At 64.9% G+C, this 230,686-nt stretch carries 201 protein-coding genes, 1 tRNA gene and 15 pseudogenes (2 of these 217 cut by a window edge); 75 read left to right on the forward strand and 142 right to left on the reverse strand.

What is annotated here, in order from left to right; all coding sequences use genetic code 11:
* Nucleotides 1-97, forward strand: partial view of a hypothetical protein gene (locus JWS14_RS42580; RefSeq protein ID WP_179443367.1) — the 3' portion only. It extends 56 nt beyond the left edge of the window; 97 of the gene's 153 nt are visible here — the last part of the coding sequence; its start codon lies off the left edge, out of view; the stop codon is at nucleotides 95-97.
* Between the two features lie 361 nt (nucleotides 98-458).
* Here JWS14_RS42580 and JWS14_RS42585 read toward each other — a convergent pair whose 3' ends face one another.
* The 5 genes from JWS14_RS42585 to JWS14_RS42600 all read right to left on the reverse strand — a co-directional run bounded on the left by JWS14_RS42585 (nucleotide 459) and on the right by JWS14_RS42600 (nucleotide 6,294).
* Entirely contained in the window at nucleotides 459-1,076 is a 618-nt protein-coding gene (locus tag JWS14_RS42585; RefSeq protein ID WP_167116409.1) for an RES family NAD+ phosphorylase, read from the reverse strand.
* The gene (locus tag JWS14_RS42590) at nucleotides 1,073-1,597 is read right to left on the reverse strand and encodes a hypothetical protein (RefSeq protein ID WP_206016930.1); all 525 of its coding nucleotides are present in this window, start codon (nucleotides 1,595-1,597) and stop codon (nucleotides 1,073-1,075) included. The genes JWS14_RS42585 and JWS14_RS42590 overlap by 4 nt, the downstream gene beginning before the upstream one ends.
* A 916-nt stretch (nucleotides 1,598-2,513) precedes the next feature.
* The gene (locus JWS14_RS42595) at nucleotides 2,514-3,140 is read right to left on the reverse strand and encodes a carbonic anhydrase (protein ID WP_206016424.1); all 627 of its coding nucleotides are present in this window, start codon (nucleotides 3,138-3,140) and stop codon (nucleotides 2,514-2,516) included.
* 676 nt (nucleotides 3,141-3,816) lie between these two features.
* Nucleotides 3,817-4,155, reverse strand: coding sequence for an LNS2 domain-containing protein (locus JWS14_RS51975; protein ID WP_420855176.1), 339 nt, complete (start codon nucleotides 4,153-4,155; stop codon nucleotides 3,817-3,819).
* 741 nt (nucleotides 4,156-4,896) lie between these two features.
* Entirely contained in the window at nucleotides 4,897-6,294 is a 1,398-nt protein-coding gene (locus JWS14_RS42600; protein WP_206016425.1) for an NAD-dependent malic enzyme, read from the reverse strand.
* A 308-nt stretch (nucleotides 6,295-6,602) separates the two neighbouring features.
* Here JWS14_RS42600 and JWS14_RS42605 point away from each other — a divergent pair, with 308 nt between their 5' ends.
* Nucleotides 6,603-7,001, forward strand: a complete 399-nt coding sequence (locus JWS14_RS42605; RefSeq protein WP_095869913.1) for a hypothetical protein — start codon at nucleotides 6,603-6,605, stop codon at nucleotides 6,999-7,001.
* A 330-nt stretch (nucleotides 7,002-7,331) separates the two neighbouring features.
* Here JWS14_RS42605 and JWS14_RS42610 read toward each other — a convergent pair whose 3' ends face one another.
* Entirely contained in the window at nucleotides 7,332-7,613 is a 282-nt protein-coding gene (locus JWS14_RS42610) for a hypothetical protein (RefSeq protein ID WP_206016426.1), read from the reverse strand.
* 328 nt (nucleotides 7,614-7,941) lie between these two features.
* Nucleotides 7,942-8,607 carry a DUF1275 family protein gene (locus tag JWS14_RS42615; RefSeq protein WP_241031762.1) on the reverse strand — a complete coding sequence of 222 codons (666 nt, stop codon included), beginning with the start codon at nucleotides 8,605-8,607 and terminating at the stop codon, nucleotides 7,942-7,944.
* 305 nt (nucleotides 8,608-8,912) lie between these two features.
* Here JWS14_RS42615 and JWS14_RS42620 point away from each other — a divergent pair, with 305 nt between their 5' ends.
* The 7 genes from JWS14_RS42620 (at nucleotide 8,913) to JWS14_RS42650 (ending at nucleotide 15,619) form a co-directional block, all read left to right on the forward strand.
* Complete coding sequence (locus tag JWS14_RS42620; protein ID WP_005263702.1) at nucleotides 8,913-9,278, forward strand: ArsR/SmtB family transcription factor; 366 nt, start codon at nucleotides 8,913-8,915, stop codon at nucleotides 9,276-9,278.
* A 130-nt stretch (nucleotides 9,279-9,408) separates the two neighbouring features.
* A complete protein-coding gene (locus JWS14_RS42625; RefSeq protein ID WP_206016427.1) occupies nucleotides 9,409-10,290 on the forward strand; it encodes a hypothetical protein in 882 nt (293 codons plus the stop codon).
* Nucleotides 10,291-10,357: 67 nt separating this feature from the next.
* On the forward strand, nucleotides 10,358-12,250 hold the full coding sequence (locus JWS14_RS42630) for a phosphoenolpyruvate carboxykinase (GTP) (protein ID WP_206016428.1): 1,893 nt from the start codon (nucleotides 10,358-10,360) through the stop codon (nucleotides 12,248-12,250).
* A 367-nt stretch (nucleotides 12,251-12,617) separates the two neighbouring features.
* Nucleotides 12,618-14,345, forward strand: coding sequence for a SulP family inorganic anion transporter (locus JWS14_RS42635; RefSeq protein ID WP_206016429.1), 1,728 nt, complete (start codon nucleotides 12,618-12,620; stop codon nucleotides 14,343-14,345).
* The gene (locus tag JWS14_RS42640; protein ID WP_206016430.1) at nucleotides 14,342-14,764 is read left to right on the forward strand and encodes a DUF5313 family protein; all 423 of its coding nucleotides are present in this window, start codon (nucleotides 14,342-14,344) and stop codon (nucleotides 14,762-14,764) included. Before JWS14_RS42635 ends, JWS14_RS42640 begins: the two co-directional genes overlap by 4 nt.
* A 258-nt stretch (nucleotides 14,765-15,022) precedes the next feature.
* Entirely contained in the window at nucleotides 15,023-15,211 is a 189-nt protein-coding gene (locus tag JWS14_RS42645) for a hypothetical protein (RefSeq protein ID WP_005263719.1), read from the forward strand.
* A gap of 150 nt (nucleotides 15,212-15,361) precedes the next feature.
* Nucleotides 15,362-15,619: a hypothetical protein gene (locus JWS14_RS42650; protein ID WP_005568784.1), complete on the forward strand. Its 258-nt coding sequence runs from the start codon at nucleotides 15,362-15,364 to the stop codon at nucleotides 15,617-15,619.
* A gap of 111 nt (nucleotides 15,620-15,730) precedes the next feature.
* Here the strand turns inward: JWS14_RS42650 and JWS14_RS42655 are convergent.
* The 8 genes and pseudogenes from JWS14_RS42655 to JWS14_RS42695 form a co-directional block, all read right to left on the reverse strand.
* Nucleotides 15,731-16,285: pseudogene (locus tag JWS14_RS42655) on the reverse strand (universal stress protein).
* 480 nt (nucleotides 16,286-16,765) lie between these two features.
* A complete protein-coding gene (locus tag JWS14_RS42660; RefSeq protein ID WP_164060177.1) occupies nucleotides 16,766-18,430 on the reverse strand; it encodes a CocE/NonD family hydrolase in 1,665 nt (554 codons plus the stop codon).
* Between the two features lie 1,673 nt (nucleotides 18,431-20,103).
* Complete coding sequence (locus JWS14_RS42670; protein WP_338051665.1) at nucleotides 20,104-21,093, reverse strand: PDR/VanB family oxidoreductase; 990 nt, start codon at nucleotides 21,091-21,093, stop codon at nucleotides 20,104-20,106.
* Between the two features lie 71 nt (nucleotides 21,094-21,164).
* Entirely contained in the window at nucleotides 21,165-22,289 is a 1,125-nt protein-coding gene (locus tag JWS14_RS42675; RefSeq protein WP_095870043.1) for an aromatic ring-hydroxylating oxygenase subunit alpha, read from the reverse strand.
* Nucleotides 22,290-22,371: 82 nt separating this feature from the next.
* Nucleotides 22,372-23,514 (reverse strand): ABC transporter ATP-binding protein, encoded by a 1,143-nt coding sequence (locus JWS14_RS42680; RefSeq protein ID WP_167116890.1) that lies wholly within the window; start codon nucleotides 23,512-23,514, stop codon nucleotides 22,372-22,374.
* Nucleotides 23,504-24,307 carry an ABC transporter permease gene (locus JWS14_RS42685; RefSeq protein ID WP_241031764.1) on the reverse strand — a complete coding sequence of 268 codons (804 nt, stop codon included), beginning with the start codon at nucleotides 24,305-24,307 and terminating at the stop codon, nucleotides 23,504-23,506. The genes JWS14_RS42680 and JWS14_RS42685 overlap by 11 nt, the downstream gene beginning before the upstream one ends.
* 3 nt (nucleotides 24,308-24,310) lie before the next feature.
* Nucleotides 24,311-25,252, reverse strand: coding sequence for an ABC transporter permease (locus tag JWS14_RS42690; protein ID WP_095870041.1), 942 nt, complete (start codon nucleotides 25,250-25,252; stop codon nucleotides 24,311-24,313).
* A gap of 4 nt (nucleotides 25,253-25,256) precedes the next feature.
* Entirely contained in the window at nucleotides 25,257-26,291 is a 1,035-nt protein-coding gene (locus JWS14_RS42695; RefSeq protein WP_167116893.1) for an ABC transporter substrate-binding protein, read from the reverse strand.
* Between the two features lie 311 nt (nucleotides 26,292-26,602).
* Here JWS14_RS42695 and JWS14_RS42700 point away from each other — a divergent pair, with 311 nt between their 5' ends.
* Nucleotides 26,603-27,952, forward strand: coding sequence for a zinc-binding dehydrogenase (locus tag JWS14_RS42700; protein WP_241031765.1), 1,350 nt, complete (start codon nucleotides 26,603-26,605; stop codon nucleotides 27,950-27,952).
* A gap of 84 nt (nucleotides 27,953-28,036) precedes the next feature.
* Here JWS14_RS42700 and JWS14_RS42705 read toward each other — a convergent pair whose 3' ends face one another.
* The 7 genes and pseudogenes from JWS14_RS42705 to JWS14_RS42735 form a co-directional block, all read right to left on the reverse strand.
* A complete protein-coding gene (locus JWS14_RS42705; RefSeq protein ID WP_338051667.1) occupies nucleotides 28,037-30,934 on the reverse strand; it encodes an FAD-binding and (Fe-S)-binding domain-containing protein in 2,898 nt (965 codons plus the stop codon).
* A complete protein-coding gene (locus JWS14_RS42710; RefSeq protein WP_206016431.1) occupies nucleotides 30,918-32,366 on the reverse strand; it encodes an aldehyde dehydrogenase family protein in 1,449 nt (482 codons plus the stop codon). The genes JWS14_RS42705 and JWS14_RS42710 overlap by 17 nt, the downstream gene beginning before the upstream one ends.
* A gap of 44 nt (nucleotides 32,367-32,410) precedes the next feature.
* On the reverse strand, nucleotides 32,411-33,862 hold the full coding sequence (locus JWS14_RS42715; protein ID WP_241031766.1) for an aminobutyraldehyde dehydrogenase: 1,452 nt from the start codon (nucleotides 33,860-33,862) through the stop codon (nucleotides 32,411-32,413).
* A 144-nt stretch (nucleotides 33,863-34,006) separates the two neighbouring features.
* Nucleotides 34,007-34,894 (reverse strand): MBL fold metallo-hydrolase, encoded by an 888-nt coding sequence (locus tag JWS14_RS42720; RefSeq protein WP_206016432.1) that lies wholly within the window; start codon nucleotides 34,892-34,894, stop codon nucleotides 34,007-34,009.
* 8 nt (nucleotides 34,895-34,902) lie between these two features.
* Nucleotides 34,903-35,121: pseudogene (locus JWS14_RS42725) on the reverse strand (hypothetical protein); the annotation flags it as partial.
* Between the two features lie 99 nt (nucleotides 35,122-35,220).
* Nucleotides 35,221-35,373, reverse strand: a pseudogene (locus tag JWS14_RS42730) (IS3-like element ISRhosp1 family transposase); the annotation flags it as partial.
* 34 nt (nucleotides 35,374-35,407) lie between these two features.
* A complete protein-coding gene (locus tag JWS14_RS42735) occupies nucleotides 35,408-36,781 on the reverse strand; it encodes an MFS transporter (RefSeq protein ID WP_206016433.1) in 1,374 nt (457 codons plus the stop codon).
* A gap of 525 nt (nucleotides 36,782-37,306) precedes the next feature.
* On the opposite strand from JWS14_RS42735, the gene JWS14_RS42740 reads away from it, so the two are divergent.
* Entirely contained in the window at nucleotides 37,307-38,335 is a 1,029-nt protein-coding gene (locus tag JWS14_RS42740) for a LacI family DNA-binding transcriptional regulator (RefSeq protein ID WP_095870034.1), read from the forward strand.
* Between the two features lie 385 nt (nucleotides 38,336-38,720).
* Here JWS14_RS42740 and JWS14_RS51980 read toward each other — a convergent pair.
* The 5 genes and pseudogenes from JWS14_RS51980 to JWS14_RS51985 all read right to left on the reverse strand — a co-directional run.
* Nucleotides 38,721-39,260 (reverse strand): annotated as a pseudogene (locus tag JWS14_RS51980) (oxidoreductase).
* Nucleotides 39,261-39,331: 71 nt separating this feature from the next.
* A complete protein-coding gene (locus JWS14_RS42755) occupies nucleotides 39,332-40,879 on the reverse strand; it encodes a class I adenylate-forming enzyme family protein (RefSeq protein WP_206016434.1) in 1,548 nt (515 codons plus the stop codon).
* A gap of 48 nt (nucleotides 40,880-40,927) precedes the next feature.
* The gene (locus JWS14_RS42760) at nucleotides 40,928-42,190 is read right to left on the reverse strand and encodes a M20 family metallo-hydrolase (RefSeq protein ID WP_095870031.1); all 1,263 of its coding nucleotides are present in this window, start codon (nucleotides 42,188-42,190) and stop codon (nucleotides 40,928-40,930) included.
* 14 nt (nucleotides 42,191-42,204) lie between these two features.
* Nucleotides 42,205-42,969 carry an aminotransferase class III-fold pyridoxal phosphate-dependent enzyme gene (locus tag JWS14_RS51320; protein WP_259376150.1) on the reverse strand — a complete coding sequence of 255 codons (765 nt, stop codon included), beginning with the start codon at nucleotides 42,967-42,969 and terminating at the stop codon, nucleotides 42,205-42,207.
* Nucleotides 42,970-43,000: 31 nt separating this feature from the next.
* A pseudogene (locus JWS14_RS51985) lies at nucleotides 43,001-43,576 on the reverse strand (aminotransferase class III-fold pyridoxal phosphate-dependent enzyme); the annotation flags it as partial.
* A 660-nt stretch (nucleotides 43,577-44,236) separates the two neighbouring features.
* On the opposite strand from JWS14_RS51985, the gene JWS14_RS42775 reads away from it, so the two are divergent.
* Nucleotides 44,237-45,412, forward strand: coding sequence for an MFS transporter (locus tag JWS14_RS42775; RefSeq protein WP_206016436.1), 1,176 nt, complete (start codon nucleotides 44,237-44,239; stop codon nucleotides 45,410-45,412).
* Nucleotides 45,413-46,228: 816 nt separating this feature from the next.
* Here the strand turns inward: JWS14_RS42775 and JWS14_RS42780 are convergent.
* The 6 genes from JWS14_RS42780 to JWS14_RS42805 all read right to left on the reverse strand — a co-directional run bounded on the left by JWS14_RS42780 (nucleotide 46,229) and on the right by JWS14_RS42805 (nucleotide 53,905).
* A complete protein-coding gene (locus JWS14_RS42780; protein WP_206016437.1) occupies nucleotides 46,229-47,032 on the reverse strand; it encodes an IclR family transcriptional regulator in 804 nt (267 codons plus the stop codon).
* Between the two features lie 126 nt (nucleotides 47,033-47,158).
* Nucleotides 47,159-48,985: an acyl-CoA dehydrogenase gene (locus JWS14_RS42785; RefSeq protein WP_206016438.1), complete on the reverse strand. Its 1,827-nt coding sequence runs from the start codon at nucleotides 48,983-48,985 to the stop codon at nucleotides 47,159-47,161.
* Between the two features lie 176 nt (nucleotides 48,986-49,161).
* Nucleotides 49,162-49,908, reverse strand: a complete 747-nt coding sequence (locus JWS14_RS42790; protein WP_206016936.1) for a crotonase/enoyl-CoA hydratase family protein — start codon at nucleotides 49,906-49,908, stop codon at nucleotides 49,162-49,164.
* Nucleotides 49,909-50,028: 120 nt separating this feature from the next.
* Nucleotides 50,029-51,378 carry a Glu/Leu/Phe/Val family dehydrogenase gene (locus tag JWS14_RS42795; protein WP_095870026.1) on the reverse strand — a complete coding sequence of 450 codons (1,350 nt, stop codon included), beginning with the start codon at nucleotides 51,376-51,378 and terminating at the stop codon, nucleotides 50,029-50,031.
* A 630-nt stretch (nucleotides 51,379-52,008) separates the two neighbouring features.
* Nucleotides 52,009-52,815 carry an enoyl-CoA hydratase/isomerase family protein gene (locus JWS14_RS42800; RefSeq protein WP_206016439.1) on the reverse strand — a complete coding sequence of 269 codons (807 nt, stop codon included), beginning with the start codon at nucleotides 52,813-52,815 and terminating at the stop codon, nucleotides 52,009-52,011.
* Nucleotides 52,805-53,905, reverse strand: a complete 1,101-nt coding sequence (locus JWS14_RS42805; RefSeq protein WP_241031768.1) for an agmatinase — start codon at nucleotides 53,903-53,905, stop codon at nucleotides 52,805-52,807. The genes JWS14_RS42800 and JWS14_RS42805 overlap by 11 nt, the downstream gene beginning before the upstream one ends.
* 202 nt (nucleotides 53,906-54,107) lie before the next feature.
* On the opposite strand from JWS14_RS42805, the gene JWS14_RS42810 reads away from it, so the two are divergent.
* Together JWS14_RS42810 and JWS14_RS42815 are read left to right on the forward strand one after the other, a co-directional pair.
* Nucleotides 54,108-54,848: an IclR family transcriptional regulator gene (locus JWS14_RS42810; RefSeq protein ID WP_164060184.1), complete on the forward strand. Its 741-nt coding sequence runs from the start codon at nucleotides 54,108-54,110 to the stop codon at nucleotides 54,846-54,848.
* A 498-nt stretch (nucleotides 54,849-55,346) separates the two neighbouring features.
* On the forward strand, nucleotides 55,347-58,613 hold the full coding sequence (locus JWS14_RS42815; protein WP_206016440.1) for a protein kinase domain-containing protein: 3,267 nt from the start codon (nucleotides 55,347-55,349) through the stop codon (nucleotides 58,611-58,613).
* A gap of 525 nt (nucleotides 58,614-59,138) precedes the next feature.
* Here the strand turns inward: JWS14_RS42815 and JWS14_RS42820 are convergent.
* Nucleotides 59,139-59,726 (reverse strand): hypothetical protein, encoded by a 588-nt coding sequence (locus JWS14_RS42820; RefSeq protein WP_206016990.1) that lies wholly within the window; start codon nucleotides 59,724-59,726, stop codon nucleotides 59,139-59,141.
* On the opposite strand from JWS14_RS42820, the gene istA reads away from it, so the two are divergent.
* Both istA and istB read left to right on the forward strand, forming a co-directional pair.
* Nucleotides 59,631-61,286, forward strand: a complete 1,656-nt coding sequence (istA, locus tag JWS14_RS42825; RefSeq protein WP_206016937.1) for an IS21 family transposase — start codon at nucleotides 59,631-59,633, stop codon at nucleotides 61,284-61,286. The genes JWS14_RS42820 and istA overlap by 96 nt on opposite strands.
* Nucleotides 61,283-62,098 (forward strand): IS21-like element helper ATPase IstB, encoded by an 816-nt coding sequence (gene istB / locus JWS14_RS42830; RefSeq protein WP_206016441.1) that lies wholly within the window; start codon nucleotides 61,283-61,285, stop codon nucleotides 62,096-62,098. Before istA ends, istB begins: the two co-directional genes overlap by 4 nt.
* 116 nt (nucleotides 62,099-62,214) lie before the next feature.
* Here the strand turns inward: istB and JWS14_RS42835 are convergent, their stop codons facing one another.
* Both JWS14_RS42835 and JWS14_RS42840 read right to left on the reverse strand, forming a co-directional pair.
* Nucleotides 62,215-63,132 (reverse strand): NADH:flavin oxidoreductase, encoded by a 918-nt coding sequence (locus JWS14_RS42835; RefSeq protein ID WP_338051670.1) that lies wholly within the window; start codon nucleotides 63,130-63,132, stop codon nucleotides 62,215-62,217.
* 184 nt (nucleotides 63,133-63,316) lie between these two features.
* On the reverse strand, nucleotides 63,317-63,673 hold the full coding sequence (locus tag JWS14_RS42840; protein WP_095870021.1) for a hypothetical protein: 357 nt from the start codon (nucleotides 63,671-63,673) through the stop codon (nucleotides 63,317-63,319).
* A 363-nt stretch (nucleotides 63,674-64,036) separates the two neighbouring features.
* Between JWS14_RS42840 and JWS14_RS42845 the strand changes: the two genes are divergently transcribed.
* Entirely contained in the window at nucleotides 64,037-65,416 is a 1,380-nt protein-coding gene (locus tag JWS14_RS42845; protein ID WP_241031769.1) for an MFS transporter, read from the forward strand.
* Nucleotides 65,417-65,815: 399 nt separating this feature from the next.
* A complete protein-coding gene (locus JWS14_RS42850) occupies nucleotides 65,816-66,841 on the forward strand; it encodes a LacI family DNA-binding transcriptional regulator (protein WP_179443378.1) in 1,026 nt (341 codons plus the stop codon).
* 806 nt (nucleotides 66,842-67,647) lie between these two features.
* Here JWS14_RS42850 and JWS14_RS42855 read toward each other — a convergent pair.
* On the reverse strand, nucleotides 67,648-67,941 hold the full coding sequence (locus JWS14_RS42855; protein WP_054713554.1) for a hypothetical protein: 294 nt from the start codon (nucleotides 67,939-67,941) through the stop codon (nucleotides 67,648-67,650).
* Between the two features lie 382 nt (nucleotides 67,942-68,323).
* On the opposite strand from JWS14_RS42855, the gene JWS14_RS42860 reads away from it, so the two are divergent.
* Nucleotides 68,324-69,271: a phospholipase D family protein gene (locus JWS14_RS42860; RefSeq protein WP_206016443.1), complete on the forward strand. Its 948-nt coding sequence runs from the start codon at nucleotides 68,324-68,326 to the stop codon at nucleotides 69,269-69,271.
* Between the two features lie 184 nt (nucleotides 69,272-69,455).
* Here JWS14_RS42860 and JWS14_RS42865 read toward each other — a convergent pair whose 3' ends face one another.
* The 3 genes and pseudogenes from JWS14_RS42865 to JWS14_RS42880 all read right to left on the reverse strand — a co-directional run.
* Nucleotides 69,456-69,935: a hypothetical protein gene (locus JWS14_RS42865; RefSeq protein WP_206016444.1), complete on the reverse strand. Its 480-nt coding sequence runs from the start codon at nucleotides 69,933-69,935 to the stop codon at nucleotides 69,456-69,458.
* 100 nt (nucleotides 69,936-70,035) lie between these two features.
* Nucleotides 70,036-70,236, reverse strand: coding sequence for a hypothetical protein (locus tag JWS14_RS42870; RefSeq protein WP_172652395.1), 201 nt, complete (start codon nucleotides 70,234-70,236; stop codon nucleotides 70,036-70,038).
* Between the two features lie 419 nt (nucleotides 70,237-70,655).
* A pseudogene (locus JWS14_RS42880) lies at nucleotides 70,656-70,946 on the reverse strand (transposase); the annotation flags it as partial.
* Between the two features lie 68 nt (nucleotides 70,947-71,014).
* On the opposite strand from JWS14_RS42880, the gene JWS14_RS42885 reads away from it, so the two are divergent.
* The gene (locus tag JWS14_RS42885; protein ID WP_082764511.1) at nucleotides 71,015-72,427 is read left to right on the forward strand and encodes an IS30 family transposase; all 1,413 of its coding nucleotides are present in this window, start codon (nucleotides 71,015-71,017) and stop codon (nucleotides 72,425-72,427) included.
* Here the strand turns inward: JWS14_RS42885 and JWS14_RS42890 are convergent.
* Nucleotides 72,324-73,381: pseudogene (locus JWS14_RS42890) on the reverse strand (IS3 family transposase). The gene JWS14_RS42885 and the pseudogene JWS14_RS42890 overlap by 104 nt on opposite strands.
* Nucleotides 73,382-73,490: 109 nt before the next feature.
* Complete coding sequence (locus JWS14_RS42895) at nucleotides 73,491-74,528, reverse strand: alpha/beta fold hydrolase (RefSeq protein WP_206016445.1); 1,038 nt, start codon at nucleotides 74,526-74,528, stop codon at nucleotides 73,491-73,493.
* 324 nt (nucleotides 74,529-74,852) lie between these two features.
* Between JWS14_RS42895 and JWS14_RS42900 the strand changes: the two genes are divergently transcribed.
* The 4 genes and pseudogenes from JWS14_RS42900 to JWS14_RS51990 all read left to right on the forward strand — a co-directional run.
* Complete coding sequence (locus JWS14_RS42900) at nucleotides 74,853-75,635, forward strand: DUF3109 family protein (protein WP_206016938.1); 783 nt, start codon at nucleotides 74,853-74,855, stop codon at nucleotides 75,633-75,635.
* A gap of 85 nt (nucleotides 75,636-75,720) precedes the next feature.
* A complete protein-coding gene (locus tag JWS14_RS42905; RefSeq protein ID WP_206016446.1) occupies nucleotides 75,721-76,131 on the forward strand; it encodes a helix-turn-helix domain-containing protein in 411 nt (136 codons plus the stop codon).
* Between the two features lie 133 nt (nucleotides 76,132-76,264).
* Entirely contained in the window at nucleotides 76,265-76,792 is a 528-nt protein-coding gene (locus JWS14_RS42910) for a PIN domain-containing protein (RefSeq protein WP_206016447.1), read from the forward strand.
* A 627-nt stretch (nucleotides 76,793-77,419) separates the two neighbouring features.
* Nucleotides 77,420-77,548, forward strand: a pseudogene (locus JWS14_RS51990) (Lsr2 family DNA-binding protein); the annotation flags it as partial.
* A gap of 11 nt (nucleotides 77,549-77,559) precedes the next feature.
* Here JWS14_RS51990 and JWS14_RS51995 read toward each other — a convergent pair.
* Together JWS14_RS51995 and JWS14_RS51580 are read right to left on the reverse strand one after the other, a co-directional pair.
* Nucleotides 77,560-77,937, reverse strand: a complete 378-nt coding sequence (locus JWS14_RS51995) for a hypothetical protein (RefSeq protein ID WP_420855182.1) — start codon at nucleotides 77,935-77,937, stop codon at nucleotides 77,560-77,562.
* A 90-nt stretch (nucleotides 77,938-78,027) separates the two neighbouring features.
* Entirely contained in the window at nucleotides 78,028-78,441 is a 414-nt protein-coding gene (locus JWS14_RS51580; protein ID WP_338051791.1) for a hypothetical protein, read from the reverse strand.
* Nucleotides 78,442-78,475: 34 nt separating this feature from the next.
* Between JWS14_RS51580 and JWS14_RS52000 the strand changes: the two are divergent.
* Nucleotides 78,476-78,562 (forward strand): annotated as a pseudogene (locus JWS14_RS52000) (Lsr2 family DNA-binding protein); the annotation flags it as partial.
* 286 nt (nucleotides 78,563-78,848) lie between these two features.
* On the opposite strand, the gene JWS14_RS52005 reads toward JWS14_RS52000, so the two are convergent.
* A complete protein-coding gene (locus JWS14_RS52005) occupies nucleotides 78,849-79,142 on the reverse strand; it encodes a hypothetical protein (protein ID WP_206016991.1) in 294 nt (97 codons plus the stop codon).
* A gap of 124 nt (nucleotides 79,143-79,266) precedes the next feature.
* On the opposite strand from JWS14_RS52005, the gene JWS14_RS52010 reads away from it, so the two are divergent.
* From JWS14_RS52010 to JWS14_RS42940, 4 genes are all read left to right on the forward strand, one after another.
* Nucleotides 79,267-79,551, forward strand: a complete 285-nt coding sequence (locus JWS14_RS52010; protein ID WP_420855164.1) for a hypothetical protein — start codon at nucleotides 79,267-79,269, stop codon at nucleotides 79,549-79,551.
* A gap of 153 nt (nucleotides 79,552-79,704) precedes the next feature.
* Nucleotides 79,705-79,932 carry a hypothetical protein gene (locus JWS14_RS50710; RefSeq protein WP_241031770.1) on the forward strand — a complete coding sequence of 76 codons (228 nt, stop codon included), beginning with the start codon at nucleotides 79,705-79,707 and terminating at the stop codon, nucleotides 79,930-79,932.
* 148 nt (nucleotides 79,933-80,080) lie between these two features.
* The gene (locus JWS14_RS42935) at nucleotides 80,081-80,428 is read left to right on the forward strand and encodes a histone-like nucleoid-structuring protein Lsr2 (RefSeq protein ID WP_206016450.1); all 348 of its coding nucleotides are present in this window, start codon (nucleotides 80,081-80,083) and stop codon (nucleotides 80,426-80,428) included.
* A 16-nt stretch (nucleotides 80,429-80,444) separates the two neighbouring features.
* Nucleotides 80,445-80,774 (forward strand): beta/alpha barrel domain-containing protein, encoded by a 330-nt coding sequence (locus JWS14_RS42940; RefSeq protein WP_206016451.1) that lies wholly within the window; start codon nucleotides 80,445-80,447, stop codon nucleotides 80,772-80,774.
* A gap of 83 nt (nucleotides 80,775-80,857) precedes the next feature.
* Here JWS14_RS42940 and JWS14_RS42945 read toward each other — a convergent pair whose 3' ends face one another.
* A complete protein-coding gene (locus tag JWS14_RS42945) occupies nucleotides 80,858-81,394 on the reverse strand; it encodes a hypothetical protein (protein ID WP_206016452.1) in 537 nt (178 codons plus the stop codon).
* A 481-nt stretch (nucleotides 81,395-81,875) separates the two neighbouring features.
* On the reverse strand, nucleotides 81,876-82,664 hold the full coding sequence (locus JWS14_RS42950) for an amidohydrolase family protein (protein ID WP_206016453.1): 789 nt from the start codon (nucleotides 82,662-82,664) through the stop codon (nucleotides 81,876-81,878).
* A 75-nt stretch (nucleotides 82,665-82,739) separates the two neighbouring features.
* Between JWS14_RS42950 and JWS14_RS42955 the strand changes: the two genes are divergently transcribed.
* From JWS14_RS42955 to JWS14_RS42975, 4 genes and pseudogenes are all read left to right on the forward strand, one after another.
* A complete protein-coding gene (locus tag JWS14_RS42955) occupies nucleotides 82,740-83,456 on the forward strand; it encodes a GntR family transcriptional regulator (RefSeq protein WP_206016454.1) in 717 nt (238 codons plus the stop codon).
* A complete protein-coding gene (locus JWS14_RS42960; RefSeq protein ID WP_206016455.1) occupies nucleotides 83,453-84,757 on the forward strand; it encodes an SLC13 family permease in 1,305 nt (434 codons plus the stop codon). Before JWS14_RS42955 ends, JWS14_RS42960 begins: the two co-directional genes overlap by 4 nt.
* 46 nt (nucleotides 84,758-84,803) lie before the next feature.
* Nucleotides 84,804-85,566: pseudogene (locus JWS14_RS50715) on the forward strand (IS5 family transposase); the annotation flags it as partial.
* Between the two features lie 72 nt (nucleotides 85,567-85,638).
* Nucleotides 85,639-86,870 (forward strand): IS3 family transposase gene (locus tag JWS14_RS42975; protein WP_206016939.1). Its coding sequence is split into 2 segments (ribosomal slippage): nucleotides 85,639-85,960 and nucleotides 85,960-86,870, totalling 1,233 coding nucleotides; the frame shifts between segments, so codons are not numbered across the junction.
* 214 nt (nucleotides 86,871-87,084) lie between these two features.
* Here JWS14_RS42975 and JWS14_RS42980 read toward each other — a convergent pair.
* The 3 genes from JWS14_RS42980 to JWS14_RS42990 all read right to left on the reverse strand — a co-directional run bounded on the left by JWS14_RS42980 (nucleotide 87,085) and on the right by JWS14_RS42990 (nucleotide 88,162).
* Nucleotides 87,085-87,158 (reverse strand) — tRNA-Ile (locus JWS14_RS42980).
* A gap of 85 nt (nucleotides 87,159-87,243) precedes the next feature.
* The gene (locus JWS14_RS42985) at nucleotides 87,244-87,591 is read right to left on the reverse strand and encodes a hypothetical protein (RefSeq protein ID WP_206016940.1); all 348 of its coding nucleotides are present in this window, start codon (nucleotides 87,589-87,591) and stop codon (nucleotides 87,244-87,246) included.
* Between the two features lie 247 nt (nucleotides 87,592-87,838).
* Nucleotides 87,839-88,162 carry a hypothetical protein gene (locus tag JWS14_RS42990; protein WP_206016458.1) on the reverse strand — a complete coding sequence of 108 codons (324 nt, stop codon included), beginning with the start codon at nucleotides 88,160-88,162 and terminating at the stop codon, nucleotides 87,839-87,841.
* Nucleotides 88,163-88,551: 389 nt separating this feature from the next.
* Between JWS14_RS42990 and JWS14_RS42995 the strand changes: the two genes are divergently transcribed.
* A complete protein-coding gene (locus tag JWS14_RS42995; RefSeq protein WP_206016459.1) occupies nucleotides 88,552-89,166 on the forward strand; it encodes an Rv1733c family protein in 615 nt (204 codons plus the stop codon).
* Nucleotides 89,167-89,478: 312 nt separating this feature from the next.
* Nucleotides 89,479-89,805 carry a hypothetical protein gene (locus JWS14_RS43000; protein ID WP_241031771.1) on the forward strand — a complete coding sequence of 109 codons (327 nt, stop codon included), beginning with the start codon at nucleotides 89,479-89,481 and terminating at the stop codon, nucleotides 89,803-89,805.
* A gap of 562 nt (nucleotides 89,806-90,367) precedes the next feature.
* Here JWS14_RS43000 and JWS14_RS43005 read toward each other — a convergent pair.
* Together JWS14_RS43005 and JWS14_RS43010 are read right to left on the reverse strand one after the other, a co-directional pair.
* On the reverse strand, nucleotides 90,368-93,667 hold the full coding sequence (locus JWS14_RS43005) for a protein kinase domain-containing protein (protein ID WP_241031772.1): 3,300 nt from the start codon (nucleotides 93,665-93,667) through the stop codon (nucleotides 90,368-90,370).
* Between the two features lie 86 nt (nucleotides 93,668-93,753).
* Nucleotides 93,754-94,344: a TetR/AcrR family transcriptional regulator gene (locus JWS14_RS43010; protein ID WP_206016460.1), complete on the reverse strand. Its 591-nt coding sequence runs from the start codon at nucleotides 94,342-94,344 to the stop codon at nucleotides 93,754-93,756.
* A 305-nt stretch (nucleotides 94,345-94,649) separates the two neighbouring features.
* On the opposite strand from JWS14_RS43010, the gene JWS14_RS43015 reads away from it, so the two are divergent.
* The 6 genes from JWS14_RS43015 to JWS14_RS43040 all read left to right on the forward strand — a co-directional run bounded on the left by JWS14_RS43015 (nucleotide 94,650) and on the right by JWS14_RS43040 (nucleotide 103,112).
* Nucleotides 94,650-95,981, forward strand: a complete 1,332-nt coding sequence (locus JWS14_RS43015; RefSeq protein WP_206016461.1) for an NtaA/DmoA family FMN-dependent monooxygenase — start codon at nucleotides 94,650-94,652, stop codon at nucleotides 95,979-95,981.
* Nucleotides 95,982-96,023: 42 nt separating this feature from the next.
* Nucleotides 96,024-97,484, forward strand: a complete 1,461-nt coding sequence (locus JWS14_RS43020; protein WP_206016462.1) for a DHA2 family efflux MFS transporter permease subunit — start codon at nucleotides 96,024-96,026, stop codon at nucleotides 97,482-97,484.
* 274 nt (nucleotides 97,485-97,758) lie between these two features.
* The gene (locus JWS14_RS43025) at nucleotides 97,759-98,505 is read left to right on the forward strand and encodes an NADPH-dependent F420 reductase (RefSeq protein WP_206016463.1); all 747 of its coding nucleotides are present in this window, start codon (nucleotides 97,759-97,761) and stop codon (nucleotides 98,503-98,505) included.
* Between the two features lie 719 nt (nucleotides 98,506-99,224).
* Entirely contained in the window at nucleotides 99,225-100,691 is a 1,467-nt protein-coding gene (locus tag JWS14_RS43030) for an aldehyde dehydrogenase family protein (RefSeq protein ID WP_206016464.1), read from the forward strand.
* A 281-nt stretch (nucleotides 100,692-100,972) separates the two neighbouring features.
* Nucleotides 100,973-101,839 carry an NADPH-dependent F420 reductase gene (locus tag JWS14_RS43035; protein WP_206016465.1) on the forward strand — a complete coding sequence of 289 codons (867 nt, stop codon included), beginning with the start codon at nucleotides 100,973-100,975 and terminating at the stop codon, nucleotides 101,837-101,839.
* 145 nt (nucleotides 101,840-101,984) lie between these two features.
* Nucleotides 101,985-103,112, forward strand: coding sequence for an oxidoreductase (locus tag JWS14_RS43040; protein WP_206016466.1), 1,128 nt, complete (start codon nucleotides 101,985-101,987; stop codon nucleotides 103,110-103,112).
* A gap of 176 nt (nucleotides 103,113-103,288) precedes the next feature.
* On the opposite strand, the gene JWS14_RS50720 is transcribed toward JWS14_RS43040, so the two are convergent.
* From JWS14_RS50720 to JWS14_RS43060, 5 genes and pseudogenes are all read right to left on the reverse strand, one after another.
* The gene (locus JWS14_RS50720; RefSeq protein WP_241031851.1) at nucleotides 103,289-103,963 is read right to left on the reverse strand and encodes a zinc-binding dehydrogenase; all 675 of its coding nucleotides are present in this window, start codon (nucleotides 103,961-103,963) and stop codon (nucleotides 103,289-103,291) included.
* A 51-nt stretch (nucleotides 103,964-104,014) separates the two neighbouring features.
* Nucleotides 104,015-104,401 (reverse strand): annotated as a pseudogene (locus tag JWS14_RS50725) (alcohol dehydrogenase catalytic domain-containing protein); the annotation flags it as partial.
* Between the two features lie 192 nt (nucleotides 104,402-104,593).
* On the reverse strand, nucleotides 104,594-105,892 hold the full coding sequence (locus tag JWS14_RS43050; RefSeq protein ID WP_259376158.1) for an MFS transporter: 1,299 nt from the start codon (nucleotides 105,890-105,892) through the stop codon (nucleotides 104,594-104,596).
* Between the two features lie 171 nt (nucleotides 105,893-106,063).
* On the reverse strand, nucleotides 106,064-107,356 hold the full coding sequence (locus JWS14_RS43055) for an MFS transporter (RefSeq protein WP_206016469.1): 1,293 nt from the start codon (nucleotides 107,354-107,356) through the stop codon (nucleotides 106,064-106,066).
* A gap of 62 nt (nucleotides 107,357-107,418) precedes the next feature.
* The gene (locus JWS14_RS43060) at nucleotides 107,419-107,883 is read right to left on the reverse strand and encodes a hypothetical protein (protein ID WP_206016470.1); all 465 of its coding nucleotides are present in this window, start codon (nucleotides 107,881-107,883) and stop codon (nucleotides 107,419-107,421) included.
* An 89-nt stretch (nucleotides 107,884-107,972) separates the two neighbouring features.
* Here JWS14_RS43060 and JWS14_RS43065 point away from each other — a divergent pair, with 89 nt between their 5' ends.
* A complete protein-coding gene (locus tag JWS14_RS43065) occupies nucleotides 107,973-108,530 on the forward strand; it encodes a nuclear transport factor 2 family protein (RefSeq protein ID WP_206016471.1) in 558 nt (185 codons plus the stop codon).
* 97 nt (nucleotides 108,531-108,627) lie between these two features.
* Here the strand turns inward: JWS14_RS43065 and JWS14_RS43070 are convergent, their stop codons facing one another.
* A complete protein-coding gene (locus JWS14_RS43070) occupies nucleotides 108,628-109,704 on the reverse strand; it encodes an LLM class flavin-dependent oxidoreductase (RefSeq protein ID WP_206016472.1) in 1,077 nt (358 codons plus the stop codon).
* Between the two features lie 135 nt (nucleotides 109,705-109,839).
* On the opposite strand from JWS14_RS43070, the gene JWS14_RS43075 reads away from it, so the two are divergent.
* From JWS14_RS43075 to JWS14_RS43085, 3 genes are all read left to right on the forward strand, one after another.
* Nucleotides 109,840-111,051: an acyl-CoA dehydrogenase family protein gene (locus tag JWS14_RS43075; protein ID WP_206016473.1), complete on the forward strand. Its 1,212-nt coding sequence runs from the start codon at nucleotides 109,840-109,842 to the stop codon at nucleotides 111,049-111,051.
* A 93-nt stretch (nucleotides 111,052-111,144) separates the two neighbouring features.
* Nucleotides 111,145-111,801, forward strand: coding sequence for a TetR/AcrR family transcriptional regulator (locus JWS14_RS43080; protein WP_206016474.1), 657 nt, complete (start codon nucleotides 111,145-111,147; stop codon nucleotides 111,799-111,801).
* Nucleotides 111,802-111,895: 94 nt separating this feature from the next.
* Nucleotides 111,896-113,002, forward strand: a complete 1,107-nt coding sequence (locus tag JWS14_RS43085) for a CaiB/BaiF CoA transferase family protein (protein ID WP_206016475.1) — start codon at nucleotides 111,896-111,898, stop codon at nucleotides 113,000-113,002.
* Between the two features lie 93 nt (nucleotides 113,003-113,095).
* On the opposite strand, the gene JWS14_RS43090 is transcribed toward JWS14_RS43085, so the two are convergent.
* From JWS14_RS43090 to JWS14_RS43140, 11 genes are all read right to left on the reverse strand, one after another.
* A complete protein-coding gene (locus JWS14_RS43090) occupies nucleotides 113,096-114,139 on the reverse strand; it encodes an acyl-CoA dehydrogenase family protein (RefSeq protein ID WP_206016476.1) in 1,044 nt (347 codons plus the stop codon).
* Nucleotides 114,136-115,287, reverse strand: a complete 1,152-nt coding sequence (locus tag JWS14_RS43095) for an acyl-CoA dehydrogenase family protein (RefSeq protein ID WP_206016477.1) — start codon at nucleotides 115,285-115,287, stop codon at nucleotides 114,136-114,138. The genes JWS14_RS43090 and JWS14_RS43095 overlap by 4 nt, the downstream gene beginning before the upstream one ends.
* A gap of 31 nt (nucleotides 115,288-115,318) precedes the next feature.
* Nucleotides 115,319-116,110, reverse strand: coding sequence for an enoyl-CoA hydratase/isomerase family protein (locus tag JWS14_RS43100; RefSeq protein ID WP_206016478.1), 792 nt, complete (start codon nucleotides 116,108-116,110; stop codon nucleotides 115,319-115,321).
* Between the two features lie 5 nt (nucleotides 116,111-116,115).
* On the reverse strand, nucleotides 116,116-116,898 hold the full coding sequence (locus JWS14_RS43105) for an enoyl-CoA hydratase/isomerase family protein (protein ID WP_206016479.1): 783 nt from the start codon (nucleotides 116,896-116,898) through the stop codon (nucleotides 116,116-116,118).
* A gap of 9 nt (nucleotides 116,899-116,907) precedes the next feature.
* On the reverse strand, nucleotides 116,908-117,672 hold the full coding sequence (locus JWS14_RS43110; RefSeq protein WP_206016480.1) for an SDR family NAD(P)-dependent oxidoreductase: 765 nt from the start codon (nucleotides 117,670-117,672) through the stop codon (nucleotides 116,908-116,910).
* Nucleotides 117,673-117,732: 60 nt separating this feature from the next.
* On the reverse strand, nucleotides 117,733-118,863 hold the full coding sequence (locus JWS14_RS43115) for a thiolase family protein (RefSeq protein ID WP_206016943.1): 1,131 nt from the start codon (nucleotides 118,861-118,863) through the stop codon (nucleotides 117,733-117,735).
* 93 nt (nucleotides 118,864-118,956) lie between these two features.
* Nucleotides 118,957-119,799, reverse strand: a complete 843-nt coding sequence (locus JWS14_RS43120; protein WP_241031774.1) for an SDR family NAD(P)-dependent oxidoreductase — start codon at nucleotides 119,797-119,799, stop codon at nucleotides 118,957-118,959.
* The gene (locus JWS14_RS43125; RefSeq protein WP_206016481.1) at nucleotides 119,750-120,535 is read right to left on the reverse strand and encodes a crotonase/enoyl-CoA hydratase family protein; all 786 of its coding nucleotides are present in this window, start codon (nucleotides 120,533-120,535) and stop codon (nucleotides 119,750-119,752) included. The genes JWS14_RS43120 and JWS14_RS43125 overlap by 50 nt, the downstream gene beginning before the upstream one ends.
* Nucleotides 120,536-120,648: 113 nt before the next feature.
* Nucleotides 120,649-121,452 (reverse strand): amidohydrolase family protein, encoded by an 804-nt coding sequence (locus JWS14_RS43130; RefSeq protein ID WP_206016482.1) that lies wholly within the window; start codon nucleotides 121,450-121,452, stop codon nucleotides 120,649-120,651.
* A complete protein-coding gene (locus JWS14_RS43135) occupies nucleotides 121,449-122,603 on the reverse strand; it encodes an acyl-CoA dehydrogenase family protein (RefSeq protein ID WP_206016483.1) in 1,155 nt (384 codons plus the stop codon). The genes JWS14_RS43130 and JWS14_RS43135 overlap by 4 nt, the downstream gene beginning before the upstream one ends.
* Nucleotides 122,600-124,048 carry an aldehyde dehydrogenase family protein gene (locus JWS14_RS43140; RefSeq protein WP_206016484.1) on the reverse strand — a complete coding sequence of 483 codons (1,449 nt, stop codon included), beginning with the start codon at nucleotides 124,046-124,048 and terminating at the stop codon, nucleotides 122,600-122,602. The genes JWS14_RS43135 and JWS14_RS43140 overlap by 4 nt, the downstream gene beginning before the upstream one ends.
* Before the next feature lie 185 nt (nucleotides 124,049-124,233).
* Here JWS14_RS43140 and JWS14_RS43145 point away from each other — a divergent pair, with 185 nt between their 5' ends.
* Both JWS14_RS43145 and JWS14_RS43150 read left to right on the forward strand, forming a co-directional pair.
* Complete coding sequence (locus tag JWS14_RS43145) at nucleotides 124,234-125,445, forward strand: acyl-CoA dehydrogenase family protein (protein ID WP_206016485.1); 1,212 nt, start codon at nucleotides 124,234-124,236, stop codon at nucleotides 125,443-125,445.
* Between the two features lie 7 nt (nucleotides 125,446-125,452).
* Nucleotides 125,453-126,466: an acyl-CoA dehydrogenase family protein gene (locus tag JWS14_RS43150; RefSeq protein ID WP_206016486.1), complete on the forward strand. Its 1,014-nt coding sequence runs from the start codon at nucleotides 125,453-125,455 to the stop codon at nucleotides 126,464-126,466.
* Between the two features lie 137 nt (nucleotides 126,467-126,603).
* Here JWS14_RS43150 and JWS14_RS43155 read toward each other — a convergent pair whose 3' ends face one another.
* The 5 genes from JWS14_RS43155 to JWS14_RS43175 all read right to left on the reverse strand — a co-directional run bounded on the left by JWS14_RS43155 (nucleotide 126,604) and on the right by JWS14_RS43175 (nucleotide 133,403).
* Nucleotides 126,604-128,688 carry a hydantoinase B/oxoprolinase family protein gene (locus JWS14_RS43155; RefSeq protein ID WP_206016487.1) on the reverse strand — a complete coding sequence of 695 codons (2,085 nt, stop codon included), beginning with the start codon at nucleotides 128,686-128,688 and terminating at the stop codon, nucleotides 126,604-126,606.
* Nucleotides 128,678-130,765 (reverse strand): hydantoinase/oxoprolinase family protein, encoded by a 2,088-nt coding sequence (locus tag JWS14_RS43160; RefSeq protein ID WP_206016488.1) that lies wholly within the window; start codon nucleotides 130,763-130,765, stop codon nucleotides 128,678-128,680. Before JWS14_RS43160 ends, JWS14_RS43155 begins: the two co-directional genes overlap by 11 nt.
* A gap of 195 nt (nucleotides 130,766-130,960) precedes the next feature.
* Entirely contained in the window at nucleotides 130,961-131,704 is a 744-nt protein-coding gene (locus tag JWS14_RS43165) for an SDR family NAD(P)-dependent oxidoreductase (RefSeq protein WP_206016489.1), read from the reverse strand.
* A complete protein-coding gene (locus JWS14_RS43170) occupies nucleotides 131,705-132,205 on the reverse strand; it encodes a Zn-ribbon domain-containing OB-fold protein (RefSeq protein WP_206016490.1) in 501 nt (166 codons plus the stop codon). It abuts the gene before it with no gap.
* Between the two features lies 1 nt (nucleotide 132,206).
* On the reverse strand, nucleotides 132,207-133,403 hold the full coding sequence (locus JWS14_RS43175; protein WP_206016491.1) for a thiolase C-terminal domain-containing protein: 1,197 nt from the start codon (nucleotides 133,401-133,403) through the stop codon (nucleotides 132,207-132,209).
* A gap of 238 nt (nucleotides 133,404-133,641) precedes the next feature.
* Here JWS14_RS43175 and JWS14_RS43180 point away from each other — a divergent pair, with 238 nt between their 5' ends.
* From JWS14_RS43180 to JWS14_RS43205, 6 genes are all read left to right on the forward strand, one after another.
* Nucleotides 133,642-134,256: a MaoC family dehydratase gene (locus tag JWS14_RS43180; RefSeq protein WP_206016492.1), complete on the forward strand. Its 615-nt coding sequence runs from the start codon at nucleotides 133,642-133,644 to the stop codon at nucleotides 134,254-134,256.
* Entirely contained in the window at nucleotides 134,246-135,169 is a 924-nt protein-coding gene (locus tag JWS14_RS43185; protein WP_206016493.1) for an HpcH/HpaI aldolase/citrate lyase family protein, read from the forward strand. Before JWS14_RS43180 ends, JWS14_RS43185 begins: the two co-directional genes overlap by 11 nt.
* Nucleotides 135,166-136,401 (forward strand): CaiB/BaiF CoA transferase family protein, encoded by a 1,236-nt coding sequence (locus JWS14_RS43190; RefSeq protein WP_206016494.1) that lies wholly within the window; start codon nucleotides 135,166-135,168, stop codon nucleotides 136,399-136,401. Before JWS14_RS43185 ends, JWS14_RS43190 begins: the two co-directional genes overlap by 4 nt.
* Nucleotides 136,394-136,897 carry a MaoC family dehydratase gene (locus JWS14_RS43195; protein ID WP_206016495.1) on the forward strand — a complete coding sequence of 168 codons (504 nt, stop codon included), beginning with the start codon at nucleotides 136,394-136,396 and terminating at the stop codon, nucleotides 136,895-136,897. Before JWS14_RS43190 ends, JWS14_RS43195 begins: the two co-directional genes overlap by 8 nt.
* On the forward strand, nucleotides 136,894-138,237 hold the full coding sequence (locus tag JWS14_RS43200; protein WP_206016496.1) for an MmgE/PrpD family protein: 1,344 nt from the start codon (nucleotides 136,894-136,896) through the stop codon (nucleotides 138,235-138,237). The genes JWS14_RS43195 and JWS14_RS43200 overlap by 4 nt, the downstream gene beginning before the upstream one ends.
* A gap of 464 nt (nucleotides 138,238-138,701) precedes the next feature.
* A complete protein-coding gene (locus tag JWS14_RS43205; protein ID WP_241031854.1) occupies nucleotides 138,702-140,027 on the forward strand; it encodes an MFS transporter in 1,326 nt (441 codons plus the stop codon).
* Between the two features lie 767 nt (nucleotides 140,028-140,794).
* Here the strand turns inward: JWS14_RS43205 and JWS14_RS43210 are convergent.
* A complete protein-coding gene (locus tag JWS14_RS43210; RefSeq protein ID WP_206016498.1) occupies nucleotides 140,795-141,688 on the reverse strand; it encodes an HpcH/HpaI aldolase/citrate lyase family protein in 894 nt (297 codons plus the stop codon).
* Nucleotides 141,689-142,081: 393 nt separating this feature from the next.
* Between JWS14_RS43210 and JWS14_RS43215 the strand changes: the two genes are divergently transcribed.
* Together JWS14_RS43215 and JWS14_RS52015 are read left to right on the forward strand one after the other, a co-directional pair.
* Nucleotides 142,082-143,206, forward strand: a complete 1,125-nt coding sequence (locus JWS14_RS43215; protein WP_206016499.1) for an NDMA-dependent alcohol dehydrogenase — start codon at nucleotides 142,082-142,084, stop codon at nucleotides 143,204-143,206.
* Between the two features lie 446 nt (nucleotides 143,207-143,652).
* Nucleotides 143,653-143,889 (forward strand): DUF3263 domain-containing protein, encoded by a 237-nt coding sequence (locus JWS14_RS52015; protein ID WP_420855177.1) that lies wholly within the window; start codon nucleotides 143,653-143,655, stop codon nucleotides 143,887-143,889.
* 431 nt (nucleotides 143,890-144,320) lie between these two features.
* On the opposite strand, the gene JWS14_RS43225 is transcribed toward JWS14_RS52015, so the two are convergent.
* The 7 genes from JWS14_RS43225 to JWS14_RS43255 form a co-directional block, all read right to left on the reverse strand.
* Complete coding sequence (locus JWS14_RS43225) at nucleotides 144,321-145,103, reverse strand: TetR/AcrR family transcriptional regulator (RefSeq protein ID WP_206016501.1); 783 nt, start codon at nucleotides 145,101-145,103, stop codon at nucleotides 144,321-144,323.
* 501 nt (nucleotides 145,104-145,604) lie between these two features.
* Nucleotides 145,605-145,757 (reverse strand): helix-turn-helix domain-containing protein, encoded by a 153-nt coding sequence (locus JWS14_RS50735; protein WP_241031775.1) that lies wholly within the window; start codon nucleotides 145,755-145,757, stop codon nucleotides 145,605-145,607.
* Complete coding sequence (locus JWS14_RS43235) at nucleotides 145,745-146,188, reverse strand: ribbon-helix-helix domain-containing protein (protein ID WP_241031776.1); 444 nt, start codon at nucleotides 146,186-146,188, stop codon at nucleotides 145,745-145,747. Before JWS14_RS43235 ends, JWS14_RS50735 begins: the two co-directional genes overlap by 13 nt.
* A gap of 110 nt (nucleotides 146,189-146,298) precedes the next feature.
* Nucleotides 146,299-146,964, reverse strand: coding sequence for a ScbR family autoregulator-binding transcription factor (locus JWS14_RS43240; RefSeq protein ID WP_206016502.1), 666 nt, complete (start codon nucleotides 146,962-146,964; stop codon nucleotides 146,299-146,301).
* 255 nt (nucleotides 146,965-147,219) lie between these two features.
* Nucleotides 147,220-147,408, reverse strand: a complete 189-nt coding sequence (locus JWS14_RS43245; protein ID WP_009476026.1) for a hypothetical protein — start codon at nucleotides 147,406-147,408, stop codon at nucleotides 147,220-147,222.
* Nucleotides 147,409-148,223: 815 nt separating this feature from the next.
* Nucleotides 148,224-148,496 carry a hypothetical protein gene (locus tag JWS14_RS43250; RefSeq protein ID WP_206016503.1) on the reverse strand — a complete coding sequence of 91 codons (273 nt, stop codon included), beginning with the start codon at nucleotides 148,494-148,496 and terminating at the stop codon, nucleotides 148,224-148,226.
* Nucleotides 148,497-148,655: 159 nt separating this feature from the next.
* On the reverse strand, nucleotides 148,656-148,796 hold the full coding sequence (locus JWS14_RS43255; protein WP_016880491.1) for a hypothetical protein: 141 nt from the start codon (nucleotides 148,794-148,796) through the stop codon (nucleotides 148,656-148,658).
* 1,141 nt (nucleotides 148,797-149,937) lie between these two features.
* Here JWS14_RS43255 and JWS14_RS43260 point away from each other — a divergent pair.
* Nucleotides 149,938-150,138: a hypothetical protein gene (locus JWS14_RS43260; protein WP_206016504.1), complete on the forward strand. Its 201-nt coding sequence runs from the start codon at nucleotides 149,938-149,940 to the stop codon at nucleotides 150,136-150,138.
* A gap of 211 nt (nucleotides 150,139-150,349) precedes the next feature.
* On the opposite strand, the gene JWS14_RS43265 is transcribed toward JWS14_RS43260, so the two are convergent.
* Nucleotides 150,350-150,988: an RES family NAD+ phosphorylase gene (locus JWS14_RS43265; protein ID WP_206016505.1), complete on the reverse strand. Its 639-nt coding sequence runs from the start codon at nucleotides 150,986-150,988 to the stop codon at nucleotides 150,350-150,352.
* Between the two features lie 6 nt (nucleotides 150,989-150,994).
* Nucleotides 150,995-151,591: a hypothetical protein gene (locus JWS14_RS43270; protein WP_206016506.1), complete on the reverse strand. Its 597-nt coding sequence runs from the start codon at nucleotides 151,589-151,591 to the stop codon at nucleotides 150,995-150,997.
* Nucleotides 151,592-152,177: 586 nt separating this feature from the next.
* Here JWS14_RS43270 and JWS14_RS43275 point away from each other — a divergent pair.
* Complete coding sequence (locus tag JWS14_RS43275; protein WP_241031777.1) at nucleotides 152,178-152,504, forward strand: hypothetical protein; 327 nt, start codon at nucleotides 152,178-152,180, stop codon at nucleotides 152,502-152,504.
* A 464-nt stretch (nucleotides 152,505-152,968) separates the two neighbouring features.
* On the opposite strand, the gene JWS14_RS43280 is transcribed toward JWS14_RS43275, so the two are convergent.
* The 22 genes from JWS14_RS43280 to JWS14_RS43385 all read right to left on the reverse strand — a co-directional run bounded on the left by JWS14_RS43280 (nucleotide 152,969) and on the right by JWS14_RS43385 (nucleotide 175,820).
* A complete protein-coding gene (locus JWS14_RS43280; RefSeq protein WP_206016507.1) occupies nucleotides 152,969-153,865 on the reverse strand; it encodes a TIGR03619 family F420-dependent LLM class oxidoreductase in 897 nt (298 codons plus the stop codon).
* 52 nt (nucleotides 153,866-153,917) lie between these two features.
* Nucleotides 153,918-155,051, reverse strand: coding sequence for an acyl-CoA dehydrogenase family protein (locus JWS14_RS43285; protein WP_206016508.1), 1,134 nt, complete (start codon nucleotides 155,049-155,051; stop codon nucleotides 153,918-153,920).
* Entirely contained in the window at nucleotides 155,048-156,544 is a 1,497-nt protein-coding gene (locus JWS14_RS43290; RefSeq protein WP_206016509.1) for a class I adenylate-forming enzyme family protein, read from the reverse strand. The genes JWS14_RS43285 and JWS14_RS43290 overlap by 4 nt, the downstream gene beginning before the upstream one ends.
* 11 nt (nucleotides 156,545-156,555) lie before the next feature.
* Nucleotides 156,556-156,858 (reverse strand): hypothetical protein, encoded by a 303-nt coding sequence (locus JWS14_RS43295; protein WP_206016510.1) that lies wholly within the window; start codon nucleotides 156,856-156,858, stop codon nucleotides 156,556-156,558.
* A 37-nt stretch (nucleotides 156,859-156,895) separates the two neighbouring features.
* Nucleotides 156,896-157,984 carry a phosphotransferase family protein gene (locus tag JWS14_RS43300; RefSeq protein WP_206016511.1) on the reverse strand — a complete coding sequence of 363 codons (1,089 nt, stop codon included), beginning with the start codon at nucleotides 157,982-157,984 and terminating at the stop codon, nucleotides 156,896-156,898.
* Nucleotides 157,981-159,273 (reverse strand): acyl-CoA dehydrogenase family protein, encoded by a 1,293-nt coding sequence (locus tag JWS14_RS43305; protein ID WP_206016512.1) that lies wholly within the window; start codon nucleotides 159,271-159,273, stop codon nucleotides 157,981-157,983. The genes JWS14_RS43300 and JWS14_RS43305 overlap by 4 nt, the downstream gene beginning before the upstream one ends.
* A gap of 46 nt (nucleotides 159,274-159,319) precedes the next feature.
* Nucleotides 159,320-160,462, reverse strand: coding sequence for a thiolase family protein (locus JWS14_RS43310; RefSeq protein ID WP_206016513.1), 1,143 nt, complete (start codon nucleotides 160,460-160,462; stop codon nucleotides 159,320-159,322).
* A complete protein-coding gene (locus tag JWS14_RS43315; protein ID WP_206016514.1) occupies nucleotides 160,459-160,905 on the reverse strand; it encodes a Zn-ribbon domain-containing OB-fold protein in 447 nt (148 codons plus the stop codon). Before JWS14_RS43315 ends, JWS14_RS43310 begins: the two co-directional genes overlap by 4 nt.
* Nucleotides 160,906-162,124: 1,219 nt before the next feature.
* Nucleotides 162,125-162,568 (reverse strand): Zn-ribbon domain-containing OB-fold protein, encoded by a 444-nt coding sequence (locus tag JWS14_RS43320; RefSeq protein ID WP_206016515.1) that lies wholly within the window; start codon nucleotides 162,566-162,568, stop codon nucleotides 162,125-162,127.
* Entirely contained in the window at nucleotides 162,565-163,746 is a 1,182-nt protein-coding gene (locus tag JWS14_RS43325) for a thiolase C-terminal domain-containing protein (protein ID WP_206016516.1), read from the reverse strand. Before JWS14_RS43325 ends, JWS14_RS43320 begins: the two co-directional genes overlap by 4 nt.
* A complete protein-coding gene (locus JWS14_RS43330) occupies nucleotides 163,739-164,914 on the reverse strand; it encodes a CaiB/BaiF CoA transferase family protein (RefSeq protein WP_206016517.1) in 1,176 nt (391 codons plus the stop codon). Before JWS14_RS43330 ends, JWS14_RS43325 begins: the two co-directional genes overlap by 8 nt.
* Entirely contained in the window at nucleotides 164,914-166,239 is a 1,326-nt protein-coding gene (locus JWS14_RS43335; protein WP_338051685.1) for a CaiB/BaiF CoA transferase family protein, read from the reverse strand. Before JWS14_RS43335 ends, JWS14_RS43330 begins: the two co-directional genes overlap by 1 nt.
* A 261-nt stretch (nucleotides 166,240-166,500) precedes the next feature.
* Nucleotides 166,501-167,265, reverse strand: a complete 765-nt coding sequence (locus tag JWS14_RS43340; RefSeq protein WP_009476048.1) for an SDR family NAD(P)-dependent oxidoreductase — start codon at nucleotides 167,263-167,265, stop codon at nucleotides 166,501-166,503.
* A 15-nt stretch (nucleotides 167,266-167,280) separates the two neighbouring features.
* The gene (locus tag JWS14_RS43345; RefSeq protein ID WP_206016519.1) at nucleotides 167,281-168,516 is read right to left on the reverse strand and encodes an acyl-CoA dehydrogenase family protein; all 1,236 of its coding nucleotides are present in this window, start codon (nucleotides 168,514-168,516) and stop codon (nucleotides 167,281-167,283) included.
* A 58-nt stretch (nucleotides 168,517-168,574) separates the two neighbouring features.
* Entirely contained in the window at nucleotides 168,575-169,363 is a 789-nt protein-coding gene (locus JWS14_RS43350) for an SDR family NAD(P)-dependent oxidoreductase (protein ID WP_206016520.1), read from the reverse strand.
* 79 nt (nucleotides 169,364-169,442) lie between these two features.
* Complete coding sequence (locus JWS14_RS43355; RefSeq protein ID WP_167119979.1) at nucleotides 169,443-170,384, reverse strand: PDR/VanB family oxidoreductase; 942 nt, start codon at nucleotides 170,382-170,384, stop codon at nucleotides 169,443-169,445.
* Between the two features lie 78 nt (nucleotides 170,385-170,462).
* Entirely contained in the window at nucleotides 170,463-170,849 is a 387-nt protein-coding gene (locus tag JWS14_RS43360) for an ester cyclase (protein WP_009476052.1), read from the reverse strand.
* Nucleotides 170,850-170,899: 50 nt separating this feature from the next.
* A complete protein-coding gene (locus tag JWS14_RS43365; RefSeq protein WP_095870561.1) occupies nucleotides 170,900-172,129 on the reverse strand; it encodes a cytochrome P450 in 1,230 nt (409 codons plus the stop codon).
* A gap of 16 nt (nucleotides 172,130-172,145) precedes the next feature.
* Nucleotides 172,146-172,358, reverse strand: a complete 213-nt coding sequence (locus tag JWS14_RS43370) for a ferredoxin (RefSeq protein WP_206016521.1) — start codon at nucleotides 172,356-172,358, stop codon at nucleotides 172,146-172,148.
* A 10-nt stretch (nucleotides 172,359-172,368) separates the two neighbouring features.
* Nucleotides 172,369-173,202, reverse strand: coding sequence for a mycofactocin-coupled SDR family oxidoreductase (locus tag JWS14_RS43375; protein WP_206016522.1), 834 nt, complete (start codon nucleotides 173,200-173,202; stop codon nucleotides 172,369-172,371).
* Nucleotides 173,203-173,763: 561 nt separating this feature from the next.
* Complete coding sequence (locus JWS14_RS43380; protein WP_167119990.1) at nucleotides 173,764-174,585, reverse strand: FadR/GntR family transcriptional regulator; 822 nt, start codon at nucleotides 174,583-174,585, stop codon at nucleotides 173,764-173,766.
* A 164-nt stretch (nucleotides 174,586-174,749) separates the two neighbouring features.
* Nucleotides 174,750-175,820 carry an enoyl-CoA hydratase/isomerase family protein gene (locus tag JWS14_RS43385; RefSeq protein ID WP_241031779.1) on the reverse strand — a complete coding sequence of 357 codons (1,071 nt, stop codon included), beginning with the start codon at nucleotides 175,818-175,820 and terminating at the stop codon, nucleotides 174,750-174,752.
* A 31-nt stretch (nucleotides 175,821-175,851) separates the two neighbouring features.
* Here JWS14_RS43385 and JWS14_RS43390 point away from each other — a divergent pair, with 31 nt between their 5' ends.
* Genes JWS14_RS43390 through JWS14_RS43400 form a run of 3 tightly spaced genes read left to right on the forward strand, consistent with a single transcriptional unit; the run spans nucleotide 175,852 to nucleotide 178,875 of the window.
* The gene (locus JWS14_RS43390; protein WP_241031780.1) at nucleotides 175,852-177,108 is read left to right on the forward strand and encodes a CoA transferase; all 1,257 of its coding nucleotides are present in this window, start codon (nucleotides 175,852-175,854) and stop codon (nucleotides 177,106-177,108) included.
* The gene (locus tag JWS14_RS43395) at nucleotides 177,105-178,511 is read left to right on the forward strand and encodes an amidohydrolase family protein (RefSeq protein WP_206016523.1); all 1,407 of its coding nucleotides are present in this window, start codon (nucleotides 177,105-177,107) and stop codon (nucleotides 178,509-178,511) included. The genes JWS14_RS43390 and JWS14_RS43395 overlap by 4 nt, the downstream gene beginning before the upstream one ends.
* A 16-nt stretch (nucleotides 178,512-178,527) precedes the next feature.
* On the forward strand, nucleotides 178,528-178,875 hold the full coding sequence (locus JWS14_RS43400) for a hypothetical protein (protein WP_206016992.1): 348 nt from the start codon (nucleotides 178,528-178,530) through the stop codon (nucleotides 178,873-178,875).
* Between the two features lie 90 nt (nucleotides 178,876-178,965).
* Here the strand turns inward: JWS14_RS43400 and JWS14_RS43405 are convergent, their stop codons facing one another.
* The 4 genes from JWS14_RS43405 to JWS14_RS43420 all read right to left on the reverse strand — a co-directional run bounded on the left by JWS14_RS43405 (nucleotide 178,966) and on the right by JWS14_RS43420 (nucleotide 182,760).
* Nucleotides 178,966-179,502 (reverse strand): hypothetical protein, encoded by a 537-nt coding sequence (locus JWS14_RS43405; RefSeq protein WP_206016524.1) that lies wholly within the window; start codon nucleotides 179,500-179,502, stop codon nucleotides 178,966-178,968.
* Nucleotides 179,503-179,716: 214 nt separating this feature from the next.
* The gene (locus JWS14_RS43410; protein ID WP_206016525.1) at nucleotides 179,717-180,070 is read right to left on the reverse strand and encodes a WhiB family transcriptional regulator; all 354 of its coding nucleotides are present in this window, start codon (nucleotides 180,068-180,070) and stop codon (nucleotides 179,717-179,719) included.
* A gap of 1,305 nt (nucleotides 180,071-181,375) precedes the next feature.
* Nucleotides 181,376-181,516: a hypothetical protein gene (locus JWS14_RS43415; protein WP_206016526.1), complete on the reverse strand. Its 141-nt coding sequence runs from the start codon at nucleotides 181,514-181,516 to the stop codon at nucleotides 181,376-181,378.
* 896 nt (nucleotides 181,517-182,412) lie between these two features.
* Nucleotides 182,413-182,760 (reverse strand): serine recombinase, encoded by a 348-nt coding sequence (locus tag JWS14_RS43420; RefSeq protein WP_206016527.1) that lies wholly within the window; start codon nucleotides 182,758-182,760, stop codon nucleotides 182,413-182,415.
* Nucleotides 182,761-183,081: 321 nt separating this feature from the next.
* Between JWS14_RS43420 and JWS14_RS51325 the strand changes: the two genes are divergently transcribed.
* The 4 genes and pseudogenes from JWS14_RS51325 to JWS14_RS50745 form a co-directional block, all read left to right on the forward strand.
* Entirely contained in the window at nucleotides 183,082-183,204 is a 123-nt protein-coding gene (locus tag JWS14_RS51325) for a hypothetical protein (protein ID WP_009476095.1), read from the forward strand.
* Nucleotides 183,205-183,657: 453 nt separating this feature from the next.
* Entirely contained in the window at nucleotides 183,658-185,319 is a 1,662-nt protein-coding gene (locus JWS14_RS43425) for a hypothetical protein (RefSeq protein ID WP_206016528.1), read from the forward strand.
* 43 nt (nucleotides 185,320-185,362) lie between these two features.
* Nucleotides 185,363-185,908, forward strand: a complete 546-nt coding sequence (locus tag JWS14_RS52020; protein WP_420855165.1) for an MgtC/SapB family protein — start codon at nucleotides 185,363-185,365, stop codon at nucleotides 185,906-185,908.
* Nucleotides 185,909-186,277: 369 nt separating this feature from the next.
* Nucleotides 186,278-186,469, forward strand: a pseudogene (locus tag JWS14_RS50745) (IS30 family transposase); the annotation flags it as partial.
* A gap of 230 nt (nucleotides 186,470-186,699) precedes the next feature.
* Here the strand turns inward: JWS14_RS50745 and JWS14_RS51330 are convergent.
* The 7 genes from JWS14_RS51330 to gnd form a co-directional block, all read right to left on the reverse strand.
* Nucleotides 186,700-186,834: a hypothetical protein gene (locus JWS14_RS51330; protein WP_259376151.1), complete on the reverse strand. Its 135-nt coding sequence runs from the start codon at nucleotides 186,832-186,834 to the stop codon at nucleotides 186,700-186,702.
* 153 nt (nucleotides 186,835-186,987) lie between these two features.
* Entirely contained in the window at nucleotides 186,988-187,764 is a 777-nt protein-coding gene (locus tag JWS14_RS43435; protein ID WP_206016529.1) for a VOC family protein, read from the reverse strand.
* A gap of 10 nt (nucleotides 187,765-187,774) precedes the next feature.
* Entirely contained in the window at nucleotides 187,775-187,948 is a 174-nt protein-coding gene (locus JWS14_RS43440) for a hypothetical protein (RefSeq protein WP_166680714.1), read from the reverse strand.
* Between the two features lie 144 nt (nucleotides 187,949-188,092).
* Nucleotides 188,093-188,467 carry a WhiB family transcriptional regulator gene (locus JWS14_RS43445; protein WP_206016530.1) on the reverse strand — a complete coding sequence of 125 codons (375 nt, stop codon included), beginning with the start codon at nucleotides 188,465-188,467 and terminating at the stop codon, nucleotides 188,093-188,095.
* Nucleotides 188,455-190,110, reverse strand: a complete 1,656-nt coding sequence (pgi, locus tag JWS14_RS43450) for a glucose-6-phosphate isomerase (RefSeq protein ID WP_206016531.1) — start codon at nucleotides 190,108-190,110, stop codon at nucleotides 188,455-188,457. Before pgi ends, JWS14_RS43445 begins: the two co-directional genes overlap by 13 nt.
* Nucleotides 190,107-191,111 carry a glucose-6-phosphate dehydrogenase (coenzyme-F420) gene (gene fgd / locus JWS14_RS43455; protein WP_133987138.1) on the reverse strand — a complete coding sequence of 335 codons (1,005 nt, stop codon included), beginning with the start codon at nucleotides 191,109-191,111 and terminating at the stop codon, nucleotides 190,107-190,109. Before fgd ends, pgi begins: the two co-directional genes overlap by 4 nt.
* Complete coding sequence (gene gnd, locus JWS14_RS43460; RefSeq protein ID WP_338051689.1) at nucleotides 191,108-192,055, reverse strand: phosphogluconate dehydrogenase (NAD(+)-dependent, decarboxylating); 948 nt, start codon at nucleotides 192,053-192,055, stop codon at nucleotides 191,108-191,110. Before gnd ends, fgd begins: the two co-directional genes overlap by 4 nt.
* Before the next feature lie 136 nt (nucleotides 192,056-192,191).
* Between gnd and JWS14_RS43465 the strand changes: the two genes are divergently transcribed.
* Nucleotides 192,192-192,974 carry a DeoR/GlpR family DNA-binding transcription regulator gene (locus JWS14_RS43465; RefSeq protein ID WP_133987142.1) on the forward strand — a complete coding sequence of 261 codons (783 nt, stop codon included), beginning with the start codon at nucleotides 192,192-192,194 and terminating at the stop codon, nucleotides 192,972-192,974.
* A gap of 22 nt (nucleotides 192,975-192,996) precedes the next feature.
* On the opposite strand, the pseudogene JWS14_RS43470 reads toward JWS14_RS43465, so the two are convergent.
* A pseudogene (locus JWS14_RS43470) lies at nucleotides 192,997-193,370 on the reverse strand (helix-turn-helix domain-containing protein); the annotation flags it as partial.
* A 320-nt stretch (nucleotides 193,371-193,690) separates the two neighbouring features.
* A pseudogene (locus JWS14_RS43475) lies at nucleotides 193,691-194,576 on the reverse strand (LLM class F420-dependent oxidoreductase); the annotation flags it as partial.
* Nucleotides 194,577-194,639: 63 nt separating this feature from the next.
* Here JWS14_RS43475 and JWS14_RS43480 point away from each other — a divergent pair.
* The 3 genes and pseudogenes from JWS14_RS43480 to JWS14_RS43490 all read left to right on the forward strand — a co-directional run bounded on the left by JWS14_RS43480 (nucleotide 194,640) and on the right by JWS14_RS43490 (nucleotide 199,349).
* Nucleotides 194,640-195,429, forward strand: a pseudogene (locus JWS14_RS43480) (IS5 family transposase).
* A gap of 265 nt (nucleotides 195,430-195,694) precedes the next feature.
* Entirely contained in the window at nucleotides 195,695-196,996 is a 1,302-nt protein-coding gene (locus JWS14_RS43485; RefSeq protein ID WP_133987144.1) for a cytochrome P450, read from the forward strand.
* A gap of 73 nt (nucleotides 196,997-197,069) precedes the next feature.
* A complete protein-coding gene (locus JWS14_RS43490; protein ID WP_206016532.1) occupies nucleotides 197,070-199,349 on the forward strand; it encodes an ATP-binding protein in 2,280 nt (759 codons plus the stop codon).
* A gap of 6 nt (nucleotides 199,350-199,355) precedes the next feature.
* Here the strand turns inward: JWS14_RS43490 and JWS14_RS43495 are convergent, their stop codons facing one another.
* The 11 genes from JWS14_RS43495 to JWS14_RS43545 all read right to left on the reverse strand — a co-directional run bounded on the left by JWS14_RS43495 (nucleotide 199,356) and on the right by JWS14_RS43545 (nucleotide 211,175).
* Entirely contained in the window at nucleotides 199,356-199,604 is a 249-nt protein-coding gene (locus tag JWS14_RS43495; RefSeq protein WP_133987148.1) for a hypothetical protein, read from the reverse strand.
* A 143-nt stretch (nucleotides 199,605-199,747) separates the two neighbouring features.
* Nucleotides 199,748-200,521 (reverse strand): enoyl-CoA hydratase-related protein, encoded by a 774-nt coding sequence (locus JWS14_RS43500; protein WP_206016533.1) that lies wholly within the window; start codon nucleotides 200,519-200,521, stop codon nucleotides 199,748-199,750.
* A complete protein-coding gene (locus JWS14_RS43505; RefSeq protein WP_206016534.1) occupies nucleotides 200,518-201,642 on the reverse strand; it encodes an acyl-CoA dehydrogenase family protein in 1,125 nt (374 codons plus the stop codon). Before JWS14_RS43505 ends, JWS14_RS43500 begins: the two co-directional genes overlap by 4 nt.
* 9 nt (nucleotides 201,643-201,651) lie before the next feature.
* Nucleotides 201,652-202,881: an FAS1-like dehydratase domain-containing protein gene (locus JWS14_RS43510; protein ID WP_206016535.1), complete on the reverse strand. Its 1,230-nt coding sequence runs from the start codon at nucleotides 202,879-202,881 to the stop codon at nucleotides 201,652-201,654.
* Complete coding sequence (locus tag JWS14_RS43515) at nucleotides 202,878-203,801, reverse strand: SDR family oxidoreductase (protein ID WP_206016536.1); 924 nt, start codon at nucleotides 203,799-203,801, stop codon at nucleotides 202,878-202,880. The genes JWS14_RS43510 and JWS14_RS43515 overlap by 4 nt, the downstream gene beginning before the upstream one ends.
* A gap of 61 nt (nucleotides 203,802-203,862) precedes the next feature.
* Complete coding sequence (locus tag JWS14_RS43520; protein ID WP_206016947.1) at nucleotides 203,863-205,068, reverse strand: acyl-CoA dehydrogenase family protein; 1,206 nt, start codon at nucleotides 205,066-205,068, stop codon at nucleotides 203,863-203,865.
* A gap of 112 nt (nucleotides 205,069-205,180) precedes the next feature.
* Nucleotides 205,181-206,920: a PEP-utilizing enzyme gene (locus JWS14_RS43525; protein ID WP_206016537.1), complete on the reverse strand. Its 1,740-nt coding sequence runs from the start codon at nucleotides 206,918-206,920 to the stop codon at nucleotides 205,181-205,183.
* 114 nt (nucleotides 206,921-207,034) lie between these two features.
* On the reverse strand, nucleotides 207,035-207,421 hold the full coding sequence (locus JWS14_RS43530; RefSeq protein ID WP_206016538.1) for a hypothetical protein: 387 nt from the start codon (nucleotides 207,419-207,421) through the stop codon (nucleotides 207,035-207,037).
* Entirely contained in the window at nucleotides 207,418-208,443 is a 1,026-nt protein-coding gene (locus tag JWS14_RS43535; protein ID WP_167116557.1) for a phosphotransferase family protein, read from the reverse strand. Before JWS14_RS43535 ends, JWS14_RS43530 begins: the two co-directional genes overlap by 4 nt.
* The gene (locus JWS14_RS43540) at nucleotides 208,440-209,576 is read right to left on the reverse strand and encodes an Rv3169 family protein (protein ID WP_133987162.1); all 1,137 of its coding nucleotides are present in this window, start codon (nucleotides 209,574-209,576) and stop codon (nucleotides 208,440-208,442) included. The genes JWS14_RS43535 and JWS14_RS43540 overlap by 4 nt, the downstream gene beginning before the upstream one ends.
* A 3-nt stretch (nucleotides 209,577-209,579) precedes the next feature.
* Nucleotides 209,580-211,175: a class I adenylate-forming enzyme family protein gene (locus JWS14_RS43545; protein WP_206016539.1), complete on the reverse strand. Its 1,596-nt coding sequence runs from the start codon at nucleotides 211,173-211,175 to the stop codon at nucleotides 209,580-209,582.
* A 219-nt stretch (nucleotides 211,176-211,394) separates the two neighbouring features.
* Between JWS14_RS43545 and JWS14_RS43550 the strand changes: the two genes are divergently transcribed.
* A complete protein-coding gene (locus tag JWS14_RS43550; protein ID WP_206016540.1) occupies nucleotides 211,395-212,348 on the forward strand; it encodes a PDR/VanB family oxidoreductase in 954 nt (317 codons plus the stop codon).
* Between the two features lie 139 nt (nucleotides 212,349-212,487).
* Here the strand turns inward: JWS14_RS43550 and JWS14_RS43555 are convergent, their stop codons facing one another.
* Together JWS14_RS43555 and JWS14_RS43560 are read right to left on the reverse strand one after the other, a co-directional pair.
* On the reverse strand, nucleotides 212,488-213,498 hold the full coding sequence (locus JWS14_RS43555) for an LLM class flavin-dependent oxidoreductase (RefSeq protein WP_133987168.1): 1,011 nt from the start codon (nucleotides 213,496-213,498) through the stop codon (nucleotides 212,488-212,490).
* Nucleotides 213,495-214,475, reverse strand: a complete 981-nt coding sequence (locus JWS14_RS43560) for a zinc-dependent alcohol dehydrogenase (protein ID WP_133987170.1) — start codon at nucleotides 214,473-214,475, stop codon at nucleotides 213,495-213,497. The genes JWS14_RS43555 and JWS14_RS43560 overlap by 4 nt, the downstream gene beginning before the upstream one ends.
* Before the next feature lie 280 nt (nucleotides 214,476-214,755).
* On the opposite strand from JWS14_RS43560, the gene JWS14_RS43565 reads away from it, so the two are divergent.
* The gene (locus JWS14_RS43565) at nucleotides 214,756-215,403 is read left to right on the forward strand and encodes a histidine phosphatase family protein (protein ID WP_206016541.1); all 648 of its coding nucleotides are present in this window, start codon (nucleotides 214,756-214,758) and stop codon (nucleotides 215,401-215,403) included.
* 82 nt (nucleotides 215,404-215,485) lie between these two features.
* On the opposite strand, the gene JWS14_RS51425 is transcribed toward JWS14_RS43565, so the two are convergent.
* Both JWS14_RS51425 and JWS14_RS43575 read right to left on the reverse strand, forming a co-directional pair.
* The gene (locus JWS14_RS51425; protein ID WP_206016542.1) at nucleotides 215,486-217,228 is read right to left on the reverse strand and encodes a PEP-utilizing enzyme; all 1,743 of its coding nucleotides are present in this window, start codon (nucleotides 217,226-217,228) and stop codon (nucleotides 215,486-215,488) included.
* A gap of 200 nt (nucleotides 217,229-217,428) precedes the next feature.
* Nucleotides 217,429-218,862, reverse strand: a complete 1,434-nt coding sequence (locus JWS14_RS43575; protein ID WP_206016543.1) for an FAD-dependent oxidoreductase — start codon at nucleotides 218,860-218,862, stop codon at nucleotides 217,429-217,431.
* Nucleotides 218,863-219,228: 366 nt separating this feature from the next.
* Between JWS14_RS43575 and JWS14_RS43580 the strand changes: the two genes are divergently transcribed.
* From JWS14_RS43580 to JWS14_RS43590, 3 genes are all read left to right on the forward strand, one after another.
* Nucleotides 219,229-220,416 (forward strand): cytochrome P450, encoded by a 1,188-nt coding sequence (locus JWS14_RS43580; RefSeq protein WP_167116580.1) that lies wholly within the window; start codon nucleotides 219,229-219,231, stop codon nucleotides 220,414-220,416.
* A 43-nt stretch (nucleotides 220,417-220,459) separates the two neighbouring features.
* Complete coding sequence (locus tag JWS14_RS43585) at nucleotides 220,460-220,879, forward strand: nuclear transport factor 2 family protein (protein ID WP_167116583.1); 420 nt, start codon at nucleotides 220,460-220,462, stop codon at nucleotides 220,877-220,879.
* Between the two features lie 175 nt (nucleotides 220,880-221,054).
* Nucleotides 221,055-221,453, forward strand: coding sequence for a hypothetical protein (locus JWS14_RS43590; protein ID WP_206016544.1), 399 nt, complete (start codon nucleotides 221,055-221,057; stop codon nucleotides 221,451-221,453).
* Nucleotides 221,454-221,821: 368 nt separating this feature from the next.
* Here the strand turns inward: JWS14_RS43590 and JWS14_RS43595 are convergent, their stop codons facing one another.
* The 8 genes from JWS14_RS43595 to JWS14_RS43630 all read right to left on the reverse strand — a co-directional run bounded on the left by JWS14_RS43595 (nucleotide 221,822) and on the right by JWS14_RS43630 (nucleotide 229,200).
* Nucleotides 221,822-222,091, reverse strand: coding sequence for a hypothetical protein (locus JWS14_RS43595; RefSeq protein WP_206016545.1), 270 nt, complete (start codon nucleotides 222,089-222,091; stop codon nucleotides 221,822-221,824).
* Nucleotides 222,092-222,226: 135 nt separating this feature from the next.
* Entirely contained in the window at nucleotides 222,227-223,015 is a 789-nt protein-coding gene (locus JWS14_RS43600) for an enoyl-CoA hydratase/isomerase family protein (RefSeq protein ID WP_206016546.1), read from the reverse strand.
* 22 nt (nucleotides 223,016-223,037) lie between these two features.
* Nucleotides 223,038-224,255 (reverse strand): acetyl-CoA C-acetyltransferase, encoded by a 1,218-nt coding sequence (locus tag JWS14_RS43605; RefSeq protein ID WP_167116594.1) that lies wholly within the window; start codon nucleotides 224,253-224,255, stop codon nucleotides 223,038-223,040.
* Nucleotides 224,256-224,320: 65 nt separating this feature from the next.
* Nucleotides 224,321-225,274, reverse strand: a complete 954-nt coding sequence (locus tag JWS14_RS43610; RefSeq protein WP_206016547.1) for an acyl-CoA dehydrogenase family protein — start codon at nucleotides 225,272-225,274, stop codon at nucleotides 224,321-224,323.
* 15 nt (nucleotides 225,275-225,289) lie between these two features.
* Nucleotides 225,290-226,435 (reverse strand): acyl-CoA dehydrogenase family protein, encoded by a 1,146-nt coding sequence (locus tag JWS14_RS43615; RefSeq protein ID WP_206016548.1) that lies wholly within the window; start codon nucleotides 226,433-226,435, stop codon nucleotides 225,290-225,292.
* The gene (locus JWS14_RS43620) at nucleotides 226,432-227,577 is read right to left on the reverse strand and encodes a CaiB/BaiF CoA transferase family protein (protein ID WP_133987193.1); all 1,146 of its coding nucleotides are present in this window, start codon (nucleotides 227,575-227,577) and stop codon (nucleotides 226,432-226,434) included. The genes JWS14_RS43615 and JWS14_RS43620 overlap by 4 nt, the downstream gene beginning before the upstream one ends.
* Before the next feature lie 25 nt (nucleotides 227,578-227,602).
* Nucleotides 227,603-228,805: a thiolase family protein gene (locus JWS14_RS43625; RefSeq protein ID WP_167116603.1), complete on the reverse strand. Its 1,203-nt coding sequence runs from the start codon at nucleotides 228,803-228,805 to the stop codon at nucleotides 227,603-227,605.
* Nucleotides 228,806-228,807: 2 nt separating this feature from the next.
* Nucleotides 228,808-229,200 carry a Zn-ribbon domain-containing OB-fold protein gene (locus JWS14_RS43630; protein ID WP_133987197.1) on the reverse strand — a complete coding sequence of 131 codons (393 nt, stop codon included), beginning with the start codon at nucleotides 229,198-229,200 and terminating at the stop codon, nucleotides 228,808-228,810.
* Between the two features lie 113 nt (nucleotides 229,201-229,313).
* Here JWS14_RS43630 and JWS14_RS43635 point away from each other — a divergent pair, with 113 nt between their 5' ends.
* Nucleotides 229,314-230,171, forward strand: a complete 858-nt coding sequence (locus JWS14_RS43635) for a MaoC family dehydratase (RefSeq protein WP_133987199.1) — start codon at nucleotides 229,314-229,316, stop codon at nucleotides 230,169-230,171.
* Nucleotides 230,172-230,176: 5 nt separating this feature from the next.
* On the forward strand, nucleotides 230,177-230,686 hold the 5' portion of the coding sequence (locus tag JWS14_RS43640) for a nuclear transport factor 2-like protein (RefSeq protein ID WP_206016549.1). 39 nt of this gene lie beyond the right edge of the window; only the first 510 of its 549 coding nucleotides appear in the window; the start codon lies at nucleotides 230,177-230,179; the stop codon falls past the right edge of the window.

Here is a 230,686-nt window from a genome sequence, read left to right on the forward strand (position 1 = left end):
CGAGTGCAAGTTATGGGATCTGATCCTGGATTCGGCCACCTTGATGGCCGCCGCAGTGATCATCGCCCTCACCCTCACCACCGGTGGATACCTGTGAACTGACGCGCCAATGCCGGGCCCCTGCCCCGCCGGCCAATCGCGGGTCGCAATATGTACCTGCCGCCGGGGTCCAGGCCGCCCGAGAATGGGAGCGAACGGCGCTGATCACAACGGCGGCAGACCGCCTGCCGTCGCAGACTCGCCGCGCTCATGTCGGCGAACGAAGCGCCAGCGGAAAAGTACTACTCCCCGCGGCGAGGTGTGGCGCGTTCCCACCAGTCGATCGTCTCGCCGTCGGCCCCGAGCCACCGCTGCCGTCCACCACCACCCATGCCGCCGCGGATGCGGCGCTTCCCCGAACGGCTGATGTGTCCGGCATTGGACGCACACCGTCGCCCTACCGAGCGCGGGCCGGCTCGTCAGGTCGGCGGATCGAGAACCCGGACCGACCGCGGAAGCGGCTGTACCGCAATACCGCAACGCCTCGCCGCCGCCGCGAAAGACTCCGGGCGGGGATCCACAGGCCAGGACACCTCCCCGGCCGGACCGAATACCGCGGCCGCATTCGCCGCCGGGCCCGTGGTGAACCGCGTCTGGTACCGGATGCCGTCGAACTCGGCATCGAATGCCGCCGCCCACGCCCGGGGAACGTCGTACGGTGTCATCGAACACAACTCCCGGGTGAGCCCGAACGCGGCAGCCCCGTCGGCGCAGGTGTCCGCGAGGTCATGGGTGCCCGGTACCCGCAGAGTCGACAGTGCCCGCTCGGCCGCGAAGTCGTGGGCGATCACCCCGAGCGATGCCAACGCCTCCCCCACCGTCTCCCGGATCGCCGTCGTCTCATCGAATGCGACGTAGCACGTACCGCGCGGCGCGGCCAGATCAAATCGTCCGCCACCTGACGAGGAGAACCACCACGGTCCATTCGAGACCCGGTGACCCCGCTTGACCTGCCGCCTCCCGGTCAACCGCCAACCAGGAAACCCGGTGAGCGCGCGCGTTCCGGGCGCCCGCAGAGCAACGTCCTCCCGGGTCACGCCGCCCACCGCTGCACGTCCGCGCGGGCCGCCGCCAGGACCGGGTCGACCCGGCAGCCCTCGGTCAACCAGCCCACCGCGGTCTTACCGCCGAACGCATCCTGTGGTGCCCGCAGCCACAGCGCACTCGTCCACGGGTCGGCCCCTGCACGCAGGACACGCCACACCTGCACCAGCGCCGGGTCCACGGTGCCGCTGCGGGTGAACTGCCACACCGGGTAGACCCATTGCCCCTCCTCGAGCTGGCAGGCGATCACCGCGTTGGTGGCGACCTTCTTGCTCACCGCCTGCCGACTGACCTTCCACCACCGAGTCAGACCGGCGGTGTCATAAAACGGGCCCACGACCTGGTCATAGACATGATGAGTGGGAAGCGCAGCCGACATCGCGTCAGCGATCGCCTGCACGTCCGCGAACGCGTCGGTGGGCACGCCGGCCGCAGCGGCGGCGGCGAAGGTACGGTGCACCCGCTGCGAGAGCTCCTCCATCAATTGCTTCTCCTGCTCCACCAGCGACGTCATCACCCACACCCACCCTTTCGCGTCAACTTTGTCAACCACAATGATGCACCAAAGGGTCAACCACGTCAACCAGACCGTCCACTCCTTTGGCAGACGGATCTTGTCAGACTGCGCTATCTACCGGCTCGCCTCGACTTGTCGCGCACTGCACGACTCGGTGTTCTTTTGCCGTCACGGAATCCGCCGCAACGTGGCGGAACTGCCACTGGGCCTTGGGACCAGTCGTCGGCTACCCACTCCATGAGGGCGGAGTAGGTCCATGGAGTGTCTGCACACGTTATCCAGAACGCCCCGGGTGGCGTGACACCGCGTGCGGGCGGTAGGCGACGCCAACCAGGGGTCCATGACTGCACGATCCGACGCACGGAAGTTTTACCAGCACTCCACCTTCCGTCGTTCTGATCAGATTCCGAATCCCCCACGGGGCCTTCCGCGCAGAACAACCCACGCGCCAGCGTAAGATCCACCGAAATCTGATAGTCCCCGGACACGAACTGCGGATCCACCAGATGGTGTTCGCGCCCCCGTCGTGGAGGTGGAGTTTCTTAAATTGCCGGCAATTCCGTTGATCGTGTTCAAGTGGGATGCCGCGGTAAGCGCTGCCGTCCTCCGGCGATATCTGCCACCGGCCTCTGAGGTCCTGGATGCCTCACCGATCTGAGATTCATTCGCGCAGCCGATACCTTCAGCTCACAGGGGTTGGCAAGAACCTGTAGTGAAGATGAGTCGTGCTGCGCTTTTAATTCCCGTCCGCGCCATAGGACCCTGGGTGACGAGGCGGGTCGGTGGGGATCTCTCCGAGCCCTCGGTGTTATCTGGCGTCCTCGGGGCCGATCGCCGTGCGTAGATCTTGTGTCACACCGTTCGGCACGGTAGTTCGGTGCCGTGCTCCAGCGGCTCAGCGGTTTCGGCCGCGTCAGTCGCGGAGTTCGCCGATGTCTCCGACCCCTCCCTGCAGGTGCATCCGGCCATCGGACAGCTTGTAGGTGACGCCGGCAATAGCGCAGGCACCACTCCCGACGCGATCGGCAATGATGCGCGAACGCTGCATCAGGAGAGTCCCGGTCTCCACGACATGGCGGCCTTCGAGTTCGTCGACGGTGGTGAGGCCCTCTTTGCGACCCATCATGATCGACGGCGCCACCCGTTCAACGATGCAGCGGATGAAGCCGTCCGGAACCTTGCCCTTGTCCAGCGCGTCCAGAGTGGACTTCACGGCGCCGCAACCGTCATGACCCAGCACGACGATCAAGGGCGCGTCGAGGATCTGCACCGCGTACTCGATGGAACCGAGCACGGCGTCGTCGAGGACGTGGCCGGCCGTTCGGACGACGAACATGTCACCGAGGCCCTGGTCGAAGATGATTTCCGCAGCGACACGTGAGTCTCCGCATCCGAACAACACCGCGGTGGAGTGCTCTTCGTCGACGAGCTGCGCGCGGTCGACGATTCCCTGGCTGGGGTGGATCGAGACTCCGCTGACGAAGCGCTCGTTACCCTGGCGGAGGGTTTTCCACGCGGCAACCGGGTTGGAGTGAGGCATGCGGTTATGGTTCACCCGCACTGTTGCGCCTGCTCGGCGGGAACATTACGGCGACGGAAACTCCGGTTCGCGCATCGGCGAAGAGACGTGTGAGGAACAAGTGGCGGGCGACGCCTCCGCGCTGATCAGCCGGTGCGAGTCTCCACGCATCGAACACAGCGGTCAGCAGGGACGCCCTGCAAGAGGATCAGTGCGCACGTGCGGTTCCGGCGGCTGCACCGGCGCACCGGCGCACCGGCGCACCGACCACACCTTCGCCGATCTCGCCCGACGCATCAACCCGATCGTGTGGGGATGGATGTAGTACTACGGTGCGTACCACTCGCGGAAAGACCGGACCGAGTACGCACCCTCAGATGTCCGCGCAGGGAATACCACCGATCACGGGACGCAGCCCGCCGGACGCACCCGACAGGTACCTGTGGCGGTTGGTCCCGGCAGACTCCTGAAGGCTCATTTCGAGAGCCGGCGACAGCCACCTGCGCCTATGACGAGATAGGTCGCCGTCGTGGCTCTATGCAGGAGTTAATGCTGTCGCGCCGTGGTTCTGCGCGCCAGCGAGGGCCTGCTGGCCACCTTCGAGTACGTGCAGGAGTCTGCGGGAACCGAGACCGGCGAGATCGGTGGCGAGCAGGGCCGAAACCCTTCGACGGTGAGCTGGTCGACGATACCGGTTTCATCGTCGATGAACGCACGCAACCCTTGCGGATGCTGCCGTCGGACGAGCTGGAGTGGGAGCGTTTGACCTCCGCCGCGGTCGAAGACGAGGCCCTACCTTGTTGTCTGCACACGGAGCGCGCCCGGTCGGAAGGTCGTGCTCGGTGAGCCATCGACGGGTACCCGTGTGGGTGTAGTCGGGCCGATTCGTCGAATAGACCAGGGTGAAGCCGAGTCCCTCGATCGCCCAGGCGAGGTCGAAACCAGACTCAATCACCTCCGCATCCGCGATGTGGGAGAAGAACGCCGGCCACCACTCCCTCGCTGGCCGTTCGAGTTCACACCCGAACATGGACATGTCGGTGACCACGCCGTCGACATCGAGGAGTACGACTCGGTCGTCGCCGGGACGTTGCCGCGTGTACTTCCGAGCGTGCGTCTGCCGGCCATGTCGGTTCCCCCTGTCTCCGCTGGTCACGCGGAACAGCTAATCAGAGTGCGATGCAGCGTCGCCGTAGCCACGCCGAGTGTTGCGCGAGCGCGGTCACGGAGACGCCGGCGCCTTTTACTTTGCGAGCGATTGCCTTCCGTTGGCTGTTGGCCGTGGGCGGTCGGCCACCGTTGCGCCCTTGCTCGAGGATCCCTGCCGTTGGCAGTGCGTTGGCGGTGCGTCGACGGTCATGGCCGCAATGGCAGTGGTGGGGTGCACATCTCAATCGACTCCGACCAAGTCGCCTGTTCCGCCGTACGGCGTCGTCCCGAACAAGAGCAATGACGATCTGGTGCGCTTCGTGAACGGAACGTTGGAACGGGTGCGTACGGATGGAACATGGATAAGCATGTACGACAAATGGTTACGACTGGGAGGGCCGACCGAAGTCCCATCGGTGCCGAGCTAATGGTCGCCACCCCGTCCTGGATGTGAGTCCGCGGGTGATGCTCGCCGATCGGATCGTCGGGGACCTGCACCTCGGATGCGGGGCCTGGCGATCCACACGGCAGACCGCCGGGCGTCGGCCGACACATGCGCACGGCGACAGCGAGGTTCGCACGGACGCGGGGCCGCGCAACGCCACACCGAAGACGAAACCGACTGAGCTCACTCCTGGGGCTGCCGCCCTCGCTCGGCCACCTCGCGCACCGCCGCCGCGACCGCCGGCGCGACGGTGGCATCGAACACGCTCGGCACGATGTACGTGGCATTGAGCTCGGACGGCGACACCCTGTCGGCGATCGCGCCAGCCGCGGCAATCAGCATCTCGTCGGTGATATCGACCGCGTGCGCGTCGAGCAGACCACGAAACACCCCCGGGAAGGCGAGGACGTTGTTGATCTGATTGGGAAAGTCCGACCGACCGGTGGCCACCACGGTGGCATGCTCACCGGCGGCGACCGGATCGACCTCCGGGACCGGATTGGCCAGCGCGAACACGATCGACTCGTCGGCCATCGCCGCGATGTCATCGCCCGTGACAATGTTCGGCGCCGAGACCCCGATGAACACGTCCGCCCCGACCAACGCGTCCCGCAGTGATCCCGTCCGAGCCTCGGGATTGGTGTGCTCGGCGATCCAGGTACGAAACTCGTCGGCGGTGTCGTCCGGGGACACGATCCCCCGACGCCCGCAGCCGATGACGTTCGTCGCACCTTGGGCGACGAGCAACCGGATGACAGCGTGCCCGGCGGCGCCGACGCCGGACACCACGATCCGAGCCCGGCCGAGCGACTTGCCGACCACGCGCAGCGCGTTGGTCAGGGCGGCCAGGACCACGATCGCGGTCCCGTGCTGGTCGTCGTGGAACACCGGAATGTCGAGGATACCGCGGAGCCGAGCCTCGATCTCGAAACACCTTGGGGCGGAGATATCTTCAAGGTTTATCCCGCCGTACACCGGCGCGAGGGCCCGGACGATCTCGACGATGGCATCCGGGTCCTGGGTGTCCAGGCAGACCGGCCAGGCGTCGACACCGCCGAACCGTTTGAACAGTGCCGCCTTGCCCTCCATCACCGGGATCGACGCCGCGGCACCGATGTTGCCCAGACCCAGGACCGCGGAGCCGTCGGTGACCACGGCGACGGTGTTGCGTTTGATCGTCAGGCGGCGTACGTCCTCGGGGTGTTCAGCGATGGCGGTACACACCCGGGCGACGCCGGGGGTGTAGGCGCGGGAGAGGTCGTCGCGGTGTGTGAGCGGAACCGTGGGGACCACCTCGAGCTTGCCGCCCAAATGCAGAAGGAAGGTGCGGTCGCTGACCTTGCCGACGATCACCCCTGGAACCTCGGCGATCGCGGTCGCGATCTGGTCGGCGTGCGCGACGTCCGAGGCGTCGCAGGTGAGGTCGATGACCATGTGGTCGGGATGGCTCTCGGCCACATCGAGCGCCGTCATGGCACCTTTCACCGATGCGATCGCGGCCGCCAGCGTCGACGTGGTGCCGGCGCCGACCGGTGCATGGACGCGGACGGTGATCGAATAACCGGGGCTGGGACTGGGCATGGGAACTCCTGATCGAGTGACGAGCAGCAGGTACCAGCAGGCGGCGTGTCCGATCGGCACGCACGCACCGGCGCTTCCGCCGCAACACCTTCAGTCTGCGCGGCCAGCACCGATCCGGACAAGGAGGACCACCGAACACCATCCTGCTCGGCGGGGATCGTTCCTCGGAGCACCCGCTCACCGGCAGGCGACCACCACGCAATCGCCGACCTGCATCCACGAACCCCGCAAGTTCGACCGGGAGGAAACGATGACCCACGTCGACGGGCTCCCGCGCGTGACCCACTGGGTTTTGTAGGGTCGAGGCCATGTATCCGGTGCCGAATCGACCACCCGATAACAAATTCCCCGCCGACGACCGGGGACTCGAGCTCACCGAGCGGCAACGTCGCGCCGTCGCGGTCACGTCCACCCAGATCGCCGACGAGGTGCGGGTCGATACCGCCCTGTTGGCCGGACGGGAGATCGACAGTGCGGGCATCGGGTCGGTGCTGCGAACCGCCGCCGTGCACCTGGACGTGCGGCAGCCGTGGCGGCGACGCCTGGCGCAGGCATTCGACGACCTCGCGGCCGATGTCGCCGCCGGCGGAACCGACCTGCACCGGGGAACAGATGGCGCTGCACATTGTCGTCGTCACCGCGGCCGGCCGGCGCCTCGACGACGACTTCGACGATCTCCTGCGCGACGTCCCGGCCCATCCCGATGACATCGACTGGATCAGTCCACTGGAGTTCCTGTTCGAGGACTACGACGTCCTGACCCTGTTCGACCCCGAGCCGCTACGCACGGGGTCAACCTCGACCCGGGGACTGGTGCGTTCCGTTCGAGGATCACCAGGCCCGCGATCCCCACCGCGGATACCGTCGCTGACGATAGCCCCCGTGGAGCGGACGGTCCGGTTTTCGGGGTCAGCGGTGCGGTGGTCGGCGCTCCGGTGTTCTGCTCAGAGGTCTTTGCATACGCTCCACGGCGCCGGCGGCAACCGGCCGGATCTCTGCGCACGAAGGTGGGCCGTCTCGCCGCGATGGGCGCGGCCCTACTTCGGTGGTTCCGTACTCCTCGTTCCCTCGAGCTCGGCGCCGTCGCGGGAGACCAACTGTCCTTCGTCGAGGAGAACCGCCCAGCGGCGCGGAAGAGCCCAAGTGCGCCCGTATGACCGGGTCACCGAGTCGATCATCTCGCCGTGATCTTCGACGATCACCCCGTTCTTCTGCGGCCATTGATCCTCGGCGATCGCCGGATCTGGCGAATGGTATGTCGTCACCCGAGCGCCCACCGACCACGCGGGCCGTATCGCGGTCTTCTTCTGGGGCTTCATCGGCCCATGGTTGCGCATCACACCGTCGACTGCCATTCGTTCCACCGTTCGACGGTGATTGGTTACCGCGAGTTAACCCCTCGCTCGGAAGCATGCCGCGGCGGAAGTATCCGCGGGTCCGGTCGGCGCTCCGGCGGGACCGGCATTGCTGCGTCCCCGGCGTTTCGCCGGCACTGGTGTGCGCGGTGGCCCCCGAGGGGTCGTGCTGGGACTCGCTGGCTCGCGGTGCCTGCGCGGCCACCGCGGTCTGTGGGGACCTGTACGCGACTTCGCGGGTCTGCTCCGGATCGGCCGACAGACCCCTTCTGGTCGATCGGTATTGGGGCGCCTAGCTTTCCAGCCCAAACGGGCCGGCGGCGTCGGTCAGGTCGGTGGGGCTGTTTCTGACGGCGTAGGCGGCGAGGGTCGCGGCCCCCACGGCGACCCAGAGGGCGTTGAATGCGAGCACCCGGTATGTCACCGCGCCGGCGGCCGCCCCCACCGCGACCGCACCCCAGAGCCGCAGGTATCGAGCCCATCGGCGGGATCCCCGGCCGAACAGGCGATCGGTCAGGGACCGAGCCGCCGCGGCGAGCAGGCCGCCGGTCTCGAGAAGGGTGGCTTCGGCGCCCATGGCCAGGGCGAGGGTGAATCCGATCAGGGGTGCGGTGGTGGTGACCGCATGGAGGGCGCCGGCTGCCGCGAGGAGAACCGCCGTGAGCAGCAGAACCCGCGGCACCCGCTGGCGTGGCCACATCCGGCCGACCACCGCGGCCAGGACGACACCGACGACGAACCCGGCCAGGATCGCCCCGGCCAGGCCCACGACGAACCACGAACTGCCGCCGAGGGCGACGCCGGTTCGGGTGGTGGTGGCATCGATCGAGGAGACGAAGAACCCGCCGAGGAGGACGAACCCGAAGGCGTCGACGAATCCGAGGTGCATCGCGATGATCGTCTCCACCGGTCGCCGTGACCGCGGTCGCGCTGTCATCTCTGCATCGGCTGTGCTCATCGGCTCTCTCATCACCGGCAGGTTGCCGGCATCGGACAGGGTAGGGATCGTTGACCAGCGCGGTCGGTCCGGTCCTCTCCCCTCGGTGGCGAGGCGCCTGCCGCGACCGTTTTACGGGCGCCCCGGGTTTCGGGATGCGGGGCCGGAAGGGGCTCTGCAGCGCGAATTCTAGCAAATTGCTAAGATTCGCAAGTAACGCAACCTGCCGGGATTGCAGGTTGCAGGCGAGGCAGCAGACCCGGCGCCGCGGCGAGCGCGACACGCACCTCGCCGCCGCTGGCTCGACCCGGACGACAGGAGGAGCCATGACCGCGAACTCGCGCCAACCGCTGTATCAGATGAAGGCGGACTTCTTCAAAACGTTGGGGCACCCGGCGCGCATCCGGGTCCTCGAGCTGCTCAGTGAACGCGAACACGCCGTGTCCGAGATGTTGCCCGAGGTGGGCATCGAGCCGGCGAACCTGTCCCAGCAGCTGTCGATCCTCCGACGGGCAGGTCTGGTCACCGCCCGCCGTGAGGGCCTGTCGGTGTCCTACGCGCTGACCTCCCCCCGCATCGCCGAGCTCCTGCGGGTTGCGCGGGGGATCTTGACCGGGGTAGTGGCGGGGCAGGCCGAGGTACTCGAGGATGTGTCCGAACCTCCTGCCTTGGTGGGCGAAACCGGGGGCTGACGGGGGCTCACCAAGGCAGGACTCCCCCATCGCACATGCTGGTTGCGAATTTTCTTAAGTGCGTACATCGTGTGAACGGGTGGCATGGAGATTCGTCTCCCGATCGGAAGACGAGAAAAGAGAAGTGGCGGTGACGAACAATCACGACGGTGGTGCCAGCGGTTCGCCCGACGGCGCCGGTCCGGTCTTGACGGGAATCAGCGTTGCCGTCGTCGCGGTGTCCACCACCGGCTCGCGCATGGCCGGGTCGGCGCGGACCCGGCCGCCGTGGGTCGCGATGGAGGACTATGCGGCACTCATCCGGGAGAACACCCCGATGCGCGCGCTGTGCCTTCCGGTGACCACGGGCGACCCGCACGTGCTGACCGAGCGCATCCTGGGGCTCCCGCCGGCGGTGGCCGCGGTGTTCGTGGTCGGGCTGGGGCACCGGGAGTCCGCGTCGGTGCAACGTGCGGTGACCGAGCGCGGCGGGCCCGTGATCCTCACCGAACTGGACGTGCTGACGGCGGCGGTGGCGGCCGCGACGATCACCACCCTGCGCCGCCGCAGCGTCCCGCCACGCGCCGGCCGGGTCGTCGTCACCGGCGCGTCGTGGGCGCCGTTGCTGGCACCGGTGTTGATCGCCTCCGGGGTCGGGGATCTGAGCAGCTGGCACAAGCGTGACGCCGAGGCGTTCCCGCTGCGCCGATTGATGGAACACAACGATGTCCTGGTCGATCTCGCCGGCTGCGCCCCGGATGGTGCGGCGCCCGGGCGCACGGTGACGGTCCCCGCCGACGGCTTCGCCTATGGTGCGCTGGTGCTACCCGGGCTGCTCGCCGCACTGTGTGGACACGGCGTGCGGACCGTGACGGTCGAGGCGATGTCCGCATGTGTGCGGGCGCTGGCGCTGATCACCCCCGCCGACCGGATGCTGCCGTCCGTCGATGACCGGCTGCTGGTCTCCGCCGTCGCCCGCCACGTGAGCCGGGCCCTCGGCCATCCCGTCCCATATCGCGATCCACATCGGTGATCCAACGCACCGCGCCGCAAACACATTCTGTCGAAGTCTTTTGTCGAATTCTTTTGAGGAGAACACCGTGAGCACCCCCACCGCCGCCGCCCCGACCGCGCATGCCGCCGTCGTGTCCTGGGTCGACGAGATCGCCGACCTCACCGCGCCGGACGAGGTGGTGTGGTGCGACGGCAGCGCCGGCGAATGGGACCGGCTGACCACACAATTGGTGGACAAGGGCACCTTCGTGCGGCTGGAGCGCAAACCGAACTCCTTCTGGTGCGCCTCCGACCCCGAGGACGTCGCCCGGGTCGAGGACCGCACCTTCATCTGCTCCCGGTTCCAGGCCGACGCCGGTCCGACGAACAACTGGATGGACCCGGTCGACATGAAGACGGTGATGACCGAGCACTTCCGCGGCGCGATGGCCGGGCGCACGATGTACGTCATCGCATTCTGCATGGGCCCCCTCGATGCGGCCGAGCCGAAGTTCGGGGTCCAGATCACAGACTCCGAGTACGTCGCGGTCTCGATGCAGATCATGACCCGCTCCGGCACCCCGGTCTGGGACAAGCTCACCGCGGTAACCGAATTCGTCCGATGCCTGCACTCGGTCGGCGCCCCGCTCCACGAGGGGCAGTCCGACACACCGTGGCCGTGCGACCACACCAAATACATCTCCCACTTCCCGGAGGAGCGCACCATCTGGAGCTACGGCTCCGGCTACGGCGGCAACGCCCTGCTCGGCAAGAAGTGCTACGCGCTGCGGATCGCGTCGAAGATGGCGAAGGACGAGGGCTGGCTGGCCGAGCACATGCTCATCCTCAAACTCACCTCCCCGCAGCAGAAGGTGCACTACATCGCCGCGGCGTTCCCGTCGTCCTGCGGCAAGACCAACCTCGCGATGCTCGACCCCACCCTCGAGGGATGGACCGCCGAAACCATCGGCGACGACATCGCCTGGCTGCGGTTCGGCGACGACGGCCGACTCTATGCGGTCAACCCGGAGGCCGGGTTCTTCGGCGTCGCCCCCGGCACCGGCGTCCACACCAACCCGCACGCCATGGCCACTATCGAGCGGGGCAACTCGATCTTCACCAACGTCGCCCGCACCGACGACGGCGACATCTGGTGGGAAGGGATGACCGACACGCCGCCGCCGCACCTGACGGACTGGAAACGACGGGACTGGACCCCGATCTCCGGAGAGCCTGCCGCGCACCCGAACTCCCGGTACTGCACCCCGATCGCCCAGTGCCCGACCGTCGCCCCCGAATGGAACGATCCTGGCGGGGTGCCGATCTCGGCGATCTTCTTCGGCGGCCGCCGCGCCACCACCATCCCACTGGTAACCGAATCGCGCAGCTGGCAGCACGGGGTGTTCCTGGCCTCGACCCTGTCGTCGGAAACCACGGCCGCCGCGGCCGGGCGGGTCGGCGTCGTGCGCCGCGACCCGATGGCGATGCTGCCGTTCCTCGGTTACCACGTCGGGGACTACTTCCAGCACTGGCTCGACATCGGCACCCGGACGAACGCCGGGTTGTTGCCGAAGATCTTCTACGTCAACTGGTTCCGCCGCGGCGATGACGACGAATTTCTCTGGCCGGGCTTCGGGGAGAATTCCCGGATCCTCGAGTGGGCGCTGCGGCGGATCGAGGGCACCGCCGAAGCCGACGAGACCCCGATCGGCCTGGTGCCCACCCCAGGCGCCTTCGACCTGACGGGCTTGAAGTTCGATCACACCAAGATCGCCGCCGCCTTGAAGATCGACACGACCGAATGGGTGGCCGAGACCCGGTTGATCGACGAGTGGTACGCGAGGATCGGCGGCAACACGCTGCCCGACGTCCTGCGCGAAGAGCTCGGGGCCCTCAAGCTCCGCCTGGCCGACCTCGAACTTGGCGACGCCCTCCACCGCAGGGGCGCTCACCCTACCTCCCCCGAGAAGGATTCGCGCTGGTCACGACCGCAGTGCTGACCCGGGACCCGCAACGCTCCCCGGGTGCGTCACCCTCGGCGACGCACCCGAGGAGCGGCACCTGGGGCGCCCCCCATGCCGGCCGGGCAGCACGGATCAGTTCGAGACCGTGCCGGGTTCCGAGCGGTGAGGCCGTCCGGTCCCGCCCACGACCAGCGCCCGGTGCCCACACTCGGGACAGCGGTCGTCGCCGGCCCGCAGTGCCGACACCCGGCACCACCGTCCGCAGTCGGCGCAGTGCAGAATCCGCCCCCGCAGGGCGGTGATCGGGGTTACCCGCATCACTCAACTTTCCATGATGGTTACTTGCTAACATTAGCAATTATAGAACAGATGGCCCGCTGGCCGTCATTACCGAGGAACGTCGATGACCGAACCAACCCCGGCCGACGCGGCCGCGAGCACCCTCGTGCGGGCGGCGCGGTCGGTGGCCGCGCTGCTGCCGCGCTGGGGTGAGTGGAAACCCGCGGCCTGTGCCCCCGGCGCGGACCTGCTCGCCGGGCTGATCGTCGCGCTGGTGGCCCTGCCGCTGGCGTTGGGGTTCGGCATCAGTTCCGGCCTCGGCGCCGCCGCCGGCCTGACGACGGCCGTCATCGCCGGGGCGGTGGCGGCCGTGTTCGGCGGGTCCCGGTTCCAGGTGTCGGGCCCGACCGGTGCGATGACCGTGGTGCTGGTGCCAATCGTCGGCCAGTACGGCCCGACCGGGGTCCTCGCGGTCGGGCTGATCGCCGGCCTGGTGCTGGTCGTTCTCGCGTTCGCCGGTGTGGGCCGGGCCGTGCGCTACATGCCGGCGCCGGTGATCGAGGGGTTCACCGCCGGGATCGCCGTGGTCATCGCCCTGCAACAGTTTCCCGCCGCGCTGGGCATCACCGGCGCCGAGGGGGAGAAGGTGTGGCAGAGCGCCGCCGACGCCGTCCACCAGTTCGTGCAAGAGCCCTCCCTGCTGACCCCGGCGACCGCACTGGCGGTGGCCGCGGTCATCCTCGTCGGCGGCCGCTACCTCCCGAGGGTCCCGTTCTCCCTGATCGCGGTCGCCGCCGCCACCCTGATCGCGCAACTCTTTCACCTCGACATCGCCCGGATCGGCGCCATTCCGGCCGGGTTCGCCGCGCCGACCCTGAGTTTCCTGCACCTCGGCGAGCTGACCTCGCTGATCGCCCCCGCCCTGGCGGTCGCCGCGCTGGCGGCACTCGAGTCGCTGCTGTCGGCGACCGCCGCCGACTCGATGGCGGTGGGAGCCCGCCACAACCCGGACCGGGAACTGTTCGGGCAGGGGCTGGCGAACATCGCCGCCCCCCTGTTCGGTGGGGTGCCGGCCACCGGGGCGATCGCCCGCACCGCCGTGGGCGTGCGCTCCGGTGCCCGCACCCGGCTCGCCGCCCTCACTCACGCGGTGATCCTGGCGGCGATCGTGTATCTGGCGGCGGGGCTCGTCGCGCAGATTCCGCTCGCCGCTCTGGCGGGGGTGCTGCTGGCGACCACGGTGCGGATGGTCGAGACCGCCTCGATCCTGGCCATCACCCGGGCCACCCGCGCCGACACGATCGTCATGGTCGCCACCTTCCTGGTGACCGTCGTCTTCGACCTGGTCACCGCGGTCGCCGTCGGGGTCGGGTTCGCCGCGGTCCTCGCGCTCCGCGCGGTCGCCAAGTCCGCCCGCATCGAACAGGTCCCGCTCGACACCGACGACCACCTCGCAGAGGAACACGACCTGCTGCGCGAGCACATCGTCGCGTACCGGATCGACGGCGCCCTGTTCTTCGCCGCCGCGCACCGGTTCCTGCTCGAACTCGCCGACGTCTCCGACGTGAAGGTGGTGATCCTGCGGATGTCGCGGATCACCACGATCGACGCCACCGGTGCGATCGTCCTCAAGGACGTCATCACCAAGCTCGAGCACCGGCACATCACCGTCCTGATCTCCGGAGCCAAACCCGAACATCTCCGGCCGCTCGAGGCCCTCGGGGTGTTCACCACCACCGACAGCGAACAGCGCCACCTCTTCGACACCACCCCGCGCGCCATCGCCTACGCCCGCATGCTCGTCCTACCCGAACACCACTTCACCTCCACCACGAACGAGGACCGACCATGACCGAGAACACCGCAGACAACACGACCCGCACACCCACCGCCACAACACCCGAACCCACTGCGCGGCAACGCCTCGGCTACGTCCTGGGCAGAACCCTGCCCACCCAGCTGCACCCCTGGGTCATCGCGGACACCACCGGCCCCGGCGCCACCCGCCGCTACGCCACCCGCTGCCTCATCCCGCTGATCCCTATCCTCGCCGGGCTCCTACTCATCCCCGGCCCCTGGATCATCCGCACCGGCATGGTGCTGCTGCTGTTCCTGCCGTTCGTGTACTTCCTTCTCGCCCTGAAGAACATCTACCTCCGCCACCGCCTGGTCAGCCACGGCCTCGACCCCCGCCGCCTCAACGCCACCAGACAGCGCCGACTCGACCAGGAGCAGGCCTCCTACGAATCCCGCTACCGATCCGCCCCCTGATCCCGCAACACCCCGGTGCAGCCCAGAACCCGGGGTGACACCCGTTCACTACCAACCAATTAATTGCTAATATTCGTAAGTAGAGAAAATGGAAGTAGCGGTGAACTGGGATGGGGTCATGCGCCTCCCGGATCGAGCAACGGGAAACCGGGGCTCGGCGAAACCACCCAGGCTGGGCCGGCGCGCATGCGGTGGTGGCACCCCATCCGTCCGGCAATGTGCCCGATCACCGGCCACCGCCCGCGAGGAAGGATCGTCATGCCACATTTCCGATACGTCGGCACCCACGAAAGAATCCATCTCGGCGCCGCGACCCGGATGATCAACTACGGCGACATCGTCGCGGCCCGAACCAATCCCGACCCGCGCTACTTCGAACTGGTGGAACCGGACCAGATCACGCAACGGTTGAGCCGCCGAACCGTGGGAGCGCCGGAACGCGAATAAGTCCGCACACATACTCTCGAGCCGATGGCTTCCGCGCATTCCCGTGCCCGACCCCCGTCCTCCCTGCGCGTCGACGTCGGAACCCACCCATTTCTGCCGACATCGCCGACCGCAGAAACCAGCCACCAACCCCACAGAAGCCAGGACCCGATGACAACCCGCACCATCCACGCCACCGACCTGCAGTGGCACACACTCGCCCTCTGGATCCTCGAGTGGGAAGACGTCGACAACCCCGAACCGACCCTGAGCGAGTGGAGCACCGAACTCGCCGCCGCGGCCACTGGGATCGACCGCCGAATCAGCTGGAACCCCACCCAGAACACCGCCACCGCCCCCGAGGACGTCGACCTGCCCCAGATCGAACACACCCTCCGCGGCGCTGTACGCCGCCTCGCCCGCGGCTAACCCCGCCATCCCGGCCCACAGCGAGCTCCGATATCGATCACCGACCGCCGGTGAATCACGGACTCGCGGCGTCGGTGATCGGTGCGGGTGACCGAAACTCGCTGTGGCAGCTCACTCAGCGCCCGGCCGCCGGTCCCGCGGCGCCGACGCGTGTTCGGGGACCAGGACAACCGGACCGAGGCCGTGGTGGATCAGGTGCGAAGACACCGACTCCCCCACCACCCGCTCGATGCCGGACACCAACCCTCCCCGCGAACTGCCGATGATGATCATCAGGGCGTCATTCGCGTCGGCGATCGTCGCCAACAAGTGCGCCGGGTTGCCCTCATGGCAGTAGTAGCTCCAGTTCCCGGGCAGCGACGCGAGCATGGTACACGCCTCCGTCCGTTCCCGTTCGACCGTGTCGACGATGCGCCTTTCCCAATCGTCCCGGTCCGGTTCGATAGGAAAATCGTCGAGGTCGACGACGTGGGTGACATGCAGATACGCGTGGAGCGGGACCGCGAGGCCCATGGCGAAGGACAGCGCCTGATGGCTGGCGGGATACCGGTCGAAACCCCACCACCAGATGGCCCACCGGCTCGGTCGCGCCCGCGGGTCCGTCCACGCGCACCGGTTTCCGCCAGTCCCGCACGCCTTCCCGGTCAGGGGCTTCTTCTTGATCATCTACTCCTCCTCACCACCGGCGGCGATGGGGAGCCCTGCCGCTCCTGGCGCCGATGGTCACCGCCGCGGCGCCCGGCGCGCTCGCCGCACCGGCGGTGGTACCTGCGGTGTTCGATCAGCGCACGGTCTCGATCCCCCATGGTGCTGAAGGTGGTGTACCCACAAACAGCAACCGACACCCACGACCAGCCGGATCTCCCGCGGAACGCCGTGAACACCAGCCCTGTCTACGAAAAGCGGTTCGCCGAGCCGGCCACCGGCACCGCCGCTATCCGGACAGCTATTAGCAGGCTCTCGCCTACGCAAGGCACCGTAGGCCGTAAGTAGTCCGCTACACGGGGTGCAGCTAGCGGCTGGCTCCGAGTCAGCTCGTTCGGCTGCGACGCCGACACCAGCATCGACGGAGACAGCGTCATCATCGGGGAGAACGTCATCGGTGAAAGAGGGAGATGTCGTCGGGGTCGCCCCCCCCGACATGCCCTAGCAGTGATTCTCAGAGGAGGACCACTCTACCGGGATGACTGCGCCGTGACTGCCTGACGTTGCTCTTGCAGTTGATGTCTCAAAACATCGATAAGGGAGCAGAGGAAGGTTAACCGCAGAAGGGTCATCCGCCGACCACTCGATGTCGAAGATGCCACCAGCGAGCGAAGCCCGCTGAGGATCATTCGGCCGGCACGGGAGTAGCACTCCCACACCGCCGTCGATGTCGCAATCCTGGGCGGAGGGTTGAGTGGTGAATCGGATGCGCAGAGCGTGCCCAGGCTCGACCGACCAAAGATTCGGGTGCAACGGAATACTGAACAGTTGCTGCTGTCCCGGCGTCAGGTACGTATCTTGAGACTGGGTGGCGTAGGGCCGAATGAGTGTCCCGTTGCTGTCGCGCCACGTGTGATCGGAATCTAGAGCACTCTGGCTGCCGAGAACGACACCGAAAGTGATCGGAATTTCAGTGCCGTCTGGCGCGACGTCCAAAAGAGTCGCTATCAGTGCGAGATTCGTGGTGTTGGTTCGGGCGAAGACCTCGACACTTGAGGGACCGGCTAAAGTCACGCCATTGGTGAATGGTGCTGTCGTAAAATTCAGAACTCCATCAGATTCGGTTGGTGGCGTCCAAGCAATCGTTTCGCGCCCCGGGGTGGTCGCGAGGCCGTTCGCCAAGGTGGCGGCTGGGCCAAGGTAGAACGGGTCATAATCGGAGTCCAATGGGTAGGACGCCGCGTTAATCCAGCGTTCGCTTCCCTGCTCGTACAGATGCATAGGCTGCTCCGTGCGGTCGATGCCAGTCGCCTCATCCTTGAGCCAAGTGTCGTACCATCTCAGCATGACGGCAGGGTCCAGACCTTCAGTGTGGTGCCAAGGGCCTACGATCAGCTGGTACTTTCCCGATGCCGAGTCAGAGAAAGCAGGACCGTTGGTTGACTCCACGCGGACAGCTGCATTCTGCATTGCCGCATACATTTCCAAGGCTCCACGTCGCCCGACATCACTCCAGCCCGTCCACAAAAGCGTCGGAATGTCGTTATCGACGATCTTTGTTGCATAGCCAATCGGCTGGCGTTCTTGCCAGAACTCGTTGTAGGCGGCCGGCCCACCCGTGCGCAAATCGTTTGCCACTACACCGAAAGCATCTCGGGCGGAAGGCTGGTTCCCTACGAACTCGCCCATTTGATCATAAAGGACCGAATCACCTGTCGGAATACCTCCTACGAGCGACATCTCGCGAATGTAGTCCCATCCAGTGCACGCCGGGATGATGGCCTTTAGAGGCGAGCCCTTACCAACCATGCCGGCTGTGGCAATCAGTGCCATGCCAGGGTAGGAACAGCCGTAGCCGCCCACCGCGCCATTAGAGCCGTCCAATTTTCGCGCCGCCCACTCGACGATCTCCACACCGTCGGCAGCATCGCGCCCGGAAAAGAGTCCAAAACTACCGCCCGAGTCTTGGGTACCTCGGATCGAAACACTGGCAAAGATGTATCCATGCTGTGTGAATAGTTTGCCGTGTTCGACCGCATACGGCTCGGTATCGGGAGCGTACGGCGTAATATTCACTATTACGGGAAAAGTTCCCGGAGCGCGTTCTCCGGTAGCCACATCTGCTGGATATTTGACGGTCGCGTCGAGGACGACACCGTCATCCATTCGCACCGGAATGTTGTCGGAAACGACTTGTCCGTACGTCGCAGGGCCCAGTTCCCAACCTTCTCCAGACGAAGGCGTCTTGAGGGGGCCCTCGGAGGATTCCGCAGTGCACCCTACGGCAACACTGGCGAGGACGACAACCACACTGAGACACAGTCTAATACGCCGCGGACTGGGGAATTTCACTCGGCGATCCTCTCGCGATTGATGTGTCGGTCGAGCCGATTCCGGCGACGGCGGTCGAGCGCATGTCGAGGAACGACTGAAGCGAAGAAAACCGGAAGGCCGAGGGGCATCAGCCGCATCTTGCCAATCGATTGGTGCCGACTTTACCGCCGCAAAGGCGCCCGCAGCAAGGCTCCGCGTTGACTCATCGGAAATCCCGCGTAGGTCCATTCGCCGCCTCACCTGATAATGCCCGCGTAGCGGCGTGTCGGTCGGGAGTTCGGGTGGTGGCGGTAGGGCCGGATGATGGGACTGTCGAGGGCCGAGCGCAAAGCTGTGCCGAAGACGATCGCGACCCGCTACACGCGGGCCGACAAGGTCGCCAGGGAATCATCCTCGACGAACTGTGTCGCACGACCGGCTGGAACCGTGACCACGCTCGCAAAGGTACTACATACGGTGTTGATCCCTCGCGTCGTCACAGCACGCGCACCTCGGCCCGCAACATACGGACCGAAGGTCATTGCGGCGCTGGTATTCTGATGGGCGGTTCTGGGAATGCCCGCCGGCAAGCGCCTGGCACCGACACTGCCCGAGTTGGTACCACTGTTGCGTCGGTTCTCCGAACTCGCGATCGACGACGACACGGTAACGCTTGGGCGGTTGTCTGATAGTGGCTTCACCAGTCGCGGCGGCGCCGGAGAGGTTCCCGCAACAGCTCGCGCGACCCTCGGGCGAAGACATGGGTGGCCCGTTCACGAGAGCTACCGGAAGGGACTGACGCAGAGCCCGCGCCCTATGTCGAGCAGAAGGCTTGGCCGTGAATCATAAGCGCACACAGAGATTGTGGCCCGAGGAAGGCTTGAGGCGTCCGGTCAAAGTTCGCTAGAAACGCCGAATCGGCGAGGGTCGCAATCAACGGTTGCGGGCCACGGATCCGGACCAGATGTGGGCGTTGGACTTCCAGGTCGATACCACGGTCGACGGCCGACAGGTGCGGTTCCTCCATATCGTCGACGAGTTCACCTCAGAGGCCCTTGCGACGCAGGCGTTTCGGTCCTGCAGCACGAATCAGTTGATCGAAGTGCTCAAGCGGGGTACGCCTCGGGTGATCGGAACTCGAGCGATCCCTGTGGTCGGTAACTGTTGTACTCGAGCCTCCAATCGTCAACAAGGGCCTGCTCCTCGGTCAGCGAATGGAACACCTCGCAGGCGAGGAATTCGTTGGAATTGAGAATGGGGCCCAGTCATGTCCTCTATAACTTCATCGTGGCGGAGACTTTCCTCGCCGCCGACGTCGATGCACACGAGTTCTGGACAGTGCAGACTCAATCATCCGTGACATGAGTTCGCGCGCGGAATTGGGCAATTCTCGAAACTCGCCGGATGTACACGACGTGCGTCCCCGACGATGGACGCTCGGTCCGCATACACGGGAGTAGCCCCTCTGCACCGGGGTGCCCGACGACGATCATCGAACACCCCGGCACGCCACAGGACTCCAAGTCTTAGAGATCCAGCACCAACCGCGTATCGTGACAACGCGAGACACAGATCATCATGGTGTCGTTCGCTTCCTTCTCCTCGTTTGACAGGAGTGAGTCACGGTGGTCGACGCGCCCCGCCAGAACAACGGTTTCGCAGGTTCCGCAAGTGCCCTCGCGGCACGTGAACGCTGGCGCCAATCCATCCGCCTCAAGAGCTTCCAGTACGGAACGCCCCGCAGGCACGATAACGGTGCGGTCACTGCGCTCAAGGCGAACCTCAAATTGGGTGTCCAGGGCATTCTCGATGACTTTGGGACTGAACCGCTCCGAATGGGGCGCTGCCCTTCCCTGATGCGAGCATGCCGCCTCAAGGGCCGTCAACAGCGGCTCGGGACCGCATGCGTACACCTCCGCACCCCGTGGCGTGTTCGACAGAACTCCGTGGAGATCGAGCAGTCCGAACTCGTCTTGTGGCTGGAGGACGACCCGGTCGCCGTATGCCGCCAATTCGTCCCTGTAGGCCATAGAGGCCCGAGTCCGACCCCCGTACAGCAACTTCCAGTCTGATCCGGTTCGCTCAACGCTGGCGATCATCGCTAAAATCGGGGTGATGCCGATCCCGCCGGCGACGAAGAGATAGCTTTCCGCGGGAACCAATTCAAAGTGATTCCGCGGTGCGCGGACTATCAGCTCGCGCCCCGGAACCGCAATGTCGTGAAGCAGTTGCGATCCGCCGCGACCATCCGCCACCCGCAGAATCGCAATGCGATACCTATCGCGATCGCGGGGGTCACCGCACAACGAATACTGCCTAGTCACAGAATCGCTGATAACGACGTCGATATGAGCGCCGGGCCCCCACGCCGGCAACCCGTCGGTACCTGGCGCCGGCGTAAGGGTGAGGGCTATGACGTCGTCCGCGACATCTAGACGCTCGTTCACCAGCACCGCCATATCGGACGTGCGGTCAGCACGGGCAGGCTTCACCGTGACACCTCCGCTGTCGCTCACCAGTTCACCATCGCTCTCATAACGTGACACGGACGTGCGCCGAGGCGTGCGTGAGCACGCCTCGGCCACGACTATCGCCCAATCGCCTCGAGGTATAGCCGCTTGAAATTGCGGTTGATGGTCTCGTAGACATCGTTGTAAGGACCAGGCTCGTATGCGGGAGACTTGAGACCACGCTGGATCAACTCACACAGGTCGTCATCCTGTTGACGGGTGACAATGCCGACTTCGCGCAGATGCGCGAGGTCGTAGTCGACGCCCTCGATTGCGTCTGCGTTCACAAGGCCGATGACGCGGGACTCGGTCGTCGTTGGGGTAAGTGGCTTGTAGGTCGTAATTTTGACAAAGTCGGGCAGGACGACCATCTCCAGCGAACCCGTGTGCCAAGACACGTACGAGGCTTGGGTCGGCGGGCTGTCGGGATCGCCGAGCATCTTCTTGACACCGAACTTGCCGTCGATCGTCAACGACTCGTCCAGGAGCGGGTAGTTATCGGTCCAGTCGAAGTCCCCGTCGGGGATCGTGTCCCCGAGCGGCCCGTCGCGCTCGACGCGAACTACCTTACTGACCTCAGGATGGTTCACAGCACAGTGATAGCACTCTAAGCCATTCTCCCACAGCACTTTCCAGTTGCAATTCAGAATCTTCTTCACGTCCCATGCCACCCGAGTGTGCTCGAGCCTGTACTGGCTCAGATCTGCTGCGGCGAGATGCTCCGCGACGGTGGTTTCCGGGTTTTCACTGAAATTGACGAACACCAGACCAGCCCAGACGTCCACTGCTGCCCTCTTTAGCGGATAGGCGGACTTGTCGAAGTCAGCATGCATGCGAGGCGCGGACATGAGCTTTCCGTCATGATCGAAGGACCACGCATGGTACTGACACACGATGGCACGCTTGCAGTTCCCTTCCTCCGCATCCACGAGGCGTGATCCCCGGTGACGACAGACATTGTGAAGGGCGTTCAGGTCACCGGAACGATTTTTGGTCACGATCACCGAGTAGTCGACGAAGTCGAACTTGATGAAGTCACCCGGGTTTGCAAGCTGCGATATGTGCCCGACATAGTGCCACCGCTTGAGGAAGAATGTGTCCAGTTCCCGCTGGAACCAGTCCGGGCTGACATAGGCATCACGCGGTAAACCAACGTTCGGCAGATCCTTGATTGCAATTTCTGAAGACGCGGTAATAGTCATCGTTCAGTCCTTTCGTGCACCAGTGTGCAGTATGTTCATGGTCCACACCCCAATCAGGGGCAGAGCCCTCTCCCGATCACGGTCAGGTGAGGGCGGGCGTCGCCAGTTCCCGCTCCGCGCTGCTCTGCGCATCCGGCAGAAGCGTTGCAGCACCGAAGTCCCACGAGATGGTGACGTCGTCGCCGCGGCGAAGCTGATCGCCGGTCACCGCAGGCTCTCGCACCGTGATCCGGCCGTGCCCCGGAACATCGATTTCCAAGCGGCGGGTGGCGCCGAGGTAGACAAGATCCGCCACCACGCCCGGCAGCGAGCATCCGTCGGAGGCATTCGTGCAGTTCGAAGCGCCGACTCGGCAGACCTCCGGTCGCAGGAGGAAGGACGCCGACACTCCGATCGGAGCATCCGTTCTTTCGACGCGAACTCGTGAGTCGCCGATGGCGACGACAGCCTCATTGCCGATGTCCTCAGCGGGTCCGGTGAAGATGTTCGACTCACCGAGGAAGTTCGCCACGAAACGGCTGGCCGGCCGACGGTACAGGGTTTCACCCGTGTCGCACTGCTCGATCCTGCCCTCGTTGAACACCGCGATACGATCCGACAGCGTCAGCGCCTCTTCCTGATCATGCGTGACGAGCATGATGGTGACGCCAAGCTCTCGGTGAATGCGGCGGATCTCCCCTTGGAGGGAGTCACGCAGCTTCTTGTCCAGTGCGCCGAGCGGTTCGTCCATGAGGAGAATCGGAGGGTCGAATACCACGGCCCTGGCTAGGGCGACTCGCTGCTGTTGACCGCCAGAGAGCTGCTTCGGGTAGCGATCACCGAACTCTCGGAGATGCACGAGATCGAGTGCCTGACCGACCTTCTCCTTGATCTGTGCCCGAGTCATCTTCCGCCGCTTGAGTGGGAAGGCGATGTTCTCCGATGCCGTCATATGCGGGAATAGAGCATAGTTCTGAAAAACCACGCCGATGTTGCGACGATGCGGCGGACGAGAGCTGATCGACTCTCCTCCGAGCAGGATCTCTCCCGCTGTCGCTGGAGTGAAACCGGCGATCATGCTGAGCGTCGTCGTCTTTCCGGACCCACTGGGGCCCAGCAGGGTGACAAACTCGCCCGGCTTAATGGACAGATCGACCGACTTGACCACGCCATTCTTGCCGTAGTTTTTGCTGAGGCCTACGAGGTCAAGGGCAACGCCCGCCCCGCTGTGCGTTTCAGACCGCATTCTTCTTACTCCTTGTGATACGTACGGCGATGACAGCAAGGAACAGCGCCACAGTCACGCCGCTCGCCAACGCTGATGCTGCAGCGATTGTCGGATCCGAGTCCCTTGCGACGCTCGAATACATCTGGACCGGAAGGGTGGTTTGAAGCGGCGAGGCGAGAAAGATCGACACGAGGGTTTCGTTGAAGGACCCCAGGAAGGCCAGCAAAGCGCCCGTCGCCACACCGGGCAGGATGATTCTGAGCGTCACCAGCATGAAAGTCGTCACCGGCGGTGCGCCGCACGAGGCCGCAGCCTGTTCGAGGCTTCGATCCAGACTCTGTAGTGAAGAGGTCACGCTGATCACCACGAACGGCAGCACGAGCACTACGTGAGCCAGAACGAAACCGAGGACAGTGCCGGAGATCCGCCACTGGAGGAACATCGAGTACATTCCGATGCCGGCGACGACAGCGGGAACAACGGTGGGAAGGAGAATGATCGACTGGATACCTGCGACCAGACGCCGCGACTTGGACCGATGGAGCCCCAGCGCAGCTATAGTGCCTAGGACTGTCGCCAGGACCATGACGATGGTGGCTGTTTGCAGGGAGTTCAAAAAGGCGTTGTACCACTTGGCGTTCTGGAAAAAGTTCTCGTACCACTGCAGTGACCATCCAGGAGGCGGGAACACAAAGCTTCCCGCGCTCGTGAAGCTCACGATCGTCACGACGACGATCGGCGCCACAATCCATACGAACACGATGGCTGCCCAGACGGCCAGCAGAAACCTGCTTGGAGCTATGCGCGACACGAATTAACTCTCCCTCGAGTCGGTGCCCAGGGACGTGATTGCCGGCCCGACGAACCGTCTTCCTGCGAGCAACAGAACCGCGGTGGCCACGATCATGACTGCAGCTATGGCACCGCCACGACCCCAGGACAACAGCGTGCTGATTTGTGTATAGAGGAACTGTGACAGAAGTACCTGGTTGGGCGATCCCAGTAGGTCCGGGGTGACGTAGAAGCCGAGCGAGATGACGAAGACCAAGAGGCTTCCCGCCAGAACCCCCGGAATCGAGAGCGGAAAATACACCTTCAAGAATGCGACGGCAGGACGAGCGCCCAGGGTGTGTGCGGCACGCACAAGACTCATGTCGATTCTGCTCATCGTCGCATACAGCGGCAGCACCATGAACGGAAGCATCGCCTGAATCATCGCGATGGTCGCGCCGGGTACCGATCCCGAGAGTTGCAGCTGTTCCAGCCCCAGAGAACGACCGAGCTGGTCCACCGGTCCATTGTCCTGCAACAGGATCACCCAGGCGAACGTCAATGCCACGGGCGACGAACAGAACTGCACCAGAACCACACCGAGGAGAACCGTTCGCCACATCGGCTTCGCGACGGTGATGAGGTAGGCGTAGGGGTAGGCGATCAGGAGGCATCCGATCGTGATCGCCACACCTGTGACCAAAGTTCGGACAAGAATGGTGACGTTCACTGATTCGCCGAGAAACCACGTGAAGTTGTCGAATCCGCCGACCTGGGGAGCCTGGAAATCCGTGAAGCCCCGCCGCAGCGCCTCGAACGTCGGCCAGGCGAAGAGCACCGTGATCATCGCCAACGCCGGTAGCGCCAGCCAGAGCCAGTCCGATGGCAGCCTCCTGCGGTGCTTGGGTCGCGACGACGATTCCCCTTCGCCGTTGGGTCGAGCGTCGCTGGAGTGGCGACCGTCGACGTCAGCTGTAAGTGTCATGGCGTCAGCCCGCCTGCCAGGTAAGCCATGCCTGGTCAACTCGGTCGTTATTCTCGCTCCACCACTTCATGTCTACGATGTGCGTGTCATCCAGATGGCCGGACTCTGTCGCAGAGAACTTCCTGCCGAGCTCGTCCAGTTCGACACTGGAGCCTTCGACGGTCGGTGCGTACGGAACTGCTTCCGCCAACTGCTCCTGTGGCGCGGGCGTCGCGATGTAGGAGAGGAACTTCTGTGCCGCCTCCTTGTTGGGAGCCCCCTTTGGGATGGTGAGCTGATCCGTTGCTCGCATCGCGGTGTTCCACACGGGCGCGTACGGTGCGCCGTCCTTCGCGGCGGTATGCGCCCGGCCGCTATATACCAACGCCATCGCAACCCCGCCCGAGTTGAGCTGCTCGGTCGACTGGGCAGTCGTCCCGTACCACGAGACGTCGTTCCGCAATGTGGCCAACTTCGCCATCGCGCGCTCGTAGTCGAGTGGGTAGAGATTCTCGGGCGCGACACCGTCTGCCATGAGAGCAAGCTCTAGCTGTCCTGGCACTGCATAATCCCACATCCCCCGCTTACCCGGGTACTTCGCGGTGTCGAAGAAGTCCGCAATCGAGGTGGGTGGATTGTTGCCGAATAGGTCCTCGTTGTAGACCATCACGAACGATTGCTGCAGCACCGGCAGCCCGCAGTCGCTGAAGATCAGATCCGGATCGATCTGTGACATGTCGACAACGGTCCGGTCAATCGGTTCGAGCAGTTCACCACATTTGGCGACAGCGACGTCGGTAGCCACCTGTACGACGTCCCAGGAAACGTTGCCCGACTGCACCATTGCCTGAAGCTTGGCGTAATCGGTCGGCGAGTCCTGAACCACCGTGATGCCGTTCTGCTCCGCGAACGGATCGGTCCAGTACTGCTCCTGAAGCGCCTGACCGTCGCCCCCCCACGACACAAATGTCATCGCATTTTCCGCTCCAGGCGACGCGCCACACGCGGTGAGTAGAGCAACGCTCCCGGCGAACGCTGCTGCAGAGATAGGCTTCTTCATGTTTCTTCTCCTGTCGACGCTGCGGGATGGCCCGCCGGTGGGGTGACCGTCGCGTCCGCGGTTACTGGGGGATGCTCACATCGCAGTGCAATTTGGTCGGACTCTCGCCTGTCCAGGTGTGGCGGCGTTCATCCTCATCACTGATCGTGTTGCCAATCGATTGGTATCGACCATAGCTGTGATGTGTGTCGCACACAAGTCCGAGAGTGAGTGTTTACGTGGACGCAATTGAAGCTGAGCTAATGAAACAGTTCTGCAACAGATGCTCCCCCGCCCTCAGTCTCGCCGGCGCGTCACTTTCGTCCTTAGATATGTCCGCAACAACCGACACCTGGAGCCGAACGCCGCGCGAGATTTTCGCGCTGCCGCAGCTGCAGCCGCGTGTGACATCCCAAGATCCAAGGCTGTTGATTCGCTACGCAATCCGATGCTCAACCATCGACTGCAGCGTGGCCTTCAGGTATCGTTCCAAACGATTGGCAAGGGTTGGCCATCGTTTCCCGAATCCCCTCTGGAGCCCGCCCTGTCATCCTCGACTGCCATCTCGACGAAGGACAATCATGAACTCGATTACGGCCAACGCGCTCGTGTTCACTGCCCAAGGGAACCTCGAACTAGACGTCGTGGACATCCAGGCGCCGGGCCCGGGCGAGATCCGCGTGCGGCTGAAGGCCAGCGGCGTGTGTCACTCCGACCTGCACGTCGCCAACGGAGACTGGGGCTCAAAGGTTCCGACGGTTCTCGGCCATGAGGGGGCCGGAATTATTGAATCGGTCGGCCCCGGAGTATCCCCAGACCGAGTCGGGGAGCACGTCGCACTGTCCTGGTTCGCTCCCTGCCTCAAGTGCAAGTACTGCGTCAGCGGTCGGCAGTGGGCGTGCCGCGACACCACCGCCAACGACGCGGTTATGGCGGACGGGACCACCCGCATCCGCCGAGCAGGTGCCAGCATTCACGCCTTCCTCAACGTCGGCAGCTTTGCCGAGTACGCGGTGGTGCCGGAGTCCGGCGCCATTACGATCCCCGCCGAGCTTCCGTTCGAGATCGCCGCACTCATCGGGTGTGCTGCAACCACCGGAATCGGGGCGGTGCTCAATACAGGCAAAGTGCCGGCGGGGAGTTCCGCCGCGGTTGTCGGATGTGGAGGTGTCGGACTATCGGTGGTGATGGGCCTTGCACTTGCCGGCGCCAACCCGATCATTGCAGTCGACATGTCCGACGAGAAGTTGGCAGCAGCCAAGGCGGTCGGTGCAACGCACGTCATAAATGCCGCCGACGGAACGGTCGTGGAGCAGATTAGGGAGTTGACCGACGGCGGCGTCGAGTACGCCTTCGAGGCAGCGGGGCGGGTGGACACCGCCGAGCAGTGCGTGTCGATGACATGTGCCGCAGGAACCGCAGTTCTGGTGGGCATGCCATCGGGCGGTACGGCCCTGCCTTTGAACCTGCTCGACGTGACCCTCAACGGCAAGTCGGTCGTGGGATGCAGCTACGGCGGTTCCACCCCGTCGCTTACCTTCCCGATGCTGGCGGAACTGTACATGTCGGGTCGGCTTCCCCTGGACAAGCTGGTGGGACGTCGGATCGAGCTCGGCGACGTGCCGCATGCGTTCGAGGAGATGAAGGTCGGACGCGGCCTCCGCTCGGTCGTCTGCTACTGATCTGCAGAGCTCGAGTAACTACTTGACTCTGCCCGCCCACCGGCTCGGTGGGCGGGCAGAGTTTGTCTCTGACCTTAGTGAAGGTCAGCGGCCGGCGAGGAGCTCGGCAAGGTGGAGCACCTCGGTGGCGGGGTGGAGGTTGTCGATCTGGGTGCGGCAGGAGAATCCATCGGCAAGGACAACGGCCTGAGGGGGGAGGGTGCGCAGCGCCGGGAGGAGCTGCGTCTCGGCTACCGCTACGGACACCTCGTAGTGGCCACGTTCGGCACCGAAGTTTCCGGCCAGGCCACAGCAACCACCGACCGTCGTTACCTTGGCGCCGGCTCGCTCCAGAAGTGCACGGTCGGCGTCCCAGCCGATCACGGCATGGTGATGACAGTGGGGCTGCGCGGTGATCTCCAGGCCTGAGAGGTCTGGCGGGGTGTAATCGGCGTCCGCAGAGAGTAGTTCGGCCAAGGTACGCACTGCCGAGGACACCTGTGCCGCGTCCGAGGTGTCGACGAGCTCGACCAGATCAGATCTCAGCGCGGCGGTACAGGACGGTTCGATTCCCAGCACGGTGGCGCCACGCTGTACATAGGGATACAACACGTCAACCGTGCGCCGCAGCCGCCGCCGCGCTCCGTCGAGTTGGCCGGTCGAAGTCCACGTCAGTCCGCAGCACACCTCGCTTGCGGGCAGATGGACCGCGTATCCCGCGTCGTTCAGAAGGTCGATGGTGGCTGTTACCACCCGCGGATTGAAGCTCGAGCTGAAGGTGTCGACGAAGAGAACGACCTCTCGACCTGGCGTGTACTTTCCGACACCCGGTGGTCCAGTCTTCACCGCAGCCTTGAACGCGGCCCTGTCGGTGGACGCGGCCAACTGAGGGATGGAGCGTCGTGCGTCGATACCCGCGAACCACATCAGCGGCCGGTGCAGAGGCTCTACGCTGCTGAGGCCGTTGAACAGTGCTGGGAGGCGACGCGCGAGACGCAACCACAACGGCAGCCAGCCGAGCGAGTAGTGCGAACGCGGGCGCAGCCGCCCGGCATACCGAGCGTTGAGCACCTCGGCTTTGTACTTGGCCATGTCGACACCGGTCGGGCAGTCCGACTTGCACCCCTTACAGCCCAAACACAGGTCCAGCACATCGCCTACTTCCGGAGACTGCAAACCGTTCGGACCGAGCTTTCCCGACACCGCGTCTTGGAGCACCCGTGCCCGCCCGCGAGTGGAGTCCTTCTCGTTCCTCGTGGCCTGGAAGGATGGGCAGATGACGCTGTCAGGTGCCGGGTTCGCTGCGACACATCGTCCGACGCCCGTGCAGCGGTGCACGGCATCGAAGAGACCGGCCGAGTCGTCCGGATAGCTGAACGCCGCGGAGCGCGCCAGGGGCAGTGGCGTCGTGTAGCGGATATCGGCCTCCACCGGAACGGGATCGACAACGATTCCGGGATTGAGCAGGTTCTCGGGATCAAAGTGCGCCTTGACCTTCCGGAAGACGTCGATGGCTGCAGCCGAGTACATGTGCGCGAGCAGCTCGCCGCGCGCTCGACCGTCACCATGTTCACCCGACATTGATCCCCCGTATTTGGCCACGAGTGTCGCTGCATCGTCGAGGAAGTCCCGATAGCGCCGGCGACCCCCACTGTCGTCGAGGTCGAAGTCGATGCGTACGTGTACACACCCGTCCCCGAAGTGACCGTATGGGACACCCGTGAACCCGTGGCCGGTGAGCAACTCTTCGAAACGAGTCAGATAATCCGCGAGGTGCTGCGGAGGCACTGCCGCGTCTTCCCATCCTGCGTGGGCGGGGCGGCCTGTGGACGTACGTGCGACCAGACCAGACCCGTCTTCACGGATCTTCCACAGGGCAGCCATTTGCGCCGACGAGGTCACGACCCGATGGTCCAAGGCCCGGCTGGCGTCGGCCACAGCGTCGGCCACAGCGGCGAGGGCAGACTTCTCTTCGCCGACCACTTCGACGAACAGCCATCCGGCGCCCTCTGGAAGGTCGCGTACTGCAGCCGACCTGTCCGCGACTGCGTTCGTGATGCGACGGTCGAGGCCTTCGCAGGCAACCGGAGAAAATGGAAGGATCGCCGGGACCGCGGCGGCAGCGGCGATCATGTCGGGGAATCCAAGCACGACCATGACTTTGTGCGCAGCGTCGGCAACGAGACGGACATCGGCCTCCACTACCGTTGCCAGCGTTCCTTCGCTGCCCACCAACATTTTCGTGACGTCGAAGCCGTTCTCAGGAAGCAGGTTTTCAAGCGCGTAGCCCGAGACTTGCCGCCCGAACCGGCCGAACTCGGTGCGGATGGTGGCTAGCGAGTTCATCGTGGTGGTTTGCAATCCCCGCAGAACAGATGACCCGTCGCTGGATCCGTCTGCGAGGCTTCCGAGGCGGAGGTGCTCACCCGTACCGGTTACCACATGCAGGCCGTGCACGTTGTCGCTGGTGCGTCCGTACCCCAGAGCCCGCGAACCGCATGCGTTGTTTCCGATCATTCCGCCGATCGTGCATCGAGAGTGGGAGGACGGATCAGGACCGAAACGCAGACCGTACGGGGCTGCGGCTCGCTGCAGCGTCGCGTGTGCGGCGCCCGCCTGTACTCGAGCCCGGTTGCTCTCGAAGTCCACGCCAAGCACGCCGTTGAGGTGTCTCCTGTGATCGACCACGAGTCCGGTGCCGATGGCGTTGCCTGCGATCGATGTGCCGGCGCCGCGGCTGGTAATCGGGATGCCGTGTGCGGTGGAGACCGACATGATGGCGTCGATTTCGTCGATGGCCCGCGGGAACACCACAGCGCTCGGTGGTACCCGGTAAACCGAGGCATCCGAGGAGTACAGCGATTTGGTCAGTGCACTGTCGTCGACCTCGACTCCCTGACGCCGTAGCGCCATCACTGCCTCGACAACCGCGGCGGGTGCGGGGTGCGTCACCGAGGAGATCATCTTGTCCGGTCCGCGTCCGCAGTCATCGGGAGAAGACACAGAGTCGCTCCACGGTGAGTGCGGAGGCGGTCGACTCGGGCCCCTCCTTGGTGTTTCCGGAGTTCCGGAGTCCTCCGTAGGGCATGTTGTCGGCGCGGAACGACGGTGCCTCGTTCACCAGAACCGCGCCGAAATCGAGTCTGTCGGTGGCCGCCAGGGCCTTGTCGAGGTTCTGGGTGAAGACCGCGGCCTGCAGGCCGTACTGGGAGTCGTTCGCCATGTCGATCGCTTGATCGAAACTCTCTACTCCGACGACACTGACCACCGGGGCGAACGCTTCCTTCTGAATGAGATCGCTGGACTGCGCAACGTTGTTCACCACGGTCGGGGGTACAACCCCGTCGGATCGGCGTTCACCGCCGGAAACGACTTCCGCTCCCTGCTCGGTTGCGGAACGTATTGCTGCAAGGGTGCGTTCGGCCACCCGGTTGTCGATCAGTGGGCCGCACACGACCTGCTCGTCCCGTGGGTCGCCGGAGACGATTTCACCGGTTCGTGCGACGAGCAGGTCGAGGAACTCGCCGTGTACGGCGCGATCGACGTAGATCCGCTGGACTGAAACGCAGGTCTGCCCGGCGAAGACGAACGCGTTCGGAGCGAGAAGATTCGCTGCTCGTTCGAGGTCGGCGTCGGGCTCGATGATGGCCGGACTCGCGTTTCCCAACTCGAGGAGGACCTTCTTGCGGGGGTCGCTTGCCGCGATGTGCCAACCGACCTCGGTCGACCCGGTGAAGCTGATCGCCGCGACTCGCGGATCCTGGACGATCGAGGTGCTGATCTCGGCCGGCTCCCCTGGAACCACCGAGAGGTACCCAGCCGGGAGACCTGCGGCAGAACAGATGTCGGCGAGCACGAACGCGGTGAGCGGGGACTGCGGGGCAGGCTTCAATACGACCGGGCATCCTGCAGCCAACGCCGGAGCCAGCTTGTGAGCAACCAGATTGAGTGGGAAGTTGAACGGCGTGATTGCGGTGACGACCCCAATCGGGCGGTTTACGGTGTAGGCCAACTTGTTCGCCCCCGCAGCCGTGGCGTCCATTGCGACCATATTTCCAGTGCGTGTTCGCGCAACAGCGGCCGACACCCGGTACGTGCTTGCTGCCCGGTCAACCTCGGATCGTGCCAGGGCGATCGGCTTACCCACTTCGGACGAGATCAGCAGTGCCAGCTCCTCACGCCGGCGCAGCAACTCCTCGGCCACCCGGTCGAGAACTGTGGCCCGCTCGTGTGCGGGGATCGGAGCGTCGAGCGCCGCATGGGCTAAGCCGACCGCCGCGGTGGCCTGCGCGGCGGTCGCTTGGCCGACACTCCCGACTGCTTCGCCGTCGTACGGGTTTGTGACATGCGCCCGACTCGAGGTGGAGATCTCCTCGCCACCGAGGAGGACGCCGCGCTCGAGCACTTGGCGGGAAAGGGCAGTGGTGAGAGACATTGATGCAGATCTCCTTGAGAGGGTTTGGTGGCCGGGACCGCGTCTTACTCGGGCAGCGACCCGAACATCACGTGCCGCGCCTCTGTGTACTCATGGACGATCGAAGTCGACAGGTCTTTGCCGCCGCCGGAGGCCTTCCCTCCACCGTGCGGGAACTCGGGAGTCACGCTGAGGTGATGATTGACCCAGACGCAGCCGAATTCCAGCTCGCGAGTGAAGCGGAGTGCTCGGTCGATGTCGCGGGTCCACACCGATGAGGCCAGGGCATATGGGGTGCCGTTCGCGAGCTGCAACGCCTCCTCCGCGGTCTTGAAGGACTGCGCCGTGACCACTGGTCCGAAGATCTCGTTCTGCACGACCTCGTCGTCCTGTTGGACTCCGACCAAGATGGTCGGATCCACGTAGTAACCGGGCAGCGCCCTCGCAGCGTCACCCCGCAGCACGTCGACGTGGTCCGGGCAACGGTCGAGAAAGCCAAGCACGCGTTCGTGCTGCCGAACATTGTTGACGGGACCCAATCGGGTTGCGGCGTCACTGGTGAGACCCATTGTCATGCTTGACGCGGCGGCACGGAGTTCGTGGAGAAAGCTGTCGAAAATCGACTCGTGGACGATCATTCGCGCAGCCGCGGTGCAGTCTTGCCCCGCATTCCAGAAAGACGCGAGACCGATGAACTGGGCGGCCGCCGCGGGATCGACGTCATCGAACACGACGACAGGTGCTTTCCCGCCAAGCTCCAGATGGGAGTGCTTGAGGCCCCGCGCGCTGAGCTCGGCAACACGACGACCTGCCGCCGTCGATCCCGTGATCGACACCATCTTCACCAGCGGGTGCCCGACGATCGCCTCACCGCAGTCGGCTGCGCCGGTGACGACGTTCAGAACTCCGGCTGGGAGGAACTCCGCGGCCACCTCGGCCAGAAGCAGGGTGGTCAGAGGGGTGGACTCGGCCGGCTTGAGCACGACAGCGTTACCCGCGGCCAGCGCGGGGCCGCACTTCCACACCGCCATCATCAGCGGGTAGTTCCACGGGGTGACCTGGCCGACGACGCCGAGCGGATCACGCCGTAGGTAGGAGGTCGTGCCAGCGAGGTACTCCCCCGCGGTCGCGCCGCTGAGAGTTCGCGCCGCCCCCGCGAAGAAGCGGAGATGATCAACGACGGTCTCGATCTCTCCGCGTGCTGCGGTGATCGGCTTACCTGCATTACGGGACTCGAGCTGCGCGAACTCCTCGGCCCTGCTCTCCACCGCTTGGGCGATCCTCAGCAGCGCGGTGGAACGCTGACTCGGCGACCCACGTCGCCATGTCCCGAACGCGCGATCGGCGCTTCGCACGGCATGATCCACATCCGAGGGCGAGCAGCGCGGGACGACTGCGAACTCCTCGGTTGTCGAGGGATCGACGATGCGGTCGACGTCCTCTGAGGTCGGGACGTAATTCTTGCCGTCAATGAACGGGTAGGCCGTGCCGGTATGCACCATGGGTTTGATCACCATTCTGTCGTCGGAAGGTTTGTTGCAGGTGACTGACGAGGGCGCTGACCAGTGCAAACGTAAGCAGATCGACTGTTAGCGCCAATCGTTTGGCATACTTGCTCAACGTATGCGATGAATACGGTGTGCGCAAGGCTCGCGTCTGACTCAGATCCTGTCGGCCGACGACGCCCGCACACCGAGCTGGGCGTAGCCTGCCTGCAGTGCCCCCGAGAATCTCCAGTCCAGTGGCCAAGGCCAAGATGCTGCTTCGCGGGCGCGGGCCATCGGCACACCCTCGTCGACCAGTCGGCGGATCGAGTCAGCAGCGCTGGCGATTTCCAGTTGCTGACCTCGCGCCCAGGTCAGATCGGCGGGTTGCCCGTGTCCCGCAAGCACAACCGACCGCGCATCCAAGAGTGCGAGTGCAGAATCGAGGGCGCTCGCCCACTCCAGCGGATAGCAGTCATCGATGTAGACCGGTGGGCCTGTCGCTTCCAGCAGATCACCGAACTGCATGACGTTGGCATCAGGCACCCACACCACGAGGTCCCCGGCCGTGTGGCCGCGCCCTGGATGAACAAGCTCGACCCGGCGACCACCGATGTCGACGGTCACCCGATCGTCGAAAGGGTGGTCGGCGGGAAGGACGGGCGCTCCGAGGATCTCGGACGTCCGCGGGTCCTTGGTCGGGTCCGCCGTATGCTCCCGCCGGTACCGGTCTTTGAACAACTCCGCAGACACAGGAGTGCGCTCGGCCGCACGACGAGTTGCGTAGATCGGGATGTTTTCGCCGCACACGGCTTTCGCGGTTGCGTTTCCAAAGACATGGTCGAAGTGCTCGTGAGTGTTCACGATTGCGAGGACGTCGCCGCGGCCGAGTCGCCGAACGTCCGCCAGCACCGCGCGTGCCGCCTCGGCCGAGGAATGAGTGTCGACGAGGAGAACGCCGTCGCCGCCCTCCACCAGTGTGACGTTGACGTCGTGCCACGCGTAGCGAGCCATCCAGACGCCGTCGGCCACCTCGTGGAAGCCCGTGTCATACTCGATCTTCATAGCGAATCCTATTGGCTTGCAGTGACTGTTAGCGGGCTGAGGCGTTCGTGCATCATCGTCATGCCCTGGCTGCCGCCGACGCACATGGTCTCGACGCCGAAGGTCTTGTCCTGCTCACGCAGGTTGTTCAGCAGGGTGTTGGTGATGCGGGCACCGGTCATGTCGAACGGAACAACGAGCGCGATCGCGCCGCCGAAGATGTTGATCTCGTCCTCGTCGAGGTCCAGGTCGTCGACCTTGGCCGGGTCGAACTCCGGCACCTTGGCGACGGCCGCGGCGGACGACAGCCAGGTCTGAGGTCGTCCCCCGGGAGTGGACACCCGATTTCATGCGGCGACTGACAGCGCAGACGACGCGATCAGTCGTTGTTCGAACTCCTCTGGGGTGAGGTGTCCGAGGGCGGAGTGACGGCGACGTCGATTGAAGTACGAGAGCCACTCCCCCACCCGCACTTTCGCCGTCCAACCCGATCCGTGCAGTCGGACCTGGCAGGAACACTGCAGGTAACAGATCTCAGTGGCGGAGACTGGACGACTCGCTGAGCTTCATTCCCTGGGTCTCGGGAGCCCACACGATGGATACGAGCAGACCGACCAACGTGATGGCGCAGGCGGCGTACATGGTGGCGGAGATGCCGTACTGCTCGAGTGCAACCGGTACGAGAAAAGTTCCTGCGGCCGCACCAAATCGCGTGAACGCGGTGACCAGCCCCATGGCAGAACTGCGAAGGTCGGTGGGGAACAGCTCGTTGGGGTACACGAAGTTCATTACCTCCAGACCTCCGCTGGAGAGGGCGAACGCGATGAAGAATACGGCGATCCAGATGGCCGGCGCATCGGAGAACACGGCAAGCAGCAGCAACGGAACGGACTTGAGGGCAAAACTCCGGATGGTCAGGGTTCTACGGCCAACCTTGTTGACGATCCCGAGTGCGAGCAAGCAGCCAACAGCGAAGAACAGCTCGATGACGGCGGACCCGTAAGTAGCAGCATTACCTTCGAGATGCAGCGCGCCGATGAGTTGAGGGCCGAACGAGAAGATCGCGTACACGGGGATTATCGCGCTGGTCCAGCTGGCGATCACGAAGGCGAGGCGCCCGAGATAGCCGGAGCGGATGATTCCGCGGAGCCCGACGGTCCGCTCCCCTTCAGCGGGGACCTCGTCGACCGTAACCCCGGGACCGAACACGCGCTCCATAACGGTGTTCGCCTCTTCGATGCGCCCGTTTCGGGTGAGCCAGTACGGAGATTCGGGGGTTCCGACGCGCAGCACCCCGATGAGCAGCGCGGGGACGGCAGCGCTGACCAGCATCCATCGCCAGGCGTCGTCCCCGACCGTGGACAACAGCACCTGGCCGACGCCATAGGCAACGGCACCGCCCAGGAAGAACAGCGAGATGAGCACTCCCAAGAGCGGCCCACGGAATCGCTTCGGACTGAACTCGGTGAGTAGGGCCGAACCAATGGGATAGTCGACTCCGACGGCGAAACCGATGAGCAGCCGCATGATGAGCAGAGCGAGTGGCCCATCGATCCAGAACGACGCAATGGAGAGTACGGCGATGGCGAAGAGATCCCATTTGTAGATCCGCTGCCGGCCGAACTTGTCCGATAGGTAGCCACCGACGATGCCTCCGAAGAAGACACCGATGAGAATCGTCGCGGCGATGGCGCCCTTGGCGGCGGACGAGAGAGCGAACTCCGGCCCGATCTGGATCAGCGCAACACCGAAAATCGACAGGACGTAACCGTCGATGAACCCCGAACCGCCCGCGCACGCGGCAAGCCGGATCTGGAACAGACTCAGTCTTTCATTGTCGAGCGAAGCATCGCCGTTAGGCGGGGACGGTGATGTGGATGGGTACGCGGTGCCCGCGATCTCGGACATGTGACGCTCCTGTTCTGGGTGGACTCGCGCGCTTGCCGTATACCCATGTCGATATGTCTCTTCGGGTTTCGTGGCTGGATGTGGCCGGTGCGCGGGGCCTGGTGTGACGGTACGTCTGGTCTGGCCGGCCTGATTACCCGGACCCCCATGGCGCTGAGGCTGTCACGACGGCGTGTTGCTTCACCGTTCCGACTCTCCGGCTGCCCGGTCGCGATCTGCTGACGACGTCGAGGTCCGCGGCAGGTGGACACCCGTACCGCTCTCCTTCATCTGCAGCCCTCATGTGACCTAGGCCTTGCCAAACGTTTGGTGTGACGATAATCGACCGCGTCGAGTGAACGCAAGGGGCGAGATCTCGGGAGAGCACGGTTTCAAAATCAAGCGAGAGTATGACGCAGATGACAATCGTTTGGCGTAGATTGCTGTGCGCACCACTGGACTGGTGGCTCTAACAGCCCGACGCCGGGTTCCTATCCTTTGCCTCACGACCGCAACTAACTCGAAAAGGGGGACGACTTGACCGCGATGAATATGAAGCAGTTGGCAGCGCTGGCCGGTGTCGACGTGTCCACTGTGTCACGCGCATTGCGAGGTGACAGCCGACGCGTGGCCGCGTCCACGATCGAACGCATCCAGACGCTGGCTTTCGACGCGGGCTATGTTCTCGATCCTGTTGCGTCCAGTCTGCGCGGAGGGCGCTCGCGCGTGCTCGGCGTGGTCGTCCCCGTCCTCAGCGACATCGTCATGGCCATACTCGCGACAGCCATCGAGGAAGCGTCCCGAGAATTGGGCTACCTTTCGGCCGTCATCGCGACACACGGCGACCCCGATGTGCGCTCCGCCGCGATCGATCATCTCCTCAGCCGGAAGGTGGACGGTTTCGTACTGTGCGACACGGAGGTGGGGCGTGCAATTCCCTCTCAACTCGAATCGGAATCTGTGCCGTTCGTTTTTGCCATGCGCCGGTCGGATTGCGCGGTTTCGGTGACTGCCGATGATCGCCGTGGCGGTTCGCTCGTGGCTGAGCATTTCGTCGCCATGGGACACGAACGGGTGGCAGTGGTCCCCGGGCCGGCCGCAGCGAGTACGTCGCTCGATCGAGTGGCCGGATTTGCCGAAGTGATAGCGCAACACCCGCAGATCACCGTCGTGTCCGTTTCCAGTCTCGGGGGATTCGGTGTCAACGACGGGCATCGCTACGTCACGGAGCTTCTCGCGGAGCACCAGGAACCCCCCACTGCCCTGTTTTGCGCGAACGACCACGCTGCGATTGGAGCAGGCCGGGCGCTCGCCGACCGCGGTCTGCGGGTCGGCGAGGACGTCGCGCTCGTCGGGTACAACGACATTCCGCAGGCCGCATACCTCGAAACCCCCCTCAGCAGCGTCCGCACGGATCTGGGCGCGATGGGGCGGACGGCAGCGCGCAAGCTGGTGTCGTTGATCGAGGGACGTGATGCGGCAAGCGCCGCTTTGGAGCCCGCTCTGATCGTCCGTGCCTCCTCGTCCGAGGTGCGCGGCGCCTTGGTAGGACCGGCACCTCGGCCAGGGGCGTGATCATCACTCGACGAAATCGTCCCAATCATTCGCGAGATAGTCGATGAAGGTGCGGCCCAGTCCCTGCGACGCGAGATATTCACGACACCGGCTGATCGATGCTGCTGAAAGACGGATCGATCAACACTCGGCGAGCTAAGTCGTGCTGAAGAATCGCCGTTCCGACTAGAACGAAGTCCGCTCCCCGATCAAGACACGACTGGGCCACGGCGCCGGACGGGATCTTGCCCGCCACGCCGAGCCGTGTACTCCCTCGCGGAAGCGATGCGAAGACATCCAGCAGTGTGGCACCAGCGGCCAGGTCGCGTGAGAGCCGGTTCGGGCTGGTTTCACGGTGTGGGCGCTTCCCTACATCCCACATCGAGATAGTCGACAAGGTCCGATGTCATGGTGCATTCTGCCACGTGACAGCTCTCGGAAGAAGGACACCGTAGCGCTCGGGGCGCAGACGCAGACCGACCTGGAACGAGGGTCCGGTCGCCGCTCTCACCGCCTCGAGAACCTCGAGAACCATCCGGGAACGATTCTCCAGCGTGCCACCGTAGCCGTCGGTCCTGGTGTTGGGTCGCGAGTCCAGGAACTGGCACAGGCGGTAACCGTGCGCTCCAGAAATCTCGACGCCATCGAGTCCCGCGTGCTCGACCCGTTGTGCAGTAGAAGCGAAATCTCGTACTATGTAACAGATTTCGGTGATCAGTACGCGGATACTTCTGGATGCATCATCCTAGGGGGCGACCGGCTCAAGTCCTGCAAATTCGTGGCGTGCGCGCGCACCACCGTGATGGAGCTGGACTGCCGAGGGCGCATCCCGCTCGGCCAGTGCGGAGGCCAGTCGTGTCAGGCCGGGCAAGAAACGATCGTTCCATACGGCCAACTGTCCGGGGAATGCCTGGCCAGCCCGGGACACATGCGCTGCGCACGTCATTACCAACCGAATCCGGCGTTTCGTGGAGCACGCGATTCGAGGGGCGGGGCGACGGATACTCGATCACTCCGCTATTGCCCCGCGGTCTGGTACTGCTTACGCAGTTCACGCTTCAGTATCTTGCCGTAGGCACTGGTTGGCAGTTCGTCCACGATCCAGACGTGGTGTGGCTTCTTGTACGAGGCCATCGACTTTCGTGCGAAATCGATGACGGACTCGGGAGTCAGATCTGTGCCCTCCTGCGCGACAACCACAGCTGCGACCACTTCACCCCACTTCTCATCGGGGATGCCGATTACCGCGGCCTGCGCGATGTCCGGATGCTGGCCGAGGACCTCTTCTACCTCGCGGGCATAGATGTTGGATCCACCGCTGATGATCATGTCCTTGATGCGGTCTGTGATGAAGAGGTATCCCCCTTCGTCGAGGTAGCCGGCATCGCCGGTGTGCAGCCAGCCGTCCTTGATCGTTTCGGCTGTCGCGTCCGGGCGTTCCCAGTAGCCGGACATCACCAGCTCACCGCGGACGGTGATTTCTCCGACGGTGCCGGCGGGGACTTCCCGTCCCTCGGGGTCGACGATTCGAATGCGAGTCGAGAAGGTCTCGCGGCCGGCCGAGCCGAGTCGTCGGACGCAGTCCTCGTCGTCCAGACGGTGCTCGGCCTTCGGCAAACAGGTGATGGTCGCGGCTGCCTCTGCCTGTCCGTAGAACTGCACGAACACGGGGCCGAAGACCTCGAGCGCGCGCTTCAGGTCGGCGACCGGCATGGGAGCAGCCCCGTACACGACCGATTTCAGGCTTGACAGATCGTGCTTCTCCACATCAGGAGCGTCGAGCAGCATCCGAATCATCGTGGGGGCGAGCATCGTTGCAGTGACGTTCAGGCGATCAATCGTTTCGAGCACTGCGGAGGGGTCGAAACTGAGCGAGCTCGGAAACGCGTTCGCCGCGCCCACCGCGAGGTGTGGCATCGCGACGCTGCACGATCCGTGCGAGATCGGAGCGAGGTGCAGCATCACGTCGTTGGACCCGAGATCGGATCCGAGTTCGAGCATGAAGTGGCGCGTCATCGCGAGCAGGTTCCGGTGGGTCTCCACAGCTCCCTTGGGCTTGCCTGTGGTTCCCGATGTGTAGAACAGCCACGCGGGATCATCGGGCTCGATCACAATGTCCGGACGTTCGCTCGGCGACTTCAGCCAGTCGTCCAGCCGTTCGAAACCGGGGACGTCCCCGCCGAAACTGACCCAGTGCTCGATTTGCGAAAGATCCTCGTGAAGGGGAGTCAGTCGGTCGGCGAGCGTTGCATCACACAGGACGATGGTGGCCCTGGAGTCCGAGAGAGCGTGGCGGTAGTCCTCTTGATGGCCTCGCGGGTTGAGGGTGACCGCGGCGCAGCCGGCCGTGATGGTGGCCAGGAAGCCTTCGAGCCCCTCGTAGCGGTTCGTCGACAGAATCGCGACCCGCGCCCGCTGAGGAGCGCGGGTCAGGATGGCGTTGGCTAGGGAGCTAACGCGGGCTGCGCCTTCCGCGTAGGTGACGGGCGCACGGTCGAGCGAGACCCACAGCGGGTTCTCGGGATAACGCAACGCGCTTCGGTACAGAAGGTGTGACAAATCCATGTTGTTCTCCAGAGTGCGAAGTCCGAACCAGTCGCGAAGACGGCGCGGTCAGGCGAAGTCGAGCTCGCGATCAAGGGTGATGATCGTGTTGAGAAGTACGTTCGCGCCCGAGTGGATGTCCTTGTCGGCGGTGAACTCGTCCGGGCAGTGGCTGCGGCCGTCCTTCGACGGCACGAAGATCATGGCTGTCGGGATCTTCTTCGCAATAATCGCCGCATCGTGTTCGGCGCCGCTGTAGAGGCGGGATTGTTTGAGTCCGAGTCGGTCTGCCTCCCGCGCGGTGACCTCGATGAACCGATCATCCATGCCGGCGGGCTGCTCCGACGGGAGCCAGTCCAGCTGGGCTTCCACCGAACGGCTGGCGCCCTCGCGCTGCACCGCGCTGTGAAACTCGGTTCCGGCGTCGTCCAGCCAGCGCAGATCGGGGCTGCGGAACTCGCCCCAGAGTTCGGCGGATTCGGTGACGATGTTCACTGCATCCGGTGTGAAGGTGACCAACCCGGTAGTTCCTCTACCGTCGACGTTTGCGGAGGCGATCTGTTCGATGGCCAGGACCGATCCTGCGGCGGCACATCCCGCGTCGTGCCGCCGGTTCATCGGCGTCGTTCCGGCGTGATCCGGACGGCCCCTGAACGCGACCCGGAATCGCTTGATCCCAGTGATGGAAGTGACGAGGCCGATATCGCTGCCCTGCTCCTCGAGATACGGCCCCTGCTCGATGTGCAGCTCGACGAACGCCTTGATGCGGCTGGTGTCCATCCGTGAGGACAGCAGCGCACTGGGGTCGATGTCGATGCGCACCAACTCGTCGGCGAACCGGACACCGTCCGAGTCCACCCGGTCGAGATCCTCAGCGGTGATGAACCCCGTCAGCGCCCGCGAGCCGATGCAGCTGATTCCGAACCGGTTGGGCTCCTCACTGAAGAAGTCGACGACGATGAGGTCGTGGCGGAGTCGAACTTCGTTGGCGCGGAGGGTCCGCACCACCTCGAGGGCGGATGCGACACCGACGTTGCCGTCGTATCGCCCACCTCCCTCAACGGTGTCGGTATGTGATCCGGTCATGATTGCGCTGTTGCCAGGCGCGGTCCCGCGGAGCACACCGATGACGTTGCCTGCGCCGTCGATGTGAGCGTCGAGGCCGGCCTCCGCCATTCGAGCTCTGACCCAGTGCCGGCCGACGACATCGGCCTCGGTCAACGCCTGCCTGGTCCAGCCAGGAACGGTGGAGTCGACGATGGTCGACAGGTGGACCAGGTCGGCAGTGAGTTGCCCCGGATCGGCAATGGTGAGGGGGTCGAGAACAGACATGCGGTCTCCGTTTCTCAGGCCGAGAGATATCCGGCGGCCTGCAGCCGCTTCGTCACCGTCGCGAGGGTCGTATCCAGCCGCTCGACGATCTCGGTGACTTCGGCCTCGGTGATGATCAATGCGGGCGTGAGCATGAGGAATTCACCGAAGGCTCCCCCGTTGAGTCGACGACCACCGATGAGCAATCCGTTCTCCATGGCAACACGACGGATCTCGCCCGTCGCGTTGGCAGCACCGGGAAGGGAGGCTTTCGTGGCGCGGTCCGCGACGATCTCGACGCCGACCATCAGCCCGCGGCCGCGGACATCACCGATCAGCGGCCATTTCTCCGCCAGACCCTGCAACTGCTTGGTCAGCTCTCGACCCATGACCGCGCCGTTCTCGATCAGGCCTCGCTCGGTCATCTCGTCGAGAACCGCACAGCCTGCCGCGCAGGAGATGGGGTTCGCGTTGTACGTGTGCGACAGATCGAAGCCACCGTTCGAGGTGAGGCGCTCGAGCAGTTCCGCCGAGACCGCAGTCGCAGCGAGCGGGACGTATCCGGCGCCCAGGCCCTTGGCGATCACGATCGCGTCGGGGCGTGCGTCGGGGGTGTGCTGGGCAGCCAGGAATTTTCCGGTCCGGGTCGCGGACATGACCTCGTCGAAGACGAGAAAGACATCGTGGCGGGTGCAGATCTCGCGAACGGCGCGCAGATAGGATTCCGGTGCAACGTTCGCGCCGGTTGCTGTTCCGCCAACAGGCTCCATGATGAAAGCGAGAACGTTGTCCGGAACCAAGTTCGAGGATCGCGCGTTCGAGGTGCTCGGCGGCGAGCGATCCCGCCTCCTCGATGCTGATTCCGTCGGGGCGGCGGTACGTCAACGGCGCGGGAACCTTCGTCGAGGGCACCATCATGTCGCCGTAGTAGGCGGTGTACTCACTGTCCCCGGTCCACCCCATCGTTCCGAGCGTTCCGCCGTGGTAGGACGGCGTGAGTGAGATGACCTTCCGCTTCGCCGGCTTTCCTGCCTGGTAGGCCGCGACCCGGAGAAGTTTGATGGCCATCTCGTTGGCCTCGGACCCGTCGTTCGCAAGGTGGATGCGCTCAAATCCGGGTCCGGCGAGCTCGGCGATCCGCGCCGTCAGCTCGATGTTGGGGTCGTGTCGGGAGAAACGAACGTACGAGAACGTCATGCGTCGGCCCTGGTCGACCATCGCCTGAAGGACGCGTTCGTTACCGGGACCGATATTCGCTACTGCCGCACCAGCATTCGCATCGATATACGACGTGCCATCAGCGCCGTAGAAGCGAATACCCTCGGAACGGGTGATATGCGGTCGAGGAATCGAGGACTTCGAATAGAACTGCTCTTGATGGTTCCCGAGGCCGTCACGTGTGGACACTGCGCCTGACCTTCCTGTTAGTGGCCGTTGTTTACTAGAGAAGCGAGGAGCGGCAGCCCACCGCAGGTCACTCCCGCTTTTCCGGAAGCTGCATGGGCGGTTGCCAAACGTTTGGTATCACTCTACGTTTGCCAGCCCGTGAGCACAAGACACCTGACCGGAGAGCAGCCTGGCCGGAGCCTGTGGTGGCCCGGCTGGGCACCCCCCTTCCGTGCAATGGCGCGGCCTGCGCACGTCGCCCGACCGCGGAACTGGGCACGCATGACGGTTTCCACCTCCACCGGAGCAGCCTGCCTTCGTTGCCGCAGCCGGGGACGACGCTGATGGAAGTTCTGCCTAATAGAACAACTATCCATAGATACGAATAGCGTGATTTCCGTAGTGTTACCTTCGGCGAGACCTGGTATACAGGATTCGGTTATATATCCTGACTTTGACTTCAGGCGGATGCCGGCAACGGACCTCAGGGTGGATTTCAATTCTGCATAGCAGAATTATCGACGTTCGAGTTCGCCTCAGATGCATGCGGCTGCGCTCGAAGAGGATTTGCCATTGGCACCATCTCTATCTCTGGCCTGCGCGAACCGGGCTTCCACTCACGAGTACGAAAGGGCGTTCATGGTGGTGACTCGCAGACCTCGGATGGCCACGTTGGGTGGAGTGATCTTCATCGTTTCCAACGTATTCGGGTCCTGGGCGTTGATCTTCCCCGTGACTCCGCTCCTCGTCAGTGCCGTCGGAGGCTCAGGTTTCGCCGCGGGGGGAACAACCGGGGTGTTTATGACCGCCACTATCGCGGCCCAACTCGCCACCCCTACATTGCTGCGTCGCTACGACTTTCGTCCAGTTGTGGTGTCCGGATGTCTGCTTCTCGGGTTGCCGTGCATCGCTCTCGTACAGTGGTCACACGACATCACCGCTTTGATGGTGATCAGCGCGGTCCGAGGACTCGGATTCGGCCTGGTGACAGTGGCCTGCTCTGCGCTGCCTCCTCACCTGTCCACCAGCGATCGGCTCGGTCGGGCCGTCGCCGCACAGGGCATGGCCAATGCTGCCTCTCAGACCGTCTTTCTGTTGATCGGAATTCAACTCTTCCGAGCCGGGGGTGTGGTGGCAGTGTCCGTAGTCGCGACTGCAATGGCCGTAACAGCAGCGCTGGCGGCGCTTGGTCTCCCGCGGGCCATGTATGGCGCTATCGGTGCGCATTCGGATTCCGAGTCCACGCGTGGTGTCCTCAAACGGCCTATCGCCTTGGCCAGCCTGGCCGTTGTTGGCATCGCTGCTGCGTATGGTGGTCTTTCAGCGCTGGTTCCGCTCGTCGGCTATCCCCAGTCCACACATGCCGGAGTGATCCTGGCGACGGTAGGCGGCACCGTCGTCGCGGGCCGGTTCGTCGCGGGACACTATAGTCACCGGATTCTCGACCGTCGGTCGACGGCACAGATCGGAGTCGTCGCAGCGATCGCGGGAACCATGTGCTTCTCGGTCGCCGTCACATCGGCGAATGCCGCATTCCCGGTCGCTCTGGCCGGGGCGATGGCCTTCGGGTTTGGCCTTGGCTGGATCCAGAACGTGACGTTGATGAGGACATTAGTGTCAGTACCCCCGCACCGAGTCGGATTCGCCAGTGCCGCATGGAACATCAGCATGGACGCCGGAATCGGCCTGGGAGCGACGATGACGGGCGCGGTCGCCGATCACTCCGGGTTCGGTATCGCTCATCTCTCGTCTGCAGTGATCATTGCACTGACCGTGGCACTCCCTCTCGCCGCACGGCAGAACCGCAGTCAGCAGCATCGGCAGGTGATGCGCGAAGTGCCGGCCAGTCGCGAATAGAACCGCGCCGACAGTCTCTGCGGTTCGCCTCGCCTGAGGGCCGAGGTGGCTGCGAAGCCCTTACTCTGACCCTCGTCCACGGTCGAGCGCCAGAGACTCGCCGAGATTCGAGGCGAGGAAGCCGAACGCGGAGGCGGGGATCGACCGTGCGATCTGAGGGAACTCCTGTGCTGGCGGGTTAATAGTTCATAACTGTTGTGCAACAGCTTTTTACCGACCCGACTGCGGCCGAGTCGGATTCAAGGACGTTACTGTGGGCGGCGAGGACCGACGCGGTCCCAGTACGGCTGAGTCCGTCGCCGCTGGTTTGGATCGCACCACTGAAGCGTGTAGCGGACCTGAGGCCGAATTCGGCGACCACCCGTTGATCCGGACCGTGGAAGAACGGAACATCGTCGCCTGAACAATGGGTGGTCAGGGACCAGTGCGCTGCCAGGGTGAGCGACTCAAGAGCAGGTACGCAGAAGTGCCCCGGATGTTGCTCCGGGGCACTTCTGGCCCATGTCGAAGATCGCCGTCGAGGTGGAGCGGTTGCGTGCCCGGCATCACGAGTGCTTCGAAGTCACTTTCTGGCCGCCGAGGCCGTCAAATCACCGCTCACGTCGAACTCGACATTCTTACACTGACTCAGTGTGGTCTCCCGCATCTCGTGACTTACCGGCCGAGACGACATTTGCTGTCGGCAACACTCTTTCACATGTGAGCGAGGACCCAGCACTCAATACCGTGGAGCGCCGTGCTGTATCCCGCTCGCGATAAGGCCGGCGATCTTCCGGTCATGTCAACGCGACCAACGATGGGAAGGTGTGAACCCGGTTACAGGACTGTGCTGATGGTCTCTGCGGTGCGTCTGACTTGGGGGCCGAGGTGGCTGGCAAAGCCGTCGGCAGCTCGCGCCCACGGCAGTGCCAGCGTGACGGCGCCGTGGACTGTGCCAGTCTCGTCGACGATGGCGGCGGCCACGCCGACGAATTCCGGGCCTGCCTCCCCGAGATTGGTCGCATAGCCCAGTTCGCGGGCTGTGGCCAGGTGCTGGTCGAGTAGGGCACGGGTGCCGATGGATCGTTCAGTTACGGTGTGGAGCTGCTCCTCCGGGTCTGGGAAGAGTTCTCCAAGGTCAGCGGTGGTCATGCGGGAGAGCATTGCTTTTCCCGCTGCTGTCAGGTGGGCCGGCATCCGGTCGCCGAGATCATCGACTACTCGCAGCGGTAGCAGTCCTTCGGCGACGTCGACGACGATGACGTCGGGCCCGTCGAGAATGCACAGCTCGGTCGTCTCACCTGTGACGTCGCGCAGGTTCCTGATCAACTGGTGAGCGGCTTGGCGGACAGGCAGATGACTGACGGCAGCCAATCCGATATCGAGCAGCGCCGGACCTTGGGCGTATGCGCGGGTCGTCACGTCTTGCTCGACGAACTCGAACTGCTGCAGCACAGCAAGTATCCGATGCGCGCTGGAAGGTGCAATGTTCAACTCGTGCGATACCTCGGTCACACGAAGTGATGGTGATTTCCGGAGCATAAGAAGCATCTGCAGTGCATTGCCGACTGATCCGATCGGGTAGGAGGGGGAACTCCCGCGCGGTGATTTGACCGTCGCCGTCGGGTCCAAGTTGCCCACGATGGATGACTATACATTTTCGGTGGGCGCCATGAACGGGGGTGGAATCGGCCCGGCCGGCAGTGGCGTCGTGGACCTCGCCGAAGTCGGGCGAGGTCCACGACGTGTTGCATCTTTCTCAGCGAGTCAGAAGGCGTTCTCGTCGAGCTCCATGATCGCGAGATCGAGGTCGAGGACGGATTGCTTCGTTGCCGTGATGCCGGGGAGTACGGTCTTTGCGAAGTAGGACGCCGTCGTGATCTTTCCCTTATAGAAGGGCGCATCCTTGACTTCCGGGTCACTGGCCAAGGCAGTCAGTGAGACAGTCGCCTGCACGAGGAGCCGCCATCCGATGAGCAGATCTCCCACCGCTTCGAGCAGTCGAACGGCTCCGAGGCCTGCCTTGTAAATCTCTCGCCCGTCGTTCGTGCCTGCCGCGTAGCATTCGAAGGCTGCGACCATCTCACCGATGTCGCCGAGTGCCACGTGAAGCAGTGTGCACTCGGCTCTCAACTCAGCAGGTGCTGATCCGATGAACCGCTCGATCTGCTCCGTGACGTGCGAGAGGGCGACACCGTTGTCGCGCAGTACCTTGCGGAACAGAAAGTCTTGGGCCTGAATCGCTGTGGTGCCTTCGTAGAGCGTGTCGATGATGCTGTCGCGGAGGTACTGCTCTAGCGGGTAGTCCTGAAGGTATCCCGAGCCGCCGAAGATTTGGAGGCTACGGGTGAGCAGCTCGCATGCACGTTCCGAACCGACGCCCTTGACGATCGGCAGGAGGAGATCGTTGACTCGCTGCGCCAAGTCCGCGTTCGCACCGGACACCTCGAGTGCGACCTCGCGATCCTGATGCGCCGCGGTATAGAGGTAGACGGCGCGCAGACCCTCGGCGTACGCCTTCTGCAAGACGAGGCTGTGGCGGACGGCCGGGTGGTGGCCGATCGGAACCCGCGGCGCGGCCGGGTTTCTCATCTCGGTCATGTCGACACCCTGAATGCGTTCTTTCGCGTAGTCGCGGGCATTGAGGTAGCCGGTGGAGAGAGTGCCGATGGCTTTGGTGCCCACTGTCATCCGCGCGCTTTCGATGACCCGGAACATCTGGGCGATGCCGTCGTGCACGTCGCCGACGAGCCACCCCACTGCGGGAACGTCGGTACCCCCGAAGGTCAGCTCACACGTCGGCGAGGACTTGATGCCCATCTTCTTCTCGAGGCCGGTGACGAAAACGCCGTTACGCGCCCCGAGCTCCATGGTCACCGGATCGAAGTGCCATTTGGGTACATAGAACAGGCTCAGACCTTTGGTTCCCTGCTGCGCACCCTCAGGTCGGGCCAGGACGAGGTGGAAGATGTTCTCCGCCGTGTCGCCGACGTCGCCGTTCGTGATGAAACGCTTGACACCCTGTAGGTGCCAGGTTCCATCCGGCTGAGCGATCGCTTTGGTCCGCCCCGCGCCGACATCGGAACCGGCATCGGGCTCGGTCAACACCATGGTTCCCGCCCAGCCCCTCTCCAAGCCGGCTTTCGCCCACTGCTTTTGCTGTGCGGTCCCGAACTCGAACACGACCCGAGCGATGGTCGACGAGAAGTTGAAGAACGTCAGTGGCGCATTTGCCGAAGACAACATCTCGTTGACCGCCCAGACCAGGACGGACGGGGCCGCCGAGCCGCCCATGTCGGCGGGGAGCCCCAGCTGTGCCCACCCTGACTCCGCGACGATGCGAACGGTCTTCGCCAGCGCATCCGGTACGACCACAGAATTGCTGTCCACGTCGAACGTCGTCGGTGCGCGATCCGCTACCTCGAACGACTCCGCAACCGGTCCTTCAGCCAAGCGGCTGACTTCCTGCAGAATGTCGGTGACGAGTTCACGATCGAGGTCTCCGTAGACGCCCGTGTCGAGCACCCTGCCGAGTTCCAGGACCTCGAACAGGTTGAACTCCAGGTCACGGACGTTGCTCTTGTAATGCGCCATCTTGGTCGGTAATCCCCTCTAGCTTTCGATGCACGGTCTGCCGAAATCAGCTGATCCGCTGCTGAGCCCGCAACCTCTCTAGTGGTGTCGGAGCACAACGTGGTCTGCCAAACGTTTGGCACACACCGTACGGTGGGCCTTCCTGCCGCACAAGGGCGCCAGGCTCACTGCGCTCTTCATCGGGACTCGAGGTCGACCAGGAGATCCCGTTGAAGATCGGTCTCCATGGCTAGCCCGGTGGCAGGATCAGCGGTCCACGCCTCATTGAAGAGCCTTTTCGCGGCGCGCACGGCCTTCGGCGGGCGACTCGCGATGTCGTGCGCAAGCTGCTGCGCGTAAGCGTATGGGTCGTCGACAGCGTGGGTGATCAAGTGCAGATCCTTGGCCTCGCTGCCGGACAGGATGCGGCCCGTGAAGGTCAGCTCCTTGGCCACGTCGATGCCGACCACCTTTGATATCGACTGGGTAATTCCCATGTCAGGTACAAGACCCCATCGAACCTCCATGATCGACAGGCGGGCATCCGGTGCGGCGACTCGGATGTCAGCTCCGAGCGCTATCTGCAATCCCCCGCCGAAGCAATTGCCGGTGATCGCAGCGATGACCGGCACCGGAAGTCGGTGCCAGTCGTAGGACACACGCTGAGCCAGGTTCGCAACTTCCCCGGGCGCGCGAACCAGCAGATCGTCGATATTGTCCGGCTTCTGAAGGAAGTGCTTCACATCCAACCCAGCGCAGAAGCTTTCGCCGTCCCCACGGAGAACAACCGCGCGGACCCGTGAATCTCGATGAAGCTGCTCCGCGCTCGCCAGCAGTGCGGCGATCATGGGACCGTCGAGGGCGTTGTGCTGCGTTCCTCGTGTCATGGTCACAGTCGCGACTCCGGCGCTGTCGATGTCGACACTGACCCGCTTGTCATCCATGGTCTGTTGCCCCATTCGTTTTCGTCTCAGCATCATGTGCGGTGAATCGGCCGGTCGTCCCAACGGCAGCGGCAGCAGCGAGTACGACCCTGCCCGTCAGGATTCGTGGTCGACGGGTCGTCACGGATAAAGACCACGGGTCAGATGTGCGGTTGTCACCGTGTCCACAGCAAGCACGGTAGCTGCCAGGCGAAGCGAGACACGATGGGTCGCAGCATATTCGAGGACGCGATGCCATGCCCGCTCCATTCGTTCGCGAAGGCGATTTTCGACATCGGTTTGACTCCACCAATAGGCCTGGTTCGCCTGCACCCATTCGAAGTAGGACACGATGACGCCCCCCGCGTTGGCGAGGATGTCGGGAACCACCAGTTGCCCATTCGCACGGAAGATCTCGTCGGCGGCCGGTGTCGTCGGGCCGTTCGCGCCCTCCACGATGAGTGAAGCGTGGACGCGGTCGGCATTCTCGCCGTGTAGAACCCCTTCGATCGCCGCCGGGATGAGCAGGTCCACCTCGAGGTACAGCAGTGCGTCTCTGTCGTTGAGATCCTCGGAATCATCGAACCCGAGAACCGTGCCGGATGTCGCTACGTATGCTTCGAGATCCGGTACGGAGAGACCGCCGGCATTGAAGATGGCACCGTATTCGTCACTGACGGCGACCACCTTGACTCCGGCTTCCCAGAGGTACCGCGCGGCGCCCCGTCCGACCTTTCCGAAGCCCTGAACTGCGGCGGCTGTCGCGGTCGGTCGCCTCCGGAGATGGCTCAGGGCCGCCAAGGCCACGTGTGCCACTCCCAGCGAGGTCGCGGTGGGCCTACCGAGGGATCCGCCGAGCGCGAGCGGCTTTCCGGTGGTGACGCCCAGCACCGTGTACCCCTGGCTGGCGGAGTAGGTGTCCATCATCCATGCCATGACCTGCTCATCGGTGCCGATGTCCGGCGCCGGAATGTCCTGGGTGGGTCCGATGATGGGAATGATCTCGCTGGTGTACCGGCGTGTGACTCGTTGGACCTCCTCTCGGGAGTACCGCTTCGGGTCGAAGCGAACCCCACCCTTCGCCCCGCCGTAGGGCACGTCGACGAGCGCGCATTTCCACGTCATCCACATGGCAAGGGCGCGGACCTCGTCGAGAGTGACATCCTTGCTGTACCTCAGCCCGCCCTTGCCGGGGCCGCGAGAGACGTTGTGCTGCACCCTGTGACCGGTCAGCACCTCGACATCTCCGTTGTCTCGCCGCAGTGGAATACTGACGGTCATTTCGCGCCTCGGATTGGCGAGCATGGAGTAGACGCCCTGATCCAGGTCGAGTACCGCGATCGCGTCCGAAAGTTGCGCCCTGGCGTACGCCAGTGGGCCAGTGTCAACATCGGGAGCGTCCCCGCCGGGGGTTGCGGTGGCAGTGACAGGGATCGAATGTGGCGATTCGAGGTCGAGAGGGGATCTCCCGGCGTTCAGGTCGGTCGTCATGACAAGTCCTTCGGTGTGTCCGATTCCGTTGTGGAGGCACCATCCAATATGCCAACCGTTTGGCATCCAGGGTGGCGCTCGTGGCCCTCGTCGTCGACTGCGGCCCTACCGAGAGCCGGCGTCAGCCGTGGCATCGCCTCGGAGCTCGTTCACGAGACTGAACACCGGCAGCAGCAGCGCCAGCACGTCCTGCCGGTTGCCAATCGTTTGGTAACCGGTCGTACTCTACGTTTGTTCGATGCTGCAGCACAAGAGATGCTGATCGAATTGCGTGAGAGGAATGGTGCGGTGTGGGTGCAATCGTTCCGGGGAACCTGATCGAGCGCACACAACTCTCAGCGCGATCGTTCACGATCTCCCGCCTGCGCGTCGTCAACGCACTTCCTCCGGAAGCTCACTGGTCAAGCAGAATCCGACTTCCTGCGAGCTAGCGCACCGTACGCGACTACCTCACGAGAACAGCGGGATTGCGAGACAGGCGCACGCCCCCACCAGGAGACTGCCTGACGACTACGACGATCAATCGAGAATGCGGATGACGACGAGTCCGGATGGGACTCGTCGTCATCCTGAGGGTCGCTGGCAGCAGAACGCCGTTGTCCTAGAAGCCGGGGACCCTCTCGCCCTGCCCTAGGCAGTCGCGCTACCCGAGGCCGATGGGAATTGCGGTTCCCGCTTCTCCTGGAAGGCGGTGAGTCCTTCCAGTGCGTCCTCCTGGTAGAAATCGATGGTTTCGAGCGCCACCGATAGTTCAAAGGCCGGCGCAGCGCTGCGCAACACATGGTTGAGTGAACGCTTGGTTGATCGCAGTGCCCGCTGCGGCCCTCGCCCGAGTCGGTCGGCAACGGCGAGCGCTTCATCCAGCACCGCTTCCGCCGGCGCCGCCTTGCTGACGAGACCAATGCGCTCCGCCTCTGCCCCAGTCAGGAAGTCAGCGGTGAGGAGGTAGTACTTGGCTTTGGCCATCCCGCACATCCACGGCCAGAGCATTACGGCATGGTCACCGGACGCCACGCCGATCCTGCTGTGACCGTCGGTGATCCGCACGTCCTCGGCGATGATGCTGATATCTGCGGTCAGTGCGACGGCAAGTCCGGCCCCGACCGCGACCCCATTGATCGCGGAGATAATGGGTTTGTCGAGGTCCAGCATGTTGTAGACGATGTCGAGGGCGACCTTGCCCGACCTCAGTACTCGGTCGGAGCGCAAGCTAGCCGCAGGGGTGCCGTTCTCCTTGAGATCCCCGCCGGCCGAGAACACCTTCCCCCGTCCGGTGATAACCGCGACTCGCGTGTCATCGTCGCGCCCGATCGTGCGCCACACCTCCGCGAACTCGTCATGAGTTCGCGCGTCGGCCGCGATACGATCGATGTGGACCAGGAGCACACCGTTGGGGCGGCGCTCGAAGCTCAGGTTCTCGAATTCCTCATACTTCATGTCGCGCTCCGTTGCCTGCGATTCCGCACTTGGAGACGCGAGCGAGCGCGATAGCGCAAATGATCTCGAACATGATGTTTGCGGCATTCAGCGCCGTGTGACCGCTCGGGTCGAGTGGCGGCGCCACCTCCATGACGTCTCCGCCGATAATGTCCAACCCCTTCAGTCCTCGCAGGATTGCCAATGCCTCGCGCATCGACAACCCATCGGGTTCGGGTGCCCCCGTACCGATGGCATAGGGCGGATCCAGCGCGTCGATGTCGAAGGTGATGTATGTCGGGCCGTCACCGACCACACGGCGAATCTCGGCGACGGTTTCTGTGATTCCGAGTTCGATCACGTCGTTGATCGTGAGCAGGCGCATTCCATGTTGTGCGTGGTAATCACGGTCGGTGGACATGAAGCGAGTTCCACGAATGCCCAGGCTGATGGTGCGTTTCGGGTCGACCAATCCTTCTTCGATCGCGGCCCGGATCGCGTTGCCGTGATGGATGTAGCCACCGTACGGATCGTCGTAGGTGTCCGGGTGGGCATCGAAGTGGATCAGGCCGACCGGGCCGTTCCGCACGAGGCCCTTGAGGATCGGATAGGTGGTCCCGTGGTCACCTCCAACAGCCACGAGGGCTCCACCGCGGTCCGCCACCCTGCCCACGAACTCTGCAGCGAGGTCTTGGCTTACGCGAGGGCTCATGGGATTGAGGACGGCGTCACCGATATCGGCGACTCGACATAGATCGAAAGGCGAGACGCCGTCGAAGCTCACCCGTCGGATGAGGCCGGACATCTGCCGTACCTGCGACGGCCCCTGCTTCGCGGAGCCTCGTCCGCCCTGGAAGTCGAACGGGATTCCCGCGAGTGCGATGTCCACACCCTCGAGATCGGGTTGGTAAGGGGCGCGCATGAACGTCTGCACGCCCGTGAAGCGACCCATCCCCTGTTTGCCGAGTTCACCAATCGTGGATTCGGGCTTTTCTGACATGTTGTCTCCTGAGCTGCCGGCCGCGGCCTCCTCTGTATAGGAGCCAATAGGCGCTGCCGCGAGCAATCTGTAAAGAGCGGCTTTCGACCGTTCCGTTGATAGGAATGGCATTCAACCTAGCAGAACACGAATGCTGAGGGAAGGGGTGGTTAGCAGGGTTTGCCCTTCCGTTCGCCTTGACGAAGGGCTGTAAGGTGCTACTAGATTCCGCGTGGCGGAATCAGGTTCGCTTTGCAGCAAGGGAGTGGTTCGGCGGATGCGCGATAGTAGTCTTGGCGACTCCCCGGCAGGAGAGAACACCAGCGGTTCAGGAGTGACCGGTTCGGTCGGCAATGCGTTGAAGATCTTGCTGATGTTCGGCACTGTTCCGGCTGTGCGAGTCGCCGATGTTGCTCGTGAGCTCGGGGTCGCTCGATCCACGGCACACCGACTGCTCGCGACGCTGGAGCATCACCGCTTCGTGACGCAACAGGTCAAGAGCAAGGCATACGAGGCGGGGCCCGTTCTCCTCGAAGTAGGACTGAGGGTCCTCGCGGATCTCGATCTGAAGTCGGTCGCTCGGCCGCAGCTCGAGCGCTTGAGCGACGTGACGTCGGAATCGAGCGGATTGCTTGTACTCGAGGGGCGTGACGTCGTCGTTGTCGACTTCGTTCCGGGAAGCCATCGGTTGCGGGTGGTCGAGCGACTCGGAGACCGAGCTCCTGCGCACCTCACAGCGGCGGGCAAGGCCATACTTGCTGCGTTGAACCCGTTCGATTTCCGCCGTTTGTATCCCAGTGAAACCTTGCCGGCCGTGACGCCGCGATCGGTTCAAACCCGCCTCGAACTCGAAGAAGAACTCGATCAGATCCGGCGCAACGGGTATGCGTTCAATCGAGAAGAATCAGGGGACGGCTCCGTCGGCATCGCCGCCGCCGTCGTGCACCGAAACGACGGCGTCGTAGGTGCCGTTACCTTGGCCCTACCGATCAGTCGACTGAACGACGATCTCGGCGCCGACTTCGGGGCGTCCGTCGGTGAGGCAGCCCGCAGGATAGGAACCGGCCTGCCCTAATGTCCCCGGGCTTGGATTCATTCATCGTCATGTGATGATCTTGGATCGACACCGTCAGAGCTGGAACTAATTACGGCCGAACGAGATACGTTGCAGAATGGGCTTGGTGCGACTAGACCGCTCGGGCACTGGAGGCCCCACAAACATCCCGGCCACGCAGCGAGACGGTTGCGTGTGAGGATCTCGCGCACGTTCTCCGCGGAGTGCCCGTCGGGCAGGTGCAGCCTGCGTTCGACGTGGGTGCCGATACCGACCGGTTGACTTCGCCCATGATCGCCGGAGTCGAGATCCCCGGCGCGCGGTGGGCGCGGTCACCTCGGCGGCGCACGACGCCTCCACGACCGTCGCGCCCTGCGTGCGACAACAACCGTGCCCGCTCCGAAGCCTCGCAGCCGAGGCTGGTAATGCGCACAAGTTACTCTTGAGGCACAGCATTGGCAGGTTGAGTAGGGTGCGGCATCGCATTGGTGCCGAAACCAGATGAATCGCGGGTGCCCGATGTCCGAAGATGATCCTCTGCGGACCCAGCGCAGCATGGGGTCGACAATCACGTTCGAGCTGGAAGCTGCCGGATTCGGGAACGCCCAAGAAATTGGGCGAGGCGGTTTCGGTGTCGTGTACCGATGCGTACAAAACGAGCTCGACCGCACGGTCGCTGTGAAAATTCTGACCGCCGACCTGAATGCAGAGAACCGGGCGAGATTCTTCCGCGAGCAGCGCGCAATGGCCAGGTTGACGGGGCACCCGAACATCGTCACAGTCCTTCAGGTCGGGTCCACCGACAACGGTCGCCCATACATTGTGATGCCATATCACCCGCAAGGCTCTCTCGAGGCGCGGATCCGCCGCCAAGGCCCACTGGCATTGAACGAAGCATTGCGCCTCGGAGTGAAGATCGCAGGTGCTGTGGAGTCCGCACACCGGCTGGGCATTCTTCATCGGGATATCAAACCCGGGAACATTCTGCTCACCGACTATCAGGAGCCGGCACTGTCAGATTTCGGGATCGCTCATATCTCGGGAGGGTTCGAGACCGCCACCGGCTCGGTCACCGGGTCACCCGCCTTTACAGCCCCCGAGGTTCTCCGGGGAGATCCGCCGACCCCGTCGTCGGATGTCTATTCCGTCGGCGCCACTTTGTTCTGCGTACTTACCGGCCATGCCGCGTTCGAACGCCGCAGCGGCGAGCAAATCGTCGCGCAGTTCCTACGCATCGCGACCAACCCCATCCCTGATTTGAGCGGCCACGGCATCTCCGACGAGATATCGAAAACGATCGCGCGGGCCATGTCCCGTGATCCGCACGAACGCCCATCGGCGAAGCAACTCGGTAACGAGCTTCGTGGCACCCAGCTCCGCCACGGGCACCAGGTCGACGACATGGCACTTCGTGCCGAACCAGTTTCCGAGCCGCACGGCCCGGTGCCGATGTCGCACGCACATTCCGCGCAATCCGGCCGGGGCACCAAAGGGAACATCCCCCTCGAGCTGACCAGTTTCGTCGGGCGACGAAGAGAGCTAACCGAAGCAAAAACCCTTCTGCGATCCTCTCGCCTGGTCACATTGACGGGCATCGGCGGTGTCGGTAAGACGCGCCTCGCGCTGAAGGTTGCCAACAACGTGCACCGTGCGTTTGCCGATGGTGTCTGGTTCGTCGAGTTGGGAGAACTCCGCGAAGAATCCCTACTAGTCGATGTGGTATCAGGGGCGCTGGGTATTCGAGATCAGATGGCGATTCCACGCCAGGAAGCCTTGATTGAGTTCCTCTCCTCGCGCGAGTTGATGCTCGTGCTCGATAACTGCGAGCAGTTGGTGGGTGGGGTGGCCGAGTTAGCTGAGTCGCTGCTTCGAACCTGCCCCGGGGTCCGAATTCTCACCACGAGCCGTGAGCCGCTCGGCATCGGCGGCGAAGTTGCACTACGTGTTCCCCCGCTCAGCGTCCCCGATCCCGACCGTGATCCGTCTCTGCAAGGTCTGCCCAGCTACGACGCGGTGACATTGTTCGCTGACCGCGCCGCGACTGCGCTACCAGGTTTCGAGCTCACCGACGACAATCGAATGGCGGTCACCCGAATCTGTCAGCACCTGGACGGGTTACCTCTCCCTCTCGAACTGGCCGCGGCTCGACTGCAGGCCATGTCACCGGAACAGATTCTGCAGCGGCTCACCGACCGCTACGCATTGCTTACCCGTGGTAGCAGAACTGCACCGACACGGCAACAGACGCTGCGATTGTGTATCGATTGGAGCCACGAACTGTGCACACCACTGGAACAACTTGTGTGGGCACGTCTCTCGGTGTTTGCTGGCGGAGTCGAACTCGACGCCGCAGAATCCGTCTGCGGGATGAACCTGACAGCGGAAGCCCTCCTCGACGCGATCACCTCTCTCGTCGAGAAATCGATTCTGATCCGCGAGGAACGCGACGACGTCGTGCGCTTCCGACTGCTGGAGACCCTGCGCGAGTACGGCCGGACGAGGTCTGAGCAAACCGAGGAACTACCGGAACTGATTCGTCGGCACAGTGACTGGTATCTGCAGTTGGCGCTGAACGCCGAGGCCGAATGGATCGGCCCGCGGCAGCTCGAATGGATCGCACGCCTCGAGCGGGAGCAATCCAACCTGCGGGAGACACTGAACTACTACCTGTCCGAAGATCCGGACACCGGCCTCCGAATCTCCAACGCCATGCACCTCTTCTGGAGCTCCCGAGGACTGTGCAGCGAAGGGCGGTATTGGCTCGATCACTTTCTGGCCCGCCAGAGCGGGCAACCAACCATCGATCGGGTCAAAGCACTCTATTCTGTCAGTGCCCTCGCTGACTGGCAGGGCGACCTCAGCTCTGCAGCAGCGGCCGTAGCGGAGGCACGCGTGCTCGCCGAGCAGATGACCGATCCGCTGCCGCATGCACTGGCCGTCCACGCCGACGGAGTCCTCAAAGTCTTCGCTGGTGACTACACCCGTGCCCCCACGCTTCTGGCGGAGGCCCTCGAAGTGTTTCGCGAACAGAACCGCATCTACTTTCAAGTCGAGGCCTTGATCATGTTGGGGCTCTCGAACGTATTATGCGGAGAGACCGCACAGTCGATGGCCTATTATCAGGAAGCCCTCGACATCACCGACACACAAGGTGAATCCGTCAACTCGGCTTTTGCGCGATGGGGCATGGCCGTTGCGGTGTGGCAGCAAGGTGATCGCGCACGGGCCACGGACCTTCTTCAGCAAGCACTAATACGGATCGCGAGACGTGTGCAGGACCCGGTGGGTTCAGCGGCGTGCCTCGACGCGCTCGCATGGATCGCCGGTGATGCCCGCGAGGCACACCGCGCCGCTGTCCTGATGGGAGCCGCCGAGTCCCTCGCTCATGTCGTCGGAACGTCGCCGGTCTTGCTTCCAGGCCTCCTCGTGCACCATGAAGAGTGCGTGCAAACCTGTCGGCGGACGCTAACCGACAAGACCTTCATGACTGCCGTTGAGGAAGGTAGGCAACTCGGGCTCGAGGCTGCCGTCGCCTACGCTGTCGGCGAGCGAGTCCCGGCGGCTCCGTCGCCGTCAACCGGCGACACAACAGTCACACTGACCAAAAGAGAGCGGCAGGTCGCTGAACTGATAGCCGAGGGCCTGACCAATAAAGCAATCGCTGACCAGTTGGTGATTTCCCCTCGCACCGCCCAGGGACACGTCGAGCACATTCTCACCAAACTCGGGTTCCATACGCGGGCGCAGATCGCCGCATGGATCGCAGAGCAGCAACAACATTCATAACTTCCAGGGGAGAGACCACGAGCGCCCCGACGGTGGGCCGGGAGATAACGGGACCGACCGTTCGACCAGGCAATCCTTTGCTACACGGTGGTGACGTCGGGCGGGTCGGGAAGGTCGACGTCGAGAATGAAGTCGAGCCTGATCAGGGCGTCGACGTCGAACCTTGCTGCCCGCACTCGGACCTCTTTGTAGGTAGAGACGCCCGTGCACGCAATCGAACAGAGTCACTGGAATAGTGTGTGCCACCGCCGATGGCTGGGGAGTGGCGATAACTGCGAAGTTCGAGCTGTTCAAGGACACCGGCGGCCAGTTCCTGTTAGTTGGGTGTCGGACATTATGTTGGGTTGGCTGGGTTCCTCGGCATCTCGCAGTCGATTCGATGGGCGAAGTTGCAGCTACACGGTTGGTGTCCGTGCTGGAAGGACGAGACGTCCCGGGTGTCGCGTTGGGCCCAGCGCTTGCGGTCCGGGCATCCTCTGAGTCGGGCGACTCGGTCGACAGCCCGCCATCGCGCATCGGGGTCTGTCACGCGACAAAATCATCCCAGTCGGTCGCGAGGTAATCAATGAAGGCACCCCCCAAATGCTGTGTCTCCAGGTGCCGCCGCGAAACGGGTTGGCAAAGGCTAGTGAACGCGGGGTCGGCCAGCACTCTGGCCGCGAAGTCGTGGTGAAGGATGGCCGCAGTGCCGATGAGTACGAAATCGGCACCACGGTCAAGGCACAACTGCGCAACGGTTCCCGACAGTATCTTGCCAGCGACCCCGAGCTTTGCCTTTCCTCTCGACAGGGAAGCGAAGGCGTCGATGAGCGTGCTGCTGGCTCTGGCAGTCTGAAGTGGCCCCGGTCGGGCGGCTTGAGTTGGACCCAGTCGACCCTTATCCGGTGAGGGTGTGACGGCTCGAAGTGGCCCCACCGCGACACGCCCGGGGTGGCTGTTTTCGTCGGTGTGAATCCCGGTGACGGGTGTGGGCGCGATGATCGAGACGACCACACCGCCGGCCGTGAGGGGTTCGGGTTGGAGTCTCGGGTGCAGCTTTTCGAGGACATCCGCCGCGATGCGCGGTGTGAGGGCTTGTCGATCCGCGCGCTGGCGGACCGCCATGGTGTGCATCGTCGGACGGTGCGCGCGGCCTTGGAGTCTCCGATTCCGCCTCCCCGCAAGAGGCCGGTGCGGATCGCGGCGAAGCTCGAACGGTTCAAGACGGTGATCGATGACATGCTGGTCACGGACCTGACCGCGCCGCGGAAGCAGAGGCACACGACCAAACGGATCTGGACAAGGTTGATCGACGAGCACGGCTGCGAGGCCTCGTACTCGTCGGTGCGGGACTACGTCGCCCGCCGACGCCCGGAGATCGTCGCCGAGTCCGGGAGGGGAACCGAGACGGCCTTCGTGCTGCAAGACCATCTTCCCGGTGCGGAGGCGGAGGTCGATTTCGGAGATGTGTGGATCGATCTGGCCGGGGTGCGGACGAAGTGTTTCCTGTTCACCCTCCGGCTGTCGCACTCGGGCAAGGCGGTGCACCGGGTATTCGCCTCGCAGGGGCAGGAGGCGTTCATCGAGGGCCATGTGATCGCCTTCGCCACGATCGGTGGTGTCCCGACCGGCAAGATCCGGTACGACAATCTGCGGTCTGCGGTGCGTCGGGTGTTGTTCGGGCGCAACCGGTCCGAGTCGGATCGGTGGATTTTGTTCCGGTCGTACTACGGCTTCGATTCCTTCTATTGCTTGTCTGGTCTCGAGGGCGCCCACGAGAAGGGCGGTGTGGAGGGTGAGGTGGGGCGCTTCCGCCGTAACCACCTGGTCCCGGTGCCGAAGGTCGACACCCTGGACGAGCTCAACGCCCGCCTCGCCGCGGCGGATCGGGCGGACGACGACCGGCGGATCGATACCCGGATCCGAACCGTCGGTGAGGACTTCGCCACCGAACGGCCCTTGTTGCGGCCGCTCCCGGCCGAGGAGTTCGAGCCCGGCCTGTGGTTGACGCCGCGGGTGGACCGATATGCGCGGGTCACGGTGCGCCAGTGCCACTATTCGGTGCCGATCTACCTGATCGGACGGCAGGTGCGGGTCTCGCTGCGGGCCAGTGAGGTGGTGATCTTCGACGGCCGGCGGGAGGTCGCCCGCCATCTCCGCCTCGCCCGCAAGGGTGCGCAGGCCTTGGTGCTCGATCACTACCTCGAGGTCCTCGCCCGCAAACCTGGCGCGCTACCGGGGTCGACTGCGCTGTCCCAGGCGCGGGCGGCGGGGACGTTCACCGTCGACCACGAGGCGTTCTGGGCGCTGGCACGATCGGTGCACGGGGACGCCGACGGCACCCGCGCACTGGTCGAAGTGCTGCTGCTGCATCGGAACATGGCACACGCGGATGTGACCGCCGGGCTCCGCGCCGCGGTCGCTGTCGGGGCCGCCTGCGCGGACGTGGTGGCCGTCGAGGCCCGCAAGGCCGCCGCCGACCGTCCCGACGACGCGGTCACCCCAGTTGCGGCGGCACCGTCGAAGGTGGTGTCGATGACCGCACGCAGGTTGACCGATCCGGAGGCGGTGATCGCCGGGCTGCCACCGGATTCGCGTCCGCTTCCCACCGTCGCCGCCTACGACGAGTTGCTGCGGCGGCGGCCGCCACCCTCCTCGGACGCCGTCTCTGCACGTGAAGGAGCATCATCATGACCGGGTCGACCCCCACCTCACCGGCCGCCGCACGGCGCCGGCGTGGACTCACCCCCGAGGCCGCCGCCACCGCGATCGAGCAGGCCTGCCGTGATCTGCGGCTGCCGACGGTGCGCACCCGGTTCGAGGACATGCTCACCGTCGCCCACAAGGAGCAACTGACCTACGAGGGCTTCCTCGCTGACCTGCTGCTCGCCGAATGCGACGACCGTGCCCGCCGCCGCAGCATCCGCCGGGTCAAGGCTGCCGGCTTCCCGCGCCAGAAATGGTTGGCGGACTTCGACTTCGACGCCAACCCCAACGTCAATCCGGCCACCATCAACAGCCTCGCCAGCTGCGTCTGGGTCCGCAAGGGCGAACCGTTGTGTTTGATCGGGGATTCCGGCACCGGCAAATCACACCTGCTGATCGGTTTGGGCACCGCCGCCGCCGAGGCCGGCTTCCGGGTCCGCTACACCCTGGCGACGAAGCTGGTCAACGAACTCGTCGAGGCCGCCGACGAGAAACTGCTCGCCAAGACCATCGCCCGCTACGGGCGGGTGGATCTGCTCTGCATTGACGAGCTCGGCTACATGGAACTCGACAAACGCGGTGCCGAGTTGTTGTTCCAGGTTTTGACCGAACGCGAGGAGAAGAACTCCGTGGCGATTGCGTCCAACCAGTCATTTTCAGGTTGGACCCGGACATTCACCGATCCGAGGCTCTGCGCGGCCATCGTCGACCGACTCACCTTCGGCGGCGCGATCATCGAAACCGGCACCGACAGCTACCGGCTCGCTCAAACCAGGGCAGCAGCTCAAGCCGCGAGCTAACCGGAGACCATGCCGGGCGGACGGACAACACCGTCGACATCGCGGCGTCCAGCCCGGACATTCGACCAACCCAGAACGCCCAGTTCACCGCATCGGGGTGGGGCCACTTCAAGCCGTCACACCCTCACGGGTAAGGGTCGGCTGGGGCCAACTCGAGCCGACAAGGTGGGGCCAGATCGAGTTGACAGAGCCATGCTGCCGGAATCGTCCCCATGTGGCCGTTTTGACACGTCCCACAGTGACATATCGAGGTAGTCGACGAGCCCCGACGTCATCACCTCTTCAGCCAAAAGACGGCTCTCGGAAATCGTTATGCCGTAACGCTCGGGACTCAGGCGCACACCCACCTGAAACGACGGCCCCGTCGCTGCTCGTACGGCCTCCAGTACCTCAAAGATCACTCGTGACCGATTGTCGAACGTACCGCCGTAGCCATCGGTACGGTTGTTGCGGCGCGCGTCCAGGAATTGGCACAGCAGGTAACCGTGAGCACCGTGGACCTCCACGCCTGCGAAACCGGCTCGCTCGACCCGTCGAGCAGCACTGGCGAAATCGTCGATCAAGCAGTGGATCTCGTCCGTCGTCATCGCACGAACTCCCCTGGAGGGATCATCCCACGGGGCAATCGGAGGGACTCCCGAAAGCTCCGGCCGCGCACGCATGCCACCGTGGTGCAGCTGGACCGCCGATGGAGTTCCCTGCTCGCGCAGTACTGTGGCGAGCCTGGCCAGACCAGGCAAGAATCGGTCACTCCATACTGCGAGCTGCCCGGGGAATCCCTGCCCTCCGCGCGACACGTGCGCAGCGCACGTCAACACCATCCCGAACCCGCCTGCGGCGCGTGTCCGCAGCCACTGCAGTTCGTCTTCGTGCAGACTGCCATCTACATGACTCTGTTGATTTGTCAGGGGTGCCAGGACCAACCGGTTGGACCAGTCGGGGCCGCGTTCCAACGACATTGGATTCTCCACACGTGTCACTACGCTCTCTCCTTCGAGATGCTGATGCATTGGTTCAATTTGGTGTGGGTGCATGTCGCAGCAAGTACGAGTGAATCCGCGGTCCTACCCACTTGAGCACCTTTGCCGGAAGGAACTGGTCGGCCCACGGTCGACGGACCTCATACGGTGAGACTCGTGGACCCATGAACTGCCTCATGGCCGTCTCGAGCATCTCCATTCCTTGAATGGAGATTTTTTTCTGGAGGCAACTTGGCCGTTAGGGGTGCTGTCGCGTGTAGACGCGTGCAAGTTCGCGGACGATCGACGCGTCGAATTCAACACCCTCAACCGTCTGCCAAAGTTTGTCGTTGAACTGCTGGCGGGAGATGCCGAATGTTTGGAAGACCTCCTCTGTGGGTGCTCCGCCGTACGGAGCCCAGATCCGGGCGAAGTGGACTATTGCGTCTTTTTCGGTCCGAACTTGGCGGGCGTTGTTGCGGCGATTCAGTTCGTTGAGCTGGCGGCGACGCTGCGTGCGGTATGCGTCCACATCATGGTCGAGACGCACCGAGTCTGCGGTGGTCGGATGGGAGGTCACCCGACCACCTGCCGGCGGTACGTGGTTCACGTTCATGGCGATTCCTTGAGTCGTCAGCGGTGTCAGGCACGGAAGTCCTGTCGGATCGGATCAGTAGACGGGTCGGCGGCTTTGCCGCAGGGGTTGCCGGAAGTCGTCATCGCACCGGCCCTACCAAGGACGTGTGTCCGAGCCCAATAGAGCCGATGTGACTGCAAGCACGGTAGCAATAAATCGACCGCCTGCCAATCGTTTGGCAACCGCAGAGCTGAATCTGTTGCTCTTGCCGTCCAGCTCTCCCGCGGCCGCAACCAGATGTGCATATTTCCGTTCCCGCTCTTGTGTTGCAGGGAAGTCGCTCGTATCGTCTTACCAAACGTTTGGCATATGTGGCGAGCGCTCGTCCGGCAGGAGAGAGTAATGATGAAGATCGAAACGACGAAGTCTGACGGTATGCCGTCAGACCTAGCGGAGACCACAATGCCAAGCCTCCTCGATGACGTACCCATAAGTCTGTTCCATATCCGGCTTGCCGCCTGTGCAAGTGGGGGGGCCTTCATCGATGGATACGTTCTCGCGATCTTCGGTGTGGCGATGGTGCAGATTGGTCCCGAATTCGCTTTGTCTGCCGCAGCCAAGGGTGCCGTTGCAGCGATGGTGCTGCTCGGGGTCTTCTTCGGCGGGTTCATCGGCGGCTACCTGACAGATAGATTCGGACGGCAGCGCATCTACAAATGGGATCTCGCAGCTATCTCGGCGTTGTCGATCGCCTCGTTCTTCGTAGAGGGCGCATTCAGTTTGATCATCATGAGGTTGCTGGTTGGTTTGGCGGTCGGCATCGATTACCCGATCGCGCCGGCACTGCTAACCGAATTCAGTCCCAAGCGTTTGCGGGGCCCGTTGCTGGGTGTACTGATCTCTCTCTTCTTCGTCGGAGGCGCGGCCGCCTACGTCACAGGGGAAATCATGTTGTCCACGATCGGGGACGGAGCGTGGCGATGGATGCTAGCAAGTACTGCCGTCCCCGCTGCCATCATCGCCGTCATGCGGATCGGCACTCCGGAGTCCCCCCTGTGGCTGGCGCGGAATGGGCGAGTCGAGGAGGCCAACTCGGTCATGGCCAAGGTGTTCGGACCCGGCGTCAGAGTCGATGAATCGCCGGCAGAAGCGCGCGCAGGCGGGGGCCTCTTCGCAGTCGTGAAAGCCGGGTACGTTGGTCGGCTGCTGTTCGTCACCGCGATATGGATCTGTCTCATCATTCCGGTGTATGCGATCTTCGCCTTCGGACCTCAGTTGGTGGGCGCAATGCACTTGGAGGGACGCGCGAGCACTCTGGGCTCGGCCGCCATTGAGCTCTTCTTCGCGGTTGGCTGCGTCATCGCGCTCCTCCTGGTCAACCGCGTGGGACGCCGTACCATGACGATTCAAAGCTTCGCTTGGGCGGCTATCCCAATGCTGCTCCTCGCTATCTTCTCGGATGCCCCCGCAATCTGGGCAGCTGTCCTCTTCGCCGCCTATGCACTGTTCAGCGGGGGGATGGAAGTCATGTCGTTTGTCTACCCCAACGAACTCTTTCCCACCGAGCTACGCGGATCTGCAATGGGTATTGTGACCGCGCTGAGCCGATTCGGGGCGGCCGTGGGCACGTTCCTGGTGCCTATCTCCCTCGAGAATTTCGGCATCTCAACGACGATGTACGGGGCCTTCGCGATTACTGTCGTCGGATTGGTGATCTCGGCAATGTGGGCGCCGGAGACCCGCAATATGAGCCTGGCGGAAACCTCCAGCCTGAGCCATTGATCATCGGCGACTCGAGCCGTTACCCGTCACGATGCCTAGTTTCTAGTTTCCCCATTGATGTCAGCACCCGGAATCCAGACAGCCAGGCGACAATTTTCGTGCCGATGACCGCTGACGCCATTTAAGACAGATCGGCTCACCGACTCTACGAGCCCCGATCTGCTGCCAGTCTGCTGCCCCGAGTTCATCGACGCACTCAGGGGCGCCGAGACCGACAGCGCCCACGCGGTTCGACCTCGATCTCGGCGGCGTGGGCGATGCGGCATAACAATCGATTGGCGTAGGATGGACCGTTCAGGCAGTGCTGCGGGCCCGGCTCGATGGGCCCAATCGGTGTTTCGCCTTCGCAACGATATGCCGCGACGATGGGTCTACGGGGAGGGAACAAGATTGTCCACCATGAACATGAAGCAACTGGCGGAACTTGCCGGCGTCGACGTCTCGACCGTGTCCCGTGCGTTGCGCGGTGACAACCGACGAGTGGCCGCGGCCACGATCAAACGGGTCCAAGAGTTGGCTCGCGAGGCGGGATACGTTCCCAACCCGGTTGCGTCCAGCTTGCGGAGCGGGCGCTCGCGCATGCTTGGTGTCGTCGTTCCGGTCCTCAGCGACATTGTGATGGCAATACTGGCGACCGCCATCGAGGAAGCGTCGCGAGAACTCGGATACCTGTCAGCGGTCATCGCCACCCACGGCGATCCGGAGGTGCGGTCCGAGGCTATCGATCATCTCCTCAGCAGGAAAGTCGACGGATTCGTACTGTGCGACACCGAGGTGGGGCGTGAGGTTCCACACCAGCTCGAATCGAGCTCGGTGCCGTACGTCTTCGCGATGCGCCGGTCCGACGATGCGGTATCGGTGACAGCCGACGACCGACGCGGCGGCTCTCTGGTGGCAGAGCACTTCGTCACAATGGGACACGAGCGGGTGGCCGTGGTGCCGGGTCCGGCCGCGGCAAGTACCTCGATCGATCGAGTAGCCGGATTCATGGAGGTCATGGCAGGGCACCCGCAGGTCACCGTGCTGTCGAGCCCCGAAGCCGGGGGGTTCGGCGTTGAGGACGGGCACCGGTACGTCACGTCCCTGCTCGCTCAGCGCGAACGCCCTTCGGCCCTGTTCTGCGCCAACGACCACACTGCGATAGGCGCGGGCCGCGCCCTCGGCGATCACGGCATGCGAGTCGGACACGACGTTGCGTTGGTGGGATACAACGACATTCCGCAGGCTGCATATCTCGAGCCACCCCTCAGCAGCGTCCGGACAGACCTCGGGTTGATGGGTCGGACCGCCGCACAGCGGCTGGTGTCGTTGATCGAAGGAGAGGACGTTTCGAGTGTCGCGCTCGAACCCGTCCTGGTGGTCCGGGCGTCCTCGGCCACGGTGGCCGGCCGCATCGACAGCCCGGCACCGCGGCTCGGGGTGTAATCAAGCGACGAAGTCGTCCCAGTCGTTTTCGAGGTAGTCGATGAAGGCCCGCCCCAGGCCCTGGGTCTCGAGGTGTTGCCGTGAGACCGGCTGAGGAACGCTGGTGAATGACGGATCGGACAGGACTCGGCACGCGAAGTATCCCGTGCCTCGACAGGTCGTCTCCTGCCCGCACTATTCACCATTCCGACGACGGCCTGATACTGCCCTCTCCTAGCGACGTGATGCCGATGGCGACATCGCAGTGACTACCACGTAGCCGACAGCAGACAGGAACAGAAGAACGAAGAGCCGCAGGGCCATCGGAATCAGCTGATCCGCTGTGAGACGTTGCTCATTCCACAGATTGTCGTGGTGCTCGACGAAGTACATCAGGTGTGGTGATCTTTCTGACAACCCACGAGAACCTGGTACATGATGCGATCAAGCAGCAGTTCGCCAAGGCTGCCGCGCTTGTGGAGGACGACGGGGCTGACGGAAGGATCGGGGGACTGGACTGTGGTCCTTGATCCGCAGCACGGGTTCCGTTGGCTTGAGTCGTGGATCAAGCCCTAACTTCGTCACCCGAGCACGTACAGCAGTCGCTCATGCCACCTAAGCAAGTCGGAATACAGCCCTTAACCCACCGTGAACCCACCGTGCACGATCCGCCGCGGGCCGCTGGGCCGTGCGCGTGCGGAGTCATCTCGCATCCCACGGTGATCGTTCGAGACTGTTGACGCACCGGCCCGGAACCGGTCGTGCCCCGCATCGGCATCGATGCGGGGCACTCACCCTCGAGAGGTGATGGCGGAGGCTGCTGTCGGTTACCCGCGGGAGAGTCCGGGCTGGATCTGGATCTGCCCGGGGTTGGCCTTGGTCTTGCCGACCGTCCATTCGCCGTCCGCACCGCACACCAGGGCGCCATTGCGGTCGCCGGGCTTGCCGTATGTCACCGTCTCGTTTCCGTTCGAGTCCGTGTTCACGATCGGGCACGGACCACCGGTGGGACCGTTCGGGCCGATCGGCTCGGCCTGAGCGACGGACGCTGCCCCGGCCGCACTCAGGACCGTAAAGGCAGTGAAGGCGATGGCGGTAAAGGTTCGGCGGGCGTTGATCATTCATTCGCTCCTGAGGATGTCGGGGAGGTGCGTCGGTGACAGAGACAACTCTGCCCACTCCAGCGCCCGAACTGAAGCAACCCCAGGGGGCCCGTTCACCCACCCCAGGCGTGGACGCACCCCACCCCTGACACAGGTCAACCTCGACGTATTCGGCCTCGGCATGCGTGGGTGGTACCGAGCAGCCGAGCCGAATCGACCGATGGCCGCGCCCGTCACGGCAACCGCCTCACACCAGTAGCGGGCTGTGCGAATCGGTCCCCGCGGGAAAGGGGACGTGTCATCTTCACAGGTCAGCGGCCTGAATCCGGGGTACTGTCTGTGAGCCCGCCGATCGCGGATCCACCCAACCGGGTGTTCGCACCCGCTACCGTTTCCGGGTATGGGGACCACGTTCCATGGGCCGAGTCCGTGGCCGCACATCACCCGCGCGATCCGCACGCGCGGTCCCCGCCGTGCCGCGGTCGCGCACCTCGGCCAGGACGCCCCTACCCTGCTGCCGCTGCGCGCCGGGGATGTCCTTGTCGTCAACGCCTCCCGCGCCGCGGTGCGCGCCCACGCGACCTCCCCGGTCGCGCTCGCGTACTACGTGGACGCCGGGGTGCGGGTGCTGTCGTCACCGAACCTGCACGCCAATGTCATCGCCACCGACCGGCGGGCGGTCATCGGCTCCGCCAACGCCTCTCACAGCTCCACCCTCGCCGAGGAGGCCGCGGTCATCACCGACGACCCGGAGGTCGTCGCCGCCGTCCGGGCATTCATCGACGGCATTGAGGAGATCACCGAGGTCGATCAGGCGTTCCTCGACAACGCCACCGCGCAGTGGCAGATCGGTCGGGCGGTACCACTGCCCGGGGTCACGAGCCGCGGGCGCGCCGACCCCGGGTTCCTGCCCGCAACGATCCCCCGGATGTTTCTTCGACACACCGTCGACTACACGCCCGGTCCTACCGAGCAGCACACGTGGGCAACGCAGGCGCGCCGGCATCGCGGCCCTGCCGGGCCGGCAGCGAAGTACCATCTCGAATGGTTCCACCACGACAAATCCGAGAGCCGCCTCGAGCGCGGTGACGTCCTGATTTTCGTCACCGCCGACAACGAGTGGATTTACCCCCCAGCGGTCGTGGATTCCGAGGCGATCGCGATCCTCCACAGCCGCGGCGCCATCGGTCACCTCCTGCGAAGCCGAGCGGACCTCTCCCCCATCCCAGTTTCGGAGGCCGAGCAGACCCTCGCCGACCTCGGGCACCCGGGCCCCCGGCTCCGGTCCGATCACCGGATCGCCTCCCCCAGCCTGCGGACCGCTCTGCTCCAACTCTGGAACCTCTGAACCACCGCGGCCAATACGCGGCATGACCAGAGGGAACGACACGTCCCCACTAGTCACCGAATCGCCAGCATCGCCAGGCAATGCAAGCATTAATGGCAATGCTGGCAGGTCGCTTCCGGGGGTGGCGGCTCGCCGTCCAACCCTGTGGCCCGCGCCTTGGCGTCGGCTCACCCCGGTGGGGTCGTCATGTCAGGGCCAGCACTCGGGAACGTGCCTCCAGGCAGCGGCCGAGGAGGTCGAGCATCTCGGCGTCCGGGTGCGCGAGTTCGGGGAGGTTCTTCGCGCTGATGATCGTCTGATCGACCGCGGCGACCTGCCGGCGGCACTCGCCGAGCGCCTCCGGTGTGACGGTGACGGCGTCGAGCCGGTCGGTGAGGTACCGAATCGACTGATCCAGGCCCAGACCCGGGTTGCGGGTGCCGTTTCCGGCCCTGCGGGTTTCGACCATCTGCCACCACTGGTCCAGCTCGGCCAGCACCGCGGGATCGGCGACCGCGACACGTAAGGCCCGGTCGAGCGACTGCGGATCGGTGAGATCAACCTCACCCACACCTGCTGCGCGGGTGAGGATCTGGCCGAGCTGGTGGTTGGCGAGACCGTCGCCGCGGCTCCACCAGTACGACACCATCACATGTACCTTGCTCGCCGCGGCCAGCTCCCCCATCAGACCCTGTTCCCTTCAATGCAAGACGAAACCTTCGAGTCCATCCTCACAGCCCAACAACCGCCCCGGAGTTCCGGGTCAGGGCTGTGGATCGGCGATTTCAGGCTGTGCGGCGGGAGGTGTGGGCCGCCGCGCACATCGGGCACCACGTGCGCTCGCCGACGATCCACCCGTTCGTCTCGGCGAAGGCCACCGCCTCGGGCCGGCCGGCGACGGCAGCGGCGAAGGTGTGCTCACACAGATCGCACCGCACCGTCCATCCACGCCTGCCTGTGGATCGCACCAACGTATGAACAGTCATGTCACCCCCGCGACTTCGACACTGTGCCCCCAGCATGGCACAACCCGTCCGAGAGTGGTGGCCCACGCAGGCCAGGGCCCCGGCCGTCACATCCGAATCATCACCCAGAAGACGAACAGGTCGTAGATGCCGTGCGTCATGATCGTCGGCCACAACGAGCGGGTGTAGAAGGCCAGACCCATGGTTCGGTGTACAAGACGCCGCTATTCTGGAACGGGCCTGTCGCCCTTCACGCACATGATTGGGGGCAGGTGCGGTTAGAGCGTGTCTGCTATTTGCGGACGCGGTGATGAATGACGAAGGCGGCGAGGAGTACGCCACCGAGGTAGGTGGTGGCGTACTTGTCGAAGCGAGTTGCGATGCCACGCCACTGCTTGAGACGCCCGAGGGCGTTCCCCCCGAGATGTGGACACCAATTCCTATGCAGCGGTGGCCAGGGTAGCCGATCGCTGCTCGAACTCGATCGGACAGATCTGACCGAGAGTGGAATGCCTCCTTCTGGTGTTGTATCGAGTGATCCAACGGAAGACTTCGGCGCGGGCCTCACCCGCACTGTTCCAGCGCTTCCGCCCCTTCAGCGTTTCCCGTTTCAACGTCGCGTTCAGCGACTCGGCGGCCGCGTTGTCCGCCGACGTTCCTACCGCACCCCGCGACCGGGTCACCCCGAGCTCACGGCAGAGGGCGGCGAACTCGGCCGATGCATACTGGGCGGGCTCAACCGGTCGATGCAACACCTCGATCACGGAGGTTTGCGATGGGATGGGGCAACAAGCAGATGATGCCTGCGGCGCCGGTGGGTGCCAGGCGGCAGTGGGCGGCGGACAGGGCATTGCGACCTCCGATGCGTTCACCGGGCCGGCCGGAGCCCTCTCGCGCGGTGCAGCGGGACTTCTGGCGGCGGATCGCATCGGGAGTGACGACGGTCGAGGCCGCGGAGGCCGTCGGCGTGTCATGGCCGGTCGGATGCCGTTGGTTCCGCCACGCTGGCGGCATGCCGCCGATCAGCCTGGACGAGCCCACGGGCCGCTACCTGTCGTTCGCCGAGCGTGAGGAGATCGCGCTGCTGCGCGCCCAGGATGTTGGCGTGCGCGAAATCGCCCGCAGGATTGGACGTGACCCGGGAACGATCTCACGCGAACTGCGCCGCAACGCAGCGACCCGGGGCGGCAAGCCGGTCTACCGGGCACTGGTGGCGCAGTGGAAAGCGCAACAGGCCGCGAAGCGCCCGAAGACGGCGAAGCTCGTGGGCAACGACGAGTTGCGTAAGTACGTGCAGGAGCGGCTCTCCGGCAGCGTCCGCCGACCCGACGGCACGATCGTCCGTGGGCCTGAGACGCCCGCGTGGAAGGGACTGAACAAGCCGCATCGGCAGGACAGGCCATGGGCGACGGCGTGGAGCCCGGAACAGATCTCGCACCGGCTCAGGATCGACTTCCCCGATGATGAGTCCATGCGCATCAGCCATGAGGCGATCTACCAATCGTTGTTCATCGAGGGCCGCGGCGCGCTCAAACGGGAGCTGGTCGCGTGCCTGCGCACCGGGCGGGCGCTGCGGGTTCCCCGAGCGCGGTCGCAGAACAAACCGCAAGGGCATGTCACCGAGGACGTCGTGATCAGCGAACGCCCCGCCGAAGCCGCCGATCGCGCCGTCCCGGGGCACTGGGAGGGGGACCTGATCATCGGAACCGGCCGGTCCGCAATCGGCACGCTCGTCGAGCGCAGCAGCCGATCGACGATCCTCGTGCACCTGCCTCGGCTGGAGGGCTGGGGCGAGAAGCCACCCGTGAAGAACGGTCCTTCCCTCGGTGGCTACGGCGCCGTCGCGATGAACGCCGCGCTGACGACATCGATGACCACCCTTCCCGAGCAGCTCCGCAAGACCCTCACCTGGGACCGCGGGAAGGAACTCTCCGGTCATGCCCAGTTCGCCCTCGATACCGGCACGAAAGTGTTCTTCGCCGACCCGCACTCGCCCTGGCAACGACCGACGAACGAGAACACGAACGGCCTGCTGCGCCAGTACTTCCCGAAAGGCACCGACCTCTCCAGGTGGTCCGCCGAGGACCTCGAAGCCGTCGCCCTGGCGATCAACAACCGGCCCCGCAAGATCCACGAATGGCGAACCCCGGCCGAGGTCTTCGCCGAGCAGCTACGCTCACTGCAACAGCCAGGTGTTGCGACGACCGATTGAATCCGCCCTGGGCTCCGTTGTCGGAGTGGAAAATTGACCCATCGAGACCTGCGGCGCCGCGACAGGCAGCGGCCGCCCGCAGCGCGTCGGTGACCAGTCCGGTACGCATGTGGTCGGCGATCGACCACCCCGCCAACCGTCGCGAACTCAGGTCCAACACCGTCGCCAGATACAGAAATTCACCGTCACCGACTGGGAGGTAGGTGATGTCGCCGACGTATCGGGTGTTCGGTGCGCTTGCGGTGAAATTTCGCCGGATCAGGTCCGGCACCGCGGCCGCGTCCGGATCGGGGACGGTGGTGCGCACCGGTTTGCGCAGGTGCACGCCGACGATCCCGTGCTCGCGCATGACCCGCTCGACCCGCTTGTGGTTCACCTCGATCCCGGCATCGCGCAGTTCGGCCGTGATGCGCGGGGCGCCGTAGGTGCCATCGAAATCGTCGTGAATTTCGCGGATCCGCGTCGCGAGCTCCTCGTCGGCCCGGGCGCGCTCGGCACGGGCCGGTGCGGTGGCAAGCCACCGGTAGAACCCGGACCGGGACACCTCGAGGATCTGGCACAGCCACTTCACCGGAGCGGTGTCGCGGTGGTCGTCGACGAACTGGAAGCGGCTCACCAGTTGGTCTCGCCCGCGAAATACTTCGCGGCCCTCCGCAGGATCTCCCGTTCGGTTTCGAGTTTCCGGATCTGGGCCTTGAGCTGCTTGTTTTCTTCCTCCAACACGGACTCGGACGATACCTCGCCCGCCCGGGACGCCGACCGCGCCGCCCCGCTGGCCCGGAGCTCGGCCGTGGAGGTGCCGGTGCGTTTGCGTTCGGCCCGCACCCAGTTGCGCAGGGTCTCGCGGCTGACGCCCAGGTCGTTGCCGATGCCGTCGAAGGTGTGGCTCGGGTCGGACAGGTACAGCGCGACGGCATCGGCCTTGAATTCCGCCGAGTACGCCTTCATCGCCATCAGTGACATCTCTTCCTCTGGGACCTTCACGACCCAGTGTTCACGATGTCCTCACTCAGGGGGGAAGGCCCGTGGGTGTTGTGCCCGGCGTCGGTCACCTGGGCCCGTATCAGGTGGCGCTGCGTTCGGCGGATCCCACCGCATCGAGCACGGCGGCACGCGTCGAGGCGTCGGGGGCAAGAGTCTTCTCGACGGTTCCGATGTTGAGCCGTTGCCGCCACCTGGCCTCGTCGAACGGCAATGGGCGCGTAGCGGACAGGAACTCCTCGACGGTGTGGACAAAGCGCATGGGGTCGTCCCGGAAGGGGAAGTGACCGGCGCCCCGGAAGATCTGCAGCCGCGAATCCGGCATTGCCGCGTGCGCGGAGTGGGCGTGGCTGACGGGGATGACCGTATCCCAATCTCCCCAGATGAGTTGAACAGGAAGACTTGCCGTCAGATAGCAGCGGTCGAGCATCGTCACCGTCTGTCCGCGCCAGTCGACCACCGACCGCAGGGTGCGTAGGTAGGCCTCGTACGCGGTGGGGTCGGGCAGCTCGGTCAAGATACGCACCAGATCCGGTGTGTCGTGCAGCGTCGCACCGGGGCGCATGGCAGTGCCGTGCAGCCGAGTCAACACCGTTCCCACCCACCGCACCGCGGGCACCGCTCCCGGCAGGCGCAGCAATTTCAGTGCCTCATTGAGGATCGGCGTCGCCGCGAGCCGCAGGAGTGGATGAACGTCGGTGGTGATACCGCCGGCGGAAACCAGGATGAGCCGATCCACCATCTGCGGGAACTGGTAGGCGAACTGCATCGCGATGCCGCCGCCGAGCGAATGTCCGATCACCGTGGCGTGGTCGATTCCCAGGGTCGAGAGTAGATCGCGCATGCCGTTGGCGTAGGCGGCGACCGAATAGTCGGCACGGGGTTTGTCGGAGCGTCCGTGGCCGAGTAGATCGGGTGCGATCACGGTGTAGTTCTCGGCGAGGTGCGGGATGATCTCGGTCCAGGTCGACGAGTTGTCGCCGATGCCGTGCAACAGCAGCAGCGCGGGGCCGTCACCGGCCATGCGGAAGGCGCGCCGGTACCCGTGGATGGTGCGGAACATCATCTGCGGCTCGGTGTTGGGCACCGGCCGGAGCCTGCGTATGCGACTGGGGTTCATCGCACCCTCCTCGACTGTCGCGTTCTACATCGATTCTTCGCTGCGCACCGTCGACACACGTGACGACACGCCCCACCCGAGGGTGTCGACATCAGGAGGGTTGTTGCCCTTCTCCCGTGCCCCGACATAGGCGCGAGAACGTTCGCTGGTTATTCGCGGTGGGGGCCGCGGCGTTACACGCACGTCGGCGCGATTCGGGTCGAGTGTTGTTCACTCCCGGACGGAGATCCGATCAGTCCTTGTCTGTTACGTGGATTGGCTACCGTGGGGTTTTGTGACAGCAGGTATTCGATGACAGCAGGTAATCCAGAGCCGTCGGCCAAGATGATGCCGAGCCCCGAGGTTGGGCTCGACTTCGCTCGGGAGTGGGTGGAGTTCCTCGATCCCGACGACGCCGAGCATCTCATTGCCGCGGACATGACGTGGCTGCTCTCGCATTGGACCTGCGTGTTCGGCACCCCGGCCTGCCAGGGCATCATCGCGGGCCGACCCGACGACGGTTGCTGCTCGCATGGCGCGTTCTTCACCGACGCGGAGGATGTCGAGAGGTTGCACGAGTCGGTGAAGCTGCTCAGACCCGAGGGCTGGCAGTTCATGAAGCAGGGTCTCGGGAAGAGGGGGTACATCGAGGAGGACGAGCTCGAGGACGAGCCGGCGCTGCGTACCCGCCGCTACCAGGGTGCATGCATCTTCCTCAACCGTCCTGGATTCGAGGGTGGCATCGGGTGTGCGCTGCATGCGATGGCACTCGAGCGCGGGATCGAGCCGCTCGAGGTGAAGCCGGACGTGTGCTGGCAGCTGCCGATTCGGCGCACCCAGGTATGGGTGGAGCGACCCGACGGCGAGCAGGTCCTGAAGACGACGATCAGCGAGTACGACCGGCGCGGGTGGGGTGAGGGCGGCGCGGACCTGGACTGGTACTGCTCCGGCTCGCCGGACGCGCACGTCGGCGCCAGGGCGGTGTGGCAGTCGTATGCGCCGGAGCTCACCGAGTTGCTCGGTGAGGCCGCGTATCGGGAGCTGGCGCGGCTGTGTAAGCGGCGGCAAGGCCTCGGCCTGATCGCCGTGCACCCGGCGACCGCGGCCGCCGAGAAGAAGTCCCACTGATGGGTTGTTGGGGAGTGCACGAACCAAAGTGGTTTGCACTTATAAGTGCAAATCGCTACGATTTGTGGCATAGGAGGTGCTTGAGATGAGCGCAGTTGTGACCGATCGTGCCGCGAAGACCACCCTCACAGTCACGTCCACGGAGGTCGAGCAGGCCGGCTACGTAGATCCGGTCAGCCTGGAGTCGGCGGTACCCCCGGAGCTTGCGCGGATCCTCACCGCGGTGGTGGCGGTCGTTGCCGCTGGCGGCACCGTCACGATCGGGTCGGTGCCGAGTGAGGTCACCACCACGACCGCGGCCCACATGCTGGACATCTCCCGCCCGACACTGATGAAGCTCATCGGCGAGGGCGAGATCCCCGCCCACAAAGTCGGCACCCACACCCGATTGAAGAGCACTGATGTCATCGCATACCAAGAGCGGCAGCGTGCCACGCAGCGAGCAGCCTTCGACGACCTTCGCGCGTTCGAAGACTCAGAAGGCATGACGTACTGACCGGTGCTCGGAGTCCAGGGACCCCTGCGTCTATCCTCTTCGGGTGAGCGCAGGGGTTCTGACGGATGCAAACGTCCTCTATTCGAGGACACTCCGAGACTGGATATGCCTCCTCGCTTTCCGGAAAGCGCCGATGTTCCACTTGACGTGGACCGAGGACATCCTCGCGGAGCTGGTCTACCACATCCGGAAGAAGCACCCGCACTACTCCGACGCGCAGGTCGGCGGCATCCGGGACCGTATCATCGCGGTGGCGCGAAACGGCCGGATCAAGGGCTACGTCATCGATTCCGGCCTCGCGTACACCGACGACTACGACGCCCACCTGCACGCCCCCGCCGTGCACGGTGGCGTCCAGTACGTCGTGACCGACGACAAACGGTTCCTGGACTTCGCGGAGGCGAACGACGAGATCCTCGCCTACGAGGTGTACACGGCGGATGACTTCCTGATGCTGGTGAACCAGAGCTCACCTGCGGCGGTGCGTGAAGTGCTGCTCGAGCAGATCGACTATCACCGGCGGCGCGGCGGTGCGTTCAACCTCCCTGCCTCTTTGGAGGCTGCTGGGGCAACAGATTTCGCGCATCTGATCCGTGAAATGATGCGCAGTCGAGCCGTCGCCGACGCGCTTGCGCGTCCGCTCACCGCCACCGCGGAATGACCGCTACGGTCCGGCTTGGCATTTAGTGATTGCGTCGCGCGTAGATAGTGGCCGCTGGGCGACGAGATCAGCTCGGCCTCCCACCGAGATACTCCAGCGTGTGGCCACCTGGATCTCGCAGGCGATCGCGGGCGGCGCGGTACCGGTGCGACAGGACTCGTCGACCAGGAAGTGATTCGCGGTCGGATCGGGCGGGCTGGTGCCGTGGGGCCGCCCCAGCGCGCGCCTGCGCCGTAGGGTTCGGTACCGCTGCGTCCAGAGTCCGGGAGACGCTGCACCGCCGGAATTGCGGGCACAGTCGTCGGTGAGTAGATGGTGGGCCGTAAGACGCACGTCCGCTCGCCGTCCTGAACCCAGAAATTGTCATTGCCGCCACATCAAATCCGCAGCCGCTGAAGCAATGTCGGAATGTCATTGGAGATTAGCCTGTGCCATGGCGAGCCACGCTGGTCCTGCACGAAGGTCGATGAATGTGAGGTTGAGCTTCAAGTGGGTCGTGTTGGTCTGCCCCCTGGACAATGTCTTTAGACAGTTGAAAATGTCAGTTCGGGTGAGCTCCCTCAGTACGGAGACGGACTTGCCGTTACTGTGTGCGGTCGACGATTGCCGATGTAGAAGGAGAGCACGATGGCGGTATCACCGAGGAATTCCGAAGGTTCGGCGAAGAGGACGACCAAGGAGATCCGTCAGTGGGCGATCGGAGAGGGCCGTGAAGTGTCGCCCCGCGGCCGGATTCCGGCCGAGATCGAGCGAGCCTTCCATGACGCTCAGGCAGAAACGGCGCCAGCGAGGAAGGTAGCCGCGAAGAAGTCGGTCGCGAAGAAGTCGGTCGCGAGGAAGTCGGTCGCGAAGAAGTCGGTCGCGAGGAAGACGGACGCGACGAAGGCAGTCGCCAAGAAGGCACCGGCGGCGAGGAAGACTGCCGCGAAGAAGTCGGTCGCGAAGAAGACGGACGCGACGAAGGCACCGGCGGCGAAGAAGACGGACGCGACGAAGGCACCGGCGGCGAAGAAGGTGGTTGCGAAGAAGGCTCCGGCGAAGACAACAGCGCCGAAGACGACGGCCGCGGAGAAGATAGCCGCGACGAAGGCGCCGGCGAAGAGCGCGGCGGCGGTCCGCAAGGCTCCGGCGAAGGCGACGACCAAGGAGATTCGCGAGTGGGCGATCGGAGAGGGCCGTGACGTGTCGCCTCGCGGTCGGATTTCGGCCGAGATCGAGCAAGCTTTCCATGACGCTCAGGCAGAAACGGCGCCCGCGAGGAAGGTAGCCGCGAAGAAGACAGCCGCGGCGAAGAAGGTGGCTGCGAAGAAGACTCCGGCGAAGACAACAGCGCCGAAGACGACGGCCGCGGAGAAGATTGTCGCGACGAAGGCGCCGGCGAAGAGCGCGTCGGCGGTCAGCAAGGCTTCGGCGAAGACGTCGGTCCCGGAGACGACGGCAGCGGCGAAGACGGCGGCTGTGGAGTCGGTCGCGGAGACGACGGCCGTGAAGAAGAAGGCCGCGAGGAAGGCTCCGGCGAAGACGTCCGTCGCGAAGACGTCGGTCGCGAAGTCGGCGGCTGTGGAGTCGGCTGCGGATGCGACGGCCGTGAAGAAGGCTCCGGTGACGGGAGCGGCGGCGGGCACCGCTCCGGCGAAGGCGACGACCAAGGAGATTCGCGAGTGGGCAATCAGGGAGGGCCGTAAAGTGTCCTTCCGCGGTCGGATTTCGGCCGCGATTGTGCGAGCCTTCCATGACGCTGCGTCAAAGTTGCCGCTCCCGCTCGGTTGAAACGGGTGGGGGTCCGCTACTGAGCGTGACCGACCGACTCTTGTTGCCGCGGTACGCCGTTCGGGTGATCATATGTTCGGCACCGTGGAGGTCACCATCGAGGAGCTTGCCGAGTTGCTCGAACGCCAAGTCCCTCCTCCGTGACCAGGATGCTGCGCCGCACTGACGGTCCACCCCGGTCAGATCTCACGACGAGCCTCCCGACCCGGGCCACGGCATCGAGCACCAATCCGGATGACGGCCCGCACAGTGAAAGCCGGGTCGACACGCCGGCGACGGTGCTCGGTCAGGACGCTGTATCTTGTCGTGGGGCGACGGGTGCGCGCATGCGCTCGACGCCCTCGCCGGTCGGCTCGACTCCGACCGCGCCGAACTCCTGCGCCTGGCCGCCCGCCAGCTCCTGGCGAACCCGCGGGACCTCGAGAAGGCGGTGACCGAGGAGATCTACCGCGGGGACGCCAACCGGGACCTGCTGATCGCCCGGAACACCCGCCGCAGGCAGGCCGCTGATCAGGCCACCGCCGCGCCCCCTGTCCGCAAGGCGCCGAGCCCGCAAGGGAACCCGTTCGGGAAACGGCATGTCTTCCGGTTCGATGAGGACACCAAACGCCGCCTAGAGGAGCTGGCGGGCGAGTACGGTCCCCGCCGGCTGTCCGCGCTGCTGCGGGTTGGGATTCGCCGACTCATCGAGAACCCGGCGGCCGATGAGGCCCTGGCGCAGGCACGCCGCCTCGCCGCGCACAGCCCGGGTCGACGTCGCCCTCGACGACGAACTCCTCGCGCACCTCGACGCCCTCGCCGAACGGGTCGGCTCGGACCGTCAGGAGTTGGTGCATCTGGCGGCCACACGCATCCTCCGCTTCCATCACAACATCGAGAACCGGATGCTCGACGAGATGTTCCGCGCCCCGAACAACCGGAAACACCTGCTCGCCAAGCATGCCCGCCGTGAGCGGATTCGTCGGGGAGACCGCGGTAGCGGCACCTGACCTGGGAGAATGGGTGGTGGGTCGGGCCCCGCACCACCGGAGGACCCATGTCTTTGGTTTCTGCGCCTCCCTGTCGTCGCGTCCACCGCGGCCGCCGCCCTGTCCCTGACCGCGGCGCACGCACACGCCGCCCCAGCTCCGAGTGGGTGCGACATGCAGTTCTTCGCGGTCGGTGCCATGTCGACCTGTGCACCCGGATCGGTGAATACCCACCAATTGGAACTGGTGTGCGTCCCGTTTACCAATTTAAATTATCCCGTCAACACCATCACCGTGTGGGGGCCGGAGGTGCCCACCTTCCTGCCCTCCATCGCACTGTGTCCGCCGCCCATCTACTTCGCGCTCGTCCCCCTGAGGGACACCCGGGTGCACACCCGATAGGACCAGCCCCCGGCTGCTCCTGCGCCGTACAACCGGCAAGTGACCTGCGGAGATGACACGTCCCCGGGGTCGGTGCCCCTGATCGGCCGCGGCCGCCAGTAGGGTTCTGCCTGCTGAATTGGCAGAAGACGTGAGAGATCGGGGAACTGTGGCGCGCAAGGTAGTTGTCGAACTCGTCGACGACATCGACGGAACCGACTTCGGCGAGGACGGGGAGAGCATCACCTTTTCCGTCAACGGGGTGGACTACGAAATCGATCTGAAAGACAAGCACGCCAGCAAGTTTCACAAGCAGATCGGATTCTTCATCGAGCACGCCACCCGGGTCGGTGGCCGCAAACGACGCTCGGATCGCCCCGTCGTCTCGGACGCCCCGGTGCGGCGACGCGGGAACGGCAAGGAGATCCGCGCCTGGGCGGCCGAACAGGGCTACGAAATCTCCTCGCGCGGGCGCATTCCCGCCGAGATCGAGCAGGCGTACCAGGACGCCCACTGAACACGAAGGAGCGTTGATGCGATCGCTGCGCAATCCCTGGTACCGGGCCTCGGTGCGCCGAGCGGCGAGCGAGCATTGGCTGACCACCGGCAGCCGCGGGCTACGAGGCATGACCGGTGAGCCGGTGGAACTCAGCGACACCGAGGCGGCCACCGTCCTCGCTGCCCTGGTCGAAACCACCGGTGGACGGTGGCCGGCCCACCCCGCACGCATCGCCCGCACGCTTCGCCGGCTCGGCATCGACGGCAACACCGAGCAGATGGCCACTGCCATCACCGCTCTGATAAGCGACCCGGACTGGTCCCACCACGCCCGCGAGATCACGTCCAGCGCATCGGACTGGTAAGCCGGATTGGCTCATTCACCTGGGGAGATGACACGTCCCCATCGACCGCAGTCCGGGCCCGGCAATTGGCACAGGCTCTCTAGTCAGGCGTCCTCGCTCTGCTTGTTCGCCACTTCGCCGACTGCACTCTTGAGCCACCACCGGAGATTCCGCCTTCCGACCAATCGCGCGCCATCCCCGAACCGGCTTCGCTCCTGCGAAATGAACGGAACCGAATTGCCCTCGACCACAGGCTCTTGCGTCCAACGGTGCGGCGACCCGTAGATCGCATTGAGGGCGTCGCGGTTCCTTCCCAGCTCTACCAGCTCATCTTCGGAGATTTCATGATGATGGAGCGGATCGGGAGCACCCGCAGTTCCTACTCGACGATTGAGCTCCTCGTAGAGCCTGACCAGCTCGCCAGCAGCCTCTCCCACCTCGGAATGTCCGCGCAGACGTTCGATAAGGAAGGGCAGTACAGGAATGAGGGCCCTTCCTTCTGCGCGGTCGATCCAATCATCTTCCCAACCGAGGGTTCCGTCGGGGCCTGTCCTTGGCTCCCCGAAGAGCTGACGTGCTCCATCGACCGTATATCCCTGGTCGTACAGATCTTGGGCAGCGATCCACGACTGCTCAGGCATTTCATCCACTCCTGTTCACTCTTGTTACGAGCTTCTCAGTCGGACAGTTGCGCGGTGCTTGGCGCGAAGACAGTGAATCCGCTAGGTGACGGTTTCTCCAAGGACCCCCGCACGCGCTCGGGCGTGTCGCTCAGCCGGCGACGGACGGGCGGTGACGGCCGTGTGGTTGTCGCGATTCTGAAAATCGGCGCCGAGTTCGGCAGAATTGGGTTTGACCTGCGATGACGACAGGTCTCCGAGGAAGGATGAGCGTTTACCGGAGTGTGAGCGGGTTCATTCAGATCGCTGGATGAGGGTAAGGGTCGATTCCAGCTGGTCGTGGCGTTGCGCCGAGCCGCACACCATTGTTCCGATTTCTCTCGAAACTGATGGATTCCACGAGTTACGCGTGCAATCCGCGAGTTGCTAGCGGATTTCGATACTCGCCTGTCGGAACCCCGCGCTTCCCGGTTCAGCTGCACCCGAGTCGGTCCGGGACTGTCTATTTCCACTGCAGGAGACGTTGGGCGTTGGCGGGAAGGGTGGCGGTGAAGGTTGCTTCCCCGAGCTGCTTCCGGGCCCATGCCGTTAGTGCACTGGTGGAGCAGTTGGTCTCGTGGCCGGTGAAGGGCCAGTCGCTGCCGAAGAGCATGCGCGCGGGACCGGTTGTGTCGAGTAGTTCCGCGAGCGCCCGTTCCGGTACTTCACTGCGATAGGGGGCGGACACTTTCACCCAGACATGTTCGAGCGCCGCCAGCGTGGCCACGGTCTTCCTCGCCTGGAAGTCGTTGCGGGCTGGTAGGCCGAGGTGATCGATAACCACGGATGACGACCACCGGGTGAGGCTGTCGGTGAGTTCGTCCCACTGTCGCCCTCGTGCCTGGACCTCGAGATGCCAACCCAGTTCGCCCATCCGTTTTTCCAGAGCCCGCCAGACCCGACTGTCCAGATCCGGCGGGGTGACGCCGATGAGATTGAGCCGGATGCCCCGGACTCCCTGTGCGTTCAGCTTTTCGAGATCGTGATCCTGCCGGGGATCGAGGACCACGACGCCCCGGAGTCGTTCCGGATGTTGCGCGAGCGCACCGAGGAGATAGCTGTTGTCGGTTCCCAGAAAACTCGGCTGGATCAATACACCCCGTGCGACACCATGGCGGTCGAGTTGGGCCAGGTAGTCGGACGTGTCGGCGTCGTAGGTCGGGGTATACCGCCTGCTGTCCGACAGCGCCAATCCGCGGTGGAAGACGTGCGCGTGGGTGTCGATGGACGGAGACAGCTGGCGGAGAGTCACAGGCCAACCGTAAAAGATTCCTTCAAACCTGTAAAGGACTAGATATTTAGTTGTCTATATGGCAGCCTGTGAGGCATGACACAGCAGACCGACAGCCGGTTACCGCTGCACGCCCGGCTGAAAGACGATCTGAGTCGGCGGATCAGCACCGGCGAATGGGGACCGGAGAGGGCGTTGCCTTCCGAAGCGGAGCTCGCAACCGCGTACGACGTTTCCGTGGGGACGATGCGCCGTGTGCTCGGTGAGTTCGTCGCTGAAGGCATCCTGGTGCGCCGCCAGGGGCGCGGGACATTCGTCCGGCGGCCCAGCTTCGACAACGCGCTCTTTCGCTTCTTCCGGGCGCGCGGCGACGACAACCGTGTGCCCAACGCCCGCATCCTCGGCCGGGACCCGGAACAGCCGACAGCCCAGGTCGCGCAGGCGCTGGGTAAGCCGGCGCAGGTTCTGCATCTGCAGCGCCTGAGATTGTGGGACTCGACTCCCTTCCTCGTCGAAGACATCTGGGTGCCGTTGCCGCAATTCGACCCCCTCGCCGACATCGACATCGACGACATCGGGGCTTTGCTCTACCCGGCATACGAACGTCTCACCGGACTGGTCGTCGGGGCCGCCAGCGAGGAGCTGTCCGTGGACGCGGCCGATCCTGCCACCGCCGCGCTACTCGGATGCGAACCCGGGGAGGCGTTGATGCGGATCGAACGACTGGCCCGCACCTACGCGGGCGAGGTCATCGAGTACCGCGTCTCGCACGGTGTCGCCTCCGCATTCCGCTATCGATTGGAACTTCAGTGATCACTCCCGAACTCGTCGCCGTCGCGGGGCTGGTCGCAATCTTCGCAATCGCGATGTGGCGCTCGCTGAACATGGGCGCCGTCGCCTTGGTGGCCGCCTTCGTCATCGGCGTGGGCTACTTCCACGTCGGGCCAGCCGAGATCGCCGAGGGATTCCCAGGCAGTCTCTTCGTCACCCTGCTCGGGGTGACGTACCTCTTCGGTATCGCCCGCGCGAATGGCACCGTCGACGCTATCGTGGGCAGCGCCGTGGGACTGGTGCGAGGACGCGTCGCCCTGATCCCCTGGATCTTCTTCCTGTTGGCGGCCATCATCACCGGCGCCGGCGCACTCAGTGCTGCCACCAACGCAATTCTGATCCCCGTCGCCCTCGCCTTCGCCTACCGTTACCGCATCAATCCCTTGCTCGTTGGACTGTGTGTGCTCAACGGGACGAACGCCGGCGGTTTCTCACCGATCTCCGTCTACTTCAATATCGTCGACAACGTCTTCGCCCAGAGCGGAGTGTCGATCCCGCCGGCACCAATTTTCCTGTTCACTTTCCTCGCCAACCTCGCTCTCAACACCGCAGCATTCTTCCTCCTGGGCGGCCGAGAACTTCTTCGCCGCGGTGCAGCCGACGACGAGACGGGCCAACCGGACCCGTATCCGGATACTCCCGGCGAACCATCGGGCGCTGGTGGGACGGCACTGGCTACGAAAGCGACGACGTGGACAACCGCCAATATCCTGACCGTCGCCCTGCTCGTGGGGATCGTCGTCATCGCACTCGGATTCTCCATGGACGTCGGCTTCCTGGCCCTCTCGGCAGCAGTCGTGCTGGCGGCTCTCTACCCGCAGGACTCCAAGCGCGGGTTCGAGCAGATCGGCTGGGGTGTCATCCTCCTGATCGGCGGCATCGTCACCTACATCTCCGTGCTCCAGGGTGCCGGCGTGATCGACGACCTCGCCCACTCCGTCAGCACCATCGGCTCCCCGATGATCGCAGCGCTGACCATCCTCTTCGTCGCCGGTATCGTCTCGGCCTTCGCGTCGACGAACGCGATGTTCGTCGTCCTCGTCCCGCTCGCCGCTCCACTCGTCCTCACCGGAGACGTGAGCACCGTCGGATTCGTCACGGCTCTGTGCGTCGCGGCCTCGGCCGTCGACTCCAGCCCCTTCTCCACCGGCGGCGCACTGATCATCGCCAACACCGAAGAACACCTGCGCGACAAAACCTTCCGCGGACTCCTGATCTGGGGAATGTCGATGATCGTCGTCGCCCCGGTACTCGCCTGGCTGATCTTCGTCCTTCCCACCTAGAGCGTGTCTGCTTAATGTTCGGGGATTGATGCGTGATGCTGCGTATGTGTTGCGCGCCGATGAGATCCCCGATGACCTGTGGGCTGTGATCGAGCCCGTCCTACCCGCACTGGCGGGCCGAAGGGGGCGTCCGTGGAACGACCACCGGTTGACCCTGGAAGGAATCGCCTGGCGGTACCGAACCGGATCACCGTGGCGCGATCTGCCCGAATACTTCGGCCCGTGGCAGTCGATCTGGGAACGGCATCGCCGCTGGTCCGACGACGGCACCTACATCCGGATGTTCGCCGCGGTGCGGACGGCAGCCCCCGAACGAGAGGAACAGCTCGAACGTCTGCTGTCGATCGACTCGACGATTGTCCGCGCCCACCAGCATTCGGCCGGCGCCCTGACCGATGCGCACACAGGGGGCTCGGTCGAATGACAAGAATCTGGCCAACGAACCCGCCGACCACGCACTCGGCCGCTCCCGCGGCGGGCTGAGCACCAAGATCCACGCCCTCACCGACACCTTCTGCTGCCCGCTGACGCTGCTGCTCTCGCCGGGACAGGCAGGCGACAACCCCTACCTGGCGCCGCTGCTCGACGCGCACCGCGCCCACGACACCGCAGCGTTCCGCCTGCTGGCCGACAAGGCGTACTCGCACCCGAGCACCCGAAAGAACCTGCGGGAACGCAGAATCTCGCACACCATCCCCGAACGCCGCGACCAGATCCGACGCCGCAAGGCGAAAGGGTCGGACGGGGGTCGACCGCCGGCCTTCGACAAAGACCGCTACCGCGAACGCAACACCGTCGAGCGTGGCTTCGGGGCCTTCCCCCCTGAGTGAGGACATCGTGAACACTGGGTCGTGAAGGTCCCAGAGGAAGAGATGTCACTGATGGCGATGAAGGCGTACTCGGCGGAATTCAAGGCCGATGCCGTCGCGCTGTACCTGTCCGACCCGAGCCACACCTTCGACGGCATCGGCAACGACCTGGGCGTCAGCCGCGAGACCCTGCGCAACTGGGTGCGGGCCGAACGCAAACGCACCGGCACCTCCACGGCCGAGCTCCGGGCCAGCGGGGCGGCGCGGTCGGCGTCCCGGGCGGGCGAGGTATCGTCCGAGTCCGTGTTGGAGGAAGAAAACAAGCAGCTCAAGGCCCAGATCCGGAAACTCGAAACCGAACGGGAGATCCTGCGGAGGGCCGCGAAGTATTTCGCGGGCGAGACCAACTGGTGAGCCGCTTCCAGTTCGTCGACGACCACCGCGACACCGCTCCGGTGAAGTGGCTGTGCCAGATCCTCGAGGTGTCCCGGTCCGGGTTCTACCGGTGGCTTGCCACCGCACCGGCCCGTGCCGAGCGCGCCCGGGCCGACGAGGAGCTCGCGACGCGGATCCGCGAAATTCACGACGATTTCGATGGCACCTACGGCGCCCCGCGCATCACGGCCGAACTGCGCGATGCCGGGATCGAGGTGAACCACAAGCGGGTCGAGCGGGTCATGCGCGAGCACGGGATCGTCGGCGTGCACCTGCGCAAACCGGTGCGCACCACCGTCCCCGATCCGGACGCGGCCGCGGTGCCGGACCTGATCCGGCGAAATTTCACCGCAAGCGCACCGAACACCCGATACGTCGGCGACATCACCTACCTCCCAGTCGGTGACGGTGAATTTCTGTATCTGGCGACGGTGTTGGACCTGAGTTCGCGACGGTTGGCGGGGTGGTCGATCGCCGACCACATGCGTACCGGACTGGTCACCGACGCGCTGCGGGCGGCCGCTGCCTGTCGCGGCGCCGCAGGTCTCGATGGGTCAATTTTCCACTCCGACAACGGAGCCCAGTATGCATCGGCCGAGTTCGCCGCCCTCTGCCGTGAGCTCGGGGTGACCCGGTCGCGGGGTGCGGTAGGAACGTCGGCGGACAACGCGGCCGCCGAGTCGCTGAACGCGACGTTGAAACGGGAAACGCTGAAGGGGCGGAAGCGCTGGAACAGTGCGGGTGAGGCCCGCGCCGAAGTCTTCCGTTGGATCACTCGATACAACACCAGAAGGAGGCATTCCACTCTCGGTCAGATCTGTCCGATCGAGTTCGAGCAGCGATCGGCTACCCTGGCCACCGCTGCATAGGAATTGGTGTCCACATCTCGGGGGGAACGCCCCACCCGGTACCCGGGGTAGGTACCACGCCGCGGCAGTCACCGGTCTGCAGCACCGTGTTCGAAAGATTCACCACCTACCGACCGGGAATCCGCCACGGCCATGTCACTGCCTCGCACACTCTGATCCGGGCGGCCTGAGCCCGTCCGTCCACCGGCCTGTCGGGGGCCGGCGATGAACGCGGTGGGGCGGGCGGGGCTCGAACCCGCGACCAATGGATTATGAGTCCACGGCTCTAACCGACTGAGCTACCGCCCCATCACCGCACTACCCCACCATCGTGGGGCGTGGTGATGCTACCGGCCACCCTGCTGGCTGTCCCCGCCCGTGCCGAGGACAGTCTTCATGCGCGGCCGAAGAGCGGCCGCACGCCACCGTCCTCATCGACCGCATACAGCGCCATCCCCAACAGATCCAGAATCCGCTGAGGCGCCCGTCCCGCAGCGTCCACCGATCCAGGCTCGTCCCGCACGACCAAGGCAAACGACACCGACTGATCCGCCTCGCTCGGCATCCGCCTCACCAGCTGTCCGATCGCGGTATCGACATCCAACCCCGGCGCGGCGGTCGCACCCTTGACCTCGACATAGAGCCGGCGGCCGTCCTTCTCGGCAACGATGTCGACGAACTCCGTATCGGTTCGAACCACCCACCCCTGAGACGACAACCACCCCGAGAAGTCCCGAGCCAGGCGAGCCTCATCACCACTCATACCGGACACGGTAAGCCAGAAACGTCAGTTCCGAACAACACCACAGCACGAAACACATCCGGTGCGAATATGCCACGCCTCAAGCATGTCCGGCAGATCGCGCGGTGAGGTCGACGCAACCTCTTCAGTACCTCATCCGCCATTCATGTAATCGACTGACTGCTAGCGCATTCGTATGCACGATGTTTGACGCCGCCCAGGACGGCCACGAAGCGGCTGCCGTCGATCATTCTCCCCGGCGTCGGCCGGGCGTCCGCACGTCCCGGTCCGGGTCCGGGTTCGGGTCCGGGTTCGGGGCGGAGCGGTGGAAGCCCGGATCGATGGTCAGGTCTTCGGTGTCGGCGAAGACCAGCCGCCCGTCGTCGAGCGCGACCGCCCACCGATGCACCGGCGCCCACTCGTGCCCACCACCGCCCGGGTCGGTCACCGCCGCATAATCCTCGACCACGTCACCGTTGAGATCGGCCCCGGCGCTCCTGCGGACCAGCACCCGGACACCGACCGTCAACTCCGGCCCACCGACCGGCCTGTTGCTGCTGTTTCGGGCCATGCTGATGCACCTCTCCGCTCGGCGACACTCCCGAGATCGAGCATAAGCACCGACCGGCCCGGTACGCGACCCGACCTGCACGAACACCATCCGCGATCGAGAGCGCCTCCGAAGCAATCGGCTGTCATCATGCGGTCGGTGGCAACCCAGATGCGCCCAGCACACAACCGACTCGCTGCATTCGCGCGGATACGAACTCGCGCAGCGCCGGCACCGCAGGCCCGGCGAACTCATATGCAAGTCAGTCGTGGACTACATCCACAATGCACTCCACCTGACCACCCCGGCGAGTCTCCTCAGGCTCACGGAGCAACCGTGCAAAAACACCGCCTTTCGATTTCGTCGCACAATCGAAGGGATGGGAAGCAGAGATCTTGCTGGAGGTGCCGATGCGTCGGGAGGAACCGGCACCGGGACCGGCGGCCGCGCCGATCCGGTGGTGGCGGCTGCGCCCGTGGAGCCGCAACCACCTGATGCGCCCCAGCGACCGACTTGAGGCCGCCATGGTTCTGCTCACCGCGGCTGTCGTTCTGCTGCTGATTCCCGCCGCGGCCGCGTTCGGCACCGCGACACATACCCGGTTGGAACAGCAAGCCCAGGCGTTGCGTGCCGGAGTCCACCAGGTACCCGCAGTCCTGCTCGAGGACACCTACCTCGCGCCCGCTTCGCCCGAGTACACGATTCGTCCCGCCGGCAGCCAGAACACCGCCCGCGCCCGCTGGACCACCCCCCACGGGGAACGCACCGGCGCCGTGCCCACCGACACCCCCGCGCAGGCCGGTCAGACCATCACCATCAGCGTCGACGCCGACGGCAACCTCACCGGCCCCATCCCGAGCGGCCGGGAAAACACCGTCCTCGCCGTGACCGCCGCCTGCGGGCTCTGGGCACTCACAGCCGGTGCCGTCGTGCTCCTTACGGCCCTCGCGCACAGACTGTTCACCCGAAACCGGTTGCGGCGCTGGGCACACGAGTGGAGACAGTTCGACACACCACCGGCATAGAGCCGAGCACCTGGTTGCGACCCCACTCGGGTGGCGGCTGGGGTGCACTCGGCCGCCGCCCGGACGGCACACCGAGGATGAAATTACTTAGCAAAAAGAGTTAGCACTCTCCAAGCATGAGTGCTAAATTCCTGTGGGGTCTACGTCACAAGCGGGGCCCTCGACCGAGTCGCGACCAACGACCACTGTCGCAGCCTCGGTAACGCTGCTCCCAGCATCCTTGGGCCGAACCGTTCCGAAGACACTCCTGGTCCTGTACAGCCAATTCATGCCCGCCCGAGCCGGACCCGGTTGACCGTTAGAAGGAGGAACATGACCACCGCCGTCCCTCGCAGCCCCTGCGCCGACCACCACATGTGTTCCTCCGTCGGCAGCGACGAGATACCGACACAGCATGGCTCGCGGTTGCCCGTCGTGTCGATCGCCCTGGGGGCCCTGTCCGTGGCCTCGTTCTGGGTGGTCGGGCTCGGCTTCATCCTGGGAGTCGGTGCGGTCGTGTTCGGCGCTATCGCCACGTCGCGGTCCGCGGTAGCGGACGACGAGGCGGCATCGTTGCGGGCTCTCCTGGGCGTCGTTGCCGGCGCCGCGGGCATCACCGTCTCCGCGATCGCCCTGTTTCCCATGCTGGCGCACCTGTGAATCACGAACCCGGCCATCACATTTCCGGTCACCATCCGGCCTGATCCACGCCACCCGGCGCCACCGTCCCCGCCCCAGAGTGACTGCCATCACGACCCCCGCACCTCGGGGTGCCGCACCGCCGATAATCACCTCGGATCTCACAGTGATCGCTCGACACTGTTGAGCTCGTCGAGAACCTCATCGAGCGCAGTGGTCGGGATAGTCTTCGCCCTCCGACACGCGGAGACGGTCGAGCGCCGCACTTCCGTGCGCGTAGCGAGCGGCGCGCAAGGCCGACGGGGCAATGGTTGTCATCGGAGCCCACATCATCGCTTGTGCCGGCCAGGGCGAGGTAGGCTGCCAAATACGCCCACACTCGGCTGCTTTCGTCCAGCGTGCCGAGGATCGAATAGCCAGCGGGCGAGGCTCGAAGCGGTCGTACACCCAACCATCGAGCGCGGACACTACGGAGATGACGGCACCACCCGGCACCAGGAAGAGTCCGATTGCAACTCACCGGAGTCAGATTGAAGGGTCAGCCAGTTGGAAGGGTCTCCGACAGGGCTTCACTGGAGCGCGCCTACCGGCGTTCCTGCTCCACAACCCATGCAGCGATCTGGGCTCGGGAGTTGAAGCCCAGTTTGGACAGCAGATGCTCGACATGTCCCTGCGCTGTGCGCGGTGAAATTTGTAATCGGGCGGCGATCTCCTTGTTGGTAAGTCCTTCGGCCACGAGGTCGGCCACCTGCCGCTCCCGCTTGGTCGGTGTCGTCGGCGTAGAAGGCGTTGTTACAGCGGCTTCAGGCTCTGGCTCACCGAGCGCGAAAGCGACTGCTTTGTCGACGTCGAGGGACGCTCCCTGGCTCCGGTTCTTCTCGAATACTCGCTCGCCGAGAATGCGCTGGATGCGTCGCTTACACTGCTCGTGCAACCCGTTAAGGTTGGGGTACAACACCGTTGAGTGACGGGTCATCTCGACCGTGGCTTCCGCCGCACCCATCAGGACCGCGGCGCGCGCCGCGCCACCGTTCCGGTCGGCGATCCACGCGAACGCTTCGAGACAAGTGGCCACAGTCAACGGGGCGTCCACCCGGCGAGCCAGCGTGAGTCCGTCGGTGAGATAGCGCAGGGCGCTCGTGTCGTCGCCCTGCCGATACGTGGCAACGCCCAGGGCCCACAGTGTGTAGGCGCGGTACATCGACTCGCCGACCGACCCGGTGATATCGAGAACCTGCTGGTAGTAGTCGATCGACCGCGCCGAGTCGCCGAGCAGATCATTCACCGTCCCGAGCAACATGAGAGCCTTGAGCAACTGCGCCGAATGGCCGCGCGATCGAGAATTCAGGGCGGCAGCCTCAAGGCGCGCACGGGCCCGCGGAAGATCACCGGCGAACAGTGCCAGCACGCCTTCCGCGTAGGCAACGTAGGCCTCTATGGTGGGATCGTCCGTGTGCTCCGCCAGCGCCCGGCCTTCCGCAACCAGAGCCGTTCCGGCTACCACGTCCCCCTGTGCTTCGGCCAATTCGCTATTGTCGCAGAGCGCTCGGATGCGCAGGCTGCTCGGCTCTCGCGGTGAGCTGTCGAGGATGCGGTCAAACCAGTATCGGCCCTCGCTGAACATGCTCCGCCCCATCCAGAACGGGAACAGCGCCGTCGCCATCCGCAGAGACTCCAGCGAATTCGGTTCCTTTAGGGAGGATTCCAGGGACTCACGCAGATTCGCCAGCTCTCGGCGTAGGCGGTCGATCCAGGCGATCTGTCGACTGCTTATCCACTCGGTGTCCGCCTGCAACGCCAGCTGCAAATACCAGTCCCGGTGTCGTCGACGCATTCGCTCGGATTCGCCGGCCTCCTCCAACTTCTCTCTGCCATAGTCACGCAGGGTTTCGAGCATCCGGAACCGCACGACGCCACTCGACTCCTCTCGAATGAGAATCGACTTGTCCACCAGAGAGGTCACCGTGTCGAGGGCGTCTCCGGTATCCGGGTTGTCGGCGCAGACCCCTTCGATGCCATCGAGTTCGACACTGCCCGCGAACACCGACAGCCGCGACCATAGTTGCTGCTCCTGCGTCGTGCAGAGGTCGTAGCTCCAGTCGATGGACAATCGCAGGGTCTGTTGCCGAGTGGGCGCGCCCCGGTCACCCAAGGTGAGCAGCCCGTAACGGTCGGTCAGCCGTCCTAGGATCTGCTCGACGGACATGGCCCGCAGTCGCGCGGCCGCCAACTCGATCGGCAGTGGCAGACCATCCAACCGGTGACAAATCCGAGCGATGGCGTCCTTGTTCTGTTCGGAGAGCATGAATCCCGGCACCGCCGCCGCGGCGCGTTCGGCGAACAGAGTCACCGCGTCGAATTGGGGCGGCCCACGCAGAGTCGGCTCGCGGTCCGGTTCGGGCGCGGTCAACGGTGGCACCCGCAGTACCACTTCCCCACCGATACTGAGCGATTCACGGCTGGTGGCGAGGACTCGTAGTTCGCTGCAGCTTCGCAACAGCGTCTCAGACAGCTGTGCGACCGCGTCCACCACCTGCTCGCAGTTGTCCAGTACAAGCAGCAGGCGCCGGTCCGCGAGGAATTCGACAACGAGTTCCCTCAGCGGACGTGCAGAGTGGTCCCGCAGTCCCAGGGTCGCAGCGACGACGTCGATGAGAAGGGATTCGTCGGTCAGTTCACCCAACTCGACCCAGTAGACCCCGTCGGGGAACCCGCGGCGGGCGTCGGCCGCGACCCGTAGGGCCAGCCGCGTCTTGCCGACCCCGCCGATTCCTGTGAGGGTGACCAGGCGAGCATCCGACAAGGCGGTCCTGGCCTCGGTCAACTCTCGGCGTCGTCCCACGAAACTGGTCAGCTCCAACGGCAGGTTTCCCGCCGCAGCATGCCGGGGCCGGGGCTGCGGCTGCGGCTGCGGCGACACATTGGAGCCGGCCTGCGCGACGCCGGCGGTAGCCGCCGCGGCCGCCCTACCCGTTCCGTGCAGCGCCATCTCGTCCACCGCGCGACCACGCGCTGCTTGGATCTGCTGGAGCGCCTCGCCTAGCGCCGCGGCCGACCCTGGCCGATCCCCGGGTGCCGTCGCCATCGCGCGCTCGACGACGGCGCACACATCGTCCGGGATTCCCTGCTCCCGCAGATCGGGAACAGGCTGTGTGGTGATGCGCAGAAACTGAGCGATCACCTGTTCACCGCTGTGCCGCTCGAACGCCGCATGACCGGTGAGCGCGCAAAACAGCGTCGCACCGAGCCCATAGATGTCCGAGGCCGCACTGGGAGGGTCGCCGCTGAGCACCTCCGGGGCGGTGAACGCCGGTGACCCGGTCACCGTGCCCGTACCCGTTTCGAACCCGCCGGCGATGTGCGCGATGCCGAAGTCGGTCAACTCCGGTTCGCCGTAGTCCGTGACCAGAACGTTGGCCGGCTTGACGTCGCGATGCACGATGCCGGCTCGGTGCGCGGTCTCGAGCGCCCCGGCCAGTTTCACCCCCAGTCGCAGTACCTCGTCCACCCCGAGCGGCCCGCTGCCCCGGATGCGGGCATCCAGCGAGTCGAGCGGGTGGTATGGCATCACGATGTACGGGTGCCCTCTGTCGGTCGCGCCGACCTGCAGCACGTTCACGATATTGGGATGCCCTGTGAGCCTGCCCATCGCCCGCTGCTCCCGGAAGAACCGGGCCCGGTTCTCCCCATCGAGGTCCGCGGTGAGCACCTTGACCGCCACGGTGCGGTCCAGTTCCGTCTGGCGACAGCGGTACACCACACCGAAACCGCCACGCCCGATCTCCTGTGCATCCGCGAACCCGGCCGCGTCCAGCTCCGTCGTGACCGTAGGCGTCACGTCGCGCTGGGTGTCGAGAGGATCATCTCCCATCGTCGGACCCATGCAGCTCACCTCTCGATCATGCACGTTCAGGATATCGCCGCTCCTGCATCCTTCTGCGTCGAACGTGACCTCGGGCGACCTCCGGGTTAGGGAGCCTCATTGGTGGATGCGTAGCCGTCTCTGCTCAACGCCCTGAGGTGTTGTTGGGACGACTCGTCTGCCAGCGACGAGCCTCTGACCCAGCTCAGGGCGAGCGCGGCGAGGAAGAGGTCACGCGCGCGAAGCCAGCTGTGCGCCTTCCCGTCTCGCTGTGCGGCACCCAGGAACTGGCCGGTCAGATCGATAAAGCCGGTGCAGCTGACCGCAAGGGGATTGTGTTCCTCGAGGAACGCGCTGCGCAGCGGCCCGGGCAGGCCCTCGAACGCCCCGAAGAAGTCTTCGAGCGCGGCCATCCACTGTTCAAGTGCCGAGCCACTGTCGACGATCTGCTCGATTCGATGCTTCTCGGACAGGAGTTGGCTCTCGCGGCGACTCAGCAGCTCAGCGAGTAGTGCATCGCGGGTCGGGAAGTGGCGATAGAGGGTGGCCGACCCGACCCCTGCGTCGCGTGCTACCGCCTCCAAGGAGGTGCCTACTCCCTCCTTGGAGAAACGCTTCTCGGCAGATTCCAGTATTTCCGACCGGTTCCGTTCGAAGTCCGCCCGTGATCGACGCAGTCGCGTCTCGCTACCCGCCATGTCGCACCTCAAAGTCTCTAGAAACGCCGACGTTACGACGCCGATTTGCTAAACGGGGGGGCACCCCGTTTATTATCTGGGGGCAGCCCCCACTTCATCAGCGTACGCCGGCATCCCCGCCGTCGAGCAAAGCCATCCCGCGTGCAATTTCTACTCGACGGCTATCCCACCCCGGCACCGGCACCGGCACCGTCGACCGACAACGACCACGGAAGCGAGCACCGCACGTGGCACCCCTCGAAGCGTCAACAGAGAGCGAACCCCAAGTGATTTTCCCCGACTCCCGCGGCGATGATTCGAGCACTATGCTCCTATGCCTACAGCTCACCAGCGGTTACGGAGCTCAACCGGGCTCGTGGCGGGTGCCGGCGGCGAACCTGTTCAGCTACACCGACATGGACCAGTTCGTGCGGTATGCCCAGGCTGCCGAGCGCGGCAAGATCCAACTGCTGTTCTTCGCCGACACGCCGGCGCTGGACGTGGATCTCGAGCACGAGCCTCCTCACTTCGCGATCGACCCGCTGCTGATCCTGACCTCGATCGCCCGGGAGACCGAACGGATCGGCCTGGTCACCACCTCCTCCACGACCTTCAACGAGCCCTACAACCTGGCCCGCCAGTTCAAGGCACTCGACGTGATCAGCCACGGGCGGGCCGGATGGAACGCGGTCACCACCTCGAACGCAGCCGCCGCGGCAAACTTCGGCCGCTCGGTTCCTCCGCGTGCGGAGAAATACGAGCGAGCCGACGAGGTCGTCCAGACGGTGCAGGCGCTGTGGGGCAGCTGGGAGCGGGACGCCTGGGTACGCGACGTCGCAGGCAAGCGGTTCGCCGACATGAGCAAGATCCAGCCGATCAACATGCACGGCCGCCACGTCGCCGCGCGTGGACCGCTGCCGATCCCGCCGTCCGAGCAGGGCCAGCCGGTCCTCTTCCAGGCCGGTGGCGGTGGGAATGGGCTGGACCTGGCGGCCCGCCACGCCAGCGGCGTGTACGCCAATCCCTTCACCATCGAGGAAGGCCGCGCGCACCGTGCGGCACTGCGCCTCGCCGCCGAACGCGCCGGCCGGAACCCCGACGAGGTGAAACTGTTCGCCGGCTTCATGCCGAGCATCGCGCCCACCCACCGGGCTGCCCTGGACCGGCGGCGTCTGCTGGACCAGTCGGTCGACCTGGACCAGCGCGTGACCTACCTCGGCGCAATGATCGGTCTGCACCTGCGCCCCGGTCAGCTCGATGAGCCGCTCACCGCACGTCAGCTCGCCGACGCCAATCCCAACCCGGCAGACCCGCGTTCGACCCGCGCACTGGAGGTGGCACGTGAGGGCTGGTCCCTCCGGGACGTCCTGGCCCACGGGGTCATCGACTACCACCCGGTCGTGCCCGGCACGGCCGCCGACGTGGCCGACCACATGCAGCAGTGGTTCGAGGCCGGTGCCTGCGACGGTTTCTCCCTGGCCATCGACGTCTACCACGACGGCATCGACGCCTTCGTCGACCAGGTCGTCCCGCTACTGCAAGAGCGCGGCCTGTTCCACCGGGACTATGAAGGGTCCACCCTGCGCGATCACCTCGGCGCACCCGCTCAGTACGGACTCGACCCACGCCTCGCCGGCGCAGCACTCGCGTCGAGCTGACCCCTCACAACCGACCCACCACTCCAGACAGAGAGCACGCACATGTCAATCCCGGACACACCGGTCGCGAACGTCACACCCACCGCATCCCAAACCGATCCTGACGCTCGGCTCGCCCCGGGAAGCGCCCTGGTCATCGGGTTGCTGATGGTCTCGACATTCATCGTCCTACTCAATGAAATGCTGCTCGGGGTCGCGCTCCCCACTCTAATCGTCGATTTCGGCATCACCCCGAGCACCGGGCAGTGGGTCACGACGGGCTACCTGCTGACGCTCGCGGTGCTCATCCCGGCCACCGGATACGTAATGCGACGGTTCCACCTGCGCACCATCTTCCTCGGTGCGCTATCGCTATTCACCGTCGGGACGGCAATCGCCGCCCTCGCGCCGGCAATCGAGGTCCTGCTCGCCGGACGAATCGTCCAGGCCGCCGGGACCGCCGTCTTCATGCCGCTGCTGATGACCACGACGATGCGCCTTGTCCCCGCCGGTCGCCGCGGCCACACGATGGCGCTGGTCACAGGATTGACCGCCGTGGCACCGGCGGTCGGCCCGGCAGTGTCCGGTGTCGTGCTGTCCCAACTGAACTGGCGGTGGCTCTTCATTCTCGTACTGCCGATCACCCTGGCAGCACTGGCACTGGGGGCGATGAAACTCCGCAACATCACCACACCCGAGCAGGCGACGCTCGACATCCTGTCGCTGGTGCTGTCCGCCGTCGGGTTCGGCTCGCTCGTCTACGGCCTGGCCTCGATCGGCGAGTCCGTGTCGGGCCACGCGCCCATCCCGCCCTACCTCCCGATCACCGTCGGGCTGGCCGGCATCGCGGCGTTCGTCTACCGACAGGTCGTCCTGCAACGCCACCGCGACGCATTCCTCGACATGAGAATCTTCGGCACAAGGTCGTTCACCGTGCCACTACTGGTGATGGTCATCGTCGCGCTCAACGGGTTCGGCACGCTGATCGTCCTGCCCCTGGTGTTGACCCACGTCGTCGGACTGAGCACCTTCGCAATCGGCCTCTTCCTGGTTCCTGGCGGGGCCCTCATCGCGATCGTCTCCGGGCTGGGCGGACGGGTCTACGACCGCTTCGGGCCACGACCACTGGCGATCCCCGGCGCGGTCGTTTGGACGGCGTCCCTGTGGTTCCTCAGCCAGATGAACGGGGACACCAGTGTGGTCACGATCCTGATGGCCTACCTCGCCCTCTCCGCTTCCCAAGCTCTCATGTGGGCGCCGATGACGACGACCGCATTGGCCTCCCTGCGTGCCGACCTCTACCCGCACGGCACTGCAGCCTTCACCACCATCCAACAGCTGGCCGGGGCCGCCGGTGGTGCAGTGCTCATCTCGGCCTACACGATCGGGGCCAAGGATGCGGGTGCACTCGACATGGCCGAGTCCGTGTCCGCAGCCCAGGCCGCCTTCACGACCGCCGGAGTCATCGCCATCGTCGCCGTCCTCGGCGTCCTTTTCGTTCCCAAAGCGCCAAGTACCCACTGAACCACCCCAGCGCCCACACCGCTCGGAAGCCGACGCTCTCGCATGGGTCGGTCGAGGGCACCGTCACGAATCACGCGAAACCGAACGAGCGGCGAATCCCGTTCGAACAGACGATACCGCGCGAGATCGCAGCTCCCATACGGATAGACGCACTCGCAAAGCTCTGCGCGTTCGACAAGGCCGAGCCGACGGGTCAACGCATCCCGGCGACGCATGTACGAAACGTTCGCAGAAGCCTGCTGACCCAAATGATGCATAACAGAAGGAGTTCCACATGAAAATAGGCATTCTCGGCGTCGGATACATCGGCAAGACCCTGAGTCAGAAGTTGGGCGCCGCCGGACACGACGTGAAGGTGGCCAACTCCCGCGGGCCGGAAACGATCGACACCGAAGTTCTTGCCACGGGAGCGCATGCAGCATCCGCGGCCGAGGCGGTGAAGGATGTGGACGTCGTGATCCTGTCCATCCCACTGAGCCGCCTTCCGGAGGTCGCAGCGCTAATCACCACCGTGCCCGCCGACACAGTCGTCATCGACACGTCGAACTACTATCCGGCCCGCGATTCCACGATCGAGGCCATCGAAGCCGGACAAGTCGAAAGTCTTTGGTCTGCTGAACAACTCCGGCGACCGATCGTCAAGGCATGGAACGCCATCGGTTCCGGCTCACTCGCCGGGAAAGGAACGCCGGTGAGAACCGCGGGCCGTATCGCCATCCCGGTCGCCGCCGATAATGACAGAGAACGCGCAGTAGGCATGGCATTGGTCGAGGACACCGGGTTCGACGGGTTCGACGCGGGGAGGCTCGCGGAATCATGGCGCCAGCAACCCGGCGCACCCGCCTACTGCACGGACCTCACCAGCGAGGAGATGCCGGCCGCGCTGGCCGCGGCAGAGTCCGCAAGATTGCCGAAGCGGCGCGACCTGGCAGTTGCCGCCTTCACCGAAAGGGTCGGCGACGGGAAGACGAACCCGGACTCGGAATTCGGTGTCCGCGTAAGCCGTGCGCTGTTCATGTAACTCTGGCGCCCGCACCACGGCCCGAATGTCGACCCACTCCGCCAGGTGACGAAGTAGGTCGACATTCGGTGGAATCCGCTGCACCCGCGCCGGCCGGTCACCGAGGTTCGGCGTACGCGGGACAACGGCAGGATGATGCGCGACGGTCGTGCGGTGTCATGGTCGATGGTTACCGAGCGAGTGAACGGTGAAGGCGCTCTGGGCGGCTTCACAAGTTCTCCAAGGTCAAAGGCACTATTTCGATGCGTACGCGATGGTCGTCTCTTCTCCGCTACACCGTCGGTGCACGGACACACGAATCCGGGTTGTTCAAACCGCTCGACTTCACCGTATCCGCATCGAACTGGACCGCCGGCACGGACTCCCCCAGCCCAACGCGGGAGTAGATCGCGGTCTCGGGCGGTGCTGTGCGGCGGACCCGCGAGAGCGCGCCGACGTCGCGCATCGAGCGCGTTCTGCGCCACCGGTGGGCGTCGGAACCGGAGCCCTCATCTCAGGGCGCTTGACTTTTATTGCTAGTCGTCTAACAATGTAATTGCTGTGATCGGGGCAACAGCGCCGACCGCAGTCACGCTTGATAGTCCATGCGACGAATCCTGTTACAAGCGTCGACGGGACACCATGCCGCCGGTGAGCGACGAGGCACCGCGTCGCAGAATGCGACGATGTTGCGCCTTCGCTGCTGCAGGCAACGTCAGCTCTAGTCCGCAGGAGGCGGAGTGAACCCTACCAATGCCCTTACTTTCCGTGACGCGCTCCACATTGCGGGCGAATGGAACGTGAGCACCGACCGCGAGTGGTTGGACGTAGAAAATCCAGCTACTCAAGAAGCAATCGGTCGCGTGCCGCTCGCATGCGAGGCCGATGTGGAGAGTGCGGTTGCCGCCGCCGCCGAGTTGCACCGCGCAGGACACTGGCGCGCCACCGATCTCAACGAACGGGCGAAGGTTCTCAACACCATCGCCGACGCGATCGAACGTCGCGCATCGGAGTTCGAAGCAATCTATACGCTCGATCAGGGTGGCCTGTCCTCTTTCGCCGGTTTCACGGCGGCAACTGCAGCGGCGATTTTCCGCGATACGGCTCTACTCGCCGAACAGCTCGATCTCGGTCCGACCCGTCGAGACACGCTCACCGGGCCGGTTTACGTCAGCCGGGAGGCTATGGGGCCGGTTGCAGCCATCGTGCCCTGGAACGCCCCATTGGTCTTGGCAGCGGTGAAAATCGCGCCGGCGCTGATGGCGGGATGCCCCGTTGTGGTGAAAGTTTCGCCTGAAACTCCCCTGGTATCCTTCATTTTCGCCGAAGCGCTCGCCGAGGTTGACCTGCCCGCCGGATTGATCTCCTTCCTTCCCGGGGGTCGTGAACTGGGTCAATTCCTGATCTCTCGGCCCGGCATCAAGAACATTTCGTTCACTGGAAGCACCGCGGCGGGCAAGAAAGTGATGGCTACGGCCATCGAGCACATGACTCGCGTGACTCTCGAGCTCGGAGGGAAGTCGGCCGCGCTCGTGCTCGACGATGCCGATCCTGCGCATTTTGCGCCGATGTTGGCGTATGGATGCACTATGCAGGCCGGGCAGGTCTGTACGACCCAAAGTCGTATTCTGGTGCCGGCGTCGAGAGGTGACGAGTGGATAACTGCCTTGACGACAGCGTTCCGCAACTTGACCGTCGGCGATCCAGCTGACAAAAGCACCGGGGTCGGCCCCCTTGTCTCTCGCGCACAACGGGATCGAGTCGAGGAATTCGTCGAAACCGCGCAGAATGTCGGGGCGATTGTCCTGACCGGCGGCAAGAGGCCAAGCGGATCCATGTTTGAGCGAGGCTACTGGTTCGAGCCGACCCTGCTGACCGGGACGACCCCCGACATGCAGATCAACCGTGAAGAGGTATTCGGGCCGGTCATCACGGTCGAAGTGTATGACGATCTGGAGGCGGGTGTCGCAGCCGTCAACGACACCGAATACGGGCTCAGCAATGGCATATTCACGCCCGACGTCGACAAGGCGCTCGAGCTTGCCCCCCGCCTGGAGAGCGGTGCCGTAGCGATTAACTCGTTCGGTCCCAATATTACGGCGCCCTTCGGTGGATATAAAATGTCCGGAGTCGGCCGCGAGGGTGGCATCGAAGGCATCCAGGAGTTCCTCGAGACGAAGCAGGTGAACTTGCCGCAAGCCAAGTGAGCACGAGGACGCGAAGATGCGTATCGCCAGCGCCGTCGTCGTACACGACACGCATCGATCAATTACCTGCCTGAGTATGCGCTGATCCACCGGGCATCGTAGGCGCGCGTCGCGGGGTGCGTGGATCAAGGCGAGATTCAGGCCTTCTTGCCCACGTGCACCCGGCGCACTCGACCAGCGTGTGCGCGGCTAGACCATCCCGGACCAGCTGCGGCCGCTCTGGTCCCGTGCCCGGGAGGCAACACCCGCCATCGGATGACGTTTCGGTCGCCTTCCTCGCCGTGCCTACGACTCGTCTTCGTCGGACATCAGATCGAGCCCTTCAACCACTCAGAGCGCGACACGTTCCGAGACGTGCGTCGACAACAGGAAGGATTGCGCACATGCAGATCGGCATTGTGGGAGCCGGAAAAATCGGGTTAACGCTGGCGCGCAAATTGAGCGCTGCGGGACATACGGTTCTGGTGGCGAATTCGCGTGGTCCGGAGACGATTAGAGAGATCGCGGCCGCGTCCGGGGCATCGGCGGTGGACGCGGCTGACGCCGTTCGCCGGTCGCAAGTTGTCATTGTTTCCGTTCCCTTCAATGCGCTACCGCGGCTGAAGAACCTTTTCGCCGAAATCGACGATTCAGTGATTGTGATCGATACCTCCAACTATTTTCCCTTCCGTGATGGCACACCCGAGTGCCTCGCTGACAGTCAGACTGAAAGCCATTGGGTTAGTGCCCAGCTCGGACGCTCTGTGGTCAAAGCGTGGAACAGCATCCTCGCCGGCAGTCTCGTCGACAGGGGGCTGCCGAGCGGTGCAGACGACCGCATCGCCCTGCCGGTGTCGGGTGACGACAGCGCGGGGAGGGCAACGGCCATGAAACTGGTGGACGAGACCGGTTTCGACGCAATCGACGCCGGCTCGCTCGACGAGTCGTGGCGGCAGGAACCTGGCAATCCTGCCTACTGCACCGACCTCTCCGCCGCAGACCTCGAACTCGCATTACAGCGAGCGAACCGAGCAACAGCAACCAAGAAGCGCGACCTGGTTGCTGACAAGGTATTCGCTGCGCGAGACCAGTACACCGACGAGGACATTCTGACGCTGGGGCGTCGCGTGTACAACTTGACGTCCGAGGACGACGAACTCCGCGGGTAATCGCACGACTTCAGCGAGGGCAATTCCGGTTCTGACGTCGCGCCTACGCGATCTGATTATGAACAAACTAGTAAGTGGGTTCTCCTGGTGTTCAGGCGCTCCCACAAGTGTCGAAGTTCAACGACAAGAAGGATTCGAGAACGCCATGGGCGAGCAGAACAACCCCCCAGTACACAGCGCAGCGTTGGAGCCTTTGTACAGCGAATTCTCGGTGTCATCGCTGAAGCTGCGCAATCGCTTCGTGATGGCTCCCATGACGAGGGAAAGCTCACCGAGGGGCATTCCGACCCACGACAATGTGGAGTACTACCGTAAGCGGGCGGCCGGTGGGGTCGGAATGATCATCACCGAGGGAACATTGGTTCGAGCTCCCGCAGCCGGAAGCAGCGCGAGTATGCCGCACATGTACGGCAAGGACAGCGCCGTGGGATGGCGTTCGGTCGTGGAAGCTGTTCACGGTGAAGATGCGGCGATCGTCAGTCAACTGATGCACATGGGCGTGATGCGCGGCGGCGAACCAGAATTCGAACCGGACGTTCCCACCGTCGGACCGTCCGGCATCGGAGTAGACGGTGAGCCCCTTGGACGAGCCCTCACTCGTGCTGACATGGACGCAATCAAAGACGCGTACGTCGAATCAGCGAAGCTGGCTTCCGACCTCGGCTTCGACGGAGTCGAAATCCACGGAGGACACGGAATGGTGCTCGATACGTTCATATGGGAACAAACGAATCGACGTGAAGACGAATACGGCGGCACGCTCCGGAACCGCGTCAGGTTCCCCATGGAAGCTGTTTCCGCCGTACGGGAAGCGCTTGGACCTGGCTTTCCGATCATTTATCGATTCTCGCAGTGGAAAGTGGGACAGTACGACGCGGCTGTCGCGTCGACTCCCGCGGAACTCGAGCAGATACTGTGCCCGCTTGCTGATGCGGGTGTCGACATGTTCCACCTGTCGACACGTCGACACTGGTTACCTGCTTTCCCCTCGGAAAACTCCGCCGACCAGCACATGGGACTGTCCGGATGGGCCAAGAAGATCACGGGCCTACCTGCGATCATGGTCGGGTCGGTAGCAGTAGACCACCCATTCGTCGGGGACGACCCCGCCGACGACCAGGACCGAGACGAGAAGCTGCGCTTGGTGGTGGAAAAGTTCGAACGCGACGAGTTCGACCTACTTGCACTCGGACGCCCATTACTTGCTGATCCTGAATGGGTGAACAAGACCCGCACCGGCAAGACCGACCAGATCGTTCATTTCAAGAAGTAGGAAAACCACCGAGAATTCCTGGCCGTCGGAGTCGCCATCTCCGACGGCCAGGTTTCTTTTGAGCGATTGTGCCCAGCGCGGCTGGCGACGGGTACCGGACGGAGTCCTCGCCCGCTCAGAAACGCGCTGGGCATGCCGTCCGCGACGGCATTTTCCTCGCTACATGCGGACGAAGATCAAGACTGAGCCGGGAATGTGATCACACTGCGCGCGATTCCGCCGCGCTCCAGTTCCTCGTAGGCCTTGTCGATGTCGTCGATGGAAATTGTTTGTGAGACAAGGTCGTCGAGGTTGAGCCGCCCCTGCAGGTAAAGATCCACGTACATCGGAATGTCGTGATAGAAGTTCGACGAACCGAGCCAAGTGCCTCTGATGCCTTGCTGAAAAGGAAGCAACAAGCTGTCTCCAGGAGACGGGTGCAGATGCACCTCGGCACCCGGAGACATTCCGCCGACGAGGTAGACCGTGCCGGACTGGCCGAGGATCTGGAGGGCAGTTTGGGTAACCTGCGGGACACCCACCATGACGAAGGCATGATCGACGCCTTCGGATTCGGTCAGCTTCTGAATGGCCTCGACTGCGTCTACCTTCGTCGAATCGATGACATCCGTGGCACCGAACTTCTGCGCAAGCTCGAGTTTGTCGGTCTGAATGTCGACACCGATGATCCGTGTAGCTCCCGCCAGCGCTGCCACCTGAATGGCGTTGAGACCAACGCCGCCACAACCAAAGACCACGATCGACTCACCGGGCTGCACTTTGGCGACGTTCAGCACGACGCCGCCACCGGTTGCCACGGCGCATCCGATTATCGAGGCCTGCTCGAAAGGCATCGCCGGATCGATACTCACCAACTGATTTTCGTGCACAAGAACCTTCTCGGCGAAGCCGCCCAAACCTGTCATCTGGCCGATAGCGCCGTGCTCGTCCTCGAGACGGGGCTTCTCGTCTGGGCCCCTGTCCAGCGCGTCGGGCTGCGAGCACGCCCACACGGCGCCCTTGAGGCACGCGCGGCACTGACCGCACGGACGAAGGGCGGCCGCGACGACGTGATCGCCGACTTTGATTCGCGAGGCGGACGGCCCGACTGCCACGACGACGCCGGCGATCTCGTGCCCCAGAACCATCGGCCAGTCACCGCCCATCCCCGTTTGCGCAACCGAGATGTCGCTGTGGCAGAGCCCGGACGCACGCACTTCGACCAGTACTTCATGTCCTATCGGCTCGGCAACGCTTACGTCCGAAACCGTGAACGCTTGGCCGGTCTTCCTGATTACTGCAGCTCTCACAGCGAATCCTTTCTTGTCGAACTCTGCGGGTATATCGTGTCCGACACATCGAGCCTCGCGTTTGAAGCGGCAGGTCTCGCGAGGATCGACGGAGAAGCACGACGGATATTCATCGATTTCGTCGATGTCGACGGCGCAACGTGATGCCGCTCGGTAAACGTGCCCTCAGTGGGCTGCCTCTGAACACGGCATTCATACTCCCTCTGCGCCCGACAGCTCCGGGGTCGGGCGCTCGCCGTCCGACGACGGGTTCCGCCGGGCGGCTGCGAACAGGCCGACCGCGGCCAGGGCGACCGAGGCAATGATTGCCGGGACGACGGCCAGCAGGAAAATCGTCTTTGCCGGCACATGCGCGGCCAGGAGTACCCCTCCGATGGCGGGTCCTATAACCGAGCCCACTCTACCAACACCCGACAGCACGCCCATGGCTGTGGCCCGCAACCAGCTCGGGTAGATTGTCGCCACGACGGAGTTCACGGCCATTTGCGTTCCGATGGCGAATGCGCCGACCACGAAGACGGAACCCATTAACAGGGCCGTAGAATTGATCGAGAGCGCGGTCGCGACTGTTGCGACGGCAGCGATCGTAAAGCAGATACTGAGCAAGCGGCGAGGATTCCCACTGCGGTCGGCAGTCATACCAATGCCGATACCGCCCAGCATGGCGCCGAGATTACATACCGCGGAGGCGGCGACCGCACGGCCCTCCGGGAGACCGGCCTCGGTCAGTACCGACGGTATCCACGACATCAGAAACAGAATCAGTAGGATTGCGTTGAAGAAGACCACGCCCAGCAGCAATGTTACCGGCGTCAATTGCCGGGAGAAGAGGAGCTTCACCGAGGGCTTTCGCCCTTGACGGTCATCCAGCATGATCAGTTGGACGTCCGAGGAGCTGACGGCCCGGGGGTTGATCTCCCGCAGCATTTTCCGCGCCCGGTCCATCTGACCGGAGAGCGTCAGGAACTGTGCGGTCTCAGGCAGCCATCGCAGCAGCGCGGGCACCAGGAGGATCGGCAACAGACCACCGATGACGAACACCGATCGCCACCCTGAGTTGGGGATGATGGCGCTTGCCAACAGCCCACCCAGGAATCCGCCGCCGGCGCTGCTCGCACCGGCAATTGTGATGAAGGTGGCGCGCTTCCGGGTGGGGGCGAATTCCGCTGCGTACGCGTAGGTGTTCGGGAGGACTGCTCCGAGTCCGATTCCGGCAAGGAAACGCAGAGCAATCATCTGCTCGAGGTTCTTCGCGACGACGACACATAGTGTCATTGCACCGAAGAGTGCGACTCCCCCGATCAGCACGGGGCGCCGACCGTAACGGTCAGCGCGCGGTGCCAGCAGGACGCCACCGACGATCATGCCGAGCAGCGACGCGACAATCGCAGGAGTGAGGCTCGCGGTCGAGACCCCCCACTCCCGCGCGATCGACGGGGAGGTGATCGCCATGAGCAGTGCGTCGAACCCATCGAACAGCGACACGAGCATGATTGCCCCGACAGCCTTGCGTTGAAGTGCTGATAGCGGTGCGTCGTCGATGACGCGTTGGACGTTCAATGGTGAGGATTGCACGGGTTCCTCCGGTGGAGTGGTAGTGGAACAGCGCGTCTGCAAAACTGTGCTCAATGAAGATCGACGGAACGCCGGAGAGCGGAGCGGCTACCCTGTGGGTCCGTTGGTGATGCCCGATAGTTGCGGTGCCTGCACCTCGGCGACCACTCGCGTGCGGCGCCGCGAGGTGTAGAGGCCAACCGAACCGATGGCAACGGAGGCGATGATCGCCGGAATGACGGCCAACAGGAAGATCGACTTCGCCGGAACGTGAGCGGCGAGAAGCGCCCCGCCGATTGCGGGACCTGCGACGGAGCCGATCCGGTCGAAGCCCGACAGGACACCCATACCGGTCGCCCGCAGCCAGCTCGGGTAGAAGGCCGCGGCTACGGCGTTGACGCAGATCTGGGTCCCGATGGCGAACGCCCCCACCACGAACACGGAAATCATCAAAGCGACAACGGATCCGAGCGACAGCGCGGTAACCACGATCGCGACAGCGGCGGTGGCGAAGCAGACGCTCAACATGCGCCACGGGCGCTCGCTACGATCTGCTGCCATGCCGATGGTGATACCGCCGAACATCGCACCCAGGTTGCAGACTGCCGAGGCTGCCACGGCGTGGCCGGTCGACATGCCGGCGTCGGTGAGCACCGACGGAATCCAGGACATCAAGAATAGGATCAGCAGCACTGCACTGAAGAAGACGATACTGAGCAGAACGGTCACCGGGGCGAGCTGCTTGGCGAAGAGGAGTTTCACCGACGGCTTGCCGCCGTCGCGGTGATCACTCATGAAGAGTCCCCCGTCTACGGAGCTGACCGCCCGAGGATCGATGGACCGCAACATCGTCCGCGCCCGGTCTGCCCTGCCGGCGAGCGTCAGGAATTGAATCGTCTCCGGAAGCCAGCGTAGGAACGCCGGCACGAGGACGAGCGGGAGCGCTCCGCCGAGAACGAACACCGATCGCCAGCCGAACGCCGGTTCGATCGCGGTGGCCAAGATGCTGCCGAGGAATCCACCGCCGGCACTCGTGGCACCGACGATGGTGACGACGGTGGCGCGCCGTCGTTTCGGCGCGAACTCCGCCCCATACGCGAAGGTGCTGGGCAACACGGCACCGAGTCCGATACCAGCAATGAAACGCAATACGAACATTTGCTCGAGGTCGTTCACGGCGACCACGGCAAGCGTCATGATGCCGAACAGGACGACTCCCCAGATCAACACGGGACGCCTGCCATACCGGTCGGCTCGCGGAGCGAGCAGCGCACTACCGATGATCATGCCGACCAGGGACGCGACGATCGCCGGCGTGAGGCCGGCCGTGCTGGTTCCCCAGTCTGCGGCGATCGACGGTGCTGTGATCGCCATGACCAGTGCGTCGAACCCGATGAACATGGAAATGAGCATCACCATGGCTATCGACGTGCGTTGGAGAGTTGAGAACGGTGCGTCGTCGATTATTCGTTGAACGTCGAGCTCGGGGCGCTGAGACACGTGTGGTCCTCCGTGGATGGCGGTGGGCGGAAGGCGAAGACACGGGGATCGACACCGAATGGGCGGCGGTGATCCGCTGCGCCCGTCATCGGCGTGTCCATGGTGTTGTCCGTCACACATACGATCTGCCTTTTTAACTTGCTTGTCAACTCACAATTTTTTTCTGCAGAGACGGTCGTCGACCATGTCGTCACCGTCCCCGACGGGATCAGATCCCGCGCCGGACGGTTCGTCGGCGAATGGGGCCCTACGCGCAAATCCGTGCGGCTAGAGAATTTCCCGTCACGCTTCTCGCTTCCGGTAGCCGCGGCGAGGCCAGCAAAGTTAGTTGGTTGACATACAAAGACCGAGGTGGTCTGCTCATCTTCGCCGAGAGCCTTCTCACCAAGCTTTCGCTGCATCGAGCGGCGCATCTGTGGAGTGGTCATCGCCCTCCTGGCAGCGACCGGCATTCTCGGCGCCAATCTGGCTCCCCTTCAACCCGATCGAAGAAGCGAATCCGACGAAAGGCCGCACGATGGACAACACAATCAGCACCGAGCCCAGCCCGGCTCGGCAGGTCTCCAGCGAGGAAATCATCGATCTACTCGATAAACAGAAGCTGTACGAGAACATGGCTCTCTACTGCCGCGCCATGGACCGAAAGGACGTCGAGACGATGAAGTCGACCTTCTGGCCGGAAGCGACGGACAACCACGGTGCCTTCGACGGATCGGCTCACGAGTTCTGCGAATGGGCCTACCGTGGTCAAAAGAGCAGCGAACACCGCTCCCACCACTACATCACCAACACGCTGATCAACGTGAACGGCAGCACTGCCCGGCGGGAGACTGCGGTGGTGTACGTGATGGTGCTTCCGGCCGCGAATCGTATCGAGATGATGGGTGGCCGGTATCGGGATTTCTGCGAACAGCGGGACAGTGAGTGGAAAGTCCTGCGCCGCACCGTAGTCTTCGACTATGCGCAGGTTTTCGACGAGATCGCCGACTTCGGGGATGTGTTTGGTGGCATCCCGGCTACCTCGCGGTTCGGTAGTCTGTATCCGGACGATCCGATTTACGAAGCACAGTGGTAATTCCGCTCTGAAGACGGACGCGCGTAGGAAGCGGGACTCCCCGTTCCTGATGGTCTGCGAGTTTGCAAGCCATCGCCGATCGGGGAGTCTCTCCTCGTCAGGAGGCGCGCAGGCGCGGCAGAACCTCGTTCACCAACAGCTTGTACGAATGCGCCACTTCGGGAGTCCGCGTGTAGGGCATCACCAGAGTCATGCGGGCCAGGCCCAGGTCCATGAATTCGCTGAGCCGGTCGACGCAGGTGTCGACGCTGCCGACGATGGCGAACTGGTCGACGAATTCGTCGGTAACCACCCGGGCCTGGGGTGCCTGCTCGCCGTGCCGGTTCATGTCGTACACCTCGGCGATTTTCAGCATGATCTGCGCCTGAGCGTCAGTTGCCGGACCGATTACCTTGTTGTTCATCACCGAGAACCGGGCCATGGTCGCCACCGTGGGCTTGACGATTTCACGCGCAATTCGGATGTCCTCCTGTGGCATCGCAATCACGACGCATCCCACTCCGACTTCCTTTCCTGCGTCGGCGGCCGCAGTTCTCGCGAGATCGACACCCCAGGCGACGCGGTTGATGTCCGCTGCCAGCCCGAGAACGACGGTCTCCGCGACTCGGGCGGATGAAGCGATCGCTTTGGGGCCGGTCGAGAACGATTCGATCGGAACCTTGGGGACGTCGTAGTCGGCCAACCACTTCAGGCTGCTGCCCGCCGGACCCGACTCGATGGCCAGATCACGAAAGCCGATTCTGGCGTCGACGAGCATCGAACCGGCGTCCTCCATCGACACCATCTCGCCGCGCAGATAGGTTTGCAACACCTCCAAATAGTGCTCGAAGCGTGCGATCGGCATGGGTGAAGCACCGACGTAGGCCAGCGCGGAGTCTCCCCTACCGATGCCCAGTACGGCACGCCCGTTCGAGATGACCTGCAGAGACGCCGCGGCCGCAGCAGTCACCGAAGGGTGACGCGTGATCGGGTTGGTCACACCCGTCGCCAACGTGATTCGACTGGTTGCCTGCGCGCAGGTGGCAAGGTAGGTCCACACCTCGGGGTACATTGCCTGCGAATCGACCATGACCGCGCCGTCCCAGCCATCGGCCTCGAGTCGTGCGGCTTCGGTCGCGGCCTCGCGTGGATCCCTCGAGGTGAAATTGGTCCAGAACTCCGTGCGTTTCGTCATGTTGGTCCTTGTCTCGCGCGTCATCGCGCGGCACCATTCCGGTCGCCCGTTGCGGCGGTGGCTCTTGCTGCCGGCATCGGTAGCTACTAACGTACACTAAATTGCTTGTCAACTAACTAAGAAACGGGGCATCTCGTGAGCCGTCCACTTGTCGATCCACGACCCAGCATTCCGCGCGCGTATCACACCGACGAGCGCCAGGCCATCCAGAAAATGGCTCGCGATTTCGCCATGCAGGAGGTCCTCCCGATCGCGAACGAGCTGGATCCCGTACACGGCCTGATCCCCGACTCTCTACGCGCAAAGATGGGCGATCTCGGTTTTTTCGGAATCTTGATTCCGGAAGAGAGCGGTGGCCTCGGTCTCGGCGTATTCGAATACGCGCTGATCACCGAGGAGCTGGCCCGTGCGTGGATGAGCGTTGCAAGCATCATCACCCGCTCCGGCATCGCCGCGATACTCGACCCTTCCCAGCGCGCCGAAGTTCTGCCCCGAGCCGCCCGCGGTGAGTGGCTCGGCGCGTTCGCGATGAGCGAGCCCGGCGCGGGATCCGATATCGCCTCCATCCGTACCCGTGCGGACAAGGTCGACGGCGGGTGGTTGATCAACGGACAGAAGATGTGGTGCACGTTCGCCGACCAGTCCGACGGTATTGTCGTCGTGGCACGGACGGAACCGTACGACGCTGCTCATCGGCACAAGGGAATTCGCCGTTTCATCACGTACAAGAATCGCGGCGAATTCCCTGCCGGATGCACGGGAACACCGGTGCGGAAGATCGGCTATCACGGGTGGCAGACGTTCGAGCTCTCGTTCGACGACTGTTTCGTTCCGGAGGATGCCCTGCTCGGGTACGAGCAGGACCCGAGCAAGCCCGACCAAGGCTTTGCGAGGGTAGCTGCGGGAATGTTGACACCGCGGATCCATACCGCCGCACGCTCCATCGGCCTCGCGCGCGGTGCCCTCGAGGACTCGATCAAGTACGTGCAGGAACGCGAACAGTTCGGTCACGCCATCGGCGATTTCCAGGCGACCCGTTTCAAGATCGCCACCATGGCCACAGAGATTGAGCTCTGTCGCGCACTGATGTATGAGGTGGCAGCCGATGTCGACGCCGGCGAGGCGTCCGATGCGCGGGCCGCGATGCTGAAGTACGCCGCCGCCGAGATGTCCGAACGCGTGACCTCCGAGGCCCTGCAGATTCACGGCGGTGCCGGCTACACGACGGACTTCCCGATCGAACGCTACTGGCGGGACGCTCGCCTCACCAAGATCTTCGAAGGTACCTCCGAAATCATGCAGCGTCTTGTTTCCGATCGGTTGTTGCCGCCCACACCTTTTCGATAGCGCAGAGCGCTATTGCACGGCTACCGAGCAGAAGACGTCACCGCGTTTCACGGGGGTAGAACAAAATTGGTTGCTGAACTAGTATCTTTAGCTATGAGAGCCCAGCAGACGCTCAACGGCCACCAGGTCCGCTCGGAACGCTCCACCCGCCTCCTCCTCCGCGCCGCGGGAGAGCTTGTCGCCGACGGCGGCTACCAGTCGATGACATTGGCTACCGTCGGCGAGCGGGCGGGTTACAGCCGCAGCCTCGCGACCGCTCGCTTCGGATCCAAGGCCAAGCTCCTCGAGGCGTTGGTCGAAGAGATCGTAGTGCGCTGGGATGTAGAGACTGTCGAGCCGGAGGTGCACGACCTCACGGGTCTGGACACGTTGCGGGTCATGCTGACCGAGATCAAGAACGCCTACCAGAAAAGTCCGCGGTCGCTGGCCACTCTTTATGCCCTGATCTTCGAGGCGGTGGGGCCGGTCCCCGAATTGCGCGAGCGATTCATCGACTTTCATCGAAACCAGCGGTCTCGGATCGCCGCCTACATCAAGAACGGGTTGCACGACGGTTCCATCCGCAAAGGCATCGACCCCGATGAACAGGCCGCGATGATCGTCGCGCAACTGCGCGGGGTGGGCTACCTGTGGAAGCTGGAGCCAGCTGGAATCGATTCCGGTGCCGTGCTCACCACCTTCATCGATCAGGTGATGAGCAATCTCGCCGCAGAGCCGGCCGGCGGCGGACCGGAGCGCCGCCCGGCCTGACTATCTGATCGCATCGCATTTGCACACATCGGACTCAATACGCATACGAACGACCTGCGACGTGTTTTCGTCTGCGGGCGGAATGAGGCATCCCATGACAGGACCGCTGGTAGGAATCCGAGTGGTCGAGCTGGCCAGCATCGGCCCCGGCCCGCACGCTGGAATGATCCTTGCCGATCTGGGTGCCGACGTGGTCCGGGTGGAGCGTCCCGACGCGCCGTTCGGGCTGGGCACACACGGTCGCAACGAGCAGTTGCGCGGTCGGCGGATCGTTACCGCCGACCTCAAATCGGCTACCGATCGCGCGACCGTCCTCGAGTTGGTGCAGCACTCGGACATCCTGATCGAGGGATATCGCCCCGGTGTAGCCGAACGTCTCGGTCTCGGACCCGACGCCTGCCTCGAGGTGAACCCCCGCCTCGTATACGGCCGGATGACCGGGTGGGGGCAGAGCGGGCCGCTGGCGCAGGCGGCCGGGCACGACATCAATTATCTCTCCATCGCCGGCATCCTCAACAGCGTCGGCCGCACCGGCGAACGACCGGTGCCGCCGCTCAACCTCATCGGCGACTACGGTGGTGGCTCCATGTTTCTTTTGGTCGGTGTTCTGGCGGCGTTGTGGGAGCGCGAGAGATCCGGGTCGGGCCAAGTCATCGACGCCGCGATGATCGACGGGGCCAGCAGCCTCGCGCACATGCTGTGGTCGATGTACGGCGGCGGCGCATGGAACGCCGAACGCGGCACCAACTTCTTGGACGGCGGGGCACCCTTCTACGACACCTACGAGTGCGCCGACGGCGGCTACATGGCGGTGGGGGCGGTGGAACCTCAGTTCTACCAGCGGTTGCTGGAAACCGTCGGCGTGGAGGGAGAGGACCTGCCGGACCAGCACGACCGATCCGGGTGGCCTGCGATACGCGAGCGACTCACCACGGCCTTCGGCGCCCGGCCACGCCAGCACTGGATCGACGCCTTCGGTTCGATCGATGCATGTGTGACACCCGTGCTTTCCTTCGACGAGGCCGCTCGTCACGATCACATGGTTCAGCGCGGCATCGTGCAGGAATTGAACGGCATCGTGCAGCCCGTCGCCGCCCCCCGATTCTCACGAACCGAACCGGGTGCTCCCCGACCCATGCCGACCCACGCCATCGATGCGGCGACCGTACTCGAGGATTGGAGCCAGGCGAACGCCACCTAAGCGTTCCCGGCCCGAATACAGAACCTCCACTCCGGGATCGGAGCGGAGGTTCTGTTTCGTCACGACGCGTTCACCCGACGCGCACAGCGATCACTATTTTCCAGCGAGCAATGGCCAGAGACCGGCTGCGCCGGCGTCCAGCGCGCGGGCTCCCACTTCTTCGGCTCGCCGACGTGCACCCCCGAATTCGTCTCGCCAACTCCAGATCCGGGTGGTGCACAGACGGAGGTCGTGCTCCTCGGTGAACCCGATCGCTCCATGAACCTGGTGTGCGATTTTCGCAACGGTGCCCGCGGCTGCTCCCGTGGAAACCTGCGCCGCGGCGACCTCGAACTGCCACGATGGCTCCTTCTCGTCCAGCGCCATCGCCGAGAATTTGGAGACCGTCTTGCAGAGCATGACCTCGCCGGCCATCCTCGCAATCTGGTGTTGCACGGATTGGAAGGCACCCAAGGGCCGCCCGAACTGTGTTCGCTCCGAGGCGTACGCCAGCGACATCCGAAGTGCCCTGCGGGACGCTCCTGAGGACATCGCCATACGACCCACGGCGCCACGTGCGACGAAGAGCTCCTCGGTCACATCAGAGTCTTCAGGAACGGAATGGACGCTGCTCGCCGGGAGTGACACACGGCGCATCGTCACCCGGTCGCGCGGCTCCCCCGCCACGTTGGTGCCGGCCTCGATCTCGAAGTCGTTGCGGCCGAGGAGCACTACGTGTCGACCCGCCAAGACCACCAGGTGTTCTGCGATCCGAGCCCACGGAACTCGGGTCAGCTCGCCGTCGATCGTCCACGCGCCGGATTCCTCCGCCAGAGTTACGCCGGATCCTGCGACCGCAGCAGTCATCGGGCCGGCCGGGATCTCGGCACGACAGGAGGCGAGAAGCCATGCCCCCTGCAGCGCGGTCTCCACGAAGGGGACTTCGGCGCAATACTCTCCGAGGACCTCCAGGACAGCGGCGGCAGCGGAGACGTCACCCCCCGAGCCGCCCTCCTCCTCGTCGATCGACAACAGGGTGATGCCGATCTGATCGAGTGCCGACCACAGTGCGGCGTTCCAGTTCGTACCCGCCGACGACGGATGCCGGACACACGCGTCCTCGACCGCCTCCGTCAGTGCCTCGATGATCTCACTCATGACACATTCACCGCTTTCGCTACGACCCCACGCAGAATTTCGTTCGTACCGCCGCGCAGAGTGAATCCGGGACTGTGCAGCAACGCCTCCGCGAGCATCCGCGGCAATCGGCTCAACGCGGCCGGGTCCGGCTCGATGCCAACCATCATCCGCACACTGTCGATGAGGTCCCCCTCGAGGGTGGTCCCGAGGTCTTTGACCATGGCCGCGGCGACCGCCGGATCGTCCCCTTGCTCGAGTCGCCCGGCGACCGCGAGTGACATCTGTCGGAGGGCCCACAGACGCGAGATCAGCTCCCCCAAGCGAACGCGATCCACCGTCTCCCCTAGCCGATTCGACTCGCGGAGAGCCTCGACGAGGAGTGGGAACGTCGACAGGATGCGCTCGGGACCGCTTCGCTCGAAGGCGAGCTCACTGGTTACTTGCTTCCACCCCGCCCCCGGCTCGCCCAGGACGCGCGAATCCGGCACGAAGGTGTCGTGGAAGACGACCTCGTTGAAGTGATGCTCTCCGGTCAGCAGCTTGATCGGTCGCACTTCGACGCTCGGATCAGGGAGCTCAACGATGACCTGTGTCAGCCCCGCGTGGCGCTTCTCGCCGAGCGGCTCGGTGCGGATCAACGCGATCATCGCGTGCGCATGATGCGCTCCACTGGTCCAGATCTTCGTGCCTGAGACCTTCCAGCCACCATCCACTCGGGCTCCGCGGGTCCGCACCGAGGCAAGATCCGACCCGGTATCCGGCTCGCTCATGCCGATCGCGAAATAGCACTCGCCCCGCGCGATGACGGGCAGGAACGCCTGTCGTTGCTCCTCGGACCCGAATGACAGGAGAGCCTGCCCCGACTGACGGTCCGCGATCCAGTGCGCAGCGACCGGTGCACCTGCCGCCAGCAGTTCCTCGGTGACGACGAAACGAGCCAGCGCGCCCTGGGCAGACCCGCCGTACTTGGCAGGAAAGGCCATCCCGATCCAACCCTGCTCGGCGAGCCGGCGGCTGAAACCCGGGTCCCAGCCGGCGAGCCACTGGTCGCTGTGTGGGGTGATTCGACCCGACGAGATTTCGTCGGCTAGAAATGCGCGTACTCGGTGCCGCAACTCGACGAGCCGCTCGGGCTCTCTTACGGCGGCAAGGTTCAGGAACTCCATCGGTACCCTTCCAGGGCGTGGCGGGTGTCGCTCACCGCACGGACCATCGGCCCGTATAGCTCGGTGGGTCGGATCTGTCGAGGAACGACCGAAACGCGGCAGGTGCGTCGTCGGTGGCAAAATTGACCGCCTGTGCAGCGGCCTCGTTCCGAATCGCGGCGGGTAGGTCGATCCCGACGCCCTCGTTGAGCAGGCTCTTGGTCTGCGCCATGGCGATCGGAGGCAGTGCTGCCAGCTGTCCAGCGAGGTCGGCGACGAAGCCGTCCAATTCTTCGGGCGGGCGAACCCAGGTCACCATTCCCAGGCGGTATGCCTCGTCGACGTCGATAACCTCGGCGAGCATCGCAAGGCGCTTCGCCTGCTGCAGCCCGACGATTCGCGGGAGCAGCCAGGATCCACCGAAGTCGAGGGAGAGCCCCCGCTTCACGAAGATCTGACTGAACCGCGCCCTGCTGGATGCGACGACGAGATCGCAGGCCAACGCCATGTTGGCCCCGGCACCGGCTGCCACCCCGTCCACCTTGGCGATAACGGGCATTGGCAATTCGAACAGCGACGATGCTACGTCGCCGATACGGCGCAGCCGCGGGATCGGATGCTCCTGATGTTTGCTCTTGGCGACATCTGCGCCCGCACAGAAGGCGTCGCCCGAGCCTTGCAGGACCACCACACGCGTGTCCGGGTCGTTACGAATTTCCCGCAGCATCTCGCTGAGCGTGTGCCACATCTCGGTATCGATCGCGTTCTTGCGTTCGGGCCGGTTCAGCGTGATGGTCGTGACGCCGTCGGATGCGTCGAGTATCACCGGTTCCGTTGTGTTCATCGGAATCATCTGCCTTCGAACGTGGGGGTGCGCCGCTCGGCGAACGCGGCGCGCGCCTCGGCAGAGTCCCTCGTCCCGTGCACGACGGCCAGGTGGGAGGAAATCAGATCGAGCGCGGTCCGCAGATCGGAATGGACGGATTGCTGGGCGGCTCGTTTGATCATCGCGACGTTGATCGGTGGTTGCGCGGCGAGTCTGTCCGCGAAGCGCCGATAACCGTCGGCGAACTCGTCGTCGGGATGAACGGCGTTTGCCAGACCGATTCGCAAGGCCTCGGCCGCGTCCACGAAGTCGCCGGTCCACAACAGTTCGAGCGCTTTGGACATGCCGACCAGGCGCGGCAGGTAGTAGCACCCGCCGTCGCCTGGTACGAGTCCGACGCGGATGTATGCCTCCGACAGCCGGGCCGACTCCGCGAGGATACGAATATCGCACATGAGTGCCATATCCAGCCCGGCTCCCACCGCGGCACCGTTCACGGCAGCGATGAGAGGCTTGGTCAGATCGTCCGCGGCGCGGGCGACCTGGTGGACTCCTTCTGTCAGCATGGTCTTTAAGGCCATCGGTTCGGCACCGACGGCGTCGAGCACCGACAGGTCGATACCTGAGCAGAACGCTCCCCCGGCGCCGGTGACCACGACGACCCGTACATCCGGATCCGTGCGCGCCGACCGGAGCGCAGCCGCCCAGGCGTCGATCATCTCGAGTGTGAAGGCGTTCTTCGCGTGGGGGCGATTGAGCAGAATCGTCCCCACGCCGCCTTCGACGGTGTACTCCAAGTCAGCCATGTGCGATGCCTAGCGCGGTGCCATGCGGAGAGCACCGTCGAGGCGGATCGTCTCGCCGTTGAGGTAACCGTTCTCCAGAATGCTCAGAGCCAGGTGCGCGTACTCTTCGGGCAACCCGAGCCGGGACGGATTGGGAACGCTGGCCGCCAGTCCGTCACGGATGTCCTCGCGCAGCCGACCCAGCAGCGGCGTGTCCACGATGCCGGGGGCGATGGTGCACACGCGAATGTTCTTGCTGGCGAGATCGCGTGCACCGGTGATCGTCATGCCGACGACTCCTGCCTTCGCTGCGGAGTAGTTGATCTGACCGATCTGGCCCTCGAAGGCCGCGACGGACGCCGTCATGATGATCGCGCCGCGCTCGCCGTCGATCGCCTCGTGCTTGGCCATCCGTGCGGCCGCCAGACGGAGCGCGTTGAAGCTGCCGATCAGGTTGAGCTTGATGACGAACTCGTAGTCGGCGAGGGACCCGGGGTTGCCCTCCTTGTCCAGGATTCGGACCCGGCGACCACTGCCGGCGCAGTGCACCAGTCCGCGGAGCGGCCCCAGAGTCTCGGCTGCATCCAGTGCATCGCCGAACGAGACCTCGTCGGTTACGTCTCCAGCTGCGTAAAGAGCGTTGTCACCGAGTTCCTTTGCCAGCGTTTCGCCGTCCGAATTGGGGAGGTCGATGAGTGCCACCTTTGCGCCGCCGTCGAGCAGTCGCTTCGCAGTGGCGAGCCCGAGGCCGGACGCTCCGCCCGTTATAGCGAAAACGGATCCGTTTACCTGCATTGTTCTTCTCCTTGTTCTTCGAAATCTTTGGGGCTCAACGAACGTGGGTGGGTTCGTTGACTAGAGCAGCTCGAGGATCGTCGCGTTGGCCAGGCCGCCGGCCTCACACATGGTCTGGAGACCATATCGAATGCCGTTGTCTCGCATGTGATTCATGAGGCGGGTCATCAGGATGGCACCGGATCCTCCGAGCGGGTGCCCGACGGCGATGGCTCCGCCGAGAGGATTGAGCCGATCTTCCTTCGCTCCGGTCTCGGCCAGCCACGCCAGCGGGACCGACGCGAACGCCTCGTTGACTTCGAACACACCGATCTCGTCGATCGACAGTCCGGACTTCTTCAGTGCCAGTTCCGTCGCCCGGATAGGGGCTGTCAGCATGATCACGGGATCGTCACCTGCCACGACCGCGGTGTGAATACGCGCGATCGGTGTGAGGCCGTTGCTGCCGGCAACCTCCGACGACGTCAGGAGCAGGGCGCCGGCGCCGTCCGAAATCTGTGAGGCGTTTCCCGCCGAGACCACTCCGCCCTCCTTGAAGGGGGTCGGCAGGGTGGCGAGCTTCTCGAGTGTCCCGCCCCGGCGAATGCCCTCGTCCGCGTCGAGGCCGCCGAGCGGTACCAGCTGTGAGGCGAATGCCCCCGCATCGGTTGCCTCGGCCGCCAGCCGGTGCGACCGCAGCGAGTACTCGTCGAGCGCTGCGCGGGACATTCCCCAGCGCTCCGCGATCATCTCGGCACCGATGCCCTGGTTGAAGCCCTGGACGCCGTAGCGCTCCAGCAGAGTGGTGGGCGCTGGCTGACCGTCCTGGGCGGCACTTCCCATCGGCACTCGGGTCATCGATTCGACCCCGCCGGCCACGGCGAAGTCGTAGTGGCCGGCGATGATTCCAGCAGCCGCGAAGCTGACGGCCTGCTGGCTTGATCCGCACGCACGGTTGACGGATGTCGCCGGGACGGTCTCGGGCCAGCCCGCGGTGAGCACCGCGTTTCGGCCGACGTTGCTCGCCTGCTCGGACACCTGGCTCACACAGCCCCACACAACGTCGTCGACGATGTTCGGGTCGATGTTGTTGCGCTCGGTCAGTGCTTGCAGGACCGTTGCGGAGATGACCGCGGGGTGGATGTCCGCCAACGCTCCCTTCCGCTTGCCGATCGGTGTACGGACGGCATCAACGATTACCGCATCTCGCATGGTCACTCCCAAGAATTATTGTCTGTTAGCCAACAACTATTTTGCCCTATGGAACTCGGCCATTACCTCGACGCAAGACGTCGAGGCCGAACGTCACTGCTTTGCAGTCTCGCCGCCGTCGATTACGTAGACGGCGCCGGACACGAATTTCGAACTCTCCGACGCGAGATAGCAGACCAGGGGTCCGATCTCGTCGGGCTCGGCCATACGACGCGCCGGGATCTTACGCACTCTCTTCGCCAGTACGTCCGGGTTGCCGGTGACATACGACTGCGCTTCGGTGGCGAAGGCGCCGGGAGCAATGGCGTTGACCTGGATGTCGTGCCGGGCCCATTCGGCGGCGAGGGCCTTGGTCATCTGGATAGCGGCACCCTTCGACGCCGAATACGCGGCGAGTGTGGCCTTGCCGAGAATTCCCGATGTCGAGACCACGTTGATGATCCGGCCACCAGAACCCGAGTCGACGAAATGGCGCGCGGCGGCCTGCGAGAGGACTGCCAACGATGTCACGTTGACCTCCATGACCTCATCGAAGACCGACATATCCATCTCGAGAAAGTCAGCTGCGGGCGCGATGCCTGCGTTGTTGACGACCGCGTCGAGACGCCCCAGCCGCTCGACCGCGATCTTCGCGAGACCGGCCACTTGTTCCCGGTCGCGCATATCGCACACCTGCGGCTCGATCTTGCCGGCGAATTGCTCCGCAGCCAACTCGTTCAAGCTGGCCTCTGTCCTCGCCACGGCGAGCACATGCGCTCCCTCGGCCGCCAATGTCCGGGCCGCAGCCCGGCCCAGCCCCTTGCTCGCCCCGGTCACAATGACCCCGCGGCCTGTCAGGTTCAAATCCATATCTTCGTCCTCTCCGATTCGCACGTACCGCCGCGTGTCATGCGCCTGTCCACACCGGTGCACGCTTCTCAGTGAAGGCACGCGCACCCTCGATGGCGTCTGCCGACGACCGCACGGGCGCGGTCAGCTCGGATTGCCGTGCGAACGCTTCGGCTGCTGGCCAGCTCGGGCTGTCTTGGATGATCTGCTTGGTCGCCGCGACCGCCAGCGGACCGCAGGCGGCAATCTCCGTTGCGAGTTCGAGCGCGGCGGCCACCGCCGTGCCGGGCTCGACGATCCTGTTGACCAGGCCGCGCTCGGCGGCCTCGCGTGCCGACATATTTTTGCCGGTGAGTGCCAACTCCATCGCCAATGGATAGGGCAGCCGCCCGGGCAGCCGCAGCAGGCCGCCTCCGGCGGCGACGAGGCCCCGCTTCACCTCGGGCAAAGCGAAGAACGCACTTTCCGCGGCGATGATCATGTCGCAGGCCAGAACGATTTCGAAGCCACCCGCGACCGCGGGACCGTCGACCGCGGCGATGAGGGGCTTGCGTGGGGGCTCCTGTACTAGTCCCGCAAATCCTCGCCTCGGTGTGATCGGCCGCTCCCCGCGCAGAAACCCTTTCAGGTCCATGCCCGCGCAGAAGGTCGGCCCGTTCGCCGCCAGGACGACAACCGTGAGGTCGCGGCGCTCGTCGAACTCGGTGAGCGCCGCGTCGATCGCGGTGGCCATCTCGAGGTTGACCGCATTGCGCGCAGCGGGCCGATTCAACGTAATGATGCGCACGCCGCGGTCGTCGGAGACGAGCACCGGCTCCTCTGCGGCGGTGTCGATGGAGGTCATGGTCAGCTTCCTGGTAGTCGTGGGGCGGCGTCGAGCCGGGTTTCGCCGTTCGACATCGCGTCGTAAATGGTGTGCAGGCCGGGTAGCCCTCTCCTGAAACAGCGTTCGAGGAGTCAGGTGTTCGCCGGCAATTCCAGTCGCAGCAGGCGGGCAAGGTTGCCGCCCAGGACGCCGCGTTCCTCGTCGGCGCTCAGCCCGAGTGCACGAATGGCCGCGATTTCCGTTGCGGGGTCGGTCATCGGCCAGTCCGAGCCGTACACGACGCGATCGGCGCCGTGCTCTCGAATGATCCACCTGATCCGTTCGACGGGGAGGGTGCCCATGCTCGGTGGCCACGAGGTCTCGAGGTACACCCCGGTCCCCACCGACCACTGCTCGGCCTCATCCAGCACTTGGTAACCGCCATAGTGCGCGGCGATCAGCCGGAGTCCGGGGATGTGCTTCATCATCGCGTTGAGATCGCGCGGCGCTCCCCGGTCGTTCTGCTCTTCGGTACCTCCGGAGCCGACGTGCGCGATCACCGGGACGTCGTTCTCGGCCAGGGCAGTGAGGATCTCACGCGTCCTTGTGTCACTGAAGGCGACCGATTGGAAGAGCGGGTGGAGCTTGACGCCCATGATGCCGTTCTCACGGAGAGCGGCGAGGTTGTCCTCGACCGAGAGATCGGGGTGAACCGTACCGAACGGCAAGAAACGGGAGCGGTCGACTCGCCCCACGAACTCGTTTGTGCGCCAGACGGTTCGACCGGCATTTGCCACCGCGAGAGTCATTGCCATGTCGATGCCGGCGTTGTCCATCGTGCGTCGTAGCCCGTCGAGGGTGCCGTCGTGGACCGGGTCCAGGCCGACGGGCCGGTCGGCGAGCACTTTGCGGGCGATCTCGTCCGGCCAGACGTGACAGTGTGCGTCAATGATCATCGGGAGTGCTCCTTGATAAGCTGCTTGGACAACGAGTCGAGCAGTACTTCGGTCGCGCCCTCGTACACCCGCATCGGCCGGGCCGCTCGATAGAGGCGTTCGATGCGGGATCCGCGGACCAGACCGAATCGGCCCATCATCTGCACGCTGCGGTCGACGACACGACCGGTAACCTCCGTCGCGCCGATCTTCGCCATCGACGACAGGTCCAGGCTGCCGCGTGGATCGGAGGCGGCGGCGCGGGCGACCTGGTACGTGAACGCCCGCGCCATCTCGATCTCGGTCCAGGACATCGCCAGCATCTGAGGAATCGGGCCGAGACGCGCCAACGGGCTGTCGAATTGTTTCCGGGTCGTGGTGTGCGCGAGGGCGTCGTCGAGCGCTGCCTGCGCGGTGCCGAGGGCGGCGCCGGCGACCGAAACTCGGAAGGTGGCCAGGGTGGCCAGTACGAGCGCGAATCCCCTACCGGGCTCACCGAGGCGATGGGTGTTGGGAACACGGACATTGTCGAACTCGATGTCACCCAGGACGTGGGGGGCCATGATCTGGTAAGGACGACTGGTTCTGACACCGGAAGTGTTCGCGGGCACGAGCACCAGGGAATACCCGGACCTGCCGTTGACAGCTTCCTTGCCCAGAACGCAGTAGTAGTCGGCGTCGCCCCCGTTGGTGATGAAACTCTTTGTTCCACGGATGATCACGTCGTCGCCGTCTTCGGCGATTGTGGTGGACAGCGATTTGAGGTCCGATCCGACTTCGGGTTCGGTCAGAGCCAGCGCGGCGATCGCCTCCATACGCGCCACCCGCGGAAGCCACTGCTCGCGGATCTCGTCGGTCCCGCCGACGGCGATCGCATAGCTGCCGATGCCCTGCATGGCGAAGAGAGAGTCGACGTGGCTCGAAGCCGCTGCGAGTTGTTCCCGGACGACCGTCACAGCGAGGGAGTCGGGAGACTCGAACTCGCCGCCGTACTTGGCTGGGACCTGCACGGCCGCGAGGCCGCTGTCCTTGAGTAGGGCGAGCACTTCGGCGTCGACGGAGTCGGATTCGTCCGCGCGATCGGCGTGTGGAAGGCAACGATCGGCCAAGTCGCGGGCACGGGCCTGGAGCACACGGTATTCGGGCTCGAGGATGGGGAAGCGGTCGCTCACAGCTTCACCACCACGAACTTGGTCTGAGTGTAATGACGTAGTGCTTCCATGCCCTTCTCCCTGCCGTATCCACTGTTCTTGACTCCACCGAACGGTCCCTCGACGAGGCCGGCGACCCAGTCGTTCACATAGACCTGTCCGGCCTCGAGACGGGCAGAGACCCGGTGGGCCCGCGCGACGTCTCCGGTCCACACGCCCGCCGCGAGTCCGAATTCGGAATCGTTGGCGATCGCGACAGCCTCGTCCTCGGTGCCGAACCTGAGAACGGTCAGGACAGGACCGAACACTTCCTCACGCGCGATCGTCATCTGGTTGGTGACGTCGGTGTAGACGGTCGGCTCGATCAACCAGCCGTCTCCGGTCGCGGCACCGCCGGCCGCGAGGGTCGCGCCGTCCGCTTTGGCCACGTCGAAGTACTTCTGCACCTTGGTGAATTGTTCCTCCGTGACGATGTGTCCATAGGACTCACCCGGCTTCACCGTGCGCACCTGATCGAGAAGGAGAGAGACGAATTCGTCGTAGATTTCGTCGGCCACGAGAAGGCGAGTGCCGGCACTGCAGATCTGACCCGCATTGCCGGTGAAGGCACGTACCGCGCCTTCCGCGGCTGCCCGCAGGTTCGCGTCCGAGAAAACAATATTCGCGGACTTTCCACCCAGTTCGAGGGTGAGCGGCAGCACTCGGTCCGCCGCTGTCCGTCCGATGGCACGGCCGGTCTGCACCGAGCCGGTGAAGGCCACCTTCCGCACGTCTGCGTGCTCGATCAGTGGTTGGCCCACCGCCGCGCCGGTGCCCGTCACGACGTTCAGAACACCGTTGGGGAGGCCGGCTTCGGTGGCGATGCGGGCAAGCTCGAGGGTGGTCGCGGAAGTAAATTCGGACGGCTTCACCACCGCTGTGTTCCCTGCGAGGATCGCTGGAGCAATCGCTCTGGCCGCTTGATTGAGCGGCGCGTTCCAGGGGGTGATCACGCCGATGACGCCGTACGGCTCGTTGGTCGTGTAGCCGTGCCGACCCGGTCCGAGGTCGATCACCTCACCCGAAGGGATGTTGGCGAGCCCCGCGTAGAAGTCGAAATAATCTGCGGCGGAATCGACTTCGCGCAATGCCTGTGGACCGGGCTTACCGGCCTCGGCGCCCTCGAGTTCGGCAAGGAGCTCCCGTTCGGCGCGGATCCCGTGAGCGATGTCGGCCATCAACCGGCCGCGCTCCCCCGACTTGAGTTCACGCCAACCAGTTGCTGCGGCGGATGCGGCAGAGACAGCCGCCTCGACGTCGGCGCGACCCCCAGCGGCGATCTCGGCAACTGCGCCACCTGTCCATCGGGAGTTGGTGGTGAGGCGCTTGCCCCCGGGCGTGTACCGCTCCGCGCCGTCGATCCACTGACCGTATGCCTTCACGAGACCCTGAGGTGGTGGGATTGACTCCGAACGAGTGATGCTCATAACAACAGCATGCCTCATAACCTTAATTTGTCAACCAACAAGGATTGTCTTCTCCCCAGACACTCCTTCCGCTAAGATTTGTTCACCGACTATTTTTTGTTGACGCCCGGCCCGGCGTGGCTGAGGTGTCGCCACAGACGCCGCGGTCGGCCATTCGCCCACGCCCAACCAACGAGAGGCCACCCATGGACTTCGACGACACTCCCGACCAAGCACACCTGCGGGGTAAGACGCGCCAGTTCCTCGACGAGCATGCGGACGAACTCGAGCACGCAGACGGCCCCTATCTGGAAGAGCCCGGCACGGACCGGGTTCAAGCCCTCCGCCGGACCCAGGCCACCTTGTTCGACGCCGGGATGATCGGCTTGACCTGGCCGACGGAATACGGTGGCGGCGCCGGAACGAACGCCCAACAGGCCGTCGTCAACGAGGAGCTGCACCGCGCACGGATCGCGGGACCGATCGGACACGTCGGCCTCGGAATGTGCGGACCCACGGTATTGGGCCACGGAAGCGAGGACCAGAAGCAACGCTACATCCGGAGGCTGCTTCGCGGAGACGATTTGTGGTGCCAGCTCTTCAGCGAGCCCGGCAGCGGCAGCGATCTCGCCGCACTGCGCACCCGGGCCGTGCGCCACGACGACGGCTGGCACGTGCAGGGACAGAAGGTGTGGACCACACTTGCACAGCACTGCCGGTACGGGATTGTGCTGTGTCGCACCGATCCTGACGCCTCCAAGCATCGCGGGCTGACGATGTTCGTGATCGATATGCACGCACCCGGCGTCACGGTCCGACCCCTGCGGCAGATGAACGGGCACCAGAGCTTCAATGAGGTCTTCCTCGACGACGTCGTCATCGACGACTCCGAGCGTCTCGGCGACGTCAACGATGGATGGCAGGTCGCCCTGACCACACTGATGAACGAGCGAATGGCAGTCGGCGGGGGCGGCGGCGAACTCGGTGTCCGGAGTGATGCCTTGATCGCACATGCCGCGGAACGGCTTCCGCGGCTCGCTGCGAACCAGCGTGTGCTGGCCACACACGAGCTCGGGAAGGTGCTGGTCGATTCGCTCGCGGCCCGCTACACGGGATACCGGATGCAGACGAGCATGGAACGCGGTAAGCGCCCGGGACCCGAGGCCAGCGCGGGAAAGCTCACGGCGGTTCGCGTCGCGCACGCCACCGCGGACCTCGGCCAACGCCTGCTCGGCGACGACGCCGTCCTGGCGCGCTCGCGGGACGGAGACTGGCGCTGGGCGAATTCGGCGGCATCCACCCCTGGCGTCGCCCTGGCCGGCGGAGCCGACGAGATCCTCCGCAACATTCTCGGCGAGCGAGTCCTCGGGCTCCCGTCGGACCGCGCGCCCAAGCCCACAGCATCCGAGAGCAGGTAGGGAACTCATGGAGTTCGACATCAATGACGACCAGCGGAACTTCGCCGACCACGCTCGCTCCTTCTTTGCCGATCAGGCCGGACCCGAATACGCGCGCAAGAGCCTCGATACCGCGGGCGGGATCGTGCCCGGCCGTGAGGTTCTCGCCGAGCTGGGTTTCTCCTCGCTCACCATCCCCGAAGAGGCGGGCGGTGTAGGCGCCAGCCTGCTCGACATGGCCATCGTCGCCGAACAGGCCGGCCGCCAACTTGCCGGGCCTTCCCTCGCCACCGCGGCCCGATGTGCTGTACTCCTGGAAGGGGACACGGACCGGCTCCAGGCGCTGAGCGACGGAACTCTGGCCCTCGCGGTGCTCGACGGCTCGCTCACCGGGGACAGCCCGTCGATGGACGTTATCGGCGCCTCGCACTTCCTCGCACTGAACGGCGATGACCTCGTCCTGGGTAGCGGTGAGGTCAGGCCCGGCGACCCGATCGACGCCACCCGCGGTCTCGGTTACGTCACGTTGACGTCGTCTGAGGTGATTCGCCGGGACGCACGTGCCCTGTGGGACCGCGCCCGGCAGGTCGCCTGTGTCGTTCTTGCTGCCGAAGGTCTGGGCGCCGCGGAGCGTGTGGTCGAGCTCGGCATCGAGCACGCCAGAGACCGCACGGCATTCGGTCGGCAGATCGGTTCGTTCCAAGCGATCAAGCATCGCCTGGTGGACGACTGGGTCGCCGTCAATCAACTGCGCTCCCTCGTGTGGTGGGCGGCGTGGGCAGCCGACAACGCCCCGGAGCAGCTTCCGATTGCCTCGTCTGCTGCGAAGGCATACTGCGCCCCGAGCTTCGAGACGGCGTGCGAGACGCTCGTTCATGTGCTCGGAGGGCTCGGTTTCACCTGGGAACACGACGCGCACCTGTATTGGCGACGCGCCAAGGTCGATGGATTACTGCTGGGCGAGGAGAGCGAACACCTCGCCGAGGTGGCTCTACGAAGCATCGCGGCGCACGCGGAAAGTAGCGACACCCTCCCGATGTAGGACCCCTGCTCGAAGACCAGGCCACCGAACGGTGGCCTGGTCATCTGCGCGAGTTCGGTCTTCAGGTCACTGGGAACGAAAAAGGCGGTGCCGGGAAAGATTCCCGGCACCACCTCATCGGTGCTGCTCGTCGCCGCTCAGCCGATCCGTTCACCCGTCCACGCGGACCAACGCGCGGGGCTGGACTCGAAGGTCCTGGGCTCACCGGTCACCGCCACCTCGGTGTGCAGGACGTGCCCGGTGCCGGGATCGAGGTATCTGCGCGTCTCCACCCCGCCGGCCAACTGCTCGACCAGAACCGGGCAGCCATCGGTCCAATGTCCGGGGGCCTGCGCGAGGACCGCACCCGAGCGAACGCTCACCGCGAACCCGCCGCGCTGCTCGACACCGGACGCAATCGGCAACGCTCGACTCGAGTCGGTCTCGCTCACCTCGACCTGAACCGGTTCGATCAAAGCCGGGTCGGCGCGCTCGAGACGCTGCTGCAGCAACTCGCTCCGGCTCGTCGTGGTGCCGTCGGAGACATCAACGCCGTATACATCACTCGCGTCCTCAGCGGTAATGAGGCCGTCCTCGAAATCGGCGAGCACGGCTGCCACATCACGATCGAGAGGATCGCCCCAGCCCCCGCCGCCCGCAGCCCGAATGGCGTAGCTGTGTCCTTCGGGGAGAGTGAATCCCTGGGCCAGAACCCCGATCGGCGTCGACCCGCCATCGGGGTCACGCAGTTCGATCGCATTCGGCCGACCCGGGTCGGCGCCGGCCGACCCGGGCATCGGAATCTGCCCGTGCCCTCCGATGCTGTTGCCGGTCAACAGCGGAGAGCCGTCAACGGTGAATTCGAAGTCGACGCCGCGTCCCCCGCGGAACTGACCCGCACCCGACGCGTCACACGACCGACGCCGATAGTTGAAGCGAAGCGGGTACCAGGACTCGGTGACTTCCACATCGTTCGTCTGAATGGCCGCCTGACGCCCCACCAGGTAGAAGTTGAAGTCCGTGCCGTCGCGATCGTTGCCGGCCGGCGAACCGAGGGCGGTGCCGTCGATCATGATCCACGAGTCCGTCGCGCCGGACAGACCCCTACCCGAGAAAGTGACCACGCAGTTCCCGGACATCGTCTGCGAACTGGACAGGAAGGGACGGCTGACGCTGTCGGGCGAAGCCGCCACCGCCTGATGGAAAGTGCGCAACGCGGCCTCGCTGGCGTCGTGCGACGCCGCGAGATGCGCAGCCCCGACGGGTGCTGGATGAGTGCAGTTGAGCATGCTGCCCACCGGGCAGTACACCGCAATCGCGTCGTAGTACCCCTGGTTGAGGGGCAGGTCCTGCCCGATCAGACGCTGCAACTCGACCCCGATCTTGCCCTTGACGATGTACTCCTTCGTGTTGAAGAAGTGCTGCGTCTGTGGTGCCGCCCCGGAGAAGTCGAAACGAATCGAATCGCCCTCGACGGTGGTCGTGCAGGGGACCCGAAACTTCTCCTCGTTCCACTCGGTCCAACTCGTGGACCGGTAGACGCCGTCCTCGAGCAGCGCGATCTCGGCGCGGACAGCTTCCTCGGTCCGTCGGTTGAGCTCGTCGAACCCGTTCTGCAAGGCGTCCGGACCGATCCGCTCAGCGAGTTCCCGGAGCTTGGCAGCACCGACATCGACGCCCGCCATCAGGCCACGGATGTCCATCTCGACCAGGTGGGCCATGCGGACGTTGTTGAGCAAGATGTTCCAGAGGTCCCGCTGGTCGACGCCGGCCCTCATGATCTTCACTGCGGGCAGTCGGACCGCCTCTTGGAAGCAGTCGGTCGCTTCGGGAGCGAACGACCCCGGCTGCATACCGCCCACGTCCACCAGATGCGACGAATTTGCGAACCACCCCACCAAGACCTTCCTGGCGAACACCGGCTTCATGACGAAGATGTCCTGCGCGTGCAGGCCACCGCCCCGGTGCGGGTCGTTCGCCAGGAAGACATCGCCGTCCTGGATGTCGTCACCGTGCTCAATGAACACACCCGCGATCGCATTGGTCGCCGCGTAGAAGTGGTAGGCGATATGACCGCCACCTGTCACCAAGTTCCCCTTGGCGTCGAGAAGGGTGCACGAGTAGTCACCCCCCTCGACCACGAGCGGGCTCACCGCAGTGCGTTTGATCGTCGCGGCGCCCTCGCCACAGAACGCTTCGAACTGGTGTCGCAGAACCTCGACCGCAATATTGTCAAGCTGCATCGGAATTCACATCCAATCGGAGAGAGCGGCGCTCGCCGACCACCAGCGTGGCGCCGCGGGGGACGAAGACGGTGGTGTCGACGTCGTCGGCCAGAGCCGGCCCGTCGATGCGGTCTCCGGGGACCAGGTCGGGGGTCCGGTAGCACGGAACCTGCTCACTGCCGGCCCGGGTCAGATACACGGCCCGGTGGGAAGACGGTTCGACCACACCCCCTGTGCGCGTGGACGTGTCGATCGCGAACGTCGCCCGGGGAAGCCGGCCGATGGCGACGGCGCGGAGGAACGTCACCTCCAGCTGCGCCTTCTGACCGACGGCACCCACCCCGTAGCGGGCTGCGTACTGTTCGAGGAAGGCCGCACGGATTGCTTCGGCATCGAAGACCGGGGTCTGCAGCGCAATCGACACCTCGGACGTCTGCCTGAAGAAACGAACCCCGACGTCGTAGTTCACAGTCAGGTCCTGCTCAGGGACCCCATCGTTACCGACCGCCCGTGCCACCTCGGAGCCGAGCCGCTCGAGATCGGCTCCGATCGCGCCCGCGTCGGCCCGATCGAGCAGCACGTCAGCCGACTTGATCCGTTGCCGCCGCACATCGGCCGATGCCGCACCGAAGGCGGACAGCACCGACGCAGCGGGGGGCACGACAACGCGGGGGATGTTCGCCTCGGCCGCGATGCTCGCCGTGAACAGTCCGCCGCTGCCGCCGTAGGAGATCAGGGTGAGGGTGCGCGGGTCGAGCCCACTCGCGCCCGCGTGCAGGCGAGTCGCTTTGGTCATCTCGGCGAGCGCAATCTCGCGAATTCCCCACGCGGCCTCCTCGGCCGAGAGGCCGAGAGACTCGCCCAGCGTGGCACACACCCGCACGGAGGCTTCTCGGTCAAGCGTGCCGCCTACGAAGCTGGCCGGGTCGATGTAGCCGAGGACCACCAGGGCGTCGGTGATCGTTGCATCCGTCCCGCCGTTGCCGTAGCAGGCCGGTCCGGGCCACGCCCGGGCGGAGCGCGGCCCCACGCGCAGCAGTCCGCGCGCGTCGACCCAGGCAATGGAGCCGCCGCCGGAGCCGATCGAGAGCGTGTCGATTCGCGGCTGAGCAAGGATCATCCCGTGCAGCTCGCCTCGCTCGGACCGCTGCGGGAGCGAATCGGCGATGACCGCCAAGTCGAAGCTCGTACCGCCCATGTCGCCGCAGATCGCGTCGGAAATCCCCTCGTCCGAGCACACCTCGGCCGCAGCCATGACGCCGGCAGCCGGGCCCGACGCCACCAGGATCACCGGCGAGCGGCGTGCCTCGGCGAGGGTGACGGTTCCACCGCTGGTCTGGAGCAGCAGCAGCGGAACTCGAAGGCCGGTGTCGGCGAGCTCCTGCGCGAGGGCCTCGATACCGTCGAGAGCGGTAGACAGGACCGCATTCACGGCCGCAACCAGGGTGCGCTCGTACTCGCGGATACTGGGGTGCAACTCGACGCCGCTGAAGACGGGCAGGTCGGGAAACTCTTGCCGCACGAACTCGACCACGGCCAGTTCGTTCTCGTCGTTCTTGAAAGACCAGAGGAACGAGACGGCGAGCGCCTCGATCTGGTGCGTCTCGATCAGGTTTGCCACTGCCGAACGAACCGCCGCGATATCGACGGCCTGCAGCACCTTTCCGTCGCGGTCGACGCGTTCGTCGACACCGACGACAGCCGATCGATCGATGGGGCTCCATGGCGGAACGAGGAATCCCTCCTCCGAGACACGCCGCGAGCGGGCCATGGAAATGGTGTCCTCGAAACCGGCCGTGGTGAGCAGTCCGGCTCTGACGCCGTGCTTCTCGACGAGCGCGTTTGTCACCGCGGTCGTACCCAGTCCGAAGCGTTCGACCCTCCCGAGAAATGTTTCGAGATCGAGGCCGACTTGATCAGCGACGAGCTGACAAGCTCCGAGCACTCCCCGTCCGAAGTTGTTTCGGTCGGTCGGCGATTTGGCGCGCCACAGCGACTGCCCGTTGCCACAGGCGAGGTCGGTGAAGGTTCCCCCGACGTCAATTCCGATCGAGAAACCTCCTGGTGCCTGATTCGGCACCTCTTTGACGTCCATCAGTTCTCCTTGTCAGTTCGATGCAGTCATGGGCGCAATCCGCAGAGGGTCCGCCATCCGGGCGGCGTCCGCCCAGATGGCGGAGTAAGTCGGCGCCGGCGTGACCTGAATCATAACATTTAATAAGTGTTCAACCAACTAGTATTTTGTCAGCCGCAGGGATTGCACCTGCGTTCCGAGGAAATGGATTCCGCTCTAGATGTAGTAGCCGCCGTTCACGGCGATGTTCTGCCCCGTCATGAACCGAGCGCCGTCGCTGACCAGGAACGTGATGACCGGCGCGATGTCTCGATCCGGATCCCCGAACTCACCACCGAGCGGCACCTTCTGCAGAAGCAGCTCCTTGTACGCAGCAAGTTCCTCGTCGTTCATCTTTGCGAGATGATCCTCGAGCATCGCAGTCCTCGCCGACGGGTGAATGACGTTGGCCCGGATGCCGTATCGAGCCCATTCGACGGCGATCGTCCGAGTCCACGCCGTCACGGCGCCCTTGGACGCCGCGTAGGCCGCGCCGTTCGGATATGCGGTCAGCGCCGAGGAGGACGCGAAATTGGCGATGCTGCTTCTGTCGCCCTTCTTCAGGTGCGGCAGCGCTGCCTGGTTCGTCAGCATCGGCCCCCGCGCATTGATGTCCATGACGCGGGCCCAGTCCTCGTCGTTGACATCTTCGGCCGGACCCTGCAGCAGGATCCCCGCGGCGTGAACCAGGGAGTCCACCCCACCCAAAAGATCGGCCGCCTCGTCGATCACCGAGAAGACCTGATCCCGATCGGTGACGTCGCACGTGAGGAAACGTTGTCCCGCCTGTTCGGCGACGCCGAGGCCTTGTTCCTCCGAACGGTCCAGCGAGACCACGGCGGCACCCTCCTTCGCGAGGGAACGCACACAGGCCGCTCCTACGCCGCTCGCGCCGCCGACGACTATTACCTTCTTGTCCACTTACTTCTCCGTTCCGACGCAGGTGTGAGCAAACCCGTAGACGGTCGCTCCGCCGGATGCCGGCAGCAGTACCGCGCGCACGGGCGTACCGCGCGTCAGCGCTTCGCCGCAGGTGCAGATGATCCGACCGGGCAGGCGCACTCCGGCTTTCATGTCGACCGCTCCCGTCAGGTACGGCGCTATGCTTCGCCACGGCTCGGGGAGGCTGGCGCCGCTCGCGGGAAGCTCTGCGGCGGCTTCGTGAATACGGATCGCCACATCCACAGTTCCGTGCGGATCGATTGACTCCCAGGCATATTCACCGCTCAGGCACTCGTAGCAGTGCGTTGCGATCGGGAAACGCAACGTTTCGCACTCGCCACATCGCTGGAGGGACAGGTGCCCATCGTGAAGAGACTCCCAGAAACCCGCGTTGTCGGGGTGCTGGTGCTGGGCAGGGCCCGGTGCAGCGTCCACGCGCTCCAATTCGACCACTTCACCTTTTCTCTGGCTTGCCGCCATGTCAGGCCACCTTCTCGTTCGTCAGGACCAGGGCGTCGCCCCACGGAGTGCCCCACAGCAGTGACTTCGCATCGTCGATCTGACGCTTCCCGGCCTCACCGCGAAGCTGGCGGACCATTTCGATCATGTGCCCGTAGCCGTACAGGTGCCCCTCCGCCAGGCTCCCGCCGTGCGTGTTCATGGGGAGCGGCGAGTCCAGTCCGATGCCCTGGTCGCGGCAATACGCGGCGGCCTCGCCCGCTGCGCAGAAGCCCCACCGCTCCAACGCCATCAACACCAGGGGGGAGAAAGGGTCGTAGGTAAAGAAGCCGTCAAGGTCGTCGCGTCCCACACCCGCCATCTCCAGCACGGGGAAGGTTTTCGGAGCCACGTAGTCGTAGCGCGGGCTCACTCCTGATCCCATGCCCGGCCGGGAAAAGAAGTCGTAGCTGTTCCGAGTGGCCGGAACCCCCTGCATCCCTGCGATATGCACGATGGGTCGACCCAACTCCCGCGCCCGCTGCGTCGAGGTCACCAGCAGACATGTAGCGCCGTCGACCGCGAGACACATATCGGAGGACCGCATATGGCCCATGAGCTCGGGCTCCTCCAGATACTGCTCGACCGTGAGTGGTTCCTCGCGCCGTACGGCCATGGGGTTGAGGTGGCCGAAAGCGCGCATGGTGACGGGAATTGCCGCCATGTCCGCAGATGTCGCACCGTACCGATCCATGTACTGCTCGATGACCAGCGCGGCGCCGGCCCCGGCTCCGGGCGAGCCGTGGAGTGTCCAGTTGCCGTAGGGCCCGCCTCCGTCTCGGAACGACTCATCGACGCCGCCGAGCGGTGAACTCATCGGAGGCAGTTCGAGGGCATACCCCGTCGCCGTGACGGCACTGTTGATCACGGCAACCACGTCCGCCAGCCCCATCGTCACTGCCATGGCTGCCTGCTGGACCGCCGTGGCCGCCCACCGGCCATGGGTCCACAGCTGCGAAACCCACGTCAGGTCCAGGCCGGCGGCCACGGCGAACTCGTCGTAGTCCACGCCACGCGGGGTGCCCCAATTGGTGACCATGCCCGTGACATCCGACTTCTTCAGATTCGCATCCGCCAACGCGGCTCGGAACGACTCGAACTCCAGGTGCAAGGCACTTCGCCTCGGTCTGCCGATGGACTCGCTCGTTCCCACGCCGACCACACACGCATCCAACTTCACGAAACCAAGCTCCTCTCCTGTGCACGGGTTGCCGTGCCCGATGGGCCGCGTGATCGGCGCCACTCCGACGACGATAACAGAAATAACTGATCAGCAAACTAGTCTTTTTCCTGGGCCGTCCCACTCGCCCCTGCTGCATCATTCGCCACGCGCCCACCAGGCCGCCACTATCTGACCGGACTCGATCCGCAGAAAACTTGTTCGTTGACAAACTTCAATTTCACGTCATGATTGACCCATGTACTCGACATTCAACGGGACTTCCGGTCCGTCTTCCACCGTCGCCGGTGAGTCGGCAGACTCGCGCACATCGCACGACGTGGGCGACCCCGACTTCGATTCCTTCCCGCTCGTACCCAAGGGAAACAAGTACGAGGATTTCGAGGTGGGTCGGTCGATGACCCACCACTGGGGAAGGACACTGACCCAGGCCGACAACGTGTCATTTTCGACCGCGACCTGCGCGTGGCTGCCGGTTCATCTGAACGTCGAATATGCTCGGGCGCAGGGTCATCCCGACACGGTCCTGAACCCGATGCTTGTGCTGTGCACTGCGGTCGGGCTGTCCGTGGAAGATCTCAGCGAGAGTGGAGGCCCGTTTCTCGGTATCGACGACTGCGTCTTCGGCAGTCCCGTGTATCAGGGTGACACCATCACGGCGAGTTCGCGGGTGTTGAGAATGCGCACGTCCGCCAGCAAGCCTGGCGTCGGCATCGTTACCTGGCACACGACCGCGACGAACCAGCACGGCCAGCCCGTCGTGGAGTTCGTCCGCACCAACCTCGTTGCCTCCCGCGCCAAGCCACCGACAACAACACCGACTTCGAAAGCAGGAGAAAACCATGCCCACTAGCCGACTCCGCCGCAGCGAACTGTCCACTCCCGGACACAGCCCCAAGATGATCGCCAAAGCCGCTGCGAGCGACGCCGACCTCGTTTTCCTCGACCTGGAGGATTCTGTCGTTGCCGCCAAGAAGATCGAGTCGCGGCAGAACATCATCGAAGGTCTCACCACCCTCGACTGGGGTTCCAAAACCCGCGCCGTCCGCATCAATCCCGTCAGCACCCCCTGGTGCCACGGCGACATCGTCGACATCGTCACCGCAGCCGGCAACAATCTCGACGTCATCATCATTCCGAAGGTCTTCGGTCCCCGAGATGTCTGGTTCGTCGAAGACCTTCTGACGCAACTCGAGACCCATCTCGGCCTCGAGGTCGGTCGGATCAAACTCGAGGTCCTCATCGAGGAGACCGAGGCCCTCTCACGCGTCGAGGAGATCGCTGCCTGCTCCCCTCGTCTCGAGGCCCTCATCCTCGGCGTCGGCGACCTGTCCGCCAGTCAAGGCATCCGGCTCGGTCACATCGGAGCCGCCGCCGAGGGCGTCTACGGCTACCCCGGCGACGTGTGGCACTACGCCCGCAACCGCATGATCGGCGCCGCACGTGCCCATGGGCTCGACGCCGTCGACGGCCCCTACGGCGCGATCTCCAACCCCGACGGCTACGAGCGCGAAGCCACATGGGCCGCAACCCTCGGCAGCGTCGGCAAATGGGCCATTCACCCCAGCCAGATCACCATCGCGAACCAGGTGTTCGCACCCACCCCCACCGAAATCAAACGTGCCACAGCGGCCGTACGCGCCGTCGAAGAAGCCGAACAAGCCGGACTCGGCGCTGCAGCGTTCGAGGGCATGATGATCGACGCCGCGACCACTCGGATCTTCGTTGCGGTCCTGGAGCGGGCCCGGCAATGCGGTGTCGCATGACTGCCCCCGCGACCGGTCCACTGCGCGGGATCAAGGTACTCGACCTCACCTCGATGCTCGCCGGCCCGTTCACGACGATGCTGCTCGCCGACCTCGGTGCCGACGTCGTCAAAGTCGAGCCGCTGACCGGTGACCGGACACGAGGCGTAGGACCGTTCCGTGAAGAGGACGATCCCGCACAAGCACTAGGCGGATACTTCCAGTCCGTCAACCGCGGGAAGCGCAGCATCGTTCTCGATTTGAAGAGCAGCGAGGGAGCGGAGCGGTTCCGCGACCTGGTTCGGGTCGCCGATGTGGTCGTCGAAAACTTCTCCTCCGGCGTCATGGAGCGGATGGGTCTGGGATACGAGGCCCTCGCCGAGGTGAATCCCCGGATCGTCTACGGGGCGCTGCGCGGATTCGGCGACGCCCGCTCCGGTGAGAGCATTTACGACTCGTGGCCGGCGTTCGATGTCGTCGCACAGGCCATGGGCGGCTTCGCCGGAATCACCGGCCTCGTGGACGGTGCGCCGCTCAAGGCCGGACCGGGAATCGGGGACATCTTTCCCGGCACGCTGCTCGCCCTGGGCGTCGTGGCGGCCGTCCGACATGCGGAACATACCGGCGAGGGGCAATTCCTGGATATCGCGATGTATGACGCCGTCCTCGCTCTCTGCGAGCGCATCGTTTACCAGCACTCCTACCTCGGAGAAAACCCGAAGCCCATGGGCAACGGACATCCCTTGTTGGCACCGTTCGACATCATGCCGACGCAGGACGGATGGATCGCGGTCGCCGCACCCAGCGACAAGCACTGGCGAATCCTCACCCAAACCATGGGATGCCCGGAACTCGCCGACGACCCCCAGTTCGCCGACAACACCGCCCGCGTGGTCAACGTCGTCGCGGTACGAAAGATCCTCGGCGAGTGGCTCGCCGAACGGCCGACCGCGGACGTGGTCGCCGCACTCGGCGGTCGCGTTCCGATCGGACCAGTCAACACCGCAGCCGACATCTTCGCCGACGAACACGTTCGGACCCGGAAGATGCTGGTCGAGGTCGAGCAGCCCGGGTCCACCACGCCGGTGACGATCGCCGGCAGCCCACTCAAGTTCAGCTCGACACCGGCATCGGTCCGGGGCCGCGGCCCCAAGTTGGGCGAGCAGAAACCCGACGCCGTCCTCGCCGAATGGACCGCGACTGATCAGGACCGGTCGGTGTCGGCGACAAAGGGAGACGAAAGCCATGACTGAGCACCACAACGCGGACAGCGCGATACTCGGCGCCCAAGGCTGGTTCGAGGACTTCCGGCCCGGCCAGAAGATGCGGCACTCACGCGCGGCGACCGTCGGCGAGCTCGAGGGCAGCGGGCCGGCGAAACAGGTGATGAACACGGCGCAAGCGCATTTCAACGATCATTTTTTGAAGGGGTCGCCGATGGGTGACGAGCGCCTCGTGTTCGGCCTCGCAACGGCGTCCCTGGTGTACGGACTGGCCTCCCAGGACACGGCCGAGCACGCCGTCGCCGAGCTCGGCTGGTCGCAACTACGGTTTCGCGCACCCGTCCACCACGGCGACACGATCAGCGCCTTCACCGAAGTCCAGTCAGTCACTCCGGGCGATGCACCCGACGCGCCGGGCACAGTCGTGTTCCGCCACTGGGGGCGCAACCAGAATGGCGACGTCGTCTTCCAGGGCGAGCGGTCGACATTGATGCGGCGTCGAGCTTCCCAGTCCACTGCCCTATGACGACCCTGACTGACGAGGTCATCTCGAGGGTCCGGACCATCGGACATCTCTCCGACGACGTCGTCGCCGGCGCTCGCCATTGCATTCTCGACACGCTCGGGGTCGCGATCGGCGGTATCCACGAGCCTGTGACCATACACGTTAGGGCCGAGGCGCTCGAGGAGGGCGGTCGGCCGCTGGCAACGTTGTGGGGTACCGGCGAGCGGGTCTCTCGCAGCCAGGCTGCTCTGGTCAACGGCACCGCAGCACACGCCATCGATTTCGACGATGTCGTTTCTCGGATGGACGGCCATCCCTCTGCGCCGCTGCTGCCCGCGCTGTTGGCGACAGCCGAGAACAGCGCCCACAGCGGTCGTGCCTTCATCGAGGCCTTCGTCGCCGGTTTCGAAACCGAGGCCCTCGTCGGCCAACTGATGAAACCCTCCCACTACGCTCGCGGTTTCCACGCGACCGCCACCGTCGGCACCTTCGGTGCCGCGGCGGCGGTCGCGCACGCCCTCGGGCTCGATACCGGCGAGTGGTCCCATGCGTTCGGCATCGCGGGTGCGCGAGCCGCCGGCCTCAAGTCCATGTTCGGCTCCATGACGAAGCCGCTGCAGGTCGGCGCGGCGGCGGAGAACGGTATGCGGGCCGCAACGCTCGCCGCCCGCGGGCTGACCGCGCACCCGGACGTCCTCGGGACAAGCCAGGGCTTCCTCGACACCCAATCGGACGCGACTGGTACGCCGGCGGCATGGGACTGGACGGGATTCGCCATTTCGGATGTTCTGTTCAAGTACCACGCGGCGTGTTACCTCACGCACTCGGCGATTGAGGGCGCACTGGCGCTCCGAGACGCCGGGGTGCGGCCGGAGCAGGTCGAGACCATCGAACTTCTGGTCCCGAGCGGCCACCTGAGTGTGTGCAATATCGAGGAGCCGACGACGCCGCTCGAGGGCAAGTTCAGCTTGCGATTCACTACTGCCATGGCGCTTGCGACCGGCGACCTGAGCGAGCAAGCCTTCTCGCCCGCCACGTTGACCGACCCTCGTGTCGTCACCCTTCGTAACCGCGTCACCGTCAAGGCCCGCAGCGACGAGAGCCGATCCACCGTCGTCCGGCTCACCGACGTTGAGGGTCGCGAACAGGCCGTCGAGGTCGACGTCAATCGGCCTGTTCCCGCGGATCGGCTGGGCGGACGCTGGGACTCGTTGGTCGCAAAATTCCACTCGCTCGTCGATCCGGCTCTCGGCGCTGACGCTGCCCATCGCATCGTGACCGAAGTTTCAAATCTGGCCGACGCGGAGACTGTCGGACCCTTGGCGGTCGCGTTGTCGCCGCACACTCGAACCCCTCGGTAGTTCGGTGGGCAGGTTGTCGCACGCTCTCATGTAAAGCGTTGTGCACCACACCCGCTTGGCCGATACACAGCCGATCGATCGCTGCGCAGCACGCACCACAGCATGATCCCCATCGTCACCACAACGAAGAGAAACTACCTCCGAATCAGCGAGAACTGTTTGGCAACTTGATATTCGAGCCCCCACATCGCTCCCGTTGGCGTGACGGAACACCTTGACAATCCTAACTGATCGGCAAACAATGTTGTGACGCACATAACGTCGAGGAGAGCGTCACCTCCACGCCGTCACGCACAGGAATCCCGCGACGGGAAGCACCATGACGCCCGCGTGCGAACAAAAGACCCCCACACGAAGACACGCGCAGCCGATCCGGCCGAGGCGCCAGGCAAATGGAGTGGTGCCCTGAAACGTAGATAGCAGACCTGAACCATTGCGCTTCCACTAACGATTGGTCGTTGATCATGTCCCCAGTCAAGAAAACCGTTGCCGATGATGACCGCGAGAGTGCGGAATGGAGAAGAGGAGGACGAACAGTCCTATTCAGTGCTATCGGATACGGATCCGCGGCAGTACTTTTCGTCCTCACCGCGAGCGTATTCGTCAAACCCACCATGCAAGCAACAGGGTGGAGCACAAGTGAAGTCCTGGTCTCGCCGATAGCCATCTTGCTGTTGACGGCCTGTGGGCCGCTTGCGGGACGTATAGCAGACCAGTGGGGCGCCCGTCGCACCATCGTGACCGGCCTCGTCCCGTACATCGTCATGCTGGTGCTTTTCGCGACGTTGCCCATCAATAAATTCACCTTCTATGGGTTGGCCGTAGCAATCGGCATCGTCGGGTCATTTGCATATATGGTCCCGTTCAATCGCGCGGTGGCCTCCTGGTTCGATAAGGGCGCAGGAAAAGCCTTCGGCCTGGTCGGCGTGGGTTCGGCTGTCACACCACTGCTCGCAATACCGCTCGTGACGCTCGCGATTTATAACATCGGCTGGCAGGCAGGGTATTTGATTCTTGCGGGTTTCGCGCTGCTGATTTCGATGCCGGCTGTGCTCTTTGGAATAAAAGAGCGGCCTCATGATGGAGAAGACGTCCCCGTCAGTCGCGGATCGGAGTCCGCGGCGGACCTGTCCACTCCCCTCAGCGTGAAGGCGGTACTCCGCACGCCTCGCTACTGGGTATTCTCGTCCAGCATTGTCGCGGTGACAGCGGCAACAACGGCGTTCATCGCAAACCTACAGCCGATGCTCCTCGATGGGGGCGTAAGCCTGGCGGTAGCAACAACCGTGACAACCCTGTTCAGCGTCGGTATGGTCATCGGCCGTCTAGGCGGCGGTGCGTTGCTCGACATCTTCCCCAAGCACAAGGTAGCAGTAGCTGTCACGATTCTGCTCGTCGCCGCTCTAGGCGCCCTTTCGATGACTGTCGCCGGCTCCGTCCCAATTGCCATAACTGCGATCGGAGTCATGTTGGTTGCAGCAAGTTCCGGGGCAGAGGCAGACTTCGGTGCGTATTTCCTCTTGAAAGAATATGGCCGCACCAATTTCGGGTCGTTGTACGCAACCGCACTGGCGTTCAGCGGGATAGCAGGCGTGTCATATCCCTACGTATTCAGCTTTATCCGGGATTCGACGGGCAGCTACTTCTGGGCGACGATCGCCGGCGCGGGGGCCTTGGCCCTCGGGGCGCTAGCCATCCTCATTTTCGGCCTGACCGGACCCCGCGGTTCGACAAATTCATCCGACCGGACACAGTCCTCAACAGATCGAGACACCGTCAGCGCAGTTTGACGGACGCGGCGCCATGAAGTTGTCAACTGCATCCGTTAATTTCAGCAGTGGCAAGAGGCACAAGGGTCACCCTTCGAATCAACTTCCGCCAACAGGCGGACACGAGGGTGACCCTTGCCATGGTGGTCCTGCACGGCGTGTCTTGGATGATGATTCACCGTTTCGAAGCCCTGTCACCCACGAGCGCCGTCACCACCGAGAAGCCCATGACCTTAGATCATCGCCGATACGGCGTACTGCAGCACAGAGAATCCGATCTATCAGTCACGGAATCAGAGCAGCCGAATCAATCAGCTCCCACGACGCCGCCGAGGACTTCCGTGGGTGCTCGACCGGACGACTGCCGAGGACCGTTCGATTGTCCCGGCGCGGGGCGCTGAATTGAAGGTCGAGGCCACCGGCGCCCGGCGGTCGAGCGATCGACCAGGGTCCGCGCGCCGGACGAAACCCGCATCGCCCAGATACGAAGACGGGACTGGCCCTTGCGACCGATTCCGAACAGGATGCAACTCCCCCGCCACCGAGACGACTGTGCCGCGAATGGTGACGGCGGTGGTGGTGAACAGTGTCCCCATTCGCCCGGGTCACGTCCGGGCGAGGTCGGCGATTGTCCCCGCCGCGAACCTTCCGGTGACCCATGTTCCGATCATGCGGTCGGCGTTGGATCCTTTGCCCGAGCATCCCACCCCCCGGTCCTCGGCCGCAGTCGACACTCCGTCCACCGCGCAATTAACGCCGTCTCCCCAACCTGGACCGGTAGCCGTGGTTCACGCTCGAGCGAGACTCGGATCGCTCAGATCGCGGATTGCCGCATCGAGCACAAGAATTCGCTGAGCATCGCGTACGTGCAAGCTCTCGATCATCTTCCCATCCACGACAATGACACTTTCGCCTGCGGCCAGTGCCTGTTCGTAGGCCGACACCACCATGTGTGCATGCTCGACTTCCGCCGCGGAGGGTCCGAATACGTCGTTCGATGGCTCGATCTGGGAGGGATGAACGACGGTCTTACCATCGAACCCCATATCGCGGCCCTGTTGAGATTCGGCCGCAAAGCCCACCTTGTCGCCGATGTCGTTGAAAACACCGTCCAAGATCACTTTACCTGCCGCCCGCGCACCCAATACAGCAAGAGACAACGCAGTGGACACCGGTGCGCGACCGGGGCGGCTGATCGCATGCAAGTCGTTGATCAAGTCATTCGTACCGACGATGAGAACGGCAAGGCGGTCGCTGGCCGCAGCGATCTCTTCGGCTCGTAGGAAGGCCACCGGCGTCTCGATCATGACCCACAGCTTCAACCTGGGTGATGCGCCTGCCGCTTCGAGATCGGCGACCAGCATTCGAACCTCCTCGGCCGATTCGACCTTCGGCACGAGGATCCCGTCGGCCTCGGTCTGCGCCACTGCGGCGACATCCCTCCGGTGCCATTCCGCCCCTATACCATTGATTCGCACCACGATTTCTCTCGGTTGATACACGCCCGAGTCGACCGCTGCGCACACCCGCTCGCGTGAAGCGACCTTGGCGTCATCGTTCACCGCGTCTTCGAGATCGAGAATCAGTACGTCGGTAGCCAGACCTGCAGCTTTATCCAGCGCGCGAGCGTTATTGCCTGGTACATAAAGAGCAGAACGACGGGGGCGAATCTCGGGGATCATCAGATTTGTTTCCTCTCGACCGGCAGTTCGGGTTGCGTGACCTCGGCACCCAGCATCCTCGAAGGCGCTCGCCCGAGATGAGCGGGTGCGACCTACCTACTAGGGCGGCGGAAGGCAGTTTTATTGTTATTCAACTAGCAATTAATGTCAACTGCCCACTTCAGGCATCTAGGCGTGCCCCAGCTACGCCCTCAGCTCGACGAACATGCTGCGTAAATCATAGTTGCTTGACAATCTATAAACTTCCGACACACTGATACCCACGGCTGGAATCACCCCCCAAGGAGGTTGGGGTAGGCGGCATCTCGCCAGTGCCGCTGGCTCCGAGCAATATCGACGCGCGAATGGGAGTCCCAGCCGCCGTCCATCTACGCCCACGGGAGGCTCAAGCTTATGAGGACACGCGCAGCCGTTCTGCACGAATCACCCGGCTCATGGAGTGTCGAGGAGGTATTGCTCGATGCTCCGCAAGAAGGCGAGATCCTCGTCGAAATGGTGGCGACCGGCTTGTGTCACAGCGACGACCACATCGCTACGGGCGATATGCCGGCCACTCATCTGCCGATCGTGGCAGGACACGAGGGTGCCGGCATCGTCAGGGAACTGGGACCGGAAGTGAAGGGGCTCGAGATCGGCGACCACGTGCTGACATCCTTCATCCCGGCGTGCGGCCAATGCCGTTGGTGCGCCGGCGGAATGCAGAATCTGTGCGATCGTGGGGCGCTCATCATGCAGGGACATCAGCTCGATGGAACCTTCCGCATGCACACCTCCGACGGCCGGGACATCGGAACGGCAGGGTTACTCGGCACCTTTGCCGAGTTCCAGGTCTTCGACCAGCAGTCCGTGATCAAGATCGAGAAGGATATTGCACTCGAGATCGCCTGCCTTGTGGCATGTGGTGTCCAAACCGGTTTCGGATCCGCTTCGGAGGCGGGTGCCGTGAGGCCGGGCGACACGGTTCTCGTCGTCGGAGTCGGTGGCATCGGAATGAACGCGGTTCAGGGCGCGAGCGCGGCCGGCGCAGCACACATTATCGCCGCGGATCCCGTTGCGCAGAAGAAGCGATGGGCCCTCGAGTTTGGTGCGACCGAGTCACATGACTCCATCACCGCCTCGATGGAGCGCATCTTGCACCTGACCAACGGCCAGGGCGCGGATGTCGTGATTCTCTGTCCGGGCGTGGTGACCAACGCCCTTCTCGGCGAGAGTTACGAGGCCGTCCGCAAAGCCGGCACCCTGGTAGTGACGGGCATTGGCCGCGAATCCGAGGAGGCGGTCATCCCAGGTCTCAACGCTAACGCTCTGGCACTGCCGCAGAAGCGCATCCAGGGCGCCCTGTATGGCATGAAGTCGCCGCGCCAGGCGATGCCGATGCTGTTGGACATGTACCGCGCCGGCAAGCTCATCCTCGACGATCTGGTCACCGCCACCTATACCCTCGACCAGATCAATCAAGGCTTCGACGACATGCGTCGCGGGCGCAACATCCGCGGCGTCATCCACTTCGCTCAGTAGACGTGCGATACGCACTCTCATCGAGGGAGCACCTCGACCATGCGAACGGACATGTGGTCCAGCCCGCGCTAGGATCTCATCCCTGAGTGGAGCGCTGGTCTGCCATAATTTCTGTCCAGCGAAGACTTGATCAGTGCGCTCTTCGTCCTCGGACTCGCAGTGGGTGGCCTCTCGATCGCGACACGAGGCGCTGCGCTATCGCCGCACCATCACGATCGAGAACCCTGGAGGATCGTCTATCGCAAGCGCTCCTGAGCGCACTAATCCGTTATCCACACCTAACACTGGGGCCGACAGTATGTGGCCGCCGGTTCGTCGCCGAACAACCGGGGCCGAAAGCAGCACCGTCCGTCTAGTTCTCGTATCGGACGAACCCCACCGGCCACGTAGGGAGAACACACAATATGCCCGGCACGAACAACGTTCGACCCACCGAAAAGACGCGAATGCTCAGTTTCGCGCTCCAATGGCAACAATACGGCGGTGGTTCCAACGAGGAAATCTACGTAAACTTCGGCCTCTCCCCCATGCAGTACTTCATGCGACTGCTCAGGATTCTCCGAAGCCCCACAGATCTCGATATGAGTGTGATCTCAGAACTCAATGCGATCTGCGCCAGCCGCCTCGACACCGAACGAGCCCGACATCACGACGAGGCGGGTCACCCTGGCGACGAGAGATAACCAAATGCTGTGGATCGAGGGTCGTCAGGCGACCTCGGTCACGGGTGTCCGGTGCGCGGTTCCGAGGTGATCTCGACGGGGCGTTCCGACGAGCTTGCCCTTTGAAAAGGCGCACCGGCCTGCGCCACCGCTACCAGATGTGGTGCATTTACGGACCTGGACCGGGCTCGGGCTTGGACGGCCTCGGTCGATCGTCTACGGAGGAACCGATGCATGCGCCCGGTACGTCGGCACGCTGACCAAATTCTTCAGGGCCAATACCCCCGTTGACAAGCAACGTGGACCGAGTATTGGCCGTCTCGCTGGCTGGCTGGGCGGCTATTGACAGGCACCCGAGAAAGCCGAGCCCAATATCCAGGAGGCGACGCAGCCGCTCCGAGGGAAGGCCACTCCGTCGTGACCAGTTTAATCAGTGCGCCATCCCCGACCTCCTACGCTGGACGGTTTTTCCGCTGTCCTGCGCTCGACGGTGTCTTCCGCTGTCCTGCGCTCGACGGTGTCTTCCGCTGTCCTGCGCTCGACGGTGTCTTCCGCTGTCCTGCGCTCGACGGTGTCTTCCGCTGCCCTGTGCTCGACGGTGTCTTCCGTCGACGACCGCGGCCGAGATGCTGCATGCACTGCTCAATGAAAAGCGTGAGTAAGGCGATCGGGTCGGTGCCCTCAGGATCGAGCTGCCACAAGTAACCGACTCCGCGCAGGTGCGCGATGATCGCCGTTGCTTGCTGCTCAGGGTCTACTCCCGGCTCGATCGAACCGTCCTCGATTCCGGTCCTGATAATCGATGCAAGTTGAGACCGGAAATCGCGGTGGAAATTTTCGAACCTCGCGCGTAGGTCCGGGACCGGCCTGAGCGCCTCGAACATCAGGGCGTACATAACCGCCAGTGACCATGGGTCGCGTTCATAGGCATCCCGGATTTTTGTGAGTAGGACCCGTAGAGTCTCAAGCCCGTGCAGCCCGTCCGTGTCCGACAACTCCGTATCGAGACTCCAGTGCTCTTCAATCTCGTCAACGAGCACTTCGAGGAGTTTGGGCTTCGATCCAAATCTGGCCGTCGCGAGACTCCGGCTATAACCGGCCCGTTCACCAACAGCGGCCAATGTCATCATCTGATAACCGCACTCGACCACGAGATCGCCGGCCGCACGGATGAGCAGGCGCGTCGAGCGCTCGGATCGGACTTGATGGCCGTTCGGCTCATTTGGATTCGCCACGAGTCAATTATAGTTGATTGACAAGAACAGGCTTCCCCTGAACCAGGAGACACTCACACGCTGTGCCGGATCGGCGGGCCAGCGAGGTGACTATGGGCTGCCTCGTGCATTAACTCGCCCGGTCCGAGCCATGCCGGCTGGGGCCGCGTTGAGGTTGGCCGAGCATCTCGGATCCCGGGGCCGCGGGTCGGGCCGATGCTTCCAACAGAAGTCAAGGGCGCGGGCCCAGGTTCTAACCCGCCAAGCTGAGGACTTCCACACGTCTCGTGCGCGGCCGGCCTTCAATCCGGTTCGACCTTCAGGCTGTGTCGGTGTTAAACCCAGACACTGAGCGGGTTGCGGGCTCGGCCAGAGGACACGTGTCGAGCACCGCCGCGAACATCCGGGACAGTCTATCGCCCACCCGGTCGGAACCTACCTGCTGCCGCTGCGGGCTCGTCGCCGCTCCGCGACCGCCTTCCGCGCGATCTTCAACTGCTCCGCGACCCCCGCCGGATCGTCCTAGTCGTCGATCGGAACCGCGGGCTGCGCGAGCGCCTCGTCCTGACGAGCCCGGCGCTGCTGCTGATACTCGAGCACATCCCGCAACAACAACCGGTGCCGGGTGCCGACCTTCTCCCCCGGCAACTCCCCCACATCGATCAACCGGCGCACGTCGGCCGGCTCACCCCGAGAAGATCCGCGTACTCGTCCGCCAACTCCTCCAGGCGGCGTTTGGTGTCCTCATCGAGCCGGAAGACATGCCGTTTCCCGAACGGGTTCCCCTGCGGACTCGGCACCCTCCTAGCGGCAGGCGGGTGGGTGGCCTGGTTTGCGGCCGCGGTCTGCCGACGGGTGTTCCGGGCGATCAGCAGGTCCCGGATGGCGTCCCCACGGTAGATCTCCTCCGTCACCGCCTTCTCGAGGTCTCGCGGGTTCGCCAGGAGCTGGCGGGCGGCCAACCGCATGAGTTCGGCGCGGTCGGAGTCCAGCCGACCGGCGAGGGCGTCGAGCTGGCCGCGCAGGTCGTCGTCGAAGTGCACGTTCGTGCGCGGGCCGAGGGTTTCCGGGATCAGGTCGGTGCGCGCTGGAGCAGGTCCGGTCACCGGCGTACTCATCCCGCCGTTGCGCCGATCGCGGTCGCCGCGTCGTGCGGATGGCGCACTTATCGGTCTGCGGCGAGCATGTACAGGTCGTGTCGGCACGCTGAGCGGGACTAACCCCGACTGCGAGGCGATCCGGTGACCGAAACGTCGGTGCGGGCCGCCCGGATCCGCATCATGCCGGGATGCCGGGTGGTCGGCATGATCCCCGGCAACAGGAACCCCCACATCTCGTCGACCCGCTGCTCGAGATCGGTGCGATGGGTCAGGACCTGAGACACGGTCTGGACCCCGGTGAACGCGCCGATGACGAACCGCGCGAACGTCGGCGGGTCGATGGTCTCGACAAGGTCGCCCTCGGCGACCGCACGCGCCGCCAACCCTTGACAGGCGGCGATCCAATCCAAGTACGGGCCCGCGGGGCCACGGTCGTCGGCGCTGAGCTCGAGGGTGATGCGGATCCCGGCCCGCACGATCGGATCCTGCACGATCTGCCGGGCCATCTCGTGGCAGAGCATCACGATCTGCTCGATCGCCGACACCTCCTGCGCGGCGATCGCCTGCACCGCGGAGATGGAGATCCGGTGCTGCTCGGCAATGATGTGCCGGGCCAAATCCTCCTTGGACCGGAAATGAAAATACAACGCCCCCTTCGTCATGCCCGCCGCCTCGAGGATCTCGACGAGACTGGCGCCCTCGAACCCGGACTTGTCGAACATTTCCGCTGCCCCGCGGACGATCTGCGCCCGGGTCACCGCCGCCCGTTGCTGTTGCACCATGTACCGCACCTTCCGTGCCCTTCGCCGCTGCAGCCCTTGGTCAAGTTTGGGAGCGACGTCGCCCCGGGGACTTTCGATCGCACCCCATGCAGCCTGCGCGACGCTACCACCGGCACCGGCGCGCCGTACCTCCGGGAAACCCGCGTCCACCTGCACAGCCGCCGACACCCGCTCACACGAAAACAGACCACGGTGCCGCTTCTTCGGTGGGCGCCGCCCGGTCAGCTCCAGCGCCATCGCGGCTCGGGTGTGTCGCTATCGGTGGTCGCGGTACTGCTCGGCGATCTCGTCGGCGTCCCGGGCCAGCCAGGTCAGCTCCCCCACCGATTCATCCCCAGGTAAGAGCAAATCCGCCCATCGGCGCTGCGGCCCGCGGACGCACACCAATGCCAACCCGGAATCGGACAACGTCTGCCACAGCTGCTCACCCGCCGACGACCCCATGGCACGCATTCAACCGCAACACACCGCACTTACCCGAGTAACAGACCGGCCAGTCCGACCTCGAACACCCGCACCCGCCACCGGGCGCTGCGCACCACACGCCGACGATCTCTCATTGCCCGGGCGGGCAGAGTTCGGCACCAGGCGAGTCGATCGGTCAGGCACCGAATCCGCCCTGGCAGAACAAAGGCCCGTACTCGAATGCATGTATTTGAATCGGCGAGCCTGCACCGACGGCCGCCGGCCGACGTACGGGCCACCGAGAAAGTCATGTGGCCTGTGTCACATTGCGCCGGTTGGGGTGGGCGGCGGATCTACCATTTCCTCGCACCGGAACACGACGGAGCAGGTCACCAAAACAATACGGCGCCAGCCAAACCTGTACTGGCTAGCAGGGCTTGGCGCACTGTTCCGCCGAGCTCCGTGGATCCGGTCGCTATTTCCACCCGTAGCACATCCGAGGAGACATCAGCGACGCTGACCACCCCGGTACACCAACGCGGAACCGCGCTTCTCGACCGGAGCGCGTCTCCCGGACGCGCACTGCGTGAGGAGCGCGGTCAGGATTCACGCGGCGGGTACCGGTTGCATGTCCCGGCGAGGCCCGGCCGGAGCGGACTACACTCCGACCGGGCCGCTTCGGCTCACCTGGGCGTGCCCGCATCGAGGGGGCCTCTGGCGCATATGTCACAGCGGCCGAGATGGTTTCAGCTTCGTTGATCTTTCAGCTGCGGGTTCGCAGGTCGAGGGCTCAGCCCGCCCCGCGCCGACAGCCGCGAAACCACCACACGCACTCCCGGCTTACGTCGTCGGCTTCACCCGACACAGATCAGGACACCCACGACCGCTACTGCGACCAGCGAGGCGGCGCCGCAGATCAACCACGCCCGCGTCGCCAGCTGCCGCCACCGCTCGTCCACATCCGCGACGCCGACCGAACCCACCGGATTCGGATGGGACGCCGGGGACTCCGCAAGGCGGCGGACCTTCGCGTCCGCTCGCGCCGCCACACCCAACGAGACGGGCACCACCAAAAGCGTCACCACCAGCAGACCAACCATGAGACCTACGCCCGTCCCGAACATCATCGTCCCTTCCACAGCAACAGGACCCGTCACGGGTGCCGCGCGTTGATCACGGGCCACGCGAAGCCACGGGCACAAACACGCCCTGTCAGCTCTATCGCCGAACTGCCACCGAGTGTTTCACTCGCCGACATCGGCGCAGGACCACCAGGCGCCGCGGGCCTACACGCCAGGCATCGGGAACTTCCACACCGCCACCACAACCACGCCCATGATCAGCCCGGCGTATAGAACAGTGCCAACCACACCGACCCGCAACGTATTCAGCAGACTCGCGCCCAGGTTCTCGGTAATCCGTGCCATGACAACTCTTCTCTCACGTGCAGATAATTCTCGACTGTCACGTCGATGACGCGTACCAGCCACTTTGGACCGACGTCGACACCTGCACATTGGCCGAAATACCTACACCCATACCCGAAATTAGGTCTGGAGGCTTTGGGTCTCAGCCTAGGGTTGCAACCGAACGCCCCCGAGCACCAGACTTCTCCCACAAATTCAGCTGTGTTCTACATCACACGATCGGCATCCGAACCATGCCTGACCAAGCATTTCGCGACAACAGCACAAATCGTGCGAGGTTTGCTGATCAGCCCACCTGAAGGGAACCGACTAGACCGTTGGTCGTCAGCGTCAACGGCAAGTGAGCGGTTCGCCGCACATACTCGATTGCACAGACAGCTACGGATACGTCCGGATACGCTGCAGCACACAACAACCAGTGGATCATACAAGCTTGCCGCTCGATCATTCGATCCGAAATCCGCCGGCACTGTTGTGGCGAAGCAGAACTCATCAGGTCCGGCAGTACCACCCCCGTGGTCGGCTCGCGCCGACCCGCCACCGAGAGACTGCCACCGGTCGCACCCAGCGTAGGCAGGCTTGAAATCGCACTTACTGGTCGGTAATTCAAGGGTGCGAAAATAGCGCAATGGAGGCCTGGATCACACTCTATGGACTTCCAGGCTCCGGCTCACGAAGATCATTCATGCGCTGCTCGTTACTACGTGCAGGTTGTCCGTGTAGCGCCCCTGCCAGCTGATAAACATCGTTGGCGGGGGCTGCGCTTGGCTGCGCCACAACACATCAACCGACGGGACGCCGCCCTCACGGGCACCTCCGACGCGGCGACCCCTCGAGGGAGTGACCCCCGCCTGTCATCTCGTTCGCCTACTTCGGTGCATCCATCCTCCCCCGCCTTTCTACCGAGAGGGCATGACGCAGACCACCGACGAAACCTGAACTCGGCAGACCGCTTCCCACTCGTACACGAACCCTGTTGTCCATCAGTCTTAGTCGGCCCGTTGCGGGTTGTCACGTTGCAGAGCTGACACCGACAACCAGTCCCACGACTGACATCCCCACACGATGGCGCAGCGTGTATGCCGTTCTGCGGGGGCGGGCGAGGAACGTGCGCACAGATCGCTGCCATAGTGTGTTGCCGGTGGGAATCGAACGAATGTCACTGGAGTTGCCGGCCGGCGCGGCCCGTGACGACGCGGAGAAAGAGGCGGTCGCACAGTTGCGGGCCCAGGGCGTCCGCGCCTGGTCCGATCTGTCCCTGCAGACGATCCTGACCACCGATTCGCCCGGGTTCAGCCGGTACACCTTCACCTACTGGGTCGACAAGAACGACCGGCACTGACCACCCGGCGATCGCCCACCGCCCGGCGATCACACATGCGACGATCCTTTACTATCGGCACCAACGAGGCATCCGCTCAGCACAACCCGACTCGAAGGTACTTCTTTGACGCGGCCGCGTCACCGGCCTCTACCTCACTTTCGCTCCGCCCCGAATCAGCTCCAACGCTGTCGCAAGATCGGTGTGCCGCTGTCTGCCGGCCCGGGCTGGATCAGGGTCCGAGCGCGGCATTGTGCGGGGTGAGAATCGCACCCAACAGGTAGCGTCCGTCGGCGGAGTCGAGCGCGATCACACCCCCGACGGCGGTGACGGCGGGGTGAGTGTGCGCGGCCGGGTCGTCGGCCAGCATCCAGGCGAGGGTGTTCTCGTCGTGCCGCGGCCGGTATTGCACGCCATCGACATCGGGGTTCGCGGCGAGGATCGCGGCGACCCACCTTCGGGTGTGCAGATAACCGGAGGGGTCGCACTTGGACAACCAGGCGCCGGCATTGATCCGCGAGGCCCCGGTCCCGGTCAGATCCACGACCTTCACCGTGCGGGTGGTCCGCACTTCGCTGAGGACCCGGCCGGCGATCGTCGCCCGCGGGATCAGGCGCGGGGACTGGTCGACCGGCAGGTTGCGGCAGAGCGTCTCGGCGACCGCCGCGGCCGGACTGTCACCGAGGTACAGGTACGCGTAGGAGCCGTCGAGACTGTCGAACCGGCCCCCGACCCGGGCCCTCGGCCGGGCGGTGGGGTTCAACTCCCCGGCGCCGCGGATGGCGCTGTGGATGCGCCACAGCGAGGTATCGGCGGGGATCGTGGTGATCAGGGCAGCAGGCAACGGGGTGGGCGGATCCGGGTAACTCACGCGGGTTCAGTCCTGCGTCAGGTCGTCGGCCATGTCCCGCAGATCCTGCTCATGCCCACCGTCGACGGCCAACGCGGCCGGGGATCGTGGGTCGTCGGCGAAGTCGGTCGGGCTGAGCCACCAGGACGCCACCCCCCACGGGTCGGCCTTCGCGCCGAGGGCCCGGTTGATCTCGGCGACGATCGGGCGGACCTGCCGACGTTCGGCGTCGAACTGGAACGCCGGGTACAGCTTGTGCCCCGACACCGGCAGCGCGATCACCGTGCCGGCCGCCGACAGGCGGCTGGCGGTGTTGCGGCTGGTGGCCGCCTTCCCCAGGACACGGCTGACGGCGGTGGAGTCGAGCATCTCGTGCTGCTCGACGATCGAGTTCAGCACGGACGCGACGATCCGCGTGCGGGCCACCGCCGCGGCGGCCGGGTTGGCAACCGCACGCTCCTGCTGACGTGCCAGCGCGGGGCTCATCGACAGCAACGCCGTCACATCGTCACGGACGGGACGCAGGGCCGGCCGACGGGAGAACTCCTCAACCAACAGCTCCACGAGGTCCGGATCCGACAGGGCATGGATCGAGTCGCGGGCCCGATCTCGGTCGACGAGCATGTCCACCACCTCCATTGTGCCAAAAGCGTACCGCGTACCACCCGTGTCGCGATAGACAAGCCGGACGGACTCGACACGGATGCCCTCTCGCCGATACTGCGACAGCCCCTCAACCGGTCCGCAACATGCGGACATGGGCCCCGCCCTGACGTGCCGACATGGATCGGCGTTCGCACTGACCGACATCGCGGGGAACCGCCTCGGCTCCCCGGACACAACAACACTCAACACCTTCGCTCGATAACCGAGTCGGCGCCGTCCACCACTCGGGGCCTGGGCGAATGCCCACGGCCAGCCGGCCCATCCTGACTCCGACGCCGCATCTGGAGTCCTGCACCTACTCAGCGCTGGCGGAGTCGTGAAATTAGTTAGCAAAAAGAGTTAGCACTCACACGGCATGAGTGCTAAATTCGGTTGGGTCTACGTCACAAGCGACAGACCCTCGACCGAGTCGCAACCATCGACCACCGAAACGGCTTCGACAAAACCGCCCCCGTTGCGCCCGAACAGTTCTTGAAGACGCTTCCAGTCCCGCCAAACCTATTTGCCCCGTCGACCCGACTCGTCAACCGTGAGAAGGAGGATCATGACCGCTACCGTCCCCCACAGCCCCGGTGCCGGCCACCACATGCGTTCCTCCCTCAACGACAACGAGAGACGGAAACAGCACGGTTCACGGTTGCCCGCCGTGTCGATCGCCCTCGGGGCGCTGTCCGTGGCGTCGTTCTGGATGATCGGACTCGGCTTCCTCTTGGGGGTGGCCGCGGTGGTCTGCGGCGCCGTCGCCACCTCGCGGTCCGCGGTAGCCGACGACGAGGCGGCATCGTTGCGGGCCCTGCTGGGTGTCGTTGCCGGCGCCGCGGGGATCACCGTCTCCGCGATCGCCCTGTTCCCCATGCTCGCGCACCTGTGAACCGAGAACTCGGCCCACACATTTGCGGTCATCATCCTGCCTGACCCACACCACCCCGGCACCACCGTCCCTGACCAAGGGTGACACCATCGCGACCAACAGGCCTCGGGGTGCCGCACCACCGGAAATCACGTGGGATCACATGGTGATAGTTCGACACTGTTCAGCTCATGGAGAGCCTGGTCGAACGTGGTCGTCGGGATGTGGAATCCTCGCCCTCCGGCGTGCGGAAACAGTCGCGAACGTATGCCAGTTCACGCGCGAGGTCTACTGCTGTTCGATCGCCCACGGTCTCATCCTGCCCTGAGTGGGCGGGAATCACACTGCGCCGATCGACGAACGTGAAAGGCACCGTCCGTGGGGCGCAGCATCCGGGTCACGGGGAGGTATTTGGCGTTCGAGCAGCTCCGCCAGCTCCTCAATTGTGAGGTCCACGGTGCCGAACAAATGTTCAGACGCCTGATTTACCCCACGGCATTGCGAGCGGCCGGCCGAACGCCCAGATCGTCGGCTGCCTTCGCCAGATTAGCGCGCCGCTCTTCGATGGTGGCGCCCTTCCAGATCGTGTCCGCCCACACGACCAGGTTGGTCATGCCGTGATCGTGGTACCGCTGTAGCTGGGTCGCACTCGTTGCGTCGACACGAACGAAACAATCGAATTCGCCTGTTTTACCGTACCTTTCACGGCACCGTGCAATCTCGGTGACCAGTTCCAGCGATCCCTCGAACGAGGGCGTGCCTGACGTGAACCATCCGTCTCCGAGCCTCGCTGCACGGTCCAGTGCCTTGGGTCCGTTTCCTCCCAGGATGACGGGGATGTCCACCTTTCGCGAATGCATCTGTACCGAGCCGATGTCGAAGTGTTTGCCATTGTGCACGAACGGTTGCCCGGACCACGCCGCCCTCAGCACCTCGATGCACTCCTCTGTTCGCGACATCCGGGTCCTGTAGGGCACTCCGAGTGCAGTGAACTCTTCCTCCAACCATCCGGCACCGACGCCGAGTAACACTCGGCCCCCGCTCAGTTCCTGAACGGTGATGGTGGTGCGCGCGGTGAGCAACGGATGGCGAAGTGGGGCCAGGTACACGGCGGTACCCAGTCGGATCCGTGTCGTCGAGGCCGCGATCGCCGCATGCACCGCCCAGGGGTCGGTCAGTTCGGTGTCGGTGTCCACGATCGGGCCGGCATGGTGACTGTGCGCCTGCGTCCCGTCGGTCGGATGATCACTTCCGTACCCGATCGGATGGAAGATGTGTTCACCGAGCCATAGCGCATCGAATCCCAGTTGGTCCGCTGATATCGCCAACTCCAACAGGTCGCGTCCTGTCAGGCCGAACGCGGACAATCCAAGTGACGTCACTGGCCTTCCTTTCGTGATCTCCCGAGGCATCTGGGCGTTCCTCTCCCATGCGTCAACTCAGTGCGAGTTCGAGAAGGCGCTCGGCATGATGCTGCGGCGTGCCCAACAACCCCGCACTGCTCAGCGCCCGCCGATAATAGAGATGAGCAGGGTGCTCCCAGGTGAATCCGATACCGCCGTGGACCTGAATACACTCGCCCGCAGCGAGAACTGCTGCGGGAGCGCATGCCATTGCCACCATCGCGGCCGCGCGCGACAGTTCGTCGGCGGTGCCCTTCGCGGTCGCCCAGATACCGTGCTCGACTGCAGACTCGGCGCTCTGCACGGCGACCGCCACCTCGGCGAGCTTGTGCTTGATCGCTTGGAAGGAACCAATGGGCCTTCCGAACTGTATGCGTTCACGTGCGTACTCGACAGCCATATTCAGGACGGTCTTCGACTGTCCCAGCTGTTCGCATCCGATTGCCAGCAACGCGAGATCGCGGGCACGGGCGAGCAGCTGTCCGGCGTCGCCGACAGTACCGATCAACTCGGCCGGTGCATTTTCGGCCGTGATCACGGCCAGCGGCCGCGTGGGATCGAGTGTATGCATGGCGTCCCGCCGCAGGTGTTTGCCTTCGACGGCGAAGAGGGTGCACCCCGAGGCGTCCCGGACCGGTATCAGGATGAGATCTGCTGTTGCTCCGTCGATCACGAACTCGTCTGTTCCCGACAGGGTGTATGCGTCGGGCGTCCGTTGTGCAGTGAAGGGAGCGGACTGTTCGGCGTATGCGTGGTCACCGATGAGGACCGGATCGAAGATCACGGTGGCGGTGGCCTCTCCCGCGGCAAGCCGGGGAACCCACTTGTCCGAGATGTCGCAACCGGCTGCAGCGAGAAGAACTTCCGTCGCGACGACGGTAGTTAGGTAGGGCACAGTGGCCAACGCCGCTCCGAGTTCCTCGAGGACCACAGCGGCCTCCGCGAAGGTCGCCCCCACCCCGCCCAGAGCCTCGGGAACGGCCAGGGCAGGCGCCGCGAAATCTCCACTGAGTGCCGACCACAGCTCCGTATCGGTGCCACCGGCCGACGCCGTCTCGGCCCGTTCGAGGAGATTCTCGGGTGGATTGACCTTGCGGACCATCGCGATGATCGATTCGCGCAGCAGTATCCGATCTTCGGTGAATTCGGAGTGTTCGAGGATCATGCCGTCGCTCCTTTGAGCAGTGCGGCCAGCTCGGTGCGAACCTGACGACGCAACAGCTTGCCGAGCTCGTTGTAGGGCAACTCGTTCCGATAGTGGATCTGGGCGGGAACCCGGGTCGAGCGCAGGGTCACGCGGACCAGTTCCTGCAGTTCCTCGATGCCTGCGGTTTTGCCGGCAGCGAGCACGACCACAGCGTCGACGCGCTCGCCCCACTCCGCGTCCGGCACACCGACCACGGCGACGTCGGCCACAGCTTTATGGCTACGCAAGCAATCCTCGATCTCCGCCGGCGCGATGTTCTCACCCCCGCGGACGATCACATCGTCAGCGCGGCCGTGTAGGAACAGGTAACCGTCGGCGTCGAGATGCCCATGATCGCGGGTGGGGTACCATCCATCCTCCCCCACTGCCGAGTGCGAAAGGTACTCCCCCGAGACCTGTTCGCCGCGCACCCAGACTTCACCCGCCGCACCGGCTGGTAGCGCTGATCCATCGTCGGACCGCACCTCGAGTTCGATAGAGGGGATCGGACGGCCCACCGAGCCGAGCCGTGCGCGAATCGAAGGGTCGTTACTGGCCGCAGCGATCCGATGATCTTCGGGCCCCAGGACCGCGATGGTCGAGCTGGTCTCGGTGAGTCCGTAGGCGTTGACCAGATCTACTCCGGGTAGCAGTGCGAGAGCGCGCTCGACGGTCTCCACCGGCATCCGGCCACCCCCGTATGACAGATGTCGCAGCGCGTCGAGCCGCTGGCCACGCTGTTCGAGCACATCGAGGATCCGGCCCAGCATCGTCGGAACCACCATGGCGTGCGTGATGGCCTCGTCCGCAGCGAGATTCACCCAGGATTCCGGGTGGAACGCGGGAAGCTGGACGATACGACGTCCGGAGTACACCGACGTGAGCGCCGAACTCACGGAGGCAATGTGGTAGGGCGGGACCGACACCAGGATCGCTTCCTCGGGGCCCGCATTGAAGAACTCGACTGTACTGACCACGTACGGCACGAGATTGCTGCTTCGCAGAACTGCGGCTTTCGGATCACCACTGGTACCGCTGGTGAAGAGCAGCACCGCTGGTGAGTGTTCGCTGCGCGCCGCGACGGCGTCGTCGGCGGCGGCGTCCGGTGTATTCAGATCGAGCAGGCTCACGCTGTCGCTGGACTCGACTCGGGCGGTGAAGTCGGCGCCGGCGACCACCGCGACCGGCGCGAGTCGTTCGAGCGCGCGGCCGACCTGCTGGTCGGTCCAACGGTAGTTGATGGGGGCGAACGGCACACCTGCGTAGCTGCACCCGAACAGCAGCGCAATGCACGTCGGCGAGTTCAGGTCGAGATACGCCAACGCCTGCGCGTCGAGCCTGCCGATCTGGGAGCCGTAACCACGGCTCAGTTCGAGCAGTTCGCGGTAGGACAGTCCGTCGCGTCGGGTACCGACGGCGATTCGGTCACCGTCCGCGTCTGCGGCCATTTCCAACAGCATCGAAAGATTCATGGTCGTACCCATCAGTCCGAGGAGGGAAGGGCCTTGGGCACCGACAACTCGAGTGGCCGGTCATCGGCCGATACGGAGCCGGCACCCGGCTTGACGCACAGGACTTCCACGCCGGACTCCGTGTCGATGTATCTTTTACCCAGCACGGTGCCCGCATCGAAGCCGGCCGCAGGGGCGCCGAGACCTTCTTTCGACTCGTCCGGTGCCAGCATCGGTACACCACCGCAGCGCAGGGTGATGTCTCCGCTGCCGGCGCGGATGACCATGACTTCGGTGCTGCAGACCGCGCTGCGCATTTTGGCACCAGTTTTCATTACCTACTCCTCAGTGATTTCATCGCGGACTTCGATATCAGGACAGCAACCCGAGGGCGCGACGAGCGAGTGGCGGAATCAGTGCGCCACGCTCCCCCATCCGGGCGTCGGTGGTCTGGCCTCGAACGTAGCGGGCGTAGAGCTGTTGGAGAATCACCGCCGTCTTCCAGCATCCGAGTGCCTCGTACCAGGCGATGTCGGACAGATCGAGACTGCTGCTCCGCCCGTATCGGTCGATGACAGCGGCACGGGGCGGCAGGCCGAGTCCGTGCATCCCCGGAACCGCGATGAACGCCGCATCCGAGTCGGGATCGAGGGTGCTGTCCGGCCAGTAGTTCAACAACGTACCCAGGTCCGACAGCGTGTCCCCGGTGGTCGCCATGTCCCAATCGAACACCGCCGTGACGCGGTCCGGGTCACCCGGCCTGAATTGGCAGTTGTCGATCTTGTAGTCGTTGTGCACGATCCCACTGCGCTGGCTTCGCGGCTGGCCCTTCACGAGCCGGACGGCGACTTCCCGCATGACGGCCGCGGTCTCCGGAGAGTCCACCTCCGGTTCCACAGCTGCCCAGCGCCTTTGCCAACCGCGGAGCTGCCGGTCGAGGTAGCCGCCGGGCCGGCCCAGGTCGGACAGCCCCGCCTTCCCCGGATCCACCGCGTGCAAGTCGGCCAGGGCATCGATCACTGCCAGGCCGATACGTTCGCCGGCGTTGTCGAAGCCGGACATCGAGTCAGGTACCCGGTCCCAGACGACGATGCCCTCGCGGTACTCGTTGACGAAGAACTCCGCGCCGATGACCGACTGGTCGGCACAGTGCAGGAGAGCGCGTGGCGCACGGGGAAACTCTGTGTGCAGCTGTGAGAGAACCTTGTACTCGCGGGCCATGTCGTGGGCGCCGGCGGCGATCGTGCCGAAGGGTGGTCGGCGGACCACCAGTTGCCGATCACCGAACGTGACCTGATAAGTCAGGTTCGCTGATCCGCGGGGGAACTGGAGAACCGAGAAGTCGGCCTCGAGGTCCGGGAGCTGCTCGCGGAGATAGCTTTCGAGCCGGTCCCAGTCGAGCATCTCACCGGCACGAACCGGTGCGAGCTCGGCCTGATCGTCGTTGACCTCGGTGCTCATGGCAGTGTTGCCAGATCGAGATGCGCATACTTTTCCTGAGCCGCCGCCTCCAGGGCAGGAAGATGACGGGTCGGAAACAGTCCCGGAGCCGGGGTTGCGGTGCGCAGCAATTGCTTTGCCACGGTCTGCAGGTGCAACTCGGTGGCACCGTCGGCGAGCCCCATGTGGTAGCTCTCCATGATCCAGCGCCCGAACGGCAATTCCGTCGAAATGCCCAGTGATCCGTGGATCTGGGCCGCGCGTGAGGTCACGTCGAGGAGAACCTTGGGCATCGCGGCCTTGACCGCCGAGATGTCGACCAGGACTCGCTTGTAGTCGTTGTACTTGTCAATCTTCCACGCGGTCTGCAGCACCAGAAGCCGGAACTGCTGGAGCTGAATCCACGATTCGGCGATCATTGCCTGCACCATTTGCAGGTCTGCCAGCCGCTGGCCGCGTGTATGGCGGGACACCGCGCGCTCGAGCATCATGTCCAACGATGCCTTCACTAGACCGACGGTCCGCATCGCGTGGTGGATACGGCCTCCTCCGAGCCGGGTTTGCGCGACCTCGAAGCCCTGGCCCTCGTCCCCGAGGCGGTTGCCCGCGGGAATCCGCACGTCCGTGTACCGCATGTAGGCGTGAGTGGCCTCATGGTCCTCATGGCCGGACACCCCGACGTTGCGGACGATCTCCACACCCGGGGTGTCGATCGGTACGAGGAACATGGATGCTCGCTTGTGAGGGGCCCCTTCGGGGTCGGTGACCGCCATGACGATGAGGAACGTCGCGAACCGCGCGTGTGAAGAGAACCACTTCTCTCCGTTGATGACGTACTCGTCGCCGTCACGTACCGCACGCGTGATGAATCCGGTCGGGTCGGAGCCACCGGCCGGCTCGGTCATCGAGTAGGCCGACATGATGTCACCGTCGATCAGCGGCTCCATGTAGCGCTTCTTGAGATCGGCGCTGCCGAAGTGCGCCAGCACCTCCGCGTTGCCCGAGTCCGGGGCCTGGCAGCCGAACACCACCGGACCACTGTGGGTTCGCCCGAGGATCTCGTTGAGAAGGGCAAGCTTGAGCTGTCCGTAGCCTCGTCCGCCGAGATCGGGCGTGAGATGGCAGGCCCACAGGTTCCGCTCACGTACCTGCTGCTGCAGCGGGCGGATGAGCTCGTTACGCTTCGGATCCGTTACGTCCCAGGCGTGCTCGATCAGACGGTCGAGGGGTTCGACCTCGGTGCTAACGAAGTCCTCCACCCACTCCAACTGGGCCTGGAATTCGGGATCGGTTTCAAAGTCCCAGCTCATCGCATGCTCCTAGAATACGTAGTGAAAGAAGAAAGTTCGAAGAGGACTACCGGGACAACACGGTGCACGCGCTGATGCCCGGTGCTCCGTAGACGTGGCTGAAGGCCAGCTTCGGATCACCCGGCACCTGCCGGGCGCCGGCAGCGCCGCGCAACTGCACCACGTTCTCGTACACCTGCCGAAGCCCGGTCGCGCCGATCGGTTCACCGTTGGCGATGCAGCCGCCGTCGGTGTTGATCGGGATCCGCCCGCCGATGGCGGTCTCCCCCGCCGCGATCAGCGCCTGCTGCTCTCCGTGTTTGCAGAGTCCGGTCTCGGCCATATGCATGATTTCGGCCCCCGATTCGGTGTCCTGGATCTGTGCGACGTCGATGTCGGCCGGGTCCACGCCGGCAGCCTCGAAGGCCGCTCGCGCCGCTGTCACCGTGGGGCCGTCCGCGCGTTCGGTCGAGACCCACGGACTGAACACCTCGAACGAGCCGAACTGACGTGAACGCAGCTCCGCGGCCTCGAGGAATACCGGGGTATCGGTGTACTTCTTCGCCTGATCGGCACGCGCAAGAATCAGCGCCACGGCCCCCTCTGCGGGAGAGCAGAACATGAACTGCGTCAACGGATGGCTGACCATCGTCGACGACAAGACCTGTTCCTCGGTCATCGGAGTCCGGCGCCACGCATGGGGAGCCAAGGACCCGTTACCGAACGCCTTCACCGCGACCTGTGCGAGTGTGTGCTCGCTGATACCGTGTTCGGCCATGTACCGCTGAATCTTCATCGCGAAGAACTGGGTGGTCACCATCATGCCCGTCTCGCCGAACCACTGCCCCAGCCCATTCGCCTTGGGATCGGCGTTGAAGGCGCCCTTGGGATGCTTGTCGAATCCGATGGCGATCCCCAGGTCGTGCTTGCCCGACGCGATCGTGTTCACCGCGGACGTCAACGCGCTGCCGCCGGTGGCGCAACCATTGGAGACGTTGATGAACGGCAGGCCGGTCAGTCCGAGCTCGGAGACGAGGGTGTCGGCGTTTCCGGCGGAATCACTGCCACCGTAGGCAAATTGAATGTCGGACCATTCGACACCGGCGTCCTCGAGCGCCTGTCGCGCAGCATGGACGGCCTGAGTGCGGCCGCTCACACCTTCGGTCCGCCCGAATTGGTGGATGCCTATTCCGACGATCGCGACCTTCATTTCGTCTCCTCAGTGCTGCTCGGGCCGAACGCGTAGGTCAGGACCTCGGAACCGTCGGCGTCACGGTGGTTGACCATCGTGGTCAATGTCATCGGATCGCCGATCTCGAGTTGGTCCGGGTCATTGATCGTCAGCCGGGTCTCCACGATGACCGGACCCAGGTCGATATATCCGACACCGAACGGGACGAAGTCATCCGGACCGAGGAACGGGCGTTTCGGCCGGAACGACTGCACGGTGTAGGACCACAACGTTCCGGCCGATGGAAGCTCGACGCTGACCATCGAGGAGGCGCTGCATCGCGGACACGTATCCTGCAGCGGAAAGGTGACGGTGCCACAGTCACCGCACCGCCCGCCGAGGAGAACCACACCCCGGTCATCGATCCGAAGCACCTCGCTATCGATCGATTTACCCGGCAACAGAGCCTGTGTCGGCGTCATTCTCGAACTCCTGACTCGTGTGCCTCGAGGCCCCCGCCGATCGATCGCATGTGCTCGACAGCAGTCACGACGTACCTCCGATATCTTCGCTCGGGTCGCGGTCAGGTAGTTCGCCACCGACCAGTCCTGTGCCTCGCGTCACTCCCGATACGCCGAGCATAATTATCATGAGGAAATTCCGCAATACGGTTTTCACGGGCCAGGAGAAGTGGAGGGAACCCTGCGGCCGGCCGGCTGTCACGGACCGGCAGAATGAGCCCCGAGACGTATCTTCGGCTCGTCACCGCGGAAGTACAGAGAACCATTCCGAATTTGGCCACGCCGGAGATGACCGAGCGCCGGCAAGATCGTCCATCCACCTCGTCGGCCGATCATCCACGCGCGCAGTGACGGTGATCCTGGAGCGTTCGCGCCGCGAGCAGGTCTGGATCGCCGAGCTCGAGGGTCGAACCGAGATCAGGCAACCCCGAACGGCCGTCCACGCCCCGATCGTGACCGCAATGCTGGCTTCGCCGCCGACGGGTATCGGGTGACGCCGGGGAGCAGCGAGCTGCTCCCCGGCCGGCAACTATTTCCTGCCTATGTTGTTGACTCCGAATCGTTGTGGAAGTTCTTGGGATGTGTCGGGCCGTCAGTGGCCTGGCCATCCGCGTACACCAACGGCGAGTGACTTACCGAATGGGTTGGGAATCGCTCGGACGCCGATGATGCGGGTATGCGCTCGCTAAGCTGCGTATCTCTTCCTGGTCACAGTCCGACTCGGGAATGACCTGCCACAAACGCTCGACGAACCGGCGCGTTGTCATTCCGAAGTTCACAAGAATCTCCTCCCTGGCGGGGCCCCCGTATGGTGCCCACCTCCTGGCGAAGTCGATGAGGAGCTCCGCATCGTTGTCAGGATGTATGCGTTTGCGGTTGACTTCGATCCACGCGGCGCGACGCCTTTGACGCCATTGGCGATATTCTGCAGGGTTCATGGTATTCAACACATCTATTCGGGCCTGGGCAGGCCAGTGGAGTTGCGAGTTTTCCCTCACTGCGGCTAGGTATGCATGCGGTCGATGACGGTTTCCGTCCACCCAGCTGCCCGGTATTCCGAGATAGCCTGGACTGCCAGGGCAGCCGGGTGACCACTCCTGTCGGCAATTGCAAACCCACCCTTCATGTGGCGGTGGAGACGCGCCTCGAACTCGCCTTTGTGCGGGCGACCTGGACCCGGTCAGATCCTGCGGTCGTCCCCCACACGTTCCTTCGCGATGGTCCATTTGGGAAGCACCCTGGCGTTGCCTTCACGGTCGGGTCCGAGATCCTCGAATTCGACGACGAATTCGGTGGTCTCGTCGACGTCCACCCTGCCGGGTAGATGGCCGATCATCCGGACGTTCTGTTCGCCGTGGACGTCGATCAGGACCACCGTGTACGGCACCGGAAAGAGCGGATGGACCTGGTGTTCCACGATGGTCCACGACTTTGCCCGGCCGCGGCCCGCGACTGCGGACCATTCGAGATTGTTTCCGCCGCATCCCACACACCGGGGCCTGGGCAGATGGACCCGGGCTCCGCAGTCCGTGCAGGTGAGGACTCCGAGTTTCCCTTCCGCCGCCAACTCGAAGAAACCGCGACTCGCCGGGTCGTCGACCCGCGGTGCCAGCCGGGCGCTCATGCCGACACCAGGATCAGCGCCGCGGTGGACGGCGGCGGTGCCGACGTCACGAGGGACACCGACGCCCCCTGCACCTGGTTCGACGACTGTCCGCGAATCTGCCGAACACCTTCGACGACATGGTTCATTCCGTGGATGTAACCCTCGGACATATGACCTCCACTCGTGTTGAACGGCATCGACCCGCCGACTTCGAGTTCACCGGATTCGATGAAGGCGCCGGCCTCCCCTCGGGCGCAGAAGCCGTAATCTTCGATCTGCAGCAGCGCAGTGATGGAGAAGCAGTCGTAGAGCTGCGCCGAATCGACGTCCTCGGGCCCGAGACCTGCACGCGCATAGAGTGTCTCCGCGCACTGCCGCGACGGCATCGACAGTGGATCCTCGCGCATCAGTACCGGATACATCTGCCCCGGTTGCGGGCGAGGCCCGCTCGCCATGGCTGCGGCACGGATCACCGCGGGGGGTTGCCGCAGATCCTTCGCGCGTTCGGTCGTGGTGACGACAACCGCCGCGGCACCATCGGTTTCGAGACAATAGTCGAACAGGCGCAACGGTGTGGACAGCATGCGCGAGTCCATGTAGTCATCCAACGTCATCGGACGGTGATGCATTTGCGCCGCCGGATTGTTGTTGGCGTGCTTGCGCGCAACAAGTGCGATGTTCGCGAGTTGCTCGGACTTCAGCCCGGTCTCGTTCATGTACTGCTGCGCGATGAGCGCAAAGAACATGCCCGGGGAGAGCAACCCGTACGGGCCGAAGAACTCTGTGAACGACTCGGCGCCGCCGATGACGGGATCGAGCTCGGCGGAGAGTCCGAACCGGTTGCCGGAGCGACCGTTGAGGGAGCGGAAGACCACCACGGTGTCCGCCTGTCCACTCATGATCGCGGCGACGGCCTGTGCCACCATCGCGCAGGGACCCGACCCACCCGGACCAGCCTCACCGTAGTAGGTCAGATTGCGTGCGCCGATCGCATCGCCGAGAGCCGCGCAGGACACGAGGTCCATGTCGTTGCGAACGATGCCGTCGACATCGGCGGGGTCTATGCCGGCGTCTGCCAGCGCAGCGAGCGCCGCGTCCGCCGCGAGAGCTGTCACGCTCACACCGGAGTTCTTCGAGAAGGCGCTCTGCCCGACCCCAGCGATTGCGCAGACGTCGCGTTGCCATCGATCAGTCATGTGCCAGAACCTCTTCCGTGTGCTCGCCGAGGCGTGGTGGACGGGTCGGCGCGCCGTCACCACTGGAGAATCGGTACGGGGTGCCGGGAAAGAGCGCACTGGAGCCGTCGTGCATCTCGACGGGGACGAAGAACCCGCGTTCGGCGAGGTGCTCGTCGTCGAACAACTCTTCCGGGGCCCGCAGAGGTCCGATCGGCAGACCGCGCCCCTGGCCCTCGCGGTAGACGGTTCCCGAATCCTGAATGAGGAAGAAGACCTCGAGCAGTTCCTGGATGTGCGAGAAATTCTCCTGCCGATACGCCAGCGACAGGTACTCGTCGTCGACGAGGTCCGCCGCGACGCCGGCCGATTCCATCCACGAGGTCAGTGCCTTCCACGCATGCTGGTCAGCGAGAATGAGAGCGAAGTACACCCACACCCCGTCCGCGCACTGGAACAACGCCGGCTGCGTCGGCTCCGGCTGGGCGTGGCGGCAGGTCTGCCTCTGCACCAGCGCCTTCGGGTAGAACCAGTAGGGGTTTGCCAACTCACCCGTGACCGCGATCGATTCGTGCATGGACACGTCGACCAATTGCCCCTGTCCGGTGTTTTGGCGCTCGATGAGTGCAAGAAGAAGTCCGCACAGCGCGAAGCTCGCGGCGGTCATGTAGCCCTGATTTCCGCCGGGACGGATCGGCGGAATCGAATGATCGTCGTACCCACACGTGGTGAGCAGCCCGCCCATCGCGAGACCGACCAGGTCGGAGCTGCGGTAATTCGCCCACGGGCCGGTCAATCCGAACGGGGAGACCGACAGTGCAATCAGCCGAGGTTGCTCCGCGCACAGCCGTTCGAGGTCCAATCCCTGCGCCTCGAGATCCACCGGCCGGCCGGTGGTCAGAAGAATGTCCGCGCCGGCGATGAGATCGGCAAGTGCAGCGCGTCCCTCCTCGCGATCGGTATCCACGGTGACCGAACGCTTCGAGGTGTTGTACGTCCAGAAGTTCAGGCTCTTGTCCGGATCGACGGCACCACCCGCGTAGGGTCCGATATGTCGGCTCGCCGCGCCACCGGGGGGCTCGACCTTGATGACGTCGGCGCCCTGATCGGCAAGGAGCTTACCGGTATATTCGCCGGCCGGATCGTCGGCGAGTTCGACGACGATGAGTCCACTGTATGCGAGTTCCATCAGATCACGCCCTCTGCGGTAAGCGTCGCAATCTCATCCGCGCCGAGTCCGAGGATGTCCCCGAACACATACCGATTGTCTTCCCCGAGTAGTGGTGCGCTGCGCCAATTGTCCTGGACGGTGCGGGAAAACTGCATGGGTGAGCCTTCGAATTTCGCCGTACCGATGACCGGGTGATCCAACTCGAAGAATGTTCCGCGTAGGTCGATCTGGGGGTCCGATTCGGAGAGGTCCTGCGAGTTCCGTACGGCGCCGGCCGCCACACCGGCAGTCTGCAGCAACTCCATGGACTCGTGTGCGGGCCGACTGGCGGACCAGCGGGAGATGTGTTCGTCGAGCTGGTCGTGGTGGGCGAAGCGCGAGGATTGATCCGCGAACTCCGGTGATGACGCCCATGCGGGATTGCCGAGTGCTGTGACGAACCGGGACCAGTCCGCGTCGTCGAACACCGCGATTGCGAGCCATTGGTCCTCGCCCGCCGCTGGATAGACGCCGTGCGGGGCCGCCTGCGGGTTGTTCAGGCGGTTTCCGTTCGGGTATCCGGGTCTGCGGGTGGTGGCCTTGTTCACGGACACGTCGAGCAGGTCCGGGCCGATCAGATTGATGCCGGCCTCGACGGCAGAAACATCGATCTCCTGCCCCTTGCCGGTGGCGGTGCGCTGCATGATCGCCATCAACAGTGCCACCGAATTGTAGTAGGCGGCTTGGTTGTCCATGTAGGACAGTCCCCAGCCGGATGGCTCCCGGTCCGGCAGACCGGAGATGAAGGACAGGCCGCACACCGCTTGGATCACCGGGCCATAGCTCTTGAATCGGTGGTGTGGCCCGCTGTGCCCGAATCCGCTCATCCGCGCGAAGATGATCTCGGGATTGATCTCCCGCAGGTCGTCGTAGGTCAGTCCCCACTTCTCCATGACACCGGGTGCGAAGTTTTCTGTCACGACCGAACTGGCGGCGATGAGCTGGCGCACCAACTGCTGGCCGCGTTCGGTCTTCATGTTGACGGTGACGCCGAGCTTGTTGCGGCTGTAATTGTTGAACAGCCCGCCCTTGTTCGGATCCGGATTCGGATCTTCGTCTCCGTACGAACGCAGTTCGTTCTTGTAGATGGGCAAGCGCCTGGGCATGTCCAGGCGATCACGTGCCTCGATCTTGATGACCTCGGCGCCGAAATCTGCCAGCAGGCGGGTGGCGACAGCACCGACACCCATCCAGCAGAAGTCTGCGATCCGCACACCGGCAAGCGGTCCCGTGCGCTGTTGGGGCAGGCGCCCACTGTCCAGGTGTGTCTGCGTTGGCCGCGAGTGCTCTACTGCCGTCACCACGTGCCTCCCATCCTCGTCGTGTTGTCGGGGTTTCAGCCGGGCAGCTCACTCACCGGCAGTTCGTGTGCCTCGGGTCACTCCCGCTGCACCGAGCATAATTATCATGAGGAAATATGGCAAGAGGCTTGATGCAGGGAAATACCCGCACAAGCTGCGAACCCCGCGCACCGGGGGGCAATGCGCGGGGTTCGAAGGGATTGGCGCTGAAAGTTCGCAGTGGCCAATCAAGTAGGCGAGGTCTGTCAGGGGACCGGCAACGGATTATCCGACGGCCATTCGCCCACCGTCGACCGGCAGGATCGTCCCCGTGGTGTAACTCGACGAATCGCCGGCGAAGTACAGCACCGCCCCGACAATCTCCTCCGGCCTGCCACCACGCGAGATGGGCCAGGCCCCAGCGAGATCGTCGAATTCGTCCATGTCCCACCCCTTGCTGATGTCGGTGAAGAAGGAGCCGGCCATCACGCAGTTGACGCGGACCCCGGGTCCGTAGGCGGAAGCGAGTCCCTTGGTCAGCGAGTTCAAACCGGCTTTGGCTGCGCCGTACGGGATGTAGGCGGGGGCCGGCCGCTCGGACGCGTTGCTACTGATGTTGATGATCGATCCGCCGCCCGCTGCGGTCATTCGCGTCGCGGCGAGGGCGCTCAGCCGGAAGGGACCCTTGAGGTTCACGTCGACGATCTTGTCGAACAGTTCCTCGCTCACCTCTTCGATACTCGGATAGAGCGGTGCGATGCCGGCATTGTTGACCAGCACGTCCAACTTGCCGAAGGTCGAGTACACCTCGTCGATCAGCGTCGGTAGAGTCGCCCAGTCCCCCACGTGCGCCGCCACGCCGAGCGCCTTGACCCCGGTCTTGGCCTCGATCTCCGCAGCGAGTTCCCGGCACGGCTCGACCTTGCGGCTCGCGATCACGACGTGTGCGCCCTCTTCTGCGAACGCCCAGGCCATCGAGGCTCCCAGACCCCTGCTGCCGCCGGTGATCAGGGCTACCTTGCCGGCGAGATTGTGTCGATCGGTACTCATGGTTCCTCGATTCGTTCAGGCGCGCGAGCGCGACGTCGATTCACGCCACGACTTGCCCTTGTCGGCCCGCGCTTCTGCGGGGAGCCCCAGCAGTCGTTCGGCGATGATGTTGCGCTGGATCTCGTCGGAGCCGCCCGCAATGCGGTAACCGGGCGCCCCGAGCACGTGCTCGTTCCACGCGTATGTTCCCGGTCGCCCCGTGTCGGCCAGTAGCGTCCGACCGAGTATCGCAGTGGCGGTGTCGGACACCAGCTTCAGCTTGTCCACCCACTGGACCTTGCGCACCGATCCCACCGCGCCGGGGGCGCCTCCCGCCGCCCGTGCCTGGCGATCGCGCAGCAGGTCGATCTCGGCCAGAGTCTGGCGAAGGTAAACCTCGGCCAGCTGCTGCCGAATCTGTGGATCACCGATCCGTCCGGCAGCGCGTGCGGAGGCAACGAGCTGGCTGAACTGTCCGCCGACTCCCGCTGTGTTGGAGTTTCCGCCTCGTTCGAATGCCAGGGTCGTCAACGCGACATTCCAGCCTGCCCCCACCTCGCCCAGTCGCAGACGATCCGGGACACGGACGTCGGTGAAGAAGACCTCGTTGAAACTGGTACCTCCGGACATTTGCCGGATCTGGCGTACCTCCACACCCGGTGCGTCGAGCGGCACGAGGAACGCGGTCATTCCCGCATGTTTCGGTACGTCGGGATCGGTGCGTGCGATGAGTTCGCCCCACTCGGCGAATTGCGCCCCCGAGGTCCACACCTTCTGTCCGTTGATCACCCATTCGTCGCCGCGGCGGACGGCGCGGGTGCCGAGGGAGGCGAGGTCCGAGCCGGCACCGGGCTCGGAGAACAACTGGCAGGCCAGGAGTTCGCCGCGGAGCATCGAGGGCAGGAAGGTCTCTTTCTGTCTCGGCGTCCCGAGGATCCGAATGGTCGGGGCGATCAAGTGCATCGTGACCGAGAACAACTCGTGTGGCGCCAACGGCAACAGTAGCGACTCCTCCCTCGCGAACACATCGGCGTGCTCGACGCTCAATCCGGCGCCGCCATCCTCGATCGGCCAGTCGAGGGCACCGTAGCCGGCGTCGAACTTGATACGCTGCCAACGCTTGTGTTCCTCGAGCAATGCCTGTTCCGCCTCGAATGGCAGTGAATGGAATACCGCCACATCGAACGGGTCCCGCTCCGTGGTGCCCGCGACGGCGCCGACGTTCTCACGCAGCCATTGCCCGGCCTGTTCACGAAACTCTGACAGGGTCATACAACCTCCGAAATTTGTGCGGCGACAGGCGCCCCGGCCATCCGAGAAGCGCCGGCGCTCAGTACAACGACTCTCCGCCGTCGACGATCTGGTTGGTGCCGGTGATGAACTTCGCGCTCGGACTGCACACGAACACCGCGGCGGCGGCCATGTCTTCGACGCTGCCGGCTCGACCCAAGGGAACTGTGGCGGCCATCCTCTCGAAGACCTCCGGGTTCCGCTCCAACGCCATCGGGGTTGCGGTGATACCGGGCGAGAGGGCGTTGACGCGGACACCCTGCTCGGCCAGCTCATAGGCTGCTACGCGCACGAACTGATTGAGTCCCGCCTTGGTGGTCGCGTAGTGGATCGTGCCTGGCCGCGTCCCCAGTGCGCGGACCGACGAGAGCACGAGAATCGCCGCGTTCTCGCTCTTGTCCTCACGTGCCGCCATCCGCGTCGCGGCCTGGTGACAGCAGCGGAAGGTGCCCGTGAGGTTCAAGTCGATCGTGTTGGTCCACACCTCCTCCGTCATCTCCAGGAACGGGACCATCGACCCGCTGCCCGCGTTGGCGACGAAGATGTTGAGCGTAGGGAAGGTGCGGTCTACGAGTTCGAACATCGCGCCGACCGATTCGGGGTCACGGATGTCCACTTCCGCGATCTCGACCTGCTGACCGGGCGCGGCCAGCTCCTGCAGTTCCTTACGGGCCAGTTCCAGTTCTGGTCGCCGACGGGCCGCGATCATCACGCTGGCGCCGGCTTTCACCATTCCCTTCGCGATGCCGAGCCCGATGCCTTCGCTGGCACCTGTGACGAGCACGTATTGCCCGGCCAGCGAGCCCTGGATTCCGCTCTCTCGACTCACGACACCGCTCTCCTTGTGTTCTGTCCGCTGCGCGACTGCGGGTTCAGCGCCACTACCGATGTCCGAATGGACGGATGTATCACGCGTCGAGACGCAGTGAGACCGAGCGCGCACGTGACACGCACAGCATCATGGTCTGACCGCATTCACGCTCATCGTCGGTCAACACCGAATCCCGGTGGTCTGGAATGCCCTCGAGGACGGGAGTTTCACAGGTTCCGCAGGTTCCCTCGTTGCACGAAGAGAGAATGTCGATTCCGTTCTCCTCGGCCACGGACAGGATCGTTCGATCTGCGGGAACGGTGACTGTGATACCGGACTGTGCGAACTCGACGTCGATGTCGTGATCGGGTCCGTCCAGTTCGATCTCTTTTGCCACAAAACGCTCGGTGCGCAGAGTCCGCTTCACCGGCCCGGCCGTGCAGAGATCTTCCAACTTGGCCAGCAGCCCTTCGGGACCGCAGGAGTAGATGATTGTCTGCGGATCTGTGGCGGTGACGAGCCCGTCGATGTCGGGCATCCCCCGTTCGTCGTCCGGCCAGATCTGGACCCGATCACCGAACTGGGCCAACTCGTCGAGGTAGGCCATGCTGGCCCGCGATCGTCCGGCGTAGAACAACTTCCAATCCCGGCCTTCACGCTCGAGCTGCATGATCATGGGGATGAGAGGGGTGATGCCGATCCCACCGGCCACGAACTGAACCGCGACGCCACCGGCGAGAGGGAAATGATTGCGCGGCGCGCTGACTGTGACCGACGACTGCTCCGCGAGCGAGTCGTGAACGGACACCGAACCGCCGCGACTGTTCGGCTCCCGGAGCACCGAGATGACCCACCGGGTGTCGGCGACGCCGAAACCGGTCAGCGAATACTGGCGAATCAATCCGTTGCCCACGTGAAGATCGATGTGGGATCCGGGTTCCCAGCGCGGAAGTGCGTCACCGCTGTCGGCTTCGAGTGCCAGTTCGACGATGCCGTCGGCGACCGTGCGCCGTTCGACGACGCGAAGATCGAGGTTCATGTTCACTTCCCAGAAGTTTGTCGAAAGGTGCCGACTCCCTCGAAGCAGGACCAACCCGCTTCGAGGGAACGCCGCGGCCTATCCGTAATCGCACCACTCGGTCAACCGACCATTCTCGAACGTCATGATCGACAGGACGTTGAGTTTGCAGAACTCGCCGGCCTTGCCGAACCCGGGAACATCCGCTGTCGCGGTGCCCTGCCACGTGGTCTCGCGCAGGACCGAGTTGCCGGTCACTGCCCAGCGGGTGGTCTCACCGATCGAGCGGTCGGGGAACACCTGCTTCATCTGTTTTACCGTCTCGATCATGAGGTCGCGACCGGTTGCCGCGACGCCCCGATTCTGGTGCACCACCACGATGTTCTCGTCGACGAGGTCGTGGAGCACGTCGAGTTCGAGGTTGTTCCACGCATCGACGACCTTGTGGGCCTGCGCCAACAGTTCTTCCGGAGCCGGGTTGGTCATGAGTAATCAGTCCTTCTACGTGAGAGCGACAAGGATGGGGTGGGGGGTCGTCAGTCGGTGAGTACTTCGATGTCGAACTCGTGGATTCCGCGGGTGGGCATCGAGTGGTACCCGATGGTCTGTCCCTCCACCAGTGTGAACTTCGGCATCTTGGTGACGATCCGCTCGAGTACGAGAATCATCATCACGCGAGCGAAGTTGGAGCCGAGGCACCGGTGTGGACCGATGCTGAAGGCAATGTGGTTCTTGTCCTTGCGGTGCAGGTCCCACTGGTGCGGGTTCGGGAACTTCGTTTCGTCACGATTGGCCCCGTTGTACGACGTCCATACCTTGGCGCCCTCGTCGAGATCGGTCTGGCCGACGGTGACGGGGCATGTGGTGGTCCGCTGGAGTGCAGTGACATTCGCGAACATGCGAAGGCCTTCTTCGACGGCGTTGGGAACCAGATCTGGATTCTCCACCAGTTCGGTCAGGTCGTCGGGATGAGTGGCGAGGTGGTGAACGATGCCGCCGAGGATGGTTCCGGTCGATTCCAGGCCGGCGATCGACAGCGGGAGTACGACGGCAATGCGCTCGGACAGGGTGGGCTCGCGGCCGTCGATCTCTTTGACCTGGCACACCAGGCTGACCAGGTCGTCCTCGATCGGGTCGGCCATACGCGCCTTGACCAGGGCTTCGATGGCGGCGTACAGGCTGACGAATGCATTCTCCGACGCCTCCGCGGTCTCGCCGACGAAGATATCGTGAGCCCATTGCATCCAGTCGTCGATCTTGTCGCCCTCGAGCTGGAGCAGATTACTGAAGACCGCCCGCAGCTGCAGCGGGCGCAGGAAGTCTTCCATGACGCTGAACCGGCCACGGTCGATCCCCGCATCCAGGAGCGTATCGATTTCGGCGGTGATCGACGGCGCGAAGACTCTCATCTTCTCTTCCGTCAGTTCAGGGTTGAGGATTTTACGCCAGTCCGTCTGTGCCGGCGGATCGAGATCCTCGGGCAGGAACCGGCCCTCGTTCTTCGGAGGTGCCGCCCGGTTGTCATGGCCGAGAATCGCGACGCCCCCTTCTGATGAGAAACGCTTCCAGTCACGCAGGATCTTGAAGACATCCTCGTAGCGGGTGGCCACGTAGCAGGGGGTATCGCCTTGCGTATGGACGCTGAGCTCGTCGAGTTTCTGCATGCGATTGATCTCGGGCCAGAAATTGTCGTTGAACTCCGACGACCACATATCGACGGGGCATCGACCGGTCGTGGTCGTCTCCGACTGCAACTGTTCAGTCATTTCCAATACCTGTCTCTCACACGGAGGTTATAGCGGCTTCGGGGCACACGGCCAGGATCTCGTCTACCGTGTTCGACTCCGGCAGCGAGCCGTCGTTCTTCACCTGTGCGCGGCCCTCGTCGTCGGGTTCGAACAGATCAGGGAACATTGCGTAGCACCTGCCGTGCGCCTGGCAGAAGTCCTGATCTACCGATACCTTGTTCGTCATTTCGACTCCAATCGATGTCATCCGGTGCACCTCAGGCGCGGGCGAGTTGTCCGCCGTCGACGGGAATCGCTGCGCCAGTGACGAATCGGGCTTCGTCCGAGGCGAGCCACAGCACCGCGTTGCTCACATCCTCGGGCTCTACCCACGGGATCGGGAGAAGCGTGAGGTTGCTGAAAAGGTCTGCCGCGTCCGCGGGAGTCGGGTTCTCGATATCGGGAAGGAACATCTTCAGCAGGCTTTCGTTGATCGCCATTTCTGTGTTGACGGCGCCGGGATTGACCGAGTTGACCCGGATGTTGTGTAGACCCACCTCGTTGGCCAGCGACAGCATCAGACCCTGCATGCCGTGCTTGGAAGCGCTGTAGTGCGCCTGCCCGGGCGCACCGCGCAACCCGACCGTTGAGCTGACGAAGATGACGGACCCACCCGCGCCGCGCTCGATCATCGAGGGCAGGACTGCGCGGCACGAATGCCAGGCTCCGACCAGGTTAGTACCGAGAATGCCTTCCCACTGCTGGTCGGTGAGCTCGACCACCGATCCCTGGTTCGAGATGCCGGCGTTGGAGACGAGGATGTCGATCCCACCGAACTCACGGAGCGCCTCTTCGACAACCACATCCAAAGATGCCTGGTCCCGCACGTCGGCGGCACGCGCGATGATCCGGCGGCCTTCCTTTTCGACCAGGCGCACCGTTTCCTCGAGATCCTCGGGGGTGCCGGACGTGTAGTCGAGGTTGGCCTGCTGCCTGCACAGATCGACCGCAACGATGTCGGCGCCTTCCTGTGCAAGCCGGACGGCGTGGGTACGCCCCTGTCCGCGTGCAGCACCAGTGATGAACGCGATCTTGCCATCCAGCCGTGTCACTTGATTGCCTCCTATTGGCAGCTGTCTCGACGGTTACGCCAGGTACTTGAATAAACGGCGACGCCAAGCAGAAGAAGAGATGTCGGGAGCGCATCACAGCAAGCTGTCGAGCTCCGGTTCGTAGGGCCTTGTTAATCCAGTCACACCCCGGACAACATGAGATCAATATTGCTCATGAGGAACTCCGATGTCAAGGGGTGGTCTCACTTTGCGCTGCACCACCTCTACGGCTTGACAAAATTGGCTTGACCAGCACGTTCAACGTGTCCGCCCACAGCCTAAGGAATAGTGTCGAGACCCCGGCAAAGCACAAGCGCGATTTCGAGCCGTTCGAGACTCGGCGAACCAACAAAGAGAGGACAGGACAGACAAGCGCCCGCGGATCGTGCACAGCCGCCCGAATTCGATTCGGGTACGACAGATTTCGGGCAGATAAGTTCCCCGGTGGCTGCGGCGCATGTCAGCCGCAGAGAAACACGCCGACCTCCATCATGAAGTCGGCGTCGGTGTTCGGCTCAACCCGGGCGCGCCGGTTGCGCGCGTATCCAGTTCGGTGTCAGCTCACAACCACTCGATCGCAGAATCGAGCGATCCTCCCAAGCGATCCCGGCAATAGTCGACCACGCCACGCAAGTGCTCTTCCATGAGATCGCGGGCGCGCTTGGGCTGCCCAGCAGCGACCGCCCTGGCAATCTTGTGATGATCATCGACGAGAACGCTTCGGAGAGTGCGCGGGTCGTCGACCATAGCGACGTGGTGCGCGACGATCTGGCCGTAGGATTCGAGACTCAACTCGAGGACCCGATTGCGAACCAACGAGGCAACCGCCCCGTGAAACCCGGCATGCTCCTCGAGGTAGCCCTCGAGGAGCTCGTCGGATTCGTGGTGGTGCCCGTCCATGAACGGCGCCATGGTGGAGGCGCGCGTGTCGGCGTCGGGATGCCGAGCCGCACGCTCGGCCAGCTCTCCCTGTCCCCACACCCACGCCTCGAAAAGTTCCTGGTAGGTGGCACCCGACATGTGAAAGAACAACGCGGAGACTCGTCCGAGGTGTGCTGCGCCCACAGACCCGACCACGGGACCGCCTCCGGGGCCGCGTCGAATCGCGATCATTCCCTGCACCTCGAGTAGGCGCAGTCCCTCCCTCAGCGATTCTCGGCTCACACCGTACTGCGTCAGCATGGCCGCTTCCGACGGCAGTCCATCGCCCGGCCGGAGGTTCTGGGCACGGATGTCGCCCACAATGTTTCGTGCGATGACTTCTGCCGCTTTGAGCGGTCGGAGCAGCGAGGATCCGCCGGCCGCGATCGGAATCGGGCGGTCACCGTTCGTCTCGCGCTTGCGCGTCTCGCGCTTGCGCGTTCCTTCGCTGCGTACGACCATCGCGCCATCCTCTTCGAGTACCGAACCCACGCACCAACCGTTCACGGCGTGCGGTGCACCCTAGAACGCGGACGTGCTGGACATCACACCGGATATTATCATGATGTTTTGTTACGTGCTCCGACACGGGAGTCTCCCCCTCGCGGTCGTAAAGGCACGCTCAATCACTGACCCGCGCTGATCTCGTCCACAAGACCCCACGCCAGCGCGGTGCCGGCGTCGAGGGCAGCACCCGTCGCACACAACCAGAACGCCCGCCACCGCCCGATCCGCCGAGGCACGCCCACCGTTCCACCCGCCCCGGGGATCAATCCCATCGACACCTCCGGCAACCGGAACACCGTGCCCGGCGCTGCCACGATCCGACCCGCGAACGCTGGTACCTCGATGCCGGCCCCGACACAGCTGCCGTGCACCCGGACCTCCATTCGGTCGGCCAACTGCGAAACCAGCCGAGCCGCGCCGGCGCGGGTACGGATCAAATGCGCGGTCGCGAGGTCAGGGGTGGTGCCGAACTCGTCCAGGTCGCCACCCGCGGAGAACACCGGGCCCGCACCGTCGAGCACGATCGCCGTGATCGTCTCGTCCATGATTGCCAGCCGCAGCGCCTCGACCAGGCCGTCCCGCACCTCGGCCCCGTACGCGTTGCGCCGCTCGGGCCGATTCAGAGTGATGTGTAGCCGCTCCGCGTCCCGGCGCATCAGCACCGGGTCCTGCGGCGCCGGCGGCGGCAACGGACGAGGACCGCGCTGCCGCAGCCAGCGCCGGAAACCCGGGGTGCCGAGCAAGGTGGAGTAGGCCAGCGACTCGACGTCGATCGCCTGCGGCACCGGCAGCTCCTCCGACAACCGCAGCACCTGCCCAAGCACGATCGCGGCGTGCACATTGGCGGCCACAACGTCGCGGAGTTCGGCGACCGCGGCGTCCGGATCTCGGGCGCCGACCATCCAGCGGTCAACCGGAGCGGCGTCGGCGACAATCGTGGTGTCGAGACCGGCCGCCAGATCCGCGACCGCCTCCGGCACCGGCCCGGGGGTGCGGCGCACCCCGACCAGCAACCGGTCGGCGCGCATCGCCCGCTCCGCGGCACGGACCGCGGTCGCGGTGTCGACCGCGATGTCGAGATCCACGACCAGCATCGGGGTGTCGACGACCGCACCCTCACCGAGCAGCGGGGTATCGGCAACCCCGTCGGCAAGGTCCTGCGGGGTGATCACGGGCTGCGCGGTATCCACGACAGATAGCTTGCCAGCATAGGATCAACCGGTGTCACTTACTCCCCTGCTCAGCCCCTCGGCGCCGGATCCGGTGCGGGACTGGGCCGAAAGCGGAGTCCTCGCACTCACCGGCCGCCCAGACGGACCACCGGTCATACCGCCCGGCCGGGCCGCTACCGTCGCGCGCGCCATGTCGTCATGGATCTCCGACGTCAGTGCCCTCGGCGGTCGGCATCTCGACGTCGACGGTGCCCGCCTACTCTCCGAGCGCGCGGCCTTCACCGGACGTAAGCGTCGCGGCGAGGTGTCGGTAGGCGGCAGTTGCCGTCTGCTGCCGACCGCCGACGGGTGGGCGGCCGTATCCTGCGCCCGCCCCGACGACCCCACACTGCTGGGGGCGCTGATCAGCGACTCCATCAACGAGAACGACCCCTGGCCGGCCGTTTCCGACTGGCTCCGCACCCACACCGGCACCGAGTTGGCCGAACGCGCGGAACTGCTCGGTGTCGCCGCCGGCCCCGTGTCGCGGGCAGGCGCCCTACCGCCGGTCCCGGTGCCGCAGTATCCCCGGCCTGTCGATGGGCTCCTCGTCGTCGACTTCAGCTCGCTCTGGGCAGGCCCGCTGTGCGCCAACCTACTCGGGCTCACGGGCGCACGCGTAGTGAAGGTGGAGACCCCCGACCGCCCCGACGGCGCCCGGCGCGGCAATCCGGACTTCTACCGGCTGCTGCACGGCGGTCACGAATCGGTGGTCCTCGACCCCACGACCACCGGAGGACGACGAACGCTGGCCGCCCTCGTCGACGCCGCCGACATCGTCATCGAAGCCTCCCGCCCCCGCGCCCTGACCCGATTCGGACTCGACGCCGACGCCGCCGTCGCCCGCGGGGCCACCTGGGTGTCGATCACCGCAGCGGGACGCTCCTCCGACCGCATCGGCTTCGGCGACGACCTCGCCGCCGCAGCCGGACTCATCGCCTACGACTCCGACGGCACACCCCTCTTCGTGGGCGACGCCCTCGCCGACCCCCTCACCGGGGTCACCGCCGCGGCCCTTGCGATGTCCGCGCCCGCGGACGGGTCCGGACACATGTGGGATCTGTCGATGTCGGATCTGATCGCGTCGACCCTCACCAACCACCCGGTGCCGCAGACCTTCCAACATGACGGCCAGTGGGTGGCCGGAACCTCCTCCGGTGTCGTTCCCGTCGCCGAGCCGCGTCCGCGCGTGCCCGCCGGACGGGTCGCCAACTCCGGGGCGGACACCGCCGCAGTGCTGGCCTCGCTGGGGATCGCAGTCCCGTGACCGACCTCGTCATACGCGGCGCGGAGGTCAACGGCGTTCCCGGTGTCGACGTCGCCGTCACCGGCGACCGCATCACGGCGGTCGGGGCGCATCTACCCCCCTCCCGGGCCGAGGTGATCGACGCCGAAGGCGGCGCCCTCATCCCCGGCCTGCACGATCACCACCTGCACCTGCATGCGATGGCCGCCGACGCCGCGTCGGTGCGCTGCGGGCCCCCCGCGGTCCACGACCCGGCTGCCCTCGCGGACGCGCTCGGCCGTGCGCCGGGTGACGACAACGGCTGGGTCCGCGGCGTCGGCTACATCGACACCGTCGCAGGTGATCTCGACGCCCACGCCCTCGATCGCCTGCACGCGGCACGCCCCGTGCGGATCCAGCACCGTAGCGGCGCGATGTGGGTACTCAACAACGCGGCCGTGACCGCGACGCACCTCGACGGGGCTTCACATCCCGGGATCGAACGCGGACCGGACGGTCGGCCGACCGGGCGGGTCTGGCGAGCCGACACCTGGCTGCGCGCCCGGCTCCCACCGTCCCGGCCCCCGCGCCTCAACAACATCGGAGCCACCCTCTCGCGGGTGGGAATCACTGGCGTCACCGACGCAACCCCCGACCTCGACCCACAATCTCGCTCGGCGATCGAGACATCGATCACCGACGGCAGCCTGCCGCAACGCGTGCATCTGCTCGGCACACCACCGGATGACGTATCGGTCTCTCCGGCAGCCCGTCTGACTGTCGGCCCATACAAGATCGTCCTCGCCGACTCCGGGCTTCCCGACCTCGACGACCTGGCACGCCGGATCCACCGCGTTCACAACCGAGGGCGGGCGGTGGCCGTGCACTGCGTTACCCGCGAAGCGCTGCTGATCCTGCTGACGGTCCTCGACGAGGTGGGCACTCTCCCCGGTGACCGCATCGAACACGGCGCCCTCATCCCCGCCGAGACCATCGACGATCTTCGTCGGCGCGGACTCACCGTGGTCACCCAACCAGGCTTTCTCGCCGATCGCGGCCACGACTACCTGCGTGACGTCGACAAGCGAGACCAGTCCGACCTCTACCGTTGCCGGTCTCTGATCGACGCGAGCGTCGCGGTCGCGTTGTCCAGCGACGCCCCCTACGGCCCCCTCGACCCCTGGGCGGTGATCACCGCCGCGGCGACCCGCCGCGCACCGACAGGCGAGATCGTCGGAAGCACCGAACGCATCACCGCTGCACAGGCATTGGCGCGATACCTTACCCCCCCTGATAATCCGGGCGGAACCCCACGCCACATCCACGTGGGGGCAACCGCCGACATGGTCCTCCTATCCGCGCCCCTCGCCGACATACTCACTGCGCCCGCCGCCGACGCGGTACAGGCCACGATGATCGGTGGACACTGGGCTTATCCGGACTAGTAACCCGAGGCGAGAGGTGGTCTTTACCCGTAGCCCGGCCGGGAGCACATTACGACGACGAAGGAATGGCGCGGTCGGATACCGACGGTTCGTCGAGGACTACCCCGACGAGGGGGCAGGCTTCCACCAGTTACTGTACGCCCGACCCAAGGCAACCCAGATCGCCCTGGTGCAGGAGGTTGAGTTCGCAATCGGCCTGTCGACCGAACCACATGATGCACTGGTGTCGGACGCCGGAACGATCGACCCAGTCGCACCGGTGAACCCCTCCGCGAAGTTCGCTCCGGTTGCTCAACCCACCCTCCACCCCGGTACGCAGGCACTCGTGGTCGCCGCGCTCGCCTGGCTCACGCCGTCCACCTGAGGTGAGGTAACGGGCCGCGTCGCCGAGCGTTGCAGGAGTGCGGTGTTTTTCGGACATCGGCCGGGTCCCATTGCGACATCCGTTCCCGCATCAGCTTGTGAAAATGCTCTTCTTGTAGTCGAATCCGGGACTGACTTGCATAACAATGTCGGCGGGATCGGTGACTGCGTACGCTACCCGGAACGCCGACTCGCGACCAGGCAGTGTCGGGGTATTCGGGGAACCACCGACACCGTTAGCGGTGTCGAAGATCTTGCTCGCCTCGCGGTTCCCGCTCTGCAACGTCGTTGCGAACACCATCGTCTCGTAGTTCTCGGGTGACCCGTTGACGATGGTGATATCGAAGACCACAGCTTGGAGGCTGGCGTCCGCACCAGCCGCCGACGGACTCGGCGTGTACGGCTGTGGCGCGGCCACCGTGACGGCAAGGCCGTTCTCGAAGGTGTACGCCTGACCGAACGTCGGGTTCGCCGGCGGTGGGGTGGCGGCGGTCGAGTCAGCAGGCCGATTGACTCCTGACCCCGGATCCGGGGTCACCTCGCCGCCGTTTCCTCCGCCACAGGCTGCCAGTGCGCTCGTAGCGGCGCACAGGGCGACAACAGCGAGCGCGTTCGTGATGGATTTCACTTATTCTCCCAGTTCAAGGTCAATAGGTCACCCGATATATCGGGTCAGCCGTCCAAGCGTTCACGACCGTCCGCCGCCCACTTCTTTACGACACGCCGAGTCCACACGCGCGGGTTCATGAACTACTTGGACCGCGGACGGCACCCTGTACGTCGGTGTGTCGCGTGCGCCTGTGGGACGCTACCGGCGGCACTGCAGCAGGGTGCACGACTTGTCAGCGCGGGGCTAGAGAGCAATTGCTCTGGCAGGCAGTGACGTTGGCTGTATGGGGGTGCATAACGTGTTTTCTTCGGTCCCCCTCGGTCATGCCACCCCAAACGCCGTGGGGCTCACCCACCGTCAGAGCGTGATCGCGGCACTGCGCGAGCACGGGGCAGAGCTGACAAACCTGTCGGGCCTGCGCTTCGCGCCGGTCGCGAGCGTGGCCACGTTCACCCTCGGGTGAGAAGAACACCGACACGTCGGCGCCGCAGCACACCGCACGCTCCCGCCACTCACCGGAATCAGAGGTGGCCGTCACCTCTCGCGTGGGATCTTCCAGGGGGAACAATTGCCGGCCCTTCCTCATCGAGAACCGCCGACGTCAGGGGAGCCGGATGCTAGATCGACCGTGGGACGGGGATGTTGCGGTTCACAGCGACCGGGAACCACGGACGGCCGGGACAAGATGTCTTGAGCTGCGGTGGCGACACTGATGTGGTTGCGGCGGGCAACATCGATCAGGGCATCGAAGGCGGCGTCATGGCTGCAGGCGCACCGCTCGGCCACGCTGGCCGCCGCGGTGGCCAGCAATTGTGCGCCAGCAGGTCCCCGTAAAGGGCGTCGCCCGGATATTGCTGACGCGTCGGTCGGCACGATAGCCCTTTCGTTCATTGGCGGTGCACATGCCGGTGGCAGCAGGTGGGCTGGTGTCCCGCGCTCGTATCGCCGAGGTCACCGGTGGTCACTCCAGTCTCGTCGAAGCGATGGCCAGAGAACACAGGCATTTACCTAGTCGTACCTAGGCACCCCAGTCTCGACCGATGCACCCTGGCGCTGCCGACGGGCTGGTTGTCGAGTTCCAACGTCCGGACTGCGCAATGTCGTCAGCGTCTCGGAAGCGGCGTTCGAAGACGGTCACGGTAATTCTGCGGGCGGCATCGACCCTTCCCGCGGTTGGAGATCCCGCTGATTTCGGAAGACCCTGGAATACTTCCCTTTTTCGTCTCCTGTGACGAAAGAATGGGCTGTGCGGTGTGCGCGTGCCGGCGGATCGCCGCCCGATGCACCGGGTTGCGGGCGAGACCCGGCGAGAGCGTCACTGCGCGCCGAGGTCGAGCCGCGAACGTTGGGCGGTCGCGTATCTCACACCCCAGCAAGTTGAACATTCAACTTTAGGTGTGTGAATATCGCACGACACGGAGGTGGCGAGATGGAAAGGTTCAATAGCGCCCGACCCCCTCGGCCTTGCGGTACGTGTCGGGGGGACACGGTTACCGCGCAATGCCGGATGTGAGAGCCGACCGTCCGCGTAGGTGAGCCTCGCAGGTGTGGACCCATCCATTTACTCCCACCCGGGAAGTAACCCGGTTGGGGTGCAGAACCGCCGGCCGGCGGGCATTATGGCGGCCCGGCCGGCGGCCTGCCGACAAACATATGTTGCGCCCCGAGTCTGACAACAACACCATGAAGTGAGTTCGGCTGGGGCTGAGTCGGATTCTCGGGTGGGCCGGTGTGCGTGGCAGTGCGGTGATCGCGGTTCTTGCGGGCGAGTCTGCTACGTCCGACCCCTTGGTGTTGCGCCCACGAAGATGGCGCCCCCGGTGTCAAGCGCAGGTGGATGCGGGGGTTGGTTTCGGTGGGGTGGGAAATGACTGGTCCGAAGAAAGGCTGATCAGCCGTCGACGCGGAACACCGCACCCTCGCTGTGGCCGCGGCGCCGCCCGGCGGAACGGCGCAACGCGGCCTGGACGGCGGCGGTACCACCGATTCCTCCGGCGAGGACAAGTAACAGCAGGGCGACATTGAGGTTCATGGGACAGGTCCTCCTCGGGTAGGCCAGGTGTGGCGGCCGGCGCGATCGTGATGCGGTAGTGCGCAGTTCACCCGCGTCCGACGGGAACGGCAACGACGGCGGAGGTGCGTCGGCGTTGCCGAAAGCGAACATCGCGGCGAACGAGCCTTGATCTCCACGGTGCTGAGCCACCCGGCACCGTCGGTAGTCGACGTTGCCCTACGGTCGGCTCGCCACACCCATGATAGGCGACTCCCGTCTTGCTCCGGACGAAATCGGCTGATTCCGAATGTATTCGGCGATATCACTATGGAGGCGGCGGCGACCGCAACGAGGGTCGAGATCTGGGTTCCGCGGCGATGGATACCGAGCCTGTGACAGCGCAGGCGGGCATGCAGTCACCCCACGAGAAGGCCCGCGAAGTCATCGCCGTCCGTTACACCCTCACCGACGAACAACGTGCCCATCGACGAACCACGCGAACGGCGTCGGACCGGCGAAACTGTGAGTCGCGCAGCGCGCCATCGACCGATCCGCCCAGCGCCCACGCTACGATCTCCGGAGCACCTTGCCATCCTTTAGGACCTAAAGTGAATCCTGCTATCGTCCCGGCTTTTTCGCTGATGCACCCCTGCCGGCCGTCACCACCACCAAGCCAGGCCATTCCGATCGCAGACCGACGGCACAGTCGACCGATTTGGGTCGAACCTTCGCCGCGGAATGCGCATACGCGGACACCCACCTCGGGGGACGCGACCGGACTGGGTGACCCCGTCGGTGCCGGCGTGGTGTGACCGACAACGGTGCAGACCCAACGGTTCCGAGCTCAACCCGTGCTCACGTATTCATCGTCGAGTGAAAAGTGACCAGTCGAGCCGTTCTCTCACTTCACTTCACGCCGCCGTCGTCGCGGATGCCTACGCCAGCGGAGCCGTCAGACGCTGGCGCAACTTCGCTTGGTGAGCGTCGACCTTGGACCTCAACGGTTTGCCGGACTTGGCCACCCGACGTCCGGCAACGGTCAGCATCGGTCGCGGAATCCCGATCCCCATGACCGGCACCCCTGTCAGGTAGTTCTCCTTGAAGAGAAACGTCGAGGCGTCGGACACTTCGTCGTGGGTGAGCGCCGAGGCCACCCACCCGACTTCCGCTCCGATGGCATCCGCGTCCAGAATCGGGCTGCGATAACCCTCCGTTGTCTTCGCGAGAAGCCAACGCAGAACAGCGTCACGAACCGCCCACTGACGATCGGTAGCTGCACTCACATTTCAGTCCTCCAGATAGATGCCACTAACGCTGCCCTGCACCATAGCCATCGGTAAGAAATAAGCAAGCTCCGTCAAATTTACTGCGCCCCTTGTACCTCGGAAGCTCTGACTGCCACTGCAGGACGATCGGATGCACGCTCCTGAGGCGTAGACCATCTCCGATCGGAGGTACAACCCGATGACGTTGGTCCAACCGACCCCGTCGTCACGACCCTCCTGTACCTGAGCCGCCTCGTATCGGCCGCTGAACTGGACTTATTTCTTTTGTTGGGTATGGTCGAGGTCAGTTCGCGGTTGCCGATTCGGAAAGGACCGACAATGGCTGACAAGTCCGCCGTCAAGAGTTCGAAACAGTCTGCACGTGCCCTCAAGGAGCGCCGGGCGGAGAAGCGAGAGAAGGCCCTCGAGTCGACTCAACTCATCCGAAAGCGGAAGAGCTGACGCACTACTGGCGTCAACGCCGCACCCCACCACCCTCGTCGTGCCTGAGGATTGATGATATTATCCCGGGAATACGGACAAAAGCCTGACCCTCGCCCACAGCAGAAGTAGCAGCGCCGGGAGAGACCGGCTCGGCGTGGCGATATCACCGCTGCACTCGCTTCCGATTTTCTACAGGAACGAACAACACTCACACGACCCTGACAAGTTCAATGGAAACACGCCGTATGTTTTTCGGTTCGCCCTGCGTGTGACCACCTGATCGGGGGGCCAACTTCCGGCCTCAGGCATGTCGTCCCGGCCCCTCCCGGCCGGGACGACATGTTTCCCAAGAAGTCAGAGTGAGCGAGACAAGGGCAACTCACACAACATCCGGCGAGATCACTGTCTCCTGTGCCGACCCCAAGGGTCGACACAGCAGTGCCGGACCCGTCGAGAAACTATGAAACAGAAATGAATCGTCCTGGCGGCGTCACCCGTCGGCCCATCCCGACCTCACTGTCGTCGAGGAGACGCCAGGCAACGTTGCGAGTAATCCTGCTGCCGTTGGATATCGTCGAAAGCGCCGACCCGGTCCCGGTTCCCGCGGTCGACGAGGTCGAACCGTTCCTGCCGGCCCGCATCAGCACCCCCACCGCCACCGGAGACGATGGCCCCCACGCGCAGTTGCTGGCGTTCCGACACATCGCCGATCGCAGCGGTCCCCCGGTCACCTTCGGCCTCGCACTCGATAACCAACGCGCGCCTGACGGCCCGCAACGCCGCTACGTCGGCCCACCGGCCACCTGCCTGTCACTGTGGGAGGTTCCCGGCAACGGACTGGTACTGGCCTGCGAGGAACTCACCCCCGACCGCGCCGGCAGCCTGATCGACCGACACAACGATCCCCTCCGCGACGGCGGTAGCCCCGAATTCTGGGCCGCCATCGACGCATTTCTCCGCCCCTTCGCACTGACGCCCGAGGCGAGCCCGACCGACATTTTCCCGCGGCTGGACACTCGACTGCCCAGATCTGCGGTCTACCGGCCGCTGCGCAGCCTGACAATGCACAGACCGCACCGGACCGAGCAGGACACCCTCGAGGGCCTGGTCATCGAGGTCCACACCGACGGGGTCGACACGGTACGGCGACTGGTCGATGACCCCGGCACCACACCCTGCGCTGGGGGTGCGTCCCGCTCCTACCCTGGACTATTGCGCTGGCACCGGGCCCCGCTCACCGACAGGCCGTCGCATCCCGGACCGGGGCTCGCGATTCGCGAGGACGCCCGAGCCCTCGCCGTCGACCTCGGCGCCACCGCTACCAGTCCCGACCATCTCGATCGGGGCACCCGCGACATGCTCTACAGCCTCATCGGCTGGGTCGCCCTCCGCGCCCAGCACTCCGCGGACCACCGACGCGTACTCTCGCTCCTGCGCAACCGCCGCCACCTGAACAAACGCGGCGCTCTCGCGGGCCACGGCGACATCGCGGCGGCCCGCACACGGATGATCGAGACACGGCTTCTGCAAACACACCTCACCGGTGCACACCGACGTCCGCCACGGATCGAATCGACACACCTGCGATCAACGCTGGTCCACCACACCGCCGACGAGATCGCCTTCCTGCATACCGAACTCGGCAAGCTCTGCGACAGTGCCGAAATCAGTCTCCTACCCCACGCTGCCGCCTCCGCCCGAGACCTGCGATCCACGCTCGTAGCGGTCGCCGCCGGGGCGCTGTTCGCGACGTCGCTCCACACCGCCGGCGCGGCATCACCGGAGGATTTGCAGCGCTGGGGGCTCACCGTGGCGGCTGTCACCGCGATCGGCGCTGTCCCACTACTCGCGGCTGTCGCACGTCGCCGCCCCTCCGGGACACTCAGGATCCAGACAACACCGGCTGCGATACCGCGGGCCTCGCCCGACGTGAAGCCTGTCAAGGACCTCGAACGTCGACGGCGGGAGTCGATCTTCCCATTCGAGACGCACGTGTGGCGCACCGCCCCCAAGCGCCGCGACATGACGCCCACACTGCGAGAGTGCCGAAAAGCCAACAACCTTTCCGGCTTCGAACCTTCCAACCCGCCGTTGGTGGTGGCAAGTCCGTCGTCCCGTCCAGAACCAAAATAGACCCGACCCTCAGAAACAGCGGCACCCACACGTGAGGATCAGAATGTTCCAGCGGACGGGCGCAGCTGCTCCTATTCTCTTATTGTCAAAGGATTATCCGAGCGATGCTCGTGACCTCGCACCCGCCCTGGTGGCGGTGTTGTCGGTGGCCGTCGCGCTCTCCACTGCGGTGGGCACGGAGCGACAACTGCGGCAGAAGTCCGCCCGGATGCGCACCCATCCCCTGGTCGGCCTCGGAGCCGCACTGTTCACGATCGTCAGCAGGTACGGACGACCCAAGAAAGACATGTGGCGTGAGGCACATTTCAGCGATCGGAGCAGGCGGCGGATCTACCCTATCCTCGCACCGGAGACACGAAGGAACAGGTCGACAAACCAATACCGCACCAGCCACACCTACACTGGCTGGCAGGGATTGGTGCACACCGGTCTGCCGAGATCCGTAGATCCGGTCGAGAATTTCACCCGCTGTCAAACGCCCGAGGTGACATCAGCGGCGCCCACAACCCAGGCACACCAACGCGGAACCACACCGCCCAACGGGAGCGCACCCCTTCCCGGACGCACACCGGGACGAGTGCGGTCATGACGTACGCGGCGGGTACCTGCTGCACGTCCCGGCGAGACCCGGCCGGAGCGGACTACACTCCGACCGGGCCACTTCGGCCCACCTGGTTTCACCCGCATCTCGGGGCCTCGGACGCGTATGCCTCAGCAGCCGCGACAGTTTCAGCGTCCGCTGATACTCCAGCTGCGGTCTCGGCGTCGAGGGCTCGACCCGTCCCGCACCGACAGCCGCGAACCGCCCACCGCACATACCCGGCAACGTCGTCACCCCTCACCCGACACAGATCAGCACACCCACAACCGCCACAGCAACCAGCGAGGCGCCGCCACAGATCAGCCACGCCCGCGTTGCCAGCTGCCGCCACCGATCGCACCGCTCGTCCACGGAGCGTCCAATGGGCTGCTGCGACAATATTTTCCGAAGGGAACTGATCTGTCGCGATACAAGTCCCGTGAGCTTCAGGCGGTCGCCGATGCGCTCACCAACCGACCCCGAAAAGTGCACGGTTGGAGAACTCCAGCGGAAGTACTTGCCGAACAAGTACACTCGTCCTCACGGCACGGTGTTGCGACGACCGGTTGAATCCGCCCTGCCTCCCGCCTGGTCCTCGAGCAAAGCAGGGGTCTTTCTTCTCGTCGGCCAGCGCGACCAATGGATCAAATGCCGGGACGATCGCCCCGACGGTCAGAAGGTCCCGAACAGACCACCGTAGTCAACGCTGCACCGAGCCGCGCTGATCGACTCCCATTAATTTAGGGTAACCGAATCACGAAGGTCCCCAGCCTTGCGGCGGGCGACGTTCGTGATTCTCGCTATGCGGGTGGCTCCCAACAGGTCTCTTCCTGCCCCTCCGCATAGAGCTTGGCGCCGACCACCCCGACGACCCGCTCCAAGGTTCGCAGCAGCGTGATCGCCTTCTCCATGGGAGAGCGGAAACAGGCCGTCACGCACAGTCCCTGATCGCGTGTAGAGAGGTGTAGGTCATCGAGCCTCACGTGCCGAGCGTGGAAGACTGAGCCGACACGCAGCAGTAATGACGTGCTCGGCGACCCCTCGCCGGAAAGGCAGCTGAGGTGGCTAGGATCCTTCATGACGCACCGCTACTTGCGAATCATGTCGTTGATCGACTGGCCTGTCTTCGCTGTCCGGTGACCCCACACATCGACCTTGGTCATCCGCACAGAGGCATCGCGCGGAGTCATCTGCTTGCCGGCCCAGCCGTACTCCATTTGGATGCCGGGGGATGGGGTGCGGCAGTAGAACGACACCATAGCGTCGTTGGTATGGCGACCGAGCGTGAGGGTCACACCGAACTCGGAATCCTGCACCAGGTCATAGGCGATGCCGACATCGTCCAGTTCGCCGACCTCCAGCATGAAATGCTGGAGCCGGGAGTCGCGGTCTTTCGTCACCCCGTACAGAGCGATGGTGTGTTCCCTTGGCCCACAGCGCAGGAACGCGGTGGCCGAGTCACCCTGGTACATGTAGTCGCTCACCAGGAAACCCAGCACGTCGGTGTAGAACGCGACGCTCGTCTCGAAGTCGGAAACCCCGATCACTGCGTGCCCCAGCCCCTGTGTACCCGTGACGAACCGGGAGACGCCTCGAGGAGATTGGAAGGTGTAGTCGCAGAACTGGCCGTAGAACAATTCGAGCACGTTGCCCGCCGGATCCTCGAAACGGAGCAACTCCTCCACGCTGCGTTGCTCCGCCGCGCTGCCTGAGATCCGCTTCACCACGACCCCAGCGGCCTCCAGTGCCCGCTTCGCGCGGCCCAGCTCCGCTGGGCCCTGAACCTCGAAGCCCAGGTACGATAGCTGAGCTCGCTCACCGGGGTGCACCGCGATCCGCCACGCACGCTCGTCGATCTTCAGCATGACGGAACCATCATCCGTGGTGACTCGAGCAACACAGATCCGCCAGGTCGTCGCCGCGGGCCTGCAGCAGGGTCGTCGCCTCGTCCACGTTCAGAGTGGCGCCGTCACGGGCACGTCGCAGCACCCGCCGCATCACCGACGGAGCCTCGATGTATGTGGCCTTTGAGCATTCTTCAGTCAACACATGTCCTGTCTACGGCTTTACGTTCCGAACGAGGAACCAGGAGGATGACCCGCTTCGCTGGCATTTGGATCGAGAGCGTGCGTATCGCCAGCGAGCACAAGAACCCCGACGTCCCGCATACCGCGCAGAGGGCCCCTCGCGTCGCTATTGGATTGGATTGTGCGCTCGCCCAGCAGATGATCGCAACGTCCGGCCGCAGTCGTCACTCCCCGGACTAGAGGAATCTGGTGCTCTCCCCACGTCCCGCATCCTTTGGAGCGTCCTGCGCTCTTCCTCGGTGTAGCCGCCCCAGATACCGTGGCGTTCGTAGGCTTCGAGTGCGTAGTTGAGGCACCTCGCGCGCACGGGGCATCGTAGGCAGATACGTTTGGCTGCACGTATCCGACTCGCGCGTGGTTCGCCTCGTTCGTTGTCGGGATGGAAGAACACCGTGGGATCGGCGTCCCGGCACGCGGCGGACAGTTGCCAATCCCAGGACTCTGCGCTCGGCGACGGAAGCCGTACCGCTAATGCAGGCAAACGTGTTGTCCTCTCGCCCGTTGGTAGGCGCGTATCAACCCTGCGGTGGAGCTATCCCCGTCATAAGCTGCGCCGTCTGTGTCCCAGAGGGCAGGGCCCAGTTCCAGAGCAGATGTCTTGCCGAGTTCGACTCCCCACTGGTCGAACGAGTCGATGCCCCATACGATTCCTTGTACGAATACTTGGTGTTCGTACAAGGCGATCAACTGTCCGAGAGTCGACGGCGTGAGCTTCGTGCCCAAGATTGTTGTCGAAGGCCTGTTTCCCGGCATAACCTTGTGTGGGACGAGCTCGGCGGGTGTCCCGTCTTCGGCGATCTCCGCTTCGGTCCTGCCGAACGCGAGAACTTTCGATTGTGCGAAGAGGTTCGCGGTCAACACATCGTGCATGGATCCGATGCCGTCGAGGGTGGGTAGATCCTCCACCGGCTCCGTAAATCCCACGAAGTCGACGGGAATCAGGTGTGTGCCCTGGTGCAGGAGCTGATGGAACGCATGCTGTCCGTTCGTGCCTGGTTCTCCCCAGAAAACTTCACCTGTGAAGGTTCCGACCGGAGTACCGTCCGCTCGCACCGATTTACCATTCGATTCCATGGTCAGTTGTTGCAGGTACGCCGGAAACCTGGCCAGGTCGTTCGCGTACGGCAGCACAGCCCGCGAGTCGGCACCGAAGAAGCTTGAGTACCACACACCGAGCATGCCTAGGATGACGGGCGCATTCGATTCCAATGGCGCGGTGCGGAAATGCTCGTCGATCGCCCGCATTCCGCCGAGGAACTCGGTGAACCGGTCCCGTCCGATCGCGATCATCACCGACAGTCCGACGGCGGACCCGACCGAGTACCGTCCGCCCACCCATTCCCAAAAGCCGAACATGTTGTCGGCGGCGATGCCGAATGCGGTGACCCGTGCAGCGTCGGTGGACACCGCAACGAAATGGCTCGATACCGCATCCTCCCCCAGTGCGCCGGTGATCCAGCGTCGGGCAGCGGATGCGTTCGTCATCGTCTCCAGCGTGGAGAAAGTCTTGGAGACAACGACGAACAGCGTGGTACGCGGGTCCAGGTCGGTCAGATTCGACAGCAGATCCGCGGGGTCGATATTGGAGACGAACCGTACCTCAGGCCCGTCGACGTAGTGACGCAAGGCGCGATAGACCATGGCCGGACCGAGGTCGGATCCACCGATTCCGATGTTCACCACAGTACGAATTCGCTCGCCTGTAGCCCCGCGCCAGACACCGGTCCGGACACGATCGGTGAACTCACCCATCTGCCCCAGCACCGCGTGCACGTCCTCGATCACGTTCTGTCCGTCGACGATCAGCTCGCGCTCGGGGTTCGCGCGCAGAGCAGTGTGCAGAACAGCCCGGTCCTCGGAGGTGTTGATATGGTCGCCGGTGAACATCGCCTCACGGTGGCGTTCCACTCCAGCGGCCCGGGCGAGGTCGAGGAGCAGGCCCACCGTCTCGCGCGTGACACGATGCTTGCTGTAATCGATGTAGAGATCGCCGGCCGTGACATTCAGATTTTCGCCCCGATGGGGATCGGCGTCGAAAAGTTGTCGAAGGTGCGTGGCCGCGACTTCCCAGTGGTGATCGGACAGTTTCTGCCACAGCGGTGTCGTGGTGATGTTGTGTGTCATGCGAGTCCTCGCAGCCGCGGGGCAAGGTCTTTCTCGAACAACTCGAGGAACCGCTTCTGATCGTGGCCCGGAGCGTGGAAGACCAGGTGGTTCAATCCCGCATCGAGATACGGGCGGATCTGCGCCACCGCCTCATCCGGATCCGACGCCACGATCCACCGCTTCGCCACCTGCTCGATCGGCAACGCATCCGCCGCCTTCTCCATCTCGATCGGATCATCGATGCTGTGCTTCTGCTCCGGCGTCAACGACAACGGCGCCCAGAACCGCGTGTTCTCCAGCGCCAACTCCGGATCCGTGTCATACGAAATCTTGATCTCGATCATCTTGTCGATCTCCGCCACATCACGGCCGGCCTTCGCCGCCCCCTCCGCGACCGCAGGCAGCAACTTCTCCGTGTACAACTCCATGCCCTTACCGGACGTGCAGATGAACCCGTCACCGCTCCGACCGGCATACCGGGCCACCACCGGACCACCGGCCGCGATATACACCGGAATCCCACCCTCGGGCACGTCGTAGATCGACGCCCCCTTCGTGGTGAAGTAGTCCCCCTCGAAATCGACGCGATCCCCGAGCCACAGCTCACGCATCAACCGGACCGCCTCCCGCAGCCGCGCGAACCGCTCCTTGAACTCCGGCCACTGACCCGCGAAACCTGTCGCGATCTCGTTGAGCGCCTCACCGGTACCCACCCCGAGCATGATCCGCCCCGGATACAGACACCCCATCGTCGCGAACGCCTGCGCCACCACCGCCGGGTTGTACCGGAACGTCGGCGTCATCACCGACGTCCCCAACTGCAACCGCTCCGTCCGCTCCCCGACCGCCGTCATCCACGCCAACGAGAACGGCGCATGACCACCCTCGTGCCGCCACGGCTGGAAATGATCCGACACCGTCGCCGAATCCATACCGTGTGCCTCCGCCAGAACACCCAGCTCCACCAACTCCCGCGGACCGAACTGCTCCGCAGACGCCTTGTAACCCAACTTGATCATGACTGTGCCGCCTCCAAGGTCCGGACCTGATGTCCGCCGAATTGCTGCCGCAGGGACGAAACCGCCTTCATTGTCGGCGAATCGGGCTGTCGGGATGAGAATCGTGCGAACAGGGCGGCCGAGATCACCGGAACCGGCACGGCGTGCGCGATGGCCTCCTCGACGGTCCACCGGCCCTCACCCGAGTCTTCCGTGTATCCGGAGATCGAGCTCAAACCCGGGTCCTCCCGCAGCGCCGAGACGAGAAGGTCGAGTAACCAGGAGCGCACCACTGTGCCCTTCTGCCACGCCCCCATCACAGCGTCGGGGGCAGTGATTCGGGGTTCGGCGGCCAGCAGTTCGTAGCCCTCGGCGTACGCCTGCATCAACCCGTACTCGATACCGTTGTGCACCATCTTTGCGTAGTGGCCGGCGCCGACCGGACCGGCATGCACGAAACCCTCGTCCCGCTTCCCTTCGGGCCGCAGTGCGTCGAAGATCGGCATCGCGCGAGCCACATCCGCATCCCCGCCGCCCACCATCAGCCCGTAGCCCTCTTCCAGGCCCCATACTCCCCCGGACACGCCGCAGTCCAGGTAACCGATTCCACGCTCCCGCAGGACATCCGCGTGCACCTCGTCATCGGAGAAGCGAGAATTGCCTCCATCGATGACAAGGTCCCCCGCCGCCAACAAACCGCGCAGTGCGTCGATCACACTGCGGGTCGGCTCACCCGCGGGAACCATCACCCAGACCACCCGCGGACTGCTGAGACGAGTCACCAGTGCAGCCAATGACCCCACATCCCGGATCGACGGATCGGCGTCAAACCCGATGACTTCATGACCGGCGGCGCGAACACGCTCACGCATGTTTCCGCCCATCCGCCCTAGACCTATCAAACCCAATTGCATCGGAAGCTCCTCGACAGTTGTGTGGCGATCGGCGCGGGATCCAGACTCCACCGCTGCACGACATCGCGCATCGAATGCCTGTAATCATGCCGTTCATCCCGCTGAACTGTCAATATCTGCGCACTTATCGCTAGAATCGTGGAGCCCCAACCAGATTTCACACAGTGCCGATGCCGAGGAGAGAGTCGTGTCCGCCACGGAAAGACGAGGTCAGATACTCCAACGCCTCCAAGTCGACGGCTACGTCGAGGCCAAAATCCTCTCGCGCGAACTCGGCGTCGACACATCCACGATTCGGCGCGATCTCGACACGCTGGTTCGGTCCGGCCACGCCGAACGGACCCACGGAGGAGCCCGACCCGTCACCGGCGCATCATCCGAGATCCCCTATGCGGTGAAGGAAACCGAGCACCGACAAGAAAAGACCGCGATCGCGCATCTTGCGGCACAGCAGGTAACAGATGGCCAAACCATCATTCTCGACAGCGGGTCAACCACCTACCAGGTGGCCCGCGAACTTCGCCACAAGGCCGATCTGACGATCATCACCAACGACCTCCGAATCGGGAAGTATGTGGCCACCATCCCCGGCACACGACTACTCGTGACCGGCGGTGAGCTGCTCGGATCCGTCTTCACGCTCGTCGGTGAACGCGCCGTCGACTTTCTGTCCGACTACTCGGCCGACTGGGCCTTCCTCGGCGCAGACGCCATCGACCCCATCGCGGGCATCACCAACAGCAACACCCTCGAAGTTCCACTCAAGCGGGCAATAATCTCGGCAGCAACTCGCACCGCAGTCGTCGCCGACAGTTCCAAACTCGGACACCGCGCCCTCGCCAAAGTCGCCGCGATCGACGAAGTCGACATGATCCTCACCGACACCGGACTTCCGGGCGCCCAGGCCGAACAGTACGGCGACCAAGTTGTCCGTGCGCGCGTAGCTGACGACCATCAGCAGAACAACTAAGCTACTCCCAACATCGAGACTCCACCCCCTCGGCGACCAGGAACTCGGCCAGCTTGGACAGGCTCCAGGTCGAGAACGGCAGGTCGCGCTCGGTCGGGGTGGACTTGGCGATCTTCTTGATCTCCCGGCGTCCGGACAGAGTGAACTTCTTCGGTCTTCCCCCTTTGCATTTCGGGTACAGCGAGTCGAACCCGTCGGTGTTGAAATTGTGGATCTCGTCCCGGACCGCTGGTGAAGCTGACCTCGCGAATTGGCGACAGGCATCCGTTGGGCGGACAGTAAGTTCATCTGCGCCCGCCGCCAGGTCACCACGGATCCGGTGCCTCGGCGCACGATGCGCAGCAGCCGTTTCCACTCGTCATCATCGATCTCCCGAACCCGCACTCGCTCTGCCATCTGATCAGGATGACCGAGGTAGCGTCCAGCGACCGGCAATCAAGCGGCGCGTCGGACCAACGGGGAAACAAACCCGCGTGCGGCACTAGGCCCGAATAGGGGACAGTATTGCAGATTCCGCGTCCGCCGCCTCGGGTGAGGCGACCGCCGCCAGGGACGGGCGACCACGGGATGAGCGCAGCCGTCCCGCCGACTACGTCCCAGCAACGCCGCATCGCTGACGGCGACGAGCCTGTTCTCCGACGACCCGAGCGCGCTCATCCACAATGCCTCACGCTGGCATGCGCGCGCCGTGAACACCCTCGCACTGCACGCACTCAGGGGATCATTTCTGCGGCTTCCCGTTGCCGCCCAGAGAGATACAGTTCTTGGACCTTGCTGCAGACCTCGCCCCATCCCATCCGCACGAATATATCGTTATGGAAGTTTACGTCCTTGGCGCCCATTCCTCCTGCATACAGCGCAATTACGGATTTGATCCGTGCTGCCGCAGTCTCGACGTCGTCGTGCTCGCTGACCCAGATCACGCCGGCTACATCGAAGGAGTTCTGATCGCGGCGGGCGGTGGGTCGGGCGAAGCCCTCGGTCAGTGCTTTCCGGTAGAAGTCGTCGGATTTCGGCGAGAACCACAGTGGTAACCATCCATCAGCGATTTCGGCTGCGAGCGCCACATTCTTCGGTCCTTCGGCTCCCAGGTAGACAGGGATGTCGGAGCCCAACGGGTGTACGGTCGATTTCAGTGGTTTGCCCAGTCCGGCGGCGCCGTCCCCGGTGTACGGCAACTGATAGTGGCGGCCGGAGTAGGCCACCGGCTCGTTCCGGGTCCACACTGCCCCGCATGATCTCGACGTATTCCCGGGTTCGCACCAACGGCCGCGGGTAGGGCTGTCCGTACCAGCCTTCGACTACCTGAGGGCCCGACGCCCCGATACCTACCACCATCCGGCCACTGCTCAGATGATCGATGGTTGCAGCGGCCATCGCCAGCGCGATGGGGGTTCGCGCCGATATCTGACACATCGCAGTACCCAACCGCATCGCGGACGTGCGAGTCCCCCACCACGCGAGCGGCGAGATCGCATCCGAACCGTAGCTTTCTGCGGTCCACATGCTTTCGACGCCGACCTCCTCGGCCTCGGCCAACACCCGCTCGACGTTCTTCGGCGGCCCAGCCCCCCAGTAGCCAACACCAATTCCGAATGACATCATCGCCGATTCCGCCATGCCCGTCGTGCCCGCCCCACCGCGGCGGGCGGGCACGGTTGCGCGGTGTACCCGTCGTCGGTCACCGACGCAGAGTGGACGACCCTCGAACCGCTGTTGCCCGCGCCCGGCAGCACGGCAGGCCGCGGCGGCAGACCCGAGAAGCATTGCCGCCTTCTAATAGTGGACGCCATCTTGTACATCGTCCGCAGTGGTATCGCGTGGCGGCAACTGCCGATGGAGTTCCCGCCAGCCGGGACGGTGTACGCGGTCTTCGCCCGCTGGTCCCACAGCGGCGCGTGGCAGCGCATCGTCGACGCGCTGCGCGACCGCCTGCGAGTGCGTGACGGGCGGGACCGGTGCCCGACCGCGGCGATCATCTACTCGCAGACGGTGCCGGCCGCGGATACCGTGCCCCGATCGAGCCGCGACTGGGATGGCGGCAAGAGAACGAACGGCGTCAAGCGACACGTTGCCATGGATGTGAACGGACTGCTGCTCGCCGTCGTCGTCACCGCTGCCTCGATCCAGGACCGACGCCGCGCACCGACTCCTGACCGCACTGCGCGGCAGGTTCTCCACCATCCGGCTGGTCTGGGCCGACGGCGGTTATCCCGGACGGCTGCCCGTCTGGGCGAAAGACGTTCTCGCCCTGCCTATACAGATCATCAAACGCATCCCCGACGCCCCCGGCTTCCACGTCCGACCCCGCGTGTGGGGGGTCGAGAGAAGTTTCGCGTGGATCAACAAGCACCGCCGCTGCGTGCGAGACTACGAAACCAGACCCGACCACCACGAGGCCATGGTTCACATCGCGACGATCGCGACCATGACGAGGCGGCTCGCCCGAACCTGACGGTTTTCAAACGCACTCTCACAATCCTGACACCCGTGCTTGCGAGGAGTCAGGCCGTGGCCGCCCCACCGGACGGGACACCGCCGATCCGACCCGTTGATCGGTAGTCGATGATGCAATTTAGTCGCATCTGCGATTATTTGACACTAGGCTATTTCGGCAATAGCCTGATTCACGTCACTTCAACGCCTCGCTGAGTGAATGCGCTTTTGCATGCCGCCGGCCTGAAGTTCGGCGCGACAGACGACCTGCAAGGGAGTGCCCGATGACCACCACCCACACGATTCCCCCGGAGACCGGTTTCGATGAACTGGTCGCCCTGGAACCCGAGGCCCGCAAGTGCCCGTTCCCGACGTACTCCACCCTGCAAGCGGACCACCCGATCGCCTACAGCGACACCCTGAATGCGTGGGTGATCACCCGCCACGACGACATCCTCACGATCCTGCGCCAGCCTGAGGTCTTCTCCAGCCGACAGCAGAGCGGGCCGAGCTCGGTGACCGCGCTCGCCGAACGGGTGGTGGCCGACGACAGCTACCCCGATGCCACCCGGGACCACGCGGCACGGCGCCTGCGGCTGAGCAAGTCGCCCGTCCTGGTGAACTCCGATCCGCCGGAGCATCGCCGGCAACGTCGACTGGTCACCTCCGCCTTCTCCCCCCGCAGCGTCGACTCGATGGTGCCGGCCATCACCGAGATCGCCGAGACCATCGTCGACGCCGCGGTCGCCGCGGGCAAGGTCGACCTGGTGCAGAACTTCACCTTTCCGTTCCCGATGACGGTGATCGCCCGGATCCTCGGCGTCCCGGAGGCGAAGATGGAGGTCTTCAAACTGTGGACCATCGCCTTCACGCGGGGGGTCGGGGCGAATGATCTCGACCGCGAACAGATCATCGAGCTGTTCGCGGCGGTCGACGACTTCTACGACTACTTCACCGAGCAGATCGCCGACCGCGAACGTGAGCCGAAGGACGACCTGCTGACCGCCGTCGTGCAGTCCCGGATCGACGGCGAACGCCCGCTCACCGAAGACGAACTCCTGCAGATGCTGGTTCAGTTCCTGGTTGCGGGCAACGAGACGACCACCAACCTCATCGGCAGCTGCCTGCTGCGATTGTCCGGCGACCCCGAGCTGCTCGCCGGACTCCAGGCGGACATGTCCCGGATTCCCGACTTCGTCGAGGAGGTCCTGCGACTCGAGTCGCCCACCCAGGGTATGTATCGCACCCTCACCCGGGACTACGACCTCGCCGGGATCCACCTGCCCGCCGGGAGCATGGTCTTCATGATCTATGCGGCGGCCAACCGCGATCCCGAGGTCTTCAAGTGCCCGCACGACGTCTCCGAGGAGAACGACCCGAAGCGTCACCTCTCTTTCGGACGCGGCGAACACCTCTGCCTCGGCATGCACCTCGCCCGCCGCGAAGCGATCATCGCGCTCGAGGCGCTCCTGTCTCGCATCGAGAAGATCATCCCGGAGCGCGCCACCACGGAGATCGACTACAACCGCAGCTTCATTCTGCGGGGGATCACCGCACTGCCGGTGGAACTCGTCGCGAAGACGTAGCGACGGCACAAGTGGTCGGCCCGGGCCCCTGCGGCGCGGCCGGCCCGGCGAGGCGAAGTGGGATACTTGCTCGATGACCACCCGTCCGGCCGGCAATCTACCGGTGGAACTGACAAGTTTCGTCGGCCGGCGCGAAGATCTGACACGGGCGAGAACCCTGCTGGGCACCAGCCGACTGCTCACCCTGACCGGAGTCGGCGGGGTCGGCAAGACCCGGCTGGCGTTCGCGGTCGCCGGCAGCGTCCGTCGCGAGTTCCCTGACGGGGTGTGGATCGTCGAACTCGCCGATCTGCGCCAGGGTGGCCTGCTGGTGCAGACGATCTGCCGCCAGTTGGGTCTCCCCAACGATTCTGCCGACGCCTTCGGCCAGCTCGCCGAGCATGCGGCGACCAGACGGCTCCTCTTGGTTCTCGACAACTGTGAGCACCTCATCGACGCCTGCTCAGAGCTGGTGCGCCGGTTGCTCTCCGTGTCGCCGTCGGTCAGGATTCTGGCGACCAGCCGGCATCGGCTCGGTGTCGAGGGTGAGCAATTGCTGCCGGTCAGTCCGCTGACCATCGACTCGCCGGGCGGCCTGGGCGAAGCGATGGTGTTGTTCGAAGAGCGCGCGTCGGCCGCCAAACCCGATTTCCGGATCACCGACGACAACCGTGCGGCCGTGGAGGAGATCTGCCGCAGCCTCGAGGGCCTGCCCCTGGCCATCGAGTTGGCAGCGGCGAACATCCGGATCTTCAACCCGGCCGAGATCGCCTCTCGCCTCGGCGATACCGCGTTGCTGACCTCGACCGAGCGGACCCGCACCGCCCGGCACCGGACCCTCCAGTCGGTCGTCGACTGGAGCTACCGATTGTGTTCACCTCGCGAACGTCAGGTGTGGGAACAACTCTCGGTCTTCTCCGGAGGTTTCACCGCTGAGACGGCCGACGGCGTCTGCCTGCCGGCCGAGCCGGGGAACGGCGTCCTGCACGAACTGATCGCGTTGCTCGACAAGTCGATGATCGTTCGGATCGACGACGAGAAGGCCCAGCGAGGCCGCTACCGGCTGCTCGAACCGATGCGCCAGTTCGCACTCGAGAAACGGGAATCGTCCGCCGCCGCCGCCGCAATCCGTATCCGTCACCGCGACTACTTCCTGCGCCTCGCGCAGCGTTCCGACACCGACTACTGCAGCCCGGACGACATCGAATGGTTCGCCCGTACCCGAGCCGAGCACGCGAACATCCGAGAGGCGATGGCGTTCAGCGTGGCCGAGCCGGGACAAGCTGGGGTAACCCTCGAGATGGTGCGCGCGATGCGGCCCTACTGGTCACAGTCGGGAACCATGGTGGAGGGATTCCAGTGGTCGGTCCGCGCGCTCGAGCAACTCACCGAGCCGACGCCGGAGCGCGCGATGGGCCTGGCCACCGGCAGCCTCCTCGGCTTCCTCATCGGCGAGATCGACCGGGCACACGCGATGCTCCGCGAACACAACGAGCTGGCGGAGCAGCTGGGGACCGATGAGTTCACGTTCCGGGCACACTTCGCAGCCGCCCTCGAGGCATCGTTGCGTCGGGACGGGAGCCGGGCCTTCGAGATCGCCGAGCAGGCGCTCGAACTGGACACCGCTCGAGCCGATCCCGGACTGGTCGCCGACTGTATGGCACTGTCCGCGCTCTACGCGTTCATCACCGAACACCCGGATGCCGAGAAGTTCACGCAGCGTCACCTGGACTACGCCGACCGCCATCAGGGGCATCTGGTGCGGGCAACCGCCCTGGGACCCATGGGGATCGTGCGTTGGCACCAGGGCGACACCGCCGCCGCCGAGGCCCTGATGGCCGAGGCGATAGACCTGTACGCGGCGTTCGACTATCCGGGGATGACCGTGGTCGCCATCGACGTGATCGGGTGGTGTGCCGCCGACAGCGATCCCCCGCGATCTGCGGCACTCCTGGGAGCGGCCGCGACGCTGTGGCACCAGCACAGTCACATGAAGCTGGCGCAGGCAGCGCTCGATCCGGTCACCCGGATCGTCGAGAAGCGGCTGCGCCAGATGATGGGCGATGCCGCGTTCGTGTCGGCCTTCGACCAGGGGCGGGCCCTGACGCTCGACGAAACGGTGCGACTCGCGCGCGGCGCCGACGGCCCGACCGAGCCCCGACCGGCTGCACCGGCTCGCCGGTCCGGCGTCACCCGTCGCGAACAGCAAGTGGCCGAACTGGTGGCCGACGGTCTGACCAACAAGGAGATCGCGGCCAAGCTCGTGATCTCCGCGAGAACCGTCGACGCTCACGTCGATCACATCCTGACCAAGCTGGGCTTCCGCTCACGGACCCAGATCGCACGGTGGATCAGCGCGACCGACGACGCCTGACAGCCGTCAGGGCACGGCAGCGAGGTAGGCCAGAGCCTCCACGCCGGCCGGCGTGATCCGGACGTGACCGCGTTCGGTCGGGCCGCTCGCACCGGTGATCAACCCGAGTTCGACGAGACGCTCCAGGACCGAGGCGCTGGTTGTCGCGACCCCGTTCCGCACCACCGGAGAATCCGCGCTCGCCGTGCCGACCATCGCCGTCGCCAACTCGTCGACCGCGACCCGTTCCAGTACGTCCAGCTGCATTGCGTTCATTTCCGGCCTCCTTTTGCCGCTTCCCAGCTTGACGTGCACGGAGGCCGGCGACCATTCGGAAAAGCACCTAAGTCGCTACCTATGTTCTGCATCACATCGACGCATGTAGGCGATTCAAGTCACGTGCCTTAGGTGGGACGACCTCAGCAGGAACGGAAGTCCGGCGAGCGCTTCTCGAAGAAGGCGCGGGCGCCTTCTCGGGACTCCTTGGAACGGAAGGACAAGGCCTGCCCCACCGCCTCGGCCTCGATCGCATCGGCGAACGAGCGCTCGAAGGAGGCGTTGAGCTGCTGCTTGATCACCGACAGGGCGCGCCGGGGGCCGTCGGCGAGCCGGTCGGCCCACTTGTCGACCAGCGCGTCGAGCTCGGCGGCCGGAACAGCACGGTTGACCAGCCCCATCTCCCCCGCCTCGACGCCGCTGACCCGGGCGGCGAGGAACATGATCTCCTTGGCGCGGCCCAGACCGACCAGCCTCGGCACCAGCCAGGAACCCCCGCCGTCGATGGACAGACCGCGTTCGGCGAAGATCTCGCCGAACACCGCGTCGTCGGCGGCGGCCACGAGGTCGGCGCACAGCGCGAGGTTCGCGCCATACCCGACCGCCCCACCGCGGACCTTCGCGATCACCGGCAGCGGTAGATCGTGGATCAGCGAGCACAGATGCCCGACGCGGCGCATGAAGGTCATCTCGTCGGGCAGGATCTTCTCCGACAGGTCCATGCCGGAGCAGAATGAGGTTCCGGCACCGGTCATCACCAGGACCCGGCAGCGGTCGTCGGCCCACACCAACTCGAGTGCGACGATCGTCTCGTCCACCATCTGCTTGTTCAGCCCGTTCTTGCGGTCGGGCCGGTTCAAGGTCAGGGTCGCGACGCCGGATTCGCTGACGTCCAGCAGCACCGCCGGCTCGCTCATCGGACCGCAGCCTGCAGCAAGAGCCCGGCGAAGCGCGACCGGTGTTCGGCCGGGGTGCCGAACAGGACCTCGAGCACCTTGGCCCGCCGGAGATAGAGGTGGGCGTCGTGCTCCCAGGTGAAGCCGATGCCGCCCAGGATGTGGAGTGACGCATCGGCGACGAACATCGCTGCGTCGCCGCACCTCGCCTGAGCCATGCTCGCGGCCACCGACAGGTCCCGGGCGGTCACCTCCGACCGCTCGTCGAGGTAGGCGTCCGCGGCGACGACGGCGATGTCGAGCGACGACCGTCCGAGCTCCACGGCCATGAGCAGGTCGACGAGCTGGTGCTTGATGGCCTGGAACTGACCGATCGGGCGATCGAACTGCACCCGGTCCTTGGCCCACGCGACCGCCGCCTCATGGCAGTGCTGCGCGATGCCCACCTGTTCCGCGGCGATGAGCACCAGGGCGAGATCGGCCGCGGCCCCGAGCGGAACCCCTACACCGAGCAGGGACGCCGGTGCGCCATCGAACTCGACGGTCGCCATGCCCCGCGTCAGATCGAGACCGACCGCCGCTGTCCGCGTGAGACCGGGCGCGTCCGCGTCGACCGCCACCACCGCGACGTCGCCGCCGAGCACGACCGGAACCAGCAGTACGTCGGCGTGCATTCCGTCCAGCACGAACTCGAACGTCCCACTGACGCTGATCTTTTCGTTGCCTTTCTCGCTGCGCGCCCCGGCCGACGGGCCGGGTGTCGTCGATGCCGGATCGGACCAGCACACCGTCGCGGTCCGCCCGTCCTCGCCGAGTTGGCTCAGCAGTTCCGTCGCCGGGCCCGTACCGACCAGCCGCAGCAACGATCCGGCGATGCCGATCGAGGACAGCCCCGGCACCACCGCCAGGGTCCGGGCCAGGTTCTCGACGACGACCGCGAGCTCGGTGACACCCGCGCCCGCACCGCCCTGGGCTTCCGGGACCAGCAGGGCGCCGAGTCCCATCTGCTCGGTCAGGACCTTCCACAACCGCCCGTCGCGTTCCGGGCGGCCGTGATCGTCGAGGAATTCCCGGGGCCCGGCCGAGGCGGCATCGCGCACCGCCTCGGCCAGCGCCGCTCGTTCCTGTGCATCGACAGCCATCTCGATCTCCTACTTGCTCCGGGCCCGCCGGGCGACTGGCGACTGCTCGTCCCGGGACGGCAACGCGATGGTCGCCGCGCCGGGCATGACATCGGCGCCGCGCTGATTGCGGGCGAACGTTCGCAGTTCCACCACATGCTCGCCGTCGGAGGTGACCGACTTGCCGGTCACCTCACCGCCGAGGGTGACCACGTCGGAGAGGTAGACGAAGCCCCGGTACTCGGAACTGCAGTCGCGGACCCAACCCTGGTCGCCGCACCAGTTGGTGAGGAGCTGCGTCTGCCAGCACTGTCGCTGGAAGCCGACGTCGTACTGGAAGGCCACACCCATCGCGTTCGCGGCCGCCTTGTTGTAGTGCACCGCGTAGATCGGTTCGCTGGAACCCATCACCGGGTCGCGGAACGACCATGCCGGATGGGTCTGGTAGTCGACGAGTGCGGCGGCATGCGCCTTGAGTCGCGGGATCGGGGTGCCGCCCCCGGCGATGAAGGCGACCTCGTCGGTCAGCCCGATCGGCCCCTTGGTCAGCGTCTGGATCGGGTCACCGACCTCGACGTCTTCCCAGTAGCGCGCCTGCGCGCCGCGTGGCGTCTCGCTCAGCACCCGCGCCTCGACCTCGCGGATCTCCTCCTCCTGCCACGGATGCGGCAGCACCAGCTCCGGCTTGCCGGAGTCCGATGCCGCGGCCTTGGACCGGGACTTGGCCGAGCCACGCTCGAAGTTCACCACTTGCCAGTCGATCTCGGCGACGAGTTCGTCGTGCTGGTTGCGGTAGGAGTTGACGAAGTGGTCGGTCACCATCTGGCCGGCGAACTTGCTCGGCCGCGGTCCGGTGAAGCCGTCGTAGCAGCAGGTCGCGGTGATCGTGTCACCCCAGTAGACCGGCTGATGGAAATGCGCCTGGGTGGCGTTGTGGAACGCCCCGAGTCCCGGCCAACCGAACTGGATGCCGGAGAAGCAGCCGATCACGAAGGACGGCGGGGCCACCGGGGCACCGAAGTCGGACTTCGCCGCGTGTTCCGCGTCGGTCCACAGCGGGTTGACGTCCCCGATGCCGCCGGCGAACTTGATCACCGCGATACGGGTGGCCTCTTCGTTGTTGATCGAATGATCGATGCGCAGATCCACCCCGGCCCGGGCCTTCATGGACGCGATCATCTCGTCGGTAATGACCGCCTCGGGCATCTTCGCCTCGGTGGTCTTGTCCACCGGCGCTGCGGCCTTCTCAGTGGTGGTCATCGCGCGGCAGCCTTCTCCGGATTCGCGGTCCAGGTGCTCGCGCCACTGGGGACACCGGCCTCGGCCACTGCCCGGCTCAGCCCGTCGAGGGTCCATCGGCCGTCGCCCATGAGCTTCCACTCCGGGTCCTTGGTCCACGGCTGGATACGCTGCACCCGCGAGCCGCCGACCAGGAAGACCTCGCCGGTGAGGGGGCACTCCGGTGACAGCAAATATCCGACGAAGGGCGACACGTTGGCCGGATCGAAGCGGTCGAACTCGCCGTCCCTGCCGGCCAGTGCGTCACCGAAGGCGCTCTCGGTGAGGCGGGTACGCGCCTGCGGCAGGATCGCGTTGACCCGGACGCCGTAACGCTTGAGTTCCTTGCTTGCGACCTGCGTCAGGCTGGCGACTGCGGCCTTGGCGGCCGAGTAGTTGGTCTGGCCGGGATTGCCGAACACACCCGATTCGCTGCTGGTGTTGACGACCGAGCCGGTCACCTGCTCACCTGCCTTGCTCTGTTCGCGCCAGAAGCGCGAGACCTCTCGGGTCATGAGGAAGGTGCCGCGAAGGTTGACGCGGAGCACGAGGTCCCAGTCGGCGTCGTCGATGTTCACCAGCACGCGGTCACGCAGGATGCCGGCGTTGTTGACCAATCCGTCCACACCGCCGAAGGTGTCGATCGCGGTGGCCACGATCCGGCTCGCGCCGGCCGAGTCGGCGACGTCGTCACCGTTGGCGACGGCTCGGCCACCGGCGGCGATGATCTCGTCGACCACGTCCTGGGCCGGGCCGGCCGCGGCGCCGCTGCCGTCCTGTGCGCCGCCGAGGTCGTTGACCACCACATTGGCGCCCTCGGCCGCGAACAGCAGAGCGTGTTCACGTCCGATACCCCGGCCCGCGCCGGTGACGATGACTGTTCTTCCGTCGAGGTGTCCCATCGAGTTTCCTTACCTGTGAGTCGTCTCCCTTGCGGGAGAGCGCAATTCGAGATGCCGGCCGCTAGTGGCGGACCGGCGTGTCCTTGGGGAGTCGCAGAACGCGCTCGGCGACGGTGTTGCGGTGGATCTCGTCGGTCCCGCCACCGATGCGCATACCGGGCACGCTGAGCACGAATTCCGACCACGCATACGTGCGCGGCGCACCTGTGTCGGCGACGAGTCGCGGACCCAGTACGACGGTGACCAGCTCGCCCAGTGCCTGCAGGTTCGCTGTCAGTGCCAGCTTCCCGAGCGACATCTCCGGCCCCGGCACCCCGTTGGCCTTGAGATTGGCGTCGGCGCGGCGACGCATCGCCTTGGCCGAGGTCACCCCGGAGTACACCTTCGCGAAGGCCTCGATCACCGCCGGATTCTCGTGTCGTCCGAGATCGGCGATCCAGGCGGCGAGGTCGTCCATCCGGAACAGTCCACTACCGCCGCTCGACGAGCCGCCGATGGCGTTGCGCTCGTGCATGAGCATCGCGATGGCGACCGACCAGCCCTCGCCGATCTCGCCGAGCCTGCACCAGTCCGGCAGCGTGACGTCGGTGAGGAAGACCTCGTTGAAGTCGGCGGCTCCGGTGATCTGGCGCAGCGGCCGCACCTCGACGCCGGGAGCCCGCATGTCGACGACGAAGGCGGTCAGGTTCTTGTGCCGCGGCCCGTCGCTCGTACGGGTCAGGGCGATCCCGATGTCGGAGTAGTGAGCGCCCGAGGTCCACACCTTCTGACCGTTGAGCGTCCACTCGCCGCCCGCCGCATGCGGTACCGCCTTGGTACGGACGGCGGCGAGATCGGAACCCGCAGCGGGCTCACTGAAGAGCTGGCAACCGATCACGTCGGCCCGGCGCAGGCCGGTGAGCCACTTCCGCTCGGCCTCCGGGGACCCGAACTGCGCCAATGTCGGCGCCACCATGCCCAGACTCACCGACAGCGGCCCCTTCGACGGGATCGGGAACTCCCGCTCGGCCGCGGAGAAGGCGCGCTCGTAGGCGGCCGGCAGGCCGGCTCCGCCGCGGTCTGCCGCCCCGGTGATCCAGCCGAAGCCGGCGTCGAACGCCGCACGCTGGTATTCGACTGCGGCACTGAGTTCTTCGTCGGTCGACCCGGAGAACAGGGCGTACCGGGACTTCACCGGGCCCGCCCCCGCCGACCCGTTTCGGCCGTCGGCAACGGTCCCGAGGAACCGCCGGGCCCCGTCCACGAACTCGTCGATAGTCGGAGTCATCACTTCACCACCTTTCAGAGGTCATCCCAGCTCTTACTCTGGTTTAAGACTGTCTACGTGTAGATCATTTACCTGGAGGGCACCGGTCCTCGACGCCCGCACACGGCCGGGCTCAGTGAACGGTGACGGTGCCGTTGGTGCCGTCGACTGTGATGCGGGTGCCGTTGGCGATGCGCTTGGTCGCCTCACGGACGCCGAGCACGCAGGGCATGCCGAGTTCCCGGCTGACGATGGCGGCATGACTGAGCGGCGACCCGACGTTTACCACGACCGCCGCGGCGGAGGTGAAGATCGGTGTCCAGCCCGGATCGGTGACCGGGGCGACGAGGATCTCCCCCGGCTCGAGATCGGGAGCGTCCACGGGATCGAAGATCACCCGCGCAATCCCCTCTGCCACTCCGGGACATGCGCCGATGCCCTCGAGGACATCTCCGGGAGCAGCCATCGAGATCGCCGGGGCCTTCTTCTCGGGCCACTCGGTGACCGGCGGGATCTCGCCGTCGATGATGAAGGGCGGCTCCAGCTCGTCGAGGCGATCAATCCATTCGCGACGTTCGGCGATGCGGTCGGTGTAGCGGCCGGGGGTGGCGAGGAGGTCCTCGAGTTCGGTGACCGTGAGCATGTTCAAGTCGTCGGCCCGCGCGAGGAGACCCCGCTCAACGAAGCGCCGCGCCAACTCGAAGAGCGGCATCCGCGCCTCGTGGAGCACCCGCACCGTATTGGTCTTCGATTGCTCGCGGGCGCGCATGTACAGGTCAGTCGTCGCGAGAACCGACTCGATCCGCGCCAACAGAGCCGCATCGTCGGCGTGACGCGTGCGCAGAGTCCCGATCAGCGCCTCGCGGTCCTGCCGCAGCCGACGCGACTGCAGCTGCGGATTCTTGCTCTCGTCCTGCAGCCGCAGTCGGTCGATCATGCCGAGGGGTACACCGTGATGCGATTCCCAGGTCTTGGGCATGGGCGCCCACTCGTCGGTCGAGCGCGAGCCGAATTCGTAGCAGAACCGATCGAACCACTCGACGAACCGCCGCATCGCCGAATCGGTGGATGCCCGGAGTCGGTCGTCAAGCCCGTCGACGCCCCGTTCGAACTCGGCGGTCAGCGGCGGACTCTGCACGATGAGGCGGGAGAGGTCCCACAGCACCTGACTCGGCGCCGCCGAGGCGATGTCGCCCAGACCGCCGGTGAGCCGGACCGCCAGTGTCGGGTCGCCCAGGTCGGCCGCCAGCTCGTCGAGTGCGCCGGTGACGATGGAGGATTCATACACCATCCGTAGATGCTTCTGCAGCACCGACCCGTAGCGCTCCTTGACGACGGCCTGGGCGTGTTCCAGGAGTTCTCGATCCCCGAGCGCGGTGAGGTCGGGCCGGGCGGCACGCAGCCGGGCGGCCTCCTCGCGGTCCTCGGAAGTGATGTCAGGGCGATCTCGCTCGGACATCACCCGGCCCACACTGGCGAGAATCCGGTCGGTGCACTCCGGGCGGTCGTCGTCGGGCTGCGCCGCATAGGCCGGTGCCGTCACGTCCCCGAGATACGTCCGGTCCATGAGATCGGCTGACGCGCCGGGCATCCGGACACCGAAGACCCGCTGCACCGAGAGGTTGATGTAGATATAGCCGTGGAAGACGCCCTGGATGTCGAGGACGTCCGGACGGAACTCGGTCTCGTCGAAGGCGCCGAACTCCTCGAGCGCCCGACGCCATGCCGACTCGACGACCATGCCGCCGTTGAGCGTCCACCGCAACGGGGTGATCACCCCGCCGGCCACCTCACCGGTATTCGCCCGGGTGTAGACCGGGAACCGTTCGCTCGGCGCGTTGTCGATGACGAACGGCTGAGAGATGTCGACCATGGCGCGCCTTCCGATTGCCGATCTCGGTGGGAGACCGTCTACGCGAGACTTTACTCTAGTGCCCGACTATTGGCTAGTAGATTATCTACTGATGGACAACAGGTATCGGTGCGGTCAGAGCGCGCGCAGCAGCGCGCGATGGCTGGCCGCGGCGGCATCGTCATCGGGCTCCAGCCGCCGAGCGGTGCGCAGACGACTCAGGGTTGCGACCGCGACCGCCGCCAGCCGTTCGTAGTACTCCTCGAGCGCCGCGTACTCCCTTGTGGCGGGCTGCGGCGGCAACTCGCCGGCCAGCCACGGCTGGGCGTCGCGCAGCGCGTCGCCCAACCGGTCGGCACGTTCGGCGAGCTGGAATCCGGCGTTGTCCCAGTCGATCTGGGCAAGGACCGCGCGAACCTCGTGCAACCGGGCACGCGCGTGGTCGCCCTCGACGGCCGGCGCGATCGTGTCGCCCAGGACAGTGCGGACGCCCGCGATGATCTCCGATGGTCGTGGTCTCATCGCTGCCCTCCCGGTCGCTCACGGGTGTGGTCGTCGGAATCCTCGAGAAGCCCGGTCTCCCGCAAGGCCAGGCGCTCGATGCGGTCGGCGGGACCGGCCGGTCGATCGGTGATGCCCTCGCAGAACGCCCTGACCCCGGTCAGTGCGATCACCGCGAGACGCAACGCCGTCATCACCTGCCAGAAGTGCAGACGGTCGTGGTCGACCTCGATGCCCGAGGCCTGCGACCACCGCCGCAGGAAGTCCTCGACGCCCCATCGACCGTCGATGAAGTGTTCGGCCCGGTAGACCGAGCACGTGTACCAGCCGAGATCGTCGTGGGCGTCACCGAGGTGTGCGAGTTCCCAGTCGAGCAGCGCACTGATCCGTTGCCCGTCGACCAGGACGTTGGCCGGCCGAAAGTCGCCGTGTACCAGCCTGATCGGTGACGGAGGGGGTACGTGGTCGCCCAGCCAGGCGATCGTCTCCCGCAGCGCGGGGTGCGGTTCGAGCTCGACGCGGTCGAGCTCGGCCGTCCAGCGTTCGAGCTCGGCGTGCCCGGGATCGGTCGGCACCCTCAGCACGTCGACGAGCCCGGTCGCCGGCGGATCCACCCGGTGCACCGCGCCCAGTAGGTCCGCGAGTTCCTGCGCCAGCGACATCCGGCCGTCGCGTCCGAGTTGCAGCGGATCGCGGTCCCGCAGTGCCGCGCGGTCCGCACGCCCGGCCACTCGGTCGACGATCATCGCCGGGCGGCCCATGAGCGAGCCGTCGGCGTCGAGTGCATGCACCGCGGCGATGGGCAGGCCGGAGCCGGCGAGAGAGCGCAGCAGGCCGAACTCGACGTCGCGCTCGGTGTCGACGACACCGCCGGCAGGCGCCCGGCGCAGCAGCAGGGCTCGCCGGTTTCCGTCGGTCTCGGCGATCGCATCGAAGGCCCAGTTCTCCTGCGAGCTGCCGCCACCGAGTCGGACGGGGTCACTGGCGTCGCGGAATCCGGTGCCGTGCAGGAGTTCTGGCAACCGCTCGCGGAGCGTGTTCATCGTGGCTCCGGCTGCGGTGATCGGCGCGGCGGCAGGGCCTCTTCGTAACGGCCGTAGCCGGGCAGCACCATGTACTCGATGACGCCGTATCCGACAGTGTCCCCGCGTCGCACCTCGACGAGGTGATCAGAGCCCGCCTTGGCGTAGCGGTAGAAGTTGTCCCGGTCGGTCAGGTCCCACTCGTCGTGCTCGGCGGTGAGGTCACCGCGCCACTGGCCCTGACGCCAGCCGTTCCAGCCCTCGTAGCCGCCACCCCGCAGATGCGCCCGTCCCCGCAGGGCACGGATCTCGAGTTCGATCTTCTCGCCGTCGAGCTGTGTGAGGGTGACGCGGCCACCCACGAGCGTCGGCGCGGCTGCCCCGTCGTCCCACTTCAGGTCGTGGTCGACCGCCGTGATCGGTGACAGCTCCCGGTCGTCGCCGGGTGGTGCAATCAGGCCGGCGGACAGATGCACCGGCTGGCCGGGGCGGGACTCCTGGACGTACAGGTGGACGGCCAGGTCGGGCAGCTGCAGCGGTGCGAACAGCAGCAGCTTCCATTCCGGACGCTCGCCGGGCGGCTGCCCCTCCGCGCGCGGCAGCGGCCGGGTGCCCCAGGAATGGTCCCGCTCGGCCCACCACCGGTCCGGCGTCACCTCGATGCGGCGCCCGTCCGGGGTCACGATCCACCCCCGCGCACGGCCGTGCTGCACGTAGCGGATCGCGTCGTACGTCGTCCGTGCCCGGCTGATCTGGAAGAACTTCCCCTCGAGCATCGGCTCGAACCTCGCCTCGAAGGTCACGTCGAACCTAAGTCCGGAGTCGTTGTTGCCCAGCGTGAATCGCAGTTCCTTCAGCGGCTCGACGATATCGCACGACAACGGGCCCACGGCCATCGCGTGACTGTCGGGCAACAGCGACCGGGAGAGCCGGAGGTTGGTCTGGCGACCGTTGTCAGAGAAGCAGGCGAACGCCTCCATCACGTCCTGGTTCGGATACCGGCCCAATCCCAGCGTGAGCACCGTGTCACCGGTCTCGGTGTCCTGGAGGGAGACCCAGTACCGCTCCCGCCAGGACGGGTCACTGGTCGCGACCATGGCGTGGGTGAGCGCGGTCTGATGGGTGAAGTACTCGTCAGCGGGACTGAGGAACATCGGTCATCCTTCCAGGACGGATTCGACGAAGGCCGCCTTGATGGCCTTCTTGTTCAGCTTCTCGCCGGCCAGCGTGGGCAGTGGCCGGTCGTCGATCTGCCAGTGCGTGGGAATCTCGAAGTAGCCGAGCGTTTTTCGGCAGTGGGCGACGAGCTCGTCGGGGGTGATCGCCTCACCGACCCGGTGGGTCACCGCCGCGGCGAGTTCTTCGCCGAGATCCTCGTGCGGCACACCGAAGACCGCCGCCTCGATGACCGACGGGTGGCCGAGGATCGTCTTCTCGATGTGCGCGCAGGCGATGTTCTCACCACCGCGGATCACGATGTCCTTGCTCCGGCCGTCGAGGAACAGGTAGCCGTCGTCGAGGTGTCCGAGGTCGCCGGTGTGCAGCCAGCCGGCGTCGTCCACGGTGCCGTCCTCGATGCCGAGGTAGCCCAGCATCACCGTGGGCGCGCGGACGATGACCTCACCGACTCCGCGTTCGTCGGGGTCGGTGATGCGGATCTCGACGACGGGATACGGTCGCCCGACGGTGCCGGGCCGCTCGACGAGGTCCGCGTTGCCCGCGACGGTCATGAACCCGCCGGTCTCGGTCATGCCCCAGGTGTTGGCCAGTCCGCGCCGCTCGAGTTGCGGGAGCTTGGCGATCATCCGACCGAGCAGGGCCGGCGGCAACGGGGCACCGCCGAGCGGGAACGACCGCAGACTCGACAGATCGTGGGCGTCGAAGTCGGGGTGTTCGAGCAGGCGAATCGCCATCGTCGGGACGCCACCCCAGGCCTGCACCCGTTCGGCCTCGATCAGTGCGAGGATCTCGCCGGCGTCGAACCTGCCGACGGTCATCACCATCCGTCCGCCGATCAGCAGGTTGGTGAGGATGTTCGACACGCCCCCGATGTGGAACAGCGGGGTGCACACCAGCGCGACCGGCTGCGGTCCGCCCGGATCGAGCCGGTGCGGCAGCCGCCGTGAGCGCACCAGCAGGTTCTGCTGATTGGCGATCACCGAGCGCGACGACAGCACAACGGCTTTCGGTGATCCGGAACTGCCGGAGGTGAACAGGATGAGTGCCGGGTCGTCGAGGGCGACACCCTCGACCGGCGAAAACGTCGAGTTGCTCGTCCATGCCGCGGCAAGCTGCTCGATCGACTCGACCCGAACGCCGTCGTCGAAGAAGTCCGTCGCATCGGACAGGACCAGTGCAGGTTCGGCCACCGCAATCGCATGGCGGGCCTCATCGGTGCTCCACCAGCGGTTGGCGTAGACCGGGACCGCCCCCAACCACCATGCCGCGCAGGTGGCCAGCGCGAACTCGGGACGGTTGTAGCAGTGCAGCAAAACGCGATCCCCACGGGAGACCCCCCGTGCCGCAAGCATTTCCGCAGCGGCAGGGATTGCACGCAGGAAGTCGCGGTGGCCGATCCGGACGTCGCCCTGGACGAGGAAGTCACGCCCGTCCCACGGTCCGACGGTTGCCAGCAGCTCCACGAGTGAACCGGGCGACCGGGCGTAGGTCCGGCCGGGGTGTCCGGCGTAGTCGGCCTCGACGACCTCCTCACCCCACACCACACCCGCCGCGGTCTCGGTGTTCACGCTCATGCTTCCTCGCTCTCCGGCTCGGGATATTCTGTCACGCAATAGTAGAGTACTAGAGTATTGATTCCTAGATGAACGACGATCGAAATCCGGCCGGTGACTGCAGTCTCACAACTCCATTGACTCAAGATAGTCGTAGATGCGACTATTTAGTACAGGACCAATTCTTCCGGCTCGGTCAGAGTCGGCGCCCACCGGGCACGAGTACCGATAGGACCGCCCATGTTCACCACAGTCGCACTTCTCAAGATGCGGGTCACCGCAGCTCGCGTTATAGCCGACCGGATCATCGAGATCACCCTCGAGGATGCGACCGGCCGCGACCTGCCGGCCTGGCAGCCGGGAGCCCATGTCGAGCTCCGGCTTCCCTCCGGTCTGCTGCGCCAGTACTCTCTGTGTGGCGATCCGGCAGATCTGCGCAGCTACACCATCGCCGTGCTCAACGAGCCGGAAGGCCGCGGCGGGTCCCGCGAGATCCACGAGATCGCCACCGCCGACGCGATTTTCGAGGTACGCCCGCCCAAGAACAATTTCGAACTCGTCGACGCCGACAACTACGTGTTCATCGGCGGCGGGATCGGCATCACGCCGATGATCCCGATGGTCTCCGAGGCCCGACGCCGCGGCGCCGGCTGGCGGCTGATCTACGGTGGACGCACAGAGTCCTCGATGGCCTACCGGGAGACGATCGCCGCACACGGCGACGCCGTCGACCTGTGGGTCGAGGCCGAGCGCGGACATCCGGACCTTCGCCGCATCCTCGCCGAGGCACCCGCGGGCGCCGAGATCTACACGTGCGGGCCCGGCGCGATGATCGACGCGGTCGCCGAGGAGTTCGCCGAGCACGACCACCTCGGCGCGCTGCACTTCGAGCGTTTCGCGGCGAGCGGGCCAATCGACCACAGCGGTGAGTCCTTCGAGGTGGAGCTCGCCCAGTCCGGGATCACGCTCACGATCCCGGATGGCGCCACGATCCTCGGCGAGGTTCGAAAAGTGTTGCCCGAGCAGCCGTTCTCCTGCGAGGAAGGTTATTGCGGCGAATGTGAGACCCCGGTGCTCGACGGCACCCCCGATCACCGTGACGACTACCTGACCGAGGACGAGCAGGCGGCGAACGACGTCATGATGATCTGCACGAGCCGTTGCAAGGGTGCGCGCCTCGTGCTCGATCTCTGACCGTTCACAACCATCACCGACGCCGGTGAGTGATGCTCCGTCGCTCACCGGCGTCGTGCTGTGCCACCGCGAAGAGAGCACCGCCCCGGCGAGGTGTGACCTCACCGGGGCGGTGCGACAGCGACTATGCGACGGCTTCCTAGCTCACCGGTGCGACGGCGCGGACCTGCGGGAGGACCTTGTCGGCGAGTAATTCCAGACTCCGCCAGGACAATTCGGGCGGCAGACCGCCGAGCAGCGGATGCAGCCGCAACTCGTAGTCGTCGTCGAGCTCCGAGAGTCGTCGGACCGCGTCGTCGGGACTGAGGATCCACATCGACGGGTCGTCGCGGATCGAGTCGAGGTCGCTCTTCTCACGCCAGTACCCGTTGACGGTGGCATTGGAACGCTCCCCCGCCCAGGACGCGTACATGTTGCTGGCGTGCATCACATGGGGAGCGACCTCCGCCAGCGCGGCTTCGGGATCCTCTGCCACGTAGACGAACGCCGGGCCGTGCCGCGGGAAGGGTTCCGGTTCCGGGTGTCCCTGCTTGACGCATTCCTCGGCGTAGAAGCGGTACAGCTCCTCGGTCGCCGGTCGGTACCCCAGACCCATCCGGGCAGCTCGGCGCGCCGACGGTTTCGCGTTTCCGCCGATGTAGATCGTCGGCCCACCGGGGGTGCCGGGACGGGGCGTCACGCTGACCCGGGAGCCGCGGTGATCGAATTCCGCTTCGCGCCAGGCGGTTCGGATCATTTCGAGCTTCTCCTCGAAGACCTTGCCCCGGTTCGGGAAGTCGACGCCGAACATGTCGAACTCCTGGGGTCGATAGCCGATGCCGGCGGTGATCAGCACACGGCCAGGACCGGCGATGAGGTCGAGGACCGCGAGGTCTTCGGCCAGCCGCAGCGGGTCGTGCATCGTGATGCACAGTGCCGAGAAGTGCAGTTCGATCTGTTCGGTGGCGCCGGCGATGGCGGCCGCCAGAATCAGCGGCGACGGGCAGTAGTTGTCCTCGGCACCGTGGTGTTCGGCCAGATAGACGGTGTCGAAACCTTTTCGGTCGGCCCAGATGCACTGTTCGACGGCCGCCTTGTACAGGTCGCCGGGGCTCGGCGACCCCGGGCCGAGGTCCGGTGCGCGCATGTCGTAGCGCAGTCCGATCTTCATGAGTTCTCCTTGATCCTCGGATCGAGCACGATCTTGATGTCGTCGGTGTCGGCCGCCGTCAGGCCGGCCAGGCCGTCCGCCAGGGAACCGATGCCGACGGTGCGGGTGTGCAACTTCTCGGGTTCGATACCTCGGTCGGCGATCAGTTGCAGGGTCTGCACGATCTCCGCGCGCGTATAACCGGCAGCCGCGATCAGCGTCGCTTCCTTGGCCAGCCACATCCGCGGCGAGATCGTCGCCTGCCCGGCGTCTCCGACCAGCACCACGCGTCCGCCCTGGCGCAGGGCGGCGAGGGCCTGCTCGACCATGTCGGGGGCGCCGGTGCATTCGACGACGACGTCGTGGTCGTCGGAGACCTCGGTGACGGTGGCCGCCACCCGATGTGCACCGGAGGCCTCCGCGGCGAGTCGGCGAGACTCCGAGAGTTCGACGACGGTCACCTCGGCCGCACCGACCGCACGCGCACACTGCACCACGAGGAGTCCGATGGGACCGGCCCCGAGGACGAGCACGCGCTCGCCGGTGGCGACCACGCCGCGACGAATCGCGTGCCAGGCGACAGCTGCGGGCTCGACGAGGGCCGCCGCGACTTCCGAGACCTTGTCGGGGACCGGGACGACGCGATACGCGGGCACCGTCAGCAGTCGGGCAAAGCCACCATGCGGCTGCTCGGGCGCGACGTCTCGACCCCGCGCCACCGACATGACGAGGGCGCAGAACTCCGGGCGTCCGGCACGGCAGGAGTCGCAGTCGCCACACGGATCGGGCACCCCGACGACGACCCGCTGCCCGAGCGCGAGACGGTCGACCGACTCGCCGACCTCGACGAGCCGGCCCGTCCACTCGTGGCCACACAGCGTCGGCCCGTGGCCGGCCCCGGTGGAGTACGCGCGGACCTCGGTCACGCAGACACCGCAGAGATCGATGGAGACCGTGACCTCACCGGCTGCGGGCTTCGGCTCGTCGACGTCGATCACGTCGACGACGCCCGGCCGGGAGACCAGTGCGACCTGCTGATGATTCTCGGACAGTCCGGCCGTCGCGACGGCGCTGTCAGTGGTGATGGGAATGCCGACTCCGATCCTCGACCGCCACGAACGGCGGGGGCCTCCCGGAGCGCTGCCACCCAGGAAGGTCGGTAACCTGGAACACCCCCAGATTGTCGTGTTATCTAGTATTTGTCAATAGAGCTTTAACCTGTCGGCCGGTACGCTGGAATCGTCGATGGTCTAGTGATCAACAACTTGGGAGTCAGTCATGCAGCCGCCCGCACCCACGCCAGAGCGCACCCTCGAATACGACACCAACATCCTCCATGCGGCACGTTCACAGCTGCGCGAGGAGTTGCTGATCGACAAGCCCTGGACCGAGGTGATCCTGGTTCGCCACGCGCAGCAGTCCTTCCTCGACGCGGACCTCGCCGCCGGTGGAGCGGCCGGGCCCCCACTGTCGGCCCTCGGCGAGCGTCAGGCCCACCTGGCGGCCAGACGCCTCGCCGCCCAGTCGGTTTCGGCCGTCTATGCCAGCCATCTGACGCGCGCCGCCGCCACGGCCCAGGCGATCGTCCGGGAGGCCCAGGCGCCCTTGACCGTCGCCACCCGCGCCGATCTTCGTGAAGTCGAGATGCACGGAGACGTCACCGAGGACAGCGCCGCTGTCCGCACCCGCCTCACCGAGGCACTCACCACGATCGCCGCCGATCACCCGGATCAGACCGTCGTCGCAGTCAGTCACGGTGGCGCGATCAGCGCCTTCATCGCGTCGCTGCTCGGCGTCGAACCGAGCATGTTCTTCTTCGCCGCCCACGCCTCGATCACCCGGGTGCGGCATCACGGGGGCCGTTGGGTGGTGCAGTCACTCAACGAGACCGGCCACCTCCCGGCCGGCGACCTCGTCAGCCACTGACCGTGGGTACCGAACACAAACACGAAGCCGGCCAGGCGTTCCTCTCGTGGAGGCCACGCCTGGCCGGCTTCGAGGTGAGACCTCAGTGCACCGTCACCGTCCCGGTCGTGCCGTCGACGGTCAACAACGTGCCCGACTTGATCCGCTTGGTGGCCTGCTCCACCGCGAGAACCGCCGGGATGCCCAGTTCACGACTGACGATGGCCGCGTGACTCAGCGGCGAGCCGACGTTGACCACGACGCCCGCGCAGGTGGTGAACAGCGGCGTCCACCCCGGGTCGGTCTCGGGAGCCACGAGGATCTCGCCGGGTTCGAGCTCCTCAGCCTCCGAGGGGTCCATGATCACGCGGGCCACGCCGGTCGCCGAGCCCGGGCAGGCTCCCAGACCCGAGAGGGTCTCGCCCGGACCGGCCACCGGTAGCGCCGACGGCCCGGTCCGCTGCTCCCACGTCGTCGGACTCGGCACGTCACCGGCGACCACGACGAAGGGCGGCTCCCGGCGTTCGAGCTCGGCGATCCACTCCTTGCGCTCAGCGATCACCGACACCACCGACGGATCGTCGATCAGTGCGCTCACCTCGTCGAGCCGCAGCAGCGCCAGGTCGTCGAAGGACTCGAGGACACCTCGGTCGGCGAAGCGCTTGCCCAGCTCCCGCAGCGGGAGGCGGGTCTCGTGCAGCGCCTTGATGAAGTTGGTCTTGCTCAGCTCGCGGGCGGGCATCCACACCGACAGCGCCGCGACCGCGGCCTGCAGCTGGCCCCATCCTTCGGCGTCGTCGGCGAGCCGAACCCTCAGCTCCTCGAGCAGTGCTTCGCGGCCCTGCGACACCTTCTTGCCGGTGGCTTCCGGCGAGCTGTCTTGCGGCAGCTTGCGGAACTGGTTGACGAGGGTCGCCACCATCTCCGGATGCGACTCCCAATCCGGCGGGAAGATGTCCCACTCCTGCGACGAGCGCGAGCCGTACTCGAAGATGAACCCGTCGAACTGCTCGACGAAGGACCTCGCCTCGACCTCACCGCGGCTGCGCAGCCGGTCGAGGACACCGTCGACGCCGACCTCGAACTCCTTGGTGACGAGCTCCGAGGCCGCGGCCAGCCTGCCGATCCGCCACAGCTCGATGGCCGGCGCCGCGGAGGCCACCCCACCCCAGCCGCCCATCAACCGGACACCGAGTGTCGAATCATCGAACCGGCCCAGTGTCTCGTCGAGGAATCCGGTGACGATCGACGACTCGTACATCATCAGCATGTGCTTGCGCAGGAAGTCGGCGGTGTACTCGTCGTTGACCCGGTTCGAGTACGCGACCAGTTCATGGTCGGACATCGCGGAGTAATCGGGCCGGGCTCGACGCAACTCCAGCGCGCGCTGCGCATCCGCCTCGAGGTCGGGACGCGAGGTGGTGCCCATGACCCGGCCGATGCTCGCACCGATCCGCTCGGCATACTGCGGAGCACTGTCACCCGGTTGCTCCACATACTCCGGTGCACCGGTGCTGGACCCCAGATAGGTGCGGTCCATGAGTTCCGCACTTGCACCGGGCATCCGGACGCCGAACACTCGCTGGATGGACAGGTTGATGTAGATGTAGCCGTGCGCCACACCGATGATGTCGAGCGAGTCCGGACTGAACTCGCAGTCGTCGAAGGCGCCGAAGTCGATGAGCGCCTGGCGCCAGGCGGTCTCCGAGCGCCACCCGCTGATCACGGTCTGCTGCAGCGGCGAGGCGACCATACCGGCCACCTCGCCCGCATTGCCGCGGGTGTAGACCGTGAAGCGCTCGCTCAGGCGACTGTCGACCACCCAGGGCTTGTTGATGTCAACCATTGGTTTTCCGTCTCTCTCGTCAGGTGGCGACTCACCACGACCGCCCGGTCGCGCCCACCGATGCGGTGTTATCTACGCCACACCAGTTTGTCTAACACTAGATTAGTTGTCAATCTACTATTGAGTCTTGGAACACTTCGAGCGCCGGCCCTCGCCCGCAGCTACCGGCCGGCGCTCTTGTGCTTTCATGTCGTTTGCGATCACACCGCGGCGAGGCAATGCCGGGCAGCCACCCGGCCGAAAAACGAACCGCCGCCGAGCATCATGCCGCTGCCATAGCCCTTGGCCGTCTGGATCACACTCGCGGCACAACTTCCGGCCGCATAGAGTCCCGGCACCGGCGCGCCGTTCGCGCCGACGACCCGGGCCTGCTCGTCCACCCGGAGCCCGCCGAGCGAGTGGTAGTGGTACTTCACGACGTCGGCCGAGAGATTGATGGCTGCATACGGGCCGTTCTTCAGCGGGACCAGCCAATCCGGATGCTTGCCGAACCGAGGGTCGCGGCCGACCGCCGCGAACTCGTTGTAATTGTCGAGCGTGCGCTGCAGCGCCCCATCCGGAACACCCAGTCCCGCTTCCATTTCCGGCACCGTCTCCCAACCGTCCACGAGCGCATAGCCGAACTGCTCGGAGAACTGCGGGTAGTCGAAGGTCTCGGAGTCGACGATGAGATACGCCTTGCGATCCGGCTGATCGAAGACGAAGGCGGCGGTCCGGCCGTGATAGCTGTCCTCGGCGACGAACCGCTGGCCGAACTTGTTGACGATGATGCCGCGCACCAGATCTCCGGGCGGGTAGATGCTCGCCGTCGCGTGGATCGCGCCCGGCGACTCGACGTCGGCACCGATCGCCTGGGCCATCTCGATCCCGGACCCGTCACTGGAGTCCTCGCCGATCGGCACACCGTTCTCGAGCAGGAACGGGTAGTCGCGGGCGACCATCTTCTCGTTCATCTGGAATCCGCCGGTGGCCAGCAGAACACCCTTACGAGCACTGGCTGTGTGGTCTTCGCCGTAGCGGCGGAACGTGGCTCCGTCGACCCGGCCCGCAGCGTCGGTCGTGAGATCGAGGACTCGTGCGTCGCCGATCACGCGCACACCCTCGTCTTCGCAGCGCTTCAGCAGCACTTCCATCATCTTCGACCCGGCATTGCCCGACGGACCGTTCACCAGGTGCCCGCGATAAGCCGGTGTCGCGAATTCGCGGTACGGCCAGACCTTTTCGTTACCACTGCTGTAGAGACCCGGGCCCTGGGGCGGGCAGATGTGCTTGTCCTTGTACAGCTCCCGGGTGAACGGAACGCCCTGCGCCTCCAGCCAATCGAAGTGCTCTGGGCTGCCGTCGCAGTAGCGGCGCAACACAGCCTTGTTCGACACGTTGCAGATCGCGTCCATGAAGCGGTACATCGCGTCCGGGTCGTCGTCGACGCCGAGGTCACGCTGCAGACGGGTACCACCACCGAGGTAGATCACCCCCTCGGTCATCGCGCTGGTGCCACCACCCGAGGTGGCGCGCTCCAGGATCAGCACATCAGCCCCTCGAGCACGGGCCTCCAGCGCCGCGCAGGCACCGGTCATGCCGAGGCCGACGATCAACAGGTCGCAATCCAGCGACTGGGTATCGGAGTGGGACATTTCTCTCCTCTGAGACGACGGACAAAGCCGCGCGACGGACGCCGACTGCCCGCCGAGGACTCGCCTGGCAGTCCACCGGGCCAGCGCCCGGTGCCGCCGCAAGGAACCGCGGCGGAGGCTGTGGCCGGAATCACATCGACCATTCGTAGACAATAGATCATGCGATTATCCATGTCACGACCTTTTGTAAAATCGATCCTACCAGGCATGATCCCAGGAAATTCCACGATCACCGTGCCGCCAACGTCCGCGGGAAGTCGTCGAAGTCCTGGACATGTGATCGCAATCACCCTAGTGTGCTCTACAACTCACTAGTTGATCCGTAGACCTATACCAGGCACTCGCAGTCCCAAGGAGGGCAGCACCATGTCCACAACCGAAACCTCCCTCGATCACCAACTCGCAGACTTCGACCTCTTCGACGACACCTGCTTCGCTCGGATGGACGAGGTGATGGAGCACGCCCGCAGCACCTGCCCGGTGGCCCACACCCGCGCACACGGAGGGATGTACCTGGTCACCACCTTCCCGCTGCTCAAGGAGGTCCTCTCGAATCCGGAGGTCTACTCCTCGACCGAGTCCACACCGCTGCCGAGCCCGGTGCGTCTGCCACCCCTGGATGTGGATCCCCCTCTGCACGAAGACTTCCGGAAGTTCCTCAACCCGTTCTTCACCCGGCCTCACCTGATGAAGTACGAGCCGGTCCTCCGCGATCTCGCCCGCACCGCCATCGAGAAGTTCCTCGACAAGGGGCAGGTTGACTTCATCGACGACTTCGCCATCCCGTTCACCTCGTCGGCCGCCGCGAAGATCGTCTTCGACGAGGACGACCCGTCGCGTCTGCAGCGTGCCGTGAAGGCCGTCGAGCGTATCGTCCGGGAGAACAGTCCGGAGTCCTATCAGGGACTCGCGGTCCTCGCCGCGGAGTATCTCGCCGAACGGGCCGAGACGGCCGACGACGGCAGCATCATCTCCGCCATCGCGAGCGCCACCGTCGACGGTCGCCCGCTCACCATGGAAGAACAAATCGGTGTGGTCACCGTCTTGTTCATCGGCGGACTCGACACCACCCGCGGCGCGATCTCCAACATCGCGGCCACCCTCGCGCACGAACCCGATCTGGAACACCGCCTGCGGCAGAAGAACTGGGTGAAGAACGACCTCGACGAACTGCTGCGGCAGCAGTCACCGGTCCTGGCCCTGCGACGCATCGTGACGCGCGACGTCGTCCTCGGCGACCAGCAACTCACCAAGGGCGACATCCTGATGCTGATGTACTCCTCGGCCAATCGGGACGCCGAGCACTTCCCGGGCGCCGACATCCTCGACTTCGACCGGAAAGACAAGAACCACCTGGCGTTCGGTCACGGGACGCATCGCTGCCTGGGCGCCACCTTCGCCCGGATGCAGATCGACATCGCCTTCGACGAACTACTCGGCCGCATCACCAACGTGCGCCCGTCCGGACCGGACGCCGGACCGATCTATCAGGCCGGCGCCGTGTACGCCCCCACCCGGCTCGCCCTCGCCTTCGATCGCGTCGACAACCCCTGACCCACCCCGAACACCGCTTCAACCAAACAGGAGAACTGAAGTCATGGCATCACGTGCAGCCCAAATTGTCCGCGGCACACTCGGACTCGCCGACGAAGGTATCAACGGCGACCTCACCGACGCCAGCGTGGAGGGTCAGGCCGACCCGTTCCACGAGAACATCGTGGTCCGCGAGGCGGCCGAACTGCCCTACGGCGGCGAATGGAAGGGCAAGGAGGGCCTGCGCGCCCTCATGACCAAGATCCAGTCCCTGGCCAACCTGACCGTCAGCGACATCGACATCTTCGACGTCGACGAGCAGAACGTGATCACCCGCCAGACCGCCACCTTCAAGCGTGACGGCGCCGACGGAACGCTCACCATCCCGATGGTCGAGGTGTACCGCTTCGAGAACGATCAGATCGTCGAGATCGACGTCTACTACAAGGACACCAAGGCGATGGTCGATTACCTGACCCCGTAAACCACAGCCTCCGTTTACCAGCTCGATCAGTCGAAATCGCACACCACGGCTGATCGAGCTGGTGCAGTCGACGACTTAACTGAAGAGATCAGAAACCGACAATGAGCACCACAAGCGTGAACATGCTCGAGCAGATCGAAACTTTTCAGCCCAGCCGGGCAAGATCACTCGCGCAGTGCGAACGCCACTACGTCGAAGTACACAGGCGCTGGGCCTTGGAAGCATTGGCCGCCAGCAAGACTCTTGTGCACTCCACACCACCCTTTTCGACGCTCAATGGGACATCTACGGCCGTTTCGAACAGACCTCGGATGTGTGGCGCGCAGCATCGTTGCAGTTCAATCCGCCCGGAGAGGAGTTTCCGTCGGCGCTGCTCGAGATGCTCTCCGAAGATCACACGAAGTTCCTGCGTGACCTGCGCTCCTTCGATGTGCAAGACTCGATCGCCTTCGATCTCACCAGCGGACAGTTGGTTTCGAGCAAGTACCTGGTGATCGTGACTGCCCTTCGGGTTTGGAGAGACCAGCGGCGCTCGCAGAGGCCGACAACCTCACCGACTCGTTGTCCTCGTTGATGAAAGACGCCTATGCGGCACGGCGACTGGTCGTGAATCGTGTGCAGAGCGAGAATGGGACCGCCCCGATCGACGAACCCGGCCAGACACTTACTGGCGAGGTGTTCGATTCCAAACGCCTACTGATGCTTGAGGCCTACTTCGACGACTCACACTGGGGTGACCGATTTTTCGCCCAGCCGGAGGTTTCCGCCTTGGTGCGAAGTTCTTGCTTCGCATCCACGATCTCGATTCACCGCGGCATCGAGCAGACCGGGCATGATCGCCGGAGGTAGCCGGACGGTCTATTTGGTCGCGGCACGCCCTCGTCGATCGAATGTCATCGATGTCCTCAGCGGAGAGGCGGCTCGCCCGGCGTACGACTCACTTCAATAGATTCCGATCAACGACGGGTCGGGGCCCGCGTCCTCGATGCTCCGCCGGCGCCGTCGGGCCGCGCGAAGACCACCACCGACGCTGCACTCACGGAACTGGATGCGTCCTACAGTCTTTCGCGCGCTCTGGCCGGGCGCCAGCAGCCGGCTGGTTGGGCCGACCGTCGCGATGTACCGGGCTCTCGGTGAGGGGATCGAGGCCGGCCCCACCGGCACCAGACTGGCGTCCTTCGACGACGGCGTCGCCGACACCACGGTACACATGGCGATGCTCCGCTCGATCGTGAGCGGACGGCCAGAGGAAGTGCCCGGCCAAGGTCAACCCCGGATCACAAGCGCCCGATCACCGCGTCGGCGGTCCGGTGCGCTCAGCCGATCCCCGGCGCCGGCCCGGCGGGGTCAGCTCCCCGACCAATTCCCCTGACGCTTCTCCTTGAAGGCAGTCACGGCCTCGACCGCGTCGTTGCTGCGGTTGGAAAGCGCTTCGAGATAGAAGCCGGTGTCGAGCACCTGGTCGGTGGCCTGCGACAGCACCCGGTTGAGTGCCCGCTTGGTCAGCTGGGTCGCGATCGGGGGCAGGCCCGCCACGTGCGCGGCCAACTCCAGCGCGCGATCGCGGAGCCCGTCGTCCGACTCGACCAGATCGGTGGCCAGCCCAAGCTCGAAGGCCTCGCGACCGGTGAGCGGCTCACCCCAGAGCAGCTTGCGTTTGGCGCGCGCCAGACCGGCGCTCAGCGGCCAGGTGACCGCGCCGCCGTCACCGGCCACCAGACCCATGTGGACGTGCGGATCCGCGAGTTTCGTCGTGGGCGTCACGACCACCGCATCCGAGGTGAACACAAGGCTCGTCGCGACCCCGAAACTGCTGCCCTGCACTGCCGTCACCAGAGGTTTGGGGAAGTCGGCGAAGGCTCGGAACAGCCGACGACCGTCGTCGACGCCGCGGAGCAGCACGGTGAGATCGTCGTGTCCTGCCAGGATCGTCTCCATGTCGCCGCCCGCCGAGAAGTGCCGGCCGCTGGAGGTCCACGCGACTGCCCGGACATCGGTGTCACGGGCGAGGTCGATCAGCACCCCCGGCAGTTCGTTGACCAGGGCGTCGTCGAACGCGTTGAGGACCTCGGGACGGTCGAGCCGTAGTTCGGCGACGTGATCGTGCAACTCGACCGTGACTGTCTGATGATTCATGACTCTCCTCGATCGGTACCGGTCAGATTCGTTCCACGATTGTCGCCGTGGCCATCCCGCCGCCGGTGCACATCGTCACCAACCCGGTCGACAGGTCGCGGCGTTCCAGTTCGTCGATGACGGTCTGGAGGAGCATCGCGCCGGTGGCACCGATCGGGTGCCCGAGCGCGATGGCTCCTCCGTTGACGTTGACCCGGTCGGGGTCGATCGCCAAGTCCTTCATGACCTTCAGCGGGACAGCAGCGAAGGCCTCGTTGATCTCCCAGAGGTCGATGTCGGCGACGCTCATCCCGGCCTGACGCAGGCACTGCTCCGACGCCGGTCCGGGTGCGGTGAGCATGATGACCGGCTCGGCACCGAGCACCGCGCCGGTGACGATGCGGGCCCGGGGGGTCAGTCCGTGCGCCCTGGCGTACCGGTCAGAGGCCACGACCACGGCTGCGGCGCCGTCGACGACGCCCGACGAGTTGCCTGCATGATGGACGTGCTGGATCTCGCCGGCGGCCGGGTAGACCGCGCGGGCCATGTCGTCATAGGAGCGGCCCTGATCGTCGCGGGGCTTGGCTCCCGAGCGTTCGAACGACGGCGGCAGCGTGGCCAGCGACTCCGCGGTGGTGCCCGGGCGCGCGTGCTCGTCGCGGTCGAGCAGGACGGTGCCGTCGGCCCCGGTCACCGGAATCAGACTGCGCGCGAAGCGATCCTCCTTGATCGCCGTTGCCGCAAGCTCCTGGCTGCGGGCCGCGAAGGCATCCACGTCCGATCGGCCGAACCCTTCCAGGGTGGCGATGAGATCCGCCGAGATCCCCTGCGGCACCATCGGATACCGCTCACGCAGTACCGGGTTCCCCGCGTCGAGGGGCTGACCGTAGCTGTGCCGGGACATGGATTCGACGCCGCCGGCCACCACGACGTCCTGCCAGCCGGCGAGGACGCCGGTGGCCGCGGCCATGACCGCCTGCTGCCCACCGCCGCAGAAGCGGTTGAGGGTCAGTCCCGGCACACTGACCGGCCAACCCGCCGTGAGCACCGCGGATCGGGCGACGTCATTGGCGTGATCGCCGGCGTGCTCGCCGTTGCCCATGATGACGTCGGCGACGTCCTCGGGGGCCAGGCCGCGTTCGGCGAGCGCGCTCAGCAGACCGCCGAGCAGTTCCTGCGGGTGCACGCCGTGCAGCGCGCCGGACGGTTTGCCTTTGCCGCGCGGGGTGCGCACGCCGTCTATGATCCACGCTTCGGTCATGGCGTCTCCTCAAAATTTCTACGGTGCAACGATTGTCGTCGTCCGGATGGTTGATGTCGGTGCGCTCACAGCGCGATCAGGTCGTGACTCACCGCGCCGGAGCGCAGTGCGGCACCGAGTTCGCGGTGCAGGCCGGGGCCACCGCCGAGCATCGGCTCGAGGGTCAGAGCCCGGCGTAGATAGCGGTGGAAGTCGTGTTCCCAGGTGAAGCCCATGCCGCCGAGAAGCTGCTGACAGCTCCGACGGGCCGCTGCCGAGGCACGTACGGCCGCCGCCTTGGCCAGTGCCGCCGACACCTCGCCACCGTCCTCCCAGGCGGCATCGGCCGCGAGTCGGGCCACCTCGGTCCAGAGCTTCACGTCGGCCAGCTGGTGCTTGACCGCCTGGAAAGACCCGAGGGCCCGGCCGAACTGGTGCCGGGACGCGACATGCTCGACGGTCATCTCCAGCATCTTCTCGCTCACGCCGATCAGTTCGTAGGCCAGCGCCCGACGACCTGCCGCCAGCATCGCCGACCACGCGACATCGGGATCGATGCCGGTCGGCGTGCGCTTCTCGAGAACCGCCGGTGATCCGGTGAGCCGCGCCCACCCGGCCGACGGGTCCAACGGATCACCCGCGACGACACCAGGGTCGTCACACAGCGCGAGGGTGAGTCCGCCGTCGGTCGCCATCAGGACCAGGATCGGGCCATACCCGGTGGCGAGCACCCCGTCGATCTCGACGCGATCTCCGACGAGTCGACCCGGGGCGCGAGTGCTGCCGAGCGCCGGGAGCACCACTCGCAATCCCGTCGGGTCGGCGACACCACCGGCGCGCACCAGAATCGGATCGAGCAGACTGCCCTGCGCCAGCGACCGACCCCAGATCGGCAGCAGCGTGCTCACCGCGATCTGCTCCTGATCGTCGAGGAGTTCCAGCCAGCCGAACTCAGTGATCGCCTTCCGCGCCGCCGCCGGGTCGGCCTCGACCGTCTGACGCAACGCTTCGGTGATCTGGGTGATGTCGTCGTCGTCCATGAAATGTCTCCAACCTCAGCGGGGCAGGCCCAGCAGGCGTTCGGCGATGATGTTGCGCTGAATCTCGGCGGCGCCGCCGTAGATCGACGAGGCGCGGCTGTAGAGGTAGTCGTTGCGCCAGTTCTCGTCGGGGTGTCCGAACACGGTGTCGGCGGACTTGCCGGCCAGGGCCACGTCGAACAGGAACTTCTCGGCCGTCGACATGGCCAGCTTGTCCAGCGAGGTGGTCGAACCCACCGGCTCGTCTGCGGACAATCTGGCCACAGTGCGCCGCGACAGCAGCCGCAGCGCGGTCAGCAGTTCCAGGGACTCGCCGATCGCGTCGTCCCCGACGTCGGCGGCCGGATCGGCGGCGAGCTCGTCGAGCCGCGACCGCAGCCAGATCTGCCGCTGCCACGCCGCGGCGCCCCGCTCACCGGCAAGCACATGCGTGGCCACCGCCCAGCCGCCGTCGACCTCGCCGAGGAGTCGGCCCTCGGGAATGACGACGTTGTCGAAGAACAGTGAGCAGAACTCGTCGTCGCCGTTCATGCTGCGCAAGCGGCTGACCGTGATGCCGGGGGTGTTCATGTCGAGCAGGAACGCCGAGATGCCCCGGTGGCCGGAGTCCGACGGCCCGGTGCGGGCCAGGAGCAGGCACCGGTCGGCGAGCTGCGCCCAGCTGGTCCAGACCTTTTCGCCAGAGACCTGCCAGCCGCCGTCGACGCGGACCGCCTGGAGCCGCAGCGAAGCGAGGTCGCTGCCCGCTCCCGGCTCGGAGAAGCCCTGGCACCACGTCTCCTCGCCCTGGAGCAGTCGCGGCAGCGCCACCGCGGCCAGCTCGGCCGGGGCGAACTCGGCGACCGCCGGCCCAAGCACCTCCTGGGTCGCGAAGGAGAACGGTGGCGGATAGCCGGCGTGGGCGAGTTCCTCGCTGATGATGCTGCGCAGGATCCGCCGGCCGCCGAGCCCGCCGGCGGATTCCGGCCAGCCCAACCGGATCCAGCCGGCGTCGTACAGCATCCGCTGCAGTCGGCGGAGCCGGTCGAAGATTTCGGTCAGTTCGCCGCCGGTCTCCCGGAACTGTTCCAGCGGTGCCCGGTTCTCGGCCAGCCACGTCCGGAATCCCGTGCGTGCCTCGGCGACGGTCTCCGGGACCATCAGCGTCTCTACGGTCGTCACGACGCAGCCACCTCGTTGTCTGTGCGGATGCCGGCCAGAGCGGGCATGCAGTCCCAATCGGTCAGTACCTGCTCGGTGTCCTCGCCGGGTAGCCGGGGCGGAGTCGGCTCGGTCGCAGGCGTCCGGGAGAACCGCGGCGCGGGTGCAGGCTGGCGTACCCCTGCGACGTCGACGAAACCTGCACGGGCAGTGGCATGTTCACCATCCGGCGCCTCGTGCGGCGCCAGCACCGGCGACACACAGGCGTCGAGATCGGCGAACACCGCCGACCACTCGTCCCGGGTACGGGAGGCGAAGGCCTCCGCGAACCTGGTGCGCAGATGCGCCCAGCCGTCCCGGTCCAGCTGCCCCGGCAGGGACGGGTCGTCGTCGAGCCCGAGACCGACCAGCAACTGCTCATAGAAGCGGCGTTCCAGCGCTCCCACCGCCATGTGCCCGCCGTCGGCGGTGCGATAGGTGTCGTAGAACGGTGCGCCGCCGTCGAGCAGGTTGGTGCCGCGTTCGTCGGACCAATGGCCCTCTGCCCGCACGCCGTGGACGAAGGCGGTCAGCAGTGCCGCGCCGTCGACCATGGCGGCGTCGACCACCTGCCCCCGACCCGACTGCGAGCGCTCGTGCAGTGCGGCGAGGATGCCCACCGCCAACAGCATCCCGCCACCGCCGAAGTCGCCCACCAGGTTCAGCGGCGGCAGCGGCCGTTGCCCGGCCCGACCGATCGGCTCGAGTGCCCCGGCGACGGCGATGTAGTTGATGTCGTGGCCTGCGCGCGGCGCCAGCGGACCGTCCTGCCCGTAGCCGGTCATCCGGGCGAAGATCAGGGCCGGGTTGAGCTCGGCCAGGACCTCGGGACCCAGACCCAGACGTTCCATGACGCCCGGGCGGAATCCCTCGACGAGGATGTCGGCCCGGGTCGCGAGGCGTCGTACCGTGGCCACCCCCTCGGGGGTCTTGAGATCGGCGACCACCGACCGGCGTGAGCGGACGAGCGGGTCCTTGGGACGACGCGGCGTACGGCCGGGTTTGGCCGGCCGGTCCACCGTGACCACGTCGGCGCCGAAGTCCGCGAGCATCATGCAGGCGAAGGGAGCCGGTGCGGCGCTGGCGATCTCCAGTACCCGCAGTCCGTCGAGTGGGCCGGACATCAGCGACTCCCGTCGATGCCGGCGGTCATGCCGCGGGCGCTTCCAGGACGTGCACCGCGCAGGCCGATGCGAGGCCGATGACGTGGGTCAGACCCACCTTGGCGCCCTCGATCTGCCGGTCACCCGCCTCGCCCCGCAGGTGCGTGGCGACCTCGTACAGGTTGGCGATGCCGGTGGCGCCGATGGGATGGCCCTTGGACAGCAGGCCGCCCGACACGTTCACCGGAATCCGGCCGTCGCGCAGCGGCGCGCCGGAGTCGATGAAGTCGCCGGCACCGCCGGGCTCGCAGAGCCGCAGGTTGTCGTAGTGGATGAGTTCGGCGGTGGCGAAACAGTCGTGCAGTTCCACCAGGTCGAGATCCTCGGGGCCGATTCCGGCGGCCTCGTAGGCCTGGTCGGCGGCCAGTCGGGTCAGGGTGTTGACATCGGGCTGGACCTGGCCACCGTCCGCCCACGGGTCCGAGGTCATCACCGAGGCGCTGATCTTGATCGCCCGACGTCGCACGTCGGGGTCGAGGGTCTTGAGCTTCGCATCCGAGACCAGCACCACCGCGGCGGCGCCGTCGCCGGTCGGGCAGCACATCGGCAGCGTGTTGGGGTAGCCGATCACCTCGGCGCCGAGTACCTCGTCGAGGGAGAACTCCTTGCGGTACTGGGCGAGCGGGTTGAGTGTCGAGTGGAGATGGTTCTTCACCGCGACCTTGGCGAACTGCTCGGTGGTGACACCGTGCGCGAGTGCGTATTCGGTGCCCGCCTGGGCGAAGACACCCGGCATCAGGCCGGTACCGAGCAGACCCTCGGTTTTCACCACGGCGCCGTAACGACCCTTGGGCGTGAAGATCTTCTTGTCGCCGGCCTTGCGGGCAGCTCCGCCGAGCATGCCCATCTTGCCCATCTTCTCGACGCCCACGGCGAGGGCCATGTCGCATTCACCGGCCTTGATGCCCATCATCGCCACACGCACCGCGGTCGCGCCGGTGGCACAGGCGTTGACCACGTTGTAGACGGGGATACCGGTCTGGCCGATCTGCTTCTGCAACCGCTGACCGTTGTGCGAGTTGGCCTCGTAGACGTTGCCCATCGTGAGCATCCCCATGTCGGCCATGCCCTGCCCCGAGTCGGCGAGGGCGTCGAGGGAGGCCGTCGACGCCAGATCCAGCAGATCCTGGTCGGCGAAGCGGCCGAACTTCGTCATCGATGCGCCGATGATCCACACGTTGTCACTCATGGTCATGCTCCGATCGGTTCGAATCCGAAGGCGACGGCGACGGTGCCGTCGTCGTCGACGGAGGCCTCGAAGGTCGCCAATCGGACCTTCATCTCGGGTTGGATCACTTCGGGATCGGTGACACCCAGCAGGTTCGCCTTGACGATCCCGCCACCCTCGAGTTCCACGACGGCCGAGGTGAACGGGCCGTTCTTCGCACCGCGCTCGACGATCGTGTAGGCGCGCAGCACGCCTTCGGTGGCCAGCGGGCGGGTGCCGAACTCCGTGGCAAAGCACTTGGCGCAGGCGTTGCGCCGGTCAAAGTAGAGGGCGCCGCACTGTGCACAGGCCTGCGCGACCAGGTGTGGCTCATCGCCCAGCACCAGGTAATCCACCGCTGGAATGGTCTGCGTCATCTCACGCCTTCCGGGGTCGGGCCGGGCCCGGCAGGACCTAGCCAACTAAATAATAGAGTACTAGAGTATTTACTACACGACCATCTGGATGACAACCGCCCCGAGGAGACGTCATGTCCGACTCACAGCCCTTCGACCCCGCAGCGATCGGCGCCAGATCCGCCCCCAAGACGGTCCGCTGGACCTCGCGCGACTGCATGCTCTATGCACTGGGTGTGGGCGCGGGCACCGCCGATCTACAGTTCACGACCGACAACACCAAGGGCGTCGAGCAGCGTATGGTCCCGACGATGCCGGTCACGCTCGGCGTCGACTTCAGCGTCCTCAAGCAGGCCGGCCGATTCGACTGGGCAAAGCTGCTCCACGCCGATCAGCGAGTCGAGATCCTCGGCGACATCCCCGTCGAGGGCGAGGCGCAGGCGGTCACCGAGATCACCGAAATGTGGGACAAGGACAAGGCCGCGCTGATCGTCGCGCAGACCACCGGCACCGATGCCGACGGCCGCGTGCTGTGGCGCAGTTCGGCCGGCCTATTCATCCGTGGGGTCGGCGGCTGGGGCGGCGCGCGCGGACCGGCAGAGTCGGCCGGAAAGTCGACCGAGGCACCCACCGACGACAGCAGGATCACCACGCTGACCTACGAGACCCACCCGGATCAGGCGCTGATCTACCGCCTGTCCGGCGACCGCAACCCGCTGCACTCCGACCCGGCGTTCGCCGCACGGGCCGGACTGGACCACCCGATCCTGCACGGGCTGTGCACCTTCGGCTTCGCCGGGCGTGCCGCGCTCGCGGTGGCGGGCAAGGACGCGACCCTGCGGTCGATGTCGGCACGATTCGCCGGCCCCGTCTGGCCCGGCGATACCCTGACCGTCGACCTGTGGCATCGCGACGACACGACGGTCGGCTTCCGGATGCGCGGCCGCGACGACAAAGAGGTCCTCACCGGCGGCCTGGCGAGTGTGGGTTGATCGGCATGAACACACCTGGCTGGCAGCCCCTGCTCGACCGGATCTCCGCCGAGTCCGACCCGGTTCTCCTGCGCAACCTCGAGGTGGTCGCGCGGCATGTCGTGGAAGAGGTGGCCGGGAACATGCCCGCCCTCATGGCGACTCTCGTCCCGCATCCCGAATACCGGGTGTGGGGAGCCTCCGACAGCGTCGGCCCGTCCGGCCGCGACGAGGTGGTGCAGTGGTACACCGCACTTGAGGCAGCCGACCGCAACCGGCTCGACTACGTGATCCACCGGGTGGTGGTCGACGAATCGTGCGTCGTCACCGAGGGTGACTTCCAGTACGCCATCCTCGGCCGGGATCTGGGCGGCGCCACCGCGACCGAAGCCGGTGAGACCATCCGCCCGGACGACTACCACCTGGTCACCCACCGCACCACCGTCCTGTGGCCGATCTCGTCGGACGGACTGATCGAAGGCGAGCACATCTACGCCGGTGAGCGCCATCGAATCCGGCGTCGGTTGGAGTCGGGC

Source organism: Rhodococcus koreensis, from assembly GCF_017068375.1.
GTDB classification, from domain to species: Bacteria; Actinomycetota; Actinomycetes; order Mycobacteriales; family Mycobacteriaceae; genus Rhodococcus_F; species Rhodococcus_F koreensis.

What these genes read in the sequence shown, in the direction of transcription:
- JWS14_RS43005 (WP_241031772.1), bottom strand. Translation starts at nt 93,667, where the DNA reads ATGGGTCCGACGATGGGAGATGATCCTCTCGACACCCAGCGCGACGTG.
- JWS14_RS43530 (WP_206016538.1), bottom strand. Translation starts at nt 207,421, where the DNA reads ATGAGACCACGACCATCGGAGATCATCGCGGGCGTCCGCACTGTCCTG.
- JWS14_RS43550 (WP_206016540.1), top strand. Translation starts at nt 211,395, where the DNA reads ATGTTCACCACAGTCGCACTTCTCAAGATGCGGGTCACCGCAGCTCGC.
- JWS14_RS42865 (WP_206016444.1), bottom strand. Translation starts at nt 69,935, where the DNA reads ATGGGGGAGCTGGCCGCGGCGAGCAAGGTACATGTGATGGTGTCGTAC.
- JWS14_RS43360 (WP_009476052.1), bottom strand. Translation starts at nt 170,849, where the DNA reads ATGACCAACCCGGCTCCGGAAGAACTGTTGGCGCAGGCCCACAAGGTC.
- JWS14_RS43060 (WP_206016470.1), bottom strand. Translation starts at nt 107,883, where the DNA reads ATGACCACTCCACAGATGCGCCGCTCGATGCAGCGAAAGCTTGGTGAG.
- JWS14_RS42815 (WP_206016440.1), top strand. Translation starts at nt 55,347, where the DNA reads ATGTCCGAAGATGATCCTCTGCGGACCCAGCGCAGCATGGGGTCGACA.
- JWS14_RS43310 (WP_206016513.1), bottom strand. Translation starts at nt 160,462, where the DNA reads ATGAAGGTCGCGATCGTCGGAATAGGCATCCACCAATTCGGGCGGACC.
- JWS14_RS43145 (WP_206016485.1), top strand. Translation starts at nt 124,234, where the DNA reads ATGGACTTCGACGACACTCCCGACCAAGCACACCTGCGGGGTAAGACG.
- JWS14_RS43015 (WP_206016461.1), top strand. Translation starts at nt 94,650, where the DNA reads ATGCTCCTATGCCTACAGCTCACCAGCGGTTACGGAGCTCAACCGGGC.
- JWS14_RS43170 (WP_206016490.1), bottom strand. Translation starts at nt 132,205, where the DNA reads ATGGCGGCAAGCCAGAGAAAAGGTGAAGTGGTCGAATTGGAGCGCGTG.
- JWS14_RS42820 (WP_206016990.1), bottom strand. Translation starts at nt 59,726, where the DNA reads ATGCACACCATGGCGGTCCGCCAGCGCGCGGATCGACAAGCCCTCACA.
- JWS14_RS43495 (WP_133987148.1), bottom strand. Translation starts at nt 199,604, where the DNA reads ATGAACGCAATGCAGCTGGACGTACTGGAACGGGTCGCGGTCGACGAG.
- JWS14_RS42600 (WP_206016425.1), bottom strand. Translation starts at nt 6,294, where the DNA reads ATGCCCAGTCCCAGCCCCGGTTATTCGATCACCGTCCGCGTCCATGCA.
- JWS14_RS43540 (WP_133987162.1), bottom strand. Translation starts at nt 209,576, where the DNA reads ATGTTCCTCAGTCCCGCTGACGAGTACTTCACCCATCAGACCGCGCTC.
- JWS14_RS43520 (WP_206016947.1), bottom strand. Translation starts at nt 205,068, where the DNA reads ATGACTCCGACTATCGACGAGTTCGTGGACGGGGCCCGGCGGTTCCTC.
- JWS14_RS43290 (WP_206016509.1), bottom strand. Translation starts at nt 156,544, where the DNA reads ATGAATCTTTCGATGCTGTTGGAAATGGCCGCAGACGCGGACGGTGAC.
- JWS14_RS52005 (WP_206016991.1), bottom strand. Translation starts at nt 79,142, where the DNA reads ATGCCGTTTCCCGAACGGGTTCCCTTGCGGGCTCGGCGCCTTGCGGAC.
- JWS14_RS43070 (WP_206016472.1), bottom strand. Translation starts at nt 109,704, where the DNA reads ATGACGAAACGCACGGAGTTCTGGACCAATTTCACCTCGAGGGATCCA.
- JWS14_RS43205 (WP_241031854.1), top strand. Translation starts at nt 138,702, where the DNA reads ATGTCCCCAGTCAAGAAAACCGTTGCCGATGATGACCGCGAGAGTGCG.
- JWS14_RS42755 (WP_206016434.1), bottom strand. Translation starts at nt 40,879, where the DNA reads ATGGATTTGTCACACCTTCTGTACCGAAGCGCGTTGCGTTATCCCGAG.
- JWS14_RS42635 (WP_206016429.1), top strand. Translation starts at nt 12,618, where the DNA reads ATGACCGAACCAACCCCGGCCGACGCGGCCGCGAGCACCCTCGTGCGG.
- JWS14_RS43585 (WP_167116583.1), top strand. Translation starts at nt 220,460, where the DNA reads ATGGCATCACGTGCAGCCCAAATTGTCCGCGGCACACTCGGACTCGCC.
- JWS14_RS43185 (WP_206016493.1), top strand. Translation starts at nt 134,246, where the DNA reads ATGCCCACTAGCCGACTCCGCCGCAGCGAACTGTCCACTCCCGGACAC.
- JWS14_RS42695 (WP_167116893.1), bottom strand. Translation starts at nt 26,291, where the DNA reads ATGAAGAAGCCTATCTCTGCAGCAGCGTTCGCCGGGAGCGTTGCTCTA.
- JWS14_RS42640 (WP_206016430.1), top strand. Translation starts at nt 14,342, where the DNA reads ATGACCGAGAACACCGCAGACAACACGACCCGCACACCCACCGCCACA.
- JWS14_RS42995 (WP_206016459.1), top strand. Translation starts at nt 88,552, where the DNA reads ATGCGTCGGGAGGAACCGGCACCGGGACCGGCGGCCGCGCCGATCCGG.
- JWS14_RS43535 (WP_167116557.1), bottom strand. Translation starts at nt 208,443, where the DNA reads ATGAACACGCTCCGCGAGCGGTTGCCAGAACTCCTGCACGGCACCGGA.
- JWS14_RS43050 (WP_259376158.1), bottom strand. Translation starts at nt 105,892, where the DNA reads ATGCTCGTGTCGCTGTTCGATGGGTTCGACGCACTGCTCATGGCGATC.
- JWS14_RS42675 (WP_095870043.1), bottom strand. Translation starts at nt 22,289, where the DNA reads ATGACTATTACCGCGTCTTCAGAAATTGCAATCAAGGATCTGCCGAAC.
- JWS14_RS43635 (WP_133987199.1), top strand. Translation starts at nt 229,314, where the DNA reads ATGTCCGACTCACAGCCCTTCGACCCCGCAGCGATCGGCGCCAGATCC.
- JWS14_RS43090 (WP_206016476.1), bottom strand. Translation starts at nt 114,139, where the DNA reads ATGAGTGAGATCATCGAGGCACTGACGGAGGCGGTCGAGGACGCGTGT.
- JWS14_RS42610 (WP_206016426.1), bottom strand. Translation starts at nt 7,613, where the DNA reads ATGAAGCCCCAGAAGAAGACCGCGATACGGCCCGCGTGGTCGGTGGGC.
- JWS14_RS43490 (WP_206016532.1), top strand. Translation starts at nt 197,070, where the DNA reads ATGACCACCCGTCCGGCCGGCAATCTACCGGTGGAACTGACAAGTTTC.
- JWS14_RS42650 (WP_005568784.1), top strand. Translation starts at nt 15,362, where the DNA reads ATGACAACCCGCACCATCCACGCCACCGACCTGCAGTGGCACACACTC.
- JWS14_RS42845 (WP_241031769.1), top strand. Translation starts at nt 64,037, where the DNA reads ATGATGAAGATCGAAACGACGAAGTCTGACGGTATGCCGTCAGACCTA.
- JWS14_RS43410 (WP_206016525.1), bottom strand. Translation starts at nt 180,070, where the DNA reads ATGAGGAAGGGCCGGCAATTGTTCCCCCTGGAAGATCCCACGCGAGAG.
- istB (WP_206016441.1), top strand. Translation starts at nt 61,283, where the DNA reads ATGACCGGGTCGACCCCCACCTCACCGGCCGCCGCACGGCGCCGGCGT.
- JWS14_RS43110 (WP_206016480.1), bottom strand. Translation starts at nt 117,672, where the DNA reads ATGCAGGTAAACGGATCCGTTTTCGCTATAACGGGCGGAGCGTCCGGC.
- JWS14_RS42720 (WP_206016432.1), bottom strand. Translation starts at nt 34,894, where the DNA reads ATGAAGATCGAGTATGACACGGGCTTCCACGAGGTGGCCGACGGCGTC.
- JWS14_RS43620 (WP_133987193.1), bottom strand. Translation starts at nt 227,577, where the DNA reads ATGTCCGGCCCACTCGACGGACTGCGGGTACTGGAGATCGCCAGCGCC.
- JWS14_RS50710 (WP_241031770.1), top strand. Translation starts at nt 79,705, where the DNA reads ATGCAGTTCTTCGCGGTCGGTGCCATGTCGACCTGTGCACCCGGATCG.
- JWS14_RS43595 (WP_206016545.1), bottom strand. Translation starts at nt 222,091, where the DNA reads ATGTGTACCGTGGTGTCGGCGACGCCGTCGTCGAAGGACGCCAGTCTG.
- JWS14_RS42700 (WP_241031765.1), top strand. Translation starts at nt 26,603, where the DNA reads ATGTCCGCAACAACCGACACCTGGAGCCGAACGCCGCGCGAGATTTTC.
- JWS14_RS43095 (WP_206016477.1), bottom strand. Translation starts at nt 115,287, where the DNA reads ATGGAGTTCCTGAACCTTGCCGCCGTAAGAGAGCCCGAGCGGCTCGTC.
- JWS14_RS43065 (WP_206016471.1), top strand. Translation starts at nt 107,973, where the DNA reads ATGGACAACACAATCAGCACCGAGCCCAGCCCGGCTCGGCAGGTCTCC.
- JWS14_RS43295 (WP_206016510.1), bottom strand. Translation starts at nt 156,858, where the DNA reads ATGAAAACTGGTGCCAAAATGCGCAGCGCGGTCTGCAGCACCGAAGTC.
- JWS14_RS42800 (WP_206016439.1), bottom strand. Translation starts at nt 52,815, where the DNA reads ATGAAGTATGAGGAATTCGAGAACCTGAGCTTCGAGCGCCGCCCCAAC.
- JWS14_RS43180 (WP_206016492.1), top strand. Translation starts at nt 133,642, where the DNA reads ATGTACTCGACATTCAACGGGACTTCCGGTCCGTCTTCCACCGTCGCC.
- JWS14_RS42840 (WP_095870021.1), bottom strand. Translation starts at nt 63,673, where the DNA reads ATGAACGTGAACCACGTACCGCCGGCAGGTGGTCGGGTGACCTCCCAT.
- JWS14_RS43305 (WP_206016512.1), bottom strand. Translation starts at nt 159,273, where the DNA reads ATGAGCTGGGACTTTGAAACCGATCCCGAATTCCAGGCCCAGTTGGAG.
- JWS14_RS42910 (WP_206016447.1), top strand. Translation starts at nt 76,265, where the DNA reads ATGTTCCACTTGACGTGGACCGAGGACATCCTCGCGGAGCTGGTCTAC.
- JWS14_RS43100 (WP_206016478.1), bottom strand. Translation starts at nt 116,110, where the DNA reads ATGAACACAACGGAACCGGTGATACTCGACGCATCCGACGGCGTCACG.
- JWS14_RS43300 (WP_206016511.1), bottom strand. Translation starts at nt 157,984, where the DNA reads ATGAGCACCGAGGTCAACGACGATCAGGCCGAGCTCGCACCGGTTCGT.
- JWS14_RS43105 (WP_206016479.1), bottom strand. Translation starts at nt 116,898, where the DNA reads ATGGCTGACTTGGAGTACACCGTCGAAGGCGGCGTGGGGACGATTCTG.
- JWS14_RS43605 (WP_167116594.1), bottom strand. Translation starts at nt 224,255, where the DNA reads ATGACCGAAGCGTGGATCATAGACGGCGTGCGCACCCCGCGCGGCAAA.
- JWS14_RS43345 (WP_206016519.1), bottom strand. Translation starts at nt 168,516, where the DNA reads ATGACCCTGTCAGAGTTTCGTGAACAGGCCGGGCAATGGCTGCGTGAG.
- JWS14_RS43555 (WP_133987168.1), bottom strand. Translation starts at nt 213,498, where the DNA reads ATGAAGATCGGACTGCGCTACGACATGCGCGCACCGGACCTCGGCCCG.
- JWS14_RS43370 (WP_206016521.1), bottom strand. Translation starts at nt 172,358, where the DNA reads ATGACATCGATTGGAGTCGAAATGACGAACAAGGTATCGGTAGATCAG.
- JWS14_RS42595 (WP_206016424.1), bottom strand. Translation starts at nt 3,140, where the DNA reads ATGCCTCACTCCAACCCGGTTGCCGCGTGGAAAACCCTCCGCCAGGGT.
- JWS14_RS43575 (WP_206016543.1), bottom strand. Translation starts at nt 218,862, where the DNA reads ATGTCCCACTCCGATACCCAGTCGCTGGATTGCGACCTGTTGATCGTC.
- JWS14_RS43150 (WP_206016486.1), top strand. Translation starts at nt 125,453, where the DNA reads ATGGAGTTCGACATCAATGACGACCAGCGGAACTTCGCCGACCACGCT.
- JWS14_RS43320 (WP_206016515.1), bottom strand. Translation starts at nt 162,568, where the DNA reads ATGAGCGCCCGGCTGGCACCGCGGGTCGACGACCCGGCGAGTCGCGGT.
- JWS14_RS43330 (WP_206016517.1), bottom strand. Translation starts at nt 164,914, where the DNA reads ATGGAACTCGCATACAGTGGACTCATCGTCGTCGAACTCGCCGACGAT.
- JWS14_RS42710 (WP_206016431.1), bottom strand. Translation starts at nt 32,366, where the DNA reads ATGTCTCTCACCACTGCCCTTTCCCGCCAAGTGCTCGAGCGCGGCGTC.
- JWS14_RS43125 (WP_206016481.1), bottom strand. Translation starts at nt 120,535, where the DNA reads ATGACCTCCATCGACACCGCCGCAGAGGAGCCGGTGCTCGTCTCCGAC.
- JWS14_RS43610 (WP_206016547.1), bottom strand. Translation starts at nt 225,274, where the DNA reads ATGGACGACGACGACATCACCCAGATCACCGAAGCGTTGCGTCAGACG.
- JWS14_RS42835 (WP_338051670.1), bottom strand. Translation starts at nt 63,132, where the DNA reads ATGCACCCACACCAAATTGAACCAATGCATCAGCATCTCGAAGGAGAG.
- JWS14_RS43255 (WP_016880491.1), bottom strand. Translation starts at nt 148,796, where the DNA reads ATGGCACGGATTACCGAGAACCTGGGCGCGAGTCTGCTGAATACGTTG.
- JWS14_RS43525 (WP_206016537.1), bottom strand. Translation starts at nt 206,920, where the DNA reads ATGGTCGACATCTCTCAGCCGTTCGTCATCGACAACGCGCCGAGCGAA.
- JWS14_RS52020 (WP_420855165.1), top strand. Translation starts at nt 185,363, where the DNA reads ATGTTCCAGCGGACGGGCGCAGCTGCTCCTATTCTCTTATTGTCAAAG.
- JWS14_RS43080 (WP_206016474.1), top strand. Translation starts at nt 111,145, where the DNA reads ATGAGAGCCCAGCAGACGCTCAACGGCCACCAGGTCCGCTCGGAACGC.
- JWS14_RS43155 (WP_206016487.1), bottom strand. Translation starts at nt 128,688, where the DNA reads ATGCAGCTTGACAATATTGCGGTCGAGGTTCTGCGACACCAGTTCGAA.
- JWS14_RS42615 (WP_241031762.1), bottom strand. Translation starts at nt 8,607, where the DNA reads ATGAGCACAGCCGATGCAGAGATGACAGCGCGACCGCGGTCACGGCGA.
- JWS14_RS43020 (WP_206016462.1), top strand. Translation starts at nt 96,024, where the DNA reads ATGTCAATCCCGGACACACCGGTCGCGAACGTCACACCCACCGCATCC.
- JWS14_RS43085 (WP_206016475.1), top strand. Translation starts at nt 111,896, where the DNA reads ATGACAGGACCGCTGGTAGGAATCCGAGTGGTCGAGCTGGCCAGCATC.
- JWS14_RS42805 (WP_241031768.1), bottom strand. Translation starts at nt 53,905, where the DNA reads ATGCCATTCCTATCAACGGAACGGTCGAAAGCCGCTCTTTACAGATTG.
- JWS14_RS42660 (WP_164060177.1), bottom strand. Translation starts at nt 18,430, where the DNA reads ATGGATGACGGTGTCGTCCTCGACGCGACCGTCAAATATCCAGCAGAT.
- JWS14_RS43510 (WP_206016535.1), bottom strand. Translation starts at nt 202,881, where the DNA reads ATGACCACCACTGAGAAGGCCGCAGCGCCGGTGGACAAGACCACCGAG.
- JWS14_RS43160 (WP_206016488.1), bottom strand. Translation starts at nt 130,765, where the DNA reads ATGGACGTCAAAGAGGTGCCGAATCAGGCACCAGGAGGTTTCTCGATC.
- JWS14_RS42715 (WP_241031766.1), bottom strand. Translation starts at nt 33,862, where the DNA reads ATGGTGATCAAACCCATGGTGCATACCGGCACGGCCTACCCGTTCATT.
- fgd (WP_133987138.1), bottom strand. Translation starts at nt 191,111, where the DNA reads ATGATCAAGTTGGGTTACAAGGCGTCTGCGGAGCAGTTCGGTCCGCGG.
- JWS14_RS43315 (WP_206016514.1), bottom strand. Translation starts at nt 160,905, where the DNA reads ATGACGCCGACACAGGCTCTGTTGCCGGGTAAATCGATCGATAGCGAG.
- JWS14_RS42620 (WP_005263702.1), top strand. Translation starts at nt 8,913, where the DNA reads ATGACCGCGAACTCGCGCCAACCGCTGTATCAGATGAAGGCGGACTTC.
- JWS14_RS43115 (WP_206016943.1), bottom strand. Translation starts at nt 118,863, where the DNA reads ATGCGAGATGCGGTAATCGTTGATGCCGTCCGTACACCGATCGGCAAG.
- JWS14_RS43195 (WP_206016495.1), top strand. Translation starts at nt 136,394, where the DNA reads ATGACTGAGCACCACAACGCGGACAGCGCGATACTCGGCGCCCAAGGC.
- JWS14_RS42870 (WP_172652395.1), bottom strand. Translation starts at nt 70,236, where the DNA reads ATGACTGTTCATACGTTGGTGCGATCCACAGGCAGGCGTGGATGGACG.
- JWS14_RS43545 (WP_206016539.1), bottom strand. Translation starts at nt 211,175, where the DNA reads ATGAGCGTGAACACCGAGACCGCGGCGGGTGTGGTGTGGGGTGAGGAG.
- JWS14_RS42885 (WP_082764511.1), top strand. Translation starts at nt 71,015, where the DNA reads ATGCCTGCGGCGCCGGTGGGTGCCAGGCGGCAGTGGGCGGCGGACAGG.
- JWS14_RS51975 (WP_420855176.1), bottom strand. Translation starts at nt 4,155, where the DNA reads ATGTCCATGTTCGGGTGTGAACTCGAACGGCCAGCGAGGGAGTGGTGG.
- JWS14_RS43630 (WP_133987197.1), bottom strand. Translation starts at nt 229,200, where the DNA reads ATGACGCAGACCATTCCAGCGGTGGATTACCTGGTGCTGGGCGATGAG.
- JWS14_RS43340 (WP_009476048.1), bottom strand. Translation starts at nt 167,265, where the DNA reads ATGAGTACCGATCGACACAATCTCGCCGGCAAGGTAGCCCTGATCACC.
- JWS14_RS42795 (WP_095870026.1), bottom strand. Translation starts at nt 51,378, where the DNA reads ATGACGACCGACCTGAACGCCGGGAGATCCCCTCTCGACCTCGAATCG.
- JWS14_RS43365 (WP_095870561.1), bottom strand. Translation starts at nt 172,129, where the DNA reads ATGACTGAACAGTTGCAGTCGGAGACGACCACGACCGGTCGATGCCCC.
- JWS14_RS43040 (WP_206016466.1), top strand. Translation starts at nt 101,985, where the DNA reads ATGGGCGAGCAGAACAACCCCCCAGTACACAGCGCAGCGTTGGAGCCT.
- JWS14_RS42850 (WP_179443378.1), top strand. Translation starts at nt 65,816, where the DNA reads ATGAACATGAAGCAACTGGCGGAACTTGCCGGCGTCGACGTCTCGACC.
- JWS14_RS43025 (WP_206016463.1), top strand. Translation starts at nt 97,759, where the DNA reads ATGAAAATAGGCATTCTCGGCGTCGGATACATCGGCAAGACCCTGAGT.
- JWS14_RS43505 (WP_206016534.1), bottom strand. Translation starts at nt 201,642, where the DNA reads ATGGCTGTCGATGCACAGGAACGAGCGGCGCTGGCCGAGGCGGTGCGC.
- JWS14_RS43580 (WP_167116580.1), top strand. Translation starts at nt 219,229, where the DNA reads ATGTCCACAACCGAAACCTCCCTCGATCACCAACTCGCAGACTTCGAC.
- JWS14_RS43200 (WP_206016496.1), top strand. Translation starts at nt 136,894, where the DNA reads ATGACGACCCTGACTGACGAGGTCATCTCGAGGGTCCGGACCATCGGA.
- JWS14_RS43565 (WP_206016541.1), top strand. Translation starts at nt 214,756, where the DNA reads ATGCAGCCGCCCGCACCCACGCCAGAGCGCACCCTCGAATACGACACC.
- JWS14_RS42785 (WP_206016438.1), bottom strand. Translation starts at nt 48,985, where the DNA reads ATGGCGCATTACAAGAGCAACGTCCGTGACCTGGAGTTCAACCTGTTC.
- JWS14_RS43210 (WP_206016498.1), bottom strand. Translation starts at nt 141,688, where the DNA reads ATGATCCCCGAGATTCGCCCCCGTCGTTCTGCTCTTTATGTACCAGGC.
- JWS14_RS43240 (WP_206016502.1), bottom strand. Translation starts at nt 146,964, where the DNA reads ATGGTGCAACAGCAACGGGCGGCGGTGACCCGGGCGCAGATCGTCCGC.
- JWS14_RS43325 (WP_206016516.1), bottom strand. Translation starts at nt 163,746, where the DNA reads ATGACTGATCGATGGCAACGCGACGTCTGCGCAATCGCTGGGGTCGGG.
- JWS14_RS43000 (WP_241031771.1), top strand. Translation starts at nt 89,479, where the DNA reads ATGACCACCGCCGTCCCTCGCAGCCCCTGCGCCGACCACCACATGTGT.
- JWS14_RS42860 (WP_206016443.1), top strand. Translation starts at nt 68,324, where the DNA reads ATGGGGACCACGTTCCATGGGCCGAGTCCGTGGCCGCACATCACCCGC.
- JWS14_RS42790 (WP_206016936.1), bottom strand. Translation starts at nt 49,908, where the DNA reads ATGGATGACAAGCGGGTCAGTGTCGACATCGACAGCGCCGGAGTCGCG.
- JWS14_RS43425 (WP_206016528.1), top strand. Translation starts at nt 183,658, where the DNA reads ATGAATCGTCCTGGCGGCGTCACCCGTCGGCCCATCCCGACCTCACTG.
- JWS14_RS42680 (WP_167116890.1), bottom strand. Translation starts at nt 23,514, where the DNA reads ATGCGGTCTGAAACGCACAGCGGGGCGGGCGTTGCCCTTGACCTCGTA.
- JWS14_RS42900 (WP_206016938.1), top strand. Translation starts at nt 74,853, where the DNA reads ATGATGCCGAGCCCCGAGGTTGGGCTCGACTTCGCTCGGGAGTGGGTG.
- JWS14_RS51325 (WP_009476095.1), top strand. Translation starts at nt 183,082, where the DNA reads ATGGCTGACAAGTCCGCCGTCAAGAGTTCGAAACAGTCTGCACGTGCC.
- JWS14_RS42760 (WP_095870031.1), bottom strand. Translation starts at nt 42,190, where the DNA reads ATGTCTGTTCTCGACCCCCTCACCATTGCCGATCCGGGGCAACTCACT.
- JWS14_RS42590 (WP_206016930.1), bottom strand. Translation starts at nt 1,597, where the DNA reads ATGACGTCGCTGGTGGAGCAGGAGAAGCAATTGATGGAGGAGCTCTCG.
- JWS14_RS43380 (WP_167119990.1), bottom strand. Translation starts at nt 174,585, where the DNA reads ATGGTCGTACGCAGCGAAGGAACGCGCAAGCGCGAGACGCGCAAGCGC.
- JWS14_RS42945 (WP_206016452.1), bottom strand. Translation starts at nt 81,394, where the DNA reads ATGCCTGAGCAGTCGTGGATCGCTGCCCAAGATCTGTACGACCAGGGA.
- JWS14_RS43485 (WP_133987144.1), top strand. Translation starts at nt 195,695, where the DNA reads ATGACCACCACCCACACGATTCCCCCGGAGACCGGTTTCGATGAACTG.
- JWS14_RS43625 (WP_167116603.1), bottom strand. Translation starts at nt 228,805, where the DNA reads ATGAGTGACAACGTGTGGATCATCGGCGCATCGATGACGAAGTTCGGC.
- JWS14_RS43140 (WP_206016484.1), bottom strand. Translation starts at nt 124,048, where the DNA reads ATGAGCATCACTCGTTCGGAGTCAATCCCACCACCTCAGGGTCTCGTG.
- JWS14_RS42940 (WP_206016451.1), top strand. Translation starts at nt 80,445, where the DNA reads ATGCGATCGCTGCGCAATCCCTGGTACCGGGCCTCGGTGCGCCGAGCG.
- JWS14_RS43355 (WP_167119979.1), bottom strand. Translation starts at nt 170,384, where the DNA reads ATGAACCTCGATCTTCGCGTCGTCGAACGGCGCACGGTCGCCGACGGC.
- JWS14_RS52010 (WP_420855164.1), top strand. Translation starts at nt 79,267, where the DNA reads ATGAGGCCCTGGCGCAGGCACGCCGCCTCGCCGCGCACAGCCCGGGTC.
- JWS14_RS43285 (WP_206016508.1), bottom strand. Translation starts at nt 155,051, where the DNA reads ATGATCCTCGAACACTCCGAATTCACCGAAGATCGGATACTGCTGCGC.
- pgi (WP_206016531.1), bottom strand. Translation starts at nt 190,110, where the DNA reads ATGACACACAACATCACCACGACACCGCTGTGGCAGAAACTGTCCGAT.
- JWS14_RS42690 (WP_095870041.1), bottom strand. Translation starts at nt 25,252, where the DNA reads ATGACACTTACAGCTGACGTCGACGGTCGCCACTCCAGCGACGCTCGA.
- JWS14_RS43275 (WP_241031777.1), top strand. Translation starts at nt 152,178, where the DNA reads ATGACCGCTACCGTCCCCCACAGCCCCGGTGCCGGCCACCACATGCGT.
- JWS14_RS42905 (WP_206016446.1), top strand. Translation starts at nt 75,721, where the DNA reads ATGAGCGCAGTTGTGACCGATCGTGCCGCGAAGACCACCCTCACAGTC.
- JWS14_RS43190 (WP_206016494.1), top strand. Translation starts at nt 135,166, where the DNA reads ATGACTGCCCCCGCGACCGGTCCACTGCGCGGGATCAAGGTACTCGAC.
- JWS14_RS43250 (WP_206016503.1), bottom strand. Translation starts at nt 148,496, where the DNA reads ATGATGTTCGGGACGGGCGTAGGTCTCATGGTTGGTCTGCTGGTGGTG.
- JWS14_RS43215 (WP_206016499.1), top strand. Translation starts at nt 142,082, where the DNA reads ATGAGGACACGCGCAGCCGTTCTGCACGAATCACCCGGCTCATGGAGT.
- JWS14_RS42735 (WP_206016433.1), bottom strand. Translation starts at nt 36,781, where the DNA reads ATGTCCGAGATCGCGGGCACCGCGTACCCATCCACATCACCGTCCCCG.
- JWS14_RS43415 (WP_206016526.1), bottom strand. Translation starts at nt 181,516, where the DNA reads ATGAACCTCAATGTCGCCCTGCTGTTACTTGTCCTCGCCGGAGGAATC.
- JWS14_RS42895 (WP_206016445.1), bottom strand. Translation starts at nt 74,528, where the DNA reads ATGAACCCCAGTCGCATACGCAGGCTCCGGCCGGTGCCCAACACCGAG.
- JWS14_RS51425 (WP_206016542.1), bottom strand. Translation starts at nt 217,228, where the DNA reads ATGGTTGACATCAACAAGCCCTGGGTGGTCGACAGTCGCCTGAGCGAG.
- JWS14_RS43515 (WP_206016536.1), bottom strand. Translation starts at nt 203,801, where the DNA reads ATGGGACACCTCGACGGAAGAACAGTCATCGTCACCGGCGCGGGCCGG.
- JWS14_RS42990 (WP_206016458.1), bottom strand. Translation starts at nt 88,162, where the DNA reads ATGGCCCGAAACAGCAGCAACAGGCCGGTCGGTGGGCCGGAGTTGACG.
- JWS14_RS52015 (WP_420855177.1), top strand. Translation starts at nt 143,653, where the DNA reads ATGCTCAGTTTCGCGCTCCAATGGCAACAATACGGCGGTGGTTCCAAC.
- JWS14_RS42955 (WP_206016454.1), top strand. Translation starts at nt 82,740, where the DNA reads ATGACACAGCAGACCGACAGCCGGTTACCGCTGCACGCCCGGCTGAAA.
- JWS14_RS43055 (WP_206016469.1), bottom strand. Translation starts at nt 107,356, where the DNA reads ATGTTCATCGGGTTCGACGCACTGGTCATGGCGATCACAGCACCGTCG.
- JWS14_RS42645 (WP_005263719.1), top strand. Translation starts at nt 15,023, where the DNA reads ATGCCACATTTCCGATACGTCGGCACCCACGAAAGAATCCATCTCGGC.
- JWS14_RS43010 (WP_206016460.1), bottom strand. Translation starts at nt 94,344, where the DNA reads ATGGCGGGTAGCGAGACGCGACTGCGTCGATCACGGGCGGACTTCGAA.
- JWS14_RS43270 (WP_206016506.1), bottom strand. Translation starts at nt 151,591, where the DNA reads ATGCTCGTCGACCGAGATCGGGCCCGCGACTCGATCCATGCCCTGTCG.
- JWS14_RS43500 (WP_206016533.1), bottom strand. Translation starts at nt 200,521, where the DNA reads ATGAGCGAGCCGGCGGTGCTGCTGGACGTCAGCGAATCCGGCGTCGCG.
- JWS14_RS43435 (WP_206016529.1), bottom strand. Translation starts at nt 187,764, where the DNA reads ATGCTGAAGATCGACGAGCGTGCGTGGCGGATCGCGGTGCACCCCGGT.
- JWS14_RS42605 (WP_095869913.1), top strand. Translation starts at nt 6,603, where the DNA reads ATGTATCCGGTGCCGAATCGACCACCCGATAACAAATTCCCCGCCGAC.
- JWS14_RS42855 (WP_054713554.1), bottom strand. Translation starts at nt 67,941, where the DNA reads ATGATCAACGCCCGCCGAACCTTTACCGCCATCGCCTTCACTGCCTTT.
- JWS14_RS42740 (WP_095870034.1), top strand. Translation starts at nt 37,307, where the DNA reads ATGAATATGAAGCAGTTGGCAGCGCTGGCCGGTGTCGACGTGTCCACT.
- JWS14_RS43245 (WP_009476026.1), bottom strand. Translation starts at nt 147,408, where the DNA reads ATGGGGTCGTCGGCGGGTGAGCAGCTGTGGCAGACGTTGTCCGATTCC.
- JWS14_RS43130 (WP_206016482.1), bottom strand. Translation starts at nt 121,452, where the DNA reads ATGATCATTGACGCACACTGTCACGTCTGGCCGGACGAGATCGCCCGC.
- JWS14_RS43600 (WP_206016546.1), bottom strand. Translation starts at nt 223,015, where the DNA reads ATGAATCATCAGACAGTCACGGTCGAGTTGCACGATCACGTCGCCGAA.